The sequence below is a fragment of the Neorhizobium petrolearium genome (assembly GCF_029854435.1).
Classification (GTDB): domain Bacteria; phylum Pseudomonadota; class Alphaproteobacteria; order Rhizobiales; family Rhizobiaceae; genus Neorhizobium; species Neorhizobium petrolearium.
In genome coordinates this window covers 5,005,172-5,235,857 of sequence record NZ_CP123000.1, presented here as the reverse complement: position 1 = coordinate 5,235,857, position 230,686 = coordinate 5,005,172, and the positions used below count along the sequence as shown (strand labels likewise).

Annotated in this window: 206 protein-coding genes and 1 pseudogene (2 of these 207 cut by a window edge); 110 read left to right on the top strand and 97 right to left on the bottom strand. The window is 60.8% G+C overall.

All coding sequences use genetic code 11. From position 1 onward, the window contains the following. The 5 genes from rpsO to QEO92_RS25170 all read right to left on the bottom strand — a co-directional run. Positions 1-177, bottom strand: the 5' portion of a protein-coding gene (rpsO, locus tag QEO92_RS25190; protein ID WP_037151827.1) for a 30S ribosomal protein S15. It extends 93 nt beyond the left edge of the window; the window shows 177 of its 270 coding nt (coding positions 1-177); its start codon is at positions 175-177; its stop codon lies beyond the left edge, outside the window. Between the two features lie 208 nt (positions 178-385). After that, positions 386-1,750 carry an FAD-binding protein gene (locus tag QEO92_RS25185; RefSeq protein ID WP_227704834.1) on the bottom strand — a complete coding sequence of 455 codons (1,365 nt, stop codon included), beginning with the start codon at positions 1,748-1,750 and terminating at the stop codon, positions 386-388. Between the two features lie 169 nt (positions 1,751-1,919). After that, positions 1,920-2,849, bottom strand: a complete 930-nt coding sequence (truB, locus tag QEO92_RS25180) for a tRNA pseudouridine(55) synthase TruB (RefSeq protein WP_037151833.1) — start codon at positions 2,847-2,849, stop codon at positions 1,920-1,922. Between the two features lie 12 nt (positions 2,850-2,861). Next, positions 2,862-3,269 (bottom strand): 30S ribosome-binding factor RbfA, encoded by a 408-nt coding sequence (rbfA, locus tag QEO92_RS25175; protein WP_227704833.1) that lies wholly within the window; start codon positions 3,267-3,269, stop codon positions 2,862-2,864. A 218-nt stretch (positions 3,270-3,487) separates the two neighbouring features. Next, the gene (locus QEO92_RS25170) at positions 3,488-5,221 is read right to left on the bottom strand and encodes a type VII secretion target (RefSeq protein WP_227704832.1); all 1,734 of its coding nucleotides are present in this window, start codon (positions 5,219-5,221) and stop codon (positions 3,488-3,490) included. Between the two features lie 292 nt (positions 5,222-5,513). On the opposite strand from QEO92_RS25170, the gene QEO92_RS25165 reads away from it, so the two are divergent. The 11 genes from QEO92_RS25165 (at position 5,514) to QEO92_RS25115 (ending at position 17,959) form a co-directional block, all read left to right on the top strand. Then, a complete protein-coding gene (locus QEO92_RS25165; protein WP_152601137.1) occupies positions 5,514-5,888 on the top strand; it encodes an STAS domain-containing protein in 375 nt (124 codons plus the stop codon). Continuing rightward, positions 5,885-6,253, top strand: a complete 369-nt coding sequence (locus QEO92_RS25160; protein WP_037151841.1) for a response regulator — start codon at positions 5,885-5,887, stop codon at positions 6,251-6,253. The genes QEO92_RS25165 and QEO92_RS25160 overlap by 4 nt, the downstream gene beginning before the upstream one ends. Next, positions 6,250-8,262: a chemotaxis protein CheA gene (locus QEO92_RS25155; protein ID WP_037151844.1), complete on the top strand. Its 2,013-nt coding sequence runs from the start codon at positions 6,250-6,252 to the stop codon at positions 8,260-8,262. Before QEO92_RS25160 ends, QEO92_RS25155 begins: the two co-directional genes overlap by 4 nt. Continuing rightward, positions 8,259-8,774 carry a chemotaxis protein CheW gene (locus QEO92_RS25150; RefSeq protein WP_037151847.1) on the top strand — a complete coding sequence of 172 codons (516 nt, stop codon included), beginning with the start codon at positions 8,259-8,261 and terminating at the stop codon, positions 8,772-8,774. The genes QEO92_RS25155 and QEO92_RS25150 overlap by 4 nt, the downstream gene beginning before the upstream one ends. Before the next feature lie 22 nt (positions 8,775-8,796). Continuing rightward, positions 8,797-10,497: a methyl-accepting chemotaxis protein gene (locus tag QEO92_RS25145; protein WP_227704831.1), complete on the top strand. Its 1,701-nt coding sequence runs from the start codon at positions 8,797-8,799 to the stop codon at positions 10,495-10,497. A gap of 185 nt (positions 10,498-10,682) precedes the next feature. Continuing rightward, entirely contained in the window at positions 10,683-12,500 is a 1,818-nt protein-coding gene (locus QEO92_RS25140; protein WP_227704830.1) for a methyl-accepting chemotaxis protein, read from the top strand. 160 nt (positions 12,501-12,660) lie between these two features. Next, the gene (locus QEO92_RS25135) at positions 12,661-14,592 is read left to right on the top strand and encodes a HAMP domain-containing methyl-accepting chemotaxis protein (RefSeq protein ID WP_227704829.1); all 1,932 of its coding nucleotides are present in this window, start codon (positions 12,661-12,663) and stop codon (positions 14,590-14,592) included. Then, positions 14,592-15,083 carry a chemotaxis protein CheW gene (locus tag QEO92_RS25130; protein WP_227704828.1) on the top strand — a complete coding sequence of 164 codons (492 nt, stop codon included), beginning with the start codon at positions 14,592-14,594 and terminating at the stop codon, positions 15,081-15,083. The genes QEO92_RS25135 and QEO92_RS25130 overlap by 1 nt, the downstream gene beginning before the upstream one ends. A gap of 55 nt (positions 15,084-15,138) precedes the next feature. Further along, positions 15,139-15,990: a CheR family methyltransferase gene (locus QEO92_RS25125; RefSeq protein WP_227705263.1), complete on the top strand. Its 852-nt coding sequence runs from the start codon at positions 15,139-15,141 to the stop codon at positions 15,988-15,990. Positions 15,991-15,994: 4 nt separating this feature from the next. Next, on the top strand, positions 15,995-17,077 hold the full coding sequence (locus QEO92_RS25120; protein ID WP_227704827.1) for a protein-glutamate methylesterase/protein-glutamine glutaminase: 1,083 nt from the start codon (positions 15,995-15,997) through the stop codon (positions 17,075-17,077). Positions 17,078-17,254: 177 nt separating this feature from the next. Then, positions 17,255-17,959: a ParA family protein gene (locus QEO92_RS25115; RefSeq protein WP_227704826.1), complete on the top strand. Its 705-nt coding sequence runs from the start codon at positions 17,255-17,257 to the stop codon at positions 17,957-17,959. A 6-nt stretch (positions 17,960-17,965) separates the two neighbouring features. Here the strand turns inward: QEO92_RS25115 and QEO92_RS25110 are convergent, their stop codons facing one another. The 3 genes from QEO92_RS25110 to QEO92_RS25100 form a co-directional block, all read right to left on the bottom strand. Continuing rightward, entirely contained in the window at positions 17,966-19,006 is a 1,041-nt protein-coding gene (locus tag QEO92_RS25110) for an NAD(P)-dependent alcohol dehydrogenase (RefSeq protein WP_227705262.1), read from the bottom strand. An 89-nt stretch (positions 19,007-19,095) separates the two neighbouring features. Next, positions 19,096-19,836, bottom strand: coding sequence for an SDR family oxidoreductase (locus QEO92_RS25105; protein WP_227704825.1), 741 nt, complete (start codon positions 19,834-19,836; stop codon positions 19,096-19,098). Between the two features lie 84 nt (positions 19,837-19,920). Next, positions 19,921-20,535 carry a TetR/AcrR family transcriptional regulator gene (locus QEO92_RS25100; RefSeq protein WP_227704824.1) on the bottom strand — a complete coding sequence of 205 codons (615 nt, stop codon included), beginning with the start codon at positions 20,533-20,535 and terminating at the stop codon, positions 19,921-19,923. A 120-nt stretch (positions 20,536-20,655) separates the two neighbouring features. Here QEO92_RS25100 and QEO92_RS25095 point away from each other — a divergent pair, with 120 nt between their 5' ends. Next, positions 20,656-21,468, top strand: a complete 813-nt coding sequence (locus tag QEO92_RS25095; RefSeq protein ID WP_227704823.1) for an NmrA family NAD(P)-binding protein — start codon at positions 20,656-20,658, stop codon at positions 21,466-21,468. A 2-nt stretch (positions 21,469-21,470) separates the two neighbouring features. On the opposite strand, the gene QEO92_RS25090 is transcribed toward QEO92_RS25095, so the two are convergent. The 8 genes from QEO92_RS25090 to QEO92_RS25055 form a co-directional block, all read right to left on the bottom strand. Further along, positions 21,471-21,914 carry an aconitase X swivel domain-containing protein gene (locus tag QEO92_RS25090; protein WP_037152452.1) on the bottom strand — a complete coding sequence of 148 codons (444 nt, stop codon included), beginning with the start codon at positions 21,912-21,914 and terminating at the stop codon, positions 21,471-21,473. After that, complete coding sequence (locus QEO92_RS25085) at positions 21,914-23,185, bottom strand: aconitase X (protein WP_227704822.1); 1,272 nt, start codon at positions 23,183-23,185, stop codon at positions 21,914-21,916. Before QEO92_RS25085 ends, QEO92_RS25090 begins: the two co-directional genes overlap by 1 nt. A 10-nt stretch (positions 23,186-23,195) precedes the next feature. After that, positions 23,196-24,533 (bottom strand): FAD-dependent oxidoreductase, encoded by a 1,338-nt coding sequence (locus tag QEO92_RS25080; protein WP_227704821.1) that lies wholly within the window; start codon positions 24,531-24,533, stop codon positions 23,196-23,198. Positions 24,534-24,677: 144 nt separating this feature from the next. Beyond that, positions 24,678-25,586 carry a LysR family transcriptional regulator gene (locus QEO92_RS25075; protein ID WP_227704820.1) on the bottom strand — a complete coding sequence of 303 codons (909 nt, stop codon included), beginning with the start codon at positions 25,584-25,586 and terminating at the stop codon, positions 24,678-24,680. A 91-nt stretch (positions 25,587-25,677) separates the two neighbouring features. After that, entirely contained in the window at positions 25,678-27,360 is a 1,683-nt protein-coding gene (gene ilvD / locus QEO92_RS25070) for a dihydroxy-acid dehydratase (RefSeq protein ID WP_227704819.1), read from the bottom strand. A gap of 121 nt (positions 27,361-27,481) precedes the next feature. Further along, entirely contained in the window at positions 27,482-29,089 is a 1,608-nt protein-coding gene (locus QEO92_RS25065; protein WP_227704818.1) for an acyl-CoA dehydrogenase family protein, read from the bottom strand. A 6-nt stretch (positions 29,090-29,095) separates the two neighbouring features. Further along, positions 29,096-29,857, bottom strand: a complete 762-nt coding sequence (locus tag QEO92_RS25060; protein WP_037152440.1) for an SDR family NAD(P)-dependent oxidoreductase — start codon at positions 29,855-29,857, stop codon at positions 29,096-29,098. Further along, positions 29,854-31,710, bottom strand: coding sequence for a feruloyl-CoA synthase (locus QEO92_RS25055; RefSeq protein WP_227704817.1), 1,857 nt, complete (start codon positions 31,708-31,710; stop codon positions 29,854-29,856). Before QEO92_RS25055 ends, QEO92_RS25060 begins: the two co-directional genes overlap by 4 nt. A gap of 151 nt (positions 31,711-31,861) precedes the next feature. On the opposite strand from QEO92_RS25055, the gene QEO92_RS25050 reads away from it, so the two are divergent. Genes QEO92_RS25050 through QEO92_RS25040 form a run of 3 tightly spaced genes read left to right on the top strand, consistent with a single transcriptional unit; the run spans position 31,862 to position 34,040 of the window. Then, positions 31,862-32,656, top strand: a complete 795-nt coding sequence (locus tag QEO92_RS25050) for a crotonase/enoyl-CoA hydratase family protein (RefSeq protein WP_227704816.1) — start codon at positions 31,862-31,864, stop codon at positions 32,654-32,656. Between the two features lie 13 nt (positions 32,657-32,669). Further along, on the top strand, positions 32,670-33,125 hold the full coding sequence (locus QEO92_RS25045) for a MarR family winged helix-turn-helix transcriptional regulator (RefSeq protein ID WP_227704815.1): 456 nt from the start codon (positions 32,670-32,672) through the stop codon (positions 33,123-33,125). A 39-nt stretch (positions 33,126-33,164) separates the two neighbouring features. Further along, positions 33,165-34,040, top strand: coding sequence for an amidohydrolase family protein (locus QEO92_RS25040; protein WP_227704814.1), 876 nt, complete (start codon positions 33,165-33,167; stop codon positions 34,038-34,040). Here the strand turns inward: QEO92_RS25040 and QEO92_RS25035 are convergent. The 11 genes from QEO92_RS25035 to QEO92_RS24985 form a co-directional block, all read right to left on the bottom strand. Continuing rightward, complete coding sequence (locus QEO92_RS25035; RefSeq protein WP_037152426.1) at positions 34,037-35,050, bottom strand: LacI family DNA-binding transcriptional regulator; 1,014 nt, start codon at positions 35,048-35,050, stop codon at positions 34,037-34,039. The two genes, QEO92_RS25040 and QEO92_RS25035, sit on opposite strands and share 4 nt — an antisense overlap. A 7-nt stretch (positions 35,051-35,057) precedes the next feature. Then, positions 35,058-35,897, bottom strand: coding sequence for an ABC transporter permease (locus QEO92_RS25030; protein WP_081952861.1), 840 nt, complete (start codon positions 35,895-35,897; stop codon positions 35,058-35,060). Beyond that, positions 35,894-36,715, bottom strand: a complete 822-nt coding sequence (locus QEO92_RS25025) for an ABC transporter permease (protein ID WP_227704813.1) — start codon at positions 36,713-36,715, stop codon at positions 35,894-35,896. Before QEO92_RS25025 ends, QEO92_RS25030 begins: the two co-directional genes overlap by 4 nt. A gap of 178 nt (positions 36,716-36,893) precedes the next feature. Continuing rightward, the gene (locus tag QEO92_RS25020; RefSeq protein WP_227704812.1) at positions 36,894-38,027 is read right to left on the bottom strand and encodes an ABC transporter substrate-binding protein; all 1,134 of its coding nucleotides are present in this window, start codon (positions 38,025-38,027) and stop codon (positions 36,894-36,896) included. 39 nt (positions 38,028-38,066) lie between these two features. Then, positions 38,067-39,200: an ABC transporter ATP-binding protein gene (locus QEO92_RS25015; protein ID WP_227704811.1), complete on the bottom strand. Its 1,134-nt coding sequence runs from the start codon at positions 39,198-39,200 to the stop codon at positions 38,067-38,069. A 109-nt stretch (positions 39,201-39,309) separates the two neighbouring features. Continuing rightward, positions 39,310-39,987 carry an HAD-IA family hydrolase gene (locus QEO92_RS25010; RefSeq protein WP_227704810.1) on the bottom strand — a complete coding sequence of 226 codons (678 nt, stop codon included), beginning with the start codon at positions 39,985-39,987 and terminating at the stop codon, positions 39,310-39,312. A gap of 23 nt (positions 39,988-40,010) precedes the next feature. Beyond that, entirely contained in the window at positions 40,011-41,534 is a 1,524-nt protein-coding gene (locus tag QEO92_RS25005) for an alkaline phosphatase D family protein (RefSeq protein WP_200883964.1), read from the bottom strand. Further along, entirely contained in the window at positions 41,521-42,270 is a 750-nt protein-coding gene (locus QEO92_RS25000) for a glycerophosphodiester phosphodiesterase family protein (protein WP_037152412.1), read from the bottom strand. Before QEO92_RS25000 ends, QEO92_RS25005 begins: the two co-directional genes overlap by 14 nt. 13 nt (positions 42,271-42,283) lie before the next feature. Next, the gene (locus tag QEO92_RS24995; RefSeq protein WP_037152409.1) at positions 42,284-43,204 is read right to left on the bottom strand and encodes an ABC transporter permease subunit; all 921 of its coding nucleotides are present in this window, start codon (positions 43,202-43,204) and stop codon (positions 42,284-42,286) included. 2 nt (positions 43,205-43,206) lie between these two features. Then, positions 43,207-44,196, bottom strand: a complete 990-nt coding sequence (locus QEO92_RS24990; RefSeq protein WP_037152405.1) for an ABC transporter permease subunit — start codon at positions 44,194-44,196, stop codon at positions 43,207-43,209. Next, positions 44,183-45,508 carry an extracellular solute-binding protein gene (locus QEO92_RS24985; RefSeq protein ID WP_152601143.1) on the bottom strand — a complete coding sequence of 442 codons (1,326 nt, stop codon included), beginning with the start codon at positions 45,506-45,508 and terminating at the stop codon, positions 44,183-44,185. The genes QEO92_RS24990 and QEO92_RS24985 overlap by 14 nt, the downstream gene beginning before the upstream one ends. A gap of 150 nt (positions 45,509-45,658) precedes the next feature. On the opposite strand from QEO92_RS24985, the gene QEO92_RS24980 reads away from it, so the two are divergent. After that, a complete protein-coding gene (locus tag QEO92_RS24980; RefSeq protein ID WP_227704809.1) occupies positions 45,659-46,594 on the top strand; it encodes a sugar-binding transcriptional regulator in 936 nt (311 codons plus the stop codon). Positions 46,595-46,660: 66 nt separating this feature from the next. Here QEO92_RS24980 and scpA read toward each other — a convergent pair whose 3' ends face one another. The 5 genes from scpA to QEO92_RS24955 form a co-directional block, all read right to left on the bottom strand. After that, complete coding sequence (gene scpA / locus QEO92_RS24975) at positions 46,661-48,796, bottom strand: methylmalonyl-CoA mutase (RefSeq protein ID WP_227704808.1); 2,136 nt, start codon at positions 48,794-48,796, stop codon at positions 46,661-46,663. 574 nt (positions 48,797-49,370) lie between these two features. After that, positions 49,371-51,374: an acetyl-CoA carboxylase biotin carboxylase subunit gene (locus tag QEO92_RS24970; RefSeq protein WP_227704807.1), complete on the bottom strand. Its 2,004-nt coding sequence runs from the start codon at positions 51,372-51,374 to the stop codon at positions 49,371-49,373. A 4-nt stretch (positions 51,375-51,378) separates the two neighbouring features. Next, positions 51,379-51,807, bottom strand: coding sequence for a DUF3482 domain-containing protein (locus QEO92_RS24965; RefSeq protein ID WP_227704806.1), 429 nt, complete (start codon positions 51,805-51,807; stop codon positions 51,379-51,381). Between the two features lie 4 nt (positions 51,808-51,811). After that, positions 51,812-52,189: a hypothetical protein gene (locus QEO92_RS24960; protein ID WP_227704805.1), complete on the bottom strand. Its 378-nt coding sequence runs from the start codon at positions 52,187-52,189 to the stop codon at positions 51,812-51,814. A 17-nt stretch (positions 52,190-52,206) separates the two neighbouring features. Further along, positions 52,207-53,739, bottom strand: a complete 1,533-nt coding sequence (locus QEO92_RS24955) for an acyl-CoA carboxylase subunit beta (protein WP_227704804.1) — start codon at positions 53,737-53,739, stop codon at positions 52,207-52,209. A gap of 118 nt (positions 53,740-53,857) precedes the next feature. Between QEO92_RS24955 and QEO92_RS24950 the strand changes: the two genes are divergently transcribed. Next, the gene (locus QEO92_RS24950) at positions 53,858-55,267 is read left to right on the top strand and encodes a helix-turn-helix domain-containing protein (protein WP_227704803.1); all 1,410 of its coding nucleotides are present in this window, start codon (positions 53,858-53,860) and stop codon (positions 55,265-55,267) included. A 99-nt stretch (positions 55,268-55,366) separates the two neighbouring features. Here QEO92_RS24950 and QEO92_RS24945 read toward each other — a convergent pair whose 3' ends face one another. Both QEO92_RS24945 and QEO92_RS24940 read right to left on the bottom strand, forming a co-directional pair. Continuing rightward, positions 55,367-55,831 (bottom strand): YbhB/YbcL family Raf kinase inhibitor-like protein, encoded by a 465-nt coding sequence (locus QEO92_RS24945; protein ID WP_037152388.1) that lies wholly within the window; start codon positions 55,829-55,831, stop codon positions 55,367-55,369. A 100-nt stretch (positions 55,832-55,931) separates the two neighbouring features. Continuing rightward, a complete protein-coding gene (locus tag QEO92_RS24940; RefSeq protein WP_227704802.1) occupies positions 55,932-56,990 on the bottom strand; it encodes an AI-2E family transporter in 1,059 nt (352 codons plus the stop codon). 285 nt (positions 56,991-57,275) lie between these two features. Here QEO92_RS24940 and ftsH point away from each other — a divergent pair, with 285 nt between their 5' ends. Beyond that, positions 57,276-59,117 (top strand): ATP-dependent zinc metalloprotease FtsH, encoded by a 1,842-nt coding sequence (gene ftsH, locus QEO92_RS24935; protein ID WP_227704801.1) that lies wholly within the window; start codon positions 57,276-57,278, stop codon positions 59,115-59,117. 18 nt (positions 59,118-59,135) lie between these two features. Here ftsH and QEO92_RS24930 read toward each other — a convergent pair whose 3' ends face one another. The 7 genes from QEO92_RS24930 to QEO92_RS24900 all read right to left on the bottom strand — a co-directional run bounded on the left by QEO92_RS24930 (position 59,136) and on the right by QEO92_RS24900 (position 68,386). Beyond that, positions 59,136-59,939 (bottom strand): aldose epimerase family protein, encoded by an 804-nt coding sequence (locus tag QEO92_RS24930; protein ID WP_227704800.1) that lies wholly within the window; start codon positions 59,937-59,939, stop codon positions 59,136-59,138. 73 nt (positions 59,940-60,012) lie between these two features. After that, positions 60,013-61,200 carry a galactarate dehydratase gene (locus QEO92_RS24925; protein WP_037152381.1) on the bottom strand — a complete coding sequence of 396 codons (1,188 nt, stop codon included), beginning with the start codon at positions 61,198-61,200 and terminating at the stop codon, positions 60,013-60,015. A 14-nt stretch (positions 61,201-61,214) separates the two neighbouring features. Then, a complete protein-coding gene (locus QEO92_RS24920; RefSeq protein ID WP_037152380.1) occupies positions 61,215-62,432 on the bottom strand; it encodes a mandelate racemase/muconate lactonizing enzyme family protein in 1,218 nt (405 codons plus the stop codon). Beyond that, on the bottom strand, positions 62,429-64,189 hold the full coding sequence (locus QEO92_RS24915) for an ABC transporter ATP-binding protein (RefSeq protein ID WP_227704799.1): 1,761 nt from the start codon (positions 64,187-64,189) through the stop codon (positions 62,429-62,431). The genes QEO92_RS24920 and QEO92_RS24915 overlap by 4 nt, the downstream gene beginning before the upstream one ends. A 7-nt stretch (positions 64,190-64,196) precedes the next feature. Beyond that, positions 64,197-65,318 carry an ABC transporter permease gene (locus QEO92_RS24910; RefSeq protein ID WP_227704798.1) on the bottom strand — a complete coding sequence of 374 codons (1,122 nt, stop codon included), beginning with the start codon at positions 65,316-65,318 and terminating at the stop codon, positions 64,197-64,199. Between the two features lie 9 nt (positions 65,319-65,327). Continuing rightward, positions 65,328-66,314, bottom strand: a complete 987-nt coding sequence (locus QEO92_RS24905; RefSeq protein WP_227704797.1) for an ABC transporter permease — start codon at positions 66,312-66,314, stop codon at positions 65,328-65,330. 122 nt (positions 66,315-66,436) lie between these two features. Continuing rightward, positions 66,437-68,386: an ABC transporter substrate-binding protein gene (locus QEO92_RS24900; RefSeq protein WP_227704796.1), complete on the bottom strand. Its 1,950-nt coding sequence runs from the start codon at positions 68,384-68,386 to the stop codon at positions 66,437-66,439. 193 nt (positions 68,387-68,579) lie between these two features. Here QEO92_RS24900 and QEO92_RS24895 point away from each other — a divergent pair, with 193 nt between their 5' ends. The 5 genes from QEO92_RS24895 to QEO92_RS24875 are packed head-to-tail and all read left to right on the top strand — an operon-like array spanning position 68,580 to position 72,725. Beyond that, complete coding sequence (locus QEO92_RS24895) at positions 68,580-69,293, top strand: ribonuclease activity regulator RraA (protein ID WP_037152372.1); 714 nt, start codon at positions 68,580-68,582, stop codon at positions 69,291-69,293. Then, positions 69,293-70,012 carry a FadR/GntR family transcriptional regulator gene (locus QEO92_RS24890; RefSeq protein ID WP_052182903.1) on the top strand — a complete coding sequence of 240 codons (720 nt, stop codon included), beginning with the start codon at positions 69,293-69,295 and terminating at the stop codon, positions 70,010-70,012. The genes QEO92_RS24895 and QEO92_RS24890 overlap by 1 nt, the downstream gene beginning before the upstream one ends. A gap of 43 nt (positions 70,013-70,055) precedes the next feature. Continuing rightward, a complete protein-coding gene (locus tag QEO92_RS24885) occupies positions 70,056-70,886 on the top strand; it encodes an NAD-dependent epimerase/dehydratase family protein (protein ID WP_227704795.1) in 831 nt (276 codons plus the stop codon). Then, positions 70,883-71,761: an SMP-30/gluconolactonase/LRE family protein gene (locus QEO92_RS24880; protein WP_227704794.1), complete on the top strand. Its 879-nt coding sequence runs from the start codon at positions 70,883-70,885 to the stop codon at positions 71,759-71,761. Before QEO92_RS24885 ends, QEO92_RS24880 begins: the two co-directional genes overlap by 4 nt. Positions 71,762-71,798: 37 nt before the next feature. After that, a complete protein-coding gene (locus QEO92_RS24875) occupies positions 71,799-72,725 on the top strand; it encodes a dihydrodipicolinate synthase family protein (protein WP_227704793.1) in 927 nt (308 codons plus the stop codon). A gap of 14 nt (positions 72,726-72,739) precedes the next feature. On the opposite strand, the gene QEO92_RS24870 is transcribed toward QEO92_RS24875, so the two are convergent. After that, positions 72,740-73,672, bottom strand: coding sequence for a GlxA family transcriptional regulator (locus QEO92_RS24870; RefSeq protein WP_227704792.1), 933 nt, complete (start codon positions 73,670-73,672; stop codon positions 72,740-72,742). A gap of 59 nt (positions 73,673-73,731) precedes the next feature. Further along, positions 73,732-73,881: a hypothetical protein gene (locus tag QEO92_RS24865; protein WP_227704791.1), complete on the bottom strand. Its 150-nt coding sequence runs from the start codon at positions 73,879-73,881 to the stop codon at positions 73,732-73,734. A 66-nt stretch (positions 73,882-73,947) separates the two neighbouring features. Between QEO92_RS24865 and QEO92_RS24860 the strand changes: the two genes are divergently transcribed. From QEO92_RS24860 to phnE (QEO92_RS24800), 13 genes are all read left to right on the top strand, one after another. Further along, positions 73,948-75,177 carry a flavin-dependent oxidoreductase gene (locus QEO92_RS24860; protein ID WP_037152358.1) on the top strand — a complete coding sequence of 410 codons (1,230 nt, stop codon included), beginning with the start codon at positions 73,948-73,950 and terminating at the stop codon, positions 75,175-75,177. Between the two features lie 135 nt (positions 75,178-75,312). Beyond that, on the top strand, positions 75,313-76,092 hold the full coding sequence (gene phnF, locus QEO92_RS24855; protein ID WP_280107482.1) for a phosphonate metabolism transcriptional regulator PhnF: 780 nt from the start codon (positions 75,313-75,315) through the stop codon (positions 76,090-76,092). 6 nt (positions 76,093-76,098) lie between these two features. Next, on the top strand, positions 76,099-76,557 hold the full coding sequence (locus tag QEO92_RS24850; RefSeq protein WP_037152355.1) for a phosphonate C-P lyase system protein PhnG: 459 nt from the start codon (positions 76,099-76,101) through the stop codon (positions 76,555-76,557). 2 nt (positions 76,558-76,559) lie between these two features. Continuing rightward, entirely contained in the window at positions 76,560-77,105 is a 546-nt protein-coding gene (gene phnH / locus QEO92_RS24845; RefSeq protein ID WP_227704789.1) for a phosphonate C-P lyase system protein PhnH, read from the top strand. After that, positions 77,105-78,202: a carbon-phosphorus lyase complex subunit PhnI gene (locus tag QEO92_RS24840; protein WP_227704788.1), complete on the top strand. Its 1,098-nt coding sequence runs from the start codon at positions 77,105-77,107 to the stop codon at positions 78,200-78,202. Before phnH ends, QEO92_RS24840 begins: the two co-directional genes overlap by 1 nt. Continuing rightward, positions 78,199-79,110 (top strand): alpha-D-ribose 1-methylphosphonate 5-phosphate C-P-lyase PhnJ, encoded by a 912-nt coding sequence (locus tag QEO92_RS24835; RefSeq protein WP_037152346.1) that lies wholly within the window; start codon positions 78,199-78,201, stop codon positions 79,108-79,110. Before QEO92_RS24840 ends, QEO92_RS24835 begins: the two co-directional genes overlap by 4 nt. Then, positions 79,107-79,940, top strand: coding sequence for an ATP-binding cassette domain-containing protein (locus QEO92_RS24830; RefSeq protein ID WP_280107481.1), 834 nt, complete (start codon positions 79,107-79,109; stop codon positions 79,938-79,940). Before QEO92_RS24835 ends, QEO92_RS24830 begins: the two co-directional genes overlap by 4 nt. A gap of 15 nt (positions 79,941-79,955) precedes the next feature. Further along, the gene (locus QEO92_RS24825; RefSeq protein ID WP_227704786.1) at positions 79,956-80,705 is read left to right on the top strand and encodes a phosphonate C-P lyase system protein PhnL; all 750 of its coding nucleotides are present in this window, start codon (positions 79,956-79,958) and stop codon (positions 80,703-80,705) included. Next, positions 80,692-81,861 carry an alpha-D-ribose 1-methylphosphonate 5-triphosphate diphosphatase gene (locus QEO92_RS24820; protein WP_227705260.1) on the top strand — a complete coding sequence of 390 codons (1,170 nt, stop codon included), beginning with the start codon at positions 80,692-80,694 and terminating at the stop codon, positions 81,859-81,861. The genes QEO92_RS24825 and QEO92_RS24820 overlap by 14 nt, the downstream gene beginning before the upstream one ends. Positions 81,862-82,103: 242 nt before the next feature. Next, entirely contained in the window at positions 82,104-82,928 is an 825-nt protein-coding gene (gene phnC, locus QEO92_RS24815) for a phosphonate ABC transporter ATP-binding protein (RefSeq protein ID WP_227704785.1), read from the top strand. Positions 82,929-82,979: 51 nt separating this feature from the next. Then, complete coding sequence (phnD, locus tag QEO92_RS24810) at positions 82,980-83,891, top strand: phosphonate ABC transporter substrate-binding protein (RefSeq protein ID WP_052182901.1); 912 nt, start codon at positions 82,980-82,982, stop codon at positions 83,889-83,891. Positions 83,892-83,947: 56 nt separating this feature from the next. Further along, a complete protein-coding gene (gene phnE, locus QEO92_RS24805; protein WP_280107480.1) occupies positions 83,948-84,865 on the top strand; it encodes a phosphonate ABC transporter, permease protein PhnE in 918 nt (305 codons plus the stop codon). Then, positions 84,862-85,713, top strand: a complete 852-nt coding sequence (gene phnE / locus QEO92_RS24800; RefSeq protein ID WP_227704783.1) for a phosphonate ABC transporter, permease protein PhnE — start codon at positions 84,862-84,864, stop codon at positions 85,711-85,713. The genes phnE (QEO92_RS24805) and phnE (QEO92_RS24800) overlap by 4 nt, the downstream gene beginning before the upstream one ends. A 225-nt stretch (positions 85,714-85,938) precedes the next feature. Here the strand turns inward: phnE (QEO92_RS24800) and QEO92_RS24795 are convergent, their stop codons facing one another. From QEO92_RS24795 to QEO92_RS24780, 4 genes are all read right to left on the bottom strand, one after another. After that, the gene (locus QEO92_RS24795) at positions 85,939-89,124 is read right to left on the bottom strand and encodes an efflux RND transporter permease subunit (RefSeq protein ID WP_227704781.1); all 3,186 of its coding nucleotides are present in this window, start codon (positions 89,122-89,124) and stop codon (positions 85,939-85,941) included. Continuing rightward, positions 89,121-90,134, bottom strand: coding sequence for an efflux RND transporter periplasmic adaptor subunit (locus QEO92_RS24790; protein ID WP_037152331.1), 1,014 nt, complete (start codon positions 90,132-90,134; stop codon positions 89,121-89,123). Before QEO92_RS24790 ends, QEO92_RS24795 begins: the two co-directional genes overlap by 4 nt. Positions 90,135-90,215: 81 nt before the next feature. Next, a complete protein-coding gene (locus tag QEO92_RS24785) occupies positions 90,216-90,419 on the bottom strand; it encodes a YgaP family membrane protein (RefSeq protein ID WP_037152328.1) in 204 nt (67 codons plus the stop codon). 31 nt (positions 90,420-90,450) lie between these two features. Continuing rightward, complete coding sequence (locus QEO92_RS24780; RefSeq protein ID WP_227704780.1) at positions 90,451-91,743, bottom strand: NAD(P)/FAD-dependent oxidoreductase; 1,293 nt, start codon at positions 91,741-91,743, stop codon at positions 90,451-90,453. Between the two features lie 139 nt (positions 91,744-91,882). Between QEO92_RS24780 and QEO92_RS24775 the strand changes: the two genes are divergently transcribed. Further along, positions 91,883-92,230: an ArsR/SmtB family transcription factor gene (locus QEO92_RS24775; protein ID WP_320443044.1), complete on the top strand. Its 348-nt coding sequence runs from the start codon at positions 91,883-91,885 to the stop codon at positions 92,228-92,230. Between the two features lie 76 nt (positions 92,231-92,306). On the opposite strand, the gene cydX is transcribed toward QEO92_RS24775, so the two are convergent. The 6 genes from cydX to QEO92_RS24745 all read right to left on the bottom strand — a co-directional run bounded on the left by cydX (position 92,307) and on the right by QEO92_RS24745 (position 99,340). Next, a complete protein-coding gene (gene cydX, locus QEO92_RS24770) occupies positions 92,307-92,450 on the bottom strand; it encodes a cytochrome bd-I oxidase subunit CydX (protein ID WP_227704779.1) in 144 nt (47 codons plus the stop codon). An 18-nt stretch (positions 92,451-92,468) separates the two neighbouring features. Continuing rightward, the gene (cydB, locus tag QEO92_RS24765) at positions 92,469-93,626 is read right to left on the bottom strand and encodes a cytochrome d ubiquinol oxidase subunit II (RefSeq protein ID WP_227704778.1); all 1,158 of its coding nucleotides are present in this window, start codon (positions 93,624-93,626) and stop codon (positions 92,469-92,471) included. Between the two features lie 4 nt (positions 93,627-93,630). Then, positions 93,631-95,208, bottom strand: coding sequence for a cytochrome ubiquinol oxidase subunit I (locus QEO92_RS24760; protein WP_037152316.1), 1,578 nt, complete (start codon positions 95,206-95,208; stop codon positions 93,631-93,633). Between the two features lie 81 nt (positions 95,209-95,289). Then, the gene (gene cydC / locus QEO92_RS24755; protein WP_227704777.1) at positions 95,290-96,981 is read right to left on the bottom strand and encodes a thiol reductant ABC exporter subunit CydC; all 1,692 of its coding nucleotides are present in this window, start codon (positions 96,979-96,981) and stop codon (positions 95,290-95,292) included. After that, positions 96,978-98,720, bottom strand: a complete 1,743-nt coding sequence (gene cydD, locus QEO92_RS24750; protein ID WP_407722170.1) for a thiol reductant ABC exporter subunit CydD — start codon at positions 98,718-98,720, stop codon at positions 96,978-96,980. Before cydD ends, cydC begins: the two co-directional genes overlap by 4 nt. 47 nt (positions 98,721-98,767) lie before the next feature. Further along, positions 98,768-99,340 carry a GbsR/MarR family transcriptional regulator gene (locus tag QEO92_RS24745; RefSeq protein ID WP_037152310.1) on the bottom strand — a complete coding sequence of 191 codons (573 nt, stop codon included), beginning with the start codon at positions 99,338-99,340 and terminating at the stop codon, positions 98,768-98,770. Between the two features lie 336 nt (positions 99,341-99,676). Between QEO92_RS24745 and QEO92_RS24740 the strand changes: the two genes are divergently transcribed. The 6 genes from QEO92_RS24740 to QEO92_RS24715 are packed head-to-tail and all read left to right on the top strand — an operon-like array spanning position 99,677 to position 104,373. Further along, a complete protein-coding gene (locus QEO92_RS24740) occupies positions 99,677-100,816 on the top strand; it encodes an ABC transporter substrate-binding protein (protein WP_052182899.1) in 1,140 nt (379 codons plus the stop codon). A 3-nt stretch (positions 100,817-100,819) separates the two neighbouring features. Then, positions 100,820-101,884, top strand: a complete 1,065-nt coding sequence (locus QEO92_RS24735; RefSeq protein ID WP_227704775.1) for a FecCD family ABC transporter permease — start codon at positions 100,820-100,822, stop codon at positions 101,882-101,884. Further along, positions 101,881-102,642, top strand: a complete 762-nt coding sequence (locus tag QEO92_RS24730; RefSeq protein WP_037152300.1) for an ABC transporter ATP-binding protein — start codon at positions 101,881-101,883, stop codon at positions 102,640-102,642. The genes QEO92_RS24735 and QEO92_RS24730 overlap by 4 nt, the downstream gene beginning before the upstream one ends. Beyond that, positions 102,639-103,253, top strand: a complete 615-nt coding sequence (locus QEO92_RS24725) for a hypothetical protein (RefSeq protein WP_227704774.1) — start codon at positions 102,639-102,641, stop codon at positions 103,251-103,253. The genes QEO92_RS24730 and QEO92_RS24725 overlap by 4 nt, the downstream gene beginning before the upstream one ends. Next, positions 103,253-103,873, top strand: a complete 621-nt coding sequence (locus QEO92_RS24720; RefSeq protein WP_227704773.1) for a hypothetical protein — start codon at positions 103,253-103,255, stop codon at positions 103,871-103,873. Before QEO92_RS24725 ends, QEO92_RS24720 begins: the two co-directional genes overlap by 1 nt. Beyond that, the gene (locus QEO92_RS24715; RefSeq protein WP_227704772.1) at positions 103,870-104,373 is read left to right on the top strand and encodes a hypothetical protein; all 504 of its coding nucleotides are present in this window, start codon (positions 103,870-103,872) and stop codon (positions 104,371-104,373) included. Before QEO92_RS24720 ends, QEO92_RS24715 begins: the two co-directional genes overlap by 4 nt. A 4-nt stretch (positions 104,374-104,377) precedes the next feature. Here the strand turns inward: QEO92_RS24715 and QEO92_RS24710 are convergent, their stop codons facing one another. Further along, entirely contained in the window at positions 104,378-105,481 is a 1,104-nt protein-coding gene (locus QEO92_RS24710; protein ID WP_227704771.1) for an NADH:flavin oxidoreductase/NADH oxidase, read from the bottom strand. A 344-nt stretch (positions 105,482-105,825) separates the two neighbouring features. Here QEO92_RS24710 and ccoN point away from each other — a divergent pair, with 344 nt between their 5' ends. Genes ccoN through ccoP form a run of 4 tightly spaced genes read left to right on the top strand, consistent with a single transcriptional unit; the run spans position 105,826 to position 109,216 of the window. Beyond that, entirely contained in the window at positions 105,826-107,445 is a 1,620-nt protein-coding gene (gene ccoN / locus QEO92_RS24705) for a cytochrome-c oxidase, cbb3-type subunit I (protein WP_227704770.1), read from the top strand. 9 nt (positions 107,446-107,454) lie between these two features. Then, positions 107,455-108,186: a cytochrome-c oxidase, cbb3-type subunit II gene (gene ccoO, locus QEO92_RS24700; protein ID WP_037152283.1), complete on the top strand. Its 732-nt coding sequence runs from the start codon at positions 107,455-107,457 to the stop codon at positions 108,184-108,186. Between the two features lie 10 nt (positions 108,187-108,196). Continuing rightward, the gene (locus QEO92_RS24695) at positions 108,197-108,349 is read left to right on the top strand and encodes a CcoQ/FixQ family Cbb3-type cytochrome c oxidase assembly chaperone (protein WP_037152280.1); all 153 of its coding nucleotides are present in this window, start codon (positions 108,197-108,199) and stop codon (positions 108,347-108,349) included. Between the two features lie 3 nt (positions 108,350-108,352). Beyond that, complete coding sequence (ccoP, locus tag QEO92_RS24690; RefSeq protein WP_037152277.1) at positions 108,353-109,216, top strand: cytochrome-c oxidase, cbb3-type subunit III; 864 nt, start codon at positions 108,353-108,355, stop codon at positions 109,214-109,216. A 78-nt stretch (positions 109,217-109,294) separates the two neighbouring features. Here ccoP and QEO92_RS24685 read toward each other — a convergent pair whose 3' ends face one another. Continuing rightward, positions 109,295-110,713 carry an alanine/glycine:cation symporter family protein gene (locus QEO92_RS24685; protein ID WP_227704769.1) on the bottom strand — a complete coding sequence of 473 codons (1,419 nt, stop codon included), beginning with the start codon at positions 110,711-110,713 and terminating at the stop codon, positions 109,295-109,297. 249 nt (positions 110,714-110,962) lie between these two features. Here QEO92_RS24685 and ccoG point away from each other — a divergent pair, with 249 nt between their 5' ends. Genes ccoG through ccoS form a run of 4 tightly spaced genes read left to right on the top strand, consistent with a single transcriptional unit; the run spans position 110,963 to position 115,501 of the window. Continuing rightward, on the top strand, positions 110,963-112,567 hold the full coding sequence (ccoG, locus tag QEO92_RS24680; RefSeq protein WP_407721897.1) for a cytochrome c oxidase accessory protein CcoG: 1,605 nt from the start codon (positions 110,963-110,965) through the stop codon (positions 112,565-112,567). Beyond that, positions 112,564-113,070, top strand: coding sequence for a FixH family protein (locus QEO92_RS24675; protein ID WP_227704768.1), 507 nt, complete (start codon positions 112,564-112,566; stop codon positions 113,068-113,070). Before ccoG ends, QEO92_RS24675 begins: the two co-directional genes overlap by 4 nt. Then, the gene (locus tag QEO92_RS24670) at positions 113,070-115,358 is read left to right on the top strand and encodes a cation-translocating P-type ATPase (protein WP_227704767.1); all 2,289 of its coding nucleotides are present in this window, start codon (positions 113,070-113,072) and stop codon (positions 115,356-115,358) included. Before QEO92_RS24675 ends, QEO92_RS24670 begins: the two co-directional genes overlap by 1 nt. Then, positions 115,355-115,501, top strand: a complete 147-nt coding sequence (ccoS, locus tag QEO92_RS24665; RefSeq protein ID WP_037152270.1) for a cbb3-type cytochrome oxidase assembly protein CcoS — start codon at positions 115,355-115,357, stop codon at positions 115,499-115,501. Before QEO92_RS24670 ends, ccoS begins: the two co-directional genes overlap by 4 nt. Positions 115,502-115,583: 82 nt before the next feature. Here ccoS and QEO92_RS24660 read toward each other — a convergent pair whose 3' ends face one another. The 9 genes from QEO92_RS24660 to QEO92_RS24620 all read right to left on the bottom strand — a co-directional run bounded on the left by QEO92_RS24660 (position 115,584) and on the right by QEO92_RS24620 (position 127,340). Continuing rightward, positions 115,584-117,506, bottom strand: coding sequence for a hybrid sensor histidine kinase/response regulator (locus tag QEO92_RS24660; protein WP_227704766.1), 1,923 nt, complete (start codon positions 117,504-117,506; stop codon positions 115,584-115,586). Positions 117,507-117,529: 23 nt separating this feature from the next. Then, positions 117,530-118,285 (bottom strand): helix-turn-helix domain-containing protein, encoded by a 756-nt coding sequence (locus QEO92_RS24655; protein WP_037152267.1) that lies wholly within the window; start codon positions 118,283-118,285, stop codon positions 117,530-117,532. A gap of 386 nt (positions 118,286-118,671) precedes the next feature. Beyond that, a complete protein-coding gene (locus QEO92_RS24650) occupies positions 118,672-119,835 on the bottom strand; it encodes a CapA family protein (protein ID WP_227704765.1) in 1,164 nt (387 codons plus the stop codon). 2 nt (positions 119,836-119,837) lie between these two features. Continuing rightward, positions 119,838-121,742, bottom strand: a complete 1,905-nt coding sequence (locus QEO92_RS24645; RefSeq protein ID WP_227704764.1) for a CocE/NonD family hydrolase — start codon at positions 121,740-121,742, stop codon at positions 119,838-119,840. Positions 121,743-121,861: 119 nt separating this feature from the next. Further along, the gene (locus QEO92_RS24640) at positions 121,862-123,436 is read right to left on the bottom strand and encodes an ABC transporter substrate-binding protein (protein WP_227704763.1); all 1,575 of its coding nucleotides are present in this window, start codon (positions 123,434-123,436) and stop codon (positions 121,862-121,864) included. A gap of 19 nt (positions 123,437-123,455) precedes the next feature. Next, positions 123,456-124,490, bottom strand: coding sequence for an ABC transporter ATP-binding protein (locus tag QEO92_RS24635; protein WP_227705258.1), 1,035 nt, complete (start codon positions 124,488-124,490; stop codon positions 123,456-123,458). Next, a complete protein-coding gene (locus QEO92_RS24630) occupies positions 124,490-125,461 on the bottom strand; it encodes an ABC transporter ATP-binding protein (RefSeq protein WP_227704762.1) in 972 nt (323 codons plus the stop codon). Before QEO92_RS24630 ends, QEO92_RS24635 begins: the two co-directional genes overlap by 1 nt. Before the next feature lie 5 nt (positions 125,462-125,466). After that, complete coding sequence (locus tag QEO92_RS24625) at positions 125,467-126,369, bottom strand: ABC transporter permease (protein ID WP_037152251.1); 903 nt, start codon at positions 126,367-126,369, stop codon at positions 125,467-125,469. Beyond that, positions 126,366-127,340 (bottom strand): ABC transporter permease, encoded by a 975-nt coding sequence (locus QEO92_RS24620; protein ID WP_227704761.1) that lies wholly within the window; start codon positions 127,338-127,340, stop codon positions 126,366-126,368. The genes QEO92_RS24625 and QEO92_RS24620 overlap by 4 nt, the downstream gene beginning before the upstream one ends. Before the next feature lie 207 nt (positions 127,341-127,547). Here QEO92_RS24620 and QEO92_RS24615 point away from each other — a divergent pair, with 207 nt between their 5' ends. Next, complete coding sequence (locus QEO92_RS24615; protein ID WP_037152246.1) at positions 127,548-128,444, top strand: LysR family transcriptional regulator; 897 nt, start codon at positions 127,548-127,550, stop codon at positions 128,442-128,444. Positions 128,445-128,461: 17 nt separating this feature from the next. Here the strand turns inward: QEO92_RS24615 and QEO92_RS24610 are convergent, their stop codons facing one another. Further along, complete coding sequence (locus QEO92_RS24610; RefSeq protein ID WP_227704760.1) at positions 128,462-129,175, bottom strand: GntR family transcriptional regulator; 714 nt, start codon at positions 129,173-129,175, stop codon at positions 128,462-128,464. 239 nt (positions 129,176-129,414) lie between these two features. Here QEO92_RS24610 and QEO92_RS24605 point away from each other — a divergent pair, with 239 nt between their 5' ends. The 6 genes from QEO92_RS24605 (at position 129,415) to QEO92_RS24580 (ending at position 135,262) form a co-directional block, all read left to right on the top strand. Then, complete coding sequence (locus QEO92_RS24605) at positions 129,415-130,506, top strand: ABC transporter ATP-binding protein (RefSeq protein ID WP_227704759.1); 1,092 nt, start codon at positions 129,415-129,417, stop codon at positions 130,504-130,506. Between the two features lie 39 nt (positions 130,507-130,545). Next, positions 130,546-131,835: an ABC transporter substrate-binding protein gene (locus QEO92_RS24600; protein ID WP_227704758.1), complete on the top strand. Its 1,290-nt coding sequence runs from the start codon at positions 130,546-130,548 to the stop codon at positions 131,833-131,835. A 103-nt stretch (positions 131,836-131,938) separates the two neighbouring features. Continuing rightward, positions 131,939-132,850: an ABC transporter permease gene (locus tag QEO92_RS24595; RefSeq protein WP_227704757.1), complete on the top strand. Its 912-nt coding sequence runs from the start codon at positions 131,939-131,941 to the stop codon at positions 132,848-132,850. A 1-nt stretch (position 132,851) separates the two neighbouring features. Then, positions 132,852-133,670, top strand: coding sequence for an ABC transporter permease (locus QEO92_RS24590; protein ID WP_227704756.1), 819 nt, complete (start codon positions 132,852-132,854; stop codon positions 133,668-133,670). Positions 133,671-133,679: 9 nt separating this feature from the next. Next, complete coding sequence (locus QEO92_RS24585; RefSeq protein ID WP_227704755.1) at positions 133,680-134,429, top strand: aspartate/glutamate racemase family protein; 750 nt, start codon at positions 133,680-133,682, stop codon at positions 134,427-134,429. Further along, a complete protein-coding gene (locus QEO92_RS24580; protein ID WP_227704754.1) occupies positions 134,426-135,262 on the top strand; it encodes a GNAT family N-acetyltransferase in 837 nt (278 codons plus the stop codon). Before QEO92_RS24585 ends, QEO92_RS24580 begins: the two co-directional genes overlap by 4 nt. Before the next feature lie 179 nt (positions 135,263-135,441). On the opposite strand, the gene QEO92_RS24575 is transcribed toward QEO92_RS24580, so the two are convergent. Beyond that, complete coding sequence (locus QEO92_RS24575) at positions 135,442-136,683, bottom strand: ROK family transcriptional regulator (protein ID WP_227704753.1); 1,242 nt, start codon at positions 136,681-136,683, stop codon at positions 135,442-135,444. A gap of 308 nt (positions 136,684-136,991) precedes the next feature. On the opposite strand from QEO92_RS24575, the gene QEO92_RS24570 reads away from it, so the two are divergent. From QEO92_RS24570 to QEO92_RS24560, 3 genes are all read left to right on the top strand, one after another. Further along, entirely contained in the window at positions 136,992-138,017 is a 1,026-nt protein-coding gene (locus QEO92_RS24570) for a sugar ABC transporter substrate-binding protein (RefSeq protein ID WP_227704752.1), read from the top strand. Positions 138,018-138,168: 151 nt separating this feature from the next. Further along, entirely contained in the window at positions 138,169-139,248 is a 1,080-nt protein-coding gene (locus tag QEO92_RS24565; RefSeq protein ID WP_037152217.1) for an ABC transporter permease, read from the top strand. Beyond that, on the top strand, positions 139,224-140,039 hold the full coding sequence (locus QEO92_RS24560) for an ATP-binding cassette domain-containing protein (protein ID WP_407721888.1): 816 nt from the start codon (positions 139,224-139,226) through the stop codon (positions 140,037-140,039). Before QEO92_RS24565 ends, QEO92_RS24560 begins: the two co-directional genes overlap by 25 nt. Positions 140,040-140,077: 38 nt before the next feature. On the opposite strand, the gene QEO92_RS24555 is transcribed toward QEO92_RS24560, so the two are convergent. The 3 genes from QEO92_RS24555 to QEO92_RS24545 all read right to left on the bottom strand — a co-directional run bounded on the left by QEO92_RS24555 (position 140,078) and on the right by QEO92_RS24545 (position 143,383). After that, entirely contained in the window at positions 140,078-141,433 is a 1,356-nt protein-coding gene (locus QEO92_RS24555) for a ferredoxin reductase family protein (protein ID WP_227704751.1), read from the bottom strand. Positions 141,434-141,550: 117 nt separating this feature from the next. Further along, positions 141,551-142,477 (bottom strand): 1-phosphofructokinase family hexose kinase, encoded by a 927-nt coding sequence (locus tag QEO92_RS24550; RefSeq protein WP_037152211.1) that lies wholly within the window; start codon positions 142,475-142,477, stop codon positions 141,551-141,553. A gap of 78 nt (positions 142,478-142,555) precedes the next feature. Continuing rightward, complete coding sequence (locus QEO92_RS24545; protein ID WP_052182895.1) at positions 142,556-143,383, bottom strand: universal stress protein; 828 nt, start codon at positions 143,381-143,383, stop codon at positions 142,556-142,558. 152 nt (positions 143,384-143,535) lie between these two features. Between QEO92_RS24545 and QEO92_RS24540 the strand changes: the two genes are divergently transcribed. After that, entirely contained in the window at positions 143,536-145,137 is a 1,602-nt protein-coding gene (locus QEO92_RS24540; RefSeq protein ID WP_227704750.1) for an MBL fold metallo-hydrolase, read from the top strand. A 15-nt stretch (positions 145,138-145,152) separates the two neighbouring features. On the opposite strand, the gene QEO92_RS24535 is transcribed toward QEO92_RS24540, so the two are convergent. Further along, positions 145,153-146,136, bottom strand: coding sequence for a zinc-dependent alcohol dehydrogenase family protein (locus QEO92_RS24535; protein ID WP_227704749.1), 984 nt, complete (start codon positions 146,134-146,136; stop codon positions 145,153-145,155). Between the two features lie 31 nt (positions 146,137-146,167). After that, positions 146,168-146,359: a hypothetical protein gene (locus tag QEO92_RS24530; protein WP_037152202.1), complete on the bottom strand. Its 192-nt coding sequence runs from the start codon at positions 146,357-146,359 to the stop codon at positions 146,168-146,170. 294 nt (positions 146,360-146,653) lie between these two features. Between QEO92_RS24530 and QEO92_RS24525 the strand changes: the two genes are divergently transcribed. Both QEO92_RS24525 and QEO92_RS24520 read left to right on the top strand, forming a co-directional pair. Continuing rightward, complete coding sequence (locus tag QEO92_RS24525; RefSeq protein WP_227704748.1) at positions 146,654-146,839, top strand: hypothetical protein; 186 nt, start codon at positions 146,654-146,656, stop codon at positions 146,837-146,839. 37 nt (positions 146,840-146,876) lie between these two features. Beyond that, complete coding sequence (locus QEO92_RS24520) at positions 146,877-147,059, top strand: hypothetical protein (protein ID WP_227704747.1); 183 nt, start codon at positions 146,877-146,879, stop codon at positions 147,057-147,059. On the opposite strand, the gene QEO92_RS24515 is transcribed toward QEO92_RS24520, so the two are convergent. Further along, positions 147,052-147,684, bottom strand: coding sequence for a phosphoribosyltransferase (locus QEO92_RS24515; protein WP_227704746.1), 633 nt, complete (start codon positions 147,682-147,684; stop codon positions 147,052-147,054). The genes QEO92_RS24520 and QEO92_RS24515 overlap by 8 nt on opposite strands. Before the next feature lie 195 nt (positions 147,685-147,879). On the opposite strand from QEO92_RS24515, the gene QEO92_RS24510 reads away from it, so the two are divergent. After that, the gene (locus tag QEO92_RS24510; RefSeq protein ID WP_227704745.1) at positions 147,880-148,788 is read left to right on the top strand and encodes a helix-hairpin-helix domain-containing protein; all 909 of its coding nucleotides are present in this window, start codon (positions 147,880-147,882) and stop codon (positions 148,786-148,788) included. Continuing rightward, entirely contained in the window at positions 148,785-149,228 is a 444-nt protein-coding gene (locus tag QEO92_RS24505; RefSeq protein ID WP_227704744.1) for a DUF3775 domain-containing protein, read from the top strand. The genes QEO92_RS24510 and QEO92_RS24505 overlap by 4 nt, the downstream gene beginning before the upstream one ends. 40 nt (positions 149,229-149,268) lie before the next feature. Here QEO92_RS24505 and QEO92_RS24500 read toward each other — a convergent pair whose 3' ends face one another. Beyond that, positions 149,269-151,314, bottom strand: coding sequence for an NAD(+) synthase (locus tag QEO92_RS24500; RefSeq protein WP_227704743.1), 2,046 nt, complete (start codon positions 151,312-151,314; stop codon positions 149,269-149,271). 211 nt (positions 151,315-151,525) lie between these two features. Between QEO92_RS24500 and QEO92_RS24495 the strand changes: the two genes are divergently transcribed. The 7 genes from QEO92_RS24495 to QEO92_RS24465 all read left to right on the top strand — a co-directional run bounded on the left by QEO92_RS24495 (position 151,526) and on the right by QEO92_RS24465 (position 158,719). Further along, complete coding sequence (locus tag QEO92_RS24495; RefSeq protein WP_037152188.1) at positions 151,526-152,428, top strand: NUDIX hydrolase; 903 nt, start codon at positions 151,526-151,528, stop codon at positions 152,426-152,428. Between the two features lie 68 nt (positions 152,429-152,496). Further along, entirely contained in the window at positions 152,497-153,468 is a 972-nt protein-coding gene (nadA, locus tag QEO92_RS24490; protein WP_037152185.1) for a quinolinate synthase NadA, read from the top strand. Next, positions 153,465-155,006, top strand: a complete 1,542-nt coding sequence (locus tag QEO92_RS24485) for an L-aspartate oxidase (RefSeq protein WP_227704742.1) — start codon at positions 153,465-153,467, stop codon at positions 155,004-155,006. Before nadA ends, QEO92_RS24485 begins: the two co-directional genes overlap by 4 nt. Then, positions 155,006-155,857 (top strand): carboxylating nicotinate-nucleotide diphosphorylase, encoded by an 852-nt coding sequence (nadC, locus tag QEO92_RS24480; RefSeq protein WP_227704741.1) that lies wholly within the window; start codon positions 155,006-155,008, stop codon positions 155,855-155,857. Before QEO92_RS24485 ends, nadC begins: the two co-directional genes overlap by 1 nt. A 128-nt stretch (positions 155,858-155,985) precedes the next feature. After that, positions 155,986-156,219 carry a hypothetical protein gene (locus QEO92_RS24475; RefSeq protein ID WP_227704740.1) on the top strand — a complete coding sequence of 78 codons (234 nt, stop codon included), beginning with the start codon at positions 155,986-155,988 and terminating at the stop codon, positions 156,217-156,219. Positions 156,220-156,345: 126 nt separating this feature from the next. Next, complete coding sequence (gene nspC / locus QEO92_RS24470; RefSeq protein ID WP_227704739.1) at positions 156,346-157,446, top strand: carboxynorspermidine decarboxylase; 1,101 nt, start codon at positions 156,346-156,348, stop codon at positions 157,444-157,446. 34 nt (positions 157,447-157,480) lie between these two features. Further along, the gene (locus QEO92_RS24465; RefSeq protein ID WP_227704738.1) at positions 157,481-158,719 is read left to right on the top strand and encodes a saccharopine dehydrogenase family protein; all 1,239 of its coding nucleotides are present in this window, start codon (positions 157,481-157,483) and stop codon (positions 158,717-158,719) included. On the opposite strand, the gene QEO92_RS24460 is transcribed toward QEO92_RS24465, so the two are convergent. Further along, complete coding sequence (locus tag QEO92_RS24460) at positions 158,716-158,841, bottom strand: hypothetical protein (RefSeq protein WP_265105734.1); 126 nt, start codon at positions 158,839-158,841, stop codon at positions 158,716-158,718. The genes QEO92_RS24465 and QEO92_RS24460 overlap by 4 nt on opposite strands. 10 nt (positions 158,842-158,851) lie before the next feature. After that, positions 158,852-159,841: an inositol 2-dehydrogenase gene (iolG, locus tag QEO92_RS24455; protein ID WP_227704737.1), complete on the bottom strand. Its 990-nt coding sequence runs from the start codon at positions 159,839-159,841 to the stop codon at positions 158,852-158,854. A gap of 177 nt (positions 159,842-160,018) precedes the next feature. On the opposite strand from iolG, the gene QEO92_RS24450 reads away from it, so the two are divergent. The 6 genes from QEO92_RS24450 (at position 160,019) to QEO92_RS24425 (ending at position 167,582) form a co-directional block, all read left to right on the top strand. Beyond that, entirely contained in the window at positions 160,019-160,837 is an 819-nt protein-coding gene (locus QEO92_RS24450; RefSeq protein ID WP_227704736.1) for a MurR/RpiR family transcriptional regulator, read from the top strand. A gap of 125 nt (positions 160,838-160,962) precedes the next feature. Further along, a complete protein-coding gene (locus tag QEO92_RS24445) occupies positions 160,963-162,882 on the top strand; it encodes a bifunctional 5-dehydro-2-deoxygluconokinase/5-dehydro-2-deoxyphosphogluconate aldolase (RefSeq protein ID WP_407721879.1) in 1,920 nt (639 codons plus the stop codon). Next, complete coding sequence (iolD, locus tag QEO92_RS24440) at positions 162,879-164,702, top strand: 3D-(3,5/4)-trihydroxycyclohexane-1,2-dione acylhydrolase (decyclizing) (RefSeq protein WP_227704735.1); 1,824 nt, start codon at positions 162,879-162,881, stop codon at positions 164,700-164,702. The genes QEO92_RS24445 and iolD overlap by 4 nt, the downstream gene beginning before the upstream one ends. Before the next feature lies 1 nt (position 164,703). Next, a complete protein-coding gene (gene iolE, locus QEO92_RS24435) occupies positions 164,704-165,615 on the top strand; it encodes a myo-inosose-2 dehydratase (protein WP_227704734.1) in 912 nt (303 codons plus the stop codon). After that, the gene (iolB, locus tag QEO92_RS24430) at positions 165,612-166,421 is read left to right on the top strand and encodes a 5-deoxy-glucuronate isomerase (protein WP_227704733.1); all 810 of its coding nucleotides are present in this window, start codon (positions 165,612-165,614) and stop codon (positions 166,419-166,421) included. Before iolE ends, iolB begins: the two co-directional genes overlap by 4 nt. Positions 166,422-166,460: 39 nt before the next feature. Continuing rightward, the gene (locus QEO92_RS24425) at positions 166,461-167,582 is read left to right on the top strand and encodes a Gfo/Idh/MocA family protein (protein WP_227704731.1); all 1,122 of its coding nucleotides are present in this window, start codon (positions 166,461-166,463) and stop codon (positions 167,580-167,582) included. A 27-nt stretch (positions 167,583-167,609) separates the two neighbouring features. Here QEO92_RS24425 and QEO92_RS24420 read toward each other — a convergent pair. From QEO92_RS24420 to QEO92_RS24405, 4 genes and pseudogenes are all read right to left on the bottom strand, one after another. Further along, a pseudogene (locus QEO92_RS24420) lies at positions 167,610-168,407 on the bottom strand (TIM barrel protein); the annotation flags it as partial. A gap of 16 nt (positions 168,408-168,423) precedes the next feature. Next, entirely contained in the window at positions 168,424-169,452 is a 1,029-nt protein-coding gene (locus QEO92_RS24415; protein WP_227704729.1) for an ABC transporter permease, read from the bottom strand. 20 nt (positions 169,453-169,472) lie between these two features. Beyond that, positions 169,473-171,014 carry a sugar ABC transporter ATP-binding protein gene (locus tag QEO92_RS24410; protein ID WP_227704728.1) on the bottom strand — a complete coding sequence of 514 codons (1,542 nt, stop codon included), beginning with the start codon at positions 171,012-171,014 and terminating at the stop codon, positions 169,473-169,475. Between the two features lie 67 nt (positions 171,015-171,081). After that, a complete protein-coding gene (locus QEO92_RS24405) occupies positions 171,082-172,011 on the bottom strand; it encodes a sugar ABC transporter substrate-binding protein (RefSeq protein ID WP_227704727.1) in 930 nt (309 codons plus the stop codon). 700 nt (positions 172,012-172,711) lie between these two features. On the opposite strand from QEO92_RS24405, the gene QEO92_RS24400 reads away from it, so the two are divergent. The 9 genes from QEO92_RS24400 to minE all read left to right on the top strand — a co-directional run bounded on the left by QEO92_RS24400 (position 172,712) and on the right by minE (position 181,087). Further along, on the top strand, positions 172,712-173,281 hold the full coding sequence (locus tag QEO92_RS24400; RefSeq protein ID WP_227704726.1) for an HAD-IA family hydrolase: 570 nt from the start codon (positions 172,712-172,714) through the stop codon (positions 173,279-173,281). A gap of 18 nt (positions 173,282-173,299) precedes the next feature. Continuing rightward, positions 173,300-174,370 (top strand): ABC transporter ATP-binding protein, encoded by a 1,071-nt coding sequence (locus QEO92_RS24395; protein WP_280107479.1) that lies wholly within the window; start codon positions 173,300-173,302, stop codon positions 174,368-174,370. Between the two features lie 43 nt (positions 174,371-174,413). Then, complete coding sequence (locus tag QEO92_RS24390; RefSeq protein WP_227704725.1) at positions 174,414-175,652, top strand: extracellular solute-binding protein; 1,239 nt, start codon at positions 174,414-174,416, stop codon at positions 175,650-175,652. A gap of 53 nt (positions 175,653-175,705) precedes the next feature. Beyond that, positions 175,706-176,626 (top strand): carbohydrate ABC transporter permease, encoded by a 921-nt coding sequence (locus QEO92_RS24385; RefSeq protein WP_037152132.1) that lies wholly within the window; start codon positions 175,706-175,708, stop codon positions 176,624-176,626. Continuing rightward, the gene (locus QEO92_RS24380; protein WP_037152130.1) at positions 176,623-177,486 is read left to right on the top strand and encodes a carbohydrate ABC transporter permease; all 864 of its coding nucleotides are present in this window, start codon (positions 176,623-176,625) and stop codon (positions 177,484-177,486) included. The genes QEO92_RS24385 and QEO92_RS24380 overlap by 4 nt, the downstream gene beginning before the upstream one ends. A gap of 514 nt (positions 177,487-178,000) precedes the next feature. Further along, on the top strand, positions 178,001-178,792 hold the full coding sequence (locus tag QEO92_RS24375; protein ID WP_227704724.1) for a helix-turn-helix transcriptional regulator: 792 nt from the start codon (positions 178,001-178,003) through the stop codon (positions 178,790-178,792). Positions 178,793-179,253: 461 nt separating this feature from the next. Further along, positions 179,254-179,982 carry a septum site-determining protein MinC gene (gene minC / locus QEO92_RS24370; protein ID WP_227704723.1) on the top strand — a complete coding sequence of 243 codons (729 nt, stop codon included), beginning with the start codon at positions 179,254-179,256 and terminating at the stop codon, positions 179,980-179,982. Between the two features lie 32 nt (positions 179,983-180,014). Continuing rightward, positions 180,015-180,830: a septum site-determining protein MinD gene (minD, locus tag QEO92_RS24365; RefSeq protein ID WP_037152121.1), complete on the top strand. Its 816-nt coding sequence runs from the start codon at positions 180,015-180,017 to the stop codon at positions 180,828-180,830. Then, entirely contained in the window at positions 180,827-181,087 is a 261-nt protein-coding gene (gene minE / locus QEO92_RS24360) for a cell division topological specificity factor MinE (RefSeq protein ID WP_037152119.1), read from the top strand. The genes minD and minE overlap by 4 nt, the downstream gene beginning before the upstream one ends. 33 nt (positions 181,088-181,120) lie before the next feature. Here minE and QEO92_RS24355 read toward each other — a convergent pair whose 3' ends face one another. After that, positions 181,121-181,774 (bottom strand): glutathione S-transferase, encoded by a 654-nt coding sequence (locus tag QEO92_RS24355; protein WP_227704722.1) that lies wholly within the window; start codon positions 181,772-181,774, stop codon positions 181,121-181,123. Positions 181,775-181,890: 116 nt separating this feature from the next. Here QEO92_RS24355 and QEO92_RS24350 point away from each other — a divergent pair, with 116 nt between their 5' ends. The 9 genes from QEO92_RS24350 (at position 181,891) to QEO92_RS24310 (ending at position 193,595) form a co-directional block, all read left to right on the top strand. Further along, positions 181,891-183,105, top strand: coding sequence for a polyhydroxyalkanoate depolymerase (locus QEO92_RS24350; RefSeq protein ID WP_227705255.1), 1,215 nt, complete (start codon positions 181,891-181,893; stop codon positions 183,103-183,105). Between the two features lie 80 nt (positions 183,106-183,185). Next, a complete protein-coding gene (locus QEO92_RS24345; RefSeq protein WP_227704721.1) occupies positions 183,186-184,559 on the top strand; it encodes a malonyl-CoA decarboxylase in 1,374 nt (457 codons plus the stop codon). Beyond that, positions 184,559-186,088 carry a malonate--CoA ligase gene (locus tag QEO92_RS24340; RefSeq protein WP_037152110.1) on the top strand — a complete coding sequence of 510 codons (1,530 nt, stop codon included), beginning with the start codon at positions 184,559-184,561 and terminating at the stop codon, positions 186,086-186,088. The genes QEO92_RS24345 and QEO92_RS24340 overlap by 1 nt, the downstream gene beginning before the upstream one ends. 87 nt (positions 186,089-186,175) lie before the next feature. Next, positions 186,176-187,843, top strand: a complete 1,668-nt coding sequence (locus tag QEO92_RS24335; RefSeq protein WP_227704719.1) for a UGSC family (seleno)protein — start codon at positions 186,176-186,178, stop codon at positions 187,841-187,843. Between the two features lie 2 nt (positions 187,844-187,845). Further along, complete coding sequence (locus QEO92_RS24330) at positions 187,846-188,808, top strand: NAD(P)/FAD-dependent oxidoreductase (RefSeq protein ID WP_227704717.1); 963 nt, start codon at positions 187,846-187,848, stop codon at positions 188,806-188,808. 7 nt (positions 188,809-188,815) lie between these two features. Next, positions 188,816-189,505, top strand: coding sequence for a GntR family transcriptional regulator (locus tag QEO92_RS24325; RefSeq protein WP_037152104.1), 690 nt, complete (start codon positions 188,816-188,818; stop codon positions 189,503-189,505). 112 nt (positions 189,506-189,617) lie between these two features. Beyond that, positions 189,618-190,667 carry an ABC transporter substrate-binding protein gene (locus QEO92_RS24320; protein ID WP_052182889.1) on the top strand — a complete coding sequence of 350 codons (1,050 nt, stop codon included), beginning with the start codon at positions 189,618-189,620 and terminating at the stop codon, positions 190,665-190,667. Positions 190,668-190,801: 134 nt separating this feature from the next. Next, positions 190,802-192,523: an ABC transporter permease gene (locus tag QEO92_RS24315; protein ID WP_052182888.1), complete on the top strand. Its 1,722-nt coding sequence runs from the start codon at positions 190,802-190,804 to the stop codon at positions 192,521-192,523. A gap of 1 nt (position 192,524) precedes the next feature. Continuing rightward, positions 192,525-193,595, top strand: coding sequence for an ABC transporter ATP-binding protein (locus QEO92_RS24310; protein WP_227704716.1), 1,071 nt, complete (start codon positions 192,525-192,527; stop codon positions 193,593-193,595). A gap of 132 nt (positions 193,596-193,727) precedes the next feature. Here the strand turns inward: QEO92_RS24310 and QEO92_RS24305 are convergent, their stop codons facing one another. The 5 genes from QEO92_RS24305 to QEO92_RS24285 form a co-directional block, all read right to left on the bottom strand. Then, the gene (locus tag QEO92_RS24305) at positions 193,728-195,851 is read right to left on the bottom strand and encodes a 3'-5' exonuclease (RefSeq protein ID WP_227704715.1); all 2,124 of its coding nucleotides are present in this window, start codon (positions 195,849-195,851) and stop codon (positions 193,728-193,730) included. Further along, positions 195,814-196,338 (bottom strand): hypothetical protein, encoded by a 525-nt coding sequence (locus QEO92_RS24300; RefSeq protein WP_227704714.1) that lies wholly within the window; start codon positions 196,336-196,338, stop codon positions 195,814-195,816. The genes QEO92_RS24305 and QEO92_RS24300 overlap by 38 nt, the downstream gene beginning before the upstream one ends. A gap of 11 nt (positions 196,339-196,349) precedes the next feature. Further along, positions 196,350-198,176 carry a DUF294 nucleotidyltransferase-like domain-containing protein gene (locus tag QEO92_RS24295; protein ID WP_227704713.1) on the bottom strand — a complete coding sequence of 609 codons (1,827 nt, stop codon included), beginning with the start codon at positions 198,174-198,176 and terminating at the stop codon, positions 196,350-196,352. A gap of 86 nt (positions 198,177-198,262) precedes the next feature. Continuing rightward, positions 198,263-200,029, bottom strand: coding sequence for a sodium:solute symporter family protein (locus tag QEO92_RS24290; RefSeq protein ID WP_227704712.1), 1,767 nt, complete (start codon positions 200,027-200,029; stop codon positions 198,263-198,265). Positions 200,030-200,043: 14 nt separating this feature from the next. Then, on the bottom strand, positions 200,044-200,304 hold the full coding sequence (locus tag QEO92_RS24285; RefSeq protein WP_037152093.1) for a DUF4212 domain-containing protein: 261 nt from the start codon (positions 200,302-200,304) through the stop codon (positions 200,044-200,046). Between the two features lie 372 nt (positions 200,305-200,676). Here QEO92_RS24285 and QEO92_RS24280 point away from each other — a divergent pair, with 372 nt between their 5' ends. Then, positions 200,677-200,850: a hypothetical protein gene (locus QEO92_RS24280; protein WP_227704711.1), complete on the top strand. Its 174-nt coding sequence runs from the start codon at positions 200,677-200,679 to the stop codon at positions 200,848-200,850. A 203-nt stretch (positions 200,851-201,053) separates the two neighbouring features. After that, positions 201,054-202,274 carry a glycosyltransferase family protein gene (locus QEO92_RS24275; protein WP_227705254.1) on the top strand — a complete coding sequence of 407 codons (1,221 nt, stop codon included), beginning with the start codon at positions 201,054-201,056 and terminating at the stop codon, positions 202,272-202,274. Between the two features lie 20 nt (positions 202,275-202,294). Here QEO92_RS24275 and QEO92_RS24270 read toward each other — a convergent pair whose 3' ends face one another. The 6 genes from QEO92_RS24270 to QEO92_RS24245 all read right to left on the bottom strand — a co-directional run bounded on the left by QEO92_RS24270 (position 202,295) and on the right by QEO92_RS24245 (position 210,749). Then, on the bottom strand, positions 202,295-203,452 hold the full coding sequence (locus QEO92_RS24270; RefSeq protein WP_227704710.1) for a glycosyltransferase family protein: 1,158 nt from the start codon (positions 203,450-203,452) through the stop codon (positions 202,295-202,297). Continuing rightward, the gene (locus QEO92_RS24265) at positions 203,449-204,711 is read right to left on the bottom strand and encodes a glycosyltransferase family 4 protein (RefSeq protein ID WP_052182886.1); all 1,263 of its coding nucleotides are present in this window, start codon (positions 204,709-204,711) and stop codon (positions 203,449-203,451) included. Before QEO92_RS24265 ends, QEO92_RS24270 begins: the two co-directional genes overlap by 4 nt. Positions 204,712-204,812: 101 nt before the next feature. Next, positions 204,813-205,988, bottom strand: a complete 1,176-nt coding sequence (locus QEO92_RS24260; RefSeq protein ID WP_037152083.1) for an ABC transporter permease — start codon at positions 205,986-205,988, stop codon at positions 204,813-204,815. Further along, on the bottom strand, positions 205,985-206,983 hold the full coding sequence (locus tag QEO92_RS24255) for an ABC transporter permease (protein ID WP_210050740.1): 999 nt from the start codon (positions 206,981-206,983) through the stop codon (positions 205,985-205,987). The genes QEO92_RS24260 and QEO92_RS24255 overlap by 4 nt, the downstream gene beginning before the upstream one ends. After that, on the bottom strand, positions 206,983-208,863 hold the full coding sequence (locus QEO92_RS24250; protein ID WP_227704709.1) for an ABC transporter substrate-binding protein: 1,881 nt from the start codon (positions 208,861-208,863) through the stop codon (positions 206,983-206,985). Before QEO92_RS24250 ends, QEO92_RS24255 begins: the two co-directional genes overlap by 1 nt. Continuing rightward, entirely contained in the window at positions 208,860-210,749 is a 1,890-nt protein-coding gene (locus QEO92_RS24245; protein ID WP_037152074.1) for an ABC transporter ATP-binding protein, read from the bottom strand. Before QEO92_RS24245 ends, QEO92_RS24250 begins: the two co-directional genes overlap by 4 nt. Before the next feature lie 551 nt (positions 210,750-211,300). Here QEO92_RS24245 and QEO92_RS24240 point away from each other — a divergent pair. After that, a complete protein-coding gene (locus QEO92_RS24240) occupies positions 211,301-211,969 on the top strand; it encodes a glycosyltransferase family 32 protein (protein WP_161784765.1) in 669 nt (222 codons plus the stop codon). An 18-nt stretch (positions 211,970-211,987) separates the two neighbouring features. Here the strand turns inward: QEO92_RS24240 and QEO92_RS24235 are convergent, their stop codons facing one another. Beyond that, positions 211,988-212,737 (bottom strand): polysaccharide deacetylase family protein, encoded by a 750-nt coding sequence (locus tag QEO92_RS24235; RefSeq protein ID WP_265105733.1) that lies wholly within the window; start codon positions 212,735-212,737, stop codon positions 211,988-211,990. Next, positions 212,734-213,828, bottom strand: a complete 1,095-nt coding sequence (locus QEO92_RS24230) for a glycosyltransferase family 4 protein (protein WP_227704707.1) — start codon at positions 213,826-213,828, stop codon at positions 212,734-212,736. Before QEO92_RS24230 ends, QEO92_RS24235 begins: the two co-directional genes overlap by 4 nt. Before the next feature lie 156 nt (positions 213,829-213,984). Between QEO92_RS24230 and QEO92_RS24225 the strand changes: the two genes are divergently transcribed. Both QEO92_RS24225 and QEO92_RS24220 read left to right on the top strand, forming a co-directional pair. Continuing rightward, complete coding sequence (locus QEO92_RS24225; RefSeq protein WP_037152067.1) at positions 213,985-215,325, top strand: nucleotide sugar dehydrogenase; 1,341 nt, start codon at positions 213,985-213,987, stop codon at positions 215,323-215,325. Between the two features lie 8 nt (positions 215,326-215,333). Next, positions 215,334-215,816: a class I SAM-dependent methyltransferase gene (locus QEO92_RS24220; protein ID WP_227705253.1), complete on the top strand. Its 483-nt coding sequence runs from the start codon at positions 215,334-215,336 to the stop codon at positions 215,814-215,816. Positions 215,817-215,856: 40 nt separating this feature from the next. Here QEO92_RS24220 and QEO92_RS24215 read toward each other — a convergent pair whose 3' ends face one another. The 4 genes from QEO92_RS24215 to QEO92_RS24200 form a co-directional block, all read right to left on the bottom strand. Next, the gene (locus QEO92_RS24215; protein ID WP_037152063.1) at positions 215,857-216,312 is read right to left on the bottom strand and encodes a cyclic nucleotide-binding domain-containing protein; all 456 of its coding nucleotides are present in this window, start codon (positions 216,310-216,312) and stop codon (positions 215,857-215,859) included. A gap of 33 nt (positions 216,313-216,345) precedes the next feature. Beyond that, positions 216,346-219,069, bottom strand: a complete 2,724-nt coding sequence (locus QEO92_RS24210; RefSeq protein ID WP_227704706.1) for an ABC transporter transmembrane domain-containing protein — start codon at positions 219,067-219,069, stop codon at positions 216,346-216,348. A gap of 466 nt (positions 219,070-219,535) precedes the next feature. After that, entirely contained in the window at positions 219,536-220,513 is a 978-nt protein-coding gene (locus tag QEO92_RS24205) for a polysaccharide lyase family 20 protein (RefSeq protein WP_407721860.1), read from the bottom strand. A gap of 221 nt (positions 220,514-220,734) precedes the next feature. Then, positions 220,735-221,598: a DMT family transporter gene (locus tag QEO92_RS24200; RefSeq protein ID WP_227704705.1), complete on the bottom strand. Its 864-nt coding sequence runs from the start codon at positions 221,596-221,598 to the stop codon at positions 220,735-220,737. A gap of 157 nt (positions 221,599-221,755) precedes the next feature. Here QEO92_RS24200 and QEO92_RS24195 point away from each other — a divergent pair, with 157 nt between their 5' ends. From QEO92_RS24195 to QEO92_RS24160, 8 genes are all read left to right on the top strand, one after another. Next, the gene (locus tag QEO92_RS24195; protein WP_227704704.1) at positions 221,756-223,120 is read left to right on the top strand and encodes an aminotransferase-like domain-containing protein; all 1,365 of its coding nucleotides are present in this window, start codon (positions 221,756-221,758) and stop codon (positions 223,118-223,120) included. 185 nt (positions 223,121-223,305) lie between these two features. Then, positions 223,306-224,400, top strand: a complete 1,095-nt coding sequence (locus QEO92_RS24190) for a LacI family DNA-binding transcriptional regulator (RefSeq protein WP_227704703.1) — start codon at positions 223,306-223,308, stop codon at positions 224,398-224,400. Between the two features lie 53 nt (positions 224,401-224,453). Beyond that, complete coding sequence (locus QEO92_RS24185; RefSeq protein WP_227704702.1) at positions 224,454-225,329, top strand: carbohydrate ABC transporter permease; 876 nt, start codon at positions 224,454-224,456, stop codon at positions 225,327-225,329. Then, positions 225,319-226,152, top strand: coding sequence for a carbohydrate ABC transporter permease (locus tag QEO92_RS24180; protein WP_037152053.1), 834 nt, complete (start codon positions 225,319-225,321; stop codon positions 226,150-226,152). The genes QEO92_RS24185 and QEO92_RS24180 overlap by 11 nt, the downstream gene beginning before the upstream one ends. A gap of 25 nt (positions 226,153-226,177) precedes the next feature. Continuing rightward, on the top strand, positions 226,178-227,470 hold the full coding sequence (locus tag QEO92_RS24175; RefSeq protein ID WP_037152051.1) for an ABC transporter substrate-binding protein: 1,293 nt from the start codon (positions 226,178-226,180) through the stop codon (positions 227,468-227,470). 107 nt (positions 227,471-227,577) lie between these two features. Further along, entirely contained in the window at positions 227,578-229,011 is a 1,434-nt protein-coding gene (locus QEO92_RS24170) for an FAD-dependent oxidoreductase (RefSeq protein WP_227704701.1), read from the top strand. 40 nt (positions 229,012-229,051) lie between these two features. Continuing rightward, entirely contained in the window at positions 229,052-230,113 is a 1,062-nt protein-coding gene (locus tag QEO92_RS24165; protein WP_037152047.1) for an ABC transporter ATP-binding protein, read from the top strand. 97 nt (positions 230,114-230,210) lie between these two features. Then, a protein-coding gene (locus tag QEO92_RS24160; RefSeq protein ID WP_037152045.1) for an SDR family oxidoreductase crosses the window boundary here: on the top strand, positions 230,211-230,686 show its 5' portion. 253 nt of this gene lie beyond the right edge of the window; the window shows 476 of its 729 coding nt (coding positions 1-476); the start codon lies at positions 230,211-230,213; its stop codon lies beyond the right edge, outside the window.

Below are 230,686 nucleotides of genomic sequence, written 5' to 3'. Positions count from 1 at the left end.
CAGCGTCAGAAGACCACGGCGGGAATGGTTATCCTTCTTGTGGTCCTTGAAGTGTTCGGTCAGATTGTTGATGCGCTCCGTGAGGATCGCGACCTGTACTTCCGGGGAACCGGTGTCGCCCTCGGAGGTGGCGTATTCCTTGATAAGCTCAGCCTTGCGCTCGGCAGTGATCGACATCGGACGATCCTTTCTATTGAAGAGGAATTAGGGACGCCAAAAGCCGGGATGTCGTCCAGCCTTGGCCGTGAAAAGCAAAAGTAGCGCTTGGAGCGCCCTTCATGCTGGCGGTGCCTATAAACCATTCATGTCTGGATTGGAAGAGCCGATGTTTTCGGAGGCCGAATGGCAGTCGATCGCGTCCTTCCCGGCGACGTATCGGCTGCAGTCAGAACAATTCATAACCGGGGGCGAATGCGTCAAGCGGATCATAGCGCCGCTTTGCCCCGTCCAGGAACGACCATTTCGGCCCGAAATGGCTTCTCCAATCGTCCCGCGACATGGGAAGGGCACTGACGGGGTACAAGATCCCACCTGCATCGCGAATATGCTCATAAAGCATGCGATTCCTGGCGACCAGTTGCTCCGCTTCAACAGCTCCGCTCGATGTGGGGATGCGGACCAAATTGAATGGAAAGACGATGCTCTCATCCGGCAACCGGAGCAGAGGAGTGCGCAGCGCCCCTGTGAGCAAGGGATAGAAGGTGATCCGTCCGAAGGGGCCGACATCCTCGTTGGTCAATCCGTTCAAAATGTCGCTGGCGATCTGTTCCGCGCAGGAGCCGAGAAGGAAGGTCAGCAGCCAGGGGTGTGGACTGAACCATTGGCCGTTGGACCGGAGCAGGTTTTCAAGGCGTGCAAATGCTCTGACATCCTCGGAATAGCTGACATCGGAAATGTCCGCTGCGCTACGCTGATCCGACAAACCGGCAAGGACGGCTTTGTCATCGGGAACCGCAGCGCCATCGTAGAAGACGACTCCTTCGAGCTGATATTGCCAGGCGCCGGCTCCGTCAGGAAGAACTGCGCCTTGCAGATAGTCGAAGCGGCCATCCGCGAGGGCAGTCCGCTGGTCTTCGGTCAGGGAACGCAAGTCGGAATAAAGCAGGTGGAACCGGCGAACCCGCTCGGGGGCGCGCATCAGGCGCAACGTGACTCGTGTGATGATTCCGCACTGGCCCAATCCCGCACGAACGGCATCGAAAAGATCGGGATTCACGTCTTCGGAACAGGTCAGTTCACGACCGTCACCCGTCACCACATTCAATGCAAGGACGTTGTCGGTCTGCATGCCATGACGAAATGTCGTCCCGCCAATTCCACCGACGGCAAGCGTGCCGCCCACAGACAATTCAAGATAGTTTGGAAGAACCGGCGGCGTAAGTCCGTACGCCAGCGCCGCATCGAGAACGGTGCTCCACGTCGCTCCTGCATCGACGACCATATGATCCGGCTGGACATAGTGGATCGTGTTGATCGCCTTCATCTCAATGACGATTCCACCGTCCACCGCCGCCCGGCCATAGGTCGAATGGCCCTGCCCTCTGGCAGCGACCTTCAATCCGCGGCTCGCAGCCCAGCGAACGAGGTCAGCAATATCGGCAACCGATGCGGCCTTGAGCACGGCCTGTGGGCGCCTCTGCACGACATGGCCGAAGTCGTCCGCCGCTTCAGCGAGATCCTGCGGATCTCGGCTGAACATGCTCGGACCGGCAAGGTCCGGATGCTGCGCCGCGCGTTTGTCGATGGCCATCAGCTCCTCCTCTGTCTTGAGGCCGGCAAAGGCATGAGCCAGCTCGCCGCTTCGTATCCGGCTGGCGACCAGGCGTTACAATCGACTTTAAACAATACGAACTTTTCGAAAAGATGGCAGTACGGGATCGGACCCGCACGGCCCGATCCCTTCCCCGGTCTGGGTCAGTTCAGCCGAATACCCGCTTCGGGCGGAATTCCCCCTGGCCGATCTCGCCGATGGCAATCAGTTTTCCGCGCGCCGTTGCATAGGCCTCGGTCTCAGCCACCGGAGCGTCGCGTCCCCGCAGAATCACCGGATTTCCCATCTTCAGCCGATGCGCCTGATCGTCGGTCATCGACAAGTGTGGCAGGTTGGAGAGCGCCTCCGCCGTATCGATGAGGAATTCATCAAGCGCAGCGAGCCGCTCGTCACGGTCTTCGATCTGTTCCAGCGCCACGAGATCGGCGAGCGGCACCATGCGGTCCTCGGCAAACGGCGCCACGAAGGTACGGCGAAGCTCGGAGATATGGCCGTAGCAGCCGAGCTCGCGGCCAAAGTCGCGGGCCAGCGCCCGAACGTAGGTGCCCTTGCCGCATTCCACCTCGAAATGCGCCTTGTCGGCCGCAACCCCAAGCAGCGTCAGGCGAAAGATCTCTACCTCGCGGGACGGGATTTCCACCGTCTCGCCATCGCGGGCAAGATCATAGGCGCGTTCGCCGGCGATCTTGATCGCCGAAAACTGTGGGGGAACTTGCGTAATCAGGCCAGTATATTTCGGCAGGAGATCGCGGATCGCCTGCTCCGTCGGACGCGTGTCGGATGTGGCGGTCACTTCGCCTTCCAGATCGTCGGTCGAACGCTCCTCGCCCCAGGTCACGGCAAATTCATAGATCTTGCGCCCGTCCATGACATAGGGAACCGTCTTGGTCGCGTCGCCGAGCGCGATCGGCAGCATGCCGGAGGCAAGCGGGTCGAGCGTGCCGGCATGGCCCGCTTTCTGGGCATTGAACAGCCACTTGATCTTGGAAACGGCTTCGGTCGAGCCGAAATCCACCGGCTTGTCGAGGATCAGCCAGCCGGAAACCGGCCGGCCCTTGGGTTTACGTGGTTTGGACATGCTTTTTCTTGGCTACTTCTTGTCTTCGTCATCACCATCAAGGTCCCGCTGGACCTCGGGTGAACGGAGCAGATCATCGATTTTCTTATAATTGTCGAAGCTGGTATCGTCGCGAAAGCGCACTTCCGGCATGTATTTCATCTGCCGGAGCTGGCCGCCCAACCGGCCACGGATGAATTTCGCATGACGGTTGAGGGCATCGATAACGGCCGCATGATCGGGCAGGCCAAGGGGGGTCACATAGGCTGTGGCGATCTTCAGGTCCGGCGACATGCGCACTTCGGAGACGGAAATCACCGTCCTTTCGATCAGGTCGTCGCGCACTTCGCCGCGCTGCAGGACCTGGGTTATGGCAGCGCGGACCTGTTCGCCAACGCGAAGCATGCGCTGGGAGGGCGCCGAGGATGTGGCTTTGGTCATCTTGTTTCTCTTTATAGAACGCTGCCGGGGTTCGTCCCGACCGAGCGCTACCTCAAGCAAGGCGGTCCAAATGACCGAGACGCGGCCAAAGGTCAAGGCTCGAACTGCAGTTTATCATAATACGGAACGCGATCCGACAGGACCTTAATTCGGTTTTCGATGAGGGGCGGATCGCGCAGGTCCAGCTGGTCGAAACCTGCTCCCCGATGGATCTCGCCTCAGAACAGCGCGTCCTCGATATCCTCGTCGGATAGGAGCGCGGCGACGGCCGGCGCCTCCACCGGCGGCGCAGTACCAAGCACCTCGGCATGCACCTCGCGCTCCGCGACCATGGTATAGAGACGGGCGATGCGGTTGCCGAGATCGGCCAGGGGCCTTTCGATTCCCGGTAGACCGACCACGTCTTCCTTGAGCGCGAGATCATCGGCACAGGCGCGCAGCACCTCGCCAAGTTCGGCATTGAAGTTCAGGCGTGACAGCGAGGCATCCATCTCTCCGACCGCCGTCCTGCTCTGTTCGCCGAGCGCGGACATCTGCTCATCCATGCGGTCGCCGACGGCGCGGATGTTTTCGAGCGCATTCTCCAGGCGCTGATCGAGGGAGCTCTCACATTCCTCGCCCTGAACATCATTCAGCTTGTTGGAAGCGGCCTCCAGTGTCTGAAGTTCGGCAAGGATCTTCTCGGCCGTCTCGTCGAGTTGGGCTGCAAAGTTGCGCAATTCGACGGTCACGACATTGATCGCTTTGCCCTCTTCACCAATCTTGCCGCAGCGAAGATTGGTGTTGAGCGCCATATAGTGGATGTCGGTACGCACCGCCCTTACAACACCGATACCATCCAGAAGTTCACGCACGATGCCACCAATCGAGTGGCTGAGCTCACCGGCTTCCCGGGCGACACCTTCTATTTCCCGCACGGTACCGCGGGCGGTTGCCACGCCGTTTTCGAGTTCACGGATCGCGTTGTCGTTTCCACCGCTGTCGGAATCGGTCATCGTCTTGCGCAAAGCCTCTATTTCCGACAGGTCGGAACGAAAGCTTGCAACGGTGGCGACGATTTTCGCCGTATCGCGATCGAAGTCTAAAATCGAATGATCGAGCTGCAGCGACACGAGTTTGCGGATGATCAGTGACAGGCTCTCGCGCTGCTCGGTCCGCAGTACCGCTCCTTCGGGCGACTCCAGATATTCCGAGAGAATCTTGAAGCTGGACTGACAATGCTCGATGCGCTGGCGGGTAATATCGCCAACCTGCATGGCCGAAAGCGTGGCAGCGAGCTTCGTCTGGATACCACCGGCAACGGCGCGCACCCTGGCGGCGCGTTCGACAAGCAGCTTGCGGTGCTGGCCGATCTCCGCTGCACCATTCGACAATCCGGCGACGATTTGCGGTATCTTCTCGTCATATCTCGCAAGGATCGCCTTTCCCTTGGCCATGACCGGACCGAGGCCGTGACCGAGCGTGCCGAGCTTGCTGGCGAGATCGTTGACCTGTCGCGTACCTTCCTGGATCCGTTCCAGAATCTCTTCCGCAAAACCGGAAAAATCGGTGATGCCGGCGCCGGTGATCTTGGCGGTCACGGCAAAGGTGCGCAGATAGCGCAGCGTCTCCTGCATCTCCTCGATCTCGGGCTCGAGCTTACGCTCGGCGCAGGCGATTTCCTGGAAACCGGCCTGGCGAGCGGCCTCAAGTTCGGTCAGATGCGACAGCCGGTCGACCGTGCTCTTCAGCTCGGCCATCGTGGCATTTGCCGTTCCTTCATCCAGCGAACCGGTCAACTGGTCTAGAGAGGCGATCAGCTTGTTCAGTACATCAAGGATTGCCAGAAGCGCAGCGCCGCCGTCCAGAAAGCGCTCTTCTATCCGCGAGCGCGCCGTTTCCATCCGGTCGGCAAAATGCAGGACGCCTGCCGTGTCTTCCGCGACGTTTAAAATGGATGCCCTGACAGCCACTCTGCCTCACCTTTCGGGCCCCGCAGGGACCTCACCTTTTTCAATGAATGACGAATGACTTCGCCCGGATCGTTTTGGGACAGGCCCGCGCCGGCAAATCCCGGCGCTGGTTTCGTCCTGCGCGGAAATTACTCTGAGAGGCGAGGGGTTAATTCCGACAGAACAGGCATCCGGTTTCGCGACTTGTGGTTAATTTTCCCGACGATCTGTCGGTGAGGCGGGAGCTATCACTATTATGCCGTGAGAAATCGCCACCGTCGCTTAACGTACCGTTAACGATAGAAGCTCAGAGTTGAATAATATTTCAGCTTTCCCGAAATTATGTATTGAGGTAAAAATGCCCGCTTCTAACAATATTGAGGAACGCGTTATATTATCGAAGAATTTGACTGTTCGGACAATCAATTCCGTTCAGCAGGAATTACTTCAATCCATCGAGAAGAATAAATCCACGACGATCGAACTTTCTGACGATTGCCAGGTGGACATCAGCTTCATCCAGCTCATGGAAGCAGCCCGCATCTATGCCGGCACGGCCGGAAAACACATCGCGCTCGCGCGGCCCGCCAGCAATGCAGCGCTTGATGTCCTGCAGCGCAGCGGCGTTCTCGAAGGAATGTCCGACGACGACGCGAAATTCTGGCTTCATCAAAAGGGAATTCAATGACCGCCAGCATCCTCACAGTCGATGATTCCGCCAGCATCCGCCTGACGACACGCGTCGCCCTCAGCAATGCCGGATACCAGGTCACCGAAGCCGTAGACGGCATGGACGGCATCGCCAAGCTCAATGCGGGCCAGTTCGATCTAATCGTCACCGACCTCAACATGCCGAACATGGACGGGCTCACGATGATCCGCGAGCTGCGTAAGATGCCGGCACATATGGGCGTCCCGGTGATCTTCCTGACGACGGAGTCCGACAGCGACCTGAAGCAGCAGGCGAAAGCCGCCGGCGCCACCGGCTGGCTCACCAAACCGTTCGATCCGGAAAGCCTGGTCAAGATCGTCCGAAAGGTGCTTGGCAAATGAGCTTTCCCGATCCTATCGCGGTTTTCAGAACGGAAGCAGCCGAGCTTCTGGAACAGATCGAGGCCGGGCTCCTCGATCTCAACGTAAACCTCGGCGACAAGGACCAGGTGGACGCGGTCTTCCGCGGCCTCCATACCTTGAAGGGCTCGGGAGCCATGTTCGGCTTCGATGCGCTCGCCGCTTTCACCCATCATTGCGAAACGGCCTTCGACCGCGTCCGCAAGGGCGAGGTGCCGGCAACGCAGGAACTGGTCACTGCGGTCCTCGAAGCCAAGGACCACATGCGCGCCCTGGTCGAGACGCCGGTCGGCGACCATGAGGCCGCGAGCGAGGCGCTTCTCGCCAATCTGCGCGCTGCCGTCGAAGGCGCCGGGCAACCGGGATCGGCACCGGCAGCAGGGTCCGCGCCGGCGCAGACCCTCTTCCATATCCGCTTCAGCCTGCCGCAGAATGCGATGGCGAACGGCACCAATCCCCTGCCGCTTCTCGACGAGCTGCGGGAACTCGGCGAGTGCAAAATCGTTGCCGACCGCTCGGCGATCCCATCGCTCGATCTCCTTACGCCGACCGACCTTCATATTTCCTGGGATGTGGAACTCCTGACCGCTCAGCCGCGCTCGGCGATCGAAGATGTGTTCATCTTCGTCATGGACGAGATGCAGCTCGACATCACCACCGTCGAGGCTACGGCCCCCGCCGTAAAGGCACCGGTCAGATCGGAAGCCGCTCCCTCGCCACAGCCGGTTGCCGCCACGCAGGATATGGCAGCCGCAGCGCGCGCGCCAACGCCGGTATCCGCCCTCACCGCTCCCGCCGACACGAAGCCGAACAAGGCATCCGAAAACGTCCGGGTGCCGGCCGAAAAGCTCGACGAACTGATGGACCGGGTCGGAGAACTCGTCATCGCCCAGTCGCGGCTCAGTCAGCTCGCGGGCGGCAGCGGCGATCTCCAGCTCCGCGCCGTCTCCGAGGACGTCGAGCGCCTCTCCGGCGAGTTGCGCGACACGATGATGGTGCTGCGCATGGTTCCCGTGGCGCACCTGTTCAGCCGCTTCCGCCGGCTGGTGCATGACCTCGCGCACGAGACGGGCAAGACGATCGAACTCATCACCGAAGGCGAAAGCACGGAAGTCGACAAGAGCGTCATTGAGCGCCTTGCCGATCCGCTGGTGCATCTGGTGCGCAATTCCTGCGACCACGGCCTTGAAACGCCGGAAGAGCGTCGCGCGGCCGGCAAGCCGGAAGCGGGCCGCATCCTGCTTTCCGCCCGCCAGCAGGCCGGCGAGGTCATCATCACCATCAAGGATGACGGCCGCGGCATCAACAAGGACCGCGTCCGTGCCAAGGCGGAAGCTTCCGGCCTCATTCCTTCCGGCGCCAGCCTCACCGATAACGAACTCTACCAGCTCATCTTCCAGCCCGGCTTCTCGACGGCGCAGCAGGTCACCAACCTTTCCGGCCGCGGCGTCGGCATGGACGTGGTCAAGCGGACGATCGACGCGCTGCGGGGCACGATCAACGTCGCTAGCCATCCGGGCCAGGGTTCCGAAATCTCGCTCGCGATTCCGCTGACGCTTGCGATCATCGACGGCCTGCTCGTTCGGGTCGGCGCCGGTCGTTATGTCATCCCGCTCTCGGCCGTCGAGGAATGCCTGGAGCTTTCCATTGAGGAGGACATGCGCTCACGCGGTCGCAGCTTCATCTCGCTGCGCGACAGCCTCGTCCCCTTCCTGAGGCTCCGCGATCTCTTCCGCACCGGCACGAAGCCGGATCCCTTCCAGAAGGTGGTCGTCATCTCCACCGGCTCCGAACGGGTGGGACTGGTGGTCGACCAGATCATCGGCGACCATCAGACGGTCATCAAGGCCATGTCGAAACTGCACCATGATGTCGCGACCTTCTCGGGCGCCACCATTCTCGGTGACGGAGACGTGGCGCTGATCCTCGATGTCGGCCATCTCGTGGCCGAAGGCCAGCAACAGGAGGCGCATTTGCGCGCGGCAGGATGAACGAGGCAGCCAGAAAGATTTCCGAAGACCTTTGGGACGGCCGCGACGAGCTGGAAGTCCTGACATTCGACATCGCCGGCGAGATGTTCGCGCTGGAAGCCTTCATCGTGCAGGAAATCCTCGATCTCCTGCCGGAGACCGTCGTTCCGGGCGCCAAAGCCTTCGTCGGCAGTGTCATCAATTTCCGTGGCAAGGTCATTCCGCTCGCCGATATCCGGCTCGCATTCGGCATGGAAGCGACCAAGCCAACCATCGACAGCCGGATCATCGTCATCGAACTCGATATCGACGGGGAGCCGGTGCTGGCGGGCATCCGCACCGACAAGGTGCACGAAGTGACGACCCTCCTGCGTGCGGCGGGCGAGCCGCCGCCGAGCGTCGGCATGCGCTGGCGGCCGGACTTCATCGACTGCCTGGTCAAACGGGGAACCGAATTCATCATCATCCCCAATCTTCAGGCGATTTTCTCTGCTCAACACGATCATCCTGCGGCTGTGGGCAGCCACAGCTAACGACCTTCACGAGGGACTTGAAATGCGCGCGACGATCAAATTGAAGTTGGCTTTAGCGTTCGGTTTCGTCATCATCATGCTACTGGCGACGGCCGCTTACGGTATCTTCAGCCTCAGCAGTCTCAACGATACGCTTGAACAGGTCATCACGGGCCCCGCCGAACGCCTCAAGCTCGCGCAGACGCTCAATAACGAGCAGCTCCAGCAGATTCGCCAGCAGAAGAACCTGCTGATGGCGGAAAGCGCCAGCGAAATGCAGGACTACATTTCGAAGAGCGACGAGGCTCGCCGGGCCTTCGACCAGACTTTCAAGTCGGTTTTCGCGCTTGCGACCGAACAGGGCAAGGCGAACTGGGCGAAACTCGAAGGTTTCACCGCCGAGTTCCGAAAGCAGGATGATCGCATCCGCGGCCTGATGCTGGGCGGCGATGCCGCGGGCGCACTCAGGGTTTCGAGCAACGAAGCCCGCGCCGTCACCAATGACATCGATGCGCTGCTCACCCAGGTCGTCAGCCTTGAGGAATCCCGGCTGAGTGAAGCGGACGCGCAGGCCGACGTCGACTATGCCCAGACCCGCACGATCATGATCTCGGTCGCCGGTATCGCTTTCGTCATCGCCGTGCTCGCGGCCATCTGGATCGCATTGTCGATCAACAAAGGCCTGCGCAATGCGGTAACCGCCGTGCAGCGCATTGCCGAGGGGGATCTCACCAAATTTGCGACGATCACCAGCAGGGACGAGATCGGCGAACTGCTCGGTTATGTCAATACGATGATCGAACGCCTGCGCGGCGTGGTCGGCGATGCACTCACTGCCGCCGACAACGTCTCCTCCGGCAGCCAGGAACTTTCGGCGAGCTCCGAGCAGCTCTCGCAAGGCGCGACCGAACAGGCTTCCTCGGCCGAAGAGGCCTCCGCGTCCATGGAACAGATGGCCGCCAACATCAAGCAGAACGCTGACAACGCCGCCCAGACCGAAAAGATCGCCCGCCAGTCCTCCAGGGATGCCGAAGCTTCCGGCCAGGCTGTCAATCGTGCCGTCGGCGCCATGCGCACGATCGCCGAGAAGATCTCCATCGTGCAGGAAATTGCCCGCCAGACCGACCTGCTCGCGCTGAACGCCGCAGTCGAGGCCGCTCGCGCCGGCGAGCATGGCAAAGGTTTTGCGGTCGTCGCGTCCGAAGTGCGCAAGCTTGCGGAACGCAGCCAGGCCGCAGCCGCAGAAATCAGCGCGCTTTCCGGCGACACGGTTCAAGTCGCCACGGAAGCCGGCGAAATGTTGAACAGGCTGGTTCCGGATATCCAGAAGACGGCCGAGCTGGTCTCCGAGATCTCCGCGGCCTGCCGCGAGCAGGATATCGGCGCCTCGCAGATCAACGAGGCGATCCAGCAGCTCGACAAGGTGACCCAGCAGAATGCCGGCGCGTCGGAGGAGATGTCAGCCACCTCGGAAGAGCTCGCATCGCAGGCGGAGGAACTGCAGGCCTCGATCGCCTTCTTCAAGGTCGACCAGAATGGCGGCAACAAGCTGGCAAAGCGGACTGCGGCTGCTGTTACCGCCTCGAAGCCGGCAACAAGGCCGGCGCACCGCCCGGCAGCACCTCAGTTCCACAAGCCTGATCATTCGGTGCAGAGCCAGCAGGCCCGTGCCAAGGGCTTTGCCCTCGATATGTCGATGGGCGGCCCCGACGCGGACGACGAAAACTTCCGCGAAAGCGCCTGAGAGCGCGCCAGAAATTGCCCTAGGATAAAACATCCCGGGGCCGTCGTTGCATGTATGCGATGACAACAAGGCCGGCTCGCCGGCCCTTGCAGAGGGGTGAATGTATCGGCCTGACTGCGCCAGCACAGCTACCGTCCATTGACGGTGCAGGTTTGTCATCGCATTGCAATCGGGGGATACGATAGATGCGTCTCACAATTAAGCTCAAACTCGCCGTCGCGTTTGGCTTGGTGATCTTGATGTCGATCGGCATGGCCGTCTTATCAATCATCAATCTCTCATCACTTAATTCTTCCATTACAGACCTTGTTCAAGGTCCTGCAAGCAACCTTCAAAACCTGAACGCGCTTTCGACCTCCCTGGCCGACGCGATCCGGGGCGAGAAGAACGCCATCATGAATACCGATCCAACCAAGATCGCCGGATATCGCCAGAGCGTGGAGGCGGCTCACAAGGAAATCGAAACGACACTCAATGATTTCGAGAAGGAAACCGATCCGCAACTGCGCTCGAAAATTGCGGAAATACACTCGCTGTATCCCACATGGGTCGCCTTGCAGAACGAGATGTTGACGCTCGCGACTCAAAATACCGCCGAGAGCAACCAGCGCGCCGGCGAGATGTCTATGACGGAGGGCGCCGCCATGGTCAATCGCCTGTTGGCGCTGATGGCGGACCTGAGCAGCTTTATCAAGGCTGATCTGCACGCTACGGACGAAGCGACAAACGAACAGTATGCCACCTCAAGAAACCTGCTTGTGGGGATGGGCATCGGGCTTTTCGTTTTCTCGTTCGCCGTCGCCCTGTGGATCGCTCTCGGCATCAATTCCGGCCTTCGCAAGATCATGGCCGTCGCAGAGGCGGTCTCCATCGGCGACCTCAACCAGAAGGTCGAGATCAAGACGAACGACGAAATCAAGGACCTGGTCGACACGATCAATGTGATGACCGGCAACCTGCGCAACACCGCCAGTATCGCCGACCAGATCGCCAACGGCAATCTGATGGTCACGCCGAAGCCGCTTTCCGATAAAGATACGCTGGGTCTCGCGCTCGAAAGCATGGTAGAGCGCCTGCGCGGCGTCGTTGCCGATGCACTCTCCGCGGCCAACAACGTCTCGTCGGGCAGCCAGGAGCTCTCCGCAAGTTCGGAGCAGCTCTCGCAGGGTGCCACCGAACAGGCTTCCTCGGCGGAAGAAGCCTCCGCCTCGATGGAGCAGATGGCGGCAAACATCAAGCAGAATGCCGACAACGCCGCGCAGACGGAAAAGATCGCACGCCAGTCTTCCCGCGATGCGGAAACCTCAGGTGAGGCCGTCGGCCGCGCCGTTACGGCCATGCGCACGATCGCCGAAAAAATCTCCATCGTCCAGGAGATCGCCCGCCAGACAGACCTTCTCGCTCTGAATGCCGCCGTCGAGGCCGCCCGCGCGGGTGAACATGGCAAGGGTTTTGCGGTCGTCGCCTCCGAGGTCCGCAAACTTGCCGAACGCTCTCAAGCCGCCGCAGCGGAGATAAGCTCCCTTTCCGGCGACACCGTACAGGTTGCAACGGAAGCCGGGGAGATGCTCAACAAGCTCGTTCCCGCGATCCAGAAGACGGCCGAGCTCGTTTCCGAGATTTCCGCCGCCTGCCGCGAGCAGGACGTGGGTGCCTCGCAGATCAACGAGGCGATCCAGCAGCTCGACAAGGTAACCCAGCAGAATGCCGGCGCTTCTGAGGAAATGTCTTCGACCTCCGAGGAGCTCGCCGCTCAGGCCGAGGAACTGCAGGCTTCGATCGCCTTCTTCAAGGTCGATAGAGCCGGTTCGCAGGAGCGGTCTCCATCTGCCGGAAGAATGCCCGCCGCCCAGCCTAACGCGCGACCCGCAACGAAGTCCTCCGCGTCCAGAGCGGCCGACCATTCGGTTAAAGCGCAGCAGGCCCGAGCCAAGGGCTTTGCCCTCGACATGTCGGTCGGCGGTCCGGATGCGGATGACGACGATTTCAGGGCGAGCGCATGACGCGGGACGCGAAAGGAAGAGACAAAGCATCGTGCAGGCTCCGCAGCATGGTGACACCGGGACTGAACTTACCGGCGTTCCGGGGAGCGTGTGGCCCCAATATGAGAAACTCATGCGGACGGCAGTCAGTGCGCGGCCGGAAACTTTGAAGGGATAGCAGATGCGGTTTACAATCAAACTAAAGCTGGCGCTCACATACGGCCTGATCATTACTCTTCTGATCGCCGTTGCGGGCTTCGGCATCTACAGCCTCTCCAACCTGAACGATGCAGTCGGCAGGCTGATCGAAGGACCGGCAGCGCGGCTGGAGACGGCTCAGAACCTGAGCAACTTTCAGCTGCGCCTGACGCGCGCGCAGATGAACATGGCGAACGCGACCACTTCGAAGGACTTCGATATCTATGCCGAGGCCAGCGACCGGAACCAGCAGAATTTCAAGGATACGCTGAAACGACTCCATGAACTCGCATCGACCGAAGAGGGCCGCCAAGCTTGGAGAGACGTCGAGGCCAAATTTCAGCGCACCGTGGAACTTGATGGCCGTGTCCGTAACTTCATTCGCAGCGGTAATTCGGCAGAAGCGATTGCGACCATTGCCGGCGAAGGCCGCGCGCTGATCGATGACATAGAAGACGCCATCGACAAACGCGTCGAGGCTGCAAGGAGCCAGATGAAGGCGGCGGATCAGGCTACTGACGAACAGTATGCTCAAACCCGCACCTTCGTGCTTGTCCTGTCTGCCATTGCCGCCGTCATCGGCATCGTCGCCGCAGTCTGGATCGCTTTGGGCATCAACAGCGGCCTTAAGAAAATCGCTTTTGCCGCCACCGCTGTCTCGATCGGGGATCTCGAACAGAAAGTCGAAGTCAAGACCAACGACGAGATCCGCGATCTCATCGACATCGTCAACATCATGACCGGAAACCTGCGCGATATAGCAGCGATCGCCGACCGCATCGCCGCGGGCGACCTCACCGTCGAGGCAAAACTCCTCTCCGACAAGGACGCGCTTGGGACCGCCATGCAAAGCATGGTGGCCAACCTGCGCGGCACCGCGAGCGTTGCCGACCAGATCGCCAATGGTGACCTGACGGTCACGCCGAAGCCGCTCTCCGACAAGGACGTCCTGGGCATTTCCCTGCAGAGCATGGTGGAACGCCTGCGCGGTGTCGTTGCCGACGCCCTTTCCGCAGCCAACAACGTCTCCTCCGGCAGCCAGGAACTTTCGGCGAGCTCCGAGCAGCTCTCGCAAGGCGCGACCGAACAGGCTTCCTCGGCCGAAGAGGCCTCCGCGTCCATGGAACAGATGGCCGCCAACATCAAGCAGAACGCCGACAACGCCGCCCAGACCGAAAAGATCGCCCGCCAGTCCTCCAGGGATGCCGAAGCTTCCGGCCAGGCTGTCAATCGTGCCGTCGGCGCCATGCGCACGATCGCCGAGAAGATCTCCATCGTGCAGGAAATTGCCCGCCAGACCGACCTGCTCGCGCTGAATGCCGCAGTCGAGGCCGCTCGCGCCGGTGAGCATGGCAAAGGTTTTGCGGTCGTCGCGTCCGAAGTGCGCAAGCTTGCGGAACGCAGCCAGGCCGCAGCCGCCGAAATCAGCGCGCTTTCCGGCGACACGGTTCAAGTCGCCACGGAAGCCGGCGAGATGTTGAACAGGCTGGTTCCGGATATCCAGAAGACGGCCGAGCTGGTCTCCGAGATCTCCGCGGCCTGCCGCGAGCAGGATATCGGCGCCTCACAGATCAACGAGGCGATCCAGCAGCTCGACAAGGTAACCCAGCAGAATGCCGGCGCGTCGGAGGAGATGTCTTCGACATCAGAGGAACTGGCCGCACAGGCCGAGGAACTGCAGGCTTCCATCACCTTCTTCAAGGTCGACAGGGCCAGCACCATCCAGACACGCCAGCCGGCAACAAGGCCTGCTGTGCCGAAGCAGGCGGCCAAGCCCGCTGCGAAAGCCACTGGCGCCCGCCCGCTGGTAGATCATTCCGTTGCCGCGCAGCACGCCCGTGCCAGGGGCTTTGCCCTCGACATGTCGGTCGGCGGTCCGGATGCCGATGACAACGATTTCAGGGAGAGCGCATGATGGCAGGCATATCCTCCGAAGCTCAATTCGTGACTTTTTCCCTTGGCGATGAGGTTTTCGCGGTCCCTGTCGAAGTGGTCCGCGAAATCCTCGACCACGAGGAACCGTTCAAGATCCCGCACGGCCCGGAATATCTTCTGGGTCTGCGCGACGTGCGCGGCCAAGGCGTGCCGGTGATCGACCTGCGCCTGCGGCTCGGCATGTCGAGGACCGTCAAGACACCGCATACACGTATCCTGGTGCTCGATGTACCCGTCGCCGACCGGATGCTCGCTCTCGGCCTTGTGGCAGACCGGGTTTTCGAGGTTGTGCCGTTCCGCAACGATCAGGTCGAGACCGCCCCGGATATCGGCGTGCGCTGGCGTTCCGACTACATCGCCGGCGTCGTCAGGCGGGATAGCGGTTTTGTCGTCATCATCGACCTCGCGCGTCTGTTCTCCGATTCCGGATCGGTTCTCGCCGATGTCGGACCACAGGCTCAGGTGGCCTAGGCAATAGGAAAGCCCGGTGGCTGGCAAGAATGCATACGGAGATGCTCGGGTGAACATGATGGTGAGGAGTCAGCCGCTCGATGACCGGCTGAGCAAGCGCAATTTCGAGCTTCTATCGAAATACATATACAATTACAGCGGCATAAAGATGCCGCAGACGAAGATGACCATGCTGGAAGGGCGGCTTCGCCGGCGTCTGCGCGTGACCGGCTTGCCGACCTTCGACAGCTATTGCGATTATCTCTTCAAACATGGCGGTATCGAAACCGAAGCAATCTTCCTCATTGACGCCGTCACGACCAACAAGACGGATTTCTTCCGTGAGCCGAAGCATTTCGACTATATGATGCAGAGAGCGCTTCCGGATATTTTGCAGACCTTTGGCGAACGGCGCATCCGCATCTGGAGCTCCGCGTGCTCGACCGGCGCCGAACCTTATACGATAGCCATGGTGATGTCCGATTTTCTCGAAGCGAACGCCCCGGAGCGGGATTATTTCGTGCTGGCCACGGACCTCTCCACCGACGTGCTGCAGAAGGCCCAGCGCGGCATTTATCAGAGCGATCTTCTTCAGCCCGTTCCGGCGGAGATGATGCAGAAATACGTGATGCAGCCTTCCGACAACCGGCGGCAGGAAATGCGCATCAGCCCGAAACTGCGCTCGCGCGTCGGCTTTGCCCGGCTGAACCTCATGGATCAGGCTTATCCGGTCGGCGATCCGATGCATATCATCTTCTGCCGTAACGTGCTGATCTACTTCGACAAGCCAACCCAGAGCCACGTGCTGACGCGGCTCTGCAACAATCTCCTCCCCGGGGGCTATCTGTTTATCGGCCATTCGGAAACCGTAACCGGTTTCGATCTGCCGATCAGGCAGGTGGCAAACACCGTCTTCAAGCGGATATGATATCATGGGCGGCAAGATCCGCGTTCTGATCATCGACGACTCAGCAAGCGTCCGCCAGACCCTAGCCGCCATCCTGTCCGCCGACCCCGATATCGAGGTCATGGGGGTCGCCAACGATCCGTTCATGGCGGCGCGGAAAATCCGAGAGGAAATTCCGGACGTCATAACGCTCGATGTCGAAATGCCGCAGATGGACGGCATCACCTTCCTGCGCAAGCTGATGGTCCAGCATCCCATTCCGGTCGTGATGTGCTCATCGCTGACCGAGAGCGGTTCGGAAACGCTGATGCAGGCGCTGGAGGCCGGTGCGGTCGACATCATCCTCAAGCCGAAGATCGGCGCCGCCGACCACCTTGCCGAATCTGCCGATCGCATCCGCACCGCCGTGAAGGGAGCGGCACGCGCACGTGTCGGCAAGCTGCGCGCATCCCGCGTGGCAGGAGGAAGCACGACGGCCAAGCTGACGGCGGATGCGGTCCTGCCGCCGCCGAAGGTCGGCGCCATGGCGAAAACGACGGAAATGGTCGTCTGCATCGGCGCCTCCACCGGCGGCACCGAGGCGCTCCGCGAACTTCTCGAAGCCTTGCCGGCCAATTCGCCGGGCATCGTCATCGTTCAGCATATGCCGGAGAGGTTCACCGCTGCCTTCGCCAAGCGCCTCAACGGGCTCTGTGAAGTCGAGGTCAAGGAAGCGGCGGACGGCGACCCCGTGCTGCGCGGCCACGTGCTGATTGCGCCCGGCGACAGGCATATGCTGCTCGAACGGCGCGGCGCGCGCTACGAGGTCTCGATCCGCAGCGGCCCGCTCGTCAGCCGCCATCGCCCCTCGGTCGATGTGCTGTTCCGTTCGGCCGCGCGATCCGCGGGCGCCAACGCGATGGGTGTGATCATGACCGGCATGGGCGATGATGGCGCGCGCGGCATGAACGAGATGCATCAGGCGGGCGCCTATACGGTGGCGCAAGACGAGGCGACGTCGGTCGTCTTCGGCATGCCCAAGGAAGCGATCGCCCATGGCGGAGTCGACAAGGTCGTCCCGCTTGAGCAGATCGCCCGGGAAATCCTTGCAGCCGATCGCCGCCGGTGAAATCTGGCAGCGTGAAATTCATGCCTCGTTAACCATGTTTGGCAAGAATGAGGTAACGCATCATGAGGATGCGGTGAGAGAGCGATTTGCGCTCCAATTCATCGAATCCACGCATCGTGCCTGCCGGAAATCGGTTCCCGATCTTCACGCCGATGCTGTGCCGGACAGGGACCCAGGATGCCAGTCATTACCTTTGCCAATACCAAGGGCGGAGCAGGAAAGACCACCGCGGTGCTCCTTCTCGCGACCGAACTCGTCGAACAAGGCTATCGTGTCACCATCCTCGACGCCGATCCGCAATACTGGATCTCCCGCTGGCACCAGCTCTCACCGCCGAACGAGAAGCTCAGCGTCATCTCCTACGTAACCCAGGCCTCGATCGAGCGCCACATTTCGGAAAACCGACAAAAAACAGATTATTTCGTGCTCGACCTGCCGGGTGCGCAGAGCCCGCTGCTTGCCAAGGCAATCGGTCTTTCCGACCATGTCCTGATCCCGATCCAGGGCTGTGCCATGGATGCGCAGGGCGGAGCGAACGTGCTGGAACTCTTGCGCTATCTTGAGGACAAGGCCAATCTTCGCGTTCCGCATTCCGTCGTGCTGACCCGCGTCAACTCGATGGTCACGACACGGGCGCTGCTGGCGGTCAAGATGCTGCTCGCGCAGCGCAACGTGGACGTGCTCGACACGCCGATCATCGAACGCGCCGCTTTCCGCGACATATTCGATCTCGGCGGCACACTCTACACCATGGACGAAAGCCGCATCAGCAATCTCGACAAGGCCCGGCAGAACGCCCGTCTCTTCGCGCTTGAAATGCTCCGGCGCGTGCCGCTCCACAGGCCGGCTTCGGCTTCGAGCCGGTTGGTTCGCGCGGCCTAAGACGGGCTATTCCTTCATCTTGATCTGCAGCTTGACGTCCGACGGAAGTCCGGCTGCGGCACGCTCGAAGGCCTTGATCGAATCCTTGAAATCGAACGTCCCGGTAATCAACGGTTTCAGGTCCACTTTGCCCGAGGCGATCAATTCCAGCGCCCTGTCGAAGATATTGGCATAGCGGAACACCGTTTCGATGCACACTTCCTTCGAGATCGCGCCTGCGACATCGAGTTGGGCCGGTTCCACCGGCAGTCCTACCAGCACGAAGGCACCGCCCGGCCGAACGAGATCGAACATGCCCTGATAGGCCTTCGGGCTGCCGCTCGCCTCGAAGACCACATCCGCGCCCCAGCCGCCGGTCTCCTCCGCGATCACGTCGGCAAACGGCCGCTTGGTGATGTTCACGGGGATGAGGCCCGGATACTGGCCGGCGATCTTCAGCTTGTCGGCGCTGAGATCGGATATGAAGACGCGGGCGCAGCCGCCGGCAAGTGCTGCCAGCGCCACCATGATGCCGATCGGGCCGGCGCCGATCACCGCGCCGACATCGCCCGGCTGGATGCGGGCGCGGGTCGCTGCCTGCATGCCGATCGCAAACGGCTCGACCATCGCGCCTTCCGCAAAGGAGACATTGTCGGGCAGCTTGTATGTGAAGGCCGCCGGATGGATGACAAACGGCGTCAGCACACCATGGATCGGCGGCGTCGCCCAGAAGCGGACATCCGGATCGACGTTGTAAATCCCGAGCTTGGAAGCCCGCGACGAAAGATTAGGCACCCCGGGCTCCATGCAGACCCGATCGCCGACTTTCAGGTTCCTGACATCGGAGCCCACGTCGACGACAGTCCCAGCCGCCTCATGACCGAGCACCATGGGTTCCCGCAGCACATAAGGGCCGATGGCACCATGCGTATAATAATGCACATCGCTGCCGCAGACGCCGACCGTGTCGATTTCGATCTTCACCTCACCGGGACCAGCCTCGGCCGGCAGATCGATTTCCCTTAAGGAAAGGACACCTTTCTTCTCAAGCACCAGCGCCTGCTGCATCGAACTATCCTCGTTCACGTCTTCTCTTTGGTTGGCGGAGCTTCTAGGCAAGATCAAGACCAATATTCGCTCCGCTTGTCAGGCGGTGTTCAGCCCCGGCCCACATAGGGCATCTGGCTTGCCATCACCGTCATGAAGAGCACATTGGCTTCGAGCGGCAGGCCGTCCATGTAAAGCACCGCATCGGCCACGTGCTTCGGGTCCATGACCGGCTCGACCGCGGTCGAAAGGTCCGCCTGAATGGTTCCCTCCCTCATCCGAACCGTCATCGGCGTATCGGCATTGCCGATATCGATCTGGCCGCAGACGATATCGAACTGGCGTCCGTCGAGCGCGATCTGGCGGGTGAGCCCTGTAACGGCATGCTTCGTCATGGTGTAGGGCGCCTGGTAAGGGCGCGGAACGTAGGCCGAGATCGAGCCGTTATTGATGATCCGGCCGCCGCGAAGGCTTTGCCGCCGCATCAGACCGAACGCCGCGCGGGCGCAATAGAAGGCGCCGTTCAGGTTGAGGTCGACGACCTCCCGCCAGGTCTCCAGCGGCAGTTCGTCCATCGGTACGGCCGGCGTACCGCGGCCGGCATTGTTGAACAGAAGATCGAGGCGGCCATAGGCCTCTTCGGTCGCGGCAAACAGCCGGTCAACCGCGTGGGGATCGGTGACATCCGTCGGCACCACCAGTGATTCCCCTTCACCAAGCTCGGCCGTGCCCTTGAGCTCGCTCTCGCGACGGCCGGCGAGGACAGTTCGATAGCCTGCTTTCAAAAGCCCGACAGCCACTGCCCGGCCGACTCCGGAACCCGCTCCGGTCACGATCGCCACTTTCGACATTCGATAATCCTCCTCGTTTGGTCAAAGCCGCCTTATAGTCGCCTGCCGGCGCATTCGTCGAGGGCAGGTGCCTGGATTAATGCCTCAAGCTTCCGCCAGCAGTTCCCTGAGCGCGAGGCGCTTGTAAGTCTCAACCATCGCATCTCCCTGTTTGCGGCCGACGGAGATCGCCAGCCGCATGGTCGATGTGCCGAGATACATCACCAGCATGGCTCGGTTGAGCAGGCTTTCCGGGTCGGCGTCCGGATGGATATGCCGCAACGCCGCGGCGACAATCGCACCGTTCTCCTTGGCATCGGTGAGATCGACATCCTGCAACGTCTTGTCGGCCTGGGTTCCGGACCAGATGTCGCGCATGACCGGCTCGGCGAGAAACAGGCCGTAATAGGTATCAATGAGGCCTTTGAAGGCTTCGGAGAAGGCTGCCGCATCACGTACCGGCTCGATCGCTTCGCGGATGCAGGCCCGTCCTTCGTCGTTGTAGCGCTCGGCGAGAGTGCGCACCACCGAACTCTTGTCCGGAAAGAACTGGTAGAGCGAACCAATCGGCACGCCTGCCCGCTCGGCCAGTTCGCCCATCTTCATCGTATCACTGCCGCCACGGGCAATCAGTTCCTTGGCCGCCGCCAGAATGCGCTCCACTCGCTCACGGCTGCGCTTCTGCTGTGGCTGGCGGGGCGTCGATGTAGAAATTTCCATTGTCTTTCCATGCCTTGGCTTTCAACGCGAGGAATATTCGCATTTTTTATTGACAATCGCAATACGAGGATTTATCACATTTAAAACATGAGGAAACCTCGCATTAAAGGAGACGGAAACATGGAAAAGCCAATTCTCATCATCGGTGGCAAGGGCAAGACAGGTTCGCGCGTCGCCGAGCGCTTGCATGCGCTGAACAAACCGGTTCGTTTTGCCTCACGCTCCACCGGCTTCGACTGGACGGATCGCACGACCTGGGCGACTGCGCTGCAAGGCGCTTCCGCTGCCTACATCACCTATTATCCGGACCTCGCGGTAAGGGGCGCGCCGGACGACATCGAAGCGCTCGCCAAACTGGCAGTGTCGCTCGGCGTCAAGCGGCTGGTTCTGCTCTCCGGCCGCGGCGAACCGGAAGCACAGGAAAGCGAAAAGCGGCTGATCGCCTCCGGCGCCGACTGGACGATCGTCCGCGCAAGCTGGTTCAACCAGAATTTCGACGAGGGGCAGTTCCAGCCGATGATCCTGGAAGGCGTGATCGCGCTACCGGTGAGCGGGGTGCGCGAACCCTTCATCGATGCGGACGATATCGCCGACGTGGTCGTCGCGGCGCTCACCGACCTGCGGCATATCGGTGAGCTTTACGAAGTGACCGGGCCGAGACTTCTGACCTTCGCCGAAGCAATCGCCGAGATCAGCAAGGCCAGCGGACGGGAGGTCGTCTTTCAGACGATTTCAAATGAAGAGTTCGTGGAAGGACTGAAGGCTGCCGAGGTTCCAGAAGATCTGGCCGAATTGCTGGTGGAGCTTTTCACCGTCGTGCTCGACGGCCGCAACGAATATCTGACCGACGGCGTGCAGCGCGCGCTCGGCCGTTCGCCGAAGGATTTTGCCGGTTACGTGAAAGACGCCGCGGCGCGCGGCGCCTGGAAGTGAACTCAGCTTCTCTTCTTGGTCACAGTGACCGTTCCCGCATCGGCATCGACCACGACCCAGTCGCCGGTTTCAATCACAGTGAGCGGGTCCTGATCGAGCTCGGTGATCGCCGGAACGCGGGTAACGACGGCGCCGAGCGCAATCTTGGTCGTCATCCGCGTGAAGATCATCGCCGCCGGCTGGACACCGTTCAACCGCGTCATGTGGAAATAGGCAGACCAGCCCGACGAGCCCTTGGCACCGGGAAAGACGAGGATCTTACCGGCAAACGAGACGCCACGCATCTCGTGCCGGCGCTCGATGACGGTGCCGGTGCGCTCGTTGATGCCGCCCCAGCCGGAAATCGTCTCTGATGTCACCAGCGCCTCGCCTTCGGCGCGGCCGGCGACGACCTTGCGGCCTTTCAATACAATGGTTTCGGATTTTGTTTCGGTTGCGATCTCCATCAGGCCCTCCCGTTCCATGTCCCCGTCAACGCGGCGTCGACGCAATCGCGGACCGAACCGAACCAGCCCTCAACGCCGGTGATCGCCGGCAGGTAATGCGCCTGTTTGGCGGAATCGGTGGCGATGACGCGGGTTCCTTGCGGCAGGCGCCTCGAAATGGCGGGACAGGTATCGCTCATGACGACCCCGCCGGCTTCCTTGATGGCATCGAGATAACCATTGCGCTCGGCCACCTGCTTGATGGCACGCGGCGTGTGTACCCAGAGCTGCACGTCCGGATGGATCTTCCTGTTTTCCAGCATATGGGCGATCAGCGCCACCTGATCGATGGAATTGTGCGGGCAGCCCAACATGATGAAATCGACCTTTTTCTCGGTCGCGCTCTGCAGTTTCTCATAGGCCTCGCGGCGCTCCGCCGCGCCATACCGGAACGCATCCTTCACCTTACGACCGCCGAAGGCTTCCTCGATCGTGTCCGCCTCCGGCGTGATGCCCGGGATATGGTACATCTCGACCCCGCCGGAGGATGCGGCGGCTGCGCCGAAATGCTTGAGCTTGACGAGGTCCGGCTGATGGCTGGTGCCCTTCAGCACCGGAATGTCCTCGCCGATCACCTCGCCGATGTAATAACCCAGCAGCCCCCAATCCATCATGTCGTCAACCTCGATGTCGAGTTCGATCAGATGGGTGCCGCAGCGATTTTCAGTGATGTGGAAACCCCAATAGGGAATGCGGCCCGTCAGCGCCGCCGCCCCCGTACTTTCCTTACCCTCCACGTTGGTGCGGGCGCCGAGCACGGAATTGCAATAGATGACGGCGGACGATTCCATCCAGGCGCAATGCTCGCCCTTCACCGGCACGTTGCCCACCTGATAGGGCGTGCAGGTGGCAAACATGTTGACCCCGCGGCGGCCGAGGAATTTCTCGTTTTCCCGCTGCATATCGACGAGAGATTTATCGACGCCCTGCAGTTCCCAATTTTCGTTATCGATGCCGGTAATGAGCTGGCAGGTATGGGCCACCATATGCGGCACCTCCACCACCTCGTCGCTGTCGAGGTTGAGCTCCGAATAGACGTGCTCCATGCCTTTTTGCGCGATCGGCTGCACCGAGGGCGTGGAGGCGTTGAACGCGCCGGCGACATTGTTGGTCTCGACCAGGCGCTCGGCGCCGAGCGCCTCCCCGTAACGGACGAGCAGGTCCATGGCGCGCGCCTTGGCGCGGCCGTGCTCGCCGTCATACATGGCCTTTTCATAATCCGTCAGCTTCATCGCGTCCTCCTCACGATGCGGCGCGCATCTCTTCGTCCGTCCATCGATAATGCTTCTTTTCGACATTGTCGGAAACCCGCTCCCGCAATGCCGCAAGGTCGATCTGGTGCACGCTGCCGGTGCCGGCAAGGTCCAACGCATTCGCCGCCGCCATGCCCATGCCGATGCAGGGCCCCATGACGCGCACGCTGGAGAGCGCAGCCGAATCCGCATCGATGCAACGCCCTGCCGCGGCGACGTTGTCGCACTCGTCCGGTGTCAGGCTGCCGAGCGGGATATAATGGGCGTGGTCCTCATCGAAGGTGATCCAGTGGTGGCCATCGCCGTGATCGTGCAACTCGATCGGCCAGGCGGTGCGGGCAACCGCATCGTCGAATTTCGTGCCGGCCCGGATCTCGTCGACCGTCAGGTGATGACTGCCGGCGATCCAGCGAGTCTGGCGGATGCCCGGCAGACCGAACGAACGGATACGGGCATTGCCGAAACATTCCTGAAACTCCTTTTTCAGGAATTCGACGGCGCGCGCCGCCTGGTCCTTGCCTTCCAGCGCCTTCCGCGATGCCTCGACCGGGTCGAGCGGCGTTTCCACATGGGTCATATTCATGGCGGCGATGCCGCGGCCGGGGATGGTGAACCCCAGGCCCTCGCGGCGTAGCAGGCCGTAATCCGCGGCCTTCTCCTTCATCCGGTCGGCAATCTCGTAGCGGGTCGGCTGTTTCGCCTCGTCGATGTTTTCCAGCACCACCATCTGTGTGCCGAACACGCCGCCCTTTTCCGGCTGGCGGCAGGCAAACCCCGCCTGCCAGACGAGCGCCGCATCGCCGCTCGCCTCGACCCAGCCGGTCGCCTCGACCGAGACGCCGCCGTAGCGGGTCATGAAATCCGTCTCCACGATGCGGCGACCTTCCACATGCACGTCGAGGATCGTCGCGCCGAGCACGACCTCGATACCGGCTTCGAGCACGCTTTGCTCCATCCAGCGGCCAAGAACCACTTCGTCGTAATAGACGACCGTCGTGTTCGGCCCGTGGCGGTAGTAGATCGACTTGTCCTGGGATTCCAGATGAGCGAGCAGCCTGTCCGCGACGCCATAGGTGAACTGATAACCGTGCGTTCCGTTCGAAAAGAGGCCGCAGAAGGTGGCGATGATCGAGTTGACCGCCTGGCCGCCGAGCGCAGCCTGTCCATCGACGATCACGACCTTGCGGCCAAGGCGTGCTGCTTCAAGAGCTGCGGAAATGCCCGCGATGCCCGCGCCGACGACGCAGATATCCGCCTTCAGCTTGCGGAACGGCGTGTCCTTTTCGCGTCTGACAATGCGCGTTTCCCGGCTCAGCGTTTCCGCCATAAAGTCCTCCCTTGCAACGCCCGCGCCTCGCGGCGCACATCTACGGATCGTAACCCAAGCCGCCAAGCCTTGAACCCGGCAAGTCATGCGATCAGTTTTCGTGTTTCGCGAAAGCTGGAAGGGTAATCCGGTCTTGGCTTTCGCTCAAAACGCGGGGATGGCTTGATCCGGAATGCCTTCTGCGAGACGCTTCTGCGTGTAGGATATGAACTCGGCCACCACGTTCTTGTTCATCTTGATGCGCGGCACCAGGGCCTTTACCCACAATGGCTCGACGGGGCATTCGGGCATGACTTCTTCAAGTCTGCCGCTGTCGAGATCCGACTGTGCCAGGAACCGCGGCAGGATTGCGAGACCCAGTCCCTGGCGGGCGGCGGCGAGCAGGATGCGGCTGTCATTGGCGGTGAAGTTCGACGTGATCTCCACGTTGAGCGGGCTCGTCTCCATCTGGAAGGTCCAGGTCGTGCCGATCGTGTGGAACGTGATGCACTCGTGGCCGACGAGTTCTGTCGGATCCTTCGGCCGCTTGCGGCTTGCGAAATATTCGGGCGCGGCGCAGAGCACCCGCGGATAAGCACAGAGCGGGTAGTCGATCACATATGCATAGGATTGCGGCAGTGCGCCCACCGCGACATCGAACCCTTCCTCCAGCGGATTGACCGAACGGTCGATCAGCACGATCTCGATCTTGACCCGCGGATTCCTCGCCTGGAAGGCCGCGCAGATATCGCCGAAGAACATGGAGGCGAGCGTCGTCGGCGCCTTGATGCGTAAGGAACCCGTCAGCCCCAGTTCCTGGGCGCTGGGTGTCGCCAGCGTATCCTCGATCTCGCCGACCAGAAGCTGCAGGCGCGGCCTCAGCCGCTCGCCATCCACCGTCAGAGCCAACCGCCGTGTGGTGCGGACGAAGAGCTGGGTGGTCAGGTGATCCTCAAGCCGCTTGACGCGCTTGGTGATGACGGAGGTCGCGACGCCCAGATCACGGCCGGCGGCGGAAAAGCTGCCGGCGCGGGCGGTCGCCAGGAATGCGCCGATGTCGAGAAGTATGTTCACTGTCTTTCTCGTTTCGGAAAAAATGGGAACCGGCATCAGGCGCATATTTTCGCCGTTTCTGCAACTCCTTGAGACAATCCATAACCTGCGATCATTTCCCGATCAGCGTCGCTCCCTTTTCAAGTGGCGTGACCGTGCTGCCGTAGAGATTGAGCCAGCCCTTCTCGGCCGAAAGCGGCTTCTGAACAAAGGCTTCAGCCCGAGCGGCAAGCTCCGCCTCCGGCACGTGCAGTTCGATCGAGCGACTGTCGATATCGATGGTGATGCGATCGCCATCCTTCACGAGGCCGAGCGGGCCACCGGTGAAGGCTTCCGGCTTCACCTCGCCAATCACCAGCCCGACATTGACGAGGCCGCTCAACTGTCCGTCGGTCACCACCGCAACCTCGGGGCCGAGGCCGGAACCATCGAGCGCAAAGACGAGGCGGGAGGCGCCGCCCATGCCCGGCCCGCCCCTGACGCCCATGCCGCGCAGAACCAGCACGTCACCGGGCTTCACCCCGCCTTCTTTCAATGCCGCTTCGGCGGACGGCGAATTGTCGAAGACACGCGCCGGACCATCGAAACTCATCGGCCGGCCTGGACCGCGCAGCCCAACCTTGGCGATCGCGCCATCCGGCGCCAGTGAGCCGCGCAGGAGCACGATGCCAGGCTTGACTCCAAAGGGCTTGTCGAGCGGACGGATGACGTCCGGATCGGCGATCTCGACGTCCTTCAGCTCCTCGCCCCAGGTCCGACCGGTGACGGTCAGTGCCGAAGGATCGATGAGCGGCTCCAGCCGCTTCATGATACCGCGCGCGCCGCCGGCATCCTCGAATTCCTCGATCGAGTTCGAGCCGATCGGCCGAACAGCGGCGAGGATCGGCACCTCGCCGCTCAACTCCTCGAAAATCCGGTAGACATCGACATCGAGGCCCGCCTCGACAGCAATCGCCTGCAAATGCTTGATTGTGTTGATCGAACCGGACACGGCCAGCACGGTTGCAGCGGCATTGCGGAAGGCGCCGGGCGTCAGGATCTTTCGCGGACGCAGGTCTTCCCAGACCATGTCGATGATGCGATGGCCGGCACGGTCGACATAATCCATCATCTTCTCGCTCATCGCCCTCACCGGCGCACCGCCGGGCAGCGCCATGCCGAGCGCCTCGCAAACCGAGTGCATGGAATTGGCCGTGCCCATGCCCGAACAGACGCCAGGGCTCTTGATGGCGTTCTCGCTCATCTCCTTCAATTCCTCGAAGCTGATCTTACCCGCGGCATGGTGGCCGGCATGCAGGAAGACTTCCTCGATATCCATGTGATGGTTGCGGTACTTTCCGCTCGCCTGATAGCCGCACAGCACGACCAGCGTCGGCAGGTCGATGCGGGCGGCCGCCATGATCTGGCCCGGCGTGGTCTTGTCGCAGGAGGCAAGACAGATCATGCCATCAAGCTGGGCGCCCTCGACTGCCACTTCGATATCATTGGTGATGAGGTCGCGGCTCGGCAAGATATAGGTCGCGGCCCGGCCGGCGCTGATGATGAAATCGCTCGGCGCGATCGTGCGGATTTCGAAGGGAATGCCGCCGGCGGCGCGCACCGCTTCCTTCACACGGGCGGAAACCTGGTCGAGATGGCTGAAGCAGATAGAGAGTTCCGAAGAGGTATTCACCACCGCGATCTTCGGCTTTTCCATGTCCTCGTCGGTAAGGCCGAGCGCCCGCCATTGCGCCCGCCGCACCGCCCAGCGCGACGTACCCGGTTCGAAATTGCTGCGCAATTGTCTCCTGGTCATCCTCAGGCCTCCTCCTCCCGATACCGATCACCTCCGGAGAGGCTAACAATTCCAGAAGCGGTGGGGAATGCTTAGAACAGGCCGCTCACCTTTCTCGAATCGAGAAAGACTGCCCGCATGGTCAATCGCAACGCGCGCAATGAAACGCAAATTGTGCGGCGAGTCCGTTGACAGCGCGGGTTTCGGAAATCCGCAGCGCCATCCAGGCGGAGACGGCCGTCCAGGCTGCGCGCATATAGGCATCGGCGCGGTAGAGCGCCGCGTCCGGGTCTCCCTGCATTGCCGTCATCCTGCCGCTCAGCGCTTCGAAACCGTCGAGAATGCGAAGGACGGCGTCCGAAGCCGCCGGATGTTCGGACATATACGCGTCGATCTCGTCGCGCGCCTTTTCAAGGAAGAGCGCCGAGCCCCTGCCCTCGTCGCGCCAGAGCCGGCGAGTCAGGAAGTCCAGGGCCTGCATGCCGGTCGTGCCCTCGTAGATCGCCATGATGCGGGAATCGCGCAGGTGCTGTTCGAGCGGCCAGTCCTTCGTATAGCCGACGCCGCCCAGCACCTGGATTGCCGCATTCGCCGCATTGAAGCCCGCCTCCGCGCCGAAATTCTTGACGAGCGGCAGCATCCAGCCGGTGAAATCCTCCAGCCCCGGCTCGGTACCGAGCCGTGCCAGATCCATGACGGTCGCGAGTTCCAGAATAGCGGCGCGCAGGATTTCGGTCGAAGAGCGGATTTCATAAAGCTGCCGCTCAACGTCCGGGTGGGTGACGATCGGCACAGGCGGCTGATCGGGCCGGCCGCCCTGGCGGCGCTCTCTCGCATAGTCCTCGGCGATAGCGGCCGCGGCGGAGGCGATGCCGAGCCCCTGGCAGCCGGTGAGCAACCGCATCAGCTCGATCATGGTGAAGAGCTGCGGCAAGCCGCGCCCCTCCTGGCCGAGCATGACGGCGCCGGCATTTTCGAAGCGCATGGCGCAGGTGGGCGAGCCGTGCAGGCCCATCTTCTCCTCGATCCGGTCGACCGATACGCCGTTCGGCTTTCCGTCGATCAGGTTCGGCACGAGAAACAGGCTGATGCCGCGCGTCCCCGGCTGATCGTTGGTGCGGGCAAGCAGGCAGTGGCCGATACGTTCGGCCATGTCGTGATCGCCGAAGGAGATCCAGATCTTCTGCCCGGTCACGAACCACCCGCCGCCGCGAAGCTCCGCCTTCGTCCGGAGCCGGCCGACATCGGAACCGGCTTCCGGCTCAGAGATGCAGATGGTCGCCGCCCATTCGCCCGACGAAAGCTTCGGCACCCATCCGGCCGCAGTTTCCTCGTCGGCCGCTTCCGCCAGGAGATGCGCGGCGGCACGGGTGGAGCCGGCCGCCATCATCAGCGCCACGCAGCCGCGCTCGAAAAGCGACGCACAGGCGGCATGCAGCGTCAGCGGCACGGCCTGTCCGCCGAACTTCTCCGGCACGTCCATGCCGAGCCAGCCGGCCTCGGCATATTGCTTGAAAGCCGCAGCGAAACCTTCCGGCGTCCTCACCCGCCCGTCGACGACCTGCGCGCCGGCGCGGTCGCCGACCCCATTCAGAGGGGCAAGCACGCCTTCCGCAAAGTTGGCGGCCTCCCCGACGATCGCCGTCACCGTCTCATCGTCGCAATCCTGCCTGAGATCCCGCAGCCTGTGCCAGCCCGGCGTCAGGGACAGGAGTTCAAGCGTCCGGTCTGCCTGATCCGAAAAGGACATGGATCCTCACCGCGGCTGCATGCGGATGGCGCCGTCGAGACGGATCACCTCGCCGTTGACATACTGGTTCTCGATCAGAAAGCGCACCGCATCGGCAAATTCCGCCGGGTCTCCGAGCCGCGAGGGATAGGGAATGGCGGCGCCAAGGCTATCCTGCGTTTCCTGCGGCAGGCCCTTCAAGAGCGGCGTCATGAAAATGCCCGGCGCCACCGTGTTGACGCGGATTCCGAAGCGGGAAAGTTCGCGCGCTACCGGCAAGGCCATGGAAACGATACCGCCCTTGGAGGCGGAATAGGCGGCCTGACCGATCTGCCCTTCAAAGGCGGCAACCGAAGCGGTGTTGACGATGGCGCCGCGTGCCTTGTCTTCCCGTTCGGTTGTTGTCGCCATGCGCTCGGCGGCGAGTCGCATCATGTTGAACGTGCCGACTAGGTTGATGCGGATCACACGCTCGAAATCCGCAAGCGGCATTGGCCCTTCCTTGCCGAGAATGCGGCCGGCCGTGCCGATGCCGGCGCAATTAACGAGGATGCGCAGGCCATCGCCGGCCTTGGCGGCCACGTCCATAACCTTTGCCGCATCGCCCTCGCTGGTTGCGTCGCCCGAAATTGCCACGCCGCCGATATCACCGGCGACCTTTTCGGCTGCGTCTCCATTGCGGTCGAAGACGTGAACGATGGCGCCGAGTCTCGCAAGCAGACGCGCCGTCGCCTCGCCAAGCCCCGATCCGCCGCCGGTGACGACTGCGCTCGATCCCTCGATCCTCATGCCGCAAGCTCCTTTCCGACCCGGATGACATCCGGTCCATCCTCATAGAGAGCCTCGACCAGATCGCTGCGATGCGCAAGCACGGCACGCTGGTTGATCGAGCCCTTGTCGGTCACCTCGCCCTTTTCGAAGCGCAAGGGAGCCGTCATCAGCATGATGCGCATGATGCGCGTCGCCGATCCGCTCGCCTGCCGCTGGTGCTCGGCAAGCTTTGCCGCAATCGCCGCCTTGACCGTCGGATGGGCAACCACCTCTTCGTCGGAAAGGCCGCTTCCGCCCGGAACGAGTTCCCGCAACGCCGGCATGAAGGGCACGGCAAGCGCGCCGAGTTCCGCCTGGTTCTCGCCTGTGATCACCGCGTCACGAATCAGCCCGCCGAACTGGTTGACGATCTGGGCGCGCAGCACGCCGACCGCGACCCATGTGCCGGTCTGCAGCTTGAAGTTCTCCGCCGTGCGGCCGTCGAAATAGAAACCCTTGCGCGGATCGCCGGGGACTGCGAACTTCACCGCGTCGCCGATCCTGTAGAACCCTTCCTCATCGAAGGCCGCGGCGGTCAGCTTCTCGTTGCGCCAGTAGCCGGGCGTGATATTGGGACCCTTGAGGCGCAGTTCGTATTTGTCCTGGAACGGCACCAGCTTCATGGTGACCCCTTGCGCCGGGATGCCGATATTGCCGGGCTTTTCCTGCGGATCGGTGCAGAAGAGCGAGAACGGCGCCGTCTCCGTGGAGCCCAAGCCGGTGCCGAGCGGCACGTAGCCGCCGACGGTCATTTCCGCAAGTTCGATCAGGGCATCCCAGGTATGCTGGGCCATGCCGGCGCCGGCATACATCATCATCTTCAGATCCTTGAAGAAGCTCTGGCGAAGCTTGTCATCTTCGCGCATCTCCTGGACCAACATCTCGTATCCCGCCGGAACGTTGAAATACCAGGTCGGCGAAATTTCCCGGAGATTGGCGATGGTCTGGCCGATCAGCTTCGGCGTCGGCTTGCCGCGATCGATGTAATAGGTGCCGCCATGGTAGATCACGAGGTTGAAGCACTTGTTGCCGCTTGCCGTGTGGTTCCATGGCGACCAGTCCACCAGGACCGGCGGCTCCTCTCGGAAGTAGGCATAACAATCCGCTACCATTTCCTGGTTGGAGCAGAGCATGCGCTGCGTCTGGATGACCGCCTTTGGAGAGCCTGTCGTGCCGGACGTGAAGAGGAATTTTGCCACGGTATCCGGCCCGACCGCATCGAAAGCCGCGTCCACCGCCCCGGTCGGCTCGGTCCTGAGGATGTCGTCGAAGAGATGGGTATTGGGACGGCCATCCGGCAGGTTGCGGATCGCGGCAAACGGCATGTCTGCGCCGAAGGCCGTATCGACAGCCTTTTGGAAGACAGCCGCATCATCGGCGAACACCAGGCCCGGCGTGATCTGGGCGGCGATCTCGCCAAGCTTGCCGAAGTCGGAGGAGATGGTCGCATAGGCCGGCGCGATCGCCGCGGAAGGGATGCCGACATGCTGGGCGCCGAGCGCCATCAGCGCATGGTCGATCGAATTCTCGGAGAGAATGACGAGCGGATTTTCGGCCGAAAGCCCCAGATCGAGCAGGAACTGACCGATGCGCCGCACCCAGTCCAGAGCCTGGCCGTAGGTCACCTTGCGCCACTCACCCGTGCCCTCGCGATCGGCCATCCAGACACGATCCGGCCTCGTCTTCGCCCAATGCACCAGCCGCTCGTTGATCTTGCCGGGATAGGGACCGAGCCGGTCCTCCCGCCGGACGAGGAACTCGCCGTTCGGCCTTTCCTCCCAGCGCACCACCGGCGACCAGAGCTTTACATTGCGGACGGATTTCCCGCTCATGAGTCTCCTCCCAGACGTCAATCACATGAATTCTAATGAGAGCCGCAGCGGCTCCTCCCAAAATTTGTTTACAAAGAAACAATCTCCATGTAAACGATCAAAAACTCAAAACGGGCGGGGGAGCGTCCGTTGCTGGAGGGAGCAGACAAGAATGGCCGACCAGACGGCAACCAGCTTCGTGACCTATGAGCTCAAGGGCAAGGTCGCCCATATAGGTCTCAACCGCCCTGAAAAACGCAATGCCATCAGCGATCGCTTCGTTGAAATGATTGCGGAATCGGTAGCGCGCGCCGAAAGCGAAGCGAAAGCCGTCGTTCTGTTCGGGCATGGCGACCATTTCTGCGCCGGGCTCGATCTTGCCGAACACGTCAAGAAGACGCCGATCCAGGGCGTGCATGGCTCGCGCCGCTGGCACGCCGTGTTCGCCGGCATCGAACATGGCACGATTCCGTGGATTTCCGCCCTGCACGGTGCCGTCGTCGGCGGCGGGCTGGAACTTGCGGCATCGACCCATATCCGGGTCGCGGACCGCTCCGCCTTTTTCGCCCTGCCGGAAGGGCAGCGCGGCATTTTCGTCGGCGGCGGCGGTTCGGTGCGTGCCGCGCGGCTTATGGGCGTCGCGCGCATGACCGACATGATGCTGACCGGGCGGGTTGCCTCGGCGGAAGAAGCCGAGCGCTGGAACCTCGCACAATATGTCGTCGAGAAGGGCCAGGCGCGCGAGAAGGCGCATCAGCTTGCGGAAGCGGCCGCCAGCAACGCCGAAATCTCCAATTACGCGGTCATCAACGCATTGCCGCGCATCCAGGACATGGCCAAGGAAGACGGGCTTTTCGTCGAATCCTTCATCGCCTCCTTCACCGCCACGAGCCCCGAGGCGGAGGAGCGGCTGCGCGCCTTCCTCGAAAAACGCGCCGCGCGGCTGAAGACACCGGGTTCGGCCTGAGAGGAGTTTTCGGATGGACATGCCGATCCGCACGACTGACGAGGTGAATCTCGATCGTCTCGACACGGCGCTCGGCTTCCTGATGCGGCTTGCCCAGCTCAAGATCTACGAGCGCTTTTTCGAAGAGGTCGGCGATCACAACCTGAAACCGGGGGAATTTTCGGTTCTCTGGGTTCTCCTTCACAATCCGGGGATCCGGCAAAGCGTGCTCGGCCAGCGGCTGATGATCAAGCGGGCCCATATGACGAAGCTAATCCGCTCACTGGAGGATCAGGGCCTCGTCTCACGCCGTATCCCCGACGACGACCGCCGTGCTGTCGAAATCACGCTGACGCCCGCGGCCGCAACGATGGTGGAACAGGCCGGCGACTGGTTCTTTACCTATGAGGATTCAGTCGGGGAAAATCTCAACGCCGCCGAACGCCGGCAACTGACGGCCCTGTTGCGGAAATTCGTCGGCCTGGGCTGAACATCGGCAGACAAATCGAAGGATCGGGAGGAGCGAAGCTTGAATATCGACGATCTGATCGCCATCGACATCCACACCCATGCCGAGGAGCCCTGCTGCGGCCCGCGGGACGACGGTTATGACGAGTTCCAGGCCGGCATGGCGAAATATTTCAGGAATCCCGCCGGAGCGCAGGGCATGTTGCCGACCGTGCAGGAAACCGCCGCCTATTACCGCGAGCGCAGGATCGGCTGTGTAATCTTTCCGGTCGACGCGGAGCGGGAAACCGGCTTCCGCCGCTACGACAACGAGGAAGTGGCAAAAATCGCCGCCGAAAACAGCGACATCATGATCCCGTTTGCCTCGATCGATCCCGCCAAGGGCAAGGCCGGCGCCCGAGAGGCGCGGCGGCTGGTGCGCGAATTCGGCGTCAAGGGTTTCAAGTTCCACCCGACCATGCAGGGGTTCTATCCGAACGACCGGATGGCCTATCCGCTCTACGAGGCGATCCAGGAGGAAGGCGCGATCACGCTCTTCCATACCGGCCAGACGGGCGTCGGCGCCGGGCTTCGGGGCGGCATGGCGATGCGGCTGAAATTCTCCAACCCGATCCATCTCGACGATGTGGCGGTCGATTTTCCCGACATGCCGATCATATTGGCGCACCCCTCCTTCCCCTGGCAGGAGGAGGCCCTTTCTGTCGCGACCCACAAGCCGAACGTCTATATCGACATGTCCGGCTGGTCGCCGAAATATTTCCCGCCGATCCTCGTGCAATATGCCAATTCGCTGCTGAAGCACAAAATGCTGTTCGGTTCCGACTGGCCAGCGATCACGCCGGACCGCTGGTTGTCCGACTTCGCCAATATCGCCATCAAGGACGAGGTGCGGCCGCTGATCCTCAAGGAAAACGCCCGCAAGCTTTTGAAGATTTAGGTCGGGACAAAGCTCTTCCGGATCACAAGCTCGGGAATGACCCGTTCGTAGCCCGGCGCGGCATCGGGGTTTTCAAGCCGGCGCTCCAGAAGCTCGACGGCGCGGGTCGCCATGATCGCCGGGTCCTGCCTGAAAGTCGTGAGGCCGTAGCTCAGCCAGGCCGCCTCCGGCACGTCGTCGAAACCGATCACCGCCACATCATCCGGCACCCGCAGGCCAAGTTCGGTGCGGACGAAATCCATCAGGCCGAAGGCGATCTGGTCGTTGGCGCAGAAGACCGCATCCGGCTTCTCATCGGACAGGAACAGCTCACGGGCCGCGACAATGCCGCTGTCGTAGTCCGAATCCGGCCCCCTTGCCGCCGTCACCTCGGCGCCCAGCGCACGGGCCGCGGAAAGGAAAGCGCTTTCGCGTTCCATGATGCTCGGCGTGCCGGACCCGGATCCGATCACGGCGAGCCGGCGGCGGCCGGCGGCGAAGAAGGCGGTGGCGGCGTTGCGCGAGGCCTCGGAATTGCCAGCACGGACATGGTCGGCGTCGGGTTCCGAGCGGCCGATGACCACGAGCGGCTGGCCGTTTCGCTGGGCAAGCTCGAAGAAGCTCGCCGGCGGCGAGCCGGAGAGAATGATCGTCGCCTCGGCGCGATGGCCGATCAGCATCTTCTGGGCGGCGAGCAACTCCTCCTCCGCCTGGCCGGTATTGATGAGGATCGGAATGCTGCCGCGTCTGATCAGCGCCTTGGCGAGCGCTGCGGTCAGATGGGCTCGGAAGCCGAGTTCGGGCTTGGTGGCGACGATGCCCACCAGCCGGCTCTGGTTGGCGAGCACGCCGCGCGCCAGGTCGTTAACGTGGTAGCCCAGCTCATCGGCCGCACGCAGGACCTTTTCGCGCGTCGCAGGCGCCACGCTGGCGCCCGGCGTGAAGGTGCGGGAGACCGCCGAGCGGGACACTCCGGCGAGCCGGGCAACCTGTTCGGCGCTGACGAAGCGCATTCTCTTTTCGTCCTTCATGCTCTCCTCAATGTCCCACGCGCGAAAGGACGTCCGCCTTCAGGAAGCGCTCGACGACAGCCATGAAGACCAGCGACGGAACGAGCAACAGGAGGGCAGTGATCGACGCGATCTGGTAATTGCCGCCGGCGCCTGCGGTATAAAGCAGCAAGGGCAGCATGTTCACGTCCGGTGCGCCGACGAAATAGCTGCCGGTGAATTCATCGAGCGATTCCAGGAAAACGAAGATGGCGCTTGCCATCAGGCCGGGTGCGGCAAGCGGCAGCGTCACGTCCAGGAAGGTGCGCATCGCACCGGCGCCGATGTTGCGCGCCGCCTGCTCAAGCTCCACGTCGATGGCGGAAAACGCGGCGGTTGCGATCCAGACCGCATAGACGAGACCATGCGAGACATGCACCAGCACCACGCCCGGTATCGTGCCGTTCAAGCGGATTTCGTAGAAGATGCGCGCGACATTGACGTAGACCGTCAGGTTCGGGAACGCCTGCGGGATCAGGAAGGCAAGCAGGATCAACCCTCTCAGGGGCAGCTTCAGCCGCGCCAGTGCATAGCCGGCCGGAATTGCCAGAAGCAACGAGACGACGACGGTCAGAAGCGCGACGATCAGCGAATTGGTCAGCGACTCCACCGCCCCGCCGCGCGGTGCGAACACTTTTGCCCAGGAGCCGAAACCGTATTCCAACGGGAAGCTATGGGGAAAATACCACTTTTCCGCCACCGTCCAGAGCAGCATGTTGAAAAGCGGGCCGAAGATGAAGAAGGCCATCAGCCCGAAGACGATGCCGCGCGGCACCCACCAGAGGGCAGCGAGAGGATTGCGGCGGCCGGTCACGACGGAGGCGGTCATGCGCGTTCCTTGAGGCTGGCGCGCAGGTAAATCCACGCAACGGACGAGGCGAGCACGAGCGAGACGAGGCCAAGCGCATTGGCGACACCGTAATCCCCGTAGGAATTGACGCGGAAAGCAATGTCGGCGGTCAGCATGGTCGGCGACTGGGCGTTGATCATCAGAGGCACGGAAAGCACCGACATCATGGTGACGAAGGAGAGGATGAGGCCGACGGTCAGCGTCATCGCTACCTGCGGCACGAGGATTTCGATGAGAACGCGCAAGCGCGAGGCGCCGAGATTGCGGGCCGCCTCGATCGTATCGCGGTTGACCGAAGCCATGGCGCCGGCGACGAGCAGCGCCACGAAAGGCGTCTGCTTCCAGACGAAGGCAATGACGATGCCGCGCCAGTCGAGAAAGCTCTGGGCATCGAGCGGGGTCAGCAGGCCGAGACTGATGAAAGTGTTGTTCATCATGCCGTTCTTGGCGAGGAAGGTGCGGAGGATCTGCCCGACGACGATGAACGGAATGAACATAGGCCAGCGATAGAGAAAGCGCAGGATCGCCACCGCGACCGGATGTTCGCCGAGCGTCAGATAACCGCCGATCGCAATCGAGGCGATGCCGATCAGCACCGTCGACAGCGCGATGATGACGACGGAAAAGACGATATCCTTCGTGTAGAGGTCGAAGGTCTTGGCGAAATTGCCCCAGCCGAATGCCCCGTCCACCTGGAAGGCGCCGACCGCCGACATGACGAGCGGCAGGATGAACAGGAGGACGATCACCGCAAGCGCGGGCAGCACGAGGAGGAGACCGAGGAGACGTTTGGACATTTTTCGAACTCGATGGAATTGCCCCTCATCCGCCTGCCGGCACCTTCTCCCGCGAGCGGGGAGAAGGACCAACGCGGCGCCCTCTCCGGCCCACTCGATATTCGAGCGTGGCAAGTCCCCTCTCCCCGCCTGCGGGGAGAGGGTTGGGGTGAGGGGCATAGGCCGAACGCAGCGCAGCTTACTTGACCGACTTTTCGTAGGCTTCCAGGATCGCGTTGTTATAGGGCGCGATCGGGAAGGGCTTGCCCTTGGCCGCAAGATCTTCCGGCGTGATGTCCACGAAGAGCTTGTTCCAGGTGGCGTCATCGAGTTCGGCCTTGACCTTGTCGGCGTCGATGCCCGGATACCAGTTGAAGCGTTTGACGATGCCTTCGGCCTGGACCTTCGGGCTAGTGGCAAGCGCGATGAACTTTTCCGCCAGGCCCTTGTGGGCCGTCTTTTCCGGCATGACGTAGTGCATCGGCTGGCCCGGCATGCCCGGGGCCGGCAGCATGAGCTTCAGCGTCGGCGGCAACTGGCCGTTCGCCTGCCAGGAGTAGAACATGTCGACCCAGACCGGACCCATGGCGATTTCACCGCGAGAGAGCAGATCGAGCGTTCCGGCATTGCCGGGGGTGAGCGTCGCATTGGTGGTGAAGTCGGCGAGGCTCTTGAAGGCCGCATCCCACTTCTTCGTTTCCTCTTCCTTGAACGGGCCGTTCATCAGCGTGTTGGCATCGCCGCCGCCGAAGGCATAGATCCAGCCCATGACGAAGCTGACGCCCGAAGCGCCGCCCTTGATGCCGTTGTAGCCGAACTGCTTCGGATGGGCCTTCGCCCATTCGGCCAGTTCCGCATAGGATTTCGGCGGATTCTGAACAAGATCGGGATTGTAGGCGATCGCCGTCTGGCTGTTGAACATCGGCATGACATAGCCGTCGACATTGGCGCCGAGCGCCATCTTCGCATTGGCGCGGGTGACGAGCTTGCCGGTGTCGATGTCACCGCGATACTTGGCGAGATAGTCCTTGGCGACCATCGGGCCGACGAACTTCTCGTGCACGACGGCAACGTCGACATCCCACTTTTCCGCCTTGGCGGCAGCCTGGGCGTCGAAGCGCTCGAGGATCTTCTGCGAACCGGCATCGCCGGGGCCGGTGCCGACGGCGCGGACCGTATTGCCCGGATAGGTCTTCTCGAAAAGGGGCCCAAGATACTGGTTGATATAATCGACCATGTTCTGGTCGCCGGCGGTCGCGACCGTCAGCTCTTCCGCATGGAGCGGAAGGGCTGCGAAAGCGACGGCAAAGGCCGCGTAGGACATTCTCTTCATGGGTGTTCTCCGTGAGTTGAAAAGTCGAGTTTCAAAAAGTCAGGCGTAAACTTTCCCGGACGGTGCCCGGGAAACGGTGGAGGCCGGCTCATTCGCCGGCGCATTGAAGAGGAAAAGCGCTTCCGCCGGGACATGGACGGCGACGCGGGCACCCGGCTCGAAGGCCTGGGTCCCATCGGCCATGATCTCGGTCTGCCCGATCCGGACCACATGGCGCCAATGGCCGCCGGGATAGCTGACGGCGGCGACCTCGCCCCGAAATGTAATGCCGGAACCAACCGTCGCGATCTCGCCTTCCGCAAGGAGGCGCGCGGCTTCCGGGCGGAACCGGGCTTCGACGGGGCCAGAGGTCAGCGGGCGATCGAGAACCGGCACGCCGGCCACTGCGTTGGCTGCGCCTTCGGCGATCACGAACTGGCCGCCCACCCGCACTCCATCGAGGTGGATCACGTTCTCGGCCCCCATGAAGGCGGCGACGAAAGCCGAGGCCGGACAGTTGTAGACCTCTTCCGGGGTTCCTTGCTGGGCGATCTTCCCCGCATTCAGGATGACGATGCGGTCGGCCATGACCATGGCTTCCTCGCGGTCATGGGTGACGTGGATCGCCGTGATGCCGAGCCGCTTCTGCAGCGCCCGGAGTTCGTGACGGACCGTCAGGCGGATACGGGCATCGAGGTTCGACAGCGGCTCATCGAGCAGCAGGATTTCCGGATCGACGGCGAGCGCCCGGCCAAGCGCTACGCGCTGACGCTGGCCACCCGACAGCGCCGAAGGCTTGCGCGCCTCCAGCCCGTCGAGGCCGAGCAGCGACTGCATCGCGGCGACGCGAGTGGCGATCTCGGTGCGCGGCACGCCCTTCAACTTCAGTCCGTAGCCGATGTTCTGGGCAACGGTCATATGCGGCCAGAGCGCATAGGACTGGAAGACCAGCGCCATGCCGCGCTTGTCCGGCGGCAGGTGCGTCACATCGCGATGGCGCACCTTCACCTCGCCGGCCGACGGGCCGATGAAGCCGGCTAACAATCTCAGAAGCGTGGTCTTGCCGCAGCCGGACGCGCCGAGCAGCGCCACGAACTCGCCTTTCGAAATCGACAGGTCGATGTCGGCCAGAACCTGCGTGGAACCGTAACGGCTCGCGACGCCACGCAATTCCAGAAATCCGCCCCGCTCCATCGAAACCCTCTCTTGCACAGCCGTGCAATCTTGCTGACGGTTTCTTAAGGCGCGAGTTTTACAGCCGGATGACAGCGGCGTTGTTTGTTTGCAAGCCGGCCGAACAGACCTAGACGGCCTGCAGCGCCTCGAGGCGGGCGAGCGCCTTTTCCAGTTCCCCGGCTCCGGTCGCCACCAGAGCAGCCCCCGCCTCCTTGAGAGCCTGGGCGCGGCCAGGCCGCGGGTCGGCAGGATCGACAAAGCCGATCGGCACCATACCCGCGGCCCTCGCCCCCGTAATGCCGTGGCTGCTGTCGTCGATCACTACGCAATTCTTCGGATCGACGGCAAAGGCCTTGGCGCAGAAATGGAAAAGGTCGGGCGCCGGTTTTGGCCGTGCCACCCGGTCGGAGCTGAAGACCGAGGGCGCAAATGCGTGCCAGAGATCGAGCAGGCCGAGGCTCTTCGACAGCCGGTCCGTCGAGCTATTGGAAGCGACGCATTTTTTATGCGGCAGCGACCGGACGAGTTCTTCCATGCCCGCCATCGGCTCCAATGAACGGGCGAATTCCGGATAGATGTCGAGATGCCAAGCCTCAAACACCGCATCGAGGTTTTCGAGGCCGAGTTCATCGGCGCAGATGCGGCGGATGACATCCGGCGAATTGCCGGTGAAGCGGATCAGGACCTCTTCCGCGGTGATGGAAGCGCCGGCATTCTGCAAGGCTTTGGCAAGCGTGCAACTGGCGATCGGCTCGCTGTTGATCAGCACGCCGTCACAATCGAAAATCAGAAGATCAATCTGCATGGGAGTCCAATTTCAGTGGTGCGTCAGAGCCGGTTGACGCCGGCTGCACCGTCGGCGACGGCGAAGCTCTGGAAAACGCTGGCCGGAGAATTCTGCTGCTTGCGGTCTGCGATGCCGACGAAATCCACCTCGGTCGACCGGTCATTCAAGCGCATGATGGCATAGCCATGCTTGTCCGAGGCGAACTTGAGGTGCGGGTTTTCGGCAAGCGCCGTGGCAAGACTCTTTTCGGACGGTGCATCGGACGTGATCGAGCCGCCGACGAACTCGGTGGCGATGGGCGTCGCCTTTTCGTCCGCGAAGTCGCGCTTCACGTCAGCCGCATAAAAGGCGTGCAGGTCGCCGCCGATGATCACGGGATTGCGCACGGCAGACGACTGTACGGCATCGAGGAGACGGCCGCGCGCAGCGTGATATCCATCCCAGCCATCCAGATTGTAGCCCGTCTCAGGACCCGCCTTGGTGTCGCGCTCGGACAGCAGGGTCTGCTGGGCGATGACGTTCCACTTTGCCTGGGAACCGGCAAGCGTCTTGCCGAGCCATTCCTCCTGCACCGGGCCGAGCATGGTTCGTTCAGGTCGATCCCCGGCGGCAGCCCCCTGGAGCTGCGGCGAGCGATATTGCCGCGTGTCGAGCAGCGTCAGTCCGAGCAGGTTACCGAAGCGATGGTGATCGTAGATGCGCAGCGCGTCGAAGCCATTGGCAAGGCTTGGATGTACCGGCATGTGCTCGAACCAGGCCTGATAGGCGGCGCGGCGGCGGGCAATAAAGGCCGTCGAAGCCGGCGCGTCCGGCGCGCGATCATTGGCATAGTTGTTGATGACCTCATGATCGTCCCAGACCGCAAGCCAGGGGAAGGCTGCATGCGCCGCCTGCAATTGCGGGTCCGATTTGTAGAGCGCATAGCGGTCGCGATATTCGTAGAGCATGGAGGGCACGCCGGTTCCGTGCTTGCGCACCAGTTCAGCGCCATAACTCCGCTCGTAGATGTAATCCCCGAGATGCACGACAAGATCGAGGTCTTTTCCCGCCATGTCGCCATAGGCGCTGTAGAAGCCTTGCTCGTATTGCTGGCATGATGCGAAGGCGAGACGGAAGGCATCGGTACTTTCGGCCGCTGTTTTGGTGCGGCCGACCAGGCTTTCCGCATCTCCCGAACGGAACCGATAGAAATACCAGCGGCCGGGCTGCAGCCCCTTCACCTCCACATGCACCGAATGGGCGAATTCCGGCACGGCACGGACGAGGCCGGACTGGACAGGCTTGGAAAACGCCTCGTCCTCGGCCACCATCCATTCCACGTCGATCGGATCGGCGACCGACTGCGGGTCCGGCGCGAAGGGATCGGCGGATACGGCCGCCGACGCATCCTCCAGGATCAGTCGGGTCCACAGCACGACGCTATCGGTTCTCGGCGAACCCGATGCGACGCCGAGCGCGAACGGATCGGTCTTGAAGCTTTCCGCACGCGCGGACCCAAGCGGCCGCCAGACGGCCGCCGCTGCCAGTCCGCTTGCCAGGAAGCTCCGCCGGTCAATGCGCATCATGTAGTCCTTCGCGTGCCTTGACGGCCAGATCCGGCCGGTCGGTGGTGATCTGGCGGATCGGCTGCTTCAGCCAGAATGAGAGGTCGTCCAGGTCGTTCGGCACCCAGGCACCAAGCCTTTCAGCAGGAATCAGCGCCGAGAGCAGATCCCATTCCTCGGACAGCAATGCCTTTTCGACGGCAAGCACATCCGAGACCCGCAGCATGGCTTCGACCGACTGCCGCAGACCTCGGGCCTCGACGGACTTGTGGCTGAGCGAGGAGAGCCGGCGGATATGTGGCGCTACCTCGCCGACCTTCTTCAGGACGTCGCTGTTGAAGCTCGTCAGGAAGGAACGGTCTGCAAGACCGAAGCGGTCGATCTCCGCAGCAGCGGCGGTTTCGAGGCCTTCGTAGGGCTTGCCATCGGCATCGGCCTTCAGCTCCACATGCAGTTCGAGGCCGGTCGGGGCGTAGATTTCCAGCACTTCGGCAAGCGTCGGGATGCGCTCGTCCGTGCCCTTGAGGATGACTGAGCGATATTCGCCGGCGGCGAGATCAGCGACGCGGCCGGTGCGTTCCGTCGTGCGGTCGAGCGTCGCGTCATGGATGACGAGAAGCTCGCCCGCGGCGGTCAGATGCACGTCGAACTCGACGGATTCCACCGGAAGCGCAAGCAGATTGCGAAAGCCGGTGAGGCTGTTCTCAGCCCAGAGATTGCGGGCGCCGCGATGGCCGACGATGATGGGTGTGGACATCGGAAATACCTCCTTACTTGCTTGAATCCACCAGACCCTTGGTGAACCAGCGTTGCATCAGCAGAATGACGAGGGCGGGCGGCGCCATGACGAAGAAGGAAGCCGCCATGGCGATGTTCCAGGCCGGTTGCGCATCCGCCACCGGGATCAGGTCCTTCAGCCCGATCATCGCCGTGTACATTTCCTTCTCGGTGGTGAAGAGCAGCGGCCAGAGATACTGGTTCCAGCCGTAAAGGAAGAGGATGATCGACAGCGCCGCGATGTTGGCGCTGGAGAGCGGCAGAAGCACGTCCCGGAAGAATTTCAATGGCCCGGCACCGTCGAGCTTCGCCGCCTCGCAGAGCTCGTCCGGCACGGTCAGGAAAAACTGGCGGAACAGGAAAGTCGCCGAGGCCGAGGCGATCAGCGGCAGGATCAAACCGCCATAGGTGTTGACCATGTTCCACTGCAACGCCGCATCCAGCTGGTAACCGGTGGTGTTGGCAAGAAAACCGGTCAGGCCGATCGCTTGGAAGAAGGAGCGGAGCGGCCCGCCGGCATCCGCCACCGCCTCGTAGGTCGGGATGATGCGCACTTCGACTGGCAGCATCAGCGAGATGAAGATCAGCCAGAAGGCAGTCATGCGGAAGGGAAAGCGGAAGTAGGTGACCGCAAAAGCGGCGATGATCGAGACCGCAAGCTTTCCGACGACGATGCCGACCGTGACGATGAGGGAGTTGATATAGAGCTGGCCGAAATCACCTTCATTCCAGGCACCTATGGTGTTTTCGACGAAATGTTCACCCGGCAGCAGCGGGAACGGCACCTGCTGCACCTCACCGACCGTCAGCGAACCGGCGACGAAGGCGAAATAGAGCGGCATGCCGACCGCGGCGGCGCCGAGCAGCAGCACCACATGACAGAAGATGGAGAGACCAATGTGACGTTCGACCATGATCACACCTGGTAATTGACTTTGCGCTCGACGGCGCGGAACTGCAGGACGGTGAAAAGGATGGCGATCGCCATCAGCACCACGGATTGCGCGGCCGACGAGCCGAGATCGAGCTGGCGGAAACCATCCTGGTAGACCTTGTAGACCAGGGTGTTGGTGCTGCCGGCCGGGCCGCCCTGGGTGATCGTGTCGATGATGCCGAAGGTCTCGAAGAGGCCGTAGACGAAATTCATGACGATCAGGAAGAAGATCGTCGGTGCGGCCATCGGCAGCGTGATCGTCAGGAAGCGCCTTACCGGCCGGGCGCCGTCTATCGCGCCGGCTTCGATGACGGAAGCCGGCACGGCGAGGAAGGCCGCGACAAGGAAGATGTAGTCGTAGCAGATATGCTTCCAGACCGCCGCGACCGAGACCAGCAGCAATGCATCGAAGGGCCGGCGGTTCGGGTCCCAGGCGAAGCCCAGGTCATGCAGCATGTGCGCCAGCGGGCCGACCGTCGGATTGAAGAGAAAGGCCCAGAGCACGCCCGAAATTGCCGGCGCGATGGCGTAGGGCAGGAGGATGACGCCCTTGTAGATCGCCTTGCCGCGCATGACCTGATCGGTGGCGAAGGCGAGCAGACCGGCGACCAGAAGCGTGACGACGGACTGGACGGTGGTGAACCAGAGGGTAAGCACCGCGCTGTCGCGATATTCCGGGCTCGAAAACAGGGTCGTAAAATTATCCAGCCCGACGAAGATCATCGTCCCGCCGAACGGATCGACCTGCACGAAGGCAAGCGACAGCGCCTTCCAAGTCGGAATGAAGAAGAAAAAGAGCAGGATCAGAAGTTGCGGAGCAACCAGGCCCGCCGCCAGCCAGGGCCGCCGGAAATGCGATGCCTTGAGCCCGGTTTCGGACGACCCGACAAGCGAACCCAACCAGGGCAGCAACGGAAAACGGGGGCGCGTCGCCGCGCCCTCGTCCAGTCTCAAGGCATCACTTGCCGGCATGGAGCTTCTCGTACTGGCGCAGGATTTCATTGCCGCGCTTGACCGAAGAGTCCAGAGCCTCCTGCGGCGTCTTCTTGCCGGTCCAGACCGCCTGCATCTCCTCGAGCAGGATCGCCGTCGCCTGGTTATGGTTGCCGAAGCGGAAACCTCGCGAATTGTCGTTCGGCTCGCCGCGCGAAAGCTGTTCGATGGCGATCTCGCGGGTCGGATGATCCTTGAAATAGCCTTCCTGCTTCATCTTGGCGTAGGCGGCATTGGTCACCGGAACATAGCCGGTCGACTTGCTCCACCATTCCTGAACGTTCGGCTGGGCGACATAGTTGAAGAAGGCTGCAACACCGGCCTGAACCTCTTCCGGCTTGCCCTTGATCGCCCAGAGCGCAGCGCCGCCGATCGTGCTGTTCTTCGGCTGGACGCCTTCCTCATGCGGCATGACAGCTGCGCTCCACTTGAACTTGGCATCCGCCTCGACGGCCGAATGGCTGGCCGTAGAATTGATGATCGAGGCACAGGTGCCGGAGGTGTAGAGGCTGATCGGGGAAACACCCTGGCCGGCGATCTTCAGCACGCCGTCGTCGATCCACTTCTTCAGCCGCGCGACCTGGCCGACCACGGAGGTCTTGTTGTAGACGAATTCGGTATCGAGACCGGCGTAACCGTTGGCCTTGGTGCCGAAGGGCTGATCATTGATCGCCGAATAGTTCTCGATCAGGCTCCACTGGTAGTCGCCCGGAAGCGCCATCGGGCAATCGGTGACTTTCTTTTCCTTCAGCGCATAGAGCTGCTTTTCGAGATCCTGCCAGGTGTCGGCCGGTGCATCGAAGCCGGCTGCCTTGAAGGCATCGGCATTGTACCAGAGGATCGGGGTCGACGAGTTGAAGGGCAGAGCCGCCGGCTTGCCGTTGACGATATAGAAGCCGGCGACCGGCTTGACGAAATCGTTCCAGTCGATCTTGTAGCCCTGCTTGGCCATCAGTTCGTCGGCCGGAATGATGGCCCCGGAATTCAGCATGGTCATGAAGCCGCGTTCGGCCGACTGAAGGATAGCCGGCTGCTGGTTGACGCGGTAGGCGGCGACCATGGCCGCCATCGTCTCTTCGTAATTGCCCTTGTGGGTGCCGACGACCTCGTACTTGTCCTGCGACTTGTTGAAGTCCGAGATGAGCTGCTGAACGGTCTCGCCGAGCTTGCCGGAGATCGCATACCACCATTCGATCTTGACGCGTTCCGCAGCCGCAGCACCCGTCGCGCCCATCAGCAGCGCGCCGGCGGCAAGCAGGCCGGCCACCGATTTCACATATGTCGAAGCCATGTTTCGGTTCCTTGGGTTTCCTGGGCCCCTTGCGTGGCCCGCCTCTGTTAGGTTCTGGCCATTTTTCCCGCTCTGGGTTAGCCATGACACGAGCGGGTTACGTTACATATGTTACACGCATGTGACATATGAGCACAATGGGGCTTTAAGATGGAAAATCGCGAATTGATGGTGCGAGCGGCCTGGCTCTACCACGTGGAAGGGTTGACCCAGCAGCAGATCGCCGAGCGGATGAACGTCACCCGGCGGCGGGTCAACGAAATTCTGTCGGAAGCACTGGAAACAGGTGTGGTGCGGATCAGCTTCGATGCCGTGCTTTCCGAAAGCGTCGAACTGGAAGCCAAGCTCAGGAAACGGTTTGGTTTGAAGGACGCCGTGGTGGTGCCGAGCCCAAGCGATCCGGGGTTGCTTCATTCCGTGCTCGGGCGGGGTGCCGCGGGTTTTCTCGGCAGATTGATCCAGACGCAGAAGCCCGCCTCGATCGGGATCGGCTGGGGCTCCACATTGCGCGAGACAATCCACCACATGCCTTCGCTCAACGAGCCGCAGATCAGGGTGCGTTCGATGATGGGCGGGCTGACCCACGGCTCGGAGATCAACACGTTCGAGATCGTCCGCGGCTTTGCCCAGGTGCTGAACGCCCAATGCCGTTATTTTGCAGCGCCGATCTATGCCGACAGCGCGGAATCGCGCGACGCGATCATCTCGCAGGGCGTCTTCCAGAAGACGTTCAAGCAGATCTGCGAGGTGGATGTCGCCTACCTTAGCGTCGGCGACGTGTCGCAGCAATCGCTGCAGGTGCGCTACGGCCTGCCGGAAGGCATGGACGAGGCGATCCTGAGAGATGCCGGCGCGGTGGGCGACCTGATGGGCCGTTATCTCGACACTTCCGGGCGGGAGATCGACCATCCGCTGAACCGCCAGGTGCTCTCGCCGGAACTCACGGATTTCCGCAGGATCGACTGCCGGATCGTCGCCTCCGGCGGGGCGCACAAACACAGGATCCTGCACGCCGTGGCGGAAAGCGGCCTGATCAACGTATTGATCACCGATGCCGGCAGCGCCCGCGCCATGCTGGCGCGATAGATCAAAAAGTTAGAGCGGGATCTTAACCGAAAACCGCCCACACTTTTCGGCATCCCGCTCGAGCCGTCAGATGTTCCTCCGCTTGCCCTCAAGCAGGTCGAGGACCTTGTTGGCGGCGTCCAGCACATTGGTGCCGGGGCCGAAGACGGCTGAAACACCGTGTTCCAGAAGGAAATCATAGTCCTGGCGGGGCACGACACCGCCGACCACGACGATCACATTGTCCGCCCCTTTCTTCTTCAGCGCCTCGACAAGCTGCGGCGCCAGCGTCCTGTGACCGGCGGCGAGCGAGGACATGCCGACCACCTGCACCTTTTCCTTCACCGCGAGATCGGCCGCCTCCTCCGGTGTTTGGAAGAGCGGGCCGGCCAGCACGTCGAAGCCGATGTCGCCGAAGGCGGACGCGATCACCTTGGCGCCGCGGTCGTGGCCGTCCTGGCCGAGCTTGGCGACCATGACCTTCGGCCTGCCGGACGCCTTGCTATAGCCGCTCAGGCGGCTGACGAGCGTCTTGTATTCGGGATCCCCGTCATAGGCCGGGCCGTAGATATCTCCCACCACTTCCGGCACTGCGGAATGATCGCCGAAGGACTTTCGCATGGCGTCGGAAATTTCGCCGACGGTGGCGCGGGCGCGAGCCGCCTCGACCGCCGCTTCGAGGAGATTGCCCTTGCCGGTACGGGCGACCTCGGAAAGCACACCAAGCGTCTCTTCGACTTTCCTCGGATCGCGCCGGCGGCGGACCTCTTCCAGCCGCCTCACCTGCGCCTTGCGCACGGCGGTATTGTCGATCGCCAGAATGTCGAGCTCGTCCTCGTTCTCCAGCCGGTATTTGTTGACCCCGACGATGATCTCCTCGCCACGGTCGACGGCAGCCTGGCGAAGGGTAGCCGCCTCCTCGATCATCCGTTTCGGCAGGCCTTCGGCGACGGCCTTGGTCATACCGCCCATCGCCTCGACTTCCCCGATCAGCGCCCAGGCCTTTTCCGCAAGCTCGTTGGTAAGGCTTTCGACATAATAAGAGCCGGCCAGCGGATCGACCACTTTCGTCACGCCCGTTTCGTGCTGGAGGATGAGCTGCGTATTGCGGGCGATGCGGGCGGAGAAATCCGTCGGCAGCGCCATCGCCTCGTCGAGCGCGTTGGTATGCAGCGACTGCGTGCCACCAAGCGCCGCCGACAGCGCCTCATAGGCGGTGCGGATGACGTTGTTGTAGGGGTCCTGTTCCTGCAGCGACACGCCGGACGTCTGGCAATGAGTGCGCAGCATCAGGGATGACGCCTTCTGCGGCTTGAACTCCTCCATGATGCGCGACCAGAGCAGGCGCGCAGCGCGAAGCTTCGCCGCCTCCATGAAGAAGTTCATGCCGATCGCGAAGAAAAAGGAAAGCCGGCCGGCGAAATCATCGACGTTCAGGCCCTTGGCGAGGGCAGCGCGCACATATTCGCGGCCGTCGGCGAGCGTGAAGGCGAGCTCCTGCACCAGCGTCGCGCCCGCTTCCTGCATATGGTAGCCGGATATGGAAATCGAATTGAAGCGCGGCATCTCCTTCGCCGTATACTCGATGATGTCGGCGACGATCCGCATCGAGGGTTCCGGCGGGTAGATATAGGTGTTGCGGACCATGAACTCCTTCAAAATGTCGTTCTGGATGGTTCCGGAAAGCTCGGCCCGCGAACAGCCCTGTTCTTCGCCGGCGACAATGAAGGAGGCGAGGATCGGGATCACCGCGCCGTTCATGGTCATGGAGACGGACATTTCCTTCAACGGAATGCCGTCGAAGAGGATCTTCATATCCTCGACCGAGTCGATCGCGACACCCGCCTTGCCGACATCGCCCTCGACGCGCGGATGGTCCGAGTCGTAGCCGCGATGGGTGGCAAGGTCGAAGGCGACGGAAAGGCCCTTCTGGCCGGCGGCGAGATTTCGCCGATAGAAGGCGTTGGACTCTTCGGCCGTCGAAAAGCCGGCATATTGCCGGATCGTCCAGGGGCGGCCGGCATACATGGTGGCGCGCGGCCCGCGTACGTAGGGCTTGAAGCCGGGAAGCGAGTTCAGATGCTCGATGCCCTCGAGGTCCTCAGCGGTATAGAGCGGCTTGACGTCGATGCCCTCGGCGGTGTGCCAGACGAGCGTTTCCGGCGACGCCTTCAGCTCCTTTTCGGCCAGTGTTTCCCAGTCTTTTACGGTCTTCCTGGACATCGAATGCTCCTCGACATGCGCCTTTGGACACGCGATCTTTCGATCCGTGGTTTATCTAGTGTTCGGACGGGGCGCTGAAAGCTGCCTCTTAAGTTTTTAGTTTAGGTGACACCTCTCAGCGCCCCGTTCGGCGGTTTGTGCCCGCGACTCCGGTCCCTCTGCCTTGGCCCTTCCGGACGGTCTTTTGCCGCCGGTTTCTCGATGTGTTCGGACGGACAAAAATCCGGCGAAACCATCCGTCGGGCCACTATGTGTGCCGCACAGGCACGCCCGGCACGCTGTTCGGGCACCAGAAGCGAAAGGCCGGTCCGTAACCTTTTCGCTTCCCCCGTGTCGCCGGAGGGAGACCATTTTCCGCGGACCCGGACGATGAGGTTTCGCGTCCTACCCTCACCGCCCGCGCCGGCCCGTCCTTCGGACCGCCGGAACGCCTTCCGGTGTATCCGATGCGGGACGGACACAGCATGGCACCGGACATGATCATGGGGATAATGAGAGGCTAAATTTCCCACAAGTCCTTGATTCTATCATCCGGCATTCCATTTCTGTCCTCGTCTCCCGTACTTGCCCCTGGCTACTCGAACTCCATGATCAGTTCGTCGACCGCGAGGCTTTGGCCGACCACCGCGGCGACGCGTTTGACCACGCCCTGTCTCTCCGCCTTCAGCGCGTTTTCCATCTTCATGGCTTCCACGGTCGCCAGCGTCTGACCGGCCTCCACGGAATCGCCCACCTTGACCGCAACCGACGTGATGACGCCAGGCATGGGGCACAGCAACATTTTCGACGTATCCGGCGGCAGTTTTTTCGGCATCAGGCGGGCAAGCTCGGCGACACGCGGGGAGCGGACACGGGCGGTCACGTCCATGCCGCGCCAGCGAAGGCGGATGGCGGAGCCGGCGAGATCGACCTTCACGCCCATCGACTCGCTGCCGACATGGAAACTCGCATGGCTCTGGCCCGGCACCCAGCCGCTCGCCACCGAAAGCCGTTCGCCATCGGAAAAGATCACGGAGGCGCCATCCGGGCCGGTTTCGAGCGTCACGGCCTCCGTAAGGCCGGCGAGCGCCATCACCCATTCCCGGCCGACGACGCGGCGGTGATTGCCGATCGTGCCCGAAATCTGCACCGCCCTTTCCTGAAGCGCCTGATTGATCAATGCCGCGATGGCCGCAAGCGACCGGGCCGACGATGCATCCGGCTCGATGCCCGCAAAACCGTCCGGGAATTCCTCGGCGATATAGGCGGTCGTCAGCCGGCCGGAGCGGAACCGCTCTTGCCCCATGACCGCCGAGAGGAAGGGCAGGTTGTGGCCGATGCCTTCCACCTCGAAATCGTCGAGCGCAGCACCCATCGCGTCTATCGCTTTTTCGCGATCGGGAGCCCAGGTGCAGAGCTTGGCGATCATCGGGTCGTAATACATGGAGATCTCGCCGCCCTCGAAGACACCGGTATCGTTGCGGATCACCGTGCCGTCATCCTGCCGGCCCTCCACCGGCGGGCGATAGCGCATCAGCCGGCCGATCGACGGCAGGAAGTTGCGATACGGGTCTTCCGCATAGAGCCGGCTTTCGATCGCCCAGCCATTCAGCTTCACGTCGTCCTGGCCGAAGGACAATTTCTCGCCGGCGGCGACGCGGATCATCTGTTCCACGAGGTCGATGCCGGTGACGAGTTCGGTCACCGGATGCTCCACCTGCAGGCGGGTGTTCATTTCGAGGAAGTAGAATTGGCGAGCGCCGTCGACGATAAACTCCACCGTGCCGGCGGAGAAATAGCCGACCGCCTTTGCCAGCGCCACTGCCTGCTCGCCCATGGCACGCCGGGTGGCAGCATCGAGGAAGGGCGACGGCGCCTCCTCGATGACCTTCTGGTTGCGGCGCTGGATGGAGCATTCGCGCTCGCCGAGGTAAAGCGTGCTGCCGTGCCTGTCGCCGAGCACCTGGATCTCGATATGGCGCGGCTCGGTGACGAATTTCTCGATGAAGATCCGGTCGTCGCCAAAGGAGCTTTTCGCCTCGTTCTTCGAAGCCTGAAAACCCTCGCGTGCCTCCTGATCGTTCCAGGCAATGCGCATGCCCTTGCCGCCGCCGCCGGCCGACGCCTTGATCATCACCGGATAGCCGATCGAAGAGGCGATCCTCACCGCCTCGCCGGCATCCTCGATCAGGCCCATATGGCCGGGCACGGTGTTGACGCCCGCCTCCGCGGCGATCTTCTTGGAGGTGATCTTGTCACCCATCGCCTCGATGGCTTTCACCGGCGGGCCGATGAAGGCGACGCCTTCCTTTTCGAGCGCTGCGGCGAAAGCGGCATTTTCCGACAGGAAGCCATAACCTGGATGGACGGCATCCGCACCCGTCTTGCGGATCGCATCAAGGATCCTGTCGATGACGATATAGGACTGGGACGACGGCGCAGGACCGATATGGACCGCCTCGTCGGCCATGCGCACATGCAGCGCGTCACGATCGGCGTCCGAATAGACGGCGACCGTCGCAATGCCCATCTTCCTGGCCGTCTTGATGACCCGGCATGCGATTTCGCCGCGATTGGCAATAAGGATTTTCTTGAACATCAGGTCAGTTTCCCGGACCGCGATCATCGTCCTCGCGGTATTTCTTTTCATAAGGAAGGGTGAGAATGGCGGAACCGGCAGCCGCGCCGCCGAAGATCGAGGCAAAGGGGACGATCACAAGGAGAACGGGAAGGACGGGATTGGCCGAACGCGCAACCAGTGTGCCAAGACCGCCAATGTCGAACAGGATGAGCGCAGTGCCGACGCCCGCGCCGATGAGCGCGCCGGCAAGCGCATGAAGGCCCATGAAGCGCAGCATCTGCCAATGATCGCGGCGCACTTCCTCCGGCGTCAACTCGGGCTTGCGACGATCATCGCCAAACGCATGGTGCGCCCTTTGCCTTTCCAGCCTTTTCCGGAGCCAGCGCTCCGGATCGAAAAGCCTGCTCATGCTCGCCTTGAGGGGATGAGCGACGACGATTTTCTCCCGCATCGCCCTAGACCTCCATCACGTCTTCGAAAGATTCCGGAAAGCTCTGGCGCGCGGTCTTCTCGTTGATCATCAATAACGCCTCATAGGAGGCCGGGTCGAAATCCTTCTCTGCCGGCACGACCTCGCGGCCGAAGAGGAGGCTGAGACGCGCGGCATCGAGGTTGCCGCGCTCGAAGGGTTCAGGCCCGAAATGGTGCCAGAGCACATGCAGGAAGGCCGCGTCGACCTGATGTTCCTGGGAGCCCGGCCGGGCACGGCGGGGAAGAGCCTTGATCGGCGTCACGCCCTTCGGGTTCGCGCGGCGGATGACGAACTGGATTCCCGTGCCCGGCATGCCGGAGGGAAAGCCCCGATGCTTCGTCATGTCGGGAAGAGTGGCCATGGCTATTCCTCCGTCCTCTAAAGCGGGATCGTATCGTGCTTCTTCCAGTGCGTCGTCACCTGCTTGCCCCTCAGCGAGGCAAAGGCGCGGGCGATGCGACGACGGGACGAATGCGGCATGATCACCTCGTCGATGAAGCCGCGCTCGGCCGCCACGAACGGGTTGGCGAACCGCTCCTCGTATTCCTTCGTGCGGGCGGCGATCTTTTCCGCATCGGAAAGCTCGGAGCGGTAAAGGATTTCGGTCGCACCCTTGGCGCCCATCACCGCGATCTCCGCGGTCGGCCAAGCGTAATTGATATCGGCGCCGATATGCTTGGAGGCCATCACGTCATAGGCGCCGCCATAGGCCTTGCGGGTAATCAGGGTCACCATCGGCACGGTCGCTTCGGAATAGGCGAAGAGCAGCTTGGCGCCGTGCTTGATGACTCCGCCATATTCCTGCGCGACGCCCGGCAGGAAACCCGGCACGTCGACGAGCGTCAGGATGGGGATCGAAAAGGCATCGCAGAAGCGTACGAAACGGGCGGCCTTGCGCGAACTGTCGATATCGAGGCAGCCGGCGAGCACCATCGGCTGGTTGGCGACGACGCCGACCGTCTGTCCCTCAAGCCGGATGAAGCCGGTGACGATGTTCTTCGCGAAGGCTTCCTGGATCTCGAAGAAATCGCCCTCGTCGGCGATCGCGAAAATCAGTTCCTTCATGTCGTAGGGCTTGGTCGGGCTGTCGGGGATGAGGCTGTCGAGCCGCATCTCCACCCGGGCCGGATCGTCGTGGAAGGGCCGGACCGGCGGCTTTTCGCGGTTGTTCAGCGGCAGGAAGTCGAAGAGCTGACGCACCGCTTCCAGCGCCTCGATATCATTTTCAAAGGCGGCATCCGCGACCGAGGATTTTTTCGTATGAGTGCCGGCGCCGCCGAGTTCTTCGGCGGTGACGATCTCATTGGTCACAGTCTTCACCACGTCCGGGCCGGTGACGAACATGTAGGATGAATCGCGCACCATGAAGATGAAGTCCGTCATCGCCGGCGAATAGACCGCGCCGCCGGCGCAGGGGCCCATGATGACGGAAATCTGCGGGATGACGCCCGATGCCTCGGCATTGCGGCGGAAGACTTCCGCATAGCCTGCCAGCGAGGCGACCCCTTCCTGGATGCGGGCGCCGCCGGAATCATTGAGCCCGATCACCGGTGCGCCGACGCGGACCGCCATATCCATGATCTTACAGATCTTCTGAGCGTGGGTTTCGGAGAGCGAGCCGCCGAGCACGGTGAAATCCTGGGAGAAGACATAGACCTGGCGGCCGTTGATCGTGCCCCAGCCGGTGACGACGCCATCGCCCGCTACCTTTTGTTCCGCCATGCCGAAATCCACCGCGCGGTGGGTGACGTACATGTCGAACTCCTCGAAGGAGCCTTCGTCGAGCAGGACATCAATACGCTCGCGGGCCGTCAGCTTGCCTTTGGCATGCTGTGCGGCGATGCGTCTCTCGCCGCCGCCGAGCCGTGCTTCCGCCCGTCGCTTCTCCACCTCGTTCAGAACTGCGCGCATGACTACTCCCGAATGCGTTCGCTCTTCCCTTATTCCGTCGGCCCATTCCAGAAAACCGTTGAACGCGTGCATTTGTGGAATTATAAAATCGCAAACCCGAAAATGCGAATTTGCGAATATGGCGATCGGAAAACTCTTTATCGGCAAGAAAGTACGGGAATTGCGGGCCGCGAGCAATGCGACCCAGAGCCAGTTCGCCGAACGCATCGGCATATCGACCAGCTACCTGAACCAAATCGAGAACAACCAGCGGCCGGTTTCGGCCGCCGTGCTTCTGGCGCTCGCCGACAAGTTCCAGCTCGACATTGCCGAGATCTCGACCGGAGAGACGGACCGGCTTCTCTCCGCCCTTTCCGAGGCGCTGTCCGACCCGCTGTTCGAGACCTACCAGCCGAGCCTGCAGGAACTGAAGCTGGTAACCCAGAGCGCGCCGGGGCTGGCGCACGCGCTGATCACCTGCCACCAGGCCTATCGCCGCAACGGCGAGCAGCTCGCCGGCATGGACGACCGGCTGGGGCGGACGGCTGCGGCCGAAACCACGCCCTATGACGAGGTGCGCGACTTCTTCCACTTCGTTGACAACTATCTGCACGAACTCGATATCGCCGCGGAGAAACTGGCGCTCGACCTCGGCCTGCCGGCCGCCGACAGCCATCCGCTGCTGACGGATTACCTGGAAAAGGCATTCGGCGTGCGCGTAGTGCATGGGCCTATGGCGGCGCATGCCATCCGCCATTACGATCCGGCCTCCCGGGTGCTGACGCTGAACCCCTATGCACCGGCGCAGACCCGCCTCTTCCAGGTGGCGGTGGAGATCGCCCAGCTCCATGCGGGAACGGTCGCCGATACGATCGCCCGCAATGCGGGTTTCCGGACCGAGGAAGCGGTGGACATCTGTCGCATCGGCCTCCACAATTATTTCGCCGGCGCGCTGCTGATGCCCTACCAGACGTTCCTCAAGGCGGCGCGGGAGCTCCGGCATGATATCGAGCTTCTGGCAGCGCGCTTCGGTGCCTCGCTGGAGCAGGTCTGCCACCGGCTTTCCACCCTGCAGAGGCCGGGCCTCAAGGGCGTGCCTATCTTCTTCGCCAAGATCGACCGGGCCGGCAACATCACCAAGCGGCACAGCGCCACCAAGCTGCAGTTCGCCCGTTTCGGCGCGGCCTGTCCGCTCTGGAACGCGCACCAGGCCTTCGAGGCGCCGGGGCGCATCATCCGGCAGCTTGCCGAAACTCCGGACGGCGTGCGTTACCTCTGTCTCGCCACGCAGGTGAGCAAGGGCATCGGCGGCTTCCGGTCGCACCAGCCGGTCTACGCGCTGGCGCTCGGCTGCGAGATTTCCTATGCGGAAGCCTTCGTCTATGCCGACGACCTGAACCTTGCGGATCGCGCCGGCTTCGATCCGATCGGCATATCCTGCCGCATCTGCGAGCGGCCGAACTGCACGAGCCGAGCGGTGCCCCCCTTCCGCCGCAAGATCGCCGTCGACCACAACATACGCGAAACCACGCCCTACAAGCTGCGCTGAAGCCCGCTTTCTTCAATCGGATTCCGGCAGCGGGCCTGGGCCGGTTGGTCTGCGCATGCCGTCAGTGAAACGCCGGTCGCCGTTTTCAGACGAGGTGTTTCAATGCACGTCGAAAGTGCCGGTGAGCGAGGCTTCCGACAGCGTGTGCTTGCGCACCTCATCCCACATGGATTTCGCGTCCGCCATATCCGACATTTCCAGCTCCGGCACATCGAGAGCGGCAATGCGGAAACGGTAATGGTGCGTGCCATGCCCCTTCGGAGGCTGCGGCCCGTCATAACGGGTATTGCCGAAGTCGTTGCGGGAGAAGCGCACGCCGCCCTTCGACTTCACATGGACGCCCCGCGACAGTTCGCTCCAATCCTTCGGGATGTTGAACATGCCGCAATGGCGAAACGTTCCGCGCGGCGCATCGGGATCCTCGACGATCAGCGCGAAACTCCCGGCGCCCTCCGGTGCCCCACTCCATTTCAGCGGCGGCATCTGGTTTTCGCCAAGCCGGGTATATTTGTCCGGCACACGTTCGCCCTCGGCGAAGGCCGGACTCGTCAGCGTCATAGCCATGTCCTGTTCCTCCATGCATCATGCGGCCTGTCGATCAGGCCGGCGATCCCTCAACAAGGATGCCGATCCATGGTTCCATGAAGCCGGGCCTATTTCCGCGTCAGCCACTCTCGGTGTCGGACCTGTCCTGCTCTTCCACAAAGATGCCCCAGGCCGCCATGAAGAGCGCCGCGATCAGGGGGCCGATCACGAAACCATTTATTCCCATCAGGGAAATCCCGCCGATCGTGGAAATCAATACGACATAGTCCGGCAGGCGGGTTTCCTTGCCCACAAGTGGCGGCCTCAGCAGGTTGTCGACAAGGCCGATGACCAGGACACCGATCGCCACCAGTATCGCCGCCTTGATCCAGAACCCGGAGAGCGCGAGGTAGGCTGCAGTCGGCACCCAGACCAGCGCGGCGCCCACCGCCGGAAGCAACGAAAGAAGGCTCATCAACACACCCCAGAGCAAGGCCGGCTCAACCCCAAGTGCCCAGAACGCGACGCCACCGATCGATCCCTGGATAAGTGCGATGATGACATTACCTCTTACCGTCGCCCGGATCACAGAAATGAACTTTGAACTAAACCGGTGGGTATGCGCGTCGCTCAACGGAAGCGCACGTCCGACGACACGCGCCAGCGAACGTCCATCCCGAAACAGGAAGAACAGCAGATACAGCATCACACCGAATGCGACGAAAAACTGAAGCGTGTTCTGCCCGAGACTTAGAGCCCTGCCGGCAAAAAAGCCGCCGCCCTGCATGAGCGCGCCGGAGACGCGAGTCCACAACTCGCCGAAACCATTCAACTCCAGCCTGTGAAGCCAATCCTGAACGAATAGAGGCAACGCGCCCTGCAGTTGCTGGAGAAGCCGCCGGACGTCGATTTCTCCGTTGTCGATGCGCTGATAGAGGTTGTTGCCTTGCTGAACGAGGGAACTGAGGACGATCAATCCCGGAATGATAACGAGGCAAAGGCAGATAAGGACCGAGATGGCCGCGGCAACATTCGAACGCCCGTGCAGCCCCGCTTCAAGCCTCGCATGCAGTGGAAAGAAGATGATCGCAAGAACGACGGCCCAGAAGATCGCGGAATAGAAAGGCAGGACGATGGCGATGAAGGCGATGCTCACCAGGACGAGGAGCACATAGAAACTGATACGCTGGACGGGCATGCGATCTCTTCCGCTGCGGATGGGCCGGTGCAATCCTATCACACATGTTTTCGCCGGTCTGGCCTTCCGAGCAAGCCAAATGCGGAGACTGCCTCCCTTCCCCATTCATGACATAGATCAAAGGACGGCGCACCACCTTCCGGTAGGGGATTTTCCAGAACCAGAGGTTACCCGGCAGAGTCTACCGGAGTTTCGGCTGCTGTGGATAATGGCGCTCACTGGCCCTAGATTAATCCGCGGTGGCGGAAGCCGTGGGCAGTCATGAAATCGGATTCCGGAGCGAGGATGCTTATGAACAAGAAGACGCAGTTCCACGTCTGGTATTGGGTCGCCGCCTTCTTCGGGCTGATGCTGTTCCAATACCTCTTCACGACCGCGACGCAGGTTGCGCAGATACCCTACAGCCAGTTCGAGACGGACCTGAAGGACGGCAAGATCGCCGAAGTGTCGGTCTCCGACAACTATATCCAGGGGCGATACAAGGAACCGCAGAACGAACGCCCCTATTTCATCACCACGCGCGTTCAACCCGACCTCGCCCAGCAGTTCCAGCAATACGGCGTGGTGGTGACCGGCCAGATGGAAAACACCTTCCTGCGAGACCTCCTTTCCTGGGTCATTCCCGTGGCGCTCTTCGTCGGCGTGTGGATGTTCATGCTGCGGCGCATGGGTGCCGGCGGCCTGGGCGGCGGCCTGATGCAGATCGGCAAGAGCCGCGCCAAGGTCTATGTCCAGTCCGATACGGGCGTGACCTTCAAGGACGTGGCCGGCGTCGACGAGGCCAAAGACGAGTTGAAGGAGATCGTCGACTTCCTCAAGGACCCCGTCGGCTACGGCCGGCTCGGCGGACGCATGCCGAAAGGCATTCTGCTCGTCGGACCGCCCGGGACCGGCAAGACGCTGTTGGCAAGGGCCGTCGCGGGCGAGGCCGCGGTGCCGTTCTTCTCGATCTCCGGCTCCGAATTCGTGGAAATGTTCGTCGGCGTCGGGGCCGCCCGCGTGCGTGACCTCTTCGAACAGGCGCGCTCCAAGGCCCCGGCCATCATCTTCATAGACGAGCTCGACGCGCTGGGACGCGCCCGCGGCATCGGCCCGCTTGCAGGCGGCCACGACGAGAAGGAGCAGACGCTCAACCAGCTTCTGGTGGAACTCGACGGTTTCGATTCCTCGACCGGGCTCGTGCTGCTTGCGGCCACCAACCGGCCGGAAATCCTCGACCCGGCCCTCCTCAGGGCCGGACGCTTCGACCGCCAGGTGCTCGTCGACCGTCCCGACAAGGTAGGACGCATCCAGATCCTCAACGTGCATCTGAAGAAGGCGAAGCTTGCACCGGAAGTCAATGTCGAGGAGATCGCGGCGCTGACACCCGGCTTTACCGGCGCAGACCTTGCCAATCTGGTGAACGAGGCGACGCTGCTCGCCACCCGCCGGAAGGCGGCCGCAGTCACCATGGAGGACTTCAACAACGCCATCGAACGCATCGTCGCGGGGCTGGAAAAACGCAACCGGCTGCTCAACCCCAAGGAGCGCGAGATCGTCGCCCACCACGAGATGGGGCATGCCCTCGTCGCCATGGCACTGCCGGGCGTCGATCCCGTCCACAAGGTCTCGATCATCCCGCGCGGCATCGGCGCGCTCGGCTACACGATCCAGCGCCCGACCGAGGACCGTTTCCTGATGACCCGCGAAGAGCTCGAAAACAAGATGGCCGTGCTGCTCGGCGGGCGGGCGGCGGAATGGATCATCTATCATCATCTTTCGACAGGTGCTGCGGACGATCTCGTCAAGGTGACCGACATCGCTCGCGCCATGGTCACCCGCTACGGGATGACCGAAAAGCTCGGACATGTGGCGCTGGAAAGGGACCGGCGTTCCTTCCTCGCCACCGACCAGCCCTACTACGGACCGGAGGAGCATGAATATTCCGACGAGACCGCCACGACGGTCGACGAGGAAGTCCGTCGCATCGTAGACGAAACCTTCGACCGGGCGGTTGCCATCCTGACCGAGCGCAGAAGCGCACTGGAGAAATCCGCGAGGCTGCTGCTCGACAGGGAGACGCTGGACGAGAACGATCTTGCATCGTTCAAGCAGGCAGCTCCGGCCAACGCCGCGGAAAAGGTTTGATCCGGAGGGCGATGGATATCAGGCGGCGCTGCCGGCGATACCTACCGAAAGGCGGGCGGACCGCTCTTCCCCCGGCTGCAGGACGAAAAGGCCCGCGCCCGCCTTTGCTTCCGGCGGAAAGCCGAAGACCCCGGCAACATGCGAGACGGGTTCGAGGCAGACATAGGCCGGCATGCGGTGCGCCACCAGATGCGGCAGTTCCGGACCGGCGGTGAGCGTGATCTCGGCGCCGCCATCAAGGGTGGCCGTCGCAGCCCCCCACTCCGACAGGAAAACCGTAAAGCCCTCGCTAGGAAACGGCTTGTTGGCGTCGCGCGTTTGCGGTGCTGCTCCGCTCGGGATGCCCATCGAGCTTACCGGCCAGATTTCTGCCGCAACGCAGGAGACAGCATTCCCGAGGCCGGCCGCGAAATAGGGATGCCAGCCGAAACCACCCGGCATGGTGCCATTTCCCGTGTTCGTCAGCGCGAGTTCCACATCCAGCCGGCCGTCGGCGAGTACGAAGCGCTGCACGGCGCGGAAATCGAAAGGCCAGTCGGCATCCGCTTCATAGTTCAGGGCCAATTCGATCCGGTCTGGTTCATGCGAAACCACATGCCAGCGCCGACGGTGGGCCGGCCCGTGCTGTGCATCGCTCCCAAGTGCTGGATGCGGCAGGACTTCATAGTGCCTGCCCTCATGCTCGAAGGCAGCGCCGACCAGCCGGTTATGATAGGGGAACAGTGGATAGGCGCCGGCCTTCGGCCAGTTCAGCGGATCGAATTCCGGGCCGGTGGTCGGTATGAGGATGTCGCCGAACCGTTCGTGGACGAGATGGGTCATCCGTCCGCCATTTTCGGGGAGGAAGCGGGCGTCAAGAGGCCCGCTCCTTATGCTTGTCCAGCTCCCGGGCCAATCAGGCGAAGGCATAGGACCCGTCCGGGCGCTTCGGCACGCGCCGCTGCCAGTGGATATAGCCCTCTTCCTGCATCGCCTTCTCGTCCAGCTCGACGCCCCAGCCGGGTCGATCCGGCCGGAGTTCCAGATAGCCGTCCTTCGGCAGGTAGGGATCGACGACATAACGCGTTTCGCCTTCCCGCTTTTCGACTTCCGTGCCGCCATAGACATAGGCCTGACCTTTCGGCAGCCGGTATTCGAGAATCTTGAAATTCTGTTGCGCGGCGGAAAAATGCACGTTGACCGCCGTCGCGAGCGGCCCCATCGGATTGTGTGGCGCGACGCCCACGAAGAAGGCCTCGGCCAGCGTCGCGATCCGCTTCATCTCCGATATCCCGCCGACGACGCAGATATCCGGCTGGATCAGGTCCGCGCCCTTCACCTGCAGCAACCGCAGGAATTCGTTGCGGTTATAGAGCGATTCCCCCGTCGCCAGCGTGCAGTTCAGGCCCTGTTTCAGGTCGCCCCACATGTCGATGTTTTCCGGGCGCAGCGGCTCTTCGAAGAATAGCGGGTCGTAGGGCGCCAGCGCGTTGCCGAGCTGGCGGGCCGCCGCCGGCTCGTAGATCTTGGCATGTGCGTCGAAGGCGATCTCGTATTCCGGCCGCACGGCCTCCCGCAAAGTCCGGAAATATTCCGCCGAGCTGCGCACCACCTCGCCCCAGCGATTGGCGTGGATATCGATCCGCCACGGGCTGAGCTTGAAGGCGGTGAAGCCCCATTCCTCGTTCAGCCGGTCCAGCTCCTCCTTCGCCGCCGGTACGTCCGGCGCGGTGTAGACGCCGGCATAGATCTTGACCCGGTCGCGCACCTCGCCGCCCAAAAGCTTGTAGACCGGCACGCCCGCCGCCTTCGCCGCGAGGTCCCAGAGGCAATGGTCGAGCCCGGAAATCGCCGCCAGACCCAGCGCGCCCGGCGGAAACCGGCTCTGCTGAATCATCAGGTTGACCAGGAAATCCACCCGCGTCGGGTCCTGCCCTGCGATGAAGCCGTAGAGATAGTCCAAGAGCGGCGGCAAGGCCTTGTCCGGCCCATGGTTATAGCATTCGCCCCAGCCGGTGAGCCCGTCGTCGGTATCGAGCGCGACGATGACACGCGGCCGATCCTTGTCGCGGGTCATGAAGACCCGCATGCGATCGATCTTCATCCTTCAGATATCCCTCACGTGTTGAAATAATGCCGGCGCGAAAGGCGTGTCTGGATATAGAGGCGTTCGCCATAGGTGCCGGGGTTGTAGGAGTTTCCGCTTTCCTGCACCGGCACCGAGACATTGCCCTCGCTCGGGAAGCGGGCGACGAATTCCTCGTCGATATCGCAGCCGAGACCCGGCGCATCGGGCACGGCGATCGATCCGCCTTCCTGTACCGGATGCGGCACGATCACATGCTGGCGGCCTTCCCAGTCGTCGTCGATGCGTTCCAGGATGAGCGCGTTCGGGATCGAGGCGAGCACGTGCAGCGCGGCATATTCCGCGACCGGTCCGAGCGAGCCGGAATGCGGCGCCATCTGGATGTGATGGGCTTCCGCCATGGCGGCGATCTTCTTCATTTGGGTGATGCCGCCGGCGCGGCCCGTATCCGGCTGGATGACGTCGACCAGTTCTTCCTCGATGAGCTGCCGCTCGCCGAAGATGGTCGCGGTGCGTTCACCCGATGCCAGCGGGATATGTGCGGCGTCGCGGATGCGGCGGTAGCCTTCGATATTGTCGGGCGCGATCGGGTCCTCGACCCAGAGCAGTTCGTAGGGTTCGAGCTTGCGCACCAGGCGGCAGGCATCGGCCGGCGTCATCCACGGCGGGCCGTGCAGGTCGATGGCGATGTCCATCTCGTCGCCGACCGCCTCGCGCAGCATGTCGACCTTGCGGACCGGATCGGAGACGCCACCGCATTTCAGCGCCTTGATGCCGCGCTCCTTGACGGCGAGCGCCTGCTCCACCGTGTTGGCATGCGAATAGATCGGGATGCGGTCGCGGACCTTGCCGCCGAGCAGGTTCCAGACCGGCACGCCGAGCGCCTTGCCCTTGATATCCCAGAGCGCCATGTCGATGCCGGTCATGGCGCCGCCGCCGACCGTGCCGAGCATGCCGTGGCCCATCATGGCGATCGCCATCTTCTGCCAGAGCTTTTCGATATGCGCCGGGTCCTCGCCGATTAGCAGCGGCGCGAGATCCTTGATGGCCGTCTCGATGACCCGCGGCCAGCCGGAGCATTCGCCGATGCCGGTGATGCCCTCGTCGGTCTCGATCTTCAGGAAAAGCCAGTTGCGCGTGCCTTCGAGCTTGTGCTGGGTGACATGGCCCGCATGACCGTCGGATGCCCATTTGGAGCGGTGCGGCTGGCCGGCATGCATGAGAAAGGTGCGAATTCCCGTGATCTTCATCGTGCGGAACTTCCATTCTTGACGTTACTGGGTTCGGTATAGGGGCTGGGTTCGGTGTAGCGGAACCGCCGGGAGTGGTCGCGGTCGCGCGGGTCCGGCCGGGGAATGGCCGAGATCAGTGCCTGCGTATAGGGATGGTCGGGGGCGTTGCAGACCTTGTCCGCCTCGCCCACCTCGACGAGCCTGCCGCGATACATGACGCCGACCCGGTCGCACATGTAGCGGATGACGCCGATATCGTGGCTGATGAAGATATAGGCCAGGCCAAGCTGGTCCTGCAGCCGCATCAAAAGGTCGAGCACCTGGAAGCGGACGGAGACGTCGAGGGCCGACGTCGCCTCGTCCGCCACGATGACCCGCGGATCGAGCGTGATTGCGCGCGCAATGCCGATGCGCTGGCGCTGGCCGCCAGAGAAGGCGTGCGGATAACGCTCGCGGGTTGCCGGATCGAGGCCAACCTGCTCCATGAGATGGCAAACGCGCTCGTCGAGCTGCCTGCCCCTGGCGATGCCATTGACGAGTAACGGTTCGCCGATGACCTGGGCGACGGTCATGCGCGGATTGAGCGAGCCGAACGGGTCCTGGAAGACCATGCGGAGTTCCCTACGCGCCGCCTTCAGCTCCGCCCCTTCCAGCCTGGCGAGATCTACGACCTTGCCGTCGACGCGGCGGTAATGCATCTCGCCGGCGGTCGGATCATAGAGCCGCATGATCGAGCGACCCATCGTCGTCTTGCCCGAGCCGCTCTCGCCGACGATGCCGAGCGTTTCCCCCGGCAGAAGGGCGATCGACACATTGTTCAGCGCTTTCAACTCGCCGAACTCCATGGTGAGATTGCGGATGTCGAGGATGGGATCGGCGGTGGTGTCGAGCGGCGGCCGCGCAAGCCGGATTTCCGCCTTCTGCTCCAGCTTCAGGACCGAGCCGATCAGCATGCGCGTATAGGGGTCCTTCGGCGCATGGAAAATCTCGTCGACCGGGCCGTATTCCTTCATCACCCCGTGATGCATGACGAGAACGTCGTCGGCGATCTGGGCGACCACTCCCATGTCGTGGGTAATGAACAGCACCGCCATGCCGTGGGCCTTCTGGAGCCGCGAGATCAGGTCGAGGATCTCGGCCTGGGTCGTCACGTCGAGGGCGGTCGTCGGTTCGTCGGCGATCAGAAGCTGCGGCTTGCAGGCGAGCGCCATGGCGATCATCGCACGCTGGCGCATACCGCCGGAATACTGGAAGGCGTAGCGGTCGAGCGCCTTTTCGGGATCCGGGATTTCCACCTGGCGCAGCAGCGAAATCGCCTCCGCCCTGGCCTCCGCCTTGCTCATCTTCAGGTGCAGGCGGAGCACTTCGGTGATCTGGTCGCCGACGGTATGCACCGGGGAGAGCGACGACATCGGCTCCTGGAAGATCATGGCGATGTCGGCGCCGCGCACCGAGCGGATAAGCTTGCCGCGCGGATCGAGTTTCGCGAGGTCGAGCGAACTTCCGTCCTGACGGTTGAGAGTGATCGAGCCGGAGGCAATGCGGCCCGGTGTATCGATGATCTGCAGGATCGAGCGGGCCGTGACCGATTTGCCCGATCCACTCTCGCCGACGACGCAGAGCGTCTTGCCCGGCTCGATCGAGAAGGAGAGATTATCGACCGCCCGGAAGATGCCGGTGCGGAGCGGGAACTCCGTCACCAGGTTCTTCACTTCGAGCAGCGGCTTATTGGTCGTCATTGCAGGGCGGGGTGCGATGGTGAGAATATCGGTCATCGGCGCCTCACTTGTTATAGGGATCGGCCGCATCGCGCAGGCCGTCGCCGAAGAGATTGAGCGCCATGACGGCGACGACGACGGCGGCTCCCGGCATGAAGAGCCAGGGAGCGGTCGCGATGGAGCGGATGTTCTGCGCCTCGCGCAGGAGCACGCCCCAGGAGATGGTCGGCGGCTGCAGGCCGAGGCCGAGGAAGGAAAGAGACGTCTCGGCGAGGATCATCGCCGGCACGGCGAGCGTCATCGACGCGATGATGTGGCTCGCGAAACTCGGCAGCATGTGCCGGAAAATGATGCGGCCCTCGGGCACGCCGTCCAGGCGGGCTGCCGCCACGAACTCCTCCGTCCGAAGCGACAGGAACCGGCCGCGCACGACGCGGGCAAGCTGCGCCCAGCCGGTAAAGGACAGGATGATGGTGATCATCATGTATTGCAGCGTTGCCGGCCAGCCCTGCGGCAGTGCCGCGGCGAGCGCCAGCCAAATCGGGATCGTCGGCAGCGACAGGACGAAATCGATCACGCGCTGCATGACGAAATCGATGCGGCCGCCGTAGTACCCCGATATGCCGCCGAGCACGATGCCGAGCAGCAGCGACAGGAAGACGCCGACAAGACCGATCGACAGCGATATCTGCGCACCCTGCACCGTGCGGCTGTAGACGTCACGACCCAGGCGGTCGGCGCCGAACAGGAAGAGCGGATGCGCCTTGTCGGTCGTTGCGATCAGGTGGATATCGGTTTCGAACAGGCCCAAGACGGAATAGGTGTAGCCGCGCCCGAATAAGGTGATCGGAATCCGCCGGGTCGTGTCTTCCTTGTAGATGGCCGCGAGCGTCTCCGGGTCGCGGGTCAGCTTCAGCGGATAGTAGTGCGGCCCGAATTCGAAGCCGTTCGTCGTGTCGAAGAAGTGGATGGCCTGCGGCGGGTGGAACGTCGCGCGCGCATTCTGCTGGATCGGATCGTTGATCGCGAAGAAGCCTGGTACGACGGCGACGATATACATCGCGACCGTGACGAAGAGCGCGACCATGGCAAGCCTGTGCCGCTTGAAAGCCCACCAGATGAGCTGCCATTGCGAAGCGACAGCGGCGCGGTCCGGACGGATATTGGTGATGGCAATGTCAGCCATGTCGCCCTCCTATTCGAGCCGGATGCGCGGATCGACCAGCGCCAGCAGGATATCGCTGATCAGCGAGCCGATCAGTGTGAGCGCGCAGATCAGAAGCACGAAGGCGCCGGCGAGATACATGTCCTGCGCCATCAGCGACTGGAGAAGCAGCGGTGCCGCCGTCGGCAGGTTGAGGACGATCGCCACCACGACCGAACCGGAAATCAGGTTCGGCAGCAGCCAGGCGATCGTCGAGATGAACGGGTTGAGCGCGATGCGCAACGGATATTTTACGAGCAGCCGGAATTCGGAAAGGCCCTTGGCGCGCGCCGTGGTCACATAGGGCTTCGGCAATTCGTCCAGCATGTTGGCGCGCATGACGCGGATCAGGCTCGCCGTGGACGACACCGCCAGGATCGCCACCGGCAGCCACAGATGCGTCAGAAGATCGAACATCTTGGCGATGCTCCAGGGCGCCGTCTCGTATTCCGACGAGAACAAGCCGCCGACATCGGCGCCGAACTCGACGGCGGCGACATACATCAGCACCAGAGCGAGCAGGAAGGACGGGATCGAGAGCCCGAAGAAGGTGAAGGCCGTGAAGGCGTAGTCGCCGATCGAGTATTTCTTCACGGCGGAGTAGACGCCGATCGGCAGCGCGAGTGCCCAGGTGGCGATCAGGCTTGCAAGCGCCAGCACCAGCGTCAGCGCCATGCGTTCCCATATGAGGCCCGAAACGGGTTGCTGCCATTCGAACGAGATGCCGAAATCGCCGCGGGTGACGATGCCCCATATCCATTTGAGATACTGCACCAGCATCGGCTGATCGAGCCCGAAGCGCTCGCGCAGGGACGCAGCGGTATTCTGGTCAATGACTTCGTTCGAGGAGGCAAGCGTCGCGATATAGGTGGTGACGAAGTCACCGGGCGGAAGCTGGATCAGCACGAAGGCCAGGAAACTCACCGCAAACAGCGATGGGATCATCCAGAAAAGGCGTTTGACGACGAATTTCAGCATGGAACGCTCGCAATTCGGATTGCACGGTACACCGACGCAAAGCAGAAGCTTTCGCCGCGGTGCCTGGGCAATAGGATTTGGAGAAGTGCCGCCGCCCAGGGCGGCGGCACGGCCAAGACAAATCAGTTCGTGAAGGTGAACTGCTGCGGCAGGGCAGGTCCGGGATTCGGCCAGGACCAGCTATCCGGCTGCTTCTCCGGCACATTGCGGAGGTTGTTGCGGATCACGCCGAAACCGCCGACCGCCAGGCAGACTCCCATAACCTCGAAATCCTCTGCGGCGAGATCGAAGATCTGCTTCATGATCGCCCCGCGCTTGTCGAGATCGGCGGTGGAGCGGGCCTCATCATAGAGCTTCATCCGCTTCTTCTGGCTTTCCGGCGGCTCCTCGCCCTTCTCGCCGTTGGACGTGTACCAGAGCGTCCACGGGATGGCATAGCGGGAACCCTGCGGGTGGAAGGCGAAGAAGTCGCGCGGGTCGAGCATCGGGTCGAGCCCGCCGGGACCGGGCCAAACCTGCGCGTCATGGGCGTTGTCGTCGCCGCGGGTGTAGTAGAGCGCGCGTTCGATCGTGTTGACCTTCATGTCGATGCCGATTCCTGCCCAATGCGCCTTTACCAGTTCCAGCACGTCGACGAGGTCCGGATAGAGCGTCGGGATGACGTCGACTGCGAAGAAGATCGGCTGTCCGTCCGGGCGCAAACGGATGCCGTTGCCGCTCTTCTTGTCGAGGCCGGCGGCATCCAACATGGAATTGGCCTTGTCCGGGTCATATTCCGTGAATTGCCGTGCCAGTTTCTCGTGATACCAGGGATGGCCCGGACGCGGGCCGGTCTGGTAACCTTCGCTCTGGCCGAAATAGATGATGTCGATGATCTCCTGGCGGTTGATGCCGATCGACAGCGCCTGGCGGAAGGACTTGTCCGCAAATATCTTGCGCAACGCCGGGTCCTTGTGGGTCATGTTCAGGTAGAGCGAGCACTGCTGAGCCGCCGAGGGAACCAGCGACAACAGCCGGTAGTCACCCTTCTCCATGTTCTGCGACAGGGTTGGCTTGTTCGCCAGGCTGTTGATGTGGCGCTCCTGGATATCGACCTTGCCGGAGATGACGTTCAGCATCAGCGATTCGACGTCCTGCGAGATGCCGAAGTTCAGCTCGTCGATATAGGGGAGCTGGTTGCCTTCCGTATCGACCTGCCAGAAGTACGGATTGCGGGTCATCAACACACGGGTTGCCCCGCCGGAGTAGGGCTCCTTGATCACCCAGGGATCGAGAACGGGTTTTTCGGGGTTGGCCCAGCGGGACGGGATTTCGATATCTCCGCATTTCGCCCGGAAAAGCTCGGTCCAGCTCGTCACGCCCGCCGCTTTCACATCGGCATCCAGATTGGCGTTATATTTCGGCAGGAATTTGCTGCAGTAATGCTTCGCGAAGAGCGTCGGATGCTGCCCGAGCGGCGTCGCCAGATTTTCGAGATAAAGCGCATTCGGCGCGGCGAAGGTGAATTTTACGGTGTAATCGTCGATCTTCTCGACGGTGACCGGCTTGCCGCCAACCACGATCTGCGCCGGTGTCGCGCTGTAAAGTTCCTTGTTCTTGACGACGTCCTCGATGGCGAAGACGACGTCATCGGCCGTGAATGGATGCCCGTCGGACCACTTCGCGCCCTTCAGAAGATGGAACGTGAATTGCGAGGCATCGTCATTGACCTCCCACTTCTCCGCAAGGTTCGGAAGAACCGCCGTGAACTCCAGGTTCCAGCGCACGAGGCTCTGATTGCCGACCATGCGGAGGATGCCGTTATGGTCGGACGAGCCGCGCAGGCCGCGCCTCAACGTGCCGCCATAAGCACCGACTTTCTCGTAGGGCGTCACGACCATCGGGTTTTGCGGCAGCCGATCCGCCAGGGGCGGAAGCTTTCCCTCCTTCACGAGGGCAGCCAGCTGCGGCGCCTCCTTTCCGCCGGCGGCCCTGGCACTGCCACCGGCAACGGAGAGGGCGACAGCTCCACCCACCCCTGCCAGAAACGTCCGGCGGGTTACGCCGGCAGAAATGAACTCATCGTCGCGCATTGAAGTCCTCCCATGTCCTCCAGAACCACCGGATGGCTCCAGCGGCCTCCCAGCCGCCATCGCCTCGGACCCTCCATCCGATCGGCTCGAGGACCATAAGCCGCTTTTCAGATGATTACAAGTATTGACAGATTTTTACAGGTTAAATAGTTCTAGGCGGAAGCGGCCTCATGACTGCATGGGAGGAAGACGGATGACATTCGCTGAGGAAACACGGGAAAAGCTCAAGACGGTTTCGACCGCCACACTGACCACGATCCTTCTGAAGCGCGGGCTTCGGAACGTGTTCATTCACGGGATCCACAAGATCAACCCGGATGCTCCCCGGCTCGTCGGGCCGGCATTCACACTCCGCTACATCCCGGCGCGGGAAGACATCGATCACGTGGGCGTCTTCACCGACCGCACACACCCGCAGCGCCGCGCCATCGAGGAATGCCCGCCCGGCCATGTGCTGGTGATGGACAGCCGCAAGGACTCGACCGCGGCTTCGGCCGGCGCCATCCTGATGACAAGGCTCTACATGCGCGAGGCGGCGGGTGTCGTCACCGACGGCGGCTTCCGCGACACGCCGGACATCGCCAAACTGCCGTTCGCAGCCTATCACGCGGCCCCCTCGGCGCCGACCAATCTCATCCGCCACCACGCGCTCGACATCAATCAGCCGATCGGCTGCGGCGATGTGCCCGTCTATCCCGGCGATATCATCGTCGGCGACGATGAAGGCGTGGTTGTCATTCCCGCCGCCATGGCTAAAGAAGTGGCCGACGAGGCGGTCGAGCAGACGGCTTTCGAGGATTTCGTCGAGGAACGCGTGAAGGCGGGACGGGGGATTTTCGGGCTTTATCCGCCCGGTCCTGAAGCCGAGGCCGAGTTCCTCGAGTGGAGACGTGAAAAGGGACGCTGATGGACCAGCCTGGCGTGATAGCGGCGGCGAAGACCGAACCTCGCTTCAGCGACATCATCTACGAGAAGATCGTGAGCATGATTGCCGACGGCCGCTTTCCCGTCAACGAACGGCTTCCATCGGAGCCCAACCTCGCCGTCATGCTGGGGGCTTCACGGCCGGTCGTGCGCGAGGCGCTGGAGCGGTTGAGGGCCGACCAGTTGATCGTTTCGCGCAAGGGCTCGGGCTCCTACGTGCGGCAACGGCCGGATTCCTCGGTCTTGAAGCAGGTGCCGGTCGGCTCGCTTGCCGACGTGCAGCGGTTCTTCGAATTCCGCGCCGGGCTCGAAGCGGAGGCTGCCGAGCTTGCGGCCCGCAACTGGCAGGTCAACGACAAGATCCGGATCACCGCGGCACTCGAGGCGCTCGAACGATGTCTTGAGGTCGGCGAACTGGGGGCGGAGGAAGACCAGGCACTGCATGACGCGATCGCGATGGCGACCGGCAACCAGTTCCATGTGATCGTCAGGGAATGGTTCAGGCCGCATTTCGCAATCGGCATGTCGGTGACGCGCAGCCTCAGCCTGAAGAGGACCCCGCTGCATGTCCGCACCGTCCAGGACGAGCATACGGCGATCGTCGAGGCCATTCTGGCACGCCGGGAACAGGAAGCGCATGACGCGATGAAGACTCATATCCTGAATGCACGCGCCCGCATGTTCCAGGGCGTGGGAAGTTAAGTTCCGGACACGGCGCGGGGAGGCGCCCGGGAGGAGGAGTATTTTGAGACGGATCGCGATGACGGGCGGTGCGGGCCATATCGCTTCGCAGCTCAGGGAGTTTCTTTGCCCCGATGTGGAGCATCTGAGGCTCATCGACCTGAAAGCGCCGGAAAGCCTGGCTTCCAACGAGAGCTTCTTCGAGGCCAACCTTTCCGATGCCGACGCCATGCGCAGGGCGCTCGAAGGCATGGATGGCATCATCCACCTCGGCGGCATTCCGCACGAGGGGGAAATCGGTGACGTCCTGCGCGTCAACGTTCTCGGGACCCACAATCTCTACGAGGCGGCGCGGGAAAACGGCGTCGGCCGCGTGGTGTTCGCCTCCAGCAATCACGCGACCGGTTTCTATCCCCGTTCGCAGACGATTTCGCCCCTCGACATCCCGCGCCCGGACAGCCGCTACGGGCTATCGAAATGCTGGGGCGAACTTGTCGCGGGGCTTTATTACGACACGGCGGGCATCCGCACGCTTTCGATCCGCATCGGCAACGCCGCCGTCTATCCCAACAGCGAACGGTCGGCGGCGATCTGGATCAGCGCCCGCGACCTCTGGCAGATGGTTAAAATCGGGCTTACCCATCCCGATATTGCCGCCGCCGTTGTCTATGGCATGTCCCGCACCGATGCCCGTTGGTGGCGGGACGAACTCGCAGAACGGCTGGGCTATCGGCCTGAGGACAATGCCCGCGATCACCTGCGTATCGAGCAGGCAAACGAGAGCGCCGTGGCTGCCTTCTTCCAGGGTGGTGGTTTCTGCGAACCAGATCATGACGGACATATCCGGCTGCGTGACCGGGACGGACTGGTCGTGCCTTCGGGAGCGCCATCATGAGCAAGACGAAGATCATCACCCCCAACGTCCGCCGCGTTATCGATTTTCCCCTGAAGGTGGGCGAATCGCCCACATGGGACGACCGGAGCGGCGATCTCTGGCTCGTCGACATTCTCGCGCCGGCGGCCATCTGCCTCGGGGCCGATGGCAGGGTCGACCGTTTCGACATGCCGGTCAAGATCGGCTGCCTGGCGCTCTGCGAAAGCGGCGATATCGCGGTTGCGCTGGAAACCGGCGTTCACATCATGAATCCGAAGACCGGAACCATGAAACTGCTCTGCAATCCCGATGGCGGCCGCCCGGATAGCCGGCTCAATGACGGCAAGGTCGGGCCGGACGGCTGTTTGTGGGTGGGCACGCGCGACGAAGCTATTCCGCAGACCGGCAACGCGCGCCTCTACCGGGTCATGCCGGACGGCACGTTCGCCATCATTACCGACGGGCTTCTGACCTCCAACGGCCTCGCCTGGAGCCCGGACGGCCGGACGATGTACCATTCCGACAGCAGCGGCCTCTTCGCCCAGGTCTTCGATTTCGACCCGGAAAAGGGAGTGACCGGTCCGCCGCGCCGGCTCCGCGATTTCACGCCCGAGGAAGGCCGCCCGGACGGCGCGGCCATGGATGCGGACGGTTTCTACTGGATCGCCGGCGTTCTATCGGGCGGCGTCAACCGGCTATCGCCGGATGGCGAGGTCATCGAGATCTATAAGGTGCCGGCAAAATCACCGACCATGCCCTGTTTCGGCGGCCCGGACCTCGGCACGATCTATGTGACCACCCTTTCGACCGATAACAACGGCACTTTCGAGCAGGGAACAGTGTTTGCCTTCGAAGCCGGCATTCAAGGTACCCCGGTCCACCGTTTTGCGATTTGAAACCAATTGTCTCCGTAAACCAGGAGAGGGAAAGATTATGAATATCCGGGACTTTCGAAAAGCACTGACCGGCATATCCGGGGTGCCGATCACTGCCTACGGCACCGACGGCGAGGTGAACGCCCATACGACGCGAACCGTCTATGCGCGCGTGGCGGCCGCCGGAATCCATAATATCGTGGCGGCAGGCAATACCGGCGAATTCTATACGCTGACACCGTCCGAAATCAGCACTGTCATCGAAGCAGCCATCGACGGCGTCGATGGCAAGGCACCGGTGACCGCCGCCGTCGGCCGCTCGCTGCGCGAGGCGATCGGCATGGCGAAGGCCGCCAAGGCCATGGGCGCCTCGGCCGTGATGTCGCATCAGCCTGTCGATCCCTTCGCGGCGCCGGCCGCACAGGTCGATTATTTTCGCGGGCTTGCGGAGGAATCGCCCCTGCCACTCGTCGCCTATGTGCGAGCCGAAGGCTTCGGCCTCGACGACATAATGCGGCTAGCGAGCCATCCGAACATCGCCGGCATCAAGTTCGCGACGACGGACATCCTCCTGCTGTCGCGTTCCATTGCGGCCTCCGATCCCGGCAATGCGCTCTTCGTCTGTGGCCTGGCGGAAAGCTGGGCACCAGCCTTCACCGCCGCCGGCGCGAGAGGCTTTACGTCCGGCCTTGTCAATGTCGCACCGCAGTTTTCACTCGCCATCCATGCCGCACTCGAAAGCGGCGACTTCGCCGAGGCCCGCCGGATCATCGCGCTTATCGAGCCCTTCGAGCGCATGCGCACCAAATACCGCAACGGCGCCAATGTCACGGTCGTCAAGGAGGCTGTCGGCATCATGGGGCTCGCTGTCGGGGACGTACGCCTTCCCGGCCTGCCGAGGCTCGATCCGGAAGACCGGGGAAAGCTTGCGGACCTTCTCAAGAGCTGGGCAACGGAAGGCAGAAAACTCGATACCGCAGTCTAATCCGCGGTATGGTTCTACCTCGCCAGCCGCCTCAGAGCCTGAGGCGGCTGGCCGAAGTTGCGAATGAAGGCACGGCGCATACGACCGGAGTCGCCGAAACCGGTGGCCTCGGCGATGTGCTCAAGCGGGGAATGGCTTGTCTCGACCGCCCTTCGCGCGGTCTCGAGACGCAGGCGCTCCACGACCTTTGCCGGGGTCATGCCGGTTTCAGCCGAGAAGGCTCGAGCGAAATTGCGCGGGCTCATGGCCGCACGGTCGGCAAGGCGTTCCACAGTCAGCGGCTCGGCGAGGTTCCTGCCCATCCATTCGATCAGGTCCATGAACCGGCCAGTCCGCCCGCCCAGTTCCGTCAGCGCCGAAAACTGCGACTGTCCGCCCGGCCGTCGCTGATGCACCACAAGCTGCTGCGCCGTCCGACGGGCGATCTCCGGGCCGAGGTCATCCTCGATCAGCGCAAGCGCCAGATCAATACCGGCTGAAATGCCCGCAGACGTCCAGACATCGCCATCCCTGATGAAGATGCGCTCCGCATCCAGCCGGGTCTTTGGATAGCGGCGGCCGAAATCCTCCGAATTGCCCCAATGGGTGGTGGCGCGACGCCCATCGAGCAAGCCGGCTTCGGCAAGGATATAGGCGCCCGAACAGACGCTTGCCGTCCGTCGCGACGTGACGCGCTTCAGCCATGCCAGCATTTCCTGAAACGCCGGCATGGAACGGATGATATCACCACCCGAGACGATGATTGTATCGAAAGGCCCTCCCTGGAGCTGCCCGGCCGTGAGCTTCAGCGCGGAAGAACTCTCGATCTGACCTCCACCGGGCGCCATCAGCATCAGCTGGTAGCTTTCCGGCCGAAACCGCTCGGCGATCTCGAAGGCCGTCGTCGGGCCAGCCACATCCAGTAGCTGGAAACCCGGAAAGATGACGGTTGCGATCGCTCGGCGCATGGCAGGAAATGCCCGATTTATGTCATTCCAGACAGAACGTAGCGGCTGTAATCTCGCTTTCAAGCCGGAACACGAAAGAACGAGCCGAGGCGAGCGATCATGAACTGGCGACTTTTGTCGTGGAGCGTCCTGGGCGTGATCGCACTTTTGCTGGCGATCGGCGGCACTTGGATTTTCTCGCTGCCTGCGGCAACGACCATGGCGGTCACGCGACCGATTCCCTTTGCGGGAGGAGTGGGCCGATCGTCTGGCAAGCCAAGGGAGGATAACCAGCGATGAAGGTATTGATAGCAGGGGCCGGAATTGGCGGATTGACCACAGCCCTTTTCCTGCATCGGGCGGGAATTGAGGTCGAAATCTTCGAACGCGCCGAGGAGGTGCGCGAGCTCGGCGTCGGCATCAACATGCTTCCGCATGCCGTCGGTCAACTGGTCGATCTGGGGCTGATGGCGGACCTCGACGAGGCAGGTATCCGCACGCGCGAACTCATCTATGCAAACCGGTTCGGGCAGGTCGTGTGGCAGGAATTGCGAGGCCTCGATGCCGGTTACGACGTGCCGCAGTTCAGCATCCATCGCGGCAAGCTGCTGGGGCTGATATACCGGGCCGTGGTCAACCGGCTTGGCCTAGGCGCCATCAGGACCGGATGCCGGATAGATGGCTTCGAGCAGACCGCCGAAGGCGTCACGGCACTTTTGACCGGGCGCGACGGCTCCCGTGGCGAGGTCCGGGGCGATCTTCTGATCGGCGCCGACGGGATCCATTCCGCCGTGCGAGCCGCGCTCTATCCCGCCGAGGGTTCGCCGACCTGGAGCGGCATCATGCTGTGGCGCGGTGCTACCCAGTGGCCGAAATGGCGGGACGGGCGCACGATGGCGATCGCCGGCGGCAATTTCGCGAAATTCGTCTATTACCCGATCGAGGCGGATCCGAAAGAGCCAGAGAGACGCCTGACGAACTGGGCCGTGATGGCGAAGACCGCCGAGACGGGCACGCAACCTTTGCGACGGGAAGACTGGAGCCGATCCGGCATCATGGACGAAGTGCTGCCCTTCGTGCGCGACCGGTTCCATCTCGATTTCGTCGACCCGGCGGCGATCATCGAGGCGACGGGCAGCTTTTACGAATATCCCAACTGCGACCGCGACCCGCTGCCCCGCTGGTCGTTCGGGCGGGTTACGCTGCTCGGCGATGCGGCCCACCCCATGTATCCGGTGGGTTCCAACGGCGCGAGCCAAGCCATTCTCGATGCAAAAAGCATTTCCACGCATCTGCAGAAGGCCGGTGAAATCGAGGCTGCGCTTCTGGCCTATGATGCCGAGCGCCGGCCTGCCACATCCGATATCGTGCTCGCCAACCGACGGGGCGGACCGGAAGGCGTCATCGACATGATCGAAGCCCGCGCGCCCGACGGGTTCGACGACATCGATGCAATCGCCTCCTACGAAGAGCGCAAGAGCGTGGTCCGGGGCTACGCCTCATTAGCCGGATTCGCGCGGCCATGACGGCCTCGGCCCGAAGCATCGAGTTTGCGCTGCGAATAAAATATCGAGCACCTGCCGTCCTACACATAATTGTCACCTGAAGCTGTTATAGGCATAATCATCCGAATGAATTCAGGATTCATCCGAATGATAGAGATGTCTGAAGCGCCAGCCATCCGCTCCAAATGGGGGCAATGGCAGACAGTCGAAGAACAGATCAGCAGGGACATCGCCTCCGGAACGCTTGTCCCCGGAGCCCGGTTGCCGACCGAGATCGAGATCATGCATCGGTTCAGCGTCGGGCGACATACCGTCCGGCGCGCGATTGCCGAGCTCGCCAGCGCAGGAAAAGTCCGTGTCGAACAGGGGCGCGGCACTTTCGTGGAGGAGCAGTCCGTCATCCGCTATAACATCGCGCGACGGACGAGGTTCAGCAAGAACCTCAAGGAACAGGGGCGCGTTCCCTCGGGCCAGCCGGTCGAGGAACTGGAAATCCCGGCGCCGCCCATCGTGGCCGCGGCGCTTCGGATACCGGAAAGCGACCCGGTCTATATGATCGTCCGGCGGGGATTTGCCGACGACGTCCCGATCACCATCAGTCGCGCCTATCACCCGGTCAGCCGGTTTCCCAACATGCACATTCGCCGGCATCAGGGCGTATCGGTGACCGAAATCTACCGGGACTTCGGCATTCCGGATTACTTGCGCCATCGCACCACGATCTTCACGCGCCTCCCGATCACCGAGGAGGCTCGCCTTCTGGCACAGTCGCAGGAACAGCCGGTGCTCGTGGTCCAAAAGGTCGATGTCGACATGCAAGGCTGCCCGATCGGTTATTCGGAAACCGTCTGGGCGGGAGAGCGTATCCAGTTCGCGATCGATTACGACGAAGAGCCCGGCAACGTGGATGCGGCGGCCGGTGCACAGAAAGAGTAGGGAAGCATGACCGATCTCAAAGACGCAGAACCGTTCATCGGCCCATACAGCCACGGCGAAACACTCAGCATCATGGCAGCCAGCCGGCCCGCCCGGATAAAGGCCTGCGCGGAAGCACTTCTGGATGGGCTCGGGGATGTGGACGTGCTCGTCAACCGCACCGGCCTTGCCATGCTGCCGATGGTCGACACGGTCCGCGACACGGCGTTCCATCTTGGTGAAGTCTTGCTCGCCGAAGCCCATATCCGCGTGCCCGGGCGAAACGTCGAGGGCTATGGCGCGGTCGTCGGCCGCGATCTGGAGCATGCCATGGCGATCGCCGTCATCGATGCGGCAATCGCGGCGGAGCATTCCGGCGAGCTGGTTCTCGAATTTCTCGACTCCGAGAAGACCCATCAGGAAGAGGGCGATCGCAAGCGGCTGAGGAAGGTCGAGGCGACACGCGTGCAGATGGAGACCTTCTGACCATGACCTTGTCCATCCTTCCGACCGCCGGGGACATCCGCACCAATGCGGCTTTCGAAGAGCTGATGTGGGCGCTCGCCCGTCCCGGGCTGGAGCGCCGCCTTCCCACAACCGGCTTTCGAGCCATAGCCGAAACCCTCATCGATCGCGAATGTACGTTCCACATCGCGGATGACGCCGCGCTTTCCGAACTGCTCATGCTGACGGGCGGAAAACCCGCCGCCATCGAGAACGCCGACTATGTCTTCGCGCCGCTCGCAACTGCCGAGGATGTGGCCATGCTCTCGGGGTTGCGCATCGGCACGCTCGCCTATCCGGACGAGGCAGCCACGCTTTTTGCGTCAGCCCGTTTCGGCGCCGGACAGGCATTGCGCCTAATTGGTCCCGGCATACGCGGATCGCTCACCATCCGGATCGACGGCATCCATCCGTCCTTCTGGCGGATGCGCGCCAATTCCATCCACTATCCGCTCGGATGGGATCTCTACGTCTTGGATGGCGACCGGCTGATCGGCATCCCCCGGTCAACCAAGATCGAGGTGCTGTGATGGCCTATGTAGCAACGAGAGGCGGCGAACGCGCCATCGAACAATCCGAGAGGTTCTACCGCGAAGATCTCGGCATCATCACCCGCGAGCGGGTGGATGCCATGCGCGAGGGCCTTCCCTACCTGATCGACAGGCTGATGGGAGAAGCCTCGGTTTACGAACCCGACCTTGCCGCGCTTGCGCTGGCGCAGGCCGGAGGCGACCTCTACGAGGCGGTGCTTCTGTTGCGGGCCTACCGGACGACCCAGCCGCGGCTTGCCGTTGCAGAACCGGTGACGCAGCCGGATCTCTTCACGGTCCGGCGCATTTCCGCCGCCTTCAAGGACATTCCCGGCGGACAGATTCTCGGGCCGACGCTCGATTATTCCCACCGCCTGCTGCAGGTCGGCGTGCTGAACGGCCAGAATTACGAACCGCCGGCGGTCGAGCCCGCGAAGGAACCCGCACCGGCGACCCAGCCCTCGCTCGCTGCCTGGCAGAAGGCGCAGGGGCTTATCCCCGACCATCCGGCTCAAACCGTGCCGCCGGAGGACATTCCGGATGTTACCCGCGAACCGTTGCTTTTCCCGGCAAGCCGCGCCCACAAGCTGCAGAGCCTGGCGCGCGCCGACACGGGCGGGACTTTGGCGCTCGGTTATTCGACGATGCGGGGCTACGGCTCGGTCCACCCGACCGTCAACGAACTGCGGCTTGCCGAAGCACCGGTGCGCATGCGCCATCCACGCGGAACGGTCTTCAGCGCCGGCCGCGTCCGCATCAGCCAGACGGAGGTGATCTCCAAGGCGAGGGAATTGGAACTCGGATTTGCGGCTACCTTCGGCTGGAACGAGGTGAAGGTGATCGCCGCCGCAACGCTCGATCTCGCCTCTAGCCAGCCGAACCCGCATCCGGCATCGAACGAGGAATTCGTACTCTATCATACCGAGCCAGTCGAAAGCTCCGGCTTCTGCATCCACTTCAAGCTGCCGCATTACGTGACGTTCCAGTCGAGCCTCGACGCCTTGCGCCGGGTCAAAACGGACCAGCAGGAAGCCGCCATCGCAAAGGCAAAGCCCGAGACGGAAATGCAGCCAGAAGAAGACGAGGTTTTGCTGTGAAACTCAATGAACTGACCAAGCCATGGTCGGCCTTCAACTATGGTTTTCTCGATGAATCGGCCAAGCGTGAAATTCGCCGACGCACCCTCAAGGCTATTGCCATTCCCGGTTACCAGGTCCCTTACGCGAGCCGCGACGTTCCGATTGCCCGCGGCTGGGGCACCGGCGGACTGCAGGTCACGCTCACGCTTCTCAAACCGGACTCGGTGGTGAAAGTGATCGACCAGGGGGCGGACGATTCGGTCAATGCCAGCAGCATCCGCAAGTTCCTTGCCAAGGTCGGCGGCGCCACCGAGACCAGTGATACGACCGAGGCGACGATCATCCAGTCCCGCCACCGCATTCCGGAGGAAAAGCTCCGCGAGGATCAGATTCTCGTGCTGCAGGTTCCCAATCCGGAGCCGCTGCGCCCGGTCCAGCCTGACATGTCGATCGCCCGCGAAATGCATGGCGATGCGGATTACGGCCAGCTCTGGCTGATCCTTTATGAGCAGCTCGTCAGATCGGGGCGGATCATGCAGGGATCGAGCTATCCCAGCATGGTCAACGGCCGCCATGTCATGACGCCGTCGCCGATCCCGCGCTGGGACGTACCCAAGCTCAACCAGGCAGACCACCTGACGATCCTTTCGGCGGGGCGGGAAAAGCGCATCTTCGCCGTGCCGCCTCATACCAGCGTCGAACCTCTCGTTTTCGACGACGTGCCCTATCGCGTCGAGGACCATCAGGACAAGACCTGCTACCGCAGCGGGGTCGAAGGCTTCTTCATGAACGAGCTGCCGCAGGACGACGGCTCGTCGCTCTATGAGCTCTCCGACAGTCATTTCGGCATCAAGAACATCCGCAAGGCGGAGGGCGAGCCGGTGACGCTCAGCGAAACCTGGTACAAGAACGGAAGGATGGAATGATGGCCGACGCATTCTTCGATGGCCGCACGCCGGCCATCCGGCACCAGCCTCCGCGACTGATGACGGCAGCGCCCATCCTGACAATGCACGGCATCAGCCGTACTTACGGCGACGTGCAGGCGCTTCGAAGCGTCGATGTCATGGTCTATCCGGGCGAAGTGCTCGGCATCGTCGGAGAATCCGGCTCCGGCAAGTCCACGCTGCTGAGGATGATGAACCTTGAGGACACGCCCGATGCCGGCACCTATCACCTGGCGCTTCCCGGGCGTATAGACGACAACCTCTTCACGCTCGACCGCTTCCAGCGGAGGATGCTGAGAGCGCACCATATCGGCATCGTCTACCAGAACCCGCATCTTGGCCTGCTGATGAGGCACAGCAGCAGCGGCAATGTCGCCGAGCGATTGCTGATCGCCGGCGAACGCAACTTCGCTGCCTTACGCCAGCGCGCCAGGGAAGCGCTCGACGCCTCCGAATTTCCACTGACGCGCATGGACGCGCGGCCTTCCGAACTGTCGGGCGGAATGCAGCAGCGCGTCCAGCTCGCCAAGGCGATCGCGCTCGAACCGGCATTGCTTCTGCTCGATGAGCCGACGACAGGTCTCGACGTCAGCGTCCAGGCCCTCGTCCTCGATACACTGAAGACGTTGCAGCGCGACCGCAACATCACCATGGTACTCGTCTCGCATGATCTCGGCGTCATACGCACGATGGCAGACCGGGTTATGGTGATGCGCAGGGGCGAGGTGGTGGAGCAGGGGCTTGCGGACCAGATATTCCAGGACCCGCAGCATGAATACACCCAGCAGCTCGTGCATGCGAAACTCTGACGTGAAGAGGCGAACGTGAACATTCACACATCCGCGATGCCGTCACCTGCGCCGGTGCTGCGCGTCGAAGGCCTTTCGAAACAGTTCGAAATGCATCATCTGAAGCGCACCCTGTTTGCCTTCGAAAATATCGGCTTCGAGCTGAACGAGGGCGAGTTCATCCTGTTGAAGGGCGAAAACGGCGCGGGCAAATCCACCCTTCTGCGGACCCTCTACCGGTCTTACCTGCCGCGCGCGGGGCATGCCTATTACCACACGCGGGAAGGCGTCATCGACCTCGCGGCCGCCGCCGATGTCGACATCGCCCTGCTGCGCCGCCGGGAGATCGGTTTTGTCACGCAGTTCCTCAACGCACGTCCGCGCGTGGCCGCGGACGAGATCGTCGCCGAGCCCCTCAGGCTTGCCGGCACGCCGCGCGCCGAGGCCCTATCGGAAGCCCGCCGCTGGCTTGCCGCCTTCGGTGTCAAGCCGCAGCTCTGGCCAGCCTATCCCTCGACATTTTCGGGAGGCGAGCAGCAGAAGGTCAATCTCGCGCGGGCGCTCATCCTGCCGCAGCGCCTTCTGCTGCTCGACGAGCCGACGGCCTCGCTCGACCGCTCGGCGCGCCGGGCGCTGGTCGGGCGCTTGGCCGAGCTCAAGGCCTCCGGTGTTGCAATGATCGGGGTCTTCCATCATCCCGAAGACGTAGCCGGTCTGATCGACCGGGAAATTCAATTGGAAACAATCAGGATTGCAGATGAGGCAGAAGAGGATGTGGTTGAGTGATTTCGAGATCGTCCTGCGCGATCGGGTAATAGAACGCGGGGCCGTCAGGATCGAAGACGGGCTGATCGCCGAGATCCGCGACACGCCCGTACCGGATGCGGATATCAGCGGCGATGGCCGGCTCCTCCTGCCCGGCTTCGTCGACATGCATGGAGACATGATCGAGAAGGAAATCGAACCGCGCGCCAACGTGCGCATGCCGCTCGAACTCGGCATCTACGATCTCGACAAGAAACTCGCGGCCAACGGTGTCACCACCGCCTATGCGGCACTCGCCTTCACGCCGGCTACCTATGGCCATGTCCGCTCCGTCGAGCATACGACCGTGATGATCGAGACGTTGGGGAAAATGCGCGACGAACTCCTCGTCGACCATCGGGTCCATGCCCGTTTCGAGATCACTTTCCCATCCGCGGTGGAAGTCGCCGAAAAGCTGATGGCGGCCGGCGCGCTCGGCCTGATCTCGCTGATGGATCACACGCCGGGACAAGGCCAGTATCGCGATCTCGAAATCCACACCCGCAACATGGCGAAGGCGAGGAAGATCGACTACGCGGCCGCCGTCGAGATGGTGAAGGAACGAATGGCCCAGCGCGAGGCCCATGGCGATGCAACGCATGTCGTTACGGGACTGGCGGAGCTGGCCAGGGACAAGGGCGTCTCGATTGCCTCGCACGACGACGACACGCTCGAAAAAGTATCGCTGATGCACGGCCTCGGGGTGGCGATCAGCGAATTTCCGATCACGCTCGAAGTGGCCGCCGAAGCCCGTCGCCTCGGCCTTGCGACCGCCATGGGCGCACCAAACGCACTGCGCGGCCTTTCCTATTCCGGAAACCTCTCGGCGCGTGAAGCCTTTGCGGCCGGCGTGCTCGATATTCTCGCCAGCGATTATCACCCCTCCGCGATCCTGCCCGCCGTGCTGGCGCTTGCGGAGATCGGCAACGGCGGATTGCCGGCTGCCGCGGCGCTCGCCAGCGCGAATCCGGCGGCGGCCCTCGGACTGTCAGATCGCGGCCGTATCGAAGAAGGATTGCGCGCCGATCTCGTCATTGCGGAAAGAGGCAGAATGCCGAGGTTGCGGGCCACCATCCGAGCGGGGCAACAGGTCTGGTCGGACGGGGTCGTTGGCAATCGTCCCAAAGTGGCTGCGTGAAGAACACTGCAGGCCAGGTCCAAAGGCCCGGCCTGCACGACAGGTGGTCATTTATTCCAAAAAATAAAGCAATCATTTGAAAGTTTCGAACGTTTTTCAAATATTCTGAAATATTTTTTTGAAAATTCACGAAATATAATAATTCTGTCATGCACGACAACTATGAAATACTTCCAGTAGGCAGGCACTGCCATCCCTTCGATGGGAGACCAAAATCCATGTTGTTTTTTTGGATGGGATAGATGCTGGAACTATACTCTCTGAAGAAATCCTTTGGACAGGTGGATGCTGTCGATGATGTGACGGTGACCATCGATGCCGGCCAGATGGTCGGCATCATCGGAAGAAGCGGTGCGGGCAAATCGACACTGCTGCGGCTGGTCAACCGGCTGATCGAGCCTTCGAACGGAAAAATCCTTTTCAATGGGCGCGATATCACCAAACTGAAGGGGCGCGACCTGCGTTTGTGGCGTGCGTCCTGCGCCATGATCTTCCAGCAGTTCAATCTCGTGGAGAGGATGGATGTCCTCACCAATGTCCTGATCGGCCGCGTCGCGCATCAAGGTTTTCTGCCAACGATAACGCGGCACTTCAGCGAAGCGGAGAGGGCCATGGCCGTCCAGGCGCTCGATCGTCTCGGACTTTTGCCGCAGGCCCTGCAGAAGGCGGGGACGCTGTCCGGCGGGCAACAGCAACGGGTCGCCATCGCCAAAGCCCTGGTTCAACGTCCCGAAATCATGCTTGCCGACGAGCCGATTGCGTCGCTCGATCCGGCGAATGCGACCCGCGTCATGGAAGCCCTGCGGAAGATCAACCGGGAGGACGGGATCACGGTTCTTGTCAATCTCCACACGCTCGATACGGCGCGGGCCTATTGCGACAGGATCATCGCCATGCGCGCCGGCCGCATCGTCTTCGAAGGCCTGCCCAACGAGCTGACGCGCGATCGATTGAACTCGATCTATGGCGTCGGCGACGATGCAGACTTCGAAATCGATGAATCCGTGACATCAACAGCCATTGCTCCTCCCGCAGGCTCTCAAGCCAGGCAGACGACAATGGCGTGACGCCAAGCTCCGGCAACAGCGCCGGGTATAATCAATCCCTGGAGAAACATAATGAAGAACGTCCTCTTGACGATGGCCGTAACGGCCGCGCTTGCCCTTGCCGGCTCCGCCCATGCACAGGAATGGAAACAGACCTACAAGACGATCCGCTACGGCGTCCTCTCGGGCGAAAACGAGAAGGACCGCGTCGCCCGCTGGAAGGGCTTCGAAGCCTATCTCGAAAAACAGCTCGGCGTTGACGTCGAAATCTTCACCGCCGGCAATTATGACGGTGTGATCCAGGCACTGGCCGCCGACCAGATCGAATTCGCCTCGCTCGGCTCGTCGGCCTATGCCGCCGCCTATACCGAGACGAATGGCGGCGTCGAGCCGCTGCTCGCGGGCGTCGACAAGGATGGATCAAGCGGCTACTTTTCGGTCGTCACCGTCCGCTGCGATTCCGGTTACAAAAGCATCGACGACCTGAAGGGCAAGGTTCTGGCCTTTGCGGATCCGGATTCCACGTCCGGTTATGCGGTTCCCTATTTCAACCTGGTAAAGCAGGGCTACGATCCAAAGACCTTCTTTTCGGCCGTTCCCTTCTCCGGCTCGCATGAAACCGGCGTGATGGGCGTCTTCAACAAGCAGTTCGATGCTGCTGCCACCTATATCAATACCGAGAAGAACGGCATTCCGCAGCGCATGGAAACCAAGGGCATGATCGCTGCGGGGCAGATCTGTCGTATCTGGCAATCGCCGGAAATCACCAACGGTCCCCTCACCGCCCGCAAGAACCTGCCGGCCGGCCTGATCGCAGCGGTCAGGACCGCCGTCAAAGACCTGCCGAAGAACGACCCCGCCGTCTACAAGGAAATCACGTCCGGCGACCCGACCGTGAACGGCTATATCGAGGTCGACCATAAGCGCTACGAATGGATCATCGAGATGCGCGACTGGCTGAAGAAACAGCGCCGCCAGGGCTGATACGGGAGAAAGGCGCGGCACCGGAATGGCCGGTGTCGCCGATTTGCGGGACATCGATGATGAGCGATCTTTCCCAAGCGATCCACGGTTTCGAGACCGAATATGCGAAGACCCGGAAGAAGGCGCGGCGCCTGCAGGTCGCCTCCACGCTCCTCTTTGCCGGCGCCGTGCTGTTTTCGGCCTATGTCGGCGGTTTCTTCGGCTTTACCGACGTCACGCTGCCTTCCGGCGAGCGCGTTTCGATGCCGAAGCTGTGGGCCGGCCTGCCGCGACTTGGCGAATATCTCGAAAAGACCATCCCGACGCTGAGATTGACGAGCCTCGGACCCGACCTCACCGAATGGTTCTGGCGCTGGGAGACATGGTTGCGCCTGCTTGGGGAAACGATCCTCATCGCCTATGCGGCAACCGTTCTCGGCGTCGCAGGAGGTTTCCTGCTCAGCTTTCTCGCGGCGCGCAATCTGAGCCCTGGCCGGTGGCTCTCGATTCTCGTGCGCCGCTATCTCGAGATCATCCGCACCGTTCCCGAACTCGTCTGGGCGCTCATCTTCGTCTTCTGCTTCGGTGTCGGCCCGCTTGCCGGGATGCTTGCGATCGGCGTTCACGCAACCGGCTCGCTCGGCAAGCTCTATTCGGAAGCCAACGAGAATATCGATATGCGGCCACTCGACGGCATCAAGGCATCCGGTGGCAACTGGTTCCAGCAGATGCGCTACGGCGCCGTGCCCCAGGTCATTCCGAACGTGATCAGCTATACGTTGCTGAGGTTCGAGATCAATGTCCGGTCCTCCTCCATCATCGGTTATGTCGGAGCGGGCGGGCTTGGCCAGGAAATCCGCACCGCAATGTCCCTGCAGGAATATACGGACCTCTCGGCGCTCTTCGTCATCATCCTCGTCAGCGTCATCATCATCGATTTCCTGAGCGAGAAACTGCGCCATAGAATTATCGGCCTCTCGGAGCACTGGACATGACGCGCGCTTCCGACTTCCATGATATCGATCTCGTGAATGCCGCCAGGGCCCGCCTGCCGGATGCGTTCCGCCGCCCCCTGTTGCGGCGTCTCGCACCGGCGATCATCACGATTGTGCTGATCGCCCCGCTTGCCTATAGCGCCGTGGCTTTCGGCGCCACGCCGGGAAGGCTCATCGAGGGCCTGTCGCGGCTCGGCAATATCCTTGCCTTCATGTTCCCGCCGCATCTGTGGACCACATGGCAGGAATGGAGCGAAATCCTCGAAGGCCTCGGCGAAACCGTCGTGATGGCCTTCCTCGGGACATTGCTCGGAGCTGTCGTCGCCCTGCCGCTCGCCTTTCTCGGGGCGAAGAACATCATGCCGCTCACCTGGCTTCGACTGTTGTCCCGCCGCGGATTCGATACGCTGCGTGCCGTGGAACAGATCATCCTCGCCCTGATCTTCATCCGCGCCTTCGGGCTCGGTCCGCTCGCCGGCATCCTCGCCATAGCCGTCTCGGAGGTCGGCACTTTCGCCAAACTGTTCTCCGAGGCGATCGAGAATACGTCGCGCAAGCCCGTCGACGGCGTGAAGGCGTCCGGCGGCAGCAACATGCAAGCCATACGCTACGCGATCATGCCGCAGGCACTGCCGGTGATCCTGTCGATCATTCTCTACAATTTCGAATCCAACGCCCGCTCCGGCACAATCCTCGGCATTGTCGGCGCAGGCGGCATCGGTTTTCTGCTGGCCGATCGCATGCACGCCTTCCGATGGTCGGAGGCCTGGTCGATCATCTTCCTGATCATCGCCACCGTCTACATGATCGATTCCGCATCGGCATGGATCCGCAGGAAGCTGATCTAAGATGTTGACGGCCGCATCGATGTCCTGATGCACAATGCCAGACCTACGATCTTCGTCCGGACCGACCCGGGATGGTACCGACGTGGGCTTCGCCGTGCTCGACCGCGTCCGGGCCGAAATGCCGCGCAGGGTCGGCCTCTCCGACCTTCTGAAGCCACAGCTTCCGGCCTGACAAGGAAACCTTGCGATGGCGGGGCCCTTGCGTCCCCGCCATCAATCACACGGTCAGCTCCGCAGAACGCGGTAGACCGCCGGAATGACCAGCACCGTGAGCAGCGTCGACGAGGCAAGCCCGAAGAGCAGCGAGATCGCCAACCCCTGGAAAATCGGATCGGCGAGAATGACCGCGGCGCCGATCATCGCCGCAAGCGCGGTGAGCAGGATCGGCTTGAAACGGATGGCACCCGCCTCCAGCAGCACGTCGACCAGCGGCCGGTCAGGTCCGCCGGCATGGCGGATGAAGTCGGCGAGCAGGATGGAATTGCGCACGATGATGCCGGCCAGCGCAATGAAGCCGATCATCGAGGTTGCCGTAAACGGAGCGCCGAACAGCCAGTGCCCCAGCATGATACCGATGAAAGTAAGCGGAATCGGCGTCAGGATGACCAGCGGCAGCTTGAACGAACCGAACTGGGCGACGACCAGGATGTAAATGCCGAGGATCGCTACCATGAAGGCTGCCCCCATGTCGCGGAAGGTCACCCAGGTCACCTCCCATTCGCCGTCCCACAGGAGCGTCGGCCGGGTCTCGTCGTCAGGCTGTCCGTGAAGAGAGGTGACGGGCTTCGGCAGATTGCCCCAGTCGGCCTTGTCGATGGCGTCCTGCACGGCGAGCATGCCGTAGATCGGCGCTTCGTAGGCACCCGCAAGCTCGGCCATCACCATTTCCGCCGCGCGGCCATTGTGCCGGAAGACCGGATAGGATGCCGGTTCGCGCTGGACATCGACCACGTCGCCGAGTTCGACCACACCGCGCCCGCCCGGCAGCGTATTGGCAGGCACCGGCGTCGCCAATGCACGCTCGCCGACCGTGGCGGCCTCCTTCGGCAGGGCGATCCGGATTGGGATCGGCTGACGGCCGCCCCGATGGGAATAACCGACCGTCGTGCCGGCATAGAGATAGTTCAACGTATCATAGACGTCGGACTGCTCGACCCGGTAATATTCGAGATTGTCCTGGTCGATGGCGATGCGCGTCCGTTCCGACTGGTTGTGATAGCTGTCATCGACATCGACAATGAAGGGGACGCTTGCGAAGGCTTCACGCACCTTGCCGGCCACCGCGCGACGAGTTTCCGGGTCCGGACCGTAAACTTCGGCAAGCAGGGTGCCGATCACCGGCGGGCCGGGCGGCGGCTCCACGATCTTCAGCACGGCGCCCTCCGGCAGGTCCAGCCCCTTGAGACGCTCGCGCAGATCAAGAGCAATGGCGTGGCTTGCGCGCTCCCGCTCGCCCTTGGGCGAGAGGTTCACGGCCACTTGACCCTGCTCGGGATTGGCCCGCAGATAGTAGTGCCGTACCAGCCCGTTGAAATCGAAGGGCGCGGCCGTTCCCGCATAGGCCTGGAACGAGACGATCTCCGGAACCGGGGCGAGCCTTTCGACGACGGCCTGCAGGGAGCGGTCCGTATCCTCCACAGACGATCCCTTCGGCAGGTCGAGGACGACCTGGAGATCGGACTTGTTGTCGAACGGCAGCAGCTTCACCGTCACGTGCTTCGTATAGAGGAGCCCGAGCGAAGCCAGCGTGGCGAAGCCGACGATCAGGAGAAATGCCCAGGAACGTGCCTTGGTCTTGAGGATCGGCCGGGCGGCTGCGACGTAGAGCCGGCCAAGCATGCCACCTTCTGCACCTGCCGTATCATGCCCCCCGCCCGCATGTTCCCTGCTGATCTTCAGCATGAGCCACGGGGTGAGGATCACGGCCACGAAAAAGGAAAACAGCATGGCCGCCGAAGCGTTGGCAGGGATCGGGCTCATGTAAGGCCCCATCATGCCCGACACGAAAAGCATGGGCAGAAGGGCCGCGACCACCGTCAGCGTCGCAACGATGGTGGGATTGCCGACCTCGGCAACCGCATCGATGGCGGCCTGCGTTCGCGAACGTCCGTCATGCATCGCCCAGTGGCGCGCGATGTTCTCGATGACGACGATCGCGTCATCGACCAGGATGCCGATCGAGAAGATGAGAGCGAACAGGCTGACGCGGTTCAGCGTATAGCCCATGATCCATGCCGAAAACAACGTGAGCAGGATGGTCGTCGGGATGACGACCGCGACAACGATGGCCTCGCGCCAGCCGATGGCAACGGCGACGAGCACGACGATGGAGACCGTCGCCAGGCCGAGATGGAACAGAAGCTCGTTGGCCTTCTCATTGGCGGTCTCACCGTAATTACGCGTGACCGTCATCTCCACATCGGCCGGGAAGATCTGGCCGCGTACCTGTTCGAGGCGCTGCTGGATCTCTTCCGCGATCACCACGGCGTTGGTGCCGGGTCGCTTGGCGATGGCGAGCGAAACCGCCGGTGCCCGGTTGAGCCCGTCCTGGGCCTTGCGGATATCCGTGACGCGGTTCTCCGCGGGCGACGTCGCAAGGACGACCCTGGCGACATCGCGTACATAGACAGGTCGCCCGTCTCGCGCGGTGAGCAGCAGGTTGCCGATCTCCGGCAGCGCCTGAAGGGTCTGGCCGGCAACGACGGCACGCTGACCGCCATCATCACGGATCGTGCCGATGCGGAACGAACGATTGGCCCCCTCGATCTTGGCGGCAAGCTGTTGCAGCGTGATGCCGTAGAGCGAGAGCTTTTCGGGGTCTGGCTCGACGCGGAACTGCTCCGGCTGCTCGCCGACGATGTAGGTCAGGCCGATATCGGGCAGTTTCGAAACCTCGACCTGCAGTTCCCGCGCCAGCCGCGTCAGATCGTTCGCCGTCCAGCGCGAGGCGGCCTCCTCGTTCGGCCGCAGGGTGACGACGACGATCGCAACATCATCAATCCCGCGGCCGACGATCAGCGGCTCCGGAATACCGACCGGGATACGGTCCATATTCGCGCGGATCTTTTCGTGCACACGGAGAATGGCCGCATCCGCATTGGTGCCGACCTCGAAACGCGCGGTGACCAAGGTGCCATCGTCCTCGGTCTGGGAATAAACATGCTCGACCCCATCGATGCTCTTGACGATGGTCTCGAGCGGCTCGGTGACGAGCTTGACTGCATCCTCCGCCTTGAGCCCGTTCGCATCGACGTGGATGTCGACCATCGGCACGGAGATCTGCGGCTCCTCTTCGCGCGGCAGCGTCAGCAGCGCGACCAGGCCGAGCGCCAGTGCAGCCAGCAGGAAAAGCGGTGTCAGCGGGGAGGTGATGAAGGCGCGGGTAAGACCGCCAGCGATACCAACTTTCATGGCAGCAGGATCCGATCGCCGTCGCGCAGGCCCGAGAGGACCTCGGTGCGCTTCATGCCGTCCTCTTCGAAGGTTTCTCCCAGGATCACGGCGACATCCATTTCGCCATCGGCTGTGGCGACCTTCACATAGTCGACGCCATGCACGGTGCGGATTGCCTCCGGCGGCACGGCGAGAGCCGTGCGCTTGCCGACCGGGATCGATACCAGCGTGCGCTCCTTGACGAAGTAGTCACCAATGCCTTCGACCTCGACATCGGCGATCACACGTCCGTCGCTGATTTCCGGATAGATCTTGACAATCCGCCCCGCATGGGCGGTGGCGGCCTGGCCAGGAGACTGCGTGAGGCCCCGTTCCCCGACCATGACCGGCGCGCCCTGCACGATTTCCGTCGCATGGCGTTCCGGCAGGGACAGTCTCAGATAATACGGGCCCGGGGCGACGCGAGCGATATCTTCCCCAGCCAGGACGACGGAACCGAGGGTTACCGGCACGGTGAGTACCCGACCGGTCGCCGGCGCGACAACCTCGCCTTCCCGCACATTCTGCTCGATTACGGCCTTCTCTGCCTTGGCGACGGTCACCTCGTTGGAGGTTACCTCAAACTGCGTTCTTGCCAGATCCAGGCGAGCCTGGCTGCCGGTGCCAGTTTCCCTAAGCTGCTGCGACCGTTCAAGGTCGATGCGGGCGTTATCGAGCTGCGAGTTCAGCGCCTTGATCTTGGCGTCCGCTGCGTTGAGTTGAAGCGCGAGCTTGTCGTCGACAATCAGCGCGATGATCTGTCCCTCATTGACCTCGTCACCCTCGCTAACGTGTATCTCGCGGACGGAGCCGCCGATGCGGGTGCGGGCCGGAACCACGATATGGCTTTCGACCTGACCGAAAACGGCCTTCATCTCGTGAATCGTGACAGGCTTGACGATGAACTCCGCAGCCCAGGACCCCTGGACTGCGAGAACCGTCGTCGCGATGAGGGCGGCACCGGCAAGGTGAATAATAGATCGAAACATGGATGCTATTCTTTCGGGGAGCGGCATTGCCTGCTGCTCCCCATGTTGGAGGGATATCGTCGGATCACCCGCTGCCGCTGTTCAGTGGAACGCGGTGCCGGCCTTGATTCCGAGCTTCTTGAAGACGATGGCCGCCGGGCAAAAGCCGGTGACCGAAGCCTGGATCAGGTTCAGCCCGACGAAGACCGTCAGCAGATACCACCACGGCGACACGTAGAAGCCGAGCGCCAGGGACACGAGGACCATGAAGCCTGCAAACATCATGACAGCACGATCGATTGTCATTGTTTTCTCCTTCTGCTTTCCCGGACGGCGCTCATTCGGCCGTCTCCATGTGGATTTCCTTCAGCTTCTTGATTCCGAGCAGGTCGAGCACGAGGTTTTCATAGAAGGTGTCGCTCTTGCCCTGCCGGACCTTGTGAAGGAAATATTTCTCGAAGCCGACCTTGGCGGCGTGAACCCAGCGCCCCTGCGACGACCAGTTGACGTTGCGCGGCGGTATCTGCGGCTGGGCGACGAAGGCGATGCCGTCATCACCGAAATCGGCAAGGCAGACAGCATTCCAACTCGCAACGGCCTTCGGTTCTCCGCCCTTGACGAGGGCGGCGATGTTTTCCGCCGTCGCGGTCACCATGGATTCGATCATGAACCCCGTCTTCGGCACGCCGACCGCCAGGGGCGTCTTGCCGACAGGCGGGATAGCAACGCACACCCCGACCGCGAAGACATTCGGATAGACCGGATTACGCTGATGCTTGTCGATGACGATGAAGCCGCGCGGATTGGTCAGCCCTTCTATGCCGGCGACCGCCGGCACGCCACGGAAGGCCGGCAGCAGCATCGAGAAGGAAAACGGCAGTTCGTGCGCCGTCTTGACGGAACCATCGTCATTCACTTCCTCGACGAACAGCTTGTCCTGCTCGACCCTGGTGGTCCTGGCATTGGTGATCCATTTGATGTGTCGCTCCCTGAGAGCGCTTTCGATAAGGCCCTTGGTGTCGCCGACCCCGTCCAGGCCAAGATGGCCGATATAGGGTTCCGGTGTCACGAAGGTCATCGGCACCCGGTCACGGACGCGCGCGTTGCGGAGGGCGGTGTCCAGGATGAAAGCGAATTCATAGGCCGGACCGTAGCAGGAGGCGCCCTGTGCGGCGCCGATCACGATCGGGCCCGGCGCCTTGACGAGCTTGTCGAAAGCCGCCTTGGCCGCCACGGCATGATCAGTATGGCAGATGGATTGAGTATACCCATGCGGGCCAAGTCCGGGAACCTCGTCGAAGGCGAGATCCGGCCCCGTTGCGATGACCAGATAATCGTAATCGACGATATCGCCGCCGTTGAGCCGGATCCGGTTCAAGGCCGGCTCAACGCGTTCGGCCCCTTCCGGGCGCAATGCGATGTCCCGCTGCTTCAACACGGGAACAAGGTCGACGGCGATATCCTCCGGCTGCCTCCAGCCGACGGCGACCCAGGGGTTCGAGGGCACGAAGGAATAGGTCGAGCCCAGGTTGACGACAGTGACGCGATCATCGCGCCGGAGCTTGGCCTTCATTTCGTAGGCCATTATGATTCCGCCGAGACCTGCACCAAGAATGACGATGTGAGACATGGCATTTCCTCCAGAGCCGTTTGCCTTATTCTTCCTGTGTCGCGCCAATCCGCCTTGATCCTGCTCAATTTCGCCGGACTGGTGGTGGAATCCGGCACCGGAACAGGCCTCCCCGCCTACCTGGCGCGGTTCGAATGCCTTGCATGTAACATTCAAAGATTATAAATTCAATAATATGAATGTAGAGAATATGATCCCAGCCGCCGAGTCGGCAGCCGAGTTGATGCGCAGCCTGTCTCATCCACAGCGCCTGCTGGTACTGTGCGCTCTGGCGGAGGGAGAAAAATCCGTCGCCGAGCTGCGTCAGGAACTCCTGATCGAACAGGTGCCCATGTCGCAGCAACTCATGCGGCTGAGGGCAGACGGGCTTGTTGAGGCGCGCCGCGAGGGAACAACAGTTTATTATCGCATCGCACGTCCTGAAGTATCGGTCGTCGTCGGCGCGCTCTATTCGGCATTCTGTGGGGGTTTAGGCCCGAAGAAGTGACTGACGCGAGAAAGACCGCTTCGGTGAAATCGGAAAGAGAGAGGCGCCATCGCAGGATGGCGCCTCTGCAGGTTCGCTATCGCGAGCGACCATCTGTCGCGGCCGAGGCGGATTGGGACCGCTTCTGCGCCGCGTCATCCATCAGCTCGTACCACATGGCGTTGAGGACGGCGAAGGCGGCGGCAAGCGGTAAGCCAAGAAGCCATGCGAAATACCACATTCCAGTTTTCCTTTCCATTCAATAAGCGTGGCCGGTGCCGTCGCGGATTTCCTTTTCATCGACCTTGCCCCACAAAACCCGGTAGACCCAAGCCGTGTAGGCGACGATGATCGGCACGAAGATCACCGTCACGACGAGCATGATGAAAAGCGTGAGATGGCTCGATGAGGCATCCCAGACCGTCAGGCTCGACCGGGGATCGACCGACGAAGGCAGGATGAAGGGAAACATCGACAATCCGACCGTCGAGATGATGCCGAGGATCGAGACGGCCGTGGAAAGTATCGTCAGGATTTCCCGCCGGCCACGCATGAAGACGAGGCCACCCGCCGCGCCGAGAAAACCCAGGGCGGGCGCGATCATCATCCAGCCGTGAGCCGCATAGTTTTCAAACCAGACGCCAGGAGCCTGTTCGGCGGTCTTGCCGAGCGGGTTCGACGGGCCGGTGGTGACGATCTCGCTGGTAATCCGATAACCATCGATACCGAGCCACAGCCACAGTCCCCCTATCGCGAACAGGGCGATCGTCGCCATCGCAGCGATGCTGCCATAGCCGCGCGCACGCTCGGCGACAGGACCCTCGCTTTTCAGGACCAGCCAGGCCGCGCCATGCATCAGGAGCATGGCGACGGAAAGGAGCCCGCAGAGCAGGCCGAACGGATTGAGCAGTTCGAACAGCGTCGTGCCCTCATAATAGATACGAAAGTCGCCGTCGAAATGGAATGGAACGCCCTGGAGCACGTTGCCGACGGCAACGCCCATGACAAGCGCGGGCACGAAACCGCCGATGAAGAGCGCCCAGTCCCAGGCGGACCGCCATGCCGCGCTCTCACGCTTTGAACGGTATTTGAAACCGACCGGACGCAGGATGAGCGCGAACAGGATCGCGAACATGGCAAGGTAGAAACCCGAGAAGGAAACCGCATAAAGCGGCGGCCATGCGGCGAAGATCGCGCCCCCGCCGAGGATCAGCCAGACCTGGTTGCCTTCCCAGACCGGCCCGACGGCGTTGATGACGACGCGCCGCTCGACATCCGTCCTGGCGACGAAAGGCAGGAGGGAGGCGGTCCCGAGATCGAAGCCGTCCATCACGGCAAAGCCGATCAGGAGCACGCCGAGCAGCAGCCACCAGATGATGCGCAGGGTCTCATAGTCGATCAAATCATGCAGGATCATTATCTTACTCCGCGGCTACGAGGGAGGGCGATACGAGTTCGGCTTCCGGTTCATCGTCCGGTTCCGGCCCCTTGCGGATCGCGCGAACCATCAACGCCATCTCGATGATGAACAGGACCGTATAGATCAGCACGAAGCCGATGATCGTCAGAAGCACGGTCGAAGCGCCGAGGTTGGAAACCGCGGCGGCTGTCGGCAGCACACCCTCTATGATCCAGGGCTGGCGGCCGAACTCTGCGACAACCCAGCCTAGTTCGGCGGCAATCCAGGGCAATGGTATCGCGAAGGCAGCCACACGCAGCAGGAAGGGATAGCGATCGAGCATGCGCCGCGCCGAAAGATAGAAGAACAGGGCCGTCAGGGCGATGAAGAAGAAGCCCAATCCGACCATGATGCGGAACGACCAGAAGAGCGGCAGAACGCCCGGTACGGTATCCCAGGCGGCGCTGTCGATCTGCGCATCCGTCGCCTGGCGCGGATCGTCGACATACCGCTTCAGGAGCAGCGCATAACCAAGATCGGAGCCACGGTCCTCGAACGCCTTGCGCACTTCCGGGGCGACAGTACCGCTCTCTCCCCCCGCGCGGATCTGCTGGAGAGCGTCGAAAGCGATGATGCCATTGCGAATGCGGACCTTCGCATGCTCGACCAGGTCTTCGATGCCGGGAATCTCGGTCGTCAGCGAACGCGTGCCGATCAGCCCCATGACCCAGGGGATGTGGATCGCATAATGGGTCTCGCGGGCTTGCTGATCCGGGATACCGATCAGCGTGAAGGCGGCCGGCGCCGGCTCGGTCTTCCACATCGCCTCGATGGCGGCGAGCTTCATCTTCTGATGCTCGGTGGAGAGATAACCGCTTTCGTCACCCAGCACGACGACCGAGAGCGACGAGGCTAGGCCGAAGGAGGCCGCCACGGTCATGGAACGTTTTGCCAGTTCGGCGTACCTGCCGTTCAGCAGATACCAGGCGGAAACGCCGAGCACGAAGATCGAAGCGGTGACGTAGCCGGCGGAGACCGTATGCACGAATTTCGCCTGGGCGACCGGATTGAAAAGAACGGCGAAGAAGTCCGTAACTTCCATGCGCATGGTCTGCGGATTGAAGGCCGAGCCGACCGGATTCTGCATCCAGCCGTTGGCGATCAGAATCCACAGCGCAGAGAAGTTGGAGCCGAGCGCTACCGCCCAGGTCGCGATGAGATGACCGACTTTCGAGAGCTTGTCCCATCCGAAGAAGAAGAGGCCGACAAAGGTCGCTTCGAGGAAGAAGGCCATCAGCCCCTCGATCGCAAGCGGGGCGCCGAAGATATCGCCCACATAGTGGCTGTAATAGCTCCAGTTCATGCCGAACTGGAATTCCATCACGATGCCGGTGGCGACGCCGAGAACGAAGTTGATGCCGAACAGCGTGCCCCAGAATTTCGTCATCTGCCGCCAGATCGTCCGGCCGGTCATCACATAGACCGTTTCCATGATCGCCAGCAGCACGGAGAGACCGAGCGTCAGAGGCACGAAGAGGAAATGGTAAAGTGCGGTAATCGCGAATTGCAAACGCGATAGGTCTACGATGCCAAGGTCCATTTCAGTTTCTCCGTTTGCTCCGGTCTGCCGCCACTATGGCAAAAACCCGGCAGGCCGCACTTGATTATCGTCAAAGTCTGGTTAGTCGGGTCGCAACGCGTCGAGGGCGTCGGTGAAATCCGGCTCGCCCCGCCGCATGACGGCGATTATGGTTCTGCGATCCATGATGGCCAGACGATCGGCGATCGCGGCTTCCCGCCGGATATGCGTCGCGATGACCATCGTTCGGCCCGCCGATCTCGCGTCGAGACGGTCAAGCACGTCGCGCGCCGTTGCGCCGTCCAACCCTTCAGTAGGCTCGTCGAGCAGCCAGAGCGGCGTATCGCGGAGGAAGAGTCGTGCAAGGGCAAGCCTGCGCGCTTGTCCCCCTGAAAGGCCGTGACCGCCCTCCCCAAGCCGGGTCTCAAGTCTCGCCGGCAAGGCCTCGACATCACGTCGCAGACCGGCGGCATCCAATGCATCCCACAGACAGATGTCGGTTGCCTCAGGATCGGCAAGGCGGAGATTGTCGCGCAGGCTGTCCTGGAACAATTCGGTACGCTGTGTCAGGAGCGTCGCTTTGAGACATTCAACACGCCCGGCTTCGACGCCAATCTCGCCGGCGATGAGCGCAAGGAGGGTCGACTTGCCCGCACCGCTCGGCCCGATCAAAGCTATCCGCTCACCATCGCGGATCGAAAACGCCACGCTACGCAATGCCGGCGCCGAAGTGCCGGGATGCCGGACCGCGACGTCCTGCAGGCGAACGGCGACGCCGGGCGGTGGCGCAATGTCGACTGGCGCCAACCCTCGGTCTTCCAGCCGGGGCGAGATCCGATACGCGGCAAGCAGCGTGCGGCCGAGTTCGACCGCGCCTCGCCGCAGGGCGCCGAAAGGTTCGAGCGCCGCGAGCGCGAGCATCAGACCGAGTGCGGCGACCGGAGCACCGATCGAGCCGGCCTCCACGAGGAAAGCCATTGCGACAAGGGTCGCGGCCAGCAGCAGCGCGCTCGCGATACCGAAACCCGCTTCGGCCCACGTTTCGATGCGGTTCAGAGCATCATCGCTCCCGGAGAGGTAACGGTCGACGGCCGCAAGGCTTTCCTGGCGTGCCCGGAGCCGACCGGCCATGATCCACTCGCGTTGGCCGGCAACGAGGTCGATCACCTGCGAGCGGAAGACCTCCAGGGCGCGGGCGCGACGCTGGACAGGCCGCCTCGCGGCCATGGCCGCCGCGACCGGTATGCCGATCCCGGCGATGATGAGAAGCGTGGCGACGGCAAGCCCCAGGAGCGGATGCATCAGCCCCAGGGCGATGCCGCTCGCCAAGGCAACCAAAAGGGCGCCGGCAATCGGCACCAGCACACGCAGATAAAGCGAATCGAGCGCGTCGATATCGAGCGTCAGGCGGAAAAGGAGGCGCGCCGGTCGCTTGGCGAGTTCGCCCGCGGCGCCGGACACCGCCCAGCCCCGAAACAACCGTTCGCGCAGGCCCGAAAGGATCCGCAGCGTCGCGTCATGCGTCATCAGCCGCTCGCCATAACGGGCGGCCGTGCGCGCCAGTGCGAGAAAGCGGATGCCCGCCGCCGGCGCGAAAACATCGAAGGCGAGTGCCGTCGCCACAGACAGTCCGGCTATTCCGGTGGCGGTGATGAACCAGCCGGAAAGGCCAAGGAGCGCAATGCCGGACAGCACAGTCACGACCGAAAGAAGCGTACCGGCAAGAAGCATGGCTCGATTGCCGGACAGGAACAGGGCGGCGATCGGATGAAGCCGGCGAACAAGGCGTCTCATGCTCCCTCCTCCGGGTTCATCGTCGTCAGATCAACGACGCGGTCCATGCGTGCGGCCAATACGGGGTCATGGGTGGCGACGATCAACGTGCGACCTCGGGCAAATGCGATCAAAGCATCGGTTATGCTCCCGGCGGTGACGGTATCGAGATGGGCAGTCGGCTCGTCGGCGAGGACAAGCCCGGCTTGCGGGGTCGCTATGACGCGCGCCAGTGCCAGTCGCAAGGCTTCTCCGCCTGAAAGGCCGACACCATTTTCCCCGACCGGAGCCGGCCCCCTCCTCGCGGCAACCTCTCCGAGGCCGGCGAGATTCAGGGCCGCCCGGACCGCCTGGCGATCCATATCCGGCCGCCCGAGTGTCACGTTGCCGGCAAGAGTGCCGGCAAAGACATGCGGATTCTGGCCGATCCAGGCGATCTTCCGACGCAGCCGCGCTGCATTATCCGACGAGAGTGCCTCTCCTCCGATCAGGATGCGCCCGCCCTCAGGAAGCGCGAGGCCGGCGATCAGCGCAAGCAATGTCGACTTGCCGTTGCCGCTCGGCGCAAGCAAGGCGATGTGCTCTCCCGACGCAACCTTCAGGCTGAAGCTATCGAATACGGGGCTACCCTGCGGAGAATAGCGAAAGCGGAGATTTTCGACGCGGACGGACAGTGCCGCATAACTGGCGGTAGCGGCTGGCCGTTGCCCGCTTTCCGAACCGGGCAGTTCCGGGCCTTTTTCCGACAGCCGGCGGAGCGCATCGAGCGCCGCTTCTCCTGCCGCACGATCGTGCCACACGGCAGAAAGATCACGCAGCGGCTCGAAGAAGGCCGGTGCGAGCAGGAGAATGAACATGCCCTCGCCAAGCGACAGCTTTTCTCCCCACGCGCCGAAGGGAAGTTGCCCGAGAAGGTGGAAGCCGACATAAACCGCGACCATGGCAACGCCGAGCGCTGCAAAAAGCTCAAGGACAGCCGACGAAAGGAAGGCGATCCTCAACACGGCCATGGTGCGCAGACGCAGGTTTTCGGCATTGGTTCTCAGTCTCGATGCCGTCACCTCCACCGCCTCCATGGCGCGGATCGTCGCCAGGCCGCGCAGGCGATCGAGCAAAAAGGCGTTCATGCCGCCCATTTCGGCAAGCTGCGCCTCGCTCGCAGCCTTGGCCCGCCATCCGACCAATGCCATGAAGATCGGAATCAGCGGCGCGGCAACAAGCAGCACAAGGGCTGCGACCCAGGAATAGGTCAGCACGCAGAGCAGAATTGCGACCGGAACGACGGTCGCCCGCAACCGCGCCGGCCGGAAGCGCGAGAGATAGGGCACGATGGCTTCGGCCTGCTCGGCCAGCGTGCTGGCGGCGAGGCCGGAGGCTGGCCGTTGCGGATCAAGCGGAGACCGGGAGGCGAGAACTCCAACGGCACGGGCACGACATTGGGACAAGGCTGCGCGTGCTTCCCGAAAGGCCACGCGATTGCCGAGCGCGGCCAGAACGGACCTGGCGATACCAAGCAGGAGGACACCGGCCGCATACCAGGAAACCGTGCCAACAGTTCCTCCTGCGGCAAGGCTTCCAATGCTCAGGCTCAACAGGCCGGCCTGCGGGAGCCAAAGCAGCGAGGCAAGCACCTGGAGAACCGGCCCGAGGCGCGACAGGCGAATCGGCTCGGACCGTCCCGAGGAAATATTGCCGTCATCAACTTCGGTCGGCGCGGTTTCGGTGACGTTCTCCACCGAACGCGAAGCGGCAGTCCCCATGCGTGCCGCTTGCGGTGGAGCGGAGAGCGCGCTGGTCGACGCCATCGTCATTGCTCCCCGTTTGCCGGTTTCCGGCGACCAATGGAGACGATCCTGTCCTTGGCCTCCAGGAGCTTGGTGACCTTCGATCCGAGTCCGAGCAGCATCGCCAACCGATCCGTATCGAGCTGTTTGACATCATCGTACCAGTTCGTCAGGCGCTCGATCAACGTATGCATTTCCGCCATGCGTTCCTGCGCGAAACGCTCGTCGTCACCGGCGGGCTGCTGCATCAGAATCTCGCGCAGGACCGAGAGCGTGGGATCGATCTCGCGCTTCTTCCTTTCCTCGGCGAGCGTTCGCAGAATCTGCCAGACATCATCCGGCGTGGTGAAAAAATCCCGTCGGTCGCCAGGCAGATGCTTGAGCAGCACGAGGTTCCAGCCCTGGAGCTCGCGCAGGCTCATCGAGACGTTGGAACGGGAAATGCCGAGCGCCTCGACAATCTCGTCGGCGCACAGCGGCTCGGGCGATACATAGAGCAGCGCATAGATCTGGCCGACCGTGCGGTTGATACCCCAGCGGCTTCCCATCTCGCCGAAATGCAGCACGAAAGATTGGACGATGGGAGGAAGGTTCATAAAATTCAATCCAGACAGAGATTTCAGAAATTTCTGAAAACCATATAGTTAGCATGCTGCATCTGCGCAAGAACGAATCCTTCTTCAGACGCTCACAAGAGCTTGAGGGAACCGCCGACAAGGCGAGGGACGAACGCGATAAGACAGGGTGCGAGACCGGAATAGGCGGCAAGGTTCCGCGCCGGGTCGTCCGGCAATGTCGGGGCGCGAACAACGGGGCAGCCAAGAAGGATCCTCCACGACCGGACCGCCGTATCATCCCTGATCTGGAGATTTGCATCTGCGATCAAATTTAAAGTGGAGATTTGTAGACAACATTAATCGCGCGGATTAGGAATGCTCCCCGACACAGCAACCAATCGGGGACAGATGATGGTTCGGCTTATCCGTATTGCCTCTCGCGGCCTTCTCGCCGCTGCCTTTTCCGGCCTGCTGGCGGGCACCCTTGCTCAGGGCGTCGCGGCAGAGGAGATCGTCTTCAAGGATCAGGAAAACCGCGAGGTCCGCCTCGCCAAGGCGGCCGAGCGGATCGTCTCGATCGTCATCCCGATGGCATCGACTGTCATCGCGCTGGACGGTTCTACAAGCAAGCTCGTCGGCATGAACCCGACCGCCAAGAGCGCCGTGACGGAAGGCATCCTCGGCAAGATCTTCCCGGAAGCGAAGGATATTCCCTCCGACGTGACCGCGCCGAACTTCGTGCCGAATGTCGAGGCGCTGACAGCCACCAATCCCGACCTCGTCATCCAGTGGGGCGGTCGCGGCAACGATATCGTCGCGCCGATCACCAATGCCGGGCTTACCGCCATGCTGATTCTTTACGGAACCGAAGAGCTGACCCGTGAATATATGACCATGGCCTCCACGGCACTCGGGAAGCCGGAGCGGATCGGCGAACTGGTCGAATGGCGCGACCACATCCAGAAGGATATCGAGGCGAAGGCCAAAACCATCCCCGAGGACAAGCGCCCCAACGTGCTTTATGTCGGCCGAGCCCTCTCCGACATCACAGCGTCAGGCACCAAGGGCAATTACAATGCCTGGTATATCGAACTCGTCGGCGGCAGAAATGCCTCTGCCGAACTGAACGGCACGGTTTCGATCAACAAGGAACAGATCGCCGAGTGGGATCCCGACGTGATCCTGCTGAATGCCTTCGAGGCCAAACTTGGTGTCGACTGGGTCTACAACGATCCGGTCCTGTCGCTCACCAAGGCTGCAAGGAACAGGCGCGTCTACAAGATGCCGCTTGGCGGCTATCGCTGGGATCCGCCGAACCAGGAGTCGCCGCTCTCCTGGATGTGGGCAGCCAATCTGATCCAGCCGGACGTCTTCAAATACGATGTCCGCGGCGAGATGAAGACCGCATACAAGACGCTCTACAATTACGAGCTTACCGACGCGGATATCGACGATATCCTCTGGACCAAGCAGCAAGGCGATGCTGCGAACTACACGCAGTTCAAGGCGGAATAAGAGATGGCGGTCGTGACGCAGGATGGGGCGGCCCTGGTGGTCCGTCGTTCACATATCGCGAGGCAGACGGCCGTCTTCGCCGCACTCCTGGCGCTCTTCGCCGTCGCCTTCGTGGTCAGCCTCTGCGTCGGCCGCTTTTCGGTTCCGGCGGGTCGGGCGCTGGAGCTCATCTGGCTCGGCATCATCAATCCGGCGCGGGAGCTTGCTAGCATCGACGAGCGCATCGTGCTGCTCGTCCGGGCGCCGCGCGTCGTTCTGGCGGCGCTTGCCGGTGCCGGGCTTGCCGTCGCCGGCGCAGCGCTTCAGGGCGTCTTCCGCAATCCGCTCGTCTCGCCGGATATTCTCGGCATTTCCCAGGGAGCAGCCTTCGGCGGAGCCCTGGCGATCATGCTCGGCATCTGGGGTTTTCCGCTGATCGCCATGGTCTTTGTTTTCGGCATGGCGGCGCTCATCCTCGTCGGCATGCTCTCACGCATCAACGGCCGGACCGAGACGGTCACCGTCATTCTTTCCGGCCTTGTCATCAGTTCGATGTTCTCGGCGGTCGTGTCGCTTCTGCAATTCGTCGCCGATCCCAACACCTCGCTGCCGGCCATCGTCTATTGGCTGATGGGATCGTTCGCAACGGCCACCTGGGAACGCACCCTGATCGCGGCACCCGGCCTCATCCTCGGAGCCGTGCTTCTATGGATGCTCCGCTTCCGCCTCAATATCCTGTCGCTGGATGAGGCCGAAGCGCAGAGCCTCGGCGCCAATACGACCCGCGAGCGCTGGCTGGTCTTCGGGCTGATCGCCGTGATCGTCGGCAGCCAGGTGGCCGTCTCCGGCATCATCGGCTGGATCGGCATCGTCATCCCGCATGCGGCCCGCCTGCTGGTCGGACACGATCATCGTGCGCTGCTGCCGGCCTCCGTCGTCCTCGGCGCAGGGTTCATGGTGATCATCGATACGCTCGCCCGCACCGCAACCGCCGCCGAAATCCCGCTTGGCGTGATCACCGCGCTGGTCGGCGCGCCGATCTTCGCGGTCCTGCTGCGCAACCACTACCGTGAAAGGACCGGATCATGATCGGCCTTGAGGACGCCATCGTCCGTTTCGGCGCTCGAACTATCATCGACGGCTTGAGCTTCTCCGTGCCGGTCGGCCGGACGCTCGCCATCCTCGGCCCCAACGGCCGCGGCAAGACGACGACGCTGAAAGCGATGCTCGGCTTCCAGCGGCTGGATACCGGCCAGCGGATCGCGCCGGAGATCGTCGGCTACGTACCGCAGACCGGCACCAGCAACCAGCGCTACCGGGCGATCGATATCGCCGTCATGGGTCGTGCCGCCCATCTCGGCCTGTTCGGCCAGCCGGGCTCGAACGACTTTGCCATCGCTCATTCGGCGTTGGAGAAAGCCGGTGCTGTCCGATTCGCCGATCATTTCTTCGACCGGCTGTCCGGAGGTGAAAGGCAGCTCGTGCTGCTCGCCCGTGCATTGGCGACCGGCTCGGAAGCACTGGTTCTCGACGAGCCCGCCGCGGCCCTCGACCTTCACAACCAGGAACGGCTGCTGACGTTGCTCAACGCGCTGCGCGCACCGCGCGACAAGGCGATCGTCTTCACCACCCACGATCCGAATCATGCACTGACCGCCGCGGACGATGCACTGCTGATGATGCCGGACGGCCAGCCACCGCTGTTCGGCCCCGTTGCCGAGACGATCACACCGGACCATCTGGAGCGCCTTTACGGCGTGCCGATGCGGGTCGTCGAGCTTGACGGCCCCTCCGGAGAAACCCACCGGGCAGTTCTGCCCGCCTTTGCAGGAATCCGCGCCGCATGACCATCCTGATGATCCAGTCTCACTACCAGGAGCCGTTTGCCATGACGGCACCGCTCTTTGCGGATGCCGTCGCCTCGGGAGCCATGAAAGTGGTGCGCGAGATGGAACTCACCGAGGAACATTTCGACACGGCCCGCGGCCTGATCACAACCACGCATCTCGACCAGATCGGCTTCCAGCGTTTCGCATCGGCGGTCGCGGGTTTCCTCGATCGCGGCGGCCGGTGGATCCATCACGGTCATATCCTGCGGCCGATCCTGCCGGAGCTCGGGACTTACATCCCCATGCCCCAACCGAAACGGCCTGATTTCGACCAGATCCGGCTCCACGATCACCCGATCTTCGCCGGGATTGACCAGAAGAAGCTCGAAACGAATCGCGGCGTCGCCGGCTTCTATGGCCGAGGACACAATCCGCCGCCGGAAGGTGCAGTCGTCATCAATGCGCTCGGGCCGGCAAAAATCCCGGTCGACTGGGTGTGGGCGCGGCCTGAGGGCGGCGAACTCCTCTCCCATGCGGGAAACGACTTCTGGGGCTGCGGCGACGATCCCGAAATCAAGAAACTGCTTGCCCATCGCTCCGTCGCGTGGCTTTCCGGAGAATTGAACTGATGAGCATCCTCGCGATCCATCCCGGCGCCTACTATCATATCGAGACGCTCGAAGCACCGCGTTATGCTCATTACTTCGACAGGCTCGTGCGGCCGGAAGACCTGCCCGGCGAGGACCTTGCCGAACACGCCGTTGTCTTCATTCCCTGCCGCACGCCTGCAGATCGGCTGGCGCCGCATGTCGATCAGCTCCGCGCCTATCTGGACCAGGGTGGCACGATCGTCGCCATCGGCGAGACGGCCCTGGAGGTCTTCCTGCCCGGCATCACCTTCATGCCCCAGCCGACGAACTGGTGGTGGTGGCTAACACCCGGCGCCGACCTCGGCGTCCGAATCGCCTCGCCAGATCATTCTCTCTTCGGCCGCCTCGGAGAGAGGGACCTCACCTGGCACCTGCACGGCTGGTTCGACCCGCCCGACGGCTCGCAGGTGCTCGCCATCAATGGCGACGGAAAGCCGATCTTCTATGTGGACGAGGTGACGACGCCCGGTCGCATGATCATCACCAGCCTCGATCCGTGCTTCCATCACGGGTCGCATTTCATGCCGGCAACGACGCGCTTCCTGGACGGTTTCCTGTCCTGGATGCGCGAAGAGCTGGACGGAGCACCACGAAAATGACCGATAGAATCGATGTTCTCGAGAACGGCAAGCCGCTCTCCTACACCTATGCCGACATCATGCACTTCCACGGCTTCGGCTTTCCGGGTGGCGTGGCGCATGCCTTCAAGGTGATGCAGCGCGGCTTTCCCCTCGTCAGCCCCGACGGCCCGCCGGAACGGCGCGAGATCGTCACTCGCACCGCCTTTCGCGGTCCCGGCGGACGCGACGCCTTTGAAATGGTGACGCGCGGCCTGACGGAGGGACGCTATACGGTCGATCACGCGCTGGAGAAGCCGGAGCGCGGCGATGTCCTGCAGCGCTACGTCTTCGAGCTCACCTATCGCGGCAAGACGGTCACCCTGCAGCTCAAGGACGGCCATGTGCGGGAAGAATTCATCCGCCTCGGCCAGAAACCGGACCGCAGCCCGCAGGAGGAAGAGCGCCTGACCTACCTGAAGCAGGAAATGGCCGACCGGCTGCTCGCGGCTCCGGCCGACGCCCTTTACGAAGAGGCCTGATCAATCAGGCTTTGAACAGGTTCCTGAACTGGGATGGCTGGCAGCGGAGATATTGAGGCGCGGGCTTGACCTGAGCGCCGAGTTCCGCTGCCGCATGCCAGGACCAGCGCGGATCGTAGAGCACGGCACGCGCCAGCGCGACGATGTCGGCATCGCCTGTCGCGACGATCGCTTCCGCCTGAACCGGCTCCGTGATGAGCCCGACCGCCACGACCGGCATTTTGACCGCGGCCTTAACGGCACGAGCCAATGGAACCTGGTAGCTTGGGCCAAGCGGGATCTTCTGTTCGGGATGCAGGCCGCCGCTCGATACGTGGATCGCATCGCAACCCCTCTCATCCAGCATCTGGGCAAAAGCGACGGTCTGGTCGATGTCGAGACCGCCCTCGACCCAGTCGGTTGCGGAAACACGCACCGTCACCGCCTTGTCGGATGGGAATGCCTGACGCACCGCATCGAAGACTTCAAGCGGGAAACGGGCGCGATTTTCGAGGGAACCGCCGTATTCGTCGGTCCGCTGATTGGACAGCGGCGACAGGAACTGGTGGAGCAGGTAGCCATGCGCGGCATGGATCTGGATCGCATCAAGACCGATCCGGGCCGCGCGCACGGCGGAAGCCGCAAAGGCGTCGCGCACACGCTTCAGCCCTTGTTTGTCGAGAGCGACCGGCGGAACGTATTTCGGGTTGAACGGGATCGCCGAAGCCGACTCGGTCTGCCAGCCATTCGGATGATCCGGGGCGATCTGGCCGCCGCCGGACCAGGGGCGATCGGTCGAAGCCTTGCGGCCGGCATGGGCAAGCTGAACCGAAATCGGCATGTCCGACCATTTGCGGATGCCTTCGAGTACCCGGGCCATCGCGGCCTCGGTCGCATCGTTGTAAAGCCCGACATCCGCATAGGTAATACGGCCTTCCGGCACGACACCGGTCGCCTCGATCGTCAACAATGCTGCACCCGACAATGCAAGCTGACCGAGATGGATCAGATGCCAGTCGGTCATGCATCCGTCTTCTGCCGAATATTGGCACATGGGCGCGATAACGATGCGATTTTCGAGTTCGAGGTTGCGGACGCGGAAGGGCGTGAAGAGAACGGGCTGGGCCATGGCTGATTCCTTTGTGCGATCGATGGCACTCGAGGTGGGAGGAGGTTTGCGCCGGAGATCGGTTCCGGCTTTTTTGGCAAATCATGCCTGCCGCTTCAAGTCACACTGAGGGGAGGCGTGCCCGGCCTCCGCCCTTACACCGTTTCTTGAACAACATAAGGTGCTGCGACGCTGTCGGATCGTCTTTCGGCATGCAAGCGGGCCGCGTGCCGGACGATCCGGCTGCACGTCGACGGCCACGCCCTTGATGCAAATCAAAGCGTCGCTGTTTGCCGTATGTCAGCAGATCATGGTCAGCAATCCATCAACCAGCACCGCGCTCCCGCGTTGCGAGGCCAAAGACCATGAATCACGTCTCAGAAACCATCTGGTTGGCGATAGGCACGTTCCTTGCCCTGCTTGGAGCAGCCTATGCCCATGATAGTCTGTTTGCCGCCCACATGTGGGTCCTGTTCTTCGTGCTGCTCGTCAGCACGATCCTCATGCTCCGCCGGATTTCGTTTGCTCCGGCAGGACAGAGACCGGCTGCAGCGATAAAATCCGAATATTTCGACGAAGTCATCAAATACGGCACCATTGCTACAGTCTTATGGGGCGTTGTCGGCTTCCTGGTCGGCGTCGTCATCGCTCTGCAGCTTGCCTTTCCGGATCTCAATATCGAGCCCTGGTTCAATTTCGGCCGCATGCGCCCGCTGCATACCTCGGCGGTCATCTTCGCCTTCGGCGGCAATGCGCTGATCGCAACCTCTTTTTATGTGGTGCAACGCACCTCGCGCGCCCGGCTCTTCGGCGGCGACCTGGCCTGGTTCGTCTTCTGGGGTTATCAGCTCTTCATCGTCATGGCGGCGACCGGCTATCTGCTCGGGATCACCCAGAGCCGCGAATATGCGGAGCCTGAATGGTATGTCGACCTTTGGCTGACTATCGTCTGGGTCGCTTATCTGGTGGTTTTCCTCGGCACGATTCTCATGCGCAAGGAGCCGCATATCTATGTGGCAAACTGGTTCTATCTCGCCTTCATCGTCACCATCGCCATGCTGCATGTGGTGAACAACCTGGCCATTCCGGTTTCCTTCCTCGGCGTCAAAAGCTATTCGGCCTTTTCGGGTGTCCAGGATGCACTGACACAGTGGTGGTACGGCCACAACGCCGTCGGCTTCTTCCTGACCGCCGGCTTCCTCGGCATGATGTACTATTTCGTGCCGAAACAGGCTGGACGGCCCGTCTATTCCTACCGTCTGTCGATCATCCACTTCTGGGCTCTGATCTTCATGTATATCTGGGCCGGTCCGCACCACCTGCACTACACCGCGCTTCCCGACTGGGCACAGACGCTTGGCATGGTGTTCTCGATCATGCTGTGGATGCCCTCCTGGGGCGGCATGATCAACGGCCTGATGACGCTCTCGGGCGCCTGGGACAAGATCCGCACCGACCCGATCATCCGCATGATGGTCATCGCCATCGCCTTCTACGGCATGTCGACCTTCGAAGGCCCGATGATGTCGGTCAAGGCCGTCAACTCGCTCAGCCACTACACGGACTGGACGATCGGACACGTGCATTCCGGCGCGCTTGGCTGGGTCGGCATGATCACCTTCGGTGCAGTCTATTACCTTACACCGAAGCTCTGGAACCGTAACCGGCTTTACAGCCTCGACCTCGTCAACTGGCATTTCTGGCTCGCCACGCTCGGCATCGTCGTCTACGCCGCCGTCATGTGGGTTGCCGGTGTGCAGCAGGGTCTGATGTGGCGCGAATACGACGATCAGGGCTTCCTGGTCTATTCGTTCGCCGAAACGGTGGCGGCCATGTTCCCCTACTACGTGCTGCGTGCCGTAGGTGGTGTCATGTATCTCGCCGGCGGGCTCATCATGGCCTTCAACATCACCATGACCATCCTCGGTTACGAGCGGCTCGAACGGGAAACCGGTGCGGCACCCGCCCTCCAGCCGGCGGAATAAGGAGGACCCATGTCCATTATCGATAAACACAAGTTCATCGAGCGCAATGCGACATTGCTGCTCGTTGGCTCGCTGCTCGTCGTATCAGTCGGCGGCATCGTGGAAATCGCCCCGCTCTTCTACCTTGAGAACACGATCGAAAAGGTGGAAGGCATGCGGCCCTACTCGCCACTGGAGCTCGCTGGCCGCGACATCTATATCCGCGAGGGCTGTTACGTCTGTCACAGCCAGATGATCCGCCCCTTCCGGGACGAGGTCGAGCGTTATGGCCATTACAGCCTGGCGGCGGAATCGATGTACGATCATCCATTCCAGTGGGGCTCGAAGCGCACCGGCCCGGACCTTGCCCGCGTCGGCGACCGCTACTCCAACGAATGGCACGTGCAGCACCTGACCGAACCGCGCGACGTGGTCCCGGAATCGGTGATGCCGAGCTATGCCTTCCTCAAGCAGACTCCGCTCAAGGTGACCGACGTCTCCATGGAACTCAAGGCCAATCGCACGGTCGGCGTTCCCTATACGGACGAGATGATCGACAACGCCAAGGCGGATCTGGCGGCGCAGGCCGACCCGAATGCCGACACTTCGGCGTTGCTTGCCCGTTATCCGAAGGCCAAAATCGGGGATTTCGATGGCGACCCCACCAACCTGACGGAGATGGACGCACTCGTCGCCTATCTGCAGATGCTCGGCACCCTGGTCGACTTCTCGACCTACGATGACGCAGCCGGCTACCGATAGGAGAAGAGAGATGGAACTCTACACGGCCATGCGTCACTTCGCCGATAGCTGGGGTCTGCTCGCCATGACCCTCTTCTTCATCGGCGTTCTCGTCTTCACATTTCGCCCTGGTGCAAAAGCCTCCGCAAACGAGGCCGCCCAGATCCCTCTGAAGGAGGATTGAAACATGGCGGACAAACATATCGATGATCTGAGCGGCGTCGAGACCACCGGCCACGAATGGGACGGTATTCGCGAACTCAACAATCCGCTGCCGCGCTGGTGGCTCTGGACCTTCTACGGAACGATCCTCTGGGCCCTTGTCTATACCGTGCTTTATCCGGCGTGGCCGATGCTGACCGATGCGACCAGTGGCGTACTCGGCTATTCAAGCCGTGCCGAGCTGGCGGCGGACGTCGGCGCGGCGAAGGCCGCACAGGGCGTTGTGCTGGAGAAAATCTCAAGTTCGTCGCTCGAAGATATCCTCGCCGATCCGCAGCTCTCGCAGTTTGCGACGGCGGGTGGTGCGGCGGCCTTCCGCGTCAACTGCACGCCTTGCCACGGCACGGGTGCTGCCGGCGGCCAGGGCTATCCCAACCTCAACGACGATGAATGGTTGTGGGGTGGCGATGTCAATGCCATCTACCAGACGATTTCCCATGGTATCCGCGACACTGTCGATCCCGAAACCCGGATCTCCGAAATGCCGGCGTTCGGCGACATGTTGCAGCCTGAGGAAATCCGTCAGGTCGCCACTTATGTCATCAGCCTCACCAGCGTGCCGCAAGATCCTTCGCTTGCCGAAGCAGGCAAGCAGGTTTTCATCGACAATTGCGCCTCGTGCCACGGCGAGAACGCGGAAGGCAATCGCGATCTCGGTGCTCCCAACCTTGCAGACGCCATCTGGCTGAAGGCAAGCACCGAGGCGGAGATCGCCAATCAGGTGCGCTCTCCGAAGCACGGCGTGATGCCGGCCTGGACCGGTCGCCTCGGAGATACGGCCGTCAAGCAGCTCGCTGTCTATATCCATTCGCTGGGTGGCGGGGAATAAATTCTGCCTCAGCCAAGGTTGATTCAGATTGTCAGAAGGCCGCGCCGAAACCATCGTCGCGGCCCTCTTCTGTTTCAGTCAATCCCTGGTCCAGATCGAAGAGTCGATCTTGCCCTTGAGTTCCGGGTAATCCGCCGCATGGAAAACCGGTACCGTGCCGGCTTTCCGTTGATCGAAATAGTCCTGGGTGAGCTTCACTACCGTTCCGGAGAGCAAGAGGATGGCGATAAGGTTGATCGTTGCCATCAGGCCCATCGATGCGTCTGCCGCATCGAAGACCGTCGTGACACTTTCATAGGCGCCCCAAATGACCATTGCCAACACCGCCGACCGCATGATCGCAAGCCCCATCCTGTTGCCGGCCCCGAGGAAAGTCAACGCGTTCTCGGCATAGGAATAGTTGCCGATGATCGAGGTGAAAGCGAAGAAGAAGATGGCGATGGCGATGAAATAGGTCCCGAAGGCTCCGATGTGCGCGTTCATCGCGGCCTGGGTAAGTTGCGTGCCGGTGACGCCGCTACCGGGAACGAGCGTGCCGGAAAGCAGGATCATCACCGAAGTCGCCGTGCAGATGAGGATCGTGTCGATGAACACGCCGAGCGCCTGCACGAAACCCTGCGAGGAGGGGTGGTGCGGATCGGGAGTGGCGACAGCCGCAATATTGGGGGCTGACCCCATGCCGGCCTCGTTGGAGAAGAGGCCCCGTTTGACCCCGTTCATCATCGCGGCCATGATGCCGCCGGTGACACCGCCTCCTGCCTCCTGCCAGCCGAAAGCGCTACCAACGATCGTGCCGACGACGCCCGGAACGAGGTTCGCGTGGGTGATCAGCACATAGATTGCCATCAGCAGGTAAGCGATCGCCATGAATGGAACGATGACTTCGGCGACGCGGGCGATCTGCCTGATACCGCCGAAGATCACGACGCCCGAAAGAATGGCCAGACCGATGCCGACGCCGACCTTCGGCAGGCCGAAAGCGCCCTGCATGGCATCGGCAATGGAATTGGCCTGGACGGCATTGAAGACCAGGCCGAAGGACAGGATCAAGCAGATGGAGAAAATCACCCCGGCCCAGGGAGCCCCTAGTCCGCGCGCGATATAGAACGCCGGCCCGCCGCGATACATGCCCTCTTCGTTCTTGACCTTATAGAGCTGGGCAAGGGCGCTTTCGGAATAGGCTGTCGCCATCCCTACAAGGGCGACCATCCACATCCAGAAGGTGGCGCCAGGCCCCCCAAGGTAAAGGGCCACGGCAACGCCGGCAAGATTTCCGGTGCCGACACGTGAGGCGAGGCTGACGGTCAAAGCCTGGAAAGGGCTGATCCCGGCCTTGTCTTCGCTCTGGCTCCTTCCCAGAACCCGGAACATCTCCCCGAAATGCAGAATCTGGATGAGCTTCAGCCGGATGGTGAAATAGAGGCCAACGGCGAGAAGCCCATAGATAAGGACATAACCCCAGAAGACCGTGTTGAGAAATCCAATTACGGCAGTCATTTCTTCCCCTCTCACTGCATTTCCAGTTCTCTGGAACAAAAAATGAGAGTAGGGCGGCCGCCTGAAATGGGAAGCACCTCGCTGCAGTTCAATCGGCAGCTATGTATCGGAACGTCATTCCAGCAATGATGGCAAGGCGAAGCTGTTTTGTCGCATCCGGTGCCTGCGGCGAGGCGGCGCATCGTTGACATAAGTCAAGGAGACTGGCGGCCGTCGGTGCGAGAAGGCAAGGGACAAAGGATCCTTCTCATGAATCTCTACACCTCGCCTTCTTCCGAACCCGCCGGCCAGATGGTTGAACGCATTGACGTCAAGTCGGCGCATCCGCCCAAGAAAGCCGGTGAACCGCTTTATGAGAAACGCAAGAAGATTTTCCCCAAGCGAGCCGAGGGACAGTTCCGTCGCTTCAAATGGCTGGTGATGCTCGTCACGCTTGGCATCTATTATCTGACGCCCTGGATCCGGTGGGATCGTGGCCCGTTCGCGCCCGACCAAGCGGTTCTGGTGGACCTTGCCACCCGCCGATTCTATTTCTTCTTCATCGAAATCTGGCCGCAGGAATTCTTCTTCGTCGCGGGCCTCCTGGTCATGGCGGGTTTCGGCCTGTTCCTCGTGACATCCGCCGTCGGGCGAGCCTGGTGCGGCTACACCTGTCCCCAGACGGTCTGGGTCGATCTCTTCCTCGCCGTCGAACGCTTCTTCGAGGGGGACCGGAACGCACGCATGAAGCTCGATGCGGCGCCATGGACCTTCGACAAGATCGGGAAGCGTGTCGCGAAGCATTCCACCTGGATCATCATTGCCGTCGCGACCGGCGGCGCCTGGATTTTCTATTTCGCCGATGCGCCTTCCCTCGCCTTCGATTTCATCACGGGCAATGCGGCCCCTGTCGCCTATTCCACCGTCGCCATCCTGACGGCCACGACCTACGTCCTCGGCGGGCTGATGCGCGAGCAGGTCTGCATCTACATGTGTCCCTGGCCACGCATCCAGGCCGCGATGCTCGATGAGAACTCGCTCGTCGTGACCTACAACGACTGGCGCGGTGAACCGCGCACCCGGGGCGCCAAGAAAGCCGCAGCCGCGGGCCTCCCGGTCGGTGATTGCGTCGATTGCAACGCCTGCGTCGCCGTCTGTCCCATGGGCATCGACATCCGCGACGGGCAGCAGCTTGCCTGTATCACCTGTGCGCTCTGTATCGACGCTTGCGACAGCGTCATGGACAAGATCGGCAAGCCGCATGGTCTGATCGCCTATGCGACCCTCAACGAATATGAGGCGAACATGGCACTTGCGACAGGTGGCGGCATGACGACCATCGACCCGACTCGCGTGCGCAACCCGGACGGATCCTTTATCGACAAGGTCCGTCATTTCGACTGGAAGATCATCCTCCGCCCGCGAACCCTGCTTTATTTCGGCGTCTGGACTGCGGTCGGGCTTGGTCTCATCTACGCGCTCCTTTCGCGCGATCGACTGGAGATCAATGTCCTTCATGACCGCAATCCGCAATTCGTGCTGGAATCCGATGGTTCGATCCGTAACGGCTATACGGTCAGACTGCTCAACATGATTCCCGAGCCGCGCACGATCCTGATCTCGATGGATGGGCTGCCGGAGGCAACCATGAAGATCACCGGGGTCTCCGACGTGCCCGGCCGCCTCTTTGCCGTGCAGGCAGAACCGGACAAGGCATTGGCGCTCAAGGTCTTCGTGACGCTTCCAAAGGATGCGATCTCCGACGAGGCCAAGGATTTTCACTTCATAGCCGAAGATCGGTCCAGCCACGAAAAGGACGTTCACGGAGCAGTCTTCAACGCTCCTGAAGGCAGACACCCGGGAGGACGGAAATGAGCATAACGCGCGTGAACACGAATCGGCAAAAATCCTTCATTTTCACCGGGTGGCATATGGCAGGCGTCATGGTGCTCTTCTTCGGCACCATCATCTCGGTGAATTTCTACATGGCGTATAATGCCATCACGAGCTGGAGCGGATTGGTAGCCCAAAACACCTATGTCGCCAGCCAGCAGTTCAACGGCAAGGCTGCCGAGGCGCGCGCGCTCTCAGCGACCGGTGTTACCGGTAAACTGAATGTCGCCGGCTCCGACATTCGTTATGAGGTTTTCCATCTGGAGGACGGACCGGTCGCAGCAGATAGCCTGATACTGCAGTTCAAGCGACCGGTCGGGGAGCATCAGGACTTCGAACTCGATCTTGCGCCTGGAACCAAGGGGGTTTTCACCGCCACGCATGAACTTCTTCCCGGCCAGTGGATCGTCGATGCCAGCGCCTTCAGGGACGGCAAGCGCATCCTGCATCAGGCAGAGCGCATTGCCGTTCTCCGGGGGCAATAATGAGTTGCTGCGCACCAGGCACCGAAGGCTCACTCGGGCGCTCTCTGCCGTCCTCGGACGAGCTTGTGCTGTCGAGCCGGGCGGTGGGCCCCGGGCTGCGTCAGACCGATCTCAGCGTGCCGCAGGTCCATTGCGGCGCCTGCATAACGACAATCGAAAAGGCGCTGAAGGCGCTTCCGGTAGTCGAGCGTGCCCGCGTCAATCTTTCCACGAAGCGCGTGTCCGTTGTCTGGAGAGAGAAGGTCGGAGCAGAGCTCACGGACCCGGTCACGCTTGTCAGGGCCATCATCGATGCGACAGGCTACGATGCCCACCTCTTCTCGAATGCTGAGGATACGGGCGGCAGGCTGCAGCGCGAGTTCATTCGTGCCGTTGCCGTCTCTGGTTTTGCTGCGGCCAATATCATGCTGCTCTCCGTCTCCGTCTGGTCCGGTGCCGATGCCGCCACCCGAGATCTCTTTCACTGGATCTCGGCCATGATCGCAGCACCCGCACTGATCTATGGCGGCCGCTTCTTCTATCAGTCGGCCTGGCAGGCGCTCCGGCGCGGCCGCACCAACATGGATGTGCCGATCGCGCTCGCCATCACGCTTTCCTACGCGGTATCCCTCTGGGAAACGATGCATCATGGAGAACACGCCTGGTTCGACGCAACGGTATCGCTGCTCTTCTTCCTGCTGATCGGCCGTGCGCTGGACCACATCATGCGCGACCGGGCCCGCGCCGCGATCAGCGGGCTTGCAAGGCTCTCGCCGCGCGGCGCCATGGTCATCGGCACAGACGGTTCACGGGAATATCGGGCAATCGAGGAGATCACACCGGGCGACCGCATCGCGATTGCCGTGGGTGAACGCGTTCCAGTCGACGGGATCGTCGAAAGCGGCGCAAGCGACATGGATGTTTCGATCGTCAATGGCGAAAGTGCTCCCCGGCCGCTCAAGGCAGGCGACACGGTCCAGGCCGGTACACTCAGCCTCACCGGCATGCTCGTGCTGAAAGCGACGGCGGCAGCCAGGGATTCTTTCCTCTCCGAGATCATCGCGCTGATGGAAGCAGCCGAAGGCGGCCGGGCCCGCTATCGCCGCATTGCCGATCGCGCCGCGCAATACTATTCGCCCGCGGTTCATCTTCTGGCGCTTGCAGCTTTCCTTTTCTGGGGCTTCATCGGCGGGGACTGGAAACAGGCGATGCTGATCGCCATCGCGGTACTCATCATCACCTGCCCTTGCGCGCTCGGCCTCGCCGTACCCGTGGTGCAGGTCGTAGCGGCCGGGCGGCTGTTCAAGAACGGCATCATGGTCAAGGACGGTTCCGCCATGGAACGGTTGGCCGAGATCGATTCCGTGCTCTTCGACAAGACCGGTACACTCACCCTCGGCAGGCCGAAGCTGGTCGATGCAGGCAAAGCAGCACCACACCATCTGGCACTGGCCGCCAGCCTTGCGGCGCATTCGCGCCACCCTCTCTCCAAGGCACTCTATGATATCGCCTCCGGTCCCATGCCGGTTTTTAATGAAGTTGTCGAGTTGCCGGGCAAAGGTCTGGAAGCCCGCACGGTCAATGGAATCTACCGATTGGGCAATCGCCGCTTCGCCTGCGCGACAGCAAGTTTCGACCCTTCGGCGGATTCGACGCTCGAAGTCGTGCTGTCGCATAATGGAGAAGAACTCGCCTGCTTCCGTTTCGAAGACGAGCTACGCCCCGATGCCCGGGCCGTCATCGACGATCTTTCGGCTCAAGGTCTGGCGAGTGGTATTCTCTCGGGTGATCGCACGAGCGCCGTCCGCGGCCTGGCATCGCGCCTCGGCGTCGATCACTGGCGGGGGGAGCTTACTCCGAAGGACAAGGCGGAATTCTGCCGTTCGCTGACGGAAAAGGGACACAAGGTGCTCATGGTCGGCGACGGCATCAACGACGCGCCGGCCCTAGCTGCCGCGCATGTCTCCATCGCACCGGCTACGGCCGCCGATATCGGACGGCAGACGGCCGACTTCGTCTTCATGCACGAGAGTCTTGATGCGGTGCCGCTGTCGATCGACATCTCGCGGCGCGCAGGCCGACTGATCCGCCAGAACTTTGCGCTTGCCATCGGCTACAACATCATCGCCGTGCCGATCGCGCTTGCCGGATATGCGACGCCGCTGATCGCCGCAATCGCCATGTCGACTTCGTCCATCATCGTCGTCGCCAATGCACTGCGGCTTAACCGGCTTGGCAGCGCGCAAAAGACGGCGTCTGCCGGAGCCGAAGCCAATCCGGCACATCCCGGGGAGGCTCGGCTCGCATGAACATGCTGATCTATCTCATTCCCATTGCGCTCTTTCTCGGAGGTCTGGGGCTTTTTGCTTTCCTCTGGTCGCTGAAGAGCGGTCAATACGAGGACCTTGATGGAGCAGCCTGGCGGATCCTTGAAGAGGATCCCCCGGAATGAGCCCGTCACCTCTCACCGGCGCCCCCCGAGTTATCCTCGGCGTTCAAGGGGCCTGAAACCCTGAATCTGATCGTGATTAGGCTTAGTCCAGAAGCTCCCGGAGCCGCACTGCAAGCTCCCGTGCCGTGTAGGGCTTCTTCAGCCAGCTTCCCGATTGGGCAAGCTCGCGTCCGGCGATCGCCGGCTCGGCATAACCCGACGTGAACAGCACCCTGATATTCGGACGCCTTGTCCGGACCTCCGCCGCCAGTTCGTCGCCGGTCATGCCACCCGGCATGACGATGTCGGTAAACAGCAGCGCGATATCGTCGTTCTGGGCGAGCCGGTCGAGCGCCTCCACGCCGTTCGAGGCTTCGATGATGCTATAGCCGAAGTCCGTCAGGCGCGAGACCGCCACGCGCCGCACCCTGGGATCGTCCTCAACGACGAGGATCTTCTCCGTTCCGCCGGGAATTTCGGCGACCTTACGGGAACCGTCATCCTGCAGTCCCATGCCTGCGTTCGCTCTTTGCGTTGCCGGCAGGAAAATCCTGACGCTGGTGCCCTGCCCCGGCTCGCTGTAAAGCTGGATATTGCCGCCGGACTGCTTGGCGAACCCATAGACCATGGAAAGGCCAAGACCGGTTCCGGAACCGACACCCTTGGTGGTGAAGAACGGTTCGAAGGCCTTTTCCTTCACCTCCGGCGTCATTCCCGTGCCCGTGTCCGTGACCGAGATCAGCACATAATCGCCGGTGCGCACATGCGGATACATCTGGGCATAATCGACGTCCAGCTTGACCCTTGAGATGTCGATCGTCAGCTTGCCGCCGCGCGGCATGGCATCGCGGGCATTGAGGGCAAGGTTGAGAAGCGCGTTCTGGAACTGCGACGCATCGACGAGGGCCTCGTTGGAGGTGCCGTTCACGATCGTCCGAAGTTCGATGGTTTCCCCGAGCGTCCGCCGCAAGAGATTTGCAAATCCGGAGACCAGGCCACCGACATCCACCAGTTCCGGATTGAGCGGTTGGCGACGCCCGAAGGCCAGAAGCTGGCCGGTCAGCTTGGCGCCGTCCTCGGCGGCATCCTGCGCCTCGTGCAGCAGAGCCAGCAGCTTCTCATCCGAGAGCCTGTTCTCGATCATTTCGAGATTGCCGCCAATGACGGTCAGCAGATTATTGAAGTCGTGCGCCAGCCCGCCGGTGAGTTGGCCGATCGCCTCCATCTTCTGCGACTGCCTCAGTTCTTCCTCGATCTTGTGGCGGCTCGTGAGGTCGCGGATGAAGCCAGTGAAGATGCGCTTGCCATTGGTGATCGCCTCGCCCACCGCAAGCTCCATGGGAAAGACGGAACCGTCTTTCCGCTGTCCTATGACGACGCGGCCATAACCGATGATGCGGCGCTCGCCTGTCCGAATATACCGGGCAAGATAGTTGTCGTGCACCTCTTTGGCTGACGCTGGCATCAGCAGGTTAACGGAGCGCCCGACAACTTCATTCGCTGAATATCCGAACAGCCGCTCCGCCGCAGCGCTGAAAGACGTGATGATACCGGTTTCGTCAATGACGACCATCGCCTCAGGAACCGTATCCAGGATCGACCGCAGATGCGCCTCCCGTCCGGCAAGATCGTTCTGGACCCTTTTCATATCCGTGATGTCGTTGTTCGTCTGGATGATGATCGCTGCTCCATCGCGCGCCGAATTGACGGCCACCCACCGGGTTGCCACGAATATTGGATGACCGTCCTTATGGTGGTGAACGACCTCTCCCTCCCATACATGGTGGGTTTGGATATGCCGGCGGATTTCATCGAGCGGAAGTGGAAATTGCGCTGCAAGCAAGTCGTAGACTACCTTGCCGATGGCTTCGCTCCTCTGCCAGCCATAAAGCTGCTCGCAGCCACCTGTCCATCGGCTGATGACACCATCCAACCCATGGACGATCAGATTTGCGTCATTGAGCACATTCGCGACTGCGTCAAAAAGATTCTCACTGGTCGCGACGATGGCCGTATTCCCGCTCATGGTGGATCCGTGATTGATGCTCGTCAGTGGCGCCGGCGATCCCCTTGAACCATCAGGTCACGATGCATTTCCGGACATTCGCTGTCATCGCCGGCGAGTTGGGCAAGCATTCCGGGCTTTTCGATCTTGATGAAATGGCGGGCAGCGGGATTCACGACATTGACGACCCCCTTGCCGATGAGCTTGGTGATGGTGCGGGACACCGTCTCGATCGTGAGACCCAGATAGTCGGCCATGTCCTGGCGCGTCATCGGCAGTTCGAGAGTAGTGTCGCGATTGCCCGCGGCTATTGTGCGCTGCAGGAGCTTGAGGAGAAAAGTGCAAAGCCGCTCTTCTGCCGTCTTGCTCGACAGAAGCACCAATTGATCCTGTACCGCAGCCATCTCGTCACAGACACGAGAGAAAACCTCGGGGCGCAAGTCATCCGAATCCGCGACTGCCTCATCAAAAGTTTTGCGGGCGATCCGACGGATTTTGGTCGGAGTGATCGCTTCGGCGCTGTAGAGATACCGTTCCTTCAGGGAAACACCGACAATGTCACCCGCGTAGAGGAAGCCTGTGATGACCCGTCGGCCGTCCGACAGAATCCGAAAGATCCGGAGCGTACCTTCGACAACTTCGAAAACGTGTTTCGCTTCGTCACCTTCGAAGAAAAGCGACTGGCCTACCGCCAGATGTTCGATCGGCTGCCTGGAAAAGAGCCCATGCAGGCTTTCGGCCTCCTTGAAGAGAGCTGCCTTCGCCACCTGGTGAGCATTCGCATAGCTGCTGAGAAACACTGTTTTCGCCTCCGTTCTTTCTACGGAGGATTTGACCTTTTCAAGTAACACGCGGATGCGAGGCGTGTGAAAAATGGTTCGATTTGGTAACAGTCTGTAACAAACGGGTCTACGAAACCGGCGGGATCACACGTGGCCGGCAATGGGCTTCGGCAGATAATCCTGCCGGGCAGAGTATCTTATCTATTCCGGCCTCATCCACCTCATTCCAAGCCTGAAGGCCAAACCGTATCTCGCCGAAAGCTGCGCGGCCTGATCAGCCTCGATAACTGAGGTTCACCGCTGGCCGGATGTGCCGGCCTCGCGCTTCCACGGATAGCGCATTACAGCCCAGAAGGGTGGAGCCTTCGTGAAACGGAGCACTCTTTCCTGACGCAATGCCGTGGCTAATCGGGGATCAGCAGACATTGGCGATCTGCCGTCGAAAGGCCCGCAAGGGCGAGATCGCGGATTTCAGCAGCAACCCTTCCCTGCAACGGGACAGGACCTGCCGGCAATCCCCGTGCCGCTGGCCTGCCGACGGCAACGGGAAGCAGGGCGAGCTCTTCGCAGGTGCCGTCATCCGCCAAGGTCAGCCGGATCGCGGCGCTGCGCCAGACGTCGACGCCTTTTTCGTCATAGGTTGCGGAGCGGCGGGTGTGAAAGACGAAATTGCCGAGGCCGGGGATGATCGCCTTGCCGCGATGGAAAGTGACCGGCTGCATGACAGGCGCTCCCGTGCCGAGGATCACGTCCGCACCGTCTTCGATCAGGCCCCGGCAGAGATCGGTGAACCAGTCCGGCGTTTTCTTCCAATCCGAATCCCAGTGATGGCCGTGGATCGCCACCGCCACGAGATGCCCGGCAGCCTTGGCGGTGTTCATGCCTGAAACAAGCCGCTGCATATCGTCTTCGTCGGCCGACCAGAGAGCGGCAATCGCCTGGCCCGAAACAACAGACATGCCGAAAACTTCGAGGTCCGTACCTCTCCAGGTTTCATAACCGACAGCGGCGCGGGCGGCGGCGCGCTTGTCGTCCCCAAGTGTCCCGACGATCTGCCGTAGCGTTTCAAACTCCGTCGGTGGCACGCTGACGGTGCGTTTCATCCGAAGCCGCGCGATGCCGGCGCGATCGGCCGCTGCATAATTGATATCCGGCTGCGGGCCGAGATCGACGGAGAAGATCGCCAGCGACTTCCCTTGCTTCGGCACGATGGCCGCTGCAGTGGCCTCGTCGATATTCGCTCCGCTGCCGGCGAGTTCCAGTCCAGCCTGCCCCGCCATAGCCCGCGTCGCGGCGATGCCCGGCGGGCCGAGATCGAAGGCGTGGTTGTTGGCATGCGTCAACGCATGAAAGCCAAGTTCTCGCACGGAGGTGAGCGCGTCCGGCGACGCGAGATGCAATGTCTTCGTCTTGGTCGGCCAGGCGCCTGACGTCTCGACCGTCGCCTCCAGATTGGCAAAGGTGGCGTCCGCCTTCAGGAAGTCCCTGACCTTGCGCTGCCCCTCGCCCGTGAGATCGAGCCGACCGTGGATGAGGATTTGGCCGGTGACGGCAATGGTAATCGACATGGCTACTTCGCGAAGGGTTTCAGCGCCATCATCGCCTCACCGCGGACGATCGGCAAGCGGATCGCCGATGGCCGCGCGGCGTCACAAAATACGGAATTGCGAGCGATCTGCGTTGTGCGGCCCCGGCCTTCCGGCGCGTAGGTATTCGGGTTGACATCGTATTTCGGGAAATTGGACGAGGAAATGTCGAGCCGGATGCGATGGCCCTTGGCGAAAAGATTAGCCGTCGCGAAAGGCTCTATCGTCACCTTGAAAACCTCGCCCGCGACGATCGCCTCCGGTTTTTCCCAGGATTTTCGGTAGCGGCAGCGGATAATCCCGTCGGTGATGTTGAGCGCATAACCGGTCGGATAGTCCACGCTCGGTGGATAGACGTCGACAAGTTTCGCGGTGAAATCCGTATCCGGCGCATCCGAGGAGACGTATAGCTCGACGATGATCGGGCCGACGACGGCGACGTCCTCTGCCAAGACCTCGGTCTCGAAGGAGAGCACGTCGGCCCGGGCAGAAAGAGGCAGTCCTGGGTGCTTCGAGCCGTAGAACTTCTCGCCTTCGCGCTGGTCGAAGCCGCCACCCTCGAAGATCGGCTGGCCGCTGGTCAGAGAGCCCCCGATGGTCGGCACGGGATTCTTCGGATCGTAGTCATAGACGAAAGGCCCGGTATCGGCTTTCGGCTCGTCGGTAGAAAGCGAGCCATTCTGGTGAATGTAGAAATTGCGATATTCCGTTCCCGGCAGGGGCCAGTCGGCCGCTTCGATCCAGCGTCCGCCGTGATCCAGATGACCGTCCTCGTTGCGGATACCCGAGCCGCCGCCCATGACGAAGGTGCGCACTGCCGGTTCTTGCGACACGCCGTTTTCCACGCCCTTCAGCCATCGGTCGAACCAATTACGGCGGAAGGCGAGCCAGCTTTCGACAACATTTCCTCCAAGCGGCGCGGCCGCACCGAAGGAGGTGTCACCAGCGAAGGTCGTGTTGCGGTTGCCGTGCAGCCACGGCCCCATGATGAGCTGAAGCGGCCTGCTCTTCTTGCCGGAAAGGCCGCGAAAATTGTCGAGCGTCGATCTGACATAAGCGTCGTACCAGCTCGACATCAGGACGATCGGCACCTCGGGGAAGGTATCGTAGAAGCCTTCCATATAGAGGCCGACACGGCGCCAGCTCTCATCGAACGTGCCGTTGCGCCACTGGTCAAGCAGATAGCTTTCATATTCCGGCATCCAGCGGACCGGAGAAACGCCTTCGCTCCAGGGCATGACGCTGAACCAGGCCTTGATATCTTCTGCTTCGATGGCGGCACGAGCCAACTCGTCGCCCTCGCCGATTGCCTGATTATAGGCCCATGTCGCCTGCTTGAGTTCGAAGGCGCCGCCCTGGCGGATGCCGCACTGATAGGCATTCGAAAAGCCGCCTGAGTCCATCACCATACAGGCAAGGCCAGGCGGGTTGAGGCAGGCGAGCGCGGCTTGCGTATGCGCTGCATAGGAAAGCCCCATCGTGCCGAACCGGCCGTTCGACCAAGGCTGCTCGACCAACCAGCGGGCGGTATCGTAACCATCGGCGGCTTCGGAGACATATTTGCTGAATTCGCCTTCGGAATTATAGCGGCCGCGGCAATCCTGATAAACGACGGTGTAACCGGCGCGGACGAAATAGGAGGCAACCTCGTGGCGCTTCATCGGCGTGGACATGCCCACTTCGATCTCGGATCGGGAGCGTTCCGTCTTGCCGTAAGGGGTGCGTTCCAGGATCGCCGGCAGCCGGGCCTCGATCACTTTGCCGTCCTTGGCCGGCTGGTAGATGTCGGTTGCAAGCCTGATACCGTCTCGCATCGTCACCATCACATCGCCTTCGACGACCACGTCGTCGGCTATCACCTCGCGGCGCGATGCCGTCAGGGTATCCATGTCCGTATCCTCAAAAATTGGCAGGAAAGACCCGAACCGGCTCGCCACATCCAGACGCCGGTCCGGGAATGCCGCGCGCCGGGAGAACCGGCACGACGGCTTATCACTTGCATTGCGGCTTACTCGGCGAGCCCCGCGAGCGTCGCGCTCGTGTCTTCCGTCATGTTGGCAATGTAGGAGAGATTCGCCTTGCCGGCCCAGTGGACCTTTTGCCAGTAGAGCGGAATGACCGGGACATCGGCAAAGACGGCCTTAGTCGCCTTCTGCAGCAATTCCACGCGTTTCTTCGCATCGAACTCGGCAGTTGCCGTGCGCATCATCTCATCGAAGGCCGGATTGCTGTATTTGACGCGATTGAACGAGCCGGTGCCGGCTTCCTTGTTCGCCGTCATCAGCAAGTTGCGCAGTCCCGTTGCAGATGTCGGCGTCGAGTTGCCGAGCGAGAAGATGAAGGCCGAAAATTCGCCTGCGGAGGCACCCTTGGTATAGACATTGTAGGGCTGCGCCACGACACCATTCACTTTGAGCCCGCCACGGGCGAACATCTGGCCGAGCGCCTGAGCGACCTCCGCATCGCCGGGGAAGCGGTCATTCGAGGTATGGATGGTGATGCCGAAACCGTCCTTGTAGCCCGCTTCCGCCAGCAGCTTCTTCGCATTGTCGGCATTGAATGCCGGTGCGGCAATCGAGGGATCATTGCCCGCGACGCCGGTGGGCACGAGCTGGCCTGCCGGTTCGGCAGAGCCGTCCAGGATGCGGTCGATGATGAGCTGACGGTTGATCAGTTCAGAGAGTGCGGTGCGGACCTTCACGTCCTTCAGCGGGTTCTTGTCGAGCGGTTTGCCATCCTTGTCGGTGATGAAGGGACTTTTGTCGCGGGCGCTGTCAAGCGCAAGGTAGATCATGCGGGCAGAGGCAATCGAAAAGACCTTGAGGCCGGAAATGCCTTCGATTGTCTTCACATCGCCCGGCGGCACGGCGTCGATCAGGTCGACAGCGCCGGAGCGAAGTGCCGCGACGCGCGACGCGTCGTTCGAGATGAACTTGATCGTGACATTGTCGAAATCCTGTTTCTTGCCCCAGAAATCGTCATTGCGGGTCAGAACCAGGTTGTCGCCCGGCGTCCAAGACTTAAACCTGTAGGCGCCCGTGCCGATCGCCGCCTTGCCGCTGTTGAAGTCCTCGATGGAAGCCCCCTCCGCGACCTTCTTCTCGACGATGTAGACGAAACCGATCTGTTCCATGAAGTCCGGCGTCGGCTTCTTGGTCTTGAACTCGATCGTCTGATTGTCCAGTGCCTTCATGCTGTCGATCGAGGCCACGTTGCCGGAAAACGGCGCCGGGCTGTTCGGAATGTCCTTGGCGCGGGTCAGCGAGAAGATTACGTCCTCGGCCGTCAGCGGGTTGCCGTCATGGAACTTGACGCCTTCGCGCAGCTTCACATGCCAGGTGAGAGGATCGACGTTCGTCCAGGAGACCGCCAGCGCCGGCTCGACGTTGATCGCCGCGTCCGTTTGCACCAGACGGTCAAAGATCTGCATGGCAATGTTCTGATTGTTGCCGGTGCGTGAGAACTGCGGGTCGATCGCCGACGGTTCGGTGGCGCTGCCGAGCACCAGGTCGGCGGCCTGCGCCGAGCTCAGTGCGATGACGGTGGCAGCAACCCCCGCCAGCAGGAATTTCATCGGTTTCATAAGTCTGTTCCCTTCCTTTTTAGTTGGCCGGTTCGGCCGTTACATTTTTCGTTTCGCTCGCAGTCGGGTCGTTCAGGTGGCAGGCGCTGACATGACCGACCGCATTCTGTTTCAGCACCGGCCGCTCCACACGGCAGCGGTCGAACGCCTTCGGACAGCGGGGGTGGAAATGGCATCCCGGCGGCGGATGAAGCGGTGACGGGATTTCCCCCTTGATCGGCGTGAAAATGCGGTGGCGGTCGGCAACCGTCGGCAGCTCGCGAATGAGGGCCTGGGTGTAGGGATGTTTCGGATCATCAAAGAGTTCGTCGGGCGTGGCGCTTTCCACGACGCGGCCGAGATACATGACGACCACCCGGTCGCAGATATGCTTCACCACGCCGAGATCGTGGCTGATAAAGAGGTAGGTCAGACCGAATTCCCGCTTCAGGTCCATGAAGAGGTTGAGGATCTGCGCCTGGATGGAGACATCGAGGGCTGCGACGGATTCGTCGCAGACCAGCAGTTTAGGTTTCACCGCAAGCGCCCGGGCGATGCCGATGCGCTGCCGCTGGCCACCGGAGAACTGATGCGGATAACGATCGAGATAGGAAGCGTCAAGGCCGACGCGTTCGGCGAGCGAAGCAACATAGTCCCGCACTTCGCGACCCTTTACGATGCCATGCACACGCGGCGCCTCGCCGATCAGGTCGATTACCCGCTTCCTCGGATTGAGCGTCGACATCGGGTCCTGAAAGATCATCTGCGCGGAAAGCCGCATCGAGCGCTTTTCCTCGCCTTCCAGCGAAGTCAGCGGCTTGCCATTCCATCGCACCTCCCCGCCGCTTGCGGGCATGATGCCCGCCATCACCCGACCGAGTGTCGATTTTCCGCAACCGGATTCGCCGACGAGACCGACCACCTCGCCCGGATGAACGGCGAGATCGACCTCATCGACCGCATGTACGGTCTTCTCTTCCAGGCCCGCGCCGAAGAGGTTGGCGATCTTCTCCGCATAGTCGAGTTTTCGCGAAAAGCGTCGGCTGACGTCGATGGCTTCCACAAGCGGGGTCATCATGCGGCGCTCCGGAAATGGGGATGGAAGCAACGGAATTCGCGGCCGGCGGCGACCTCCAGCATAGGCTCGGTAGCGCAGATTTCGGTGGCGCGACCGCAGCGATCACGGAAGGCGCAGCCGGAAGGGCGCGACAAAGGCGACGGCGCGAAACCGGGGATCGGACGAAGCGGCTCGCCGCGCGGGACGGCAGCCGGAACCGCGCTGAGCAGCCCGGACGTATATGGATGACGCGGCTCGGTCAGCACGCCGTCCACCTGGCCAGCTTCGACGATCTTGCCCGCATACATGACCATGACCCGGTCCGCCAAAGCAGCAACCACGCCGAGATCGTGGCTGATCCAGATCAGCGCCATAGCGAACTCGGCGGCGAGTCGCTTGATTTCGAAGAGGATCTGCGACTGGATCGTCACGTCGAGCGCCGTCGTGGGTTCATCCGCAATGATCAGGTCCGGCCGGTGCAGGAGCGCAATGGCAATCGCCACGCGCTGACGCATGCCGCCAGAGAACTGGTGCGGATAGGCATCGAGCCGCTCCTCCGGAGAGGGAATGCCCACAAGGCCGAGCGCATCGCGCGACCGGGCGCGGGCTTCTGCGCGCGAGACCCGGTCATGCGCCTGCACGGTCTCGATCATCTGGGTGGCGACCGAGAGAACCGGGTTCAGCGTCATCATCGGATCCTGGAAGATCATCGCGATGCGTTTACCCCGGATCGTCCGCATGGCGGCGGGCGACAGCTTCAACAAATCCTCGCCTTTGAACAGGATCTGCCCGGAAACGACGCGGCCGGGCGGATCAACGAGGCCGAGGACCGAAAAGCCGGTGATCGACTTGCCGGAGCCGGATTCGCCGACCAAACCGACAATTTCCCTCTGGCCAACCGCGAAGCTCACGTCATCGACAGCCTTCAGCACGCCGCGACGGGTCATGAAATGGGTGGAAAGGTTCTTGACTTCGAGAATTGGTGTCATCGTGCTCACCTTTCGCCCAGTCTCGGGTTCAGCACCTCGCGGAGGCGGTCGCCGACCATGTTGATCGAGAAAACGAGCACGAGCAGCAACAAGCCGGGGTAGACGCTGATCCAGTATTCGCCGGACATCAGAAGCTGGTAGCCGTTGGCGATCAGCAGGCCGAGCGAGGGTTCAGTGATCGGCAGGCCGATGCCGAGGAAGGAGAGCGTCGCCTCCGCCGAGATGGCATGCGCGACCTGCAGCGTGCCGATGACGATCAGCGGTGGAAGACAGTTCGGCAGGATATGGCCGATCAGGATGCGCGGCGTCGAAATTCCAAGCGTTACCGCCGCCTCGACATAGTCCTTGTTCTTCTCGACCAGCGCCGCACTCCTGACGGCGCGGGCGAAGGTCGCCCATTGCACCAGGATCAGTGCGAAGATGACCTTCCAGAGTCCCTGCCCCAGCAGAGCAAGAAGCATCAGCGCGACGAGGATGGTCGGGAAACCGAGCATCAGGTCGACGATGCGCATGATCAGCGCATCAATGCGGCCGCCGAAATAGGCGGCGATCAGGCCGAGCACTGTGCCCACCACCAACGCGACGACGCCGGAGAACACCCCGACGCCGAGGCTGGTCCGCAGGCCATAGATCATCGCCGAGAACATGTCGCGACCCTGGCCGTCGGTGCCGAGCCAATAAATAAGACCGTCCATGCTTTCCGAGCCCGGCGGCAGCTTGGAATCGAGAATGTCGAGGACCGCGAGATCGTAGGGGTCCTGGGGAGTCAGATAGGGGCCGACGATCGCGGCGAAGAGCAGGATGATGCAGACAATCGCGGCAATAACGGTTTTGGGGCTCTCGGCAATGCCCATGACGAGACGGCCGAACAGAGTATCGTCACGGAATGAAGAAACGCGCGCATTCATTGGGCATCTCCCAGCCGAACGCGCGGATCGACCAGCGAATAGAGGATGTCGACCACGAAGTTGATGAAAATGAACAGGCTGACGATAACCAGCAGGTAGGCAACCACGACCGGGCGGTCGAGCCGCATGATCGAGTCGATCAGCAGCTTTCCGATGCCAGGCCAGGCGAAGATCGTCTCGGTCACGACCGCAAAGGCCAGCATGCTGCCGAGTTCGAGGCCGACCACCGTGATCAGCGGAATCAGGATGCTCTTGAAGACGTGGACGAACACGATGCGCTTTTCGGACAGGCCCTTGGCCCGGGCGAATTTGACGAAATCAAGCGGCAAGGTTTCACGAACGCCGGTGCGGGTCAGGCGGATCACCAGCGAGAGCTTGAAGAGCGACAGGTTGATCGCCGGCAATATGAGATGAGCGAGACCATCCAGCGTGAAGAGGCTGGACCGGATGCCGAGGAATTCTCCCATCTGGCCGCGTCCGGTGGACGGCAGCCAGCCGAGCCAAACGGAAAAGATCATGATCAGCATCATGCCCTGCCAGAAACTTGGCAGCGAAAAGCCGAAGATCGAGCCGGTCATGATCGCTTCATCGGTGGCGCTATTCGGCTTCAGGCCGGAGAGAAGGCCGAGCGGAATGCCAAGGACCAGCGCGAAAACGAGGCCGGTCAGCGTCAGCTCCAGTGTTGCCGGCAGGCGTTCGAAGATCAGGCTGATCGAGGGACGGTTGAAGACGAAGGAACGGCCCAGGTCGCCGTGCAACGCATTCCAGGCAAAGGTCAGGAATTGCTGCCAGAGCGGCTTGTCGAGGCCGAGCGATGTGATGACCTGCGCGCGTTCGGCGGGGCTTGCATCCGGCGAAATCAGCATCTCGATCGGATCGCCGATCGCATAAATGCCGATGAAGACGATAATAGCCGTTACGAGCAGGACAGCGATACTCTGCAGGAAGCGACGGATGACGAAGACCGTCATGACATGCGCTCCCGCTGATCCATCCCGGTGGGACAGAGAATTTTCATGGAGAGTGTTCCCCTGTTTTATTTGTTGAAAATGACGATAACGGCGTGTGGAAGATGCGCAATATTATGATTGGAATGCATGAACCTATGCGTTTTGTGCGCGGAAGCCTGTTTCGGTCTTCGCTTGTCTTCGCTGCAGCGTTACCTCTAAGATCGCGCCATGAACTTCAAGCAGCTCGAAATCTTCAAGACAATCATGGATACCGGCTCGACCATGGCGGCAGCCGCTCAGCTTGGCCTGTCGCAGTCGGCAATCAGCCGCCAGCTCGCTTCGCTTGAAGAGCAGATCGGGCGGGAACTTTTCCTGCGCGACAAAGGTCGGCTCATTCCGCGGCCCGAGGCGCATCTCCTTGTCGGTGAAGTGGATGACGTGGCCCAGAGCGTCGCGCGGCTCAGGATCAAGATCGGCGACGTCCGGACCGGCGCCTTCGGCGAGGCGCTCGTGCGCGTCGCCTTCCCGCACAGCCTGTCGACCACCATGCTGCCACCCATCGTCGCCCGCTTCAAATCAGACCATCCACGTGTAACCGTGGAGATCCTGAGCGGGCCTTATGACGCAATCGAACGGATGGTCCGCAACCGGGTCGCCGACCTTGGCTTCGTCCGCTTGCCGCCGGAGGAACATTCGTTCGATGCCCGGCCGCTCTTTGTGAGCGGCACGACCTGTGTCATGCCGGCCGGCCATCCGCTCGCAGCCAAGCAGACGATCGACGTCAACGACCTCGCCCGCAACGACCTGATCCTGCTCGGCCGGCAGCGCGTCAACCGCAATGAGCTGGAGCATGAGCTGCGCCGGATGGTGCCGACCTATCGCTGCAGCCTGGAGGTCCATTCGGTCGAAACCGCGTGCGCCTGTGCCGCACAAGGGCTCGGAATCGCGATCGTGCCCTCCCTCATCGCCGAGTTCTTCCGCAGCGACGCAATCGCCATGCGGCCTTTCCTGCCCGACAAGGTCTCCGATTACGGGATCATCACCATGCCAGGGGCGCCGCTGTCATGGACCGCCGAGGCCTTCATCAACATCATCAAGACAAATGCAACCGAAACGGCGCCTTGAATATCTCAGACCGGTCATCAGGTCAGTGCAAGCGCATTCTTGAGGCCCAGGCCCTGCTTGAGCTGGAGATCGAGATCGGCCTCGATGTGGTCGATGTGATGGACCATGAGCTGGGTGGCCCCTCGGCCATCGCCTTTTTCAAGCGCGTCGAGAATGGCAGAATGTTCCGCATGCCCGCAGCTTGACACACCGGAACGCCCGTATAACGCGATCACAAGCGAGGAGCGCGCAACGAGCTCATCCATGAATTTCTGCAGGATGAGATTGCCCGCGACGGAGGCCAGCATGAGGTGGAAGTCGCCCAACGCCTTGATCTCGGCGCGGCGGGCGGCAGGGCCGCGCTCGTTCATATAGCGCTCTTCTTCCTCAAGCTGACGGCGGAACTGTTCGATATCGGCAGGTGTGATGCGCTCAATAGCCGCCGCTACGATTCCCGGCTCGATCAACCGGCGGGAGGCGAAGATCTGTTTTGCCTCCTCCGGGGAGGGATTGGAAACGAACGCGCCGCGATTGCGCTCGGTTTTCACCAGCCCCTCGAACGCGAGCATCTGCAGCGCTGCACGCGCCACGGTGCGGCTGACATCGAAGAGCGAACCCACTTCGCTTTCGGAAAGCTTGGTTCCCGGCGTGAGCCGCCGATCGATGATCGCATTGCGCAATGCTTCGCGGATCGCCAGCGAGCGGTCCTCGGGCGATGTCTCGGTGAAGGTGATCTTCTCGTTGATATTCATGTCGTGATCCGATGCGGCCTCTTTGTAACGCGAGCGGTCGCAAAATACCAAGAGGATTGTTTTTGATCGAATCATAAGATTGCATACGATTTGCCCACGGAATCGAAACCGATCGCACGATTTTTGCGCAATATCTGGAACGAGTGCTCGTTGGCGAAGATAAATGCAAATCTTCCCAGAGACTTAAATGAACTGGCACGGTTGATGCTTTGCAATATGCGACGCAAGTGGAGTGCCGGATGAGCAAAGCAGCCGAAATCGACATCGCCTCAGTCTCGAAGATCTATGGCACTACCACCGCCGTGCATGCCATCAGCCTGAAAATTCCGGCCGGTACCTATTGTTGCCTGCTCGGACCTTCCGGCTGTGGCAAGACCTCGACGCTTCGGATGATCGCAGGGCACGAAAGCATTTCCTCCGGCGATATCCGCCTCGGCAATGCGGTCGTCACAGACCTGCCGCCCGCGAGACGCGGTACGGCGATGATGTTCCAGTCCTATGCGCTCTTCCCGCATCTCGACCTCGTCGACAATGTCGCCTTCAGCCTGAAGATGAAGGGCGTCAGCAAGGATGAGCGGCACGCCAAGGCGCTCGATATGCTGAAGCTGATGCAGCTCGAAGCCTATGCGACGCGACGCCCTGCCCAGCTTTCCGGCGGCCAGCAGCAGCGCGTGGCGCTTGCCCGCGCATTGATCACCGATCCGGAAGCGCTGCTTCTCGACGAGCCGCTTTCCGCACTCGACCCGTTCCTGAAGATCCGCATGCGCGCGGAGCTCAAGAAGCTTCAAACTTCGCTCGGCATCACTTTCGTACATGTGACGCACAGCCAGGAAGAGGCGATGGCGCTCGCCGACCTGATCGTCGTCATGAACGACGGTCGCATCGAGCAGGCCGCCCATCCGCGCGCCGTCTTCGAGCGGCCAGCGACGGCTTTCGTCGCCAAATTCATGGGTGACCACAACGTCATTTCCGGACGCGTGATCGAGAATTCGGACAGCATGTTAAAGCTGTCGGTGTCGGCCGGCGGCGAATTTCTCGCCGCCAATACCGGCGCAGCCGGCCTGACGGATTCCGCCGATATCGCTGTTCGGACCGATCGTGTCCGGATCGGCGAACCGTCGGAAAAGGGCCTGGGCTTCATCGGTTCGGTCACCAACGTCGAATATCGCGGATCATCCGTGAAACTATCGGTCAATGGAGCCGGCGTCGAGGACTTTACGGCCATCCTTTCCGACACCGCATTCTTCGCTAATCCGGTCAGGGTCGGCGAAGCCATCCCGTTGTGCTGGAACCGTGAGGACGTGGTCGTTCTCGGCCGCCTCAAGCACTGACGCCGCCTAAAAAAACCCAACCAGAGGAGAACAAAGGCAATGACTGACACAACCAAGATCAGCAGGGGCATTTCGCGTCGCTCGCTGCTGAAGACCGCTTCCGCTGCAGCCGGTCTAGCCGCCGGTTCCGGCGCCATCACCGGCTTTCCGACCATCTGGGCGCAGAATCCGATCACGCTGCGCCAGTTCGGCACCGGTGTTTCAAACCTCAACGCGATCGCCGAAAAGTGCAAGGCCGACCTCGGCATCACGCTGGAAATGACGGCAACCGACTCCGACGCCGCGGCGCAGCGCGCCGTCACCCAGCCGAACTCCTACGACATCGCCGACATAGAATACTGGATCTTGAAGAAGGTCTATCCGGCGGGCGTCATCCAGCCGATGGATGTGAAGAAGCTCAAGTATTACGACAAGGTCGTGCCGCTCTTCAAAACCGGCAAGCTAAAGCCCGACAGCGTCATCGCGCAGGGCACTGCGCCGCACACCGTCGGTTTCGTGGAAAAGCCCGGCACCAAGACCTTCGCAAAGGCCGAGACCCAGTGGTTCACCATGATGCCGACGATCTACAACGCCGACACGCTCGGCATCCGTCCGGATCTCGTCGGCCGTGAGATCACCACCTGGGCCGATATCATGGACCCGAAGTTCAAGGGCAAAACCTCCATCCTCAACATCCCGTCGATCGGCATCATGGACGCGGCGATGATCATGGAGGCCATGGGCAACATCAAATATGCCGACAAGGGCAACATGACCAAGGAAGAGATCGACAAGACGATCGATTTCCTGATCAAGGCCAAGCAGGACGGTCAGTTCCGTGCCTTCTGGAAATCCTTCGACGAGAGCGTCAATCTCATGGCATCCGGCGAAGTCGTCATCCAATCCATGTGGTCGCCTGCCGTCGCCGCCGTCCGCTCCAAGGGCATCGCCTGCAAATATCAGCCGCTCAAGGAAGGCTATCGTTCGTGGGGCGGCGGTCTTGGTCTGGCCTCTCACCTCTCCGGCGCCAAGCTCGATGCGGCATACGAATACATAAACTGGTACACGTCCGGCTGGGTCGGCGCCTATCTCAACCGCCAAGGCTACTACTCGGCGGCGATGGAAACCGCCAAGCAGCACATGTCCGAGGACGAGTGGGGCTTCTGGGTCGAAGGCAAGCCGGCCAAGGGCGATATCGTCGCGCCGGACGGCAAGGTGATGGAGAAGGCCGGCGCAGTTCGCGACGGCGGATCGTTCGACGAACGCATGGGCAAGGTCGCATGCTGGAATTCCGTCATGGACGAGGACCGCTACATGGTCCGTCGCTGGAACGAGTTCATCGCAGCCTGATCCGTCAGCAGTTGCGGCGGCCACGAGTCTCCTTCTCCCCGCACGAACGGGGAGAAGGTGCCCGGCAGGGCGGATGAGGGGCAGACCCACAGGAGCAGCCATCATGGCGACGATGACATCCTCGGAAACGGGAAAAGCCAAAGGCGCACGGGCGAGGGGTTTCCGCCTGTCGCCCGTCCTGATCTCCTATCTCCAGGCAGCGCCACTGACGCTGATCCTCGGCGGCTTCCTGCTCATCCCGATCCTGATGATCGGCATCGTCAGCTTCTGGGACTACGATTTCGCCCAGATGTATCCGGATTTCGTCACCTTCAACTACGCTGAGACGCTCGGTTCCTGGGTAACCTGGAAAACCTATCTCAACACCTTGAAATTCGCCTTCCTGGTCTGGGTGATCACGCTCTTCATCGGGTTCTGGGTCGCCTATTTCCTGGCCTTCCACATCCGCACCACCGCCATGCAGATGGTGCTGTTCCTCGTCTGCACGGTACCCTTCCTAACCTCGAACATCATCCGCATGATCTCCTGGATACCGGTCCTCGGACGCAACGGCCTCGTCAACTCGGCACTGATCAATGCCGGCATCGTTTCCGAACCGGTCGAATGGCTGCTCTACTCGGATTTCGCCGTCGTGCTCGCCATGGTGCATCTCTACACGCTCTTTATGGTGACGCCGATCTTCAATACGCTGATGCGCATCGACAAGACGCTGGTCGAGGCCGCCCGCGACGCCGGCGCATCCGGTTGGCAGGTCCTCACCAACGTCATCATCCCGCTTGCCAAGCCCGGTATGGCGATCGGCACGATCTTCGTCGTGACGCTGGTCATGGCGGATTTCTCCACCGTACAGGTCATGTCCGGCGGACAGAGCGCCTCCGTTGCGCTGATGATGAAAAACCAGATGTCGCTGCTTCAATATCCGGCCGCAGCGGCGAATGCCGTCGTGCTGCTCGTCCTCGTCCTCCTGATGGTCGCGGGGATCCTGCGCATCGTCGATATCCGCAAGGAGCTCTGACATGCATTCCGAAAAGCGCTCCCGCGAGTTCTATATCCTGACGATCTTCTTCGCAGTCTTCGTGCTGTTCCTCTACGGCCCGCTCTCGGCGATCCTGATCCTGTCCTTCCAGGGGCCGAACGGCGGCCTCACCTTCCCGCTGAACGGCCTGTCGCTGTACTGGTTCTTCAACCTGTTCGAGACCCAGGCGGTCGGTGATTTCGGCGGCTCCTTCCGTCGTTCGCTGATGCTGGGGCTGATGGTGATGATCGTAACGGTGGTCGTATCGTTGCTGGCCGGTCTCGCCTTCCGCCGCCGTTTCAATGGCGCAACTCCGCTCTTCTATCTTTCGGTTGCCAGTCTCGTCGTGCCGTCGATCATCATCTCGCTCGGCATTGGCGTGCTTTTCCAGCAGCTCGGCTTTCAGCCCGCCTGGTATTCCTCAGCCTTCGGGGCGCATCTGACCTGGACGCTCCCCTTCGGCGTGCTGATCATGTTCGCCGTCTTCAACCGCTTTTCGCCGGCCTACGAGGAAGCCGCGCGCGATCTCGGTGCGACCTCATGGCAAACGTTCCGCCATGTCGTGCTACCGATGATCGCGCCGAGCCTCGTCGGCGTCGGCCTGTTCGGTTTCACCCTCTCCTATGACGAGTTCGCGCGCACCCTGATGACAGCCGGCACCTTCAACACGCTGCCGCTCGAAATCTACGGCATGACGACCAATGTCACGACGCCGGTGCTTTACGCCCTCGGCACGGTGACGACAGTGTTTTCCTTCCTCGTTATTGCCGGCACGCTGGGCTTCATCGTCCATCTCAACCGGCGCCGCCAGCGGTCGTGAAGCAGAACCATGCGCATCCTTGTTGTCAATCCCAACACCACCGCCAGCATGACGGCGACCATCGAAGACTCTGCCGCCCGTGTAGCCAATACCGACACCGAGATAGTCGCAGTCACCTCCTCCATGGGGCCGGTCTCCATCGAAGGATATTACGACGAAGCCTTCGCCGTGCCCGGCCTTCTGATGGAAATTGCCAAGGGCGAGACGGCAGGAGCGGATGCCGCCATCATCGCCTGCTTCGACGACACCGGCCTCGATGCCGCCCGCGCGCTCGCCCATATTCCGGTCATCGGCATCTGCGAAGCGGCGCTTGCCGCGACTGCCTTCATTGCCCAGCGTTTCACCATCGTCACGACCATGGAGCGCTCGCGTCTGCCGCTCGAACATCTTGTCCATCGCTACGGCATGGCGGGCCGTTGCAAGGTGCGCGCCGCCGACATCCCGGTTCTCTCCCTGGAAGATCCGAACTCCAACGCACGTGACCGATTGCGCAGCGAGATCGCCACCGCGTTGCGCGACGACGACAAGGCGGAAGCGATCGTGCTCGGATGCGCCGGCATGGCAGATCTGACGGCCGAGCTGCGGGCGGAGTTCGGCGTACCCGTGGTCGACGGCGTCGCAGCAGCGGTCAAGCAGGCCGAGGCACTCGTCGCACTCGGGCTTTCCACGGCCAAGCGCGGCGCCTATGCTTCGCCGCTGTCGAAACCCTACAAGGGCTTGCTCGAGGCATTCGAGCCGCGCAAGATCGCCGCCTCATGACCACCGATCCGATCATCCGCCCGCTGACGCTTGCCGAGACCACGACGCTCGTGGATTGGGCGCGCAGCGAAGGCTGGAATCCGGGACTTGCCGATGCACCGGCCTTTTATGCCGCTGACCCGCAAGGGTTCATCGGCTGCTTCGTCGATGATGAAATGGCCGCCGGCATCTCCGCCGTGCGGTACGGCGCCGATTTCGGCTTCATCGGGCTTTACATCGCCCACCCCGATTTTCGCGGTAAAGGCTATGGCCGCAAGGTTTGGGACGCAGGCATGGCGCATCTCGAAGGAAGAACCGTCGGCCTTGACGGCGTTCCCGAGCAGCAGTCGAATTATCGCAGCATGGGTTTCGAAACAGCCTATCAGACGCTTCGATGGAGCGGCAGCCTCGTTGGCGATGCGGCGAACGAAGTGGTCGGCATCACTGCCGCTCTTACTACCACCGTGACTGCTTTTGACCGAAAATTCTTCCCGTCGGAACGCGATGCTTTTCTCGCCGAATGGCTGAAGCCGCCGAGGCTTGCCAAAGCAGTCCTCAAGGATAGTGAGATCCGTGGCTACGCAGTCGGCCGGAAATGTCACGACGGCTATAAAATCGGCCCTCTGTTTGCCGAAAGCATGGCTGACGCCGAACGGCTTCTTAGGGCTTGCGCGGCCGAAGCGGGAGGTGCCCTTTTGCATATCGACGTCCCAGCCTCACAGGCCGAGTTTTCCGACCACCTGGCGGCCTACGGTTTTTCCAAAGGCTTTACGACGGCGCGCATGTATCGCGGAAAGGCTCCCGTTGTGCAGATGCAAGGTGTCTTCGGTATCACGACACTCGAACTCGGCTAATGGGCGAATATTGCAATGTCTACATAAGTCTCGGTCAGTGTCTCAGAACAGAGCCGGTTCAAGAAATCGAGACGACCGGCCGGTTTGAAAACCTTTCGATCATGTCAGGGCTTGTCCCGCACTTCCGATCGCTTCGCCGGAGCGCATGACAGACCGGCGGCAACCGGACCCAGCCACGATCAGGAGAGAGCCACCTCCCGTACCTCCTTGAAGAGCACGCTTTGGTCTGTGAGGTATTTTGCGAATATCGGCAGGCTCGCACCGCCGATCGCTCGCGCCTGGGAACCAACCTGGCCTTCGATGATATCCGGAATGATCACACCCTGAAGGTCCAGCTTCGCAGCTGCTTCGATGGTGGACGTCACGATACGCTTTCGCACCCAGGGAGGAAAACCTCCATCGATCACGGCCGCGCCGAAATCGATGATCGAAGCCGCGGCAATGATTGCCTGGGCAAGTGCATCCGCAGTCTGCTGGATCCAGATGTCCAGCGATTCCCCGAAATCGATCCAGTCGTCGGCGGAATACCACAGCGGCTGCGGATCGATATTCCGTTCCCGCAAGAGGTTCTCCAGAACGAAGATCGACGCTATGTCCAGCAGCTGTCTCGTTTCACCGGCTTTGCCACGAACTGGCAGCGGGCCGACTGCGCCAGCCGTTCCAGTGCGGCCGGAAAAGATCGCCGAGTTCAATACAATTCCGCCGCCAATAAACGAACCGATGAAAAAATATACAAAATCGGGATAGGCGGATCCGACACCGAATACGAGTTCTGCGCCGCAGGCGCTGGTTGCATCATTTTGCAGATAGACAGCGTGCCGGACACGGCTTGCGATCTCCGCCTGCAGATCGAACCCCCGCCAGGCATCCATCGCTCCTTCCGGAGCGCCCACTTCATCTGCCCAGTTCCAGAGTTCGAATGGTGCAGCGATACCGATCCCTGCTATGCGGCTTCGCTGAACATCGTCAAGCTGCCCTTCGAGCCGTGCGATGCCTGCCGTAATGATCTCAAGTATTTTCCAAGGCAGCGGATAGGCGTAAGTCTCATGATGCTGAAGACGAATCTTGCCTACGAAATCCATCAACACGAGGTCAGCGCTGCGCCGACCGATCTTCACCCCGAACGAATAAACCGCATCCGGATTGAGGCGCATCGGCACCGAAGGCTGGCCGACCCGTCCGCGCACGGGTTCTCCGCGCAAGAGCAGCCCATCTTTCTCAAGTGCGCGCATAATGACGGAGACCGTTTGGGCAGAAAGCCCGCTGCGCCTTGTGATATCCGCCTTCGACATAGAGCCATGGAGGCGCACCAGCGAGAGGACCAGCCGTTCGTTATAGGCCCGCACGCGCACCTGATTGGAACCGCCGGTAAAATTACCCAGCAGTGTATGGCCTTGTGCCACACCATCTGAAACCGACATCGGCTCTTTCCTCCCAGAATGCTCAGTCACTTCGCACCATCACGGGCGATACGCATATCCGCTCGACGCTCCGCCGCAAACCAAAGGCGCATGGTGCCCAAAAATCACATTCTCAACCTCCACCTCTCACGGACTATGGCACGCAAAATAAATAATTCAATCGGAATTAATTATTGACAGGCTATTTCAACTCGTTCTTAATTGTCGGAGTTAAGGCACAGGATGGCTTGGAGGAAGCACTTGCCGAATTCGGGCACCGGTGTCGTTGTCGGTCCGCATGGCGGACAATTTAGCTCTGGGAGGAGACCATGAACAAACCCATACTTTCCGTCGCATTCGGCGCTTTGGCCCTGGGCGTCGCATTTTCCGCGCCTGCAAAGGCCGCGGATGTATCCGCCTGCCTGATCACCAAGACCGATACCAATCCGTTCTTCGTCAAAATGAAGGAAGGCGCGTCCGCCAAGGCCAAGGAACTCGGCGTGACGCTGAAATCCTACGCCGGCAAGATCGACGGCGACAGCGAAAGTCAGGTTGCGGCGATCGAAACCTGCATAGCGGACGGTGCCAAGGGCATCCTCATCACCGCATCCGACACCAAGGGCATCGTTCCGAATATCAAGAAAGCGCGCGATGCCGGAATTCTGGTGATTGCGCTCGATACACCGCTTGAACCCATCGATGCTGCAGACATGACCTTTGCAACGGACAACCTGTTGGCCGGCAAGCTCATTGGTCAATGGGCGAAGGAAACGCTGGGCGATCAGGCCAAGGATGCCAAGGTTGCCTTCCTCGATCTCACTCCCTCACAGCCCTCGGTCGACGTCCTGCGTGACCAGGGCTTCATGATGGGCTTCGGAATCGACACCAAAGACCCAAACAAGATCGGCGACGAGGACGATCCGCGCATCGTCGGCCACGACATCACCAACGGTAACGAGGAAGGCGGCCGTACGGCGATGGAAAACCTTCTGCAGAAGGATCCGACCATCAATGTCGTACACACGATCAACGAACCTGCCGCCGCTGGTGCTTATGAAGCTCTGAAGGCGGTCGGCCGCGAGAAGGATGTGCTGATCGTCTCCGTCGATGGCGGCTGCCCGGGCGTCAAGAACGTCGCGGACGGCATCATCGGCGCGACCTCGCAGCAATATCCGCTGCAGATGGCGGCCCTTGGCATCGAGGCGATCAAGAAGTTCGCCGACACCGGTGAGAAGCCGAAGCCGACCGAAGGCAAGGATTTCTTTGATACGGGTGTGACGCTCGTCACCGACAAGCCCGTATCCGGAATCGAGTCCATCGATACGAAGGATGGCCTCTCCAAGTGCTGGGGCTGATCCTTCTATGACCAGGGTGGGGATGCGCTGCCATCCTCACCCAATCTTTGACAGAAGACCGAAGAAAGCGCAGCCTGAATATCCCCGGCTGCGGACCACGTGTCCGGCTGAGGGGGCCCATGGGAGCGGGTCTTCAAGCGGAGGAGTTTCGATGAGCGAGCCAACGGCCGCCACGCCGCATCATGAATACGAAAAAGTTCTCAAGGACAGTGCTGCGGAGGTCGCATCCTTCGACACGCATGAGAAGACGGTCGTCCAGAGGTTCCGGCATTTCCTGCATACAAGCCCGTCGGCGGTATCGCTGATCGTGCTCGTCGTATCGCTGCTGGTCTTCGGAATTCTTCTCGGTGGAAAGTTTTTCAACGCCTTTTCGTTGACGCTGATCCTGCAGCAGGTGGCGATCACCGGCATCGTCGGCGCGGCCCAGACGCTCGTGATCATAACGGCCGGCATAGATCTTTCCGTCGGTGCGATCATGGTATTGTCCTCCGTGGTTATGGGCCAATTGGTGTTCCGATACGGACTTCCCGTCGAAATCGCCATTCCCTGCGGTTTCGCAGTCGGCGCCTTGTGCGGCTTCATAAACGGTTTCCTAATCGCACGAATGAAGCTGCCGCCGTTCATCGTGACGCTCGGTATGTGGCAGATCGTGCTCGCAAGCAATTTTCTCTACTCGGCCAATGAGACGATCCGCGCTCAGGAGATCGAGACGACGGCGCCGCTTCTGCAATTGCTGGGCAATAATTTTCGCTTAGGCGGCGCCGTTTTCACCTATGGCGTCATCGCGATGGTCCTGCTCGTCGCGCTCCTCTGGTATGTGCTAAACCACACGGCCTGGGGCCGCCATCTCTACGCGGTCGGGGACGATCCCGAAGCGGCAGAGCTTTCCGGCGTGAACGTCAAGCGCATGCTGATTTCGGTTTACGTGCTGGCCGGCATCATCTGCGCACTGGCAGGCTGGACATCGATCGGCCGCAACGGTTCGGTCTCTCCAACGATTGGACAGTTCGCCAACATCGAATCCATTACTGCCGTCGTCATCGGGGGCATATCGCTGTTCGGTGGCCGTGGCTCCATCCTCGGCATGGTGTTCGGTGCACTGATCGTCGGCGTGTTTTCGTTCGGGCTTCGTATGCTCGGCACCGATGTTCAATGGACCTACCTCCTGATCGGCGTCCTGATCATCCTCGCCGTGGCGGCCGATCAATGGATCAGAAAGGCAGCAAGCTGATGGCCCAGGAATCCAATACGCAACCCATTCTCACCGCACGCGGGCTCGTCAAGCGCTATGGGAGGGTCACGGCTCTCGACCATGCCGATTTCGACCTCTATCCCGGTGAAATCCTGGCGGTCATCGGCGATAACGGTGCAGGCAAGTCCTCGCTGATCAAGGCAATCTCCGGCGCGATCCACCCGGATGAAGGCGAAATCCGCATGGAGGGCGAGGTTGTCCACTTCTCCTCGCCCAACGAAGCGCGCAAAGCCGGCATCGAGACCGTGTACCAGAACCTTGCGCTTTCGCCGGCGCTCTCCATCGCCGACAACATGTTTCTCGGCCGGGAAATCCGTAAACCGGGCCTCATGGGCAAGATCCTTCGCAAACTCGACCACGCAGCCATGGAGAAATTCGCCCGGGCTAAACTTTCCGAACTCGGTCTGATGACGATTCAGAACATCAACCAGGCCGTCGAGACCTTGTCCGGCGGCCAACGTCAAGGCGTTGCGGTGGCGCGTGCCGCCGCCTTCGGTTCGAAGGTCATCATTCTAGACGAGCCGACGGCAGCGCTCGGCGTGAAGGAAAGCCGCAGAGTCCTCGAACTCATCCTTGACGTCCGGTCGCGCGGCATTCCGATCGTGCTGATTTCGCACAACATGCCGCATGTCTTCGAGGTTGCCGATCGCATCCACATCCATCGCCTGGGGAAGCGGCTTACAGTGATCAATCCGAAGGAATATACCATGTCCGATGCGGTTGCGTTCATGACAGGCGCCAAGGCGGCCGCTCAACCAGCGGCGGCTTGATCGCAGGCTTTAGGTTTTCGTTGTAAGGCCGGAATTGCCTATCTCATGGCGAAGAGTTCCTGATGGAACCGTTGTGAGACGGGCATTCCCTGTGCAGCGAAGTCGCGACGCAGGACTTCGCCAAAGCCTACCGGACCGCAGAACCAGATGCTTGCCTCGCGCCAATCCGGCACTGCGGCACGGATGCGCTCGCCAGTCAGAAGGCCGTCGCGTGAATCGACCAGAACATGCAGGCGGATATCTGCCGCTTCGGCATCTCCCGCCAGTTTGGCAATGGCTTTCTCGTCATAGTCGGCGGTCGTGTGAAACAGATCGACAACCGGCCGCCGACAGTGATCCGGGTTCGTTCGTCGCTCCAGCGCACGATGCTTCATGGCTGCGATGAACGGCGTTATGCCGATGCCCCCACCGACCCAGATTTGCCTCGGCTGGCCATTGTCGAAATCGAAGCAGCCATACGGCCCTTCGACCTTCATCTCCTGCCCTATGTGCAGTGTTTCACGCAGGCGGCTGGTATGATCGCCCAATTCCTTGGTGACGAAGGTGATGCGCCGCTCACTATCATTCCAGCCTGAGGCGATTGTATATGGATGCGCGCCTTCGGATGTGTCTGAAGTCACGAATGCAAACTGGCCGGCCTTGTGGCCGGGCCAGCCCTCCGGCACCTCGACCTCCGTCTCGAGCGCTCGAACGCCCGGGCAGTAGTGAAATGAGGTAATCCTTCCCCGAACCTGCCGTCCCGCACCGACGCGTCCCAACAGCACAATCACAGCGCTGTAGGTGCCTGCCGCCAGAAGCAGGCCTGTGACCACCCCGACAGGGGACGCCCAATAGTTGAACGTGGTCAATACCACCGAGTGAAACACCAGTACCAGATACACGAGGGCCAGCAGGCGGTGTGTTTTGTAGAATAGTTTATAAGGAAACTGCCTGATGAGCGCCAAGGCGATCAACAGTACCGCGGCATAGAACGCCCACTCGCCCACTCCTTCCGCCGAGCCGCGCAGCGTCATGAAGAATTGCTCGATGGGATTTTCGATCTCTGCCCTTGCGCCGCGGGCCGGCCGTTCAAGCCATCCCAGGCTCGTCGCCCATTTCGGAGTCTCGCTCCATAACCAATGGACTATAGATATGGCCAAGGCCGCGATGCCAAACCACTTATGCAGGCGATACATCTTGTCCAGTCCGCCCAGCCAGGGCTCCGGCAAGCGCGGACGCAGCGCAAGAACCATTGCGACGCTCATGCAGCCTATCGCGACGATGCCGCTGTATTGCATCATCGCAGCACGAAGCGCAAAGACGTTAGCCGACTGAAAGACAGAGGGCTCCGCCGACAGCCATAACCCGCTCAACAACACGAGAGCACCCCAGAAGGCGAGTCTTATATTCCGCATGGCTATTACTCTCACTGATGACCGGGTTTGCGTATCGTGGAGTGCCGCTGCATGTCGTTGACGCATATCAAGGCCCGCGAGCACGAGCGCCGTAGTTCAAAGAGAGTTGGCGCGCGCTCACATTGGAGTCGACATGCTGTGGTATAGATCGAATACCTGCTGGCGGCTGAACTCGCTGCCCTGCGTCGTGACCGCCGCTGCGCCTGCTGCGATTCCTAGTCGGAATGCTTCATCGAGCGGATAATTCTGCGCCAGGGCCCAGACCATTGCGCCCGTGAAACTATCCCCCGCGCCGACAGAAGATCGAACCGGGACGGCGAGCGCGGGTTCTTTGATGACTTTGTCAGCGCCTGCGACAAGCGCTCCCGCCTGTCCCATGGTAACGACCATATACTTCGCCGCGCCGCGTCTTACGATCATCTGTGCGGCCTCTGCCGCCTGCACTTCGTCCAGGGAATGACCGACGACATATTCCAGCTCGTCGAGGCTCGGTTTCACGAGATAAACTTGAGTCTCGGAAAGTGTCTCCTTCAGCGCCTCTCCCGAAGCATCAAGAACAAACCGGCTCCCCTTCCTCAGGAACAGCTGCGCCATTCTGGCATAGGTGTTCGTCGGTGCACCGCGTGGAAGACTGCCGCTCGCCACCACATAGTCTGCGGTCGAAGCCTCAAGCGTCTCGAACATGACTTCCACTTCCCGTTCGGAAATGACGGGGCCTTCGGGAACAAAGCGATATTCAAGACCGGTCGATATTTCCTGCACCATGAAAGCAACGCGAACGGCGCCGCTCATCGGCACAGGCCGAAGAGTAACGCTCATTCCCTTCAGGGCATCCTCAAGAACATTGCCCGTCGCTCCCCCGGAGAAATAGATCAGATCCGGATGCTCACCAAGCTCAGCCAGGACCCGGGCCACGTTGATACCGCCGCCGCCGGCATCCTGCCGCTGGTTGCGTGTCCGCATCTTGCGGGTCGGGACAAGCTTGTCCACATCGCTGGCAATGTCGACAGTGGGATTGAGCGCGATACAAAGGATCCGAGACAACGCACACCTTTCGTTACTGCTTCGAGCTCGTCGTCCAAGTGACTCTGACCAGACCGGTACCTGCAGCCGGTCGAGAACCTACCGCGCAAGAAAGACAGGTCGGCTCGGATGTTCCAGCATCGACCGGGTTACACCGCCAAAAATGCGTTCGCGCATGCGCGAATGACCGTAGGCACCCATGACGATCATATCCGCCGCAACGTCATCGGCATATTGCTTCAGCGTCTCTGCAACCGTCCGGCCGTCGCTCCTCAATACATCGGCACTGAAGTTGACACCATGCCTGGCGAGATAGATGCCGATTTCCGCCCCCGGCTGCTCAATCCCGGGTTCGGGATCGACCATGCCCCCGTGAACTTTGCTGGCGGCTTTCAAAAACTCAAGTCCCTGTTTGGCGGCCTTCGCCGCTTCCGGCGTGTCATTCCATGCCAGCACCACGGAGTGGGGTTTTAAGGTGGGGATCGCATTCCGGGGGATGATCAGGACGGGTACGCTCGAATGAAAAAGGGCGCCGTCGACGACCGCACTTTTCAATGGGCTGTCGGCCGCCAGTTCAGGACCGATAACCAGCAGGTCGGCATAACGCGCCTGACGCGCAACGACATTGTCGACATAGGTCCATTCGGTATAGATATCGACGATGTCATGAGGAACTTCCGTCTCCTGCAGAAGGTCCTTTATTTTCGTGCTCCGCTCAGCCAGCTTTGATCTATCGGCGTCTCTTTCTTCCAGCCATGCCACTGAAACATGTTCGGCATATTCGCCGAGCGGCGGCGGTGCTGCGATTGCGAGCAGCAGGACGGAGAGATGCGCACCGGACGACCGGGAGAGTTCGACTGCCGCACGAAGATCACTGTCCGCGTGATCGCACCGGATCACGCTCAAGATGGTTGTGAACGACATCATCCTTCCTCCTCTCATCAGTTGAAAGAAATCCTGATACCATCGGCACCCCGGCACCTTGATTTCCGTCAACCCGGCTTCTGGGGAATCAACTAATTGATTGTCCATAGAGATCCACGCCGCGCCGAAGCGGCCGATTGTTATGGAGGTTAGCATTGAAACGCGACCCGAAGATTACGTTTCACGGAGCAGCCGGCACCGTTACAGGTTCCTGCTTCCTTCTTGAGACCGGCGAGAGCCGCGTCCTCCTGGATTGCGGAATGTTCCAGGGCTCGAAGACCGAGAAGGAGCTGAATTACCGCCCTTTTCCGTTCTCGCCGGCGTCGTTGGATGCCGTCATTCTCACGCATGCGCACATTGATCACAGCGGGCTGCTGCCCAAGCTTGTGAAAGACGGCTTCACCGGCCCAATCTATTGTACTCCGGCGACGCTGGATCTCTGCGCAGTCATGCTGCCGGATTCCGCCCATATTCAGGAAATGGAAGTCGAACAGCTCAACCGGAGAAACGAACGGCGGGGCCGCAAGCCCGTAGATCCGATCTATAACGCGGCGGACGCCGCGGTAGCACTGGTGCAGATGAGGCCTCATCCTTTTGAACGATGGGAGGAGCTCTCACCGGCAATCCGCTTCCGTTTCTGGAATGCCGGACATCTTCTCGGTTCCGCGTCGGTCGAAGTCGAGATTGTCACCGGATCCGAGCGCCGACGGCTTCTCTTCTCCGGCGACATAGGCCCCCACCACAAGCTGCTCCAATTCGATCCGGATGCTCCTGCAGGTTGGGATTACGTGATCTGTGAGAGCACCTATGGCGATGTCGATCGCCACGACCCCTCTGATGAAGAGCGGCGAAAGATGCTGCAAGAGGAGGTAAAACTGGCTGCCCGCCATAGTGACGGAGCTCTTCTCATTCCTTCATTTGCAGTCGAACGGACCCAGGAACTTCTGGCCGATCTCGTCGATCTCATGGACAAGAGTGAGATCGCGCGTTGCCCGATTGTCATCGATTCGCCTCTAGCTCTTCGAGCCACTGAAGTCTTCAGGAAACATTCCCGCGAACTCGAGCATGGGCATCTTCTGCTGCGCGCTCTCGAAGCCAGGAACGTCCGGTTCACCCAAACTGCCGAACAGTCCAAGGCAATCGACAACATGCGAGGCTTCCACATCGTTATCGCCGCGAGTGGCATGTGCGAAGCCGGTCGGATTCGACATCGCCTGAAGAACTGGTTGTGGCGGGAGGAAGGTACCGTTCTTCTGGTCGGCTATCAGGCCACCGGAACACTTGGGCGTTTCCTGGAGGACGGCGCCTCGACCGTTCGGATTCAGGGCGACGACATCGCTGTTCGAGCAAACATCCGCAGGCTCGACGTCTACAGCGGCCACGCCGACGGGCCGGAACTGGCCGAGTGGATTGCGGCGCGCCTGCCGGTAAGGAAGGCCGTCTTCCTGGTGCATGGCGAACTGCCGGCAATTGCGGGAATGAGAGAGCGCATCTCGCTGCTGCAGCCCGAATTAACTGTAGTGGCGCCTAGCCTCGATGCGACCTACGACCTCACGTCCAAGGGAGCCGTAAACGTCTCGGATGTCGAGGCCCCGCCCCGGCTTGGCGCGCTCCAGGTCGGCCGCAAAGACTGGCACAACGACTTTCAATCGCTGGTCCTCGATCTGCAGGAAAGGTTGGACGAAGCGGCGGATGAAAAGGCGCGCGGCATAATCCTCCGCAAAGTCAGACGCGCGCTCGATGCAACCGATCAATAGGTTCTTTGCTTCAGGTTACGGCACCAGCACAGCGGCGCCGCTCAGACGCCCCTTTCGAAGATCGTCAAGTGCCCTGTTCGCATCGGCAAGAGGATAGACGACTGTATGCGTTTTCACATTCGCGGCGGAGGCGATCGGAAAGAACTCCATCGCATCGTCTCTCGTCAGGTTCGCCACGGAGGCCACCTTCCGCTCGCCCCAGAGAAGAGCATAGGGCATCTGCGGAATATCACTCATATGGATGCCACCACAAATGACCCGTCCGCCCTTGCGTATTGCCTTCAAAGCCAACGGCACCAGATCACCGACCGGCGCGAAGATGATCGCCGTATCGAGGACAGCCGGCGGCGATTCATCTGAACCACCCGCCCAGGTCGCGCCCAAACTCAGGGCAAAGGTCTGTGCCTGCCGATCTTCAGGCCGTGTGAAGGCATAGACCTGCCTGCCTTGCCATACGCAGACTTGCGCAATGATGTGGGCGGCAGCTCCAAACCCATAAAGCCCTATTCTCTTGCCTTCTCCCGCCTTCTTCAGGGAACGCCAGCCGATCAGGCCCGCACAGAGAAGCGGTGCAAGGGAAACGGGATCGGCTTCTTGGGGCAGATCGAAGGCATAGGCTGAATCAGCGACCACATGGGTGGCAAAGCCGCCGTCCCGGGTATAACCGGTGAAGAGCGGCTCGTCGCAGAGGTTTTCCGCGTTCGACCGGCAGTACGGGCAATGACCGCAGGTATGGCCGAGCCAGGGAATGCCGACCCGCGAACCGATGCGCTGAGGGGAAACCCCTTGCCCGACTGTTTCAACGATGCCAACGATCTCATGGCCGGGCACAAGGGGGAGTTTCGGGTTTGCGAGATCTCCCTCGACCACATGCAGATCGGTCCGACATACCGCGCACGCCTCCACCCGGACGAGCAGTTCGCCGGATTGCGGTTCAGGATCCGGCCGTTCCGCCAGCTCCAGCGGCTTGCCTACCTCATGCAATATCATCGCCTTCATGACGTAACCTCGTCCTCGTCTGCCCCGGACCTCAGCGCTGCAGTTCGCCTCGCTTATCGGGCCATATGATCGAGTCGCTTTCTTGATTCCGGAGACCATATTGCTGCGAAGGCAGCAACAGGAGAATTGCCAGGACCATCAGAACCATCGCAACGAGAAGCCAGAACACCAGTCGGCTCATGATGAAGCGGCGAAGTTGCATCCCGAAGTCCTCGATATGCATGTCTCTTGCCCCGCCATAACATCTTCGGATCGATCGAGGTGCTTATGTTTGCAGTCTAGCGAAACATTGCAGGCATCATTTGATGCATCTCAACGAGCGGTAACGATGTTGACCCATGCTCGAAGGCATCGATGGTTGAAGTCGCTCCAAAATCGCGATCTGCTCCTATCGCTTCAACCGAAGATGAGCCTTATGATCGATAGATGAGAGGAAGACTTTCATCGACACCGGGCACTTCAAGCTTGCCTCTCGTTGGATACATGCGACCATTATTGCGGTGAAGCGCAATCTGATATGGAGACTGACGTGGGAAAAGAACAAAAAACAGGCAAAAAAGCAGCTGCGGAAGCAGATCGTGCGAAAGAGCAGGACGATTATCTCGAAGAGGCGCTGGAGGAGACATTTCCAGCAAGCGACCCCATAGCGCCCGGTCATCCGCAGGAACGGCCGGCCGGCTCACCGCGCAAGAAGCCCGATTGAACGTTTTTCGCTCGTAGCCAGGATATTCCCCATTGCCATGTTCGAGGATTCTGTAAGCAGCTCCTTTGTGATCAAGGTCAATGAATCAAACAATTGGCCCGCTATCATTCAAGGCGTCTTCCTCACCGACAGCCGAGGCGTTCTTGATGGTTTTCGAAGAGCGGCAACGCGCGTTGCGGTCCTTTCCGACGGCAACCAGGCATCGGCTGCCGTCATTTAATTGCGAGCTCGTCCAGCACGTCCTGATCGGAAAGCTGCGAGAAATCCTGGTAATAGGCCCCGACCGCGCCGAAGCCGGACGGAGTTTCAAGGCAGATCACCTCGTCCGCCTCTCCTTGAAGTTCGGCGACGAGGTCGGCAGGAGCGACCGGAACCGCCAAAACGATCCTGGTAGGATGACGCATTCTCAAGGCCTTGAGCGCAGCTCTTGCGGTCGAGCCCGTAGCCAACCCGTCATCGACGACGATCGCAATTCTTCCCTCAAGATCATCACCTGCCAAATGCCCCGCATAGACTTGCTGCCGGCGATGAATCTCTTCAAGCTCCTCTCTGCAACGCGCCTCGAAGACCTGGCCGGAGATGCCCGCGAGCGCGATAACTTCGTCGTTGCGTACGACGACGGGTTTTTTGCCATCGATAATAGCGCCCATGGCAAGCTCGGGATTCCGAGGCAGGCCGACCTTCCGCACGAGAAGCAGTTTAAGCGGTGCTTTCAGCGCCACGGCAACTTCCGCCGCTACGGGAACACCTCCCCTGGGAAGTGCAAGAACGATGCATGGCTGCCCTTGATAGCTCTCAAGCGCCTGCGCAAGTTGTCGCCCTGCCTGCCTGCGATCATGGAACATTCAGCACCTACCCATGCAGCAGCAAAAATGACGTCGTGGCATTCTGCAGATTGCACTTCGCCTTTATTGTTCATGACACCATGATAAGAACGGCTCCACCTTGACAAGCATCAAGGTCTTTTGCCGCCAGTCGATTAGCTTCTCAAAAACTGAATTCGTGGAGGACGACGCCAACCGTCGAAACCGAGGTTCAAAATGAAAGCGATGGGTGCTGCCGTTGACGAAGATACGACTGAGAAGCTGCAGGCATCCGTACCAACTGTGCCTGACCTCAATCTCGGGGTAGCAACCAAGCTGCGCGAATATGCGGATCTCCTTGTTCAACAGGGCGAGGGAGGATTTCGCTCCCGCGCCTATTACAAGGCAGCAGATGTGACTACGGCCTTGAAGCGCCCCCTTAACGAGATACTCACCGAGCAAGGCCGCATGGGTCTGGTTGCTCTCCCCGGCATCGGATATGGAATTGCGGCAGCCATCATAGAGATTTTGACGAGCGGCCATTGGAATCAATTGGCAAGGCTGCGTGGCGATCTGGCGCCCGAGATCCTGTTCCGGACAATACCCGGCATCGGTCCCAAACTGGCCGACCGCCTGGCAGACGAGGGGCATGTCGAGAGCCTTGAAGACCTCGAATACGCCCTGCATTTCGGCGATCTCGCTGTGAAGGGAATTGGCGAGCGGCGAAAACGCATGATCGCCTCCGCGCTTGCCGAGCGGCTTGGGCGACCCACCGTTATTGCGAGCGGCCAAAGGACGGCACCTTCCGTTTCACTGCTTCTCAATGTCGATCGAATGTATCGGGAGAAGGCGGCGGTCGATCAATTGCCCAAAATCGCCCCTAGACGATTCAATCCGAAAGCTGAAACATGGCTGCCGATCATGCATATCCGCCGGAACGGCTGGTATTTTACCGCTCTCTACTCGAACAGCCGTCTGGCCCATGAATTGAACAAGACGCATGACTGGGTCGTGATCCATTATCAGCGCGATAGCGAGCCCGAAGGTCGATGCACAGTCGTGACGGAAACGCACGGCCCCATGGCCGGACGGCGCATCGTAAGAGGTCGGGAAGCCGAGCAGGAAGAAAAGGAATCCCAAACATGAAGCGAGGAATTGGCAGCGAAGAGGTTGTGGCACCGGAACTGGCGATTCCGCTCGAAACGATCTGCTTCATAATCATCAAGGCGCGCGAGTTCGACGTGAAGGAAGGGGTGAGCGAGCCCGACCCTGGGTCGAACCCGACCGACGACAACGAGGTGGCCGTCCTGCAGGATCATCCGGATGATCCGGTGCAAGAAGAACTGACGTCCGTTATTTCGGACCTTTCCGATGACGCGCAGGTTGATCTCGTCGCTCTCATGTGGCTTGGCCGTGACGGCTACACGGCAAGCGACTGGGCCGACGTGCGCCAACAGGCGGCGGATGCGCACAACGAGCGTACGGCAGCATATCTCCGCGGCAATCCGTTGCTTTCTGACCATCTGGCCGCCGGACTGGACGCTATCGGCCTCTCCTGTACGGACTACGAGAGAGAACACCTATAGCGGCCGTCGAAGGCGGATGGCGGGCGGCGGTACCGCGCCGTCATTCTGCCGGAACGTTCTCGGCGAGCTCTCTCAGCCAAATCTTTGCATCGCCGTCGGACGGAGCGCGCCAGTCACCTCGCGGCGATAGAGAGCCGCCGGAGGAGATTTTCGGTCCATTGGGCAATGTCGACCTCTTGAACTGGCTGGAGAAGAACCGCTTCAGGAGTACTTCAAGCCAATGGCGGATTTCGACAAGGGAATAGGCGCGCCGGTCGGCAGCCGGCAGGTCAACAGGCCAGACTCCGCTTTCCACATCACTCCAGGCGTGATGGGCCAGGAAGGCAATCTTTGAAGGACGGAAGCCGTAGCGGGTCAGATAAAACAGGTTGAAATCCTGCAATGCGTAAGGGCCGACAATATCCTGCGTCGATTGAAGTGTTCCTGTTGCGCCGGGCGGCACCAGCTCCGGGGAGATTTCGGTTGCCAGAATAGCGAGCAGGATTTGCGCCGTCTCGCTGCTCACGTCACCCGATCCGGCGACAAAGCGAATGAGATGCTGGATCAGCGTCTTGGAGACCGAGGCGTTCACGTTGTAGTGCGACATGTGATCGCCGACACCGTAGGTGCACCATCCAAGCGCCAGTTCCGACAGGTCGCCCGTGCCCACGACAAGGCCACCGTTCTGGTTGGCAAGCCGGAACAGGTAATCCGTCCGCAACCCCGCCTGGACATTTTCAAAGGTCACGTCGTAGACCGGCTCACCCTTGCTGAACGGATGGCCGAGATCCGCAAGCATCTGGCGGGCGGCGGGCCGGATATCTATCTCCGTCCCTGTCACGCCCAATGCATTCATGAGCGCCCAGGCGTTGGATTTCGTGCTGTCGGACGTCGCAAAGCCGGGCAGGGTGTAGGCGAGTACGTTCTTCCGGTCCAGACCGGCCAGATCCATGGCACGCGTCGTCACCATCAGTGCCTGCGTGGAATCGAGCCCGCCTGAAACGCCGATCACAGCGCGCTTGAGGCCTGTTGCGGCTAGTCGCTTCGCAAGGCCCTGAACCTGGATGTTGTAGGCCTCATAGCAGTCCTCGCGCAGGCGAGAAGGATCGGCGGGCACATAAGGATATCGCTCGACGCGGCGGCGCAGCAGCACGGGTCCGGTGGGGCGATCGAGTGAGAAGGACACCGTGCGGAACGGGCGGCTGCCATCGAACTCCTCCCGAACACAATCCCCAAAGCTGTTGACTCGCATGCGCTCCTGCCGCAGCCGGCCGAGATCGATGTCGGCTGCAACGAATGTACTGTCATGCGGGAAGCGCTGCGTTTCGCCAAGGAGGTTGCCATATTCGAAAATCGCCGCATGGCCGTCCCAGGCCAGATCCGTGGTCGATTCCCCCGGTCCGGCCGCCGAATAGGCATAGGCCGCGATCGCGCGCGAGGAATGGCTGGCGCATAACAGCCGGCGCGTCTCCGCCTTGCCGATCGTGATATTGCTGGCGGACAGATTGAGCAGCACTTCCGCGCCGGCCATCGCCACCCGCGTGGATGGCGGCAGAGGCACCCATATATCCTCGCAGACCTCCACTCCGAAAGTGAAGGGAACTGAACCGTTCGACCTGAACAGGAGGTCGACACCGAACGGCACATCGCGCCCGGCCACCTGAATTTCGGCATTGGTCACCCCTGCCCCGGGCGAAAAGTGGCGGCGCTCGTAAAATTCGCGATAGTTCGGCAGATAGCTCTTCGGAACTGCGCCCAATACGGCACCGCGGTGAATAACCACGGCGGTATTGAAAAGGCGCCCATCGCGCCGCAGCGGCGCTCCGACGACGAGGACCGGGTAGAGGCTCTCGGAGGCTTCGGCGATCCTGACGATCGCCCCCTCGACCGCGTCGAGAAGCACATCCTGGAAGAGGAGGTCGTCTATGGCATAAGAGGACAGGCCGAGTTCGGGAAAAAGCATGACAGCCACCCCCTCGGCATTGCCCTGCCGGGCCAGGCGAAGGGTTTCGGCAGCGGCGAAATCGGGATCGGCAACCTGGGCACGCGGCACACAGGCGGCGATTCGCAGGAATTCGTGGCTGTAGAGAGAAAAGAACTGGTCCATCGCCTTGCTCGTTATCTTGGTTGCCGTTGAAAATAACAGCCTTCCGCCGATTGTCATCGTCCTTCCGCGCTACCGGGTCATTGTCGGCGAAGAGGTTCCGCTTTCGTGAGTTTCTTCTGTACCTGCCACCAGTGGCAAAAGCATTCGCAGTTGGCGTAAACTGCGCTTCGTGTCACATCATGCGTCGAGTGCCATCGCATAGGGAGTTTTCTTGACCATCGGACTTGCCCACGCCGAACTGATTGCGGTTCTTGCGGCCGTTACCGGAGAGGAGCCGCGCGTCATGACGATAAGGTCCGGCGATGCACTGCCATCCGGTCCCTTCGAACTGGGGCACAGAAGTCTCCAAGCGGGCTTGAGAGAATGGGTGCGGGATCAGACGGGTCACCCCGTCGGCTATCTGGAACAGCTCTACACCTTTGCCGATCGCGGCCGTACCGGGGAGAATATCGACGGCCGAACCATCTCCATCAGCTATCTCGGTCTTGTCCGAGAGCAGCCGGCACCGGGGGCAGGGAGACCGGAATGGCATGGTTGGTACGAATATTTTCCCTGGGAGGACCACCGCAAGGGAAAGCCGGATATCCTGGCCGATATTGCCAATCGCCTGCAGGACTGGGCGGATACCGAACCGGCGCGCCATGAATATCGCCAGCGCCGCATCGATTTCGCTTTCGGCCTTCATGGCGCCGTCTGGAACGAGGATCTTGCGCTCCAGCGATATGAGCTGATGTTTGAAGCCGGGCTGGTGGCTGAAGCCGGCTTCTCATCGGATCGTGGTTTTGGCCGCTCGATGTTTGCCGATCACCGCCGCATTCTTGCAACAGGCATTGCCCGGCTGCGTGCCAAGATCAAGTATCGGCCGGTCGTCTTCGAACTGATGCCCGAAAAATTCACGCTCCTGCAATTGCAGCGCACTGTGGAAGCGTTAGCCGGACTGACACTGCACAAGCCGAATTTCCGCAGGCTGATCGACCAGCAGGAGCTGATCGAGGAGACCGGAGAGACGACCGCCGAGACCGGCGGCCGCCCGGCCAAGCTCTTCCGTTATCGCCACGCGATCCTTGAAGAACGGGCACTGTCCGGTTCGAAATTTCCTCTTTCGCGCAATTGACATAAACTCAAAACGAGAATATCCATTTGCAGTCATAATACTCACTTTGAGTATAAAAGGAGCTGCTCATGAATTCCCCGCTCTCGGTATCCTCTCTCTACGACCGTGTCAGCCGCGTCATGCCCAAGGCCGAATGGATGGCTCATGAGGCGGATGTCGAGGCGATCCTCGATCTGAAGCGCCGGCGCAATGCGGTCATCCTCGCGCACAATTATCAGACGCCCGAGATCTTCCATGGCGTGGCGGACATTGTCGGCGACAGCTTGGCGCTCGCCCGCAAGGCCGTGGAAGTGGATGCCGACGTCATCGTGCTCGCAGGCGTTCATTTCATGGCCGAGACAGCCAAGCTGCTGAACCCGGAAAAGACGGTGCTGATCCCGGACATGGGCGCGGGCTGTTCATTGGCGGAATCGATCACGCCGGAAGACGTGGCATTGCTCAGACAAGCGCATCCGGGCGTGCCGGTCATCACCTATGTCAACACGTCCGCCGCCGTGAAGGCGGCCTCCGATATCTGCTGCACCTCGGGCAATGCCAAACAAGTGGTGGAATCTCTCGGCGTTCCGAAAGTGCTGATGATCCCCGACGAGTATCTGGCGCAGAACGTGGCACGCGAAACCGATGTCGAGATCATCGCCTGGCACGGCCATTGCGAGGTGCACGAACTCTTCAACGCTCAGGACGTCCGCGACCTGCGCGAAGCCCATCCGGGCGTCATGGTTCTCGCCCATCCGGAATGTCCGCCGGATGTCGTGGCGGAGGCCGATTTCGCCGGCTCGACCGCGGTCATGTCGGATTATGTCGGCCAAAAGAAGCCGGCGCGCGTCGTGCTGCTGACGGAATGTTCGATGAGCGACAATGTCGCGGTTCATCATCCGGATGTCGAGTTCGTGCGGCCCTGCAATCTTTGCCCGCACATGAAGCGGATCACGCTCTCCAACATCCGCAAGGCGCTGGAGGAAAACCGCCACGAGGTAACCGTCGATGCGGCGGTCGCCACGGCTGCGCGGCGCGCGGTGGAAAGGATGCTGGCGATATGACCGAGGTCTTGAACCATCTTGCCGGCCGCGTCGCGATTGTCGGAAGCGGGCTGGCAGGCCTTGTAACAGCCTTAAGACTGGCGCCGCAGCCGGTCATGCTCATCACGCGGGCGGAGCTTGGCGCGGAAACGTCCAGCGCCTGGGCGCAGGGCGGCGTCGCCGCAAGCCTCGGCGAGGACGATAGCGCCGACCTGCATCTGACTGATACACTCGCGGCGGGTGACGAACTGTGCGATGCGGCTGCGGCGGCTTCGATCCTGCGGCAGGCGCCTACTGCAATCGCCATGCTGGAAAGCTTCGGCGTCACTTTCGACCGGGCGGCCAACGGCGCATTCTCGCTTGGGCTTGAAGCTGCTCATTCCCGTCGCCGTATCCTGCATGTCGGAGGCGACGGCTCCGGCGCAGCAATCGTCTGTGCCCTGGTAGAGGCCGTCCTGCGGACGTCGTCGATCACGGTGTTGACCGGCTTCGAGGTGCGGCGGCTTTTGGTCGAGGAAGGAATAGTCTGCGGCCTGCTCGGCGCGACGCGCAACGGAACGGCAATCCTTCCGACCTCGCGCGTCGTGCTCGCCACCGGCGGCATTGGCGGACTTTATGACGCAACCACCAACCCCATCGGAAATTTCGGCCAGGGCATCATGCTGGCGGCCCGGGCCGGAGCGGAGCTTGCAGACATGGAATTCGTGCAGTTCCATCCCACGGCGCTTGATTCTCCGAAACGCCCCCTGGCTCTGGTGAGCGAGGCAGTCCGTGGCGAAGGTGCAACGCTGGTGAATGAACGGGGTGAGAGGTTCCTCGCCGGAGAGGTCCGCGCAGAGCTTGCGCCCCGTGATGTCGTGGCGCGCGCAGTCAGTGCCGAGCTCGCCCGCGGCGGCCGCGTTTTCCTCGATGGCCGGACGGCGCTTGGTAGCCGTTTCGCCAGCCGCTTCCCGCAGATCGACACCTTGTGCCGGGAGGCGGGCGTTGATCCCTCCTGTGAACTCATCCCGATCAGACCGGCGGCGCATTATCACATGGGCGGCATTGCTACGGATGAGAATGCACGAAGCACGCTCCAAGGGCTCTGGGCGGTCGGGGAGACCGCATCGACCGGCCTTCACGGAGCCAATCGGCTTGCCAGCAATTCGCTTCTCGAAGCCGCCGTCATGGGCATGCGCGCCGCGCAGGATATCGCCGGCATGGCGACTGTCGCGCCGCGGCGGGTGCGGGGGATCGCCCTTCCCGGACCGGCCGATGTCTCCGCCGTCCGGCAGATCGTCTCGCGGCATCTTGGCGTGCTGCGCAATGCCGGCGCCATTCACGGCGCAATCGCAAGCCTGCTGCAGCTTGCCGAAAGCGAGGGGCCTGCGTCCGATCCCGCAATGGTCGCACTGTTGATCGCAGTCTTTGCGTCGATGCGGCGGGAATCGCGCGGAGCACATGCCCGCACGGATTTCCCGCTCAAGCTCGCCTACGCCGAACGCCGGAAAATGCGCCTTGACGAAGCGCTCGAAATTGCCCGCACGACCGCTTCCCATCCTCTTGCCAGGAGTGCCTGATGCCCTTCGTTTCTCCTTCCCGGCTGATTGTCGAACCGCTGGTACGTGCCACACTCATCGAGGACCTTGGCCTTGCCGGCGATGTGACTTCGGCGGCCGTCATCCCCTCCGAGCATCGCTCGACAGTCGTCATGGCTGCGCGTAAAGCCGGCGTGATCGCCGGCCTTGATGCCGCCGCACTCGCCTTCGAACTCGTCGATCCCGCGATCACAATGACTCGCCATGTTCAGGACGGGACGACGGTGGGTCCAGGTGATACCATCGCGACGATCGAAGGGCCGTCTCGCGGCCTGCTGACGGCAGAACGCACGGCACTCAATTTCCTCGGCCACCTGTCGGGCATCGCAACCGTTACGGCACGTATCGTGAATGCGGTAAGCAACACCAGGGCGGCGGTGGTCTGCACACGCAAGACGACCCCGGGGCTTCGAGCACTCGAGAAATATGCCGTCCGGGCCGGCGGCGGCCTGAACCATCGCTTCGCGCTTTATGACGCAGTGCTGATCAAGGACAATCATGTTGCGATCGCCGGCGGTGTCTCGGAGGCCATCCGGCGAGCCAGAGCGAATGTCGGGCACATGGTAAAGATCGAGGTAGAAGTCGATACGTTCGACCAGCTTCGCGAAGCCATGGAGATCGGCGTCGATGCCGTGCTACTCGACAACATGACGCCAGAACAGCTCCGCGAGGCCGTAACGATCGTCGGAGGCCGCGCGATCACGGAGGCCTCCGGCGGCATCACGCCTGAAACGGCCGCCGCCATCGCGGTTTCGGGCGTCGATCTCTTGTCCGTCGGCTGGATCACCCACAGCGCACCGACACTCGATATCGGTCTGGACTTCCACTCCTGAAGACCCTGGCGATGCAGAGAGCGCGACCAGGCAAGTTAGCCGGCCTTGCAAGTTGAATTCCTATCGGACGATGCTATAAGGCCGGCCTAGCTTGTTGCAGGTTTCATCTGCTGGTTGGAGAGGACGCCATGTCTCACGACGCCCTCTTCCAATCGGGGATGGGCTCAGTCGAATTTGATGCCCCCCGAACGGAAGAATTCTTCAAGACGCTCGTCATCGGAGCGTGCCCCGGAGTATTTAGTCTCGTCTTCACGAGAACGAGACGGGACGCCGTTGCGCTGGTCCGCACAGCGATGCGCCAGCGCGGCATGAGCGCGAAAGCCCTGGTCCGGCCCCGGATCGCCGTCACCATCCCCTCCTGATCCCTCCGTCATCTCCGGCAGAAACGATCCCCCGAACCGCCTTGCGCGGTCCTGACGACCGTTTCATGCCAATGTTACGTTATTACGGCAAAAGGCCGACACACCGAACGTCAACGGGTTTTCAAGATGCAGCTTACGACCCCCTATTACCTGATCGACAAGGCGAAACTTCTCCGCAACATGGAGAAGATCGCCTATGTCCGGGAGAGATCGGGCGCCAAGGCATTGCTGGCGCTCAAATGCTTCGCCACCTGGTCGGTCTTCGATCTGATGCGCGACTATATGGACGGCACGACTTCCTCGTCCCTCAACGAAGTCCGCCTCGGTCACGAGCGGTTCGGCAAGGAGACGCATGCCTATTCGGTCGCCTATGCCGATTACGAGATCGATGAGGTCGTCTCCCACGCCGACAAGATCATCTTCAACTCGATCGGCCAGCTTGAGCGCTTCGCGGACAAGGCTGCCGGCATCGTCCGCGGCCTTCGCCTCAATCCACAGGTGAGCTCGTCGAGTTTCGATCTTGCCGATCCTGCCCGCCCCTTCTCCCGCCTTGGCGAATGGGATGTCGCAAAAGTCGAGAAGGTAATGGACCGCATAAGCGGCTTCATGATCCACAACAATTGCGAGAACAGCGATTTCTCGCTCTTCGACCGCATGCTCGGCCAGATCGAGGAAAAGTTCGGTCCGCTTCTGAGACAAGCGGAGTGGGTCAGCCTTGGGGGCGGCATCCACTTTACAGGCGAGAATTATCCCCTCGATGCTTTCTGTAACCGGCTGAAGGACTTCTCGGATAAATACGGCGTGCAGGTCTATCTGGAGCCGGGCGAAGCGTCCATCACCAAGTCCACCACCCTGGAGACCACCGTTCTCGACACGCTATACAATGGCAAGCATCTCGCCATCGTCGACAGTTCGATCGAAGCCCACATGCTGGATCTCCTGATCTATCGCGAAAGCGCAAAGGTCTCCCCCAACCGGGGACCCCATCGCTACATGGTCTGCGGCAAGTCCTGCCTTGCTGGCGATATTTTCGGCGAGTTCGATTTTCCGAACGAACTGAACGTCGGCGACCGGATCTCCATCCAGGATGCCGCCGGTTACACGATGGTCAAGAAGAACTGGTTCAATGGTGTGAAGATGCCGGCGATCGCCATCAAGGAGCTCGATGGCAGCATTCGAACGGTCCGCGAATTCACCTACGCGGACTATGAGCAGAGCCTCTCCTGAGGCGCTAAACCGGATAGAAGGAGATATCCTCAAAATGAAAAAGAACGTTCTCATCATCGGCGCCGGCGGCGTCGCCCAGGTCGTGGCGCACAAATGCGCCCAGAACAATGATATCCTCGGAGACATCCACATCGCTTCACGCACGAAAGCGAAATGCGACAAGATCATCGCTTCGGTTCGCGAGAAGAACGCGATGAAACAGCCGGGCGTGCTCGAAGCTCACGCGCTGAATGCGCTGGACATCGAGGCGACCAAAGAACTGATCAAAAAGACCAATTCGCAGATCGTCATCAACGTCGGCACCGCATTCCTCAACATGTCGGTTCTGCGCGCCTGCTTGGACACCGGCGTCGCCTATATCGACACCGCGATCCATGAAGAGCCGAACAAGATCTGCGAAACCCCGCCGTGGTACGGAAACTACGAGTGGAAGCGTGCCGCCGAATGCGAGGAAAAGGGCATCACCGCCATCCTCGGCGCCGGCTTCGACCCGGGCGTCGTCAACGCCTATGCGCGCCTTGCCAAGGACGAGTATCTCGACAAGGTGACGGATATCGACATCGTCGACATCAATGCCGGCAGCCATGGCAAGTATTTCGCCACCAATTTCGACCCGGAAATCAACTTCCGCGAATTCACCGGCGTCGTCTATTCCTGGCAGGGCGGCGAATGGAAGGTCAACAAGATGTTCGAGATCGGCAAGGATTACGACCTGCCGGTCGTCGGCACACGTCGCGCCTATCTCTGCGGTCATGACGAGGTCCACTCGCTGGCGAAGAACATGGATGGCGCCGACGTGCGCTTCTGGATGGGCTTCGGTGACCACTACATCAATGTTTTCACAGTGCTGAAGAACATCGGCCTGCTGTCCGAGCAGCCGGTCAAGCTCGCGGACGGCTCGGAAGTCGTGCCGCTCAAGGTCGTCAAGGCCTGCCTGCCAGACCCGGCATCGCTCGCCCCGGAATACGAAGGCAAGACCTGTATCGGCGATTTCGTGAAGGGCATTAAAGACGGCAAAGAACGGACAGTGTTTATCTACAATGTCGCCGACCACAAGGACGCCTATAACGAAGTGGGCTCGCAGGGTATCTCCTACACCGCCGGCGTCCCGCCGGTTGCCGCCGCCATGCTGATCGCCACGAGCGAATGGGATGTGAGGAAGATGGCAAACGTGGAGGAACTTCCTCCGAAGCCCTTCCTCAGCATCCTGAACAGGATCGGCCTGCCGACCTGGATCCGCGATGAGGACGGCGAGCGGCCGCTGAATTTCTAAACCGGATCGGCCGGAAAGGCTGCGGAGTTTCCGACCCGGCCGATCGGAAACTGCGTCTTGTTGACGAGCCCGAAGTGGTCGCCGCCGGCGGTCCCTTCCAGGCTGTCAATTCCGGTCGGCATTCAGTCATGTCTAGACCGGAATGATCTTCTGCTCTCTGACTGACCGAAGTGCCGCATCCGCCAGGGCAAGTGCGGCCAGCCCATCCTCGACGGAAGGCGACGGTGCCGAGCCGGTCTCAAGGCTGTCGATGAAGACGGAAATTTCCGCGGCATAAGCCGCCGTATAGCGGGTCATGAAGAAGTCATGCAGCGGAGGGCGTGTAAAACCCTCCTTCGTGGCAAGCTCGATGGAAACGGGCCGCTGGTTTTCCGCCGCAATGGAACCAAGGGAGCCGTGCACCTCGATCCGCTGATCGTAGCCGTAACTGGCGCGACGGGAGTTCGAGATCACGCATTGCCGGCCGCTGGCCGTGGTCAGGATGACGCTCGCACTGTCGTAATCGCCCAACGCGCGGATCTTCGGATCGACCAGGACCGACCCGGACGCCATCACGCTCGCAATCTCCTCCCGGAGCAGGAAACGAGCCATGTCGAAATCATGGATGGTCATGTCGCGAAAGATACCGCCGGAAACCTTGATATAATCCGCCGGCGGCGGGCCTGGGTCGCGGCTGATGATGGTCACCATCTCCACGTCGCCAATCCTGCCGTCATCGATCGCCTTGCGAACGGCCCGGAAATGCGGATCAAAGCGGCGGTTGAAGCCAAGCATCACCTTCGCCCCGGTCTTGCTGACGGTCTCGGCGCAGGCTCTGGCGCGCGCCACATCGAGATCGATCGGTTTTTCACAGAAGATCGCCTTGCCGGCCATGGAGAACCGCTCGATCAGATCGGCATGCGTATTGGTCGGCGTGCAGATGATCACCGCATCGATATTGCCATCGGCTTCGACGGCATCGATGGTGCTGACCGCACAGCCGGTGCTGTCGGCGATCGATTTCGCCGCATCCGCCACGGCATCCACGACGCAGACGAGCTTCGCCCGCTTGTCCTGCGCGATCGCGCGTGCATGCACCCTGCCGATTCGGCCCGCTCCCAAGAGTGCCAGTTTCGTCACCATGATTTCTCCTCCGCAGGCTTTGCGAATACCCAAGCCTCACGGCATCGCAGGACTGCTTGTTCGATTATCGGGGATGATGTTCTTGTCAGACTGTCCAAGCGCCAATTTGGAATATATGTTCCATTTTGCTAGATTGGGATTTCGTTTGTGTCAAGCGCAGAAGCAGGAAGGGTGACCATGGGAGACATCGGCGTGCCGGCCACCATAAAGGCATTCGAGGAGCGGTTGCTGGAAGTATCCGAAAGCCTTCCCAAACGGCTGCGGCAATGCGCCGACTACGTTGCCGCCAACAAGGATCGCATAGCCGTGTCCACGGTTGCCGAGATGGCCGAGGGCGCGGGCGTTCAGCCCTCCGCTTTCATGCGCTTCTGTCAGATCCTGGGCTTTTCCGGTTTCTCCGAAATGCAGCGGCTGTTTCGCGACTCCTATGTCGGGGGGTGGCCGGATTATTCGACCCGGTTGGACCATCTGCGGGAGAAGGCGGAAGGCAGCCCTTCCGCCTTGCTCGCGGAATTCGTCGAAGCGGGACGGACTTCACTCGAAAACCTGCTGAAGACGATAGAGCCGCACACCCTGGAGCAGGCGGTGAAAATTCTGGCCAAAGCGCAGATGATTCACATCATCGGCATGCGCCGATCTTTCCCGGTCGCGAGCTACATGGCGTATGCATTCGAGAAGATGAATGTGCCAGCCATGCTGCACAGCGCGGTCGGTCGGCTGGAGAATCGAAATGCAGTTCGAGACGGAGACGCCCTGCTGGCGATCACGTTTTCCCCCTACACCGCAGACACGATCGACATGGTCGAGGCAGTCTCCGCCCACGGCTTGCAGGTCGTTGCCATCACAGACACGATCGTCAGCCCGCTGCGCAAGTTTCCAGCAACTATTCTCTCCGTATCCGAGGTGGATTTCGGTGCTTTCCGTTCGCTTTCCGCCACGCTCTGCCTCGCCATCACATTGGCGGTAGCCGTCGGGACGGAACGTCCCGAGAAATGAATTTTTGTATTGTAAATAAAGAAAATGGAATTTAAAATCCAAATCCGGGAAAAATGATGGAAATTGGCAGCTTCCGTCAGTAGCGGGCCGTAGGCTAGCTCCAAGCTGCAGGGAGGATCCGGCTTGTGTCACTCGATCTGATCACGATCGGCCGATCATCCGTCGATTTGTACGGAGTACAGGTCGGCGGGCGGCTGGAGGATATGGCCTCCTTCAACAAATATATCGGCGGATCACCGACCAACATCGCCGCCGGGACTGCCCGCCTCGGCCTGAAATCGGCGCTCATCACACGCGTCGGCGACGAGCATATGGGCCGCTTCATCCGCGAGCAGCTCGAACGCGAAGGCGTCGACGTCCGGGGCGTCAGAACCGATCCCGAGCGGCTGACGGCGCTGGTCCTGCTCGGCATTCGCGATCAGGAACAGTTCCCGCTGATCTTCTATCGCGAGAACTGTGCCGATATGGCCATTTGCGAGGACGATATCGACCCGGCCTTCATCGCGGAAGCTCGCTGCGTCTGCGCCACCGGCACGCATCTGTCACACCCTCGCACGGAGGCGGCCGTTTTCAAGGCACTGAAACTGGCCCGGGAGAACGGCGCCCGCACTGCGCTTGACATTGATTACCGGCCGAATTTGTGGGGACTCGCCGGCCATGACGCGGGCGAAAGCCGGTTCATCGAGTCCCGGCGCGTGACTGCAAAGCTGCAGTCTACCCTCTTCTTGTTCGATCTCATTGTCGGCACCGAAGAAGAGTTCCATATCGCCGGCGGCTCAACTGACACGCTGGAAGCGCTTCGAACCGTCAGGACGGTTTCGAAGGCGACACTGGTCTGCAAACGCGGCCCCATGGGAGCAGTCGTCTTTGACGGCGAGATTCCGGATTCTCTCGACAACGGCCAGACCGGCCAGGGTTTTCCGATCGAGGTCTTCAATGTGCTCGGAGCCGGTGACGGCTTCATGTCCGGCCTCCTCAAAGGCTGGCTGAGCGGAGAAGACTGGCCGACCAGCCTGAAATATGCAAACGCCTGCGGCGCCTTCGCCGTTTCGCGGCACGGCTGCACTCCCGCCTATCCGAGTTGGGAGGAGCTGCAATATTTCTTCCGCACCGGCATCCGCAACAAGGCGCTCCGCAAGGATGAGGCACTTGAACAGGTCCACTGGTCCACGAACCGCAACGGGGATTGGCCGGAAATGCGGGTTTTTGCGTTCGATCATCGCATGCAGATCGAAGCGATCGCGAAAGAGGCCGGAGCCGATCCAGCGAAGATCGATGCCTTTAAGAGTCTTTGCCTGAGAGCCGCGCTCGATGTCGCGGCGGGACGCCCCGGCTACGGTATCCTCTGCGACAGCCGTCTGGGGCGCGAGACGCTCTACAAGGCTGCTGGAACCGGCCTCTGGATCGGGCGTCCGGTGGAGTTGCCGGGCTCTCGTCCCCTCGTTCTGGAGCCGGAGCTCGGACCGGATCTCGGTGGACTGTCGGAATGGCCTATCAACAACGTTGCCAAAGTGCTGTGTTTCTATCATCCCGATGACGACGCGCTGATGAAGCGGCAGCAGGAGGAAGTGGTCTCACGTCTGTTTGCGGCCACCCGAAGGAACCGGCTGGAGTTCCTGCTGGAGGTGATCCCTTCAAAAGTCGGGCCAATGGATGACGGCACCGTCGCCGCGGTGATCGAGCGCTTCTACGAGATCGGGATCTATCCGGACTGGTGGAAACTGGAGCCGATGAAAACAGCAGCATCCTGGTCGAAAGCCTGCGACGCGATCGTCAAACACGATCCTTATACCCGAGGCATCGTGGTGCTCGGATTGGATGCCCCCATCGAGGAACTGAGGGAGAGCTTTCGCACCGCCGCCCGTTTCGAGCTCGTCAAGGGGTTCGCAGTCGGGCGCACAATCTTCGGCGATTGTGCGCGGAAGTGGCTTGCCCGGGAGATCACAGACGAAACGGCTATCGCCGACATGGCAACCAGATATCGCGAGTTATGCGCGATCTGGGACCGTGCGCGCGAGGACAGCCGCGAGGAGAAAGTGGCATGAAAACGGTAAGGCTCACGGCCGCGCAAGCGATGGTGCGTTATCTCGCCAGTCAAATGACCGAGGAGGGTGAATCTTTCATCGCCGGGATATGGGCGATCTTCGGTCATGGCAATGTCGCCGGGATGGGAGAGGCGCTTGCGGGAGTCAAGGACAAATTGACGACCTATCGCGGCCAGAACGAGCAGTCGATGGCCCATGCAGCGATCGCCTATTCCAAGCAGTTGCGGCGCAGGCGCGCCATGGCGGTGACGTCATCCATCGGCCCTGGAGCCACCAATATGGTGACTGCGGCCGCGCTTGCTCACGTCAACCGTCTCCCGGTTCTTTTCATCCCGGGTGACGTCTTTGCCAACCGGGGTCCCGATCCCGTCCTGCAGCAGATCGAGGATTTCGGTGACGGCATCGTCACGGTGAATGACTGCTTCCGTCCGGTGAGCCGTTATTTCGACCGCATCATGCGCCCGGAGCACCTGTTGACGGCATTGCCACGCGCCATGCGGATCATGACCGATCCGGCCGAGTGCGGCCCCGTGACGCTTGCATTCTGCCAGGACGCCCAGGCCGAGGCCTATGATTATCCGGAAAGCTTCTTCGAGAAGAAGACCTGGCATCGCCGGCGGCCCCGCCCCGACGAGCACGAGTTGCGGCGCGCCGTGGATGCCATGAAGGCTGCTCAGAAACCGGTCATTGTCGCAGGTGGCGGCGTGCACTTCTCGGATGCGACAGAAGAATTGAAGGCGTTTGCCGAGCGCCATCGCGTTCCCGTGGTCGAGACCCAGGCCGGCAAATCGGCTTTGCCCTGGGATCATGACGCCAATTTCGGCCCGGTGGGCGTGACCGGCGCATCGAGCGCCAACGCCGTCTGCACGGACGCAGACCTCATCATCGGCGTCGGCACGCGTTTCCAGGATTTCACGACGGGTTCGTGGGCCCTCTTCCGCAATCCCGAACGCCGCATCCTGGCGCTCAACGTTCAGCCCTATGACAGCACCAAGCACGATGCCATCCCGGTTGTCTGCGATGCAAAGGTGGGGCTCTCGCTTCTGAGCGAGGCCTTGGGCAATCAGCGCTTCAACGAACTCCCCGTCACTCTGAAGCAAGACTGGTTTGCCGGCGCCGATCGGGTCACTGCCGCGCCTGAGGATGCGAACACCTTGCCGACGGACATGCAGGTGATCGGCGCAGTCCAGCGTGCGGCGGTCGACAATACCGTCGTCATGTGCGCCGCCGGCACGATGCCGGGAGAATTGCATCAGCTCTGGAAGGCCGGGCGGCCCCTCTCGTATCACATGGAATACGGCTTTTCCTGCATGGGATACGAGATTGCCGGCGGGCTTGGCATCAAGATGGCCGAACCGGATCGCGACGTGATCGTCATGGTCGGCGACGGCTCGTACATGATGATGAACTCGGAGCTCGCGACCGCCGTCGCCATGGGCGTCAAGATAACCGTCGTTATCACCGACAATCGCGGTTACGGCTGCATCAACCGGCTGCAGACGGCAACAGGCGGCGCCGAGTTCAACAATCTCTACGAACACACCAGCCAGACCAACGCAATGCAGATCGATTTCGCCGCGCACGCCGCCTCCATGGGAGCGCGTGCGCTCAAGGTTGCATCCATTGCGGAGCTGGAGATCGAGCTGGAGACGGCGCGCGATGCCGAAAAAGTGACCGTGATCGTTATCGGCACCGATCCCTATCCCACACCGGATGTCGGTGGCTTCTGGTGGGATGTCGCAGTCCCCGAGGTTTCGCCCCGCACCCAAGTCAACGAGGCCCGCCTCCGCTACGAAACGGCGCTGAAGGAAAGACGTTAGCATGATTCTCTACGGCACCAATCCCATCGCATGGTCGAACGACGACGACCGTTCGCTCGGCGCCCATATCAGCCTCGACCAATGCCTGGACGAAGCGTCTGAAATCGGCTTCGACGGCATCGAGAAGGGACACAAGTTCCCGCAGGAGCCGCAAGCTTTGAAAGCCGCACTGGAACCGCACGGGCTGCGATACATATCCGGCTGGCATTCGCTGAACCTGCTCACGAATTCGGTCGACGAAGAAAAGGCTGCCATGCAACCGGCGCTCGATCTCCTCAAAGCGATGGGCTCGAAGGTGATCATCGTTTGCGAAACCTCGAACGCTATCCACGGCGACGACAGCAAAGCGTTGAACAACCGGCCGAAACTCGCCGAGGATCAGTGGAAATTCTTTGGTGCGGGTGTCGAGACGCTGGCCGAATATGCGGCAAGCCAGGCAATTACGCTGGTTTACCACCATCACATGGGAACGATCGTTGAAAGCGAAGACGAAATCGACAAGCTGATGGAGAATACCGGCCCGCATACCAAGCTCCTGCTCGACACCGGCCATTGCCTGTTCGGCGGCGGTGATCCGGAGCGCGTCGCAAAGAAGTACATGGGGCGCGTCGGTCATATCCATGCGAAGAACGTGCGGCCGGAAATCGCCCGCCAGGTTCGGGAGGGGAACCTCTCCTTCCTTGAAGGCGTGCGGCGTGGTGTCTTCACGGTTCCCGGCGACAGGCAAGGCGGCGTGGATTTCCCGCCCGTGCTGGAGATTGCCGCCGAACACAATTATCAAGGCTGGCTCGTCATCGAAGCCGAACAGGACCCGGATGTGCGCAACCCGTTCGAATACCAGAGCCTCGGGCTTTCCTCGCTGAAGGCGATGGCGAAGGCTGCCGGGCTGGACAAGGCGGAGGCGGCTGCATGACAAACCTGCTTCGAAAGCCGAAAGGCATATCCGGCAAAGTCCATGGCGTGACGCCCAAGGATGCGGGGTGGGGATATGTCGGTTTCGGACTCTATAAACTGAAACCCGGCGAAACCGCCGCGGAGAAGACCGGAGACAAGGAAGCCATCCTTGTGCTTGTCGAAGGCAAGGCCGAGATCAGCGGCGGGGGCAAGAATTTCGGAGAACTCGGCGACCGGATGAACGTGTTCGAACGCAAGCCGCCGCATTGCGTCTACATTCCCGCAGATTCCGAGTGGAGCGCCTGCGCCACCACCGACTGCGAACTGGCTGTCTGCACCGCACCGGGAAAACCTGGCCGCGAGGCAATGGCGATCGGTCCCGAAGGCCTGACGCTCAACACGCGCGGCAAGGATGCCAATATGCGCTACATCTATCCGATCGCGATGGAGGAGCGCGATGTGGCCGACAGCCTGCTCGTGACGGAGGTCTTCACTCCTTCCGGAAACTGGTCCTCCTATCCTCCGCATCGGCATGACGAGGACAATTTCCCTGACATGACCTATCTGGAAGAGACCTATTATCATCGGCTCAATCCGTCGCAGGGTTTTGGCTTCCAGCGCGTCTTTACGGAGGATGGTTCGCTCGACGAGACCATGGCCGTCTCGGACGGCGACCTGGTTCTGGTGCCCAAGGGGCACCATCCCTGCGGCGCGCCCTACGGTTATGAGATGTACTACCTCAATGTCATGGCCGGCCCGATCCGCAAATGGCGGTTCAAGAATCATCCGGACCACGACTGGATTTTCCGGCGCGACAATCCGTGACGCGCCGTTCGATATTCGCATGCCGTTCGGGAGGATGAGATGACAGGTTTGGGCGTCGGCCTGATCGGCACCGGCTATATGGGCAAGTGCCATGCTCTGGCGTGGAATTCGGTTGCCAGCGTGTTCGGCGATGTGGAGCGGCCGAGGCTGGTGGCGCTCGCTGAAGTGAATGCCGATCTCGCCGCCCGCAAGGCCGCCGAACTGGGCTTTGCCACTTCGACGGGTAACTGGCGTGACCTTATCGACAATGCGGATGTCGACGTTATCTCCGTCACCACGCCGAACGCCTTCCACGCAGAAATGGCGATCGCCGCGCTCGAAGCCGGGAAGCATGTCTGGTGCGAGAAGCCGATGGCGCCACTGCTTGCCGATGCGGAACGCATGCAGGCGGCGGCCGCGCGATCCGGTAAGGTCGCCGCGATAGGCTACAACTATATCCAGAACCCGATGATCCGCCAAATCAAGGCACTGATCGACGGAGGCTCGATCGGCACCGTCAATCACGTTCGCATCGAGATGGACGAGGATTTCATGGCCGATCCACAGTCCCTCTTCTATTGGAAGAGTGAGGCAAGCTCCGGTTACGGCGCGCTCGACGATTTCGCCGTGCACCCCTTGTCACTGCTCTTCATCCTGTTCGGTCACGTGGAGACGGTCATCGCCGACATGGTAAAACCCTATGCCGAACGGCCGCTTGCTAGTGGCGGATCTCGCGCGGTCGAGAACCACGATATCGCGAGCGTGCTGCTGCGGCTCGAATGTGGCATCTCCAGCGTGCTCATGGCCAACCGCTCCGCCTGGGGCCGAAAAGGCCGCATCGCCTTGCAGATCTTCGGTTCTACAGGTTCGATCCTCTTCGATCAGGAGCGGATGAACGAGATCGAACTCTACCAGAATGCCGGCGAAAAGGCGGAACAAGGGTTCCGCAGGATTTTGGCTGCTCCGATCCATGCGCCTTATGATCGCTTCATCCCCGCACCCGGCCACGGCCTTGGCTTCAACGACCTGAAGATCATCGAATGCCGGGAATTGTTATCGGCGATCCGGGGTGAAAGAGCGCATCTGATCCATTTTGACGACGGCTTGAGGATCGAGCGCAGCATCCACGCCATGGCCCGTTCCTTCGCGGAGCGCCGCTGGGTCAGCCTCCTGGAAAGCTAGGCGCTCCCTAGGGGATTGGAGATGCAAGGACATGAAATCCATGCTGGCCCTCAATGCTGCAGCCGGATCGTCGAGTTGATGCACCTCTTCGGCAAAGGGCTCAAAGGAGAATGATCCTTCATAGCCACCACGGAGCAGCGTGCGAATCTGGCCAAGGTTATCGAGACGATCGCCTGCATCCACCAGCACTCGGTGGGAGTCGCGCAAACCGCCGACCGGCGTCTTCCTATCGGTCACGCCTGAAATATGCACCAGGCCGGTCAACTGCGGAAAGAAATCCGCTTCTCCCGCGAGCATATGGTGAAAGGTATCGTGAACCAGCCGGAAGGTCTTTTCGAAACCAAGTTCTCCGATTGTGTCAGCCGCTTCCCTCTTCGAACGCAGCGAACAATCGACAAAACCCAGGGGCTCGACAAGCCCAATGAGGCCCGCATCGTCGAGCAGCGGCCGCAATTGCCTCAGCGCGATTCTCAGGTCGCCGAGCCTGTCCTTGCCGGCATGGCTATGGCCATCATTGACGGGAACGAGGACAAGCGCCTTCGCACCGCAAGCCTCGGCATAGCAAGCAAGGGCGCGCGTTTCAGCCTCACGCTCGCCATTCCACTTGTTGAAGCGCTGCAATGCATTGATCGAAAGAATGGAGAGGTTCCGCTCCTCGGCGGTCGCTTTGACGTCTGCGGGAGGCGTGCCATCGAGGATTGCCCGACCGGGAAGGTCGTTGCGGATTTCGACGGCGCTAATGCCCAGCCTCTTTGCAAGATCGAAAAACGAGCCGAGCGGCAGGCGGGGAGCCGCCATATGATTGAGGCCGAAGGCGATCGCCATGACAGATGTTCCTTGTTCAGCGCTGTGCGCGTTTCTTCTGGCGATAGACGTCCGTTACAACCGCGGCCACGATGATCATGCCTTTGACGATCTCCTGATAATAAGCATCGACTCTCAGGAAGGTGAAGCCGGAGGTCATGACGCCAAGGATGATGGTGCCGATGACCGTGCCGGTGATCCGTCCTGCACCGCCGGCGAGCGAAGTGCCGCCGATGACCGCCGCAGCGATGGCATCGAGCTCATACATTACACCCATGCCGGCCTGCGCCGTTTGCGCACGGGCAGCAGTCACCACACCGGCAAGTCCGGCAAGCATGCCGGCAATTGCATAGACCTTGACGAGATGCCGTTCCACATCGATGCCCGATACCCGCGCCGCCTGGACATTCGCACCGATGGCATAGGTAAACTTGCCGTAGCGAGTATATCGCAGCGCCACGTGGAAGATGGTCGCGACCAGGAGGAAGACCACGACCGGCCATATGCTTGTTCCGACGAAAGTGAACTGCTCGGTGAGACCAGAGACCGGCTGGCCTTTGGTGTACCACTTCGAAATGCCGCGGGCGGTCACCATCATGCCAAGCGTGGCGATGAAGGGCGGAATTTTTGTCTTGGCGATCAGCTGTCCATTGATGTAGCCGGCCAGAAGTCCCGCCAGAATGCCGACCCCGATCGGAATGAAGAACGGCAGGTCCGTCAAGCTCGGGTAGAGTGCGCGCGGCCAGGTGGAGGACTGGGCGAAGCTGGCGGACAACATGGCCGTCATGCCGACGACCGATCCGGACGAGAGATCGATCCCACCGGTGATGATGACCTGGGTCACCCCCACCGCAATGATCCCGATCACCGATACCTGCAGGATCATGATTGTCAGTCGCTGCTGATTGAGCAGGAAGCTCTGCCCGACGAAGATCCAGCCGAGCAGTTCATAGACCAAGGCTATGCCGATCAACACGAGGAAGATGTTCATCTCCGGCGGCATCCGCCTCCGGCGATGGGCGGTCTTGACCTTCAGGTCAGGTTTGACAAGGCTTTCGCTGCTCATTTTTCCTCCCCGAAGCCGCCCTAGTGTGAGGCGAGTTCCATGACTTTGACCTGTGTTGCTTCCTCCCGGGTCAGAAATCCGGTAACGCGACCTTCGTGCATGACCATGATCCGGTCGCTCATTCCGAGGATTTCCGGCATCTCCGAGGAGATCATGATGACAGCGACGCCTTGTTTCGCCATTTCCGTGACAAGACGGTGAATCTCGGCTTTGGCGCCGACATCAATGCCGCGCGTTGGTTCGTCAAGGATCAGTATGCGTGGATTGGTCAGCAGCCAGCGCCCGATCAGGACCTTCTGCTGATTGCCGCCGGAGAGATTCTCGATCCTCTCCTGCAGGCTCGGCGTCTTCACCCTCAGCTTGCGACACATATCCTCACATGCCGCAGCAACAGCCGTTTCATGAACGAAGCCATTACTCACGAACTTATCCTGCAGGACGGCGATCTGCATGTTCTCGAGAACATCGAGGATCAGCAAGCAGCCGGTGTCCTTCCGGTCTTCTGTCAGGAAAGCCATGCGATGACGGATAGCCGTGGTCGGATTGTCGATTGCGACTTCCTTGCCGTCAATCGAGATCGTGCCCGATGTCGCAGGCGTGACACCGAATAAAGTCTCCGCGACGTTGGAACGCCCCGAACCGACCAGACCCGCAACGCCCAGGATTTCGCCGGCACGCACGTCAAATGACACATCGCGGAAGGTGCTTCCGAGCGCCAAACCTTTGACCGAAAGGATGATCTCGCCGAGCGGTACGTCCTCCTTCGGAAACATCTGCGTGATCTCGCGGCCGACCATCATCCGGATGATGTCGTCGCGAGTGACGTCCTTGGAGGAGTGGGTGCCGATATATTTTCCGTCCCGGAAAACCGAAAACTCGTCCGCGATCTCAAAGAGCTCGTTCATCTTGTGAGTGATGTAGACAATGCCGATGCCTTGGCCGCGAAGGCTGCGGATGATCTGGAAGAGGTGGCTGACCTCCCGCTCGGTCAGCGCCGAGGTCGGCTCGTCCATGATCAGGACGTCGGATTCATAGGAAACCGCCTTGGCGATCTCGACCATCTGACGGTTGGCGACGGAGAGTTCCTTGACCGGGGTCTCAGGATCGATTGCTATGTTGAGACGGTGGAACAGCTCCTCCGTCCTGCGGCTCATCTCGCCATGATCGATCAGACCGAACCGGTTCAACGGCTCCCGACGGATCCAGATGTTTTCCGCCACCGTCATGTAAGCCATCAGATTCAGCTCCTGATGGATCATGGCAATTCCGTTTTCCAACGCGTCGAGAGGGGAATCCAGGCGGATATCGACCCCCCTGAGCTGCACGCGTCCCCGGTCTGGCTTGTAGATCCCCGCAAGTATTTTCATCAGCGTCGATTTACCCGCGCCGTTCTCGCCCATCAGCGCATGGACACTGCCACGTTTGAGGCGAAAGGAGACGTCGTCGAGCGCGACGACACCCGGGAATTCCTTGCGGATACCCTCTGCCATCAGCAGGAACTCCGCGTTCGGGATCGCACCGCTTTTGCGTATGGCGGCCATGGTTGCAGGGCTGACGGCCATTTTCGTCTCCTCCTCTCGCAAAAAGCGAAGCATGGGCCACGTCGAAGCACAGCCCATGCAGAACGGATCAGTTCTTGGCGACGAAATCCTTGACGTTTGCGGGCGTGACGAGTTGGAAGGGGATATAGACCTTCTTGTCCACCTCCTCCCCTTTGGCAAGTTTCAGCGCAGCATCCAGCGCACCTTTGCCCTGGCCCGCGGCATCCTGAAAGACGGTCGCATCCAGGTCACCCGCCTGCATGGCGGCAAGCGCGTCCTGGGTGGCGTCGACACCTGCGACGACGACGTCCTTCATGTCCTTGCCGGCGGCCTTCAACGCCTGGATCGCGCCAATCGCCATCTCGTCATTGTTGGAGATCACGGCGTCAAATTCGATCCCACTGGAGAGCCAATTGGTGACAAGATCAGCACCTTGCGTGCGTTGCCAGTTGGCGGTCTGCTCCTCAACGACTTTCATGCCTTTGCATTCATCAGCAGCGACGACGTCATGCACCGCCTTGGTGCGCATACGGGCGCCCTGGTTGGAAAGCTCGCCCATCATGATGACGACATTACCCTTGCCGCCCAGCAGCCGACATACTTCCTTGGTTTCAAGCGTGCCAGCGACAATTTCCTCGGATGCAACGAAAGCCTGCTTGTCAGGCAGACTATCCACATTCACCGGTTCGCGGTTCACGTAGACCAGCGGAATGCCCGCATCCGAAGCAATCTTGGACATGGCCGTGGTGGCATCGGTATCAACCGGGTTGACGATAATCGCATCAACTCCGGCGGCGATGAAGTTCTGGATCTGGCTCTGCTGCTTGGCGACATCGTTCTGCGCATCTTCGACCTGAAGTGTCACACCGTCGAGCGTCTTCGCATAGTCCTGCATGCCACTGCGCAGAACAGTCAGGAAGTTATCGTCGAACAGCGCCATCGAAACACCAATGGTTTCAGCGTGAGCCGCCGTGTTCAGCAAAACCGACAGAGCAGCGCTCAGGAAAAGCTTTTTCATGTGATGTCCTCCTCTGGGGTGTCCGGGCACCCGTCCATCCGGAAACCAGCCCTCCCGGCCGGTTGCATATCCGCATGCCACGCTCCCGACGCAGCAGCAAAACGGAATAAATGAACCGTTACTTTAGAAATGCGGATGATTTATTCCATTTTTCCGACAGCTAGTCAATGATGACAGTTGGAATTCGATTGCTGACGATCGCCCGAGCGGGACGGCAAAAGGACCAATCTGCGCATGCGCGATGCCCTTTCTCGATACCCCGAACCGGAGCACCATCCCATTGCCTCGCATCCACGGAACGTGGCCGATATAAAATTCCTAATTCGTTTATAATTTGGAATTATATATTCCATGCGACATCTTCGAGGCTGCGTTTCCGAAACAATCGCCGAGAATTGTCTTTCCAAGCCTGTTTTTGCATTTGCGAATGCAAACAAAGGGCCGGCTACGGCGAAGACACGCTTCATGAACACACCTTGCTTCCGGCTTCGGTGTTTTATCGGCTGGGTATCCGCTGCAATCCGGCAAACTCATTTCGCTAGGCTGTTGAAAATACTTGGGACGAATAAAAAATTCCAATCTTAATTGACAGAACGGAATTATCTAATAGGTTGTGCCTGCCACTATGAGGGACAAGCGCCGGAACCGGATCATGGAGAAACGAGATAAGCTCTTCATCTTTGATATCGGCGGTGTTTTCGTGAAGCTTGATCCGGCTTCACGTGACCGGGCCATATCGCAGGCCGGGGACACCGATCTCTCATTCCGCTATAGCGATGCTCCGGAGGCAATCTTCCGGGATTTTCGATTGGGGCGATCAACGGAACCCGATTACGTGCGCAAGCTCGCCGACATGTTCGCAGTGTCCTCAGATCGGATTTACGAAGCCGAACATGCATACGTTGCCGAGGGATACGGGGAATTCATAGACTTTGTCCGGCGGCTGCGACGGCACCATCGGGTCGTGTGCCTGAGCAACAATCAGGCCATTCACTGGCGCTACATCAGCGAGAATCTTCTGGGCCGCGACTATTTCGACCATGAATACCTTTCACATGAAATGGGCCTGGAGAAGCCTGACCACATGATTTTTCAGGAAGTGTCACGAACCGAGCGATGCTCCGACAAGGAAGTCGTCTATGTCGATGACATTGAAGAAAATATCATCGCAGCGCGGAAGATCGGATGGCAGCATTGCATCGTGCATCGCGATCCGGTTGAAACGGCGAGAATGCTTGAGGCGCTTGCCGCCGATAAGCCCCTGAACTGAAAAGGACGGAGTTCCGCCATGGCACGGATGACCCTCAATGGCATCAGAAAAAATTTCAACGCTGTCAATGTGCTGCACGGCATCGACCTTGAAATCGCCGACAAGGAATTCATCGTTTTCGTCGGGCCGTCGGGATGTGGAAAGTCGACGCTGCTCAGGCTGATTGCCGGTCTCGACTCGATCAGCGCAGGCGAGTTCCGCGTCGATGACAGGCGCATGAACGAGGTGGCGCCGTCCAGGCGCGGCATTGCCATGGTCTTCCAGTCCTACGCGCTCTATCCGCATATGGATGTCTATGAGAACATGGCTTTCGGCGCGCGCCTGATGGGGCTGAACAAGATCGAGATCGATCGTCGCATCGATGAAGCGTCCAAAATGCTACGGCTCGACCCGCTACTCAAGCGCAAGCCGCGGGAACTCTCCGGCGGGCAGCGCCAGCGCGTCGCGATTGGGCGTGCTCTGGTCAGAAAGCCAAAGGTCTTGCTGCTGGACGAGCCGCTATCCAACCTGGACGCAGCGCTCCGCTCCGATGTGCGGCTTGAAATCGCCAGGCTTCACCGGGAGATCGGCGGCACGACGATCTACGTCACCCATGATCAAGTCGAAGCCATGACGCTGGCCGACCGTATCGTCGTCATGAACAACGGCAAGGTGGAACAGTTCGGCAGCCCGCGGGAACTCTACGAAAGACCTGCGAACACATTCGTTGCGACTTTTATCGGCTCACCGCGCATGGCGCTCCTCAACGTCGAGCGGAGCGGCAATCACCTCGGACTTGCCGGATCGGGCTCCGTTACGCTCGACAGGCTTCCGCCCTCGGATGAGCGGGACCTGGTCATCGGCGTTCGGCCTGACGCGCTCACGGTTTCTACCAGCGAGGCGACCAGCGGTTTCCGGGGTAACGTCGTCTACACCGAATACCTGGGCGACAATACCTATGTCTATGTGAGACTCGGCGACGGCACGCTTGTCAGCGTCCGGTCCTCCGACGGGACAGCTCTCAAGCCCGACGCGCCTGTCGTGGTGAGCGTCGCTCCGGAAGCGGTGCACTATTTCAGCCGGACAACGGGGGAGAGGTTGGCGGCCTGAAACCATGTTCGTCTCCTATAAATATCAAAGAGGAAGGAACCAGATGAAAAAGCTAGTTTTGAGCACGATAGCCGCGCTGGGAGCTTTGGCGACGGCTCTGCCGGCGGCCGCGCAGGAATTGACGTTCTGGAGCTGGCGCCAGGAAGACAAGGCGCAATACGAAAAGTTCATCGATGCATTCGAAGCGAAGAACCCGGGCATCACCGTCAAATTCGAGGCTTTCGAGGCGACCAATTACAACACCATCCTGTCGACGGCGCTCGCCGGCGGGTCGGGTCCAGACGTGATGTTCGCCCGCGCGTATGGCGGCCTTGAGACGGTCGCCAGTGGTGGTTACCTGCTACCCCTCGACAAGGACAACGTGCCTGCTTTAGCGAATTTCGCACCGGCTGCACTCGCTGCCGAGAGCATGCGTTCAGACAAGACGACCTATGCCGTGCCCTTCGCGAGCCAGACCATGCTGGTCATCTACAACAAGGATGTCTTCGAAAAGAACGGCATCAGCGAGCCGCAGACCTGGGACGAACTTGTCCAGGCATCGGAAAAGCTGAAAGCGGCGGGCGTCATGCCGTTCGCAAACGGAACAGCGACTGCCTGGCAGAATGAAGTGGTCGTTGGCGGCATCGCCTCCACGATCATGGGCCGCGCCTTCTATGACGATCTGATGAGCGGCAAGGCCGACTTCACCGACAAGCGCTATGTCGAGGCGCTTACCAAGCTCAAGGAAATCAGCAAATATTTCCCCGACGGCTTCATCGGCCTCGATTATGCCTCCGCGCAGCAGCTCTTTTCTTCGGGCATGGCGGGCATGTTCGTCGGCGGCTCCTACGAACTGTCGAATCTCAAGAAACAAAATCCCGATATCAAGCTCGGCATCTTCGCCACTCCCGGCCTGAAGGCGGAAGACGAAAAGCTCGTCGCGCAGTATTTCGACGGCGGCTATGCCGTCAACGCCAAGACGGCAAACAAGGAAGCAGCGCTCAAGTTCGTGAATTTCCTCGCCAGCCAGGAGTTCGGGCAGATGTTTGCAGACGGCTTGAACAACATCTCGGCCGTGCCGGGTGTTACGTTCAAGAATGAGCTCCTGGGCGAAGTGGCGGAGCTCAACAAGCACTCCATTCCTTATATCATGCTGGTGCATTTCCGTTACGGTGAGCCATCGGGTTCCGTCCTGTTGCAGAGCGAGATCCAGAAACTGCTGAGCGACAAGGCGACCCCGGAAGAGGTCGGCAAGAACCTGACGACCGGGCTTGCCAACTGGTACGCTCCCTTCAAGAAGTGATCCAGATGCAGGGGCAGCAACCGCTGCCCCCTCCTAACATGAAGAGAGTTGTGATGCCCGGATCGCCTCTTATGGCGCGCAGGCTATGGATTTCGGCGCTCATCGTGCCGCCGCTTGCCTTCGTTGCTCTGTTTGTCGTCTATCCTATCGCTTCGGCCTTCGCCTATGCCTTTTTCCAATGGCATGGATTGGCGCGAGGCGAATTTGTTGGCTTCGCAAACTTCTACAAGGTCCTGTTCACGCAGCCTTATATGGAATGGACGGTCAACGCCTTCCTGCACAACGTCCTGGTCTTCTTCGCGCTGATGGTGCTGCAGAACGGCGTCGGCTTCCTGCTTGCCTATTGCCTCTGGCGTGAGTTGCCGGGTGCAGCGTTCCACCGCATCTCCGTCTTTCTTCCCGTAGTGCTCTCGACCATTATCGTCGGCTTCCTGTGGAAGCTCTTCCTCCATCCGCTTTTCGGAGTGGTGAATATCTCGCTTCGCGGTGTCGGGCTTGGCAGCCTTGCCCAGCCCTGGCTCGGGCAGGACTCCACCGCGCTCTGGGCGCTGATCGCTGCCAATGCCTGGCACATGGTGGGCTTTCCGACCTTGGTTTTTCTCGCTGGCATGCAGCGCATTCCAGGTGAAATTCTCGATGCGGTCCGGATGGAGACCGAGAGCGAGTGGGTCAAGATCAGCAAGATCGTCTGGCCGCTGGTTGCGCCGAGCGCGACCGTCGTCTTCACGCTGCTCTTCGTCGGCAGCTTCAACTGGTTCGAACTGCCCTATGTGATGGCAGGCCTCGACGGTTCCCCGCATGGCGCCACCGACGTGCTCGGGCTCTATTTCTATCGGACGGCATTCGGCAACCAGTCAGGCGCAGCGCAGGATTTCGGCGCGGGCAGCGCGCTCGCCGTCCTCATTTTTCTCTTCATTGCCATTGTGGCGGGTTTCATCACGTTCAGGCTGCGCGCCAGAGAGATTCAGATATGAGCGCTGCTTCCGAAAGCTATTACGACCGGCGGGGCGTTCTGTCCGCGCTCGGCCGGGACGGTCTCATTCAGATCATCCTGATCCTGAACACAGTGGTCATGCTTGCCCCCATCGTCATCATGGTCTTTGCAGCGTTCAAGACGAACGCACAGATCTTCCAGTCGCCCTTTTCGATCCCCGATTTTTCCAACGTCACCAATATCGCGAAAATCTGGGCCGAAACCAACTTCTTGAGATATCTCCTCAATTCGGTGATTGTGACGGCCTCGGCGATCGTCATCATCCTGGCTCTCGGCACGATGGCGGCTTATGGGATCGCAAGATACCGGTTCTGGGGCGCAAGCTTCGTGCTGATGTTCTTCCTGGCCGGACTGACGCTGCCGTTGAAGCTTGCCATCATCCCGCTGTTCATTCTCATGCGTGATCTCGGCATCCTGAACACGCAGCTCTCATTGATCCTGATCTACGTCGCGATGGGCCTGCCAACAACGGTCTTCATCATGACCGGCTTCATCCGCACGTTGCCGAACGAGCTCGAAGATGCCGCGCGCATGGATGGCGCGAGCGAGCCGAGGATCATGTGGTCGATCATGCTGCCGCTGGTGCGGCCGGCGCTTGTCATTTCGTGCATTCAGAACGTCGTTCCTATCTGGAACGATTTCTTCTTTCCCTTGATCTTCATCCAGAAGGACAACCTCAAAACGCTTCCTCAGGGGCTTACGACTTTCATGGGCGAGTACACGACTGACTGGGGCGTGCTATTTGCCGGCCTGCTGCTGTCCTCTGCGCCGGTCATCATCGTCTACATCATCATGTCGCGCCAGTTCATCAACGGCATGACAGCAGGCGCGGTGAAGTAGAGCGAGACTCGTCCGGAGCGATGGTGAACGTCGAGGCGGTCCACCCTTCGGCATGGCTACCGCGTACTGCAGCCGAAAAGATGGGTCATGTCCCAACTGCTCTCAGACACAATGCTGACGTTTGCACGAAAATTTGATCACGGGATGCAAGCTCAGGAAGAGAGCGAATAGCCATCCCATGCGTGTTCGCATCCAGAAGACACGGCAGGCCCGCTCGTCCAGAGATAGCCGAAATACCCCACCATCCTTGATGCATATCAAGCATTTCCTTTCCCTGCCTCCCGAATACTAAACTAAAAATGGAAATATTTCCGGCCAATGAAATGTATGTTTAGAAGCTACATTATACCAATCTGATTTTCCATCTAGTGACTTTGACATATGCTCACTTGAGGGTGTATTAGATATTAGATAATTTAAAAAATCTAATTTAACCAGAAAATCAGAAATCTACTCCTTATGGCTGACAGAATAGGAAGCTTTGATAACAAATGAAATCAGGGGGAATCCAACTATGGACGTGGAGCAAGAAAAAAGGACGGGCTCAATAGTTCTGATTGACATTCTTGAGATGCGGCGCGCTTGCCTTCTATCCGCACTCGAGCCTTGGGCGCGTAACGCAGCTTTTGATCTTATATCTTATGCACCCGACGATATTCATAGGTTCAACGATGACTATGGGGACCTCATTCGCCTGGTGATTATCAATATGGGAGGAGCATCACTAAGCGATCACAAGCAACAAGAACTGCTCATGGCAGTAAAAACGGCGTTCAAAGGTCCTTATGCCGTTATTTCGGATAGGCATGATCCAAATGACGCTGTCGTAGTTGCAGGCTTAGGTTTTCAGGCATTTCTGCCTGCAGCTTTGCCTCTTGATATAGTAAAGCGGGCCTTAAGCTTTATCATCCATGGTGGGACTTATTTCCCTCCTGAAGCGTTCCTTGCAAGCCTCTCGGCATCGGTGACCCCCAGCGCCAGTCTGCATCATCGCTCATCTGAAACCTCGGCGACCCTTACACAACGCCAGCGTGAAGTGCTTGAACGTTTACGGTTCGGAAAATCGAACAAGCACATCGCTCGGGAACTGAACATGCAAGAGGCTACGGTGAAGGTTCATGTCCGGCAAATCATGCGAAAACTTGGGGCGACGAACCGAACGCAAGCCGCATTGCTTGCACAATCTACGATGCGTCCTTCAGGCTCGGGTCTTGCTTCCGATCACGTTTTCAATGAAATCCCGCCAGACCTGTTGGGCAGCCTATCGACACAGAAAAGAATGGCCGCAGTGCCGCCCAGGGGTTGAATCCAATCACTGCTTCAGCTCCGTCCCCGGGAACTATCTGAATAAAAGTGCGGAGAGGCCGATTACGGAAATGCGCGCTTCGAAGTTTCGCATCATGGCTTGCGGTAGCGCTTGATTCATCTGTGCGATGTCGTCAAATCCGGAGCCGAAAGCCTCCGAAGATCCATCCGCTCACCAGAGGTGTGAGAAAGCCGCTTTCGAGAAGGCGTTGGCTCGGGACCCGATTGTGAGCCACGAAACCCTCCGTGCCCAGTTCACCTTGACGAAGCAGCAAGAGCAGGCTTGCAGCATAGCCCGAAGCAACGGCGGTCATGGCATTAAAGGGACCGAGAGCGGAATTAGGGCGGAACTTCAGCGACAGTTTCTTAAAAAATTGCGATCAGATCGCGGCACGGATGGATGACATTAACCATCCGTTAACCATAGCGGCGATAGACATGGTCAACGATTTCTTTACGTAGATGACCAAAGTGCTAACAGACGCTCGCTCGATCCGCATCAAGGGCCGCTCTTTCCTGGCTGTCGTACTTTCTCCGGACCTTCCTTTCGATGATTGGCTGGTCCGGCTCGATGATCTGGCCGCGCGTTCGGCAGGCTTCTTCCTGGGACGGCCAGTTGTGCTCGATGTCACCGATCTGCCGATCGACAGGACACAACTGAAGGAACTTCTTGGAGAATTCGCCCAGCGGAATGTCAGTATCATGGGCATAGAGGGCGCCCGCCCGTCGATTCTTGCGCAGGGTATGCCTCCTGCATTGAAAGGCGGCAAACCGGTTTCCGACGAGGCCGTAGCCAAGGAACCGATCATCGAATTGCGCAATAGCCAGAGCAAACCTGGCGCGGCGGAAGTTCGGCCGGCATCGCAGTCCATCATCATTCGGGAGCCGGTGCGTTCGGGCCAGTCGGTCATCTTTCCGGAAGGTGACGTCACGGTCATCGGATCAGTCGCTTCGGGGGCGGAGATCATCGCAGGCGGATCGGTGCATATCTATGGCACCCTGCGCGGCCGGGCGATGGCGGGTTCTGTCGGTAACGCATCCGCGCGCATTTTCTGCCGCAAGCTCGAAGCCGAACTGCTCGCGATCGACGGCGTCTACAAGATGGCGGAAGACATGCCCCCCGGCCTTCGCGGGAAGCCTGTCCAGCTTTGGCTCGAAGGCGACACTATAATGGCAGAGACACTTATCTGAGCCGGAACCCGGCCGGGAAACAGGAGAGAAAGATGGGGAAAGTCATCGTAGTCACGTCAGGCAAGGGCGGGGTTGGCAAGACGACCTCCAGCGCCGCGCTCGGAGCCGCCTTGGCCCAGAGAGGCGAGAAAGTCGCTGTCGTCGACTTTGACGTCGGCCTGCGCAACCTCGACCTGGTCATGGGTGCTGAGCGGCGGGTCGTCTACGATCTGGTCAACGTGATCCAGGGCGAGGCCAAGCTGCCGCAGGCATTGATCCGCGACAAAAGACTCGAGACGCTGTTTCTGCTGCCTGCCTCGCAGACGCGCGACAAGGACGCCCTCACACCCGAAGGCGTCGAGCGCGTCATGGGTGAGCTGAAGCGCTATTTCGACTGGATCATCTGCGACAGCCCGGCTGGGATCGAGCGCGGCGCGACGTTGGCCATGCGCCATGCGGACATGGCGGTTGTCGTGACCAATCCGGAAGTCTCGTCGGTACGCGATTCCGATCGCATCATCGGCCTGCTCGACGCAAAGACGCTTAAGGCGGAACGCGGCGAGCGCATGGAAAAGCACCTGCTGCTCACCCGCTACGATGCCAATCGCGCGGAACGCGGTGACATGCTCAAGGTCGATGACGTCCTGGAAATCCTGTCGATCCCGCTCATCGGCATCATTCCGGAAAGCATGGACGTTCTGCGCGCTTCCAACATCGGCGCACCGGTCACTCTCGCGGATGCGCGCAGTGCGCCGGCCATGGCCTATTTCGACGCCGCCCGCCGCCTTTCCGGCGAGGTGCTGCCGATCACGATTCCCGGCGAAAAACGGGGCATCTTCGGTAAAATTTTCGGAAGGAAAGCTGCATGAGCATTTTCAGTCTCTTCCGCAAGCAGAGGTCGGCACCGATGGCGCGCGAACGCCTGCAGGTGCTTCTCGCCCACGAACGCGCTTCGTCCGGCTCGGATCTGGTGTCGGTGCTTCGCGAGGAAATCCTCGCCGTCATTGCCAAGCACGTGCAGGTCGACAATGACAAGGTACAGGTGAAGATGGATCGCGACGAAAATGTCTCGATCCTGGAGATCGACGTCGAAATCCCACTGGATGCCGCCCAACAGGCGGCTTGAGAGGAGGCGATCCGTTCCGGGCAGCCCAGCGGGTCAGAACTCCACTTCCAGTTCGATGATCTCTTCGGGCTCAGCCAAAGCGCCTTCGGTCCATTCGACCATCAGCGGCCAGGACAGAACGGTTTCCGAATAAGCCGCAAGTTCCGGCTCCAGTTCCACCGCATAGGTGCGAAAACGAGTGCAGACCGGCGCGTACATCGCGTCGGCAACCGTCGGGGCGGCGCCGAACAGCCAGGGGCCGCCACTGGCCTCCATGCATTCGGTCCAGATTGCCTTCACGCGCTCGACATCCGGCCGGGCGCCGGAGAATATCTTGAAACGCTCGTGCCGGGCCTTGAGATTCATGGGCAAGGCCGAGCGGAGATTGTAGAAGCCCGAATGCATCTCGCCCGAGACGGCGCGGCAGCGGGCCCGCACCGCGATGTCTGCAGGCCAGAGCCCCGAATCCGGGGCGATCTCGTTGAGATATTCGGCAATCGCCAATGTGTCCCACACCGTCACATCGCCATGGGTGAGCCGCGGCACGAGAACGGACGGCGAAAGCAGCAGGAGTTCCTGCCGGGCATCTTCATCCAACTCCACCAGAACTTCCTTGAAGTCGAGCCCTGCCATGCGGCACAGGAGCCAGCCGCGCAGGGACCACGAGGAATAGTTCTTCGAGGAGATCGTCAGTGTCGCCTGCGCCATCGGTCTTGTCCCTGTCGAACCATATTGCGTTCCGATGACAATCTTCTCGCATCGCAAGACATATTGCACTAGCATTTTTGCACCGCCGCAATTTCGCGACGGGCGGAACCATGCCCATGTTCTATCAGGCCTACCAGTTCCAGGATGACCTCATCGCCCCAATGCGCGATTTGGCGCACCGCCTGCAAGCGATGTCTTCGACCCTGTTCTGGGGTATTGAAAGCGAGATGGGGCGGCAATGGTCTGCCACGCTCGAGATGATCTCCCGCTTCAGGCTCACGCATGAACGGCCGGATTTCGAGATTTCTTCGGTCTTGATCGGCAATCGGCAGGTCCCGGTCACAATCGAGACCGCGCTGGATATGCCTTTCGGCAAGCTTCTGCATTTTTTAGCGGATGTGGATGCGCCGCGGCCGCGCGTGCTGGTGGTCGCACCGTTGTCCGGCCATTTTTCGACGCTTCTGCGTGGCACGGTGCAGACGTTGCTTCGCGACCACGATGTCTACATAACCGACTGGGTCAATGCCCGCGAGGTATCGCTGTCGGCCGGCCGCTTCGGCATCGACGATTATACGGATTATCTCATCCGTTTCCTCGAAGAGATCGGGCCGGGCGGGCACATCCTTGCCGTCTGCCAGCCCTGTGTTCAGGCGCTGGCTGCCGTGGCGGTCATGTCGGAGGACCGCCATCCGGCAACGCCGCGCACCATGACCTTGATGGCCGGGCCGATCGATCCGCGCGAGAGCCCGACAAAGGTCAACGAACTCGCTCTCGGGAAACCTCTCTCATGGTTCGAGACATCGCTGCTCAGCGGCGTTCCCCCGGGTTTTCCGGGTCAGGGACGAAGAGTCTATCCCGGATTTCTTCAACTCGTGGCGTTCATGAGCATGAACATGGAGCGCCATCGGGAATCCCATCGCAAGCTTTACCGTCATCTCGCCAAGGGGGAAACGGCGGAGGCTGACAAGATCAAGACATTCTATGACGAATATTTCGCAGTGCTCGACCTCGCCGCCGAATTCTACATAGAGACGATCGATCGCGTCTTCCAGAAAGCCGAACTAGCGACGGGTAGCTTTACCCATCACGGCCGAAAGGTCGATCCGGGGCAGATCCGCAATACCGCATTGCTCACGGTCGAGGGAGGCCGCGACGATATCTGCGGGCTTGGCCAGACCTCCGCGGCACATGATCTCTGCCGTTCCTTGCGGCCGCATCTGAGACGCCATCATCTCCAGGCCAATGTGGGCCATTATGGTGTGTTCAGCGGGCGCCGCTGGGAAGCGGAAATCTATCCGGTCGTCCGCAACATGATCCTCGCCATGGAATAGCTCCGCGTCCCAAGAACGCTTGGACTGCTTGCATACGATCGCTCTTCTGCTGTATGCAATAAGCGGGCAGGAGATAAGAGATGAGCCGCAGAGAACCAGTTTTTGGGTGGTGGGACGCTCCTCCGTTCATCGGCGAGCTGATCCAGTCATTGTCCGGCCGCGGCAAGGCCCTATTCGGGTTTTCCTCGCAGCCGGTGCAGAGCCGCGACCTGACGGGCCTTGCCGAGATGATCCTGTCGCGGCGCGGCGAGGTATCCGGCGCGATACTGGCGGAAGCCTTTCTTGAAGCCTATCGGCAGGCGAGCGTCGTGGAGCGGGAGACTTTCATGCGCACCTTGCTGGAGCGGTTCGGCCCCGACCAAGGTATTCTGGACGCGGCGGTCGCCGCCTACCAGGCCGAGCCGAGCGCAAAGACAATCGCTCGGCTGCATGAGGCTGCCGAACCGCGCCGGCAGGAGCTCTTTCGTCGCATCAATTTCGCCAGGCGCGGCACGACGACGCTCGTCGAGATGCGCGAACACCTGATGGACATGCTCGGCAAGGAGCCAGCGCTGCAGCCGGTCGACGTCGACTTTTGCCACCTTTTCTCCTCATGGTTCAATCGGGGTTTCCTGATGCTGCGATCGATCGACTGGAGCACGCCCGCCAATATCCTGGAGGCGCTGATCCGTTACGAGGCCGTGCACGATATCGACGGCTGGGACGACCTGCGGCGGCGGCTGGCACCGCCCGATCGCCGCTGCTTCGGCTTCTTCCACCCGCAATTGGAGGACGAGCCGCTGATCTTCGTGGAAGTGGCGCTGACCGACCACCTCGCATCGTCCGTCGACGCGCTGCTGGCGCGGGATCGCGAGCCGATGGACCCGAAGGATGCGACGACGGCGGTCTTCTATTCGATCTCCAACTGCCAACGCGGCCTGACCGGCATTTCGCTCGGCAACTTCCTCATCAAACAGGTGGTGAACGACCTGAAGCGCGACCTGCCGAAGCTCGAGAATTTCGTAACGCTTTCGCCCATTCCGGGCTTTGGTGCATGGCTGCGCGACGAAACTCGTGCCGAGGACAGCGAGGAGGTCGCCGCAGAGAAAAAGCTACTCGTCGCCCGATTGGAAGGCGATTGGCCTTTGCTCGACGAGCGTGAGCTCGACGCTATTCGCCGAGGCATGCTGCCACTCGGAGCGCATTATCTGCTGAACGTCCGGCGGAAGAACGGGCGGCCGGTGGACCCGGTGGCACGCTTTCATCTCGGCAACGGTGCGCAGGTCGACAGGCTCAATTTCCTCGGCGACCGTTCACCCAAAGGCATGCGCCAGTCCTATGGCCTGATGGTCAACTACCGCTACCGGCTCGGCGAAATCGAGAAGAATCATGAAGCTTATGCCGAGAACGGCCATATCGCGGCGATGCCGGCGCTGCGGAAACTGGCCCAACCGGTATCGCAGGAGGTATATTGATGGCTGGCAATCTCTACGACGCGCTGCTTGGTGGGACCGAGGGGGAGGATCGGCTGCTTCTCAGGGACGAGACAGTCGGCACCATGAGCTATGGTGCCTTCACCGAGGAATGCGCCCGAATGGCTGGCGCGCTGCTGGAAGCCGGTCTCCAGCCGGGCGACCGCGTTGCCGTACAGGCCGAAAAATCCGTCGCGGCGCTCGCGCTTTATCTCGCGACTGTCAGGGCCGGCGGCATCTATCTGCCGCTCAACATCGCCTATACCCCGGCGGAAATCGAATATTTCCTGAACGATGCCGAACCGGCGATCTTCGTCTGCGATCCGGCGAAACTTCCGGCGCTGGCGCCAATCGCTAGCGCTGCCGGCGCCAAGGTGCTGACGCTTGACGCCGCGGGCAAGGGAACGCTTGCCGATGCGGCAGCCGTTGCCAGACCGATAACCGAAACCTCATCGCGCGGCGGCAGCGACATCGCCGCGATCCTTTACACTTCGGGCACGACGGGACGCTCCAAAGGGGCAATGCTTTCGCACGACAACCTGCTTTCGAACGCGCACTCGCTGGTGGAAAGCTGGCGTTTTACAGACAAGGACGTGCTGATCCACGCGCTGCCGATCTTCCACACCCACGGGCTTTTCGTTGCGACCAACGTGGTGCTCGCTTCGCGGGCTTCGATGATCTTCCAGGCGAAATTCGATCCGAACAAGATCATGGAAGCAATGCCGCAGGCGACTTGCCTGATGGGCGTGCCGACATTCTACACCCGTCTCCTGCAGCATCCCGGCCTTGACCGGCAAAACACCGCGCATATGCGCCTTTTCGTTTCCGGTTCTGCGCCGCTGCTGGCCGAGACCCACAGGGAATGGCAGGAACGCACCGGCCACGCGATCCTGGAACGCTATGGCATGACCGAGACCAACATGAATACGTCGAACCCCTATGACGGCCGACGCATTGCCGGCACTGTGGGCCTTCCGCTGCCAGGGGTCGAAGTCCGCGTCACTGATCCGGAGACCGGCGCACTGCTGCGCACCGAGGAAATTGGCATGATCGAGGTGCGCGGCCCGAACGTGTTCCAGGGCTATTGGCGCATGCCGGAAAAGACGGCTGCCGAATTCCGCGAGGACGGGTTCTTCATCACTGGCGACCTCGGCAAGATGGATGAGGACGGCTACGTGCACATCGTCGGCCGCGGCAAGGACCTCATCATCACTGGCGGCTACAATGTATACCCGAAAGAGGTCGAAATGGAGATCGACGCCATGCCGGGTGTCAACGAAAGCGCTGTTTTCGGCGTCAGACATCCCGATTTCGGCGAAGGAATCATCGCCGCTGTGGTGCTGAAACCGGGCACCGAACTCACGGAGCAGCAAGTCATCAAAGCGCTCAACAGCCGGCTGGCAGCCTACAAACGCCCGAAAAAAGTAGCTTTCGTGCCCGAGCTACCGCGCAACACCATGGGCAAGGTCCAGAAGAATATACTTCGCGACCAGTTCGCCGGTACTTTCGAGCCCGCGACAGCCGCAAAATAAGCCTGCCTGATTTTAGGGCTTGACGGATAATGTATACGCGTAGACTATAGATTGCATACGAGCAGGTCATTTCGGGGAGGAAGTGGAATGCTGCAGCAGGGCAAGCCGGAGAGCGGCCAACCGCTTATCACCGTCCACAATCCGATGGGTTATCCGCCGAAGGTGAGCCGCAAGCAGCCGGCCGCCCGGCCCGCCAGTCTCGACGGGAAAGTCGTCTATCTCATCGACAGCCGTTTCGACGATTCCGTCGAGCTATTGAAACAGGTCAAGGCCTGGTTTGCCCGGAACATGCCCTCCGTGGAATTGCGCATCCGACAGCTCGCCAGCACCTACGCCAAAGATGATCCGGCCCTCTGGGAAGAGATAAAGGCGAACGGCCATGCAGCGATCATCGGCGTCGGCCATTGCAGCACCTGCGCGCCCGCCGTCACCACCCATGCGATAACACTGGAAACCAAATACGGGGTTCCGACCGCGGCAATCCATACGGACAAGTTCGACAAGGTCGTGCGCTCGGTCGCCAAGATGGGCGGGCTGTCGCAACAGCCGCTGGTTTTCGTGCCGCAGCCGGTCATGGGCAAGACGCCGGAAGAGCTGTGCGCCTATGTGGAAGGCATTGACCCGGTCAACGGCAAGCCGGTCATGCAGGAAATCATCGAGGCGCTGACGATTGGCCTCGCCGCCGGCGCAGAGGACGGGCATTTCGAGCGCAGCACGCCGCGATATGTGGAGTCCGACACCGAGGACAATCTCCACGCCTCCTTCCTGCGCAACAACTGGACGGACAAGCTGCCGATCATACTGCCGACGGATGCCCGCGTCGCAGATATGCTCGCCGGCACCTTCCGCAAGCCCGATGAGGTGGTCGGGCACATGCAGCCGACGACCAATCGCGGCCTGTGGGAATACACGGTCGAGAAAGTGGCGGTGAACGCCGTCATGGCCGGCGCGTCGCCGGAATATTTCCCGGTCATCCTGGCACTGGCGGCAGCGCAGGTCACTGCCCGTGGATCGACCTCCAGCTCGGCAGCCGCGATGGCGGTCGTCAACGGGCCGATCCGCGGTGAAATCGGCATGAACTGCGGCGTCGGTGCGCTCGGTCCCTATAATCATGCGAACGCCACGATCGGCCGCGCCTTTGGGCTCCTGTCGCAGAACCTTCAGGGCGGCTCGGTTCCGGGCGAGACCTTCATGGGATCGCTCGGCAACAACTATACCTACAACAACCTGACATTCGCAGAGAACGAGGAGCGAAGCCCCTGGGAGCCGCTCCATGTCCAGAAGGGTTTCGATGCGAAGACGAGCACGGTCAGCCTCTTCCACGGTTGCCGCTCGACGACCTTCAGCCTGGGACTGCGCAAGGAATACTGGCGCGAACATGTACGAGACATGCTGCTTGGCACGGACGCGATCACCGCGCCGACCCTCGTGCTCGATCCGATCTGCGCCCGGCAGTTCATCGATCGCGGCGGGTTCGTGAAGAAGCAAGATCTGCTGAACTTCATCTGGGAAACGGCGCAGATGCCTGCCGGCCGATACTGGGACCTGCAACTGGTACAGAACTACATCTATCCGCGCGCCACTTTCGGCGAAGAGCCAATGGCAGGCAAGCTGAAGGCGGACAGGGATGAACTCATCCATATCTTCCGCGAGCAGGATATCAACGTCGTGGTCGTGGGCGGCGAGTCCAACGGCTACTGGCAGATTTACGGCGCGCATTACCGCACCACCGTTTCCGTGGACGACTGGCGATGACCATGGATGCGAACGATTACGACATTGCGATCATCGGCGCCGGCGTGGCGGGGCTCAATGCGGCAATCACGGCTGCACGGCACGGCGCGCGCGCGATCGTCATCGACAGGCTCGGCGCCGGTGGCCAGGTAATCAATGTCGATCGCATCGACAATTTTCCGGGTCCGTCGGAAGGCATGTCCGGTTTCGAGCTCGGCCCGATGCTGCAGATGCAGGCCGACGAAGCCGGCGTCGAATTCGCACTCGACACGATCAGAAGCGTCTCGAAGACAGACAGCGGTTTTCGCGTCGCTGGTGCTGACCTGAATCTCACCGCGAGCGCGGTAATCGTCGCCGCGGGTTCCGCCAAACGCACGCTTGGCATTCCGGGTGAAGCGGAATTCGAAGGGCGCGGCGTTTCCCATTGCGCCTCCTGCGATGGCCCCCTGATGCGTGGCAAGGAGGTCTGCATCGTCGGCGGCGGGGATTCGGCGCTCGATGAGGCCCTGGCGCTTTCGGCTCATGCCTCGCGTGTAACCGTCATCCATCGCGGCCCACGGCTGAAGGCCATTGCCGCGTTGCAGACGAAAGTCCATGAGGCGGCGAATATCGATATCAGGCTCAATACGGTCGTACAGGCGATCCGTGGCGAGGGTGGCGTCACCGCGCTTTCCGCCCGCGATTTTTCAACGGGAGCGGAAAGTGAAATCCCATGCCACGGCGTCTTCATCTATGTCGGGCTGGAACCCCATACGGCCTTCCTCGGCGATATCGTCACGCTTGCGGCGGATGGCCGGATCGTCGTCGATCTCGATATGCAGACATCGGTACCAGGCATCTTCGCGGCGGGTGACATCCGCGCCCGCTCGGTCGCACATCTGGCGGCTTCAGCGGGCGACGGGGTAACGGCGGCAATTTCCGCAGTGCGCCACCTTGCAGCGGACGGCATCGAGCAACCGGCGAAACATTACGCGTCGGCGGGATAGGATATCCATGAACGTGCAGCTCAAAGGCAAACAGGGCAAACCGAGCGTTCGCGATGCGATCGAACAGGATATCGTCACCGGCTTCTATTCGCCCGGCGACAGGCTCGATGAAGCGGGCCTTGCGGCCCGTCATCAGGTCTCCCGCACACCCGTTCGCGAGGCGCTGATCCAGCTCAGCACCATGGGACTCGTGAAGATGGTGCCCAATCGCGGGGCTTTCGTTACCCAACTTACCGTCACCGAACTGGTCGAAATGTTCGAGGTGATGGGCGAGCTTGAAGCCATGTGCGCGCGGCTTGCGGCGCGGCGCATCCGGCCGGAGCAACTGAAGCTGCTGGAAGAGGCGCAACAGGCCTGCGCCAGTGCCCAGCAGGCGGGCAATTCGGACGACTATTATTACGCCAATGCGGAATTCCACCGGCTGATCTACGAAGCAAGCGGCAACGGGTTCCTCGCGGAAAGCGCCCATGCACTGCAGCGGCGGCTGAAACCTTACCGGCGCCTGCAATTGCGGGTGCCAGGACGCGTCAACAGTTCGCTTGCCGAGCACGAGGAGGTGCTTGCGGCGATCTGTGCCCGCGATGACGCCCGTGCCCGTGATGCGATGCGTGCTCATGTGGTCATCCAAGGCGAATATTTCAGCGATTTCCTGGCGCTCATGCGCCCGGTGGAACGCCAGCTCATACCTGGAGAATGACGGGAGCGAAATCTCCGGGTCGGGGATGGCAAGGAAGGAACGCATGAACCTTTAGGCTCGGGAGGGTTGAGCCTTTTGCCGGCAGCCGCCGGTTCAAACGGGAGGAGAGATCATGAAGCATGTCTTCAGTTATGTAGCCGGCTTTGTTCCGGCACTTGTGCTGGCGGCCGGCATTGCCGGTGCGGCCGAAATGACCGACGGAGAAAAGCAGCTCTATGAGGCTGCAAAAAAGGAAGGCTCGGTCACCTGGTATGTCTCGCAGACGACGACTGAATTTGCCGATGGCATGTGCAATCTGTTCGAGAAGAAATATGCCGGCGTCGAATGCAATGTCGTACGGGCTTCCGGCCAGGTGATTTTCCAGCGCCTTGTGCAGGAGCTCCAGGCCAAGGCCGTGCAGGGCGACCTGATGTCGACCAACGACGACGGCCAGATGCTGCAGCTCAAGGAACAGGGCGCGCTCGCCCAGTTCGCGCCGGAAAACCTCAAGGACATGGTGCCGGTACTGCGCGACATGGCCGACAAGGAAAATTACTGGATCACGTCCGGCGTCTCGCCATTGGTGATAGCCTATAACACCAAGCTGGTTACCGAGGCGGAAGCGCCGAAGAACTGGACCGACCTCACCGATCCCAAATGGAAGGGCCAGGTTGCAGTCGGCCATCCGAGTTTTTCCGGTAGCGTGGGTCTCTGGACCATCATGATGAACGATCTTTATGGCTGGGACTTTTTCGAGAAGCTCGAGAAGAATGCACCGCAGATCGGCCGTTCCGTTGCGGATGGACATAACCTCGTCGTCTCCGGCGAACGAAAAGTGGCGCTTGCACCCCTGCCGCTGATCCTCTCGGATGCGGCTGCCAAGAAAGCGCCCATCGCCGTTGTCTATCCAACTGACGGTGCGCTGCTTCCGCCGTCCGCAACCGGTATCCTGAAGGACGCGCCGCATCCGAATGCCGCGCGGCTCTTCGAGAACTTCCTGCTCGGTCCGGAGATCGCAGAGTATTTCTCCAAGGATTATCGTTATCCGCTGCGCGCCGGCGTGCCATTGGCCGAAGGCATGCGTCCCTTGGACAGCTACAAGACAAGGTCGATCGAGACGACCGAAGGCATAAGCAAGCTGCCGGACATTCAGGAAAAGTTCCGCGATACGTTCGGTATCTGAGCCTTTCCCCGAAGGCCGGTCCCATCCGGCCTTCGCCATGTTCTCGCGCGCAGGCGCGGATGAAGCGGAAAAATCCGACGCCTCCAACGATGAAGTGAGCGCCGATCATGACGAGTGTTTCCGATACTGATGCTATGAGCTGGACAAAGGACGAGCCGGCAAAAGTCCACGTGCCCTGGCATCAGCGGCTGCAGCCGGCCAACCTGCTCTGGCTTTTTCTCGCCGGTATTCTGGTGGTGTTGATTATCGCACCCATGTGGACACTCGTGATCTCCAGCTTCACCGACGCCAAAACCGGCGGCTGGACGCTTCATAACTATGCGGAAGCCTACGGCAAGGAACGGCATATCACGGCGCTTACCAACACGCTGAAGATGGGCGCCGCTGTCGTCGTGCTGAAGCTGCTGTTTGGAGTGCCGCTCGCCTGGGCCTGCACCCGCACCGACATGCCGGGCCGCAATTTCGTACGTTACTCCGTATTCGGTGCCTTCATCATGCCACCCTATCTTGCCGGTGTCGGCTGGATCCTGCTCGCCGGTCCGAATACCGGCTGGATCAACAAGATCTGGCATGCTCTGACGGGGTCGGCAGAACCACTGGTGAACATCTTCTCCTTCAGCGGGCTCGTTCTGGTCACGGCGATCGGCGGCTTCTTCCTCGTCTTCGTGCTGGTCAGCAGTGCCTTCGAGATGATCTCGTCGGAAATGGAGGACGCCGCCAATATACTTGGCGCAGGGCCATTCAAGACGGCAATGAAGGTGACCTTCCCGCTTGTCATGCCGGCAATCATCGGGTCGGCACTTCTTTCCTTCCTCGGGGCGATCGCACTTTACGGCGTACCGGCGCTGATCTCGATTCCCGCGCGTTACCCGGTCGTGGTCATCCAGCTCACCGAGTTCTTCTCCTTTCCGCTCAGGCTGGAAGTGGCGGCCGCCTATTCAATGCCGCTCTTGCTGATCACGGCCGCCTTGCTCGGCTTGCAGAAGCTGATCCTACGGCGCAAAGGCTATGTGTCGGTCAACGGCAAGGGCGGCGAACGACGCATCGTCAAGCTCGGTAAATGGCGTTGGGTGCTGTTCACCTATTGCCTCATGGTCGTATCGCTCGCCGTCGTGATGCCGCTCTTCGTGCTTCTGCTCGCAGCCTTCTCGCAATCCTGGACGACCGGTTTCTCATTCGACAACTTCACACTCGGCAATTTCCACTACGTGCTCTTCGAGCATTCAAGCTCGCAACGGGCGTTGCTAGGCAGCATCGGTCTCGGCATCGCCGCCGCCACGGTCGCAATCATCCTGGCGCTCTTCATCGCTTACATCGTCCAGCGCCGGCTGTTACCATTTTCCGGCGTGCTCGCCTTCCTCGCAGTCTCGCCCTATGTCGTGCCGGGCATCGTGCTGGCGATCGGCTTTTATGCAGCCTATGCCCTGCCGCCTGTAGCGCTTTACGGCACCTACATGATCATGGCGCTCGCCTTCATCACCCGCTTCCTGCCGATCGCCTTTACCACCAGTTCGGCCGGCGTGCGCAGCATCCATCCGGAAATGGAGGAGGCGGTGCGCATCCTCGGCGGCGGGCGGACGACGGCGCTTCGTCATGTGGTCGGGCCGCTGCTCAAGCGCACTCTTGCCGGCGGCTGGCTCCTGATCTTCGTGCCTGCCGCACAGGAACTTTCGACCGCCATCTTCCTGGTCGGTCCCACCACGCGCGTCGTTTCCGTCGTGCTGCTCGATCTCAGCGAGGAAGGCGAGCTCGAAAAACTCGCGGCGCTGGGCTCACTTCTGTTGATCATCATCGTAGCGGTCGTTGCCGTCGGGATGAAATATCTCGGCCGCGACTTCATGTTGAGGAGGAGCTGATATGGACGGACTTGTCCTCAGGAAACTGGGCCGCCGTTTCGGTGCGGTAGATGCCGTTCTGGATTTCGACCTGCATATAAAGCCGGGTGAATTCGTCTCACTGCTGGGGCCGTCCGGCTGCGGCAAGACGACGACGCTCCGGATGATCGCTGGCTTCATCGATCCGACCTCCGGCTCGATCGAGCTGGACGGCAAGGTGCTTTCGGCACCGTCCGGCTCGGTGCCACCGGAAAAGCGCGGCATGTCGATGATCTTCCAGTCCTATGCGATCTGGCCGAACATGACGGTTTCGGAAAACGTCGCCTTCGGCCTCAATCTGCGCAAGCTGCCGGCCGAGGAGGTCAAGGCACGCGTGGGTGCCGTGCTGGAAACGGTTAGGATGAGCCATCTCGCCGACCGTTATCCTGCGGAGCTCTCCGGTGGGCAGCAGCAGCGCGTCGCACTCGCTCGCGCTGTCGTCATTCGCCCTGCCGTGCTTCTGCTCGATGAACCGCTCTCCAATCTCGACGCCAACTTACGCGAAGAGATGCGTTTCGAGATCAAGCGCATGCACGACGAATTCCGCATCACTTCGGTCTATGTCACGCATGACCAGGGCGAAGCAATGGTGACCTCCGATCGTATCGCAGTGATGAACAACGGCCGACTCGAACAGATCGACACACCCTACGCACTCTATAGCCGTCCCAAGACACGCTTCGTTGCAAGCTTCATTGGGCGCACCAATTTTCTCTCCGGCATCCGTGGCAATAGCATGATCGATTTTGCCGGCTTCAGCGTGCCGTTTGCGGCGATCGGTGAGGAGATGACGGGCGGCGGGCCGATCACCGTATCGATCCGGCCGCAAGCGATGAAGTTGTCCGCGACCGAAATGGCGAAGGACAAGACGATCAACCTGCCAGGCTCGGTGAAGCAGTCTTCGTTCCTGGGCGAAACCTGGGACTACGTCTTCCAGTCGCGCGAGGGAGGCTTGCAGTTTCGCGTCGCGGCGGCGCCGGCGGACGTCTTCCCGGTCGGCACGCCCGCGTGGCTGCAAATCGATCCGACGCAGATCGTGCCGATCACGGACTGAAGTTCACCGCAACTGTCCGGCGAGTTCTCAGGTTTGGGGAGATGCTGCTCCGGCGGCTGCACTCTTATTTTGCGCGAAGTGACACTCGGCGGCGATGAGAGGATATGAAAATTCGCCTCCATAGCTCTTCCCTCAGATGCCGCCGACCTTTTCATTGAGGTCCGCCACAAGTCTCCGACGTCGCCGGATTTCCGTAAGAACTTCTCCAAAACGCTGCAGCCCGCGCCCCATCAGCATCGCCTTCAGTTTGATGAATGCTTCCGCCGTCGCGACGGCATCTCCCATCGCCGTATGCCGCTCTGCTTCGGTCAGGGGAATGGCGAGCCTGCGGGCCAGCGCATCGAGTGTATGCGTCTCGCTCTGTCCGAAGACGACGGTGGATAGGAGAACCGTATCGAGGACAGGATTGACGAAACGAATTCCTAGCTCCCTCTCCCTGCGATAGAGGAATTCCATATCGAAAGGCGCATTGTGCGCCACAAGCACCGCCCCCTCCGCAAATTTATGGAATCGCTCGACCACTTCACGCACATCTGGCGCATTGGCCACCATGGAATCCGTGACGCCGTGGACGGCCGAAGCGCTGGCGGGGATCGCTCGACCGGGATTGACCAGCGCCTCGAACATCTCTCCTTTAACGCGCTTGCCATTCACGATGCGTACGGCCGCGATCTGCACGATTTCGTCGCCCTGCTCGGGCAGAAGTCCCGTCGTCTCCGTATCAAAAACGACATAGGTAAGATCATCCAGCTGCGCTTCGGCAATCTTTTCGTACTGAACACGCGAAAGCAGGTCGAAATCGTAGACGACCGTCCGCGAAAGATCGGTCGAGATCGGTTGCAGACGCTCGATCGGCTTCAATGTTGCGCCGAAACCACTTTCGGTTTCCGTGCGCAATTGCGTGATCTGTGTAGCATGTGCCGCTAGGATAGCGTCCGCCGCCGGCCCGCCCTCCAGCACGGGCATGGCCAGCCATTCCTTGAGTTCACCGCCCGAGACAGAGGAGCCCGTCCAGCTGAGTGCGAGCGTGGCGGCATCCCTCTCTTCCCGGATCGCCAGCCGGAAAGCCTTGACGCCGTTGCGATCCGCCACAAGCCGCGCCAGATACGCGAACAACGAGACGATATCGAAAGCGTTGCATCGCGCTGCCACCGGATCGACGTTGACGGCAAGGTTGATCCCCTCATCCGCAAGTTCCCTCTGCAGCTGGTGCGCCAGTTCGCGGGCGTCGGCCGGGGCCATGGGCCAGCCATCGGAGCGGCAAGCTTCGAAGCGCTGCTCGATATCACCCAAGGACGCGTCCAGAGCCGCAACCTCACGCTCTACCGCAAACAACGTGTCGCGTGCTTTCGATTTATCGGGCTCACCGAGAAACTGTCTGAGCGTCGCCACGACCGGGCGAAATCTCTCGAAGACATCGCTCAACAACACATCGCGACGCGCATAGGCCGCCACCTCGCTTGTCACATCGCGCAGCGTCATGACATAGGCGCCGCTGTCGCCGCCATTATCGCCGATGAGGCGCATGCGGCCTGCCAAGCGGCGCGATCCACACGGGCTCATGCAAATGAATTCCACCACTGCATCCGGAGCATCCGCCTCCATCAGCCGGTGATGTGCATCCCGGATGGCACCGTCGCTTAGATAATCGAAAAGGTTCCGGTCGAGGCAGACCGGTCGCTGTGCGCCCGCGAGAAATCGCTGCGCCACGCCGTTATAGAAGACGAGATGATGGCGCCCGGTGCAGAGCAAGACCGCCGGCGGCACATCAGCGAGCAATTGCTCAAGCTTGCTCTTGTCCGACGACAGCCGAGCCGTTTCCCGAGCCACCGACTGCGCCAGCGAATTGCGGGTATGCGCAAGCGTCGCTGCTGCGGCCGATGCCGCTGCGGCGAGGTCGCCAAGGTAGCGCGCATCGGCAGTCTCCATTTCCTCGTCGATATGGGCATGGGCATGCGCACGCATCGCCGAAGCAACATTCCCGATCGGGCGCGCCACATAGGTATCGAATAGAAACCAGATCCAGGTGACGATCGCCAATATCCCGAAACCGGCGGCAACTGCGCCATGCATGAAGGCGTTGAACATCTCCGGATTTCCCTGGCGGTGGTAACCGAACCAGAGGCCGAGTGCCAGCGCAACCATCGAGCCGACAGCGATGGCTATGAAGAAAAGAAGAATTCGGCCGCGCAATCCTATTCGCACGTTAACGACGTCCTCAATCTTGCTTGCATGCGGCGGCGAGCGTCGGATCATCCGCGGGAATATCCGACCATTTCGCCCCGATGATGGCGCCGTCCTGGGCAACGGTGACATCCTGATCGACAAGGTTCGCCTGTCGCTTGCCATTGCAGTCGAATACCACTGTCACACGCGCCGGCTGTTGCCAGCGTGCAGCCAGAACCAAATCCACCATGACCTGGCCCGGCTGTTCCGGATGACGCTTGGCACTGCCGGTGTCCACTGCGCTGAACCGGTCAATCACCGGCCGATAATAGGACCAGGGCCGCCAGAAAGAGCGATCCTCATGCTGCCATGTCACCGCGATCGTGGGCGGCATAGCGTTGGTAACCCGCGAGAACCAAGTGTACTCGCTCCACACGGCATAAGACAGCATGCCCAGCCCCGCCGCGGCCGGCACAATCCACTTCGGCAAGTGACCACGGCTTACCCACCGGAGGCCCATGGCGATGCCTGCCAGCGCCACGCCTGCCACAACGGCTGCGATCAACTCGAATAGCATTCAATATTCCTCTATATGGGCGCCCTGCCGCTATTGGCCAGCGCCGATTGCATCGTACGCACGACTACGAACGCGTCACGCAGATGGGAGCGTTCGAAGTCACCGAATTCATAGGGGCCGAGATAATTGTCCGGCCGCAATCCCGCCCTCACCTGGGTCGCCTGATTGCGCAGTCTGAACTCGGCGATAAGGTCATAGGCTGCGATGAGATCGCGCGCGCCGGCCCCTGAAATGACACCCGCGTCCTCCGCCGCGAGCAACCGCGCCCGGGTGTTCACCGGTGTCAGCCGTGCCATCAAGGCGTAGACCCGCCCGAGATCGACGACAGGCACGACACCATTGTGCTTCATGTCGATCTGGTTGCGGTGTTCCCCATTGCGAACGGTGACAAAGCCTCGCAAGAGACCGAGCGGCGGTGCATGTTTCAACGAATTGCTGATCATATGGGCCACGAAGATCGAATTCCTGCTCGCCTGCTCCAAGGTCTGAGCCTGCAAACTTCCGAAAAGCGATACCGTGCCGGCTATGGGGCGCAGATCGAACATGACGCTTGCAAGCATCTGCGCCATCGGTTCCGGCGCAGTTATCCATCCGTGGAAGTATCCTCGCCAGACACTTACCGGCTGACACCAACGGGGATTGGTCGCCATCATGTCTCCTGGGCAGAAGACATATCCGCAGGCATCGAGGTTGTGGCTGACGAAACGGGCGAGTTTCTCGAACCATGGACGTTGGCTTTCGACGAAACTGTCATCGATGAAGATACAGTTATCCTGGTCGCTCACCCCGGCCTGTTCCTGCCTGCCTTGGCTGCCGCATGCGAGCCAGAGATAGGGAACGGGCGGAGGGCCCAGATCCCGCTCGGCAAGGACGATGAGCCGCCGTGTTACCGCATCGGCAATATCGGTAATCAGCCTGGTTGCGACCTCGTGAGGATTGTTGCCGCCGACCAGTTGCGCGAGAAGTTGCGGAATGCGCGCCGTGATGTTTCGTAGATCCTCCACCTTTTCGGCGGTTGAAGCTTCGTGGATCAGCAACGCCGAGGAGACGGCCTGAAATCGTGTCAGATCCGTCTGTGTAATCATGCCCACGAGCCGGTCACCTTCGACGACCGGCAGATGCCCGACGCCGCGCTCCAGCATCAGATTGAGGACGTCGGAACCCAAATCCTGCTCTGTAAGCCCGATGGGGTCCCGCGTCATCACCGTTGATACGGACGTGTTGACAGGGTCGAGGCCCTCGGCCAGCACCCTCGCAGCAAGATCACGCGTGGTGACGATGCCGACGAAGATTCCGTTGTCCACGACGCCGAGACTCGACACCTTGCGATCGCGCATGAGTTCCGCAGCATGCTTGACACTGTCCTTCGATGAACAGACCAGCGGCGGCTTCGACATCAAGTCCCCGACCTTCAGCAAGGTCATGTCGGCGCGACGGATATCGTTGCCACGACCACGTGAGAAAAAGCGGGTGTAGACCGGATGCTCAGCTAAAAGCCGCTTGAACTCGGCCGTCGGCAGGACAAGCAGGACGACGTCGGACAAGGCCCGGGCATTGGTGACGGCTCGGCCATCGGCCATCAAGCCGCGTTCGCCGAAAGAATTCCGCGGAGAAAGCTGGGAGATGACAGTGCCGGAAGAATCACGGATCTCGACGCTGCCTTCCATTACGAGATAGAGGCCGGGCAGGGGATCGCCACGGCCGTAGATTTCGCTGCCAGCCGACAGGCTTTGGCGGATAAACCGTTGCGCGACATGATCAAACTCACGCCTTGGCAGGCTGTCATAGGGATGAACAGTCTCGAGAAACTTGGCGATATTAGGCGAGGTGGATCCCATAAGAGCCCTCATGCAAGCGCGCGAGGCCGGTTGAGAGAAGAAAGCGGGCGGCTATCACCGCCCGCTTCCTGCCGCATAAATGGATATCAGTGGCCTGTAGCCGCCCCGGCACCCCGCGGAACACGTATGGATTCCACGAGATCCTGTACATGCTGCGGCGGGGACTGGCTCATCATCGAGACGATGTAGGCCGTCGCGAAGTTCAACAGGGCGCCGATCGGGCCGAACGCCGTCGGCGGGATGCCGAACAGGTAGTTGGCCGGAACATCCGCCAGCATGTTGGTCCCCTTGATGAAGAACCATCCGAGGTAGGTGAACAGGTAGAGGCACGTCACGATAAGACCGACAAGCATGCCGACCGTCGCGCCGACCGAGTTGATGCGCTTCGAGAAAATGCCCATCATCAAAACCGGGAAGATACTTGCTGCGGCAAGACCGAAGGCGAGTGCCACCGTCTGAGCGGCAAATCCGGGTGGGTTGAGACCCAGCAGAGTCGCCACCACAATAGCACCGCCCATGGCCACGCGGGCAGCCATGAGCTCACCCTTTTCGGAAATATCCGGTTTCATCCAATCCTTGATCAGATCGTGACTGATCGCGGATGAGATGGCAAGCAGCAGACCAGCGGCCGTCGACAAGGCTGCAGCAAGACCGCCAGCCGCGATAAGGCCGATGACCCAGCCCGGAAGCTGCGCAATTTCCGGATTGGCGAGAACGAGAATATCATTGTTGATTTCCAGTTCATTGCCAGCCCAGCCGCGCTCTGTTGCCTGAGCTTTGAAGCCCTCGGACTTGTCGTTATAATACTGCATGCGGCCGTCGCCGTTCTTGTCCTGGAATTTCAGGAGCCCGGTCACTTCCCAGTTACGCATCCAGTCGGGACGCTCGTCATAGAGAACCGCTTGTTGCGATGCACCGTTCGGGAAGATCGTGTTGATGATGTTCAGGCGCGCCATAGCGCCGACCGCCGGAGCAGTCAGGTAGAGAAGCGCGATAAACACCAGCGCCCAGCCTGCCGACCAGCGCGCATCAGCCACCTTCGGAACGGTGAAGAAGCGGATGATGACATGCGGCAGACCGGCGGTGCCAATCATCAGCGACAAGGTGAACAGGGTCATGTTCAGCATGGACCCCTGCGCGGTGTAGGCCGTGAAGCCGAGGTCGGTAACGACCTGGTCGAGCTTCTGGAGCAGCGGCAGGCTCGATTCCATGTGAGTCGAGAACAGGCCAAGCGGCGGAACCGGATTGCCCGTGAGCTGGATCGATATGAAGATCGCCGGAATCGTGTAGGCGATGATCAGGACAACATACTGGGCAACCTGGGTATAGGTAATGCCCTTCATGCCACCTAGAACCGCGTAGACGAAAACAACTGCGGCAGCGATCCAGAGGCCGGTGGAGGATTCCACTTCAAGGAAGCGCGAGAAGGCAACACCGGCACCGGTCATCTGACCGATAACATAGGTTACCGAGATGATAATGAGGCAGATGACCGCCACAAGACGTGCGCTCTGGCTGTAGAAGCGGTCACCGATGAACTGCGGCACCGTGTACTTGCCAAACTTGCGCAGATAGGGCGCAAGCAGAAGCGCGAGCAGTACATAGCCGCCGGTCCAGCCCATAAGATAGGTGGAATTGGCGTAGCCGACGCCGGCGATGAGGCCAGCCATCGAGATGAAAGAAGCGGCCGACATCCAGTCTGCGGCAGTCGCCATGCCGTTCATGACGGGGTGAACGCCGCGGTTTGCGGCGTAGAATTCAGCCGTGGAGCCGGCCCGGCTCCAGATTGCTATGCCGATGTAGATAGCGAAGGATGCCCCCACGATCAGCAGATTAAGCGTATATTGATCCATAATATGGGCCCGCCTTACTGCTCGTCGACGCCGAATTCGCGATCGATCTTGTTCATGTATATTGCATAGTAGAAGATCAACGCGATGAAGATGACGATCGACCCCTGCTGCGCAAACCAGAAACCGATATCCGTACCGCCAACCTTGATGCCGGACAGCGCCGGACGCAGCAGGATGCCGAAGCCGTAGGAAACGACTGCCCAGATCGCCAGACATATGCAGATGACACGCACATTCGCGGTCCAGTAGGCATTGGACGAAGACTTGTCCGCCATGAATGCTCCTCCCTTTTTCAAAAGGCGCCAGTCGGCGCCTAACCCTCCAAGTCTATTTCTCCGACTCAACTCCTACGGGGGAATAGACCAGTGTTTAGAAGTAACCAAACCTCTGCCGCTGGTATATCCTCCGTTAGTCGTACATCCCCAGGCGGCGGCGACTGGTTTCGCGGGTCGCTACCGGACCAGGAGCATGCCGAACGCAGAGTGGGCGTGAAGGCAAAGAGGCTGCGGCCAAGTAAAGCAAAACCATGGAACCTTTCTACCCCGTCGGCCTCTACCAGGCAAAGGCATCAGACTTGACCGATCCAGCGTCGCGATGGAAATTGAATCGAACCGGCCGACCTTGGCGAAAATCTGGCGGTAGTATTCATGGCGGCTCAGCCATCACTGATCGAAAACAGCTTCGTGATGCGGGAGTTGACGGAAACGATTCCGGTTGACACCATATCGTCGACCGCTGAAAAAGCCGTTACGAGCGGTGTGCTGGCCAGCATAAGCCAACGAAAAGCTTATGTGCCCGGAACCTGTGATCGATTTGATTGACTGCAATGCATTTTAAGAACCTCTACGGGGAGAGTTGAGCCGCCGGCGTTTAGCTCGAACCGGAACACCTTGGAATGCCGGACTTCCCGATATTAGGTCATGGTGGAAAGTGATGACGACATTCATCTCAAGATAAGAACCTGCTCGAATCCGTGGAGAATGGAACACTCCACTGCGCTGAAGTTGCTGATCGGAACCTACCAATGTCGCCTTTTCCCCAAAACGCGCGAATTTTGATGTACAGCCACGACACGTTCGGCCTCGGCCATCTTCGGCGATGCAGGACGATCGCGCATTCACTCGTCGATGCCTTCAGCGGGCTTCGTGTGCTCATCATTTCAGGAGCCACCATTGCCGGCGCATTTGACTATCGGGCCCGCGTGGACTTCGTCAAAATTCCCAGTGTCATCAAGCTGCGCAATGGCGAATACACGTCGATGAACCGTCACATAGATCTTCACGATACACTGAAGATGCGGCAGTCGATCATCCGTCATACAGCGGAGACATTTGAGCCGGACATCTTCATTGTCGACAAGGAGCCAATGGGCTTGCGTCGCGAGGTGGAGGAGACCCTGGTCTATCTGAAAACCAGGGGCACGGCCTTGGTGCTCGGCCTGCGTGAAGTCATGGACGCGCCACATCTTTTGAAGTCCGAGTGGGAACGAAACGACGTTCTCCGCAAGGTCGATCAGCTCTATGACGATATATGGGTCTATGGGCCTCCTGATTTCTACGATCCCCTCCTCGGCCTTGAGGTGCCACAGTCGCTGCGAGCGAAGATGAACTTCGTCGGCTTTCTGCAGCGTCAAGCTTCTTCCAAACCGCGCAACGGAACGCGAGAGCGAGACGACTATATCCTTGTGACGACCGGCGGCGGCGGCGACGGCAGCGACCTCATTCGCGATGTGATCAACGCCTATGACAGTGATCCCACGCTGACACAGCGGGCTCTCCTGGTGCTTGGGCCTTATATGCCCGCCGAGCAACGCCAACAGCTGACCCAGGCCGGTGCTCGAAACCCGGCGCTCGAAATCATCGAATTCGACAACCGGATGGAAGACCTGATCGCCGGCGCCAAAGCTGTCGTCGCCATGGGCGGCTACAACACCTATTGCGAAATCCTCTCCTTCGACAAGCCGGCACTGATCATCCCACGTATCCAGCCTCGAGAGGAGCAGTTGATACGTGCACTCCGAGCCCATGAACTCGGCTTGGTGGACATGCTCCATCCCGACGAATCGGTAGACGGGCCCCGTCTGTCTCAGGCGCTCAAAGATCTCCTGAAGCGCCCACCGCCGTCTGTCACCGCACCGCATATGCAGCTGGATGGGTTGTCCAATATCTGCCAAATGGTCAACACTTGGCTCGGCCGCGATAGTTCCGACCACCTTTCAGTGGTCCAAGGAGGATTGCCGTCTTGAACGGCCTGGTCGACCAGGCGTTATCGTCGTGTCTTTCCGACGCACTCCGCAAGAAGTTCCCGGAGGATAGCTGCAGTCCGCTGGGCTCCATCAAGCCGCAATGGAACCGCAGCTGCGAGGTCGAGCGTCAGGGCAGCAGGGATGGCTTCGATCAGCGCTTGCGCTGAAAGCGTCGCCTCGTCCACCGAAACCGCCAGTCCAAGTTCCTGGAGTTTTTCGGCACGGGTCGTTTGCTCGGTTTCTCCGCCCGCAGCGAACGGGATCAGCACAGCCCGGCAGCGAGCCTGTAGAATATCGCAGACTGTGTTGTATCCAGCCTGTGAGATAGAAAGCCGCGCCTGCCCGAGCAGACCTGGAAAATCCTTACGAAACCGCACGATCTCGAGTTCCGGCGATGCCATCGCTATCAGGCGGTCCATTTCTGCTTGATCGAGGTTGGGACCGGCAATGACGCACCAGCGCCCAAGCGACGGTAGTTTCGGATAGGCCTCCATCGCCGCTTCGATCAGTTTTGCGCCAACGGCACCTCCACCAGCGGAGACGATAACGTCGAATTCGGCCTCACGCGGTTCCGGCACAGGCGGTGCGACAAGACCGGTATAAGAGACCTTGTCGGCTATCTCCGCGGCAAGCGGGAAGGTCTTCTCCAGCCGTACGAAATTGGGGTCACCATGGACGAGCACCCGGTCAAAATGGTCCCTGACGAGTGCTATCGTTTCCTCGTCGCGGCCGGCCTTGCGGTTCTCCTGCAGGATATCACGTATCGAACTAATGACGAGGGGACGCGTTTCACAACGTTCAATTTCAGCCAGCAGCGGAAGGAGCTCGAAACGGACCTGCCGGCGGCCGAAAGGAAACGCCTCGATGATCACGATATCCGGCTGCCGCGCCCGGAACACGGCAAGAAGCTGTTCGCGACGCCGTGTCTCCGCTGCCTCGTCTATCGGGTTTTCCGCAGCGTCCTTCAGTTTTGAAAAACCGTCGCCGGCCGTGACGGCCGGTTCAAGCTGCACATGGTCGATCCCCGCAGCGGGAAAGCCTTCCAAGGGAAGGCCTCCCGTTACCATGGTGACCGAGAAGTCCCCCTCGCGCAGCGCGGCGGCAATGCGACTTGCACGGGCAAGATGGCCGATGCCGAGAAGGTGCTGGACATAGAAAAAAACCTTCGGAGAGGTCATGGAGCCGGCACCTGGTTCAACGGGACAGCGATCGGCCGATCGGCAAACAAAGCCTGGAGCTGCCGGATGCTTTCGCGATGGTCGAATTCCGCGCGCACCTTCACTTCGGCGGCGATGCCTATCGCCCGACGACCCGCGGGGTCCCGAATGGCACTTTCGAGCATCTTCGCAAAAGCAACCGGGTCTTCTGGTTCGACAAGGTAACCGTTCACGCCGTTTGAAAACATCTCGGGAATACCGGAGATCGAGGTCGAGACGCAGGCGAGCTTCTGGCTGGAAGCTTCGACAAGAACATTCGGAAGCCCGTCGCGATCGCCATTGCCGGTCACCCGGCAGGCAAGCGCGAAGATGTCGGAGCTGCGGTAATAGGCGAGGATTTCCTGCTGGGCCATCGCACCATGCCAACGGATGCGATCATCGATGCCCAGTCTGGCGGCCAAAGCCTTGAGCTTGCTCAGTTCCTCGCCGCCTCCGATGTGCTCGAAACACCAGTGAAGATCGTCAGGCAGCAACGAAAGGGCTTTCAGCAGAATGTCGAAGCCCTTCTTGTCGACAGCGCGTCCGACACTGAGAATGCTGATCGGCTGGCTCGCATCGGCACCGTCGCGCAATGGACGTTCCGCTTCGAAAGGCGGAAAACGGTCAAGATCGAGCCCGTGATAACTCAGATGCACGATCTCTTCACGCATAGACAGACCGCGAAGGCGCTCGAAACCCGCCTGGGTACAGGTGACGGTCCATCGCGCGTCGGCGAGCTTCTCACGCAACTCCCATTCCTTGGTCGTCCAGATGTCCTTGGCATGCGCCGAAACGCTCCAGGGGATTCCGATCATACGGCTCGCATAACGCCCGACTGCCGCCGGCGTATGGATGAAATGGACATGCAGCCAATCGGCTCCATCAGGCCATTCGACGGCGAGTACGGCCGCCTGGCCGAAACGGCGGACGCGATTGCGCGTGAAATCCCGACCGAGATCACGTATGAAATCCTTGCACGCGGCGAAGAAGCCCGGCTTCGCACATGCGAGGATGAGAGAGCGCAGAACGCGGAACGGCTCCTCGTGCAGATACTCGGGCAGATAATGCACCGGTGCACGGATTTCGTCATGGATGGGATGACGCTTCTTGTCGGTCGGGCGGCGCATGGAGACGAGAACAAGCTCGAAACCGGCGCGTTCGAGGCCAAGCAGTTCCTGCGCGATGAATGTTTCGGAAAGCCGGGGATACCCCTTCAGCAGGACGACGAGTTTTCGCTGCATTGCTACGTTGATACTTTCCGATGTCGATGTGGCTATGGAACGACGTGTGGCAGCGACGCCATGTGCAAGGATCAGTAGTCCGCAAGACGGCACATTGCAAGTTACCGATAAGGGTCTGCTGCATCGCGCAGTCCATCTCCCAGGAAGTTGAACGCCAGGATAACGACGATCACAGGAACGACCGGAAACAGCAGCCAGGGGTAGAGCGCGAGCACGTTGATGGTGCGGGCTTCCGTCAGAAGCACACCCCAGCTCGTGATTGGCGGGCGCAAGCCGAGGCCGAGGAAGCTTAGCGTGGTTTCGCCAAGGATCATGCCGGGAATGGTGAGGGTCGCGCTGGCGATCAGGTGCGACATGAACCCGGGAATCAGGTGCCGGCCGATAATGCGCCAATGGCTCGCTCCCATCAGTTGGGCCGCAAGAACGTAGTCCTCTTCACGCAAGGCCAGCAGTTTCGAGCGAACAGCCCGCGCAAGGCCCGTCCAGTCCAGCAGGCCGAGGATGAAAGTGATGCCAAGATAGATGACAAGCGGACTCCAATCCGCCGGCATGATAGCTGCAAGTGCCAACCAGAGCGGAATGCTCGGAATCGACTGCAGGACTTCGATCACCCGCTGGACGAACAGATCGACGACACCTCCGTAATAGCCGGCGAGGCCGCCGATGACGATCCCGAGCAGGAAACTGGTGATGATACCCAGAAGTCCGATCGTCAGCGAGATGCGCGCCCCGTAGAGAATGCGCGAAAGGACGTCCCGCCCCAGCCGATCGGTGCCAAGCAGGAAGAAATCCCCCTTCTGCGACGGACAGACCAAATGGAGATCGCTTTCGACGACACCCCAGAAACGATAAGCATCGCCGCGGCAGAAGAAACGCAGCGGCTGCACGTTGTTCCGGTCATCGGTATAGACCCGGCGCAGCGTCTTCATATCGAGCGTCATATGGTGCCCGTAGACGAAAGGCCCGACGAATTTCCCTTCATGGAACAATCGTACCCGCTGAGGCGGCGCATAGATGTTGTCCATGTTGCGCGTATGCAGATTGTAGGGAGCCAGGAATTCGATGAAGACGATGGAGACGTAGGCGATGAGCAGCACGACTGCCGAGGCCACGGCCAGCCGATGGCGGCGAAAGCGCCAGAACATCAACTGGAACTGCGACGCCTGCTTGAAAACCTTCTTCCCGTCTTTTGCCTGTTCGTCTGCATATGGGTCGAACGGTGTTGCAGAAACATAGTGCGGAAGGGGCTCGCCGTCCGGCGGCAGCGAAGTGGTCATTTCATGCTCCCGCCCTTGAGTCGAATCCTCGGATCAAAGAGCGCGAGTGCGATATCGGAAATCAATACGCCGATGACTGTCAGGAAGGCTAGGAACATCAGAAACGACCCGGCAAGGTACATGTCCTGGCTCTGAAGCGCCCTGATCAGCAGCGGACCGGTCGTCTCCAGCGATAAGACGACGGCGGTGATCTCGGCACCGGAGATGATTGTCGGCAGAATGGAGCCGATGTCCGAGATGAAGAAGTTAAGCGACATGCGAAGCGGATATTTCACGAGGACGCGGAACGGATGGAGGCCTCTCGCCCGGGCCGTCATCACATATTGCTTCTGCAACTCGTCCAGCAGGTTGGCTCTCAGGCGCCTGACCATGCCGGCCGTGCCGGCCGTGCCGATGATGATGACCGGGATCCAAAGATGCTCGAGGATGGACTTGAATTTATCCCAGCTCATCGACTGCCCTAGATACTGCGGGTCCATCAGGTTGCCGATCGACGTGCCGAACCAGATATTGGCGAAATACATGAAGACCAGCGCCAGCACGAAATTCGGAATGGCGAGGCCGATAAGCCCCACTAGAGTAAGCCCGTAGTCGCCCCAGCTATATTGATGCGTTGCCGAATAGATTCCGATCGGGAAAGCGATCAGCCAGGTGAGAGCGATCGTCACCGTCGAGACCAGGATCGTCAGCCATAGCCGATCCCCAACCACATCGTTCACCGGCATGCGGTATTCGAACGAATAGCCGAAATCGCCAACCAGCATGCCGGTTGCCCAGCGCAGGTAGCGGATCGGTGCCGGCTTATCGAAGCCGTAGCGCGCCCGCAACTCCTCGATCTCCTGCATGTCGGCCTTCTCGCCGATCGCCCGCATTTCGGCGACATAGCTTTCGAAATAGTCGCCCGGCGGCAGTTCGATGATCGTGAAGACGAACATCGAGATGAGGACCAATGTCGGGATCATCACCACGATCCGCCAGAGAATGTAGCGGACCATCAGACTTCCTCCTCCAGCCAGAAGGTGTCGGGCAGATAGACCCCGAGATAGGAGGTCGGATCGAAACCGAAGAGCCCCTTATCGGGCATGTTGCGCAGACGGGACGAGCGGACGACAGGTTGAAGGGCCGCATTGACGATGCCGATCGTAAAGACCTGATCGGTGAAGCGTTGCAGCATCCTGTGCCAGATCGCCTCCCTTTCTGCAAAGGTCGATGCACGACGCCAGGCGCGCATGAGATCGACGAGTTCGATTGCCTCCGGCATGTCGGGAGGGTGGCCGTCGCTGCCGCCGGAGAGATAATGAAGGCCCCAGACCGGCCATTGCAACTGATCATCGGCAGTAGGCGCCAGCTCCCTGGGCGGCATGTCCGCCGTCGGCACGCCGTTGTCCAGGCCCTGGAAGACCGACATGATGGCTTCACCGCCGATGACCCGCTTGCGAAAGAGATCACGCTGCGAACTGTGGGAGAACAGCTTTATACCGATTTCGCGCCAATGATCGGCGATGAGTTCCAGCACATCGCTCTCGAAATTGTTTTCACCGGCATTCTCCACAATGATCGTGGCGGGTCGGCCATCCGGCAGGGATCGTATTCCGTGAGGATGCGTCCTCGGCAAGCCCGCCTCATCGAGAAGTCTGTTTGCCTCTTCAGGATCGTAAGCCGCCCAGGCCCGAGCATATTCGGGCTTGAAAAGCGGGCTTTCGGGGAGGATCGAATTGGCACTTTCATGCGCCAACCCGTAAAAAACCGCCTTGTTGATTTCCGTGCGGTCGATCGCGAGGGACAAAGCGCGCCGTACCCTGACATCCCTCAGAAGCAAGCGCCACACCTCGTCATTGCAGTTTAGATTTGGCAGTAGCGCGATGCGCGAACCTTGGGTACGCTTCCAAAGGTTTACCTTGATGGGAAAGCGGTCCTCGGCGCTTTTCAGGAACGTGTAGTCCGCAAAATCGATATTCATGAGCTGCAGGTCACTTTCACCGGCGCCGGCCTTGGCGGCGATGATGTCCGCCGAACTACTATTCAGGAGCACACGGTCGATATAGGGAAGCTGAGTGCCGTTCTCGTCCACGCGATGGAAATACGGATTGCGAACGAATACGAACTGGGATGCGGGCGGCTCGGTCGTATTGCGCCAGGGGTCGTGCGTCGGCAGGTCCGGATTTTCAGGTCGATTGGTGCGCGACATCTTGAGCTGCAAATCGCTCCAGTTTTCGACGCGATATTTCTTGCACAGTTTGGCGAGGGTCTCCGGATCCTGATAGCGGGCGTGGAACTGCTTAAGATAGGCAGCCGGCATCGCCAGCTTCAGCGGCGATGGAGCGGCGAGCTGCGCAAGGAAATCCGGATTAGGAGCATGCCAGCTGTAGCGCACTGTCCATTTGTCGAGGATTTCGAAGACGGGCGCCCGGTCATCCACCCGTAAATCGGTCGGAATACCGCCACGGTGCAATTCGCGATTGTTGTAGATGTCCTCCCAGCAGAACCGGAAATCCTCCGTGGTGAATTCGCTGCCATCGGACCAGCAATGTCCCTGCCGAATACGAAAGGTGAAGATGCGATCTTCCGTTGTTTCGAAACTTTCGAGAATATCCGGCTGCAGATTGAGCGCTTCGTCATAGCCGATAAGCCGTGCGTAGCCGTAAATCGGCATCAGCCGGATATCGCGCTGCCCACCGATGAGCATGCGAATGGTGCCGCCTCGCTTGCCGGGCATGCGCCCCATGGCAGCCAGATCTACGCGCCGCGGCTTGTCCGGAAGACCTCCCGGAGTATCCAAGGCCGCAGCAGGCGAGGATTTACTCGATGCCGCGGCAATCCGCACGGAAAGGGTAGTGGAGGCCAATAGACCAAGGAGAGTCCGCCGGTTTATCATGATCGCAGCTCGCGTGCGTCGACATTGCGGCGCGCCAGGACCAGATGGCCGTTGCCGAGGTCGGCATGGGCGAGCCCCTGTCCGCCGGCCTCGTCGTCGAACTGTTTGCCCCAGCCATGAAAGCCGCTTGTCTTCTTTTGGCCGAGTGCATTGAAATCGAGCGGGCGATCGAGATCCGGCACGGGAATGGCCGCAATGAGCTTGCGCGTATAGGGATGAACCGGATCTCTGAGAATGACTTCGCAGGGGCCGATCTCGACAATACGACCCGCATACATGACCGCCACCCGATCGGCCATGTAGTTCACCACCGCAAGATTATGCGAGATGAAGAGATAAGTGAGGCCAAGATCCTTCTTGAGATCCTTCAGCAGGTTGAGAATCTGGGCCTGGACCGAGACGTCCAAAGCCGATACCGGTTCGTCGCAGATCAGCAGTTCGGGACCGAGCGCCAAAGCTCTCGCGATGCCGATGCGCTGGCGCTGCCCACCGGAGAAGCTATGGGGATAGCGGGTGAGCGCCCCCTCATCGAGCCCCATGGTCCGGATGAGCCGACGCACCGAAGCCAGCCGATCGCTCCGGTTGCCGCGGTTGTGAATCTCAAGTCCTTCGCCGACGATATTGCGAACGGTCATGCGCGGCGAGAGTGACGAGATCGGGTCTTGAAAAACCATCTGAATCTTCTGGCGCAGCATTTCGAGATCGCGGCCCCTTGCCTCCAGCACGTTGATGGAACGACCTTCCGTATTGAAAGCCACCGAACCGCCATCGGCGCTGAGGCCGCGCATGAGGATTTTGCTCAGCGTCGTCTTGCCACAGCCGCTCTCACCCACAAGGCCAAGACTTTCGCCCCGGCGGATGTCGAAGCTCACGTCGTTCACCGCTAAGGTGCGCCCTTGGCCGTCCCCGAAAAAGCCTGACTTCTTCGTGCTGAAGGACTTGCTGACGTGACGGACCGACAGGATGACATTCTGATCCGTGAGGCCCTTAAGTCCCTTGCGCTTGCCAAGCAGTTCCGAGCTGTCGATTTCGATTTCCCGCAACGGCTTCAAGCGCTCGCCGGGATGCATATCGAAATGCGGCACGGCAGCCATCAATCCCTTCGGATAGGGATGAACCGGTCGGCGGAATATGTCGTCGACGGTACCGGACTCCATGACTTCGCCGCGATAGGCGACCACGACCTCGTCGGCCAGATTGGTGACCACACCGAGATCGTGGGTGATCAGCAGCATCGCCATCTGGAAGCGATCCTGGAGATCGCGGAGCAGTTTCAATATCTGCGCCTGGATCGTTACATCCAAAGCAGTCGTAGGCTCGTCAGCAATCAGGAGAGCTGGCCGACAGATCAGCGCGGCGGCTATCATGGCGCGTTGGCGCATGCCGCCGGAGAGCTCGAAAGGGTACATCCGGCGTACCTTGGCCGGGTCCCCAAAGCCTACAAGGGAAAGCATCTCGTCTATTCGCTCGAGCTGATCCTTGGCGGAGGAAGCATCATGGATGCGTAGCGCTTCCTCGATCTGGTTGCCGATGGTATGGAGCGGTGAGAAAGATGTCATCGGCTCCTGGAAGATCATGCCGATGCGATTGCCTCGGATATGGCGGATCTGTCGTCCGTCGCGCGGCAGGCTTAGGAGATCGACCGACTGGCCGAGTGCGGGATCATTGTAAAGAATACGTCCGCCGATGGAGGCGATGGGGCTTTCTATCCCGAGGATAGTGCGCCCGATGACCGACTTTCCAGACCCGGACTCGCCAACGAGCGCGGTCACCTTGCCAGGGCGGATACGCATGCTGAAATTCTTGACTGCGTTGATCCTACCGCCAAAAATCGGAAAACTGACTGACAGGTTTTCTATTCTCAGGAGGTCGGGCGTATATGTCATGCCGATCGCCCGCTTGCCGCGTGATCTGAAACCTGAGACTGTTGCTTCAGGGATGCTCGCCCATTGCCTAGCACTTTCATTGATGCTGTGCGCTCGCCTCGGCTGAGTGGCTCATCGAACGAAAACTGGATTAGGGACATTGTCTCACGAAAGCACGGGTCGCGCATTGGTTGACTGGGTTATAACAAGCATCGTAGCGCATAAGCGCTAGCATCGTCTATGCTGCAAATTCGTGTTTTTCAGGCTCGTTCATGAAAACCAGACAATATTATAAAGACCTTCTGCGAGACGCCCAGGATCTCATCAGGAAAGGACTTTTCCAAGAAGCACGATCAATCCTCGATACACTGCTTAGCGAGGCTGACGCGATGGCAGAAGCCCTCGGAGCAAGAACTTCGCTAGGTCTGCCAAGGCAATTGCAATCCGTCCTGCTAAAGCTCGCCAAATCCGAAGCAGATCCCATCCGGAAGATCAGTTATCAATATCATTTGGTGCCACCGCCGGAAATCATCGCAAAACATGTGAAATACAATGCGGACGAGCGCCGCATAATGGCTGCGGCCATGACTTTGCCGGTGCCGCGCGTCATCCACCAGATCTGGATCGGAAAGAAGCCGGTACCGGTGACGGTCGAGGCTTGGAGAGAACATGCCGACCTTCACGGCTACCGCCATCGCCTCTGGCGCGAGGAGGACTTGCGCGCTGTCGGCGCATATGAAAATGCGATCTTCAAGGGAATGCTGGAGGCTGGCGATTATCCAGGCGCCGTCGATGTCGCGCGTTACCTGATCCTCGACCAAATCGGCGGAATTTATCTCGACTGCGACTGGTACCCGGCGCAGCGCGGCGCAACTTTTCACGATCACCTGCAGTTGACCGGACTCGGCGCTTTTGCCGAGGATATCCCGCGCAATACTGGCGCAGGCGTCGCGCTGCTGGCCAATTCCTTCATTGCAGCACCGCCCAGCCATCCCGTCTTCTCCAAGATGATCGAAGCTCTGACGGGTATCCGCGCCGAATTGCCTGGCGCACCGGCCTGGTGGACGACGGGACCGCTGCTCTTCACGGTCGCAGCCCGCTCAACCGCAATAAATCTCGCCCCCGCCGATTTTGTTGCCGCCAGCGCCCCTGCCGCCGCGACCTTGGAGGAGGTTCGGCAATTGGCAGCTAGAGCCGAAAACACAACGTCCGGACTGCTGATTGCCTGGAAACCGTGGTGACTGAACTTTTGCGGCCGATCAGTGCTGTGCTGTCCGGACGATCTCCTCGCTACGCATCCAGCGGCACCCCGGGTGTCCGCGCGTAAGCTCAAACAGCGTTTCAAGAAAGCGCCAGGCGGATGCATCATGCACTAGGTGATGGCTCAGGATGCCGATCGTATCGAGCGGATGCCCGCTTAACTCCCCGATCCTTCGCAGAACCTCCCCAAACAGCAAGTCCTCCGACCGCCCTCCTCTGGTGCCGTGCCAGTCGATAATGTCGATATGAGTATTCAAAAGGGGAATGCGGCCGTTTCCATTTTCCCTGCCGAATGTCGAAAGCGCCTGAATGCCGAGAGGCGGCAGCGCTGGCAGCAAACCCCGATCGATACGGTTCCATGGCGGCACGAGCATGGGAAACGCACGCTCCCCGAACAGACCCTCCAAGCGCTTCCGACCTTGGTCGATTTCGGCCAGCACGACAGCAGGGTCCCGGTGCGATCCGAGTTCCTGCTTCTTCTCCCCTTCCGGGGCATGATTTTGATGGCTCCAGCCGTGTACGGCCACGGTCACCAAAGGCTCATCCTCGAGCCTCGCAGAGAGGGATTGTCCGGCACCTGCCGGAATCACGGCGAGCGTGAGTGGAACGTCGTTCTCGGCGGTGAGCTCGAGCAACTGCTCAAGCGGATTTGTCGGCTCGGTCGCATCGTCGTCCCGCAACCAGAACGTAATAGGCCGGTTGTTTTCGGCGGCGCGGTCGAGAGCCCGCACTAGGAGATCCCTGGTCATGAAGAGGCTCCGATATATCTTGCCAGAATGTCCTGCAGCCTGATGGCTGCATGATCAACCGAACGCTCGTTGCTGGCGAACCGGCGCGCCTCGACCGCCATAGCCTGCCTCTCCGCTCCGGAAGTTAAAAGGCGCTCGATCGCAGCCGCGTAAGCGCTCACATCACCGGCGCTCATCAGCAGACCCGTGCGCCCGCTGACGACAACTTCGGGGACGCCGGCGGTTTCTTCCGCAATCACAGGCAGGCCGGCAGCCTGCGCCTCCAGATAGGCCAAGCCGTAGGCCTCGCCGTGTCCGGGCCAGACATAAAGCGAGGCAGCCGACAGCAGTTCGGCGATTTCGTCGGCGGTCTTGACACCATGCCAGCGGATTCGCTCCGGCGTGAGGAATCCGAAAGCTACTTCGACCTCGGCTCGCGCTGGCCCGTCGCCGATTACATCCAGCGTCCACGGGAGATGCTGGAGAAGACGAAGGCTTTCGGCGAGCGTGCGGTAACTGTCGAGCTTGTCGCCCGGCCGCATCATGGCGACAGTGATCAGGCGAAAAGGCTCGGGCCTTGGTTCATGAACCAGAAATGGGGCTGGATCGATGAATGCCGGCAAGCGTTCGAACCGACCTTGCGGAGCGACGGCACGAAGGCCTCTCTCATCCCGACCGGTGAAACAAAGATTCACGGCCGCCATTTGGACCGCGCTCAATACAGCCTCCTGGCTGAACACCCAAGCGCCTTCATTGCGCCGCAACGAGTAAGAGGCTTCTGCGGTCACATAAGGCAGCCCAAAATGCTGACAGAGCGCCGGACCAAGCAGATCGGGGGCCTTGTAATAGGGGTGATAACAGAACCACAGATCGGGCTTTCCGCCGGAAGTCCATTTGGCCTTGAGGCGCGCAACCTCAGCTTTGGCGGCCTGACGTCGTTCTGCAAGATCGGAGTTGCTTGCGGCCGTCATGAAGGAACGAAATTCTGAAGCGATCTCGACATCGTAGCCGGCAAGAGTGAGCGCCTGGATGAGCAGGCGCGCCATCAGTCGATCACCTGAAGGAACAGGATGACCGGGGGGCTTCAAGGGTGAATAGAAGGCAATTTTCATAAGCGGACAATGACGAATGCGTGAGGGATCAGGCAAAGACTTGTATCAAGGCATAGCCAAACTTAAGTCACCGTCCGACCTTTCGATCACACTTGACACATTGGGACTTCTCTCTCAACTGTCGGCACTTCCCATATGCTGCGGAGCCAATCCTGAATGCTTGATACCACACATTCTTCCAAGCTCATGGCCGCTATTCGCGCGAAGACCGCAAAGGCGGGGGTGATCGGGCTCGGTTACGTGGGATTGCCGCTTGCCATGGCGTTTTCCCGTGCCGGCTTCAAGGTCATGGGCTTCGATATCGATCCCGGCAAAATTACCGCCATCGAGGAGAATCGCAGCTATATCGAGGCTGTACCAAGTGAAGTCCTCGCCGTGGAGCGCGAGGCCGGTCGCTTCGCCGCGACATGCGATTTCGACCTCCTCGGCGACTACGACATCATTGCGATTTGCGTGCCGACGCCGTTGACTGCCAATCGCGATCCGGATCTCTCCTTCGTGGAGAAGACTGCACGCTCCATCGCTGCCACGTTGCGCCCCGGTCAGCTCATCGTTTTGGAATCCACCACCTATCCGGGCACGACCGACGAAATCGTCAAACCTATTCTGGAATCGAAGGGCCTGACGAGCGGCATCGATTTCTACCTCGGCTATTCGCCGGAGCGGGAAGACCCGGGCAACCGGAATTTCCAGACTTCCACCATCCCAAAAGTGGTTTCAGGCGACGGCGACATTGCCAGCGCCTTGATGTCGGCCTTCTACGGCTGCATTGTCAGTTCCGTCGTGCCCGTCTCCAGCAACGCCACAGCCGAGGCCGTCAAACTCACGGAGAATATCTTCCGGGCTGTCAATATCGCGCTCGTGAACGAATTGAAGCTCGTTTACGAAGCAATGGGAATAGACATCTGGGAGGTGATCGAAGCAGCAAAAACAAAGCCCTTCGGCTTTATGCCTTTCTATCCCGGTCCCGGTCTGGGAGGACATTGCATTCCCATCGACCCCTTTTACCTGACCTGGAGATCCCGTCAGTTCGAACAGCCGACGCGCTTCATCGAACTCGCAGGCGAAATCAATACCGCAATGCCCCGCCATGTTGTCAGCAGGCTTGCCGAAGCGCTCGACATGCGGTCAGGAAAGGCGCTCAGCCGGTCAAATGTGCTGATCATGGGGCTTGCCTACAAGAAGAACGTCCCGGATATCCGGGAAAGCCCGTCACTTCGCCTGATTGAGCTGATTGAGGCACGCGGCGGGAAAGCATCGTTTTACGATCCTCACGTAGCCGAGATTCCCTCAACTCGGGAGCATGCAGCACTTCGTGGCCGGAAAACGGTAACGTGGAATGAGCAGACGGTTCGCGCCTTCGATGCAGTGGTTGTCGCGACCGATCACGATGCGGTCGATTATGCGGCGCTTGCCGAATGGTCGACGCTGATCATCGACACCCGAAATATCTTCACCCGCTGCGGAATTGTGTCAGAAGCAATTGTAAAGGCCTAGGTCACAATATGAGCCGCTTGGATATTTTTATAAGCCGCATGATCGCGCAGCGCGATATCCTGAATTATATTCAGGCTAACGGCCTATTGCCTGCGGCAGGTGCAGTGCTCGAGGTCGGTCTCGGCAATGGCCGCAGCTACAGCCATCTTCGAGAGCTGTTTCCCAACCGGCGGATCATCGCATTCGACCGCCATCTCGGGGCACACCGGACAATTCTGCCGGAACCGGAAGATTTCGTCATGGGGGAAATTCGAGAAACCGCGGCCGGTTTTATCGGCTTCGATGCGGCACTCGCGCATGCGGATATCGGCACCGGGTATCCGGAAAAGGATGCGATTATCATCACGTGGCTGCCGGAACTGATGGCTGGAATGCTGATTTCCGGCGGTATTGCAGTCAGCGGGCTTCCGCTCGACCATCCGCATCTCCGTCCGCTTCCACGGCTACCTTCGGTGGCAGAGGGGCGGTATTTCTTTTATCAACGCGCCTGAAAGGCGCCCAACGCATCAGTTAGCGTTGGATGTAACGTGTTCAAACAAACTGATGAGCTTTGACGGTATCAAGTTCGTCGGCCGTGTGCCGAAGCCGTTCCGCAAGCGTGCGGGTCACCCGCATCGTCATGTTCGGGCTGTCGTGGATGATCCGCGAGAAACAATCCTTGTTGATCTTGAGAGCCTCTACATGCGTGAGTGCCTTGGCGGTATTGGTGCGCTCGCCCTCGCAAAGGAGGCATATTTCGCCGACCACTGAATTAACGCCATTCTCGCGAATTTTCGTCTGGCCCGCGGGGGTCTCGAGCACGGTTTCCACCGTACCGCTGAGAATGACATAAGCAGAGTCGCCGCCATCGCCCTGCTTGAAAAGTTTCTGCCCCGGCTCGTAGCTCACGCGTTCGGACGCAAAGGCCAAGAGTTTCAGTTTGCAACCATCAAGGTCTGCAAAATAGGGCAATTTCTTCAGTAACTGCACTTCCTCACATAGCAACATCGCCGCCACCAATCGGATGCTATCAGATGATCGTTAGGCCACCAGTGCCTTGAATATACCACTTTCTTCCCGAAGTGTCTCGTACAAACCATCCTCCACAATTTCGCCGTTGTCAAACATAACCACTCTTTCAAACAATTTGGAAAGAGAAATGTTCGACAAGACCCATACGATTGTCGGATTGTTCTCCTGCTGGCGCAGATAGGTCAGGACATCGTTCACAATCTCCTCCTGCAGACGCCTTTCCTGGCCAGGCAGGGGCTTGTTGAAGATATAGAAATCCGAGCGACGGATAAGGGCACGTGCCAAATTGAGCTTCTGCCGCTGAACCAGCGTCAACCGCCGGCCACCAGCACCGATGTCGAACTCCAAGCCGACGCGCAGGAGCTGATGATAAAAGCCACGCTCCCGTGAGACTCTCGCTGCTATATTTCGGATTTCACTCGGAGCATCGGCATTTCGGTTGGCGATCTTGCCGAACAGGATGTTTTCCTGAAGGGTCGCATAGGACATATACGCATCTGGATCGTAATGCTCGATCAGTCCTCTGAGATGGGCCGGCAGTTCGGCGAAGAAAATCTCGCGTGCGCCGACGATCTTCTCTCTGAGATCGTCATGCAGAACGCCAAGGCGGTACCGCGGTTCGATATACTCGAGCGTCAACCGCACCACGGCGCGCTCCTCCTCCGCCGATAGGGCGTGGGAGCGGCGCGTTCCCAGCTTCTGCAAGACCTGTTGATAATAGACGATATCGTCAGCGGTCAGGAACGGCACCTGGTTGAAGAAGGGGTGATCGGGGGGCAGGCCGGAAAAGATTTCCACCATATTGCCGGCAATGGTGAGGCCGGTGTCGACGAAAGCTCTGAGAAGACCAACCTTGGCCAGCGCGGTATAGAAGTGGTCACTGTCGAGCAGGGCGCTCGTCTTGTCGAGCGGCTGCAAGGTCTTGCCGAACAGCAGATTCTCTCCCACCGTCGCCTCTTTATTGTAGACTTGAGGCTCGAACGGCACGATCAGGCCAGAGCGACCCGTGCTGCGGATCTCGTTGTGAAGCGCATGACGCATCGCAACAACGTCAGCCACAAGCTGAGGATTTGATTGCGCATCCAGCGTGGAATGAAGTGCGAACTGTAAGATATCATCAGTCAGTTGCACCTTGTCGAGCGCGGCGAGGAGCGAATTCTTTATGTCGCTCTTATCGCCATTATCGCTGATCGATGTTGTACGGTGATCAACCCAACTGGCTCGAACGTCGAAATCCGGATTGGAAGCCATTTGGGCTTCGCGAATTTCCCAGCGCCGTTGGTTCGCGGCATCTCCCTCATATTGGGCGGGCTCCACGGGGGCATGTTTCAAGCCGTAGAGAAGATTGTCCTTGAGGCTACCGTGGAAGAAGTAGGTGTCCGCCGATACGTAGGAGACGCGCCTTCCCGCGATCGATTCCGGAAGTTCCAGAATGTCATGGTCACCCAGGCAAATCTTGCCTGACGTCGGCCAGACCTGCCGCCCAAAAGCTTCCGCCAAGGCCTCAGCGCCACGCCCGATATTATCGGCCATGGCCACGGACTCCCCTCGCGCCAGCCGGATCGACGCACCATTTAATACCCTGACGCCGCCTTCGTCCTCTATGACCAAATTTATCGCGGCCAGTTGTTCGCCGCTATATGGTTGACCTACGGAGGCAATTGCATGGGTCGCCGGGTCGATCAGATCATCAAACTCGAAATAGTCTCGGACCTGCTCGTACTTCACCTGCACATCCTGGCGCGCCTGATCCCAGTCGATCAGCTCCTTGAGCGGGCTTGGAAGATCCTTGTAAGCATTAATAACGGCGACAAGCTGACCGACGTCCAGCGATCCCCGCAACGCGAAGTAGCCGCCGATGAGATAGAAAAAGAAAGGCGTCAGCTGCGCAAGGAAGTTGTTCAGAAATTTGACGAGGAACTTCCACTGGTAGATGTCATAGCGGATCTTGAAGATCTGGCCAAGTCGATTGGCGACATCCGCACGCTCATAGTTCGAAGTATCGTAGGCATGGATCGTACCGATGCCTTCCACGACTTCGCCCACCTTGCCGGCCAGATGCCTGGCGGTAATCTGCCGCTGGCGACCAAGTTCGATCAAGCGCCGGCGCATCCTTGGAATAATGATCACCTGCACAAGCACCATGACCGCAGCGACCAGTCCGAGCCAGAAACTCTGGAGCAAAATGAACAGCATGGCTGCCACGGCCTGTCCGCCCAGCATAGCTGGCTGAACGAAGGCATCGCCGGTGAAGCCGCCAAAGGGTTCCACTTCATCCTTGATCATGCTGGCGATTTCAGCGCCGTGGATATTCTTGATGCGGCGCGGCGGAAAGCGCAGCACCCGATCGAAGAGTTCAAAGCGGATGCGGCGGAGCAAGCGCTCACCAAGCCGTCCCTTGTAGGTATTGATATAATATTTGAAGAAGTTATTGATGATGACGAGCGACAGAAATCCGCCACTCAAAGCAATCAGTGTCTGCATACGCCCGAGCTGGAAGCCTTCGAACGTATAGATCGATCCGAGCAGCGGCAGACTTATATCAAATTCCATAAAAGGCTGAGTCGCGTTCGGGGTCTCGAACCCTGCACCCTGAATAGGTCCATTGATGATCTGCTTTGGCAGATCGAGCGACAAAAAATAGGGTATCATTGAAACCAATACGACAATCAGGACCCAGATCTGCTGAGGCCGGGTGTGGTTCCAAATGTAGCGAAGCAGATTCTTTTCCATTATTTCTTCACAGGTACGCTAAAACCGGGTCCGGGTTGTATATCCCCTGGCTAACTTTGCGGATGCGCGCTGCAGGCCGAATGATGGGGTGCAGAGATGAAGTTCAAATTGCGTAAGAAAACCCCATTCACGTGTTTGTGGCGGCTCCCCCAGTCAATTCCTCGAATCTAATATAGTATGCGAGCCTCAGGGTTCCATCAATTGGATTCACAGACGCGACATTTTTTGGATTTCCTCAACGCTTCGGCCCCGCCTTGCCCCGATCCTCGATCGACGTGGCCCGGCATCCGAAGACTGGATCGGAGATTCGATTGACGGGCACGGCCGGGGAAGGGATCAGCACCAGCCCCATATGCAAGGAGCTGTCCGACTTATCAGACAAGCACCACACTTCTGCCTGAAGTCAGGCGGCGACGGCCATAGGCAGGTCGCACCCACCGCCCCGATGAACATGGTCCGAAATCGGCTAACGATTGACTATCCGGCAGTATTCCGCTTGCTTCAAAACATCTTCGCAATTCGGTGAGCGAATGAAATCGTCATAGTAAAGCGACCAGACGTCAGGAGCGCCATCGCGATACGGGCCGAATTTGAAATATTGGTTATTTCCGAGGCCTCCATCGGAATGGCCAATCGCACCTTTTACCGAAACGATCCATTTGCCGTTGGCAAAAACCTCAAGATGACCGGTGCCTTTGGGTCCCGGTTTGGAGAGCACCGCGAAATAAATCCAGCCTGAAGCGGGCTCCGGTATGGCGTTGCCTCGCTCGGTAACTGAGATTTTCTCCGTGCAACTCGTGAACCGATCCGCATCGGCCGCTTTCCAATCCGGCGGTCGTACCACAAGTGCGCGCATTTGATTTGTTTCGGGCCGAAGCCACACGGGCGTCGCGCCATCGGGGCATACCCCGTTCTGCGGTGAGCTCACGAGGTCCGGGTGGTAATTCGTTTCAACGGTTACGAAAATCTTGCCGCCACTGAAGCGGAACGCCAGATACGGGCTGAAATCGCCCTGTGCCTTCGGTCCGATTTCCCTCTTCCATTGGGCGATAAGATAGCGGTGGTCATCTGCTGGAATAGGGTCTGCAAATTTGACCGCAAACCCATACCAAACGGGAATCTCATAAGGGACGCGCAACGGCGTCCTTTCCCAAATCTCTGCCCGCTCGCTACAGCCTGGATCGCTGGCCGGGCACAGGGAACGGACGCTCAACTTCAGTGCACCAGAGCCACTCCGCCTGACCTTGGTTTGAAATTCAGCCGTACCAGCGGCCTGTTCGCTGTTTTCCCGATAGTAGAGGCCGCCTTCCTCGGTAAAACCTGACGAGTCGAACCCGTCGTGCAATATCCGCGAAGCCGAGTCCTTAGCCTGGGCTGCCGGGGAACCCAGGCAAGAGATTAGCATCGATGCTGCGATCAACATTCCTCGAAGATGCTCGGCCATGAAACCCCACCCTGCTCCATCGTCGCAATTTATTTGGGCAAGCCCCTTCAAAAAGCAAGATGAAACACTGGATTGTGATGTGAAATGGGGCTCAGAAGGGGGCGTTCGACGAGAAATCTCCGGCCGGACAGCAGCCCCGGAGACATATTGAAAGTGTGTGCGATCTTGGACGATGTCCGGCTCTGGTGCATTCTGCATGAACGGGAGAGGAGCCGTTGATCTCAGCGAGAGAATTTGCGAGCGCCGGCAACGCATAAAACAGTGGCAAGCGTGGCGACGACCATCATGGCGCTCACCTCTTCATGCAGAAGACCGGAGGCCAACAACAGGCCGAAGAACGGTTGAAGCAGTTGCAACTGCCCAACAGCCGCAATGCCTCCCAGTGCGAGACCGCGATACCAGAACACGAAGCCGACGAGCATGCTGAAGATGGACACATAGGCAAGCCCGATCCACGAAGCGCTCCCGATGCCTTGCCAGGTATCCGGAAGAGTCGTCAGGGCAAATGCCGCCATAAGCGGCAGCGCGAGGATCAAGGCCCAGGAAATTACCTGCCATCCCCCCAAAGTCCGTGAAAGTTTCGCACCCTCGGCATAGCCGAGCCCGCAGACGACAATCGCAGCGAACATCAACAGGTCACCTGTGATCGATGCCTCTCCGTCAAATGTCAGGGCGAAACCGGTCACTATGGCGCTGCCCAGCCCTGAGAACAGCCAGAAGAGCGGATTGGGATGCTCCCCGCCTCGCAGGACTCCGAAGATTGCGGTCGCAAGAGGCAGAAGGCCAATGAATACGATCGAATGGGCTGACGTGATGTATTGCAACGCCAGTGCCGTCAGCAGCGGAAAACCGATGACGACGCCAATCGCGACCACCGCGAGCGACAGGAGATCGCCAACGGCCGGCCGGGACTGACGAAGGGTAAAAAGGAGCGCTGCTCCAAACATTGCGGCAATTACCGCTCGAGCCGATGTCAGGAACAGCGGAGAAAAATCCGACACCGCGACGCGCGTCGCCGGGAGTGACCCGCTGAATATGATGACACCGAGGAGCCCGCTGCCCCAGCCTTCCATGGACGTTTTCATGGCACCTCACCTTCGCCCCTTCTGATACGCGCGAAACACTGGCGGAAACAGATACAGATCAGTACAATTTCGAATAACTGTATCAGCATGCAAGACAATACAATTGTTGGAGGCAGACCATGCGCGCAATCATGCGGGAAACCGGACATCGCATGTCATGACAGCAATACGAACCAAGATTGCCGCCCGCACTCTTGCGCCGGGCGACCGCCTTCCTTCGATCCGAGGTTTTGCGGCCGCCATGGGCGTGTCACCTTCCACTGTGGTCGAAGCCTATGATCGTCTTGCTGCGGTAGGACTGATCCGGGCCCAACGAGGCTCCGGTTTTTATGTCTCCAACAATGCTCTGCCACCCCTGAAGCTGGCCGAGACGGAATCGCCGCAGACAAGGACTGTCGATCCATTCTGGGTTTCGCGGCAGTCGCTTGATTCCGATGCCACGGTGTTGAAACCCGGTTGCGGCTGGCTTCCTGCTGACTGGATGCCGAATGAGGCGCTGAGACGGGCCATCCGAAGCCTGGCGCGAAGCGACGACGATCTCCTTGCGTATTACGGCAGAACACGTGGCTCCCTGCAGCTGCGGCATCTCCTGCTGGCCCGTTTTGCAGTGGAAGGTATCCAAGCCACGCCGGATCAATTGATGCTGACAAGTACGGGAACGCAGGCGCTTGACCTGATCTGTCGCTTCCTGCTTCGTCCAGGCGACACCGTCATGATCGACGACCCCTGCTACTTCAATTTCCAGGCACTGCTGAAAGCCCATCAGGTGAAGATCATCGGCGCGCCTTACACGCCATCGGGCCCCGACATTACGGCATTCGAAACTCTGTTAAGCACCGAACGGCCGCGGGTCTATATCACCAATTCCGCGCTTCACAACCCGACGGGCGCGACACTTTCGCCCCAGATCGCCCATCGTCTGCTGAACGCTGCGGCGCGCCATGAAACGGCGATCATAGAGGACGACATCTTCGCCGATTTCGAGCCGGAACCGTCATCACGGTTGGCGGCGCTGGACGGATTGAACCGCGTCATCCGCATCGGCAGTTTCTCCAAGACGTTGTCGGCTTCGATACGCTGCGGATACATTGCATCTCGCCCCGATTGGATCGAGGGACTCCTGGATCTGCAGGTCGCCACCAACTTCGGGGGGCCCAGTCCGATCTGTACCGAACTGATTGCTCATGTTCTGGGAGGCGGCAGCTATCGCAAGCATATGGAAGAGTTGCGGCAGAAGCTCGTCCGGGCGCGCCGTGAGGCCGTGGATAAACTGCACCGGCTCGGCATCAAGCCCTGGCTTTCACCGCGGGGCGGTTTCTATCTTTGGTGTCAACTTCCAGATGGCCTGGATTCTACGCAGATCGCACAAATCGCACTTGCCGAGAACGTTATCCTGGCCCCCGGCAACGTGTTCAGCGTATCGCAAAGTGCCGGCCGTTTCATGCGCTTCAACGTCGCCCATACACTGGATTCGCGCGTTCATCGAATTCTTGAAGATGTGCTGCGGAAAGCTGGTCAATAAATTGTCAGCCTGTCTCACCGCCAACGTCAGCGAACCCCTCTCCGCCCCGGATGAATGAAGCGGGTGCGGCCGACGCCCATGCATCTCCATAGGCCAATGCCGCTCAGGCAATGCCAATGCCCTCTTGCGTAATACTGAAAACCTGTTAAACGTTTCACAGTTAAACGTTTAACATCGAGGATTCGGTGACGCGCAGACGAGCAACATTGAAGGAAGTCGCGGAACGGGCGGGGGTCTCTATTGCCACCGTCTCGAACGTCTTCAGCGGCCGCAAGCCGGTGAATGATGATTTGCGCGAGAGGGTCGAAAAGGCGGCAAAGGAACTTTCCTTCCAAATCGACAGGGCGGCCTCGCAGCTGAAATCCGGAAAGGCCAGAGTTGTCGGCGTGCTGGTGCCGGATCTCGATGATACCTTCTTCACCTCGCTCATCTCGCGCATCGAGGTGATGGCGCTGAAGGACGGCTATGATGTCATTGTTGCAAGCTCGCGTGATGACCGGCAGTTGGAGGAGTCACGGCTGCACACACTGCTCGGCTGGCGGCCTTCGGGCATTATTGCTGTGCCGTGCTCAGATACGGTGCCGGATATTCTCGTCCGCGAAGTAGTGCATTTGCCGACCGTGCTGGTCGACCGCGTAATCGCGCAGGAAGCCGTCACCGACACGGTGACGATCGACAATTTCGAGGCGGGCGAGATCGCCGGCCGCTATCTGGTCGAGATGGGTCATTCCGACATCGTGCTGGCGGCATCAGATCTGGATGTCGCGCCGATCCGCGAACGCGTCCGTGGCGCCGTTTCCATCGTGCAGAAGCTGATCGGCAAGGAGCCGGAGGCGGTCGCGCTGGGTTCGAATGCCGAGCGCGGCGCCGAACTCTTCGCCCATTGGCTCGAGCGACATCCGCTGCCGTCAGCGGTCTTTGCGCTCACGAACGTCACGACGCTTGCTGTTCTGACCGCACTTGCCCGGCAGAAGATCGATATTCCCGATCAGGTCTCGATCATCGGTTTTGACGACTACACCTGGATGAGCGCCCGCAAGACGGCACTGACCGCGATCCGCCAGCCGGTGGACGACATTGCCCGCGTTGCATGGGAGCGGCTGCTGCTGCGCATGGAGGGAGACGTCTCCGAACCGACGCCGAGTATTCTGCACACCAGCCTGCAGGTTCGGGATTCGACCCGCCGACTGATGCAGCCGGCAGATGGTGAAACGGCTCAGGGGACCGGCGAGCCGCCGGCCGGAAATGCCGCGAAGGAGCGGCCGAACAGCATCCATTAGGCGCGTGAGGAGAGTGCGCGCCGCACTGAAATGTCCGCATGGGAGGGACTTTTTTGCGTCTGAACAAGATTACCGAAGCGCTGCCATTCCTCGCGCCGGTACAGATACTGATCCTCAGCGTCATCGTCATTCCGTCGCTCTATGTCGTGTGGCTGAGCCTGAACGCGTCCAGCTTCGGGCAGTCGGCGACCTTCGTAGGGCTCGATAACTACATCAGGGTGCTCACCGATCCGGCCTTTCTGCTGGCGCTTGGCAATACGGTCTTGATCGTCATCTTCGCCGTGCATCTGGAACTGGCGCTCGGGCTTGGAATGGCACTGCTTTTTGCAAGCGGCCTGCCCTTCCGGCGCGTCCTGCTTGTCGCTGTGCTGGCGCCTTATGCCGTGAGCGAAGTCATCGCGGTTGCCATGTGGCGCTTCCTCTTCGACCCCGACGTCGGTCCGGTCACGGCCATGCTGACCTGGCTCGGTCTGCCGATGCTCGACTGGTCCTTCGAGCCGTCGCATGCGCTCATTATGATCGGTCTCCTGACGATCTGGCTGCACCTGCCCTTTACCTTCATCATCCTTTATGCGGCGCGTCTAGCGATCCCGAAGGATCTTTACGAGGCTGCGCGCATCGATGGCGCCACGGCCTTCGATGCCTTCCGCAGAGTGACGATACCGCTTCTCGGTCCGGCAATCGTGGTGGCGCTGCTCTTCCGCTACATCTTCGCCTTCCGCATTTTTTCGGAAGTCTGGCTGATGACCCAGGGCGGACCGGCCCGTTCGACCGAAGTGGTCGCGGTCTACCTCTACCAGGAGGCTTTCAGCTTCAACGCTTTCGGTACGGCAGCCGCCACCGCCTGGATCATGGTGCTCGCATCGCTGCTTCTTGCGACCGGTTATGTGTTCCTTCTTCGCAAGCAGGTGGCCGGCAATGCGCACTGACAAGCTCGCCATCGGCCTCGGAAAAACGGTCGCAGTCGCGGTGATTCTCGTTTGGTCGCTCTTCCCGATCGCCTTCATCCTCATGTCGTCCTTCAAGCCGGGACAGGACATTTTCGCGGTGCCGCCGAAATTTGTCTTCTCTCCGACCATCCAGCACTATGTCCAACTCTGGAACGGCTGGGGCGTGTTCTTCGGCGGACTTCTAAACAGCACCATCATCACGGCAGGTGCTACCGTTCTCGCAATCACCACCAGCACGGCGGCCGGGTATGTCTATTCGCGCTACAGCAGCCGGATGCTGAATGCGAGCGTGATGTTCCTGATCATCGTGCGCCTCATCCCACCGATCGTCGTGACATTGCCGCTCTTCCCGATTATCAACGCAATCGGCTTGAACGATACGCATATCGTCCTGATGGTGCTCTACGCGACCTTCTTCGTGTCGCTCGGCACGGTGCTGATGCGCACGTTCATCGACCAGATCCCGCGCGAACTGGACGAGGCGGCGCAGATCGATGGCGCGGGGCGTCTCACGATCCTTCGGCGGGTCATTGTGCCGCTTGCTGCACCGGGCATCCTGGCGGTGGCTGTCTTCGTCGTCGTGTTCGCCTGGAACGAATTCCTGTTCGCCTTCATCTTCACCGCGACGCGAGCCAAGACCGCACCGCTGGTAATCTCCGAAATGATCGGATCGATCGACGGGGTCGACTGGGGCGTGCTGTTTGCCGCATCCACCGTTCAGCTCATCCCCGTTCTGCTCTTCGTCATCTTCATGAACCGCTATCTGGTGGCCGGCCTGACTGCCGGCGCGACCAAAGGCTGATCACTGTCTGAAAGGGAGGAAAATCATGTCAGACAAGGTATTCACGAACATTACACGTCGCGGGTTTCTCGGAACCGCGCTGGGCGGAGCGGCCATGTTAGCCGCCGGGCCATCCTTTGCCGCCGGCAAGACGCTCAACGTCCTGAGCCACAAGGTGCACCAGACCGTGCTCGGCTCCGGCGACGGCGATCTCCTTAAGGATTGGCGTTCCGGCAATGATGCGGACATCGTCTGGACGACATTCGACTCCAACCCGTTGCAGGATCGCCTCTTCCGCGAGGCGAGCCTCAATACTACCGACTTCAATGTCGGCTATATCGTCGACAACCGGCCGACCAAGCAGATCGCGGCCATGTTCGAGCCTCTCGACAGCTACCTGGAGAAGGATGCGATCGAGGACTTCGGCGACATCGCTCCAGGTCTCGTCCAAGGCATGACTGTTGATGGCAAGCTGATCGGCATTCCGGTCCGCCACGCGACCCAAGGCTTATTCTACAACGAGGCGCTTCTGGAAGAGCAGGGCATCAGCGCGCCGCCGACCACGCTGGAGGAACTGGTTGAACAGGCCCAGAGGCTCACCTTTACCTCCAAGGCCGGCACACCGGTTGCGGGTATGGTGCTCGCGAGCGATCTCGCCGTCTTCCCGGTCATGTTCGCACGTGCTTTCGGCGGTGATTTCATCAACGCGAAATTCGAGTTGCTGCCGAACCCGGAAGCGATGGAAAAGGGCCTGACGGTTCTGCGAAAGATGTTCGAGAGTGGTGCCCTGCCACGCAGCTATGCGACTACCAAGAACGACGACCAGGTAACCTGGCTGCAGCAGGGGCGGGCCGCCTTTACGGTGCTGCCCTTCGCCCGAAATGCGCAATTGAACAACAAGGAACAGAGCAAGTTCCCAGGCAAGATCAAGGCGATCGAGTTCCCGATTTCGAGCGATCTCAAGGGCAAGGTGCCGATGTCTTCTATCGTCGAGGCTTGGGGCATGGTCATCCCGGCGAACTCCAAGGACAAAGAACTATCCTGGAAGTTCATCAAGGAAGTCTCCAGCAAGCGCGTGACGCTCGGCATGGCCAGGAACGGCAACGGCCCGGTACGCGTCTCGACTTATGCGGACCAGTCTTTCGTGAATAATCCGGTTGCCGCCGTCGAGGCCGAGGTTTTGAAGAATGCCCGCGGCGCCTTCCCGCCTTTCCCGGAAGCGGCGCGCGCCCAGTCGATCTTTCTCGAAGAGGTGCAACTCGCCGTCCTCGGCCGCAAGGAGATCAAGGAAGCGGTCGCCTCCATCGCCACGCGCGTGAAACCGCTCATGCAGGCCTGAAGTTTCTAAACACCGTCCGGGCGTTCTACGCCCGGACGGGCGATATCGCCGGAACCGCACGAATGACACGGACCTTCGGGTCCACTCCCACGAAAGAGACCAGGACAATGCCGAACACTACCATTCGATCAATCCAGGAGCCGGCCCGGGCAACACCCGTCATGGCCGAATATGACGTGCTCGTCGTGGGCGGCGGGCCGTCCGGCCTGACGTCTGCGCTTGCTGCTGCCGAAGACGGACTGAGGGTCGGATTGATCGAAAGCCGCAGCTTCGTCGGCGGCAACATGACGATCGGTCTGCCGGTACTCGGCTTCCTCGGTCAAAAGGGTAACCAGATCATCGAAGGCCTGCCGCAGAAATTCATCGACCGGCTGAAGCTTCGTAACGCCGCAAGCGAGCACCGGCCCTGCCCGTTGCATATGGGCATCACCCTCGTCGAGCCGGAGGCAGTCAAGACCGTCGCGCTCGAAATGCTGACGGAAGCCGGCGTCGAAGTGCTGTTTTACACCTTCTGCGCTGGCGTGATCATGGACGGCGATACGATCCGCGGTGTCATCACCGAGAGCAAGAGCGGCCGTGGCGCGATCCTCGGCAAGGTGGTCATCGATTGCACGGGGGACGCCGATGTCGCCTACCGCGCAGGCGTGCCTTGTGAAAAGGGCAATGCCCATGGCGGTATGCAACCCCCTACATTGATGTTCTGCCTCGCCGGCGTCGATACCGAGAAGCTGCGCCTCAGCATCGCCAACCAGCCGCCACAGGCGCGCACTTATCTGACCGATTTCATCCCGGCAGAATATTTCGGCCAGAACAACCAGTTCATCATCGTCGGCCTGCGCGAGCTGATTGCCAGGGCGCAGACGGAAATGGGACTCAAGATCCCCAATGAACGCACGATCATCATCACGGGCCTCAAAGCTGGCGAGGTCTGGATCAACATGACCCGTGTCAAGGGCGTCGACGGAACCGAGGCGGCGAGCCTGACGATGGGTGAGATCGAGGCCCGCGGGCAGATCGACGACATCGTCACCTACCTCATCAATTACGTGCCAGGCTTCGAGAACGCCTATTTCACGAAGACGGCACCATTCCTCGGTATTCGCGAGACGCGCCGTATCATCGGCGAATATGTTATGACGCAGGAAGACGTGCTCGCCTGCCGCCACTTCGATGATGCGATTGCGGTGGCGAGCTACCCCATCGACATTCACCGCCCTGCCGATGACGGCTGCACGCTCATCTGGTGCGGCGACTGCTACGACATCCCCTATCGTTCCTTGATCCCGACGAAGGTGAACAACCTGATCGTTGCCGGCCGGGCAATCTCCACCACCCACGAGGCAATGGGTGCGATCCGCGTCATGGCCACCTGCATGGCAATGGGCGAGGCGGCCGGCCGCGCGGCAAAGATTTCCGTCCGCGGCAATCGCGCACCGGCGGATATCGATGTGAAGGAGCTCCGGCGTCAGTTGATCACCAAAGGTGCCTATCTGCGCACCAAGGACAGCACCGAACGGGCGCGCGAGCTGGAAGACGCTTAACGTCGTGGCTCGACGCAGAATGCGAAGGAAGTGAGGAAGCATGGCAAGTTTGCGCCTGGCCGGGCTCAGGAAAAATTTTGGTTCCGTCAACATCATCAAGGGTGTCGATCTTGAGATCGAGGACGGTGAATTCGTGGTTTTTGTCGGACCGTCCGGTTGCGGCAAATCCACTCTTCTGCGGATGATAGCGGGACTCGAGGACATATCGGGCGGTGATCTTTATATAGGCGGTCGGCTTTGCAACGACATTCCGCCGCGTGAACGCGGGATCGCCATGGTCTTCCAGTCATATGCACTCTATCCGCATATGACTGTGCACGAGAACATGGGTTTCGGCCTCTCCCTGAACAAGACACCGAAAGCCGAGCTGGATGCCCGGGTGCGGGAAGCTGCCCGAATTCTGAAAATGGAGCACCTGCTCGACCGCAAACCCAGCCAGTTGTCCGGCGGCCAGAGGCAGCGCGTGGCAATCGGCCGGGCAATCGTACGCAAGCCCGCAGTCTTTCTCTTCGATGAACCGCTTTCGAATCTCGACGCAGCGCTTCGGGTGGACATGCGCATGGAGCTTGCCAAGCTGCATCGCGATCTCGGTGCCACGATGATCTACGTCACCCATGATCAGGTCGAGGCGATGACGCTCGCGGACAAGATCGTGGTTCTCGACGGAGGTCTGGTCCAGCAGGTCGGTTCACCGATGGAACTTTACAAGAATCCCGCAAACAAATTCGTCGCAGGCTTCATCGGCGCGCCGAAGATGAATTTCCTTGCGGTAAAGGTGCAGGCTGCCCACGGAGGCACCGCAACCGTAGCGTCCGAGGAGATCTCGCCCATTCCGGTGCGTGGCAAAGGGTTCGACAGCGGCGACAGCGCCTGGCTCGGGATCAGGCCGCAGTATCTGAAACCCGGCAGGGCGGCTGACGGTGAGGGAGGGATCTGTGGAAAGATCGTGCTGATCGAGCGTCTGGGTACAGAGACGATCGTTGCGATCGAGACCCGCGCGAACGAGCGGGTGGTCGCCTCGATCCCTGTCGATATGGAACTGGCGTTCGACGACAACGCCGAGTTTCTCTTCAATCCCTCTGCCGCGCATCTGTTTGCGTGATCGTCGGATGGACTGATCTAGCCAACCATCGTCAGCCCCGAAGATCGATCCAATCTGTGACCGGCATTGCCTGACGTAAATCGAAGCAAGGAATAGCATGAGACAGGAACTTTCTGGAAAGGTTGCAGCGGTTACCGGCGCTGCCTCGGGCATCGGCCTCGAATGCGCCCGTTCCCTGTTGCGCGAAGGCGTAAGCGTCGTTCTCGTCGACAGGGCCGGAGAGACTCTGGAAAAGTTGAGCTCCGAATTGGGGCCGAACGCCTTTCCTCTGACGATCGATCTGACCGACCCGTCCAGCGTATCCACGATGATGCCTCAAATCCTGGAACGGTTCGGAAAGCTCGATATCTTTCATGCCAATGCCGGCGCCTATATCGGCGGTGAGGTCGTCAATGGCGATCCCGATGCCTGGGATCGTATGCTCAATCTCAACATCAACGCCGCTTTCCGGTCCGTACAGGCGGTGTTGCCCCATATGGTGGAGCAGAAGACCGGCGATATCATCATGACCAGCTCGATCGCCGGTCTGGTGCCTGTCGTCTGGGAACCGATTTATACGGCATCCAAGCACGC

Bases quoted from the DNA above. Each gene is read 5' to 3' on its own strand.
- QEO92_RS24250 (WP_227704709.1), bottom strand. From the start codon at position 208,863: ATGATAAACCGGCGGACTCTCCTTGGTCTATTGGCCTCCACTACCCTT.
- QEO92_RS24520 (WP_227704747.1), top strand. From the start codon at position 146,877: ATGTTCGAGGATTCTGTAAGCAGCTCCTTTGTGATCAAGGTCAATGAA.
- QEO92_RS24745 (WP_037152310.1), bottom strand. From the start codon at position 99,340: ATGAACCTTCCTCCCATCGTCCAATCTTTCGTGCTGCATTTCGGCGAG.
- QEO92_RS24685 (WP_227704769.1), bottom strand. From the start codon at position 110,713: ATGACTGCCGTAATTGGATTTCTCAACACGGTCTTCTGGGGTTATGTC.
- QEO92_RS24640 (WP_227704763.1), bottom strand. From the start codon at position 123,436: ATGAAACCGATGAAATTCCTGCTGGCGGGGGTTGCTGCCACCGTCATC.
- QEO92_RS24215 (WP_037152063.1), bottom strand. From the start codon at position 216,312: ATGTTGCTATGTGAGGAAGTGCAGTTACTGAAGAAATTGCCCTATTTT.
- QEO92_RS24545 (WP_052182895.1), bottom strand. From the start codon at position 143,383: ATGATGTCGTTCACAACCATCTTGAGCGTGATCCGGTGCGATCACGCG.
- QEO92_RS24725 (WP_227704774.1), top strand. From the start codon at position 102,639: ATGACCATCCTGATGATCCAGTCTCACTACCAGGAGCCGTTTGCCATG.
- ccoO (WP_037152283.1), top strand. From the start codon at position 107,455: ATGTCCATTATCGATAAACACAAGTTCATCGAGCGCAATGCGACATTG.
- QEO92_RS25115 (WP_227704826.1), top strand. From the start codon at position 17,255: ATGCCAGTCATTACCTTTGCCAATACCAAGGGCGGAGCAGGAAAGACC.
- QEO92_RS24635 (WP_227705258.1), bottom strand. From the start codon at position 124,490: ATGACCCCGCTTGTGGAAGCCATCGACGTCAGCCGACGCTTTTCGCGA.
- QEO92_RS24295 (WP_227704713.1), bottom strand. From the start codon at position 198,176: ATGGGATCCACCTCGCCTAATATCGCCAAGTTTCTCGAGACTGTTCAT.
- QEO92_RS25080 (WP_227704821.1), bottom strand. From the start codon at position 24,533: ATGGCGGAAACGCTGAGCCGGGAAACGCGCATTGTCAGACGCGAAAAG.
- cydD (WP_407722170.1), bottom strand. From the start codon at position 98,720: ATGGGGACTGCCGCTTCGCGTTCGGTGGAGAACGTCACCGAAACCGCG.
- QEO92_RS24860 (WP_037152358.1), top strand. From the start codon at position 73,948: ATGAAGGTATTGATAGCAGGGGCCGGAATTGGCGGATTGACCACAGCC.
- QEO92_RS24695 (WP_037152280.1), top strand. From the start codon at position 108,197: ATGGAACTCTACACGGCCATGCGTCACTTCGCCGATAGCTGGGGTCTG.
- phnH (WP_227704789.1), top strand. From the start codon at position 76,560: ATGACCTTGTCCATCCTTCCGACCGCCGGGGACATCCGCACCAATGCG.
- QEO92_RS24820 (WP_227705260.1), top strand. From the start codon at position 80,692: ATGTGGTTGAGTGATTTCGAGATCGTCCTGCGCGATCGGGTAATAGAA.
- QEO92_RS24905 (WP_227704797.1), bottom strand. From the start codon at position 66,314: ATGCTGAAATTCGTCGTCAAACGCCTTTTCTGGATGATCCCATCGCTG.
- QEO92_RS24950 (WP_227704803.1), top strand. From the start codon at position 53,858: ATGGCGATCGGAAAACTCTTTATCGGCAAGAAAGTACGGGAATTGCGG.
- QEO92_RS24605 (WP_227704759.1), top strand. From the start codon at position 129,415: ATGAGCAAAGCAGCCGAAATCGACATCGCCTCAGTCTCGAAGATCTAT.
- QEO92_RS24850 (WP_037152355.1), top strand. From the start codon at position 76,099: ATGACCGATCTCAAAGACGCAGAACCGTTCATCGGCCCATACAGCCAC.
- QEO92_RS24305 (WP_227704715.1), bottom strand. From the start codon at position 195,851: ATGATCCGACGCTCGCCGCCGCATGCAAGCAAGATTGAGGACGTCGTT.
- QEO92_RS24195 (WP_227704704.1), top strand. From the start codon at position 221,756: ATGACAGCAATACGAACCAAGATTGCCGCCCGCACTCTTGCGCCGGGC.
- QEO92_RS24425 (WP_227704731.1), top strand. From the start codon at position 166,461: ATGACAGGTTTGGGCGTCGGCCTGATCGGCACCGGCTATATGGGCAAG.
- QEO92_RS24785 (WP_037152328.1), bottom strand. From the start codon at position 90,419: ATGACAATCGATCGTGCTGTCATGATGTTTGCAGGCTTCATGGTCCTC.
- QEO92_RS25085 (WP_227704822.1), bottom strand. From the start codon at position 23,185: ATGAAGCTGACGGATTATGAAAAGGCCATGTATGACGGCGAGCACGGC.
- QEO92_RS24710 (WP_227704771.1), bottom strand. From the start codon at position 105,481: ATGGCCCAGCCCGTTCTCTTCACGCCCTTCCGCGTCCGCAACCTCGAA.
- QEO92_RS25045 (WP_227704815.1), top strand. From the start codon at position 32,670: ATGGACATGCCGATCCGCACGACTGACGAGGTGAATCTCGATCGTCTC.
- QEO92_RS24410 (WP_227704728.1), bottom strand. From the start codon at position 171,014: ATGGCCGTCAGCCCTGCAACCATGGCCGCCATACGCAAAAGCGGTGCG.
- QEO92_RS24875 (WP_227704793.1), top strand. From the start codon at position 71,799: ATGAATATCCGGGACTTTCGAAAAGCACTGACCGGCATATCCGGGGTG.
- QEO92_RS24600 (WP_227704758.1), top strand. From the start codon at position 130,546: ATGACTGACACAACCAAGATCAGCAGGGGCATTTCGCGTCGCTCGCTG.
- QEO92_RS24485 (WP_227704742.1), top strand. From the start codon at position 153,465: ATGACCGAGGTCTTGAACCATCTTGCCGGCCGCGTCGCGATTGTCGGA.
- QEO92_RS24895 (WP_037152372.1), top strand. From the start codon at position 68,580: ATGACATTCGCTGAGGAAACACGGGAAAAGCTCAAGACGGTTTCGACC.
- QEO92_RS24330 (WP_227704717.1), top strand. From the start codon at position 187,846: ATGGATGCGAACGATTACGACATTGCGATCATCGGCGCCGGCGTGGCG.
- QEO92_RS24960 (WP_227704805.1), bottom strand. From the start codon at position 52,189: ATGGCCACTCTTCCCGACATGACGAAGCATCGGGGCTTTCCCTCCGGC.
- QEO92_RS25160 (WP_037151841.1), top strand. From the start codon at position 5,885: ATGACCGCCAGCATCCTCACAGTCGATGATTCCGCCAGCATCCGCCTG.
- iolD (WP_227704735.1), top strand. From the start codon at position 162,879: ATGAAAACGGTAAGGCTCACGGCCGCGCAAGCGATGGTGCGTTATCTC.
- QEO92_RS24405 (WP_227704727.1), bottom strand. From the start codon at position 172,011: ATGAAAAAGCTTTTCCTGAGCGCTGCTCTGTCGGTTTTGCTGAACACG.
- QEO92_RS24225 (WP_037152067.1), top strand. From the start codon at position 213,985: ATGCTTGATACCACACATTCTTCCAAGCTCATGGCCGCTATTCGCGCG.
- QEO92_RS24325 (WP_037152104.1), top strand. From the start codon at position 188,816: ATGAACGTGCAGCTCAAAGGCAAACAGGGCAAACCGAGCGTTCGCGAT.
- QEO92_RS24255 (WP_210050740.1), bottom strand. From the start codon at position 206,983: ATGGTCCGCTACATTCTCTGGCGGATCGTGGTGATGATCCCGACATTG.
- QEO92_RS25090 (WP_037152452.1), bottom strand. From the start codon at position 21,914: ATGGAGATCGCAACCGAAACAAAATCCGAAACCATTGTATTGAAAGGC.
- phnD (WP_052182901.1), top strand. From the start codon at position 82,980: ATGAAGAACGTCCTCTTGACGATGGCCGTAACGGCCGCGCTTGCCCTT.
- QEO92_RS24560 (WP_407721888.1), top strand. From the start codon at position 139,224: ATGGATCAGAAAGGCAGCAAGCTGATGGCCCAGGAATCCAATACGCAA.
- QEO92_RS25105 (WP_227704825.1), bottom strand. From the start codon at position 19,836: ATGTCGAAAGTGGCGATCGTGACCGGAGCGGGTTCCGGAGTCGGCCGG.
- QEO92_RS24175 (WP_037152051.1), top strand. From the start codon at position 226,178: ATGTCAGACAAGGTATTCACGAACATTACACGTCGCGGGTTTCTCGGA.
- QEO92_RS24350 (WP_227705255.1), top strand. From the start codon at position 181,891: ATGTTCTATCAGGCCTACCAGTTCCAGGATGACCTCATCGCCCCAATG.
- ccoS (WP_037152270.1), top strand. From the start codon at position 115,355: ATGAACATGCTGATCTATCTCATTCCCATTGCGCTCTTTCTCGGAGGT.
- QEO92_RS24340 (WP_037152110.1), top strand. From the start codon at position 184,559: ATGGCTGGCAATCTCTACGACGCGCTGCTTGGTGGGACCGAGGGGGAG.
- QEO92_RS24460 (WP_265105734.1), bottom strand. From the start codon at position 158,841: ATGCCGACCGGAATTGACAGCCTGGAAGGGACCGCCGGCGGCGACCAC.
- QEO92_RS25185 (WP_227704834.1), bottom strand. From the start codon at position 1,750: ATGGCCATCGACAAACGCGCGGCGCAGCATCCGGACCTTGCCGGTCCG.
- QEO92_RS24890 (WP_052182903.1), top strand. From the start codon at position 69,293: ATGGACCAGCCTGGCGTGATAGCGGCGGCGAAGACCGAACCTCGCTTC.
- QEO92_RS24500 (WP_227704743.1), bottom strand. From the start codon at position 151,314: ATGGACCAGTTCTTTTCTCTCTACAGCCACGAATTCCTGCGAATCGCC.
- QEO92_RS25110 (WP_227705262.1), bottom strand. From the start codon at position 19,006: ATGCAGCAGGCGCTGGTGCTTGAGAAGAAAGGTGTCCTTTCCTTAAGG.
- QEO92_RS25140 (WP_227704830.1), top strand. From the start codon at position 10,683: ATGCGTCTCACAATTAAGCTCAAACTCGCCGTCGCGTTTGGCTTGGTG.
- QEO92_RS24530 (WP_037152202.1), bottom strand. From the start codon at position 146,359: ATGCATATCGAGGACTTCGGGATGCAACTTCGCCGCTTCATCATGAGC.
- QEO92_RS24180 (WP_037152053.1), top strand. From the start codon at position 225,319: ATGCGCACTGACAAGCTCGCCATCGGCCTCGGAAAAACGGTCGCAGTC.
- QEO92_RS25130 (WP_227704828.1), top strand. From the start codon at position 14,592: ATGGCAGGCATATCCTCCGAAGCTCAATTCGTGACTTTTTCCCTTGGC.
- QEO92_RS25050 (WP_227704816.1), top strand. From the start codon at position 31,862: ATGGCCGACCAGACGGCAACCAGCTTCGTGACCTATGAGCTCAAGGGC.
- phnC (WP_227704785.1), top strand. From the start codon at position 82,104: ATGCTGGAACTATACTCTCTGAAGAAATCCTTTGGACAGGTGGATGCT.
- iolE (WP_227704734.1), top strand. From the start codon at position 164,704: ATGATTCTCTACGGCACCAATCCCATCGCATGGTCGAACGACGACGAC.
- nspC (WP_227704739.1), top strand. From the start codon at position 156,346: ATGCAGCTTACGACCCCCTATTACCTGATCGACAAGGCGAAACTTCTC.
- QEO92_RS25000 (WP_037152412.1), bottom strand. From the start codon at position 42,270: ATGTCCACACCCATCATCGTCGGCCATCGCGGCGCCCGCAATCTCTGG.
- QEO92_RS25155 (WP_037151844.1), top strand. From the start codon at position 6,250: ATGAGCTTTCCCGATCCTATCGCGGTTTTCAGAACGGAAGCAGCCGAG.
- QEO92_RS24245 (WP_037152074.1), bottom strand. From the start codon at position 210,749: ATGACATATACGCCCGACCTCCTGAGAATAGAAAACCTGTCAGTCAGT.
- QEO92_RS24510 (WP_227704745.1), top strand. From the start codon at position 147,880: ATGAAAGCGATGGGTGCTGCCGTTGACGAAGATACGACTGAGAAGCTG.
- QEO92_RS24355 (WP_227704722.1), bottom strand. From the start codon at position 181,774: ATGGCGCAGGCGACACTGACGATCTCCTCGAAGAACTATTCCTCGTGG.
- phnE (WP_280107480.1), top strand. From the start codon at position 83,948: ATGATGAGCGATCTTTCCCAAGCGATCCACGGTTTCGAGACCGAATAT.
- QEO92_RS24985 (WP_152601143.1), bottom strand. From the start codon at position 45,508: ATGGCTTCGACATATGTGAAATCGGTGGCCGGCCTGCTTGCCGCCGGC.
- QEO92_RS24620 (WP_227704761.1), bottom strand. From the start codon at position 127,340: ATGACGGTCTTCGTCATCCGTCGCTTCCTGCAGAGTATCGCTGTCCTG.
- QEO92_RS24200 (WP_227704705.1), bottom strand. From the start codon at position 221,598: ATGAAAACGTCCATGGAAGGCTGGGGCAGCGGGCTCCTCGGTGTCATC.
- QEO92_RS24840 (WP_227704788.1), top strand. From the start codon at position 77,105: ATGGCCTATGTAGCAACGAGAGGCGGCGAACGCGCCATCGAACAATCC.
- QEO92_RS25035 (WP_037152426.1), bottom strand. From the start codon at position 35,050: ATGAAGGACGAAAAGAGAATGCGCTTCGTCAGCGCCGAACAGGTTGCC.
- QEO92_RS24995 (WP_037152409.1), bottom strand. From the start codon at position 43,204: ATGGTCGAACGTCACATTGGTCTCTCCATCTTCTGTCATGTGGTGCTG.
- QEO92_RS24790 (WP_037152331.1), bottom strand. From the start codon at position 90,134: ATGTTTCGATCTATTATTCACCTTGCCGGTGCCGCCCTCATCGCGACG.
- QEO92_RS24380 (WP_037152130.1), top strand. From the start codon at position 176,623: ATGAGCGCTGCTTCCGAAAGCTATTACGACCGGCGGGGCGTTCTGTCC.
- iolG (WP_227704737.1), bottom strand. From the start codon at position 159,841: ATGGTGACGAAACTGGCACTCTTGGGAGCGGGCCGAATCGGCAGGGTG.
- QEO92_RS25100 (WP_227704824.1), bottom strand. From the start codon at position 20,535: ATGGAAATTTCTACATCGACGCCCCGCCAGCCACAGCAGAAGCGCAGC.
- iolB (WP_227704733.1), top strand. From the start codon at position 165,612: ATGACAAACCTGCTTCGAAAGCCGAAAGGCATATCCGGCAAAGTCCAT.
- QEO92_RS24555 (WP_227704751.1), bottom strand. From the start codon at position 141,433: ATGCGGAATATAAGACTCGCCTTCTGGGGTGCTCTCGTGTTGTTGAGC.
- nadA (WP_037152185.1), top strand. From the start codon at position 152,497: ATGAATTCCCCGCTCTCGGTATCCTCTCTCTACGACCGTGTCAGCCGC.
- QEO92_RS24670 (WP_227704767.1), top strand. From the start codon at position 113,070: ATGAGTTGCTGCGCACCAGGCACCGAAGGCTCACTCGGGCGCTCTCTG.
- QEO92_RS24575 (WP_227704753.1), bottom strand. From the start codon at position 136,683: ATGTCGGTTTCAGATGGTGTGGCACAAGGCCATACACTGCTGGGTAAT.
- QEO92_RS25125 (WP_227705263.1), top strand. From the start codon at position 15,139: ATGATGGTGAGGAGTCAGCCGCTCGATGACCGGCTGAGCAAGCGCAAT.
- QEO92_RS25005 (WP_200883964.1), bottom strand. From the start codon at position 41,534: ATGATGCGCATTGACCGGCGGAGCTTCCTGGCAAGCGGACTGGCAGCG.
- QEO92_RS24385 (WP_037152132.1), top strand. From the start codon at position 175,706: ATGCCCGGATCGCCTCTTATGGCGCGCAGGCTATGGATTTCGGCGCTC.
- QEO92_RS24615 (WP_037152246.1), top strand. From the start codon at position 127,548: ATGAACTTCAAGCAGCTCGAAATCTTCAAGACAATCATGGATACCGGC.
- QEO92_RS24165 (WP_037152047.1), top strand. From the start codon at position 229,052: ATGGCAAGTTTGCGCCTGGCCGGGCTCAGGAAAAATTTTGGTTCCGTC.
- QEO92_RS24335 (WP_227704719.1), top strand. From the start codon at position 186,176: ATGCTGCAGCAGGGCAAGCCGGAGAGCGGCCAACCGCTTATCACCGTC.
- QEO92_RS24910 (WP_227704798.1), bottom strand. From the start codon at position 65,318: ATGGCTGACATTGCCATCACCAATATCCGTCCGGACCGCGCCGCTGTC.
- truB (WP_037151833.1), bottom strand. From the start codon at position 2,849: ATGTCCAAACCACGTAAACCCAAGGGCCGGCCGGTTTCCGGCTGGCTG.
- QEO92_RS24760 (WP_037152316.1), bottom strand. From the start codon at position 95,208: ATGGACCTTGGCATCGTAGACCTATCGCGTTTGCAATTCGCGATTACC.
- QEO92_RS24795 (WP_227704781.1), bottom strand. From the start codon at position 89,124: ATGAAAGTTGGTATCGCTGGCGGTCTTACCCGCGCCTTCATCACCTCC.
- QEO92_RS24630 (WP_227704762.1), bottom strand. From the start codon at position 125,461: ATGACACCAATTCTCGAAGTCAAGAACCTTTCCACCCATTTCATGACC.
- QEO92_RS24395 (WP_280107479.1), top strand. From the start codon at position 173,300: ATGGCACGGATGACCCTCAATGGCATCAGAAAAAATTTCAACGCTGTC.
- QEO92_RS24220 (WP_227705253.1), top strand. From the start codon at position 215,334: ATGAGCCGCTTGGATATTTTTATAAGCCGCATGATCGCGCAGCGCGAT.
- rbfA (WP_227704833.1), bottom strand. From the start codon at position 3,269: ATGACCAAAGCCACATCCTCGGCGCCCTCCCAGCGCATGCTTCGCGTT.
- QEO92_RS24475 (WP_227704740.1), top strand. From the start codon at position 155,986: ATGTCTCACGACGCCCTCTTCCAATCGGGGATGGGCTCAGTCGAATTT.
- QEO92_RS24930 (WP_227704800.1), bottom strand. From the start codon at position 59,939: ATGACCCATCTCGTCCACGAACGGTTCGGCGACATCCTCATACCGACC.
- QEO92_RS24270 (WP_227704710.1), bottom strand. From the start codon at position 203,452: ATGACCTCTCCGAAGGTTTTTTTCTATGTCCAGCACCTTCTCGGCATC.
- QEO92_RS24830 (WP_280107481.1), top strand. From the start codon at position 79,107: ATGATGGCCGACGCATTCTTCGATGGCCGCACGCCGGCCATCCGGCAC.
- QEO92_RS24280 (WP_227704711.1), top strand. From the start codon at position 200,677: ATGGCGGCTCAGCCATCACTGATCGAAAACAGCTTCGTGATGCGGGAG.
- QEO92_RS25055 (WP_227704817.1), bottom strand. From the start codon at position 31,710: ATGAGCGGGAAATCCGTCCGCAATGTAAAGCTCTGGTCGCCGGTGGTG.
- QEO92_RS24645 (WP_227704764.1), bottom strand. From the start codon at position 121,742: ATGGATACCCTGACGGCATCGCGCCGCGAGGTGATAGCCGACGACGTG.
- QEO92_RS24265 (WP_052182886.1), bottom strand. From the start codon at position 204,711: ATGCAGCGAAAACTCGTCGTCCTGCTGAAGGGGTATCCCCGGCTTTCC.
- QEO92_RS25095 (WP_227704823.1), top strand. From the start codon at position 20,656: ATGGAAAAGCCAATTCTCATCATCGGTGGCAAGGGCAAGACAGGTTCG.
- QEO92_RS24660 (WP_227704766.1), bottom strand. From the start codon at position 117,506: ATGAGCGGGAATACGGCCATCGTCGCGACCAGTGAGAATCTTTTTGAC.
- QEO92_RS25010 (WP_227704810.1), bottom strand. From the start codon at position 39,987: ATGCAGATTGATCTTCTGATTTTCGATTGTGACGGCGTGCTGATCAAC.
- QEO92_RS24170 (WP_227704701.1), top strand. From the start codon at position 227,578: ATGCCGAACACTACCATTCGATCAATCCAGGAGCCGGCCCGGGCAACA.
- minC (WP_227704723.1), top strand. From the start codon at position 179,254: ATGACCAAAGTGCTAACAGACGCTCGCTCGATCCGCATCAAGGGCCGC.
- QEO92_RS24415 (WP_227704729.1), bottom strand. From the start codon at position 169,452: ATGAGCAGCGAAAGCCTTGTCAAACCTGACCTGAAGGTCAAGACCGCC.
- QEO92_RS24940 (WP_227704802.1), bottom strand. From the start codon at position 56,990: ATGCCCGTCCAGCGTATCAGTTTCTATGTGCTCCTCGTCCTGGTGAGC.
- QEO92_RS24210 (WP_227704706.1), bottom strand. From the start codon at position 219,069: ATGGAAAAGAATCTGCTTCGCTACATTTGGAACCACACCCGGCCTCAG.
- QEO92_RS24970 (WP_227704807.1), bottom strand. From the start codon at position 51,374: ATGTTCAAGAAAATCCTTATTGCCAATCGCGGCGAAATCGCATGCCGG.
- QEO92_RS24780 (WP_227704780.1), bottom strand. From the start codon at position 91,743: ATGTCTCACATCGTCATTCTTGGTGCAGGTCTCGGCGGAATCATAATG.
- QEO92_RS25060 (WP_037152440.1), bottom strand. From the start codon at position 29,857: ATGAGGATCGAGGGATCGAGCGCAGTCGTCACCGGCGGCGGATCGGGG.
- QEO92_RS24870 (WP_227704792.1), bottom strand. From the start codon at position 73,672: ATGCGCCGAGCGATCGCAACCGTCATCTTTCCGGGTTTCCAGCTACTG.
- QEO92_RS24625 (WP_037152251.1), bottom strand. From the start codon at position 126,369: ATGAATGCGCGCGTTTCTTCATTCCGTGACGATACTCTGTTCGGCCGT.
- QEO92_RS24230 (WP_227704707.1), bottom strand. From the start codon at position 213,828: ATGAAAATTGCCTTCTATTCACCCTTGAAGCCCCCCGGTCATCCTGTT.
- QEO92_RS24740 (WP_052182899.1), top strand. From the start codon at position 99,677: ATGCTCCCCGACACAGCAACCAATCGGGGACAGATGATGGTTCGGCTT.
- QEO92_RS24375 (WP_227704724.1), top strand. From the start codon at position 178,001: ATGGACGTGGAGCAAGAAAAAAGGACGGGCTCAATAGTTCTGATTGAC.
- QEO92_RS25150 (WP_037151847.1), top strand. From the start codon at position 8,259: ATGAACGAGGCAGCCAGAAAGATTTCCGAAGACCTTTGGGACGGCCGC.
- QEO92_RS25020 (WP_227704812.1), bottom strand. From the start codon at position 38,027: ATGAAGAGAATGTCCTACGCGGCCTTTGCCGTCGCTTTCGCAGCCCTT.
- QEO92_RS24730 (WP_037152300.1), top strand. From the start codon at position 101,881: ATGATCGGCCTTGAGGACGCCATCGTCCGTTTCGGCGCTCGAACTATC.
- QEO92_RS24585 (WP_227704755.1), top strand. From the start codon at position 133,680: ATGCGCATCCTTGTTGTCAATCCCAACACCACCGCCAGCATGACGGCG.
- QEO92_RS24915 (WP_227704799.1), bottom strand. From the start codon at position 64,189: ATGACCGATATTCTCACCATCGCACCCCGCCCTGCAATGACGACCAAT.
- nadC (WP_227704741.1), top strand. From the start codon at position 155,006: ATGCCCTTCGTTTCTCCTTCCCGGCTGATTGTCGAACCGCTGGTACGT.
- QEO92_RS25145 (WP_227704831.1), top strand. From the start codon at position 8,797: ATGCGCGCGACGATCAAATTGAAGTTGGCTTTAGCGTTCGGTTTCGTC.
- QEO92_RS24465 (WP_227704738.1), top strand. From the start codon at position 157,481: ATGAAAAAGAACGTTCTCATCATCGGCGCCGGCGGCGTCGCCCAGGTC.
- QEO92_RS24525 (WP_227704748.1), top strand. From the start codon at position 146,654: ATGGAGACTGACGTGGGAAAAGAACAAAAAACAGGCAAAAAAGCAGCT.
- QEO92_RS25135 (WP_227704829.1), top strand. From the start codon at position 12,661: ATGCGGTTTACAATCAAACTAAAGCTGGCGCTCACATACGGCCTGATC.
- QEO92_RS24920 (WP_037152380.1), bottom strand. From the start codon at position 62,432: ATGAAGATCACGGGAATTCGCACCTTTCTCATGCATGCCGGCCAGCCG.
- QEO92_RS24610 (WP_227704760.1), bottom strand. From the start codon at position 129,175: ATGAATATCAACGAGAAGATCACCTTCACCGAGACATCGCCCGAGGAC.
- QEO92_RS24450 (WP_227704736.1), top strand. From the start codon at position 160,019: ATGGGAGACATCGGCGTGCCGGCCACCATAAAGGCATTCGAGGAGCGG.
- QEO92_RS25065 (WP_227704818.1), bottom strand. From the start codon at position 29,089: ATGTCCTTTTCGGATCAGGCAGACCGGACGCTTGAACTCCTGTCCCTG.
- ccoP (WP_037152277.1), top strand. From the start codon at position 108,353: ATGGCGGACAAACATATCGATGATCTGAGCGGCGTCGAGACCACCGGC.
- QEO92_RS24315 (WP_052182888.1), top strand. From the start codon at position 190,802: ATGAGCTGGACAAAGGACGAGCCGGCAAAAGTCCACGTGCCCTGGCAT.
- QEO92_RS24925 (WP_037152381.1), bottom strand. From the start codon at position 61,200: ATGAAGATCGATCGCATGCGGGTCTTCATGACCCGCGACAAGGATCGG.
- phnE (WP_227704783.1), top strand. From the start codon at position 84,862: ATGACGCGCGCTTCCGACTTCCATGATATCGATCTCGTGAATGCCGCC.
- QEO92_RS24390 (WP_227704725.1), top strand. From the start codon at position 174,414: ATGAAAAAGCTAGTTTTGAGCACGATAGCCGCGCTGGGAGCTTTGGCG.
- QEO92_RS25015 (WP_227704811.1), bottom strand. From the start codon at position 39,200: ATGGAGCGGGGCGGATTTCTGGAATTGCGTGGCGTCGCGAGCCGTTAC.
- QEO92_RS24880 (WP_227704794.1), top strand. From the start codon at position 70,883: ATGAGCAAGACGAAGATCATCACCCCCAACGTCCGCCGCGTTATCGAT.
- QEO92_RS24990 (WP_037152405.1), bottom strand. From the start codon at position 44,196: ATGCCGGCAAGTGATGCCTTGAGACTGGACGAGGGCGCGGCGACGCGC.
- QEO92_RS24980 (WP_227704809.1), top strand. From the start codon at position 45,659: ATGGAAAATCGCGAATTGATGGTGCGAGCGGCCTGGCTCTACCACGTG.
- QEO92_RS24235 (WP_265105733.1), bottom strand. From the start codon at position 212,737: ATGACCAGGGATCTCCTAGTGCGGGCTCTCGACCGCGCCGCCGAAAAC.
- QEO92_RS24595 (WP_227704757.1), top strand. From the start codon at position 131,939: ATGGCGACGATGACATCCTCGGAAACGGGAAAAGCCAAAGGCGCACGG.
- QEO92_RS24675 (WP_227704768.1), top strand. From the start codon at position 112,564: ATGAGCATAACGCGCGTGAACACGAATCGGCAAAAATCCTTCATTTTC.
- QEO92_RS24310 (WP_227704716.1), top strand. From the start codon at position 192,525: ATGGACGGACTTGTCCTCAGGAAACTGGGCCGCCGTTTCGGTGCGGTA.
- QEO92_RS24290 (WP_227704712.1), bottom strand. From the start codon at position 200,029: ATGGATCAATATACGCTTAATCTGCTGATCGTGGGGGCATCCTTCGCT.
- QEO92_RS24300 (WP_227704714.1), bottom strand. From the start codon at position 196,338: ATGCTATTCGAGTTGATCGCAGCCGTTGTGGCAGGCGTGGCGCTGGCA.
- QEO92_RS24505 (WP_227704744.1), top strand. From the start codon at position 148,785: ATGAAGCGAGGAATTGGCAGCGAAGAGGTTGTGGCACCGGAACTGGCG.
- QEO92_RS24715 (WP_227704772.1), top strand. From the start codon at position 103,870: ATGACCGATAGAATCGATGTTCTCGAGAACGGCAAGCCGCTCTCCTAC.
- QEO92_RS24275 (WP_227705254.1), top strand. From the start codon at position 201,054: ATGTCGCCTTTTCCCCAAAACGCGCGAATTTTGATGTACAGCCACGAC.
- QEO92_RS25120 (WP_227704827.1), top strand. From the start codon at position 15,995: ATGGGCGGCAAGATCCGCGTTCTGATCATCGACGACTCAGCAAGCGTC.
- scpA (WP_227704808.1), bottom strand. From the start codon at position 48,796: ATGTCCAGGAAGACCGTAAAAGACTGGGAAACACTGGCCGAAAAGGAG.
- QEO92_RS24650 (WP_227704765.1), bottom strand. From the start codon at position 119,835: ATGTCGATTACCATTGCCGTCACCGGCCAAATCCTCATCCACGGTCGG.
- QEO92_RS24345 (WP_227704721.1), top strand. From the start codon at position 183,186: ATGAGCCGCAGAGAACCAGTTTTTGGGTGGTGGGACGCTCCTCCGTTC.
- QEO92_RS24260 (WP_037152083.1), bottom strand. From the start codon at position 205,988: ATGACCACTTCGCTGCCGCCGGACGGCGAGCCCCTTCCGCACTATGTT.
- QEO92_RS24720 (WP_227704773.1), top strand. From the start codon at position 103,253: ATGAGCATCCTCGCGATCCATCCCGGCGCCTACTATCATATCGAGACG.
- cydC (WP_227704777.1), bottom strand. From the start codon at position 96,981: ATGAGACGCCTTGTTCGCCGGCTTCATCCGATCGCCGCCCTGTTCCTG.
- ftsH (WP_227704801.1), top strand. From the start codon at position 57,276: ATGCTTATGAACAAGAAGACGCAGTTCCACGTCTGGTATTGGGTCGCC.
- QEO92_RS24955 (WP_227704804.1), bottom strand. From the start codon at position 53,739: ATGCGCGCAGTTCTGAACGAGGTGGAGAAGCGACGGGCGGAAGCACGG.
- ccoN (WP_227704770.1), top strand. From the start codon at position 105,826: ATGAATCACGTCTCAGAAACCATCTGGTTGGCGATAGGCACGTTCCTT.
- phnF (WP_280107482.1), top strand. From the start codon at position 75,313: ATGTCTGAAGCGCCAGCCATCCGCTCCAAATGGGGGCAATGGCAGACA.
- QEO92_RS24320 (WP_052182889.1), top strand. From the start codon at position 189,618: ATGAAGCATGTCTTCAGTTATGTAGCCGGCTTTGTTCCGGCACTTGTG.
- QEO92_RS24735 (WP_227704775.1), top strand. From the start codon at position 100,820: ATGGCGGTCGTGACGCAGGATGGGGCGGCCCTGGTGGTCCGTCGTTCA.
- QEO92_RS24240 (WP_161784765.1), top strand. From the start codon at position 211,301: ATGGCTGCGGCCATGACTTTGCCGGTGCCGCGCGTCATCCACCAGATC.
- QEO92_RS24590 (WP_227704756.1), top strand. From the start codon at position 132,852: ATGCATTCCGAAAAGCGCTCCCGCGAGTTCTATATCCTGACGATCTTC.
- QEO92_RS24205 (WP_407721860.1), bottom strand. From the start codon at position 220,513: ATGGCCGAGCATCTTCGAGGAATGTTGATCGCAGCATCGATGCTAATC.
- QEO92_RS24565 (WP_037152217.1), top strand. From the start codon at position 138,169: ATGAGCGAGCCAACGGCCGCCACGCCGCATCATGAATACGAAAAAGTT.
- QEO92_RS24285 (WP_037152093.1), bottom strand. From the start codon at position 200,304: ATGGCGGACAAGTCTTCGTCCAATGCCTACTGGACCGCGAATGTGCGT.
- QEO92_RS24965 (WP_227704806.1), bottom strand. From the start codon at position 51,807: ATGCGGGAGAAAATCGTCGTCGCTCATCCCCTCAAGGCGAGCATGAGC.
- QEO92_RS24535 (WP_227704749.1), bottom strand. From the start codon at position 146,136: ATGAAGGCGATGATATTGCATGAGGTAGGCAAGCCGCTGGAGCTGGCG.
- minE (WP_037152119.1), top strand. From the start codon at position 180,827: ATGAGCATTTTCAGTCTCTTCCGCAAGCAGAGGTCGGCACCGATGGCG.
- QEO92_RS24945 (WP_037152388.1), bottom strand. From the start codon at position 55,831: ATGGCTATGACGCTGACGAGTCCGGCCTTCGCCGAGGGCGAACGTGTG.
- ilvD (WP_227704819.1), bottom strand. From the start codon at position 27,360: ATGACCAGGAGACAATTGCGCAGCAATTTCGAACCGGGTACGTCGCGC.
- ccoG (WP_407721897.1), top strand. From the start codon at position 110,963: ATGAATCTCTACACCTCGCCTTCTTCCGAACCCGCCGGCCAGATGGTT.
- QEO92_RS25025 (WP_227704813.1), bottom strand. From the start codon at position 36,715: ATGTCCAAACGTCTCCTCGGTCTCCTCCTCGTGCTGCCCGCGCTTGCG.
- QEO92_RS24570 (WP_227704752.1), top strand. From the start codon at position 136,992: ATGAACAAACCCATACTTTCCGTCGCATTCGGCGCTTTGGCCCTGGGC.
- QEO92_RS25030 (WP_081952861.1), bottom strand. From the start codon at position 35,897: ATGACCGCCTCCGTCGTGACCGGCCGCCGCAATCCTCTCGCTGCCCTC.
- QEO92_RS24580 (WP_227704754.1), top strand. From the start codon at position 134,426: ATGACCACCGATCCGATCATCCGCCCGCTGACGCTTGCCGAGACCACG.
- minD (WP_037152121.1), top strand. From the start codon at position 180,015: ATGGGGAAAGTCATCGTAGTCACGTCAGGCAAGGGCGGGGTTGGCAAG.
- cydB (WP_227704778.1), bottom strand. From the start codon at position 93,626: ATGATCCTGCATGATTTGATCGACTATGAGACCCTGCGCATCATCTGG.
- QEO92_RS24900 (WP_227704796.1), bottom strand. From the start codon at position 68,386: ATGCGCGACGATGAGTTCATTTCTGCCGGCGTAACCCGCCGGACGTTT.
- QEO92_RS24515 (WP_227704746.1), bottom strand. From the start codon at position 147,684: ATGTTCCATGATCGCAGGCAGGCAGGGCGACAACTTGCGCAGGCGCTT.
- cydX (WP_227704779.1), bottom strand. From the start codon at position 92,450: ATGTGGTATTTCGCATGGCTTCTTGGCTTACCGCTTGCCGCCGCCTTC.